Here is a 206,519-nt window from a genome sequence, read left to right on the forward strand (position 1 = left end):
CCAGCGCGACTTCCGGATCCTCCATCACTGCGCTTTCGGTCACTTCCAGCTCCAGAAACGCCGGTTCCAGCCCGGTTTCGCGCAAGACCTGCGCCACCTGCTGATACAGCTCACGACGGGCGAACAGGCGCGAAGAGACGTTGACCGCAACGAACGACAGCACCACGCCGCCCTGCTGCCATTGGCACATCTGCCGGCACGCCTGCTGCATGACCCAGGCATCGATTTCGGCAATCAGACCGGTTCGTTCGGCCACCGGGATGAATTCCGCCGGCGACACCAGTCCCCGCTGCGGGTGCTGCCAACGTACCAGTGCCTCGACGCCGATCAGGCGACTGGTCCTGAGGTCGTGAACCGGCTGGTAATAAACCCGCAGCTCTTGCTGGTCCAGGGCGCGGCGTAATTCGAAGGCGATCTCGACCCGTTGCTGGGCGTGGGCCGTCAGCTCTTCGGTGTACAAAGCATAATCATTGCGCCCCGTACTTTTGGCCTTGAATAGCGCAGAGTCGGCATTACGCAGCAGTTGCTCGACGCTCAAGGCATCGCTGGGGAACAGGCTGATGCCGATGCTGGTGTTGATGAACAGCTGGTGCCCATCAATGAGGAACGGCTCCTTGAGGCCATCGATAATCCGCTGGGCCAACGCAGCAGCCTGAACCAGTTGCGGACAGCTTTCGGCGAGTACGGCGAACTCATCCCCACCCAACCGCGCCAGGGTGATGCCCGGACCGAACATGGCGCCCAAACGCTCGGCCACCGCCTTGAGCAACTGATCGCCGATGGTGTGCCCGAGGCTGTCGTTGATCATCTTGAAGTGATCGAGATCGATCATCAGCAGCGCGCAGCCACGCTTGTGGACCTGCGCCGAGGCCAAGGCCTGTTCGGCGCGGTCGGTGAACAGCAGGCGGTTCGGCAGGTCGGTCAGCGGATCGTGGTGCGCCAGGTGCATCAACTCGTGTTCGGAGTTCTTGATTGCACTGATATCGGAAAACACCGCCACATACTGGCTCGGCTGGCCGTAGTCGTCGCGGATCAGGCGGATCGTTTGCCATTGCGGGTAAATCTCGCCGCTTTTGCGCCGGTTCCAGATTTCCCCACTCCACTCCCCGACACTGGCGAGCGCGGCAAACATCGTCTGATAAAAACCAGTTGAATGTCGCCCGGACTTGAACAGATTGGGCCGTTGCCCCAGCACGTCCTCACAGCCGTATCCGGTGATTTCCATAAAGGCCCGGTTCACATGGACGATCAGGCCTTCCCGATCGGTGACCAGTACGCCTTCGCGGGTGCAGTCGAACACCGCGGCCGCCTGGCGCAGACGCTCGCGGTTGGTATTGCGCTCGTGCAAGGTGGCGCCGATCCCCAGGCACCGCAGCAGCCGCGCCCGGGCAATGAAGATCGAGCCGGCGCTGAACAGCACCCAAACGTAACCGTTGATCAGTTGCCATCGCAGCCGCTCGGCAGAGCTATCGAATAAACTGTTCAATAAATAGCCACTGATCTGCAGCCAAACCACAGAAAGCAACAGATAGAGCAGCGCTGCACGCAAGGCATCGCGATAGGTGGCAGACATCCGGCGATCCATGTCCCTACAAAAAGGTTGGAATTATAGTTTTAAGACACATCCAGCCACTCTTATCTGAAAGGGCGACTGGTTTTCTGTGTGGGCTTAGTGATAATGCAACGGCTGTTTTTTCTTTCATCGAGGGCCCTATAGCCTATGTGGTACGAAGGTTTTCTTGGCTTGTCGCCCTGGGCACTGGTAGCAGTCACCCTGCTGATGACCCACATCACGATCATCGCCGTCACGGTCTATCTGCATCGTTACTCGGCCCATCGCTCCCTGGAGCTGAATGCCGGCCTTAAGCATTTCTTCCGTTTCTGGCTGTGGCTGACCACGGCGCAGAACACCCGCGAGTGGACCGCCATCCACCGCAAGCATCACGCCAAATGCGAAACCGTCGATGACCCGCACAGCCCGGTCATCAAGGGTTTGTCCACAGTGCTGCGCAAAGGCGCCGAGCTGTACCGCGCCGAAGCGGAAAACCCCGAGACGTTGCGCATCTACGGCAAGAACTGCCCCGAAGACTGGATCGAGCGCAATCTCTACAGCCGCTTCCCGCTGCTGGGCGTGGCGATCATGGGCGTTATCGACCTGCTGCTGTTCGGCACCATCGGCATCACCATCTGGACCATCCAGATGATGTGGATCCCCGTGTGGGCCGCCGGCGTGGTCAATGGCCTGGGCCATGCCATCGGCTACCGCAACTTCGAATGCCGCGATGCGGCGACCAACCTGGTGCCGTGGGGCATCCTGATTGGCGGCGAAGAACTGCATAACAACCATCACACCTACCCTAACTCGGCAAAACTGTCGGTGAAGAAGTGGGAATTCGACCTGGGCTGGGCGTGGATTCAAGTCTTCAGCTTCCTGCGCCTGGCCAAGGTTCAACGGGTTGCGCCGATTGCCCACCGCGTCGAAGGCAAGGGCAACCTGGACATGGACACCGCCATGGCGATCCTCAACAACCGCTTCCAGATCATGGCCCAGTACCGCAAACTGGTGATCGGCCCACTGGTCAAGCAAGAGCTGGAAAAGGTCGATCACTCGGTACGTCACCAGTTCCACCGGGCCAAACGCCTGCTTTCGCGCGAGACCAGCCTGCTGGATGACAAACACCATGTACGCATCCAGAACATGCTCGAGCACAGCCAGGCACTGAAGGTAATTTACGAGAAACGCCTGGCCCTGCAGCAGATCTGGGTCAAGACCAGCTCAAATGGCCACGACATGCTGGCGGCCATCAAGGATTGGGTACACGAAGCCGAAGCCAGCGGGATTCAATCCCTGCGCGACTTCGCCGATCAGTTGAAGACCTACTCCCTGCGCCCTGCCGCCGTCTGAAAAAACCTGTGGGAGCGGGCTTGCTCGCGAAGGCGGTGGGTCAGTCAATGAAGATGTCGACTGACTCACCGCCTTCGCGAGCAAGCCCGCTCCCACATTGATTTGTGACTGCAAAAATCCGTCGCCCCTACCGCCCGGCGGGAGCAAGCTCCCTCGCCACACAAGGCGGGAACTTCATCTGAAAAGCCCTATCTCAAAGACACTTCGCCATTCCCGGCGGGCTTGGTGTTGGCCGCTATCGAACACGCGGCATGCCCTTTGAGATTTGTGTCGATGGCCCCAGAAAACCTGCAAGACTTATCTCCGTCCCATTGGCCCGAGGCTGCGCAGCCCCTGATAGCGCTGATGCATGCCCAACGCGAAGTCGCTCGTCTGAGCGAACGCGAACAGTTGTTCAACACCTTGCTGATGAGCGTCAATGCAGTGCTGTGGGCATTCGATTGGGAAACCCGCAAGGTGCTTTACGTCAGCCCCGCCTATGAACGGATCTTTGGCCGTTCGGCCGATGGACTGCTGGCCGACTGCAATCAATGGCGCGACAGCATTCACCCTGACGACCTGGACCATGCCGAACGCAGCCTTGCCGAAGTGCTGGACAAAGGCGCCGTCGAAGACCGCGAGTACCGAGTCATCGCCGCCGACGGCCAGGTGCGCTGGCTAAGCGACAAGTGCTACATCAACCGCCAGGCCGAGCCGGGGCAACCGGTGATCATCGTCGGCATCGCCGAAGACATCACCGACAAGAAGCAGATGGAAACCGAGCTGCATCGCCTGGCCACCACCGACGCGCTGACCCAGAGCAGCAATCGCCGCCATTTCTTCGAATGCGCTCACCGCGAGTTCGCGCACGCCCGGCAACAGGGCGAGCCGCTGTCGTTTCTGATGCTGGATATTGATAACTTCAAGACGATCAACGACACCTACGGTCATCAGGAAGGCGACAACGTGTTGCAACGCATTGCCGAAAGCGGCCGCGCAGCGTTGCGTCGTCGCGACCTGTTCGGGCGCATTGGCGGTGAGGAGTTCGCAGCGGTGTTTCCCGGCTGCACGCCGCAAATGGCCCTGCAAGTGGCTGAACGCCTGCAACGGCAGATTCAGCAATTGAGTTTCAACCATGAGGGCCAGACGTTCGGCATCACCGTCAGCCAGGGCCTGACCAGCCTGACCGCCGCGGACGAAAACGTCGAGAACCTGTTTTCCCGGGCGGATGCGGCGATGTATCAGGCCAAGCGCGAGGGCAAGAACCGGATTGTGACGGGCTGACGAATCTCCTCCCTGTAGGAGCAAGCCTGCTCGCGAAAAACCTGAGAGCAACACTGTGATTCAGATTTCCCGCGTTATCTTTGACCTTCATCGCGAGCAAGCTCGCTCCTACAAGGGCTGTGCATGAGCCTCATTTCTTGCGCAAACGCATCAGCTCCGGCAATCCGATCTTGAGCAACCTCGCCGTGCGGCTCTTCGCCAGTGCCTCGATGCCCTCATGCTCAGTCAGGCGCGCCATCTGTGCCGCCATGTTCATCACCAGCGCTTCGCGGGAATAAACCCCGCCACCGAGCTGGTAGGCCGCCGCAATCAGCTCCCGCAACTCCAGTGGCAGGCGCCAGCGTGTGCGCAGTGCCGAACCATAGGCCGCACCATATTCAGCCAGCGCTTCACCCACCTCCTCCCATTCGTCCAGTTCGCCGCCGGCCTGTTTCCATTCCTGCAAACAGCGCAGCAACGCCAGATCGCCGAGACGATGCAACATGCCGGCGCAATAGCAGCGCTCCTGATCCAGATCGAGCATGCGCGCCAGCGTCCGGGCATATTCGGCGGTGTGCAGGGACAGATTCCAGTAACGCTCGGCATAGTCGGCCAATTGCGGATCGCTGAGCCGGGCACTGCGCTTGAGCGCCAGCCCGAGAATCAGGTTCATGCTCTGCCCGGTGCCCAGGCGATGCAGCGCCTGGGACAGGGTTTGCACCGCAACGCCGTGGTGCTGGGCCGCGCTGTTGGCAGCGGCGATCAGTACGGCCGTGACCTGCGGATCGGTGCGGATTTCGTCCTCCAGCACCGTCAGATCGAGGCCATTGGGATTGAGGCTGCGTTTGACCGCCACTTGCACGTCGGTCATCAGCGGCGCACCGTCGGCCAATTCCCGTCGACGCTCCAGGTACACCGACAACGTCATGCCCGGCGCCAGCGACGGCACTTCGCACGAGACTTCTTCGCCCGCGTTCACCAGTAATCCCTGCAACCGATGGGTCAGGCTTTCCATATTCAGGGGCTTGGTCAGGTACGCAGCCGGCGCCAGCGGCAGGGCCTCGCGCACGCTGGCACTGTCGTTGCGACTGCTCATCAGAATGAACGGCATCGGCGGATTGCGTTTGCGCTGGCGGACGCTGCGCAGGACATTCAGACCATCGACGCCCGGCAACTCCCAGTCGGCGATCACCAGGTCATAGGGGTTGGCCGCCAACAGTTCCAGCGCTTGCTGACCATCGGCGCACAAATCCAGCCGCGCATCGCAGCGTACGTTCAACAACACTTCCTTGAGCAGATCCCGTGACCAGGGGTCGGCCTCGGCGATCAGGACTCTCGGAACCGCGGGTAAAATGACGGTTGTCATACAGCTCTCCCTGGCAATGCAGGAACCTTAGCCAATGCCGGCCATTCGATACAGCGCTAATGCGCGGGATGTGTTCCAGAGGGCATGAAAAAACCCGCCGAAGCGGGTTTTTTGTGGATCAGGTCACACTGGGTGATCAGAGCTCGGAGAAGCACTCTTCGATGATCGCCAGGCCTTTGTCCAGCTGCTCGTCCGGCGAGGTCAGCGGTACCAGGACGCGCAGAACGTTGCCGTAGGTGCCGCAGGACAGCAGGATCAAGCCCTTGTCGCGAGCCTTGGCCACAACGGCTGCCACGGCGGTCGGGTTCGGCTTGTGGCTGTCGCCGTTTTCGAACAGTTCGACAGCGATCATCGCGCCCAGGGCACGAACTTCACCGATCACCGGGTACTTGGCCTGGATGGCCTTCAGGCCAGTCACCAGACGCTCACCAACAGCCTTGCAGCGATCCAGCAGGTGCTCTTCTTCGAACACTTCCATCACGGCCAGGGCCGCGGCGCAAGCGATCGGGCTACCGGCGTAGGTGCCGCCCAGGCCGCCTGGAGCGATGGCGTCCATGTATTCGGCCTTGCCGCACACACCGGCCAGCGGGAAGCCGCCAGCGATGGATTTGGCGAAAGTGGTCAGGTCGGCAGCAACGCCCATCTGTTCCATGGCGAAGAAAGTACCGGTACGGCCAGCGCCAGTCTGTACTTCGTCAGCGATTAGCAGGATGCCGTGTTGGTCGCACAGGGCACGCAGACGCTTCATGAATTCTTTCGGCGCGACGTAGAAACCACCTTCGCCCTGTACCGGCTCGATGATGATCGCGGCGATGTCTTTCGGCTCGGCGTCGTTCTTGAAGATGCGTTCGATGCTGGCGATCGAATCGTCGATGCTCACGCCGTGCAGTTCATTCGGGTACAACGCGCGGAAGATGCCGCCTGGCATCAGGCCCATGCCGGCCGAGTAAGGTACGACTTTACCGGTGAGGCCCAGGGTCATCATGGTGCGACCGTGGTAGGCGCCGGTGAAGGCGATCACGCCGGCACGGCCAGTAGCGGCACGGGCGATCTTGATGGAGTTTTCAACGGCTTCGGAACCGGTGGTCACCAGCAGGGTTTTCTTGGCGAAATCGCCCGGAACCTTGGCGTTGATTTTTTCGCACACTTCTACGTACGGCTCGTAGGCCAGTACCTGGAAGCAGGTGTGGGTCAGCTTGTTCAGCTGCTCGGTCACGGCGGCGATGACTTTCGGGTGCACGTGGCCGGTGTTCAGCACAGCGATACCGCCGGCGAAGTCGATGAACTCACGACCTTCAACGTCGGTCACGGTAGCGTTCTTCGCGGAATCGGCGAAGATCGGGTGAATCTGGCCAACACCACGTGGAACTGCAGCGGTACGGCGGGCCATCAAATCAGCGTTAGTCTTGCTCATACTTTCCTCATTCACCGCTCATCGGGCGGCGTGGTTCAAGGATTAAGCGGCGGGGAACAACAGCGGCAGCATGCGATGATCGACTGCCACAGCGTTCCCGGCCACCGAGAAAATTTCGTTTGAAGCACGCAAAGGGACAGCGCTCTCGTGCCCTTTGCGTTTGAAGCGATGCCTTTTTCCGGGCTTAGATGCCCAGGCAGAGGTATTTGATTTCCAGGTAATCTTCGATGCCGTACTTGGAGCCTTCACGGCCCAGGCCCGAGGCCTTGATGCCGCCGAACGGCGCGACTTCGTTGGAGATCAACCCGGTGTTGACGCCGACCATGCCGTATTCCAGGGCTTCAGCCACACGGAACACACGACCCAGGTCGCGGGCATAGAAGTACGAGGCCAGGCCGAACTCGGTGTCGTTGGACATCGCGATCACGTCGGCTTCGTCTTTGAAGCGGAACAGTGGAGCCAGTGGACCGAAGGTTTCTTCCTTGGCCACGGCCGCGTTGTTCGGCACGTTGGTCAGGATGGTCGGTTCGAAGAAGTTGCCTTCCATCGGCTTGCCACCGGCCAGCACGGTCGCGCCTTTGCTCAAGGCATCGGCGATGTGTTCTTGCACCTTGGCCACGGCTTTTTCGTCGATCAGCGGGCCAGTGGTGGTGCCTGCTTCCAGACCGTTGCCGATCTTCAGCTTGGCGACAGCCACTTTGAGCTTCTCGGCGAAAGCGTCGTAAACACCGTCCTGAATGTACAGGCGGTTGGCGCAGACGCAGGTCTGGCCGTTGTTGCGGTATTTGGAAATGATCGCGCCTTCGACGGCCTTATCCAGGTCCGCGTCGTCGAACACGATGAACGGTGCGTTGCCGCCCAGTTCCAGGGACACCTTCTTGATGTCCTTGGCGCATTCGGCCATCAGCTGACGACCGATTTCGGTCGAACCGGTGAAGGACAGCTTGCGCACGATCGGGTTGCTGGTCAGCTCGGTACCGATGTCGCCGGCGCTGCCGGAAACCACGCTGAACACACCGGCCGGGATACCGGCACGCTGGGCCAGCTCGGCCAGGGCGAACGCAGAGTACGGGGTTTGCGAAGCAGGCTTGAGCACCATGGTGCAACCGGCGGCCAGGGCCGGGCCGGCTTTACGGGTGATCATTGCAGCCGGGAAGTTCCACGGGGTGATGGCAGCGGTCACGCCGATTGGCTGCTTGATCACGATCAGGCGCTTGTCTGGCTGGTGGCCCGGAATCACGTCACCGTAGATACGCTTGGCTTCTTCGGCAAACCATTCGATGAAGGAAGCGGCGTAAACGATTTCGCCCTTGGCTTCGGCCAATGGCTTGCCTTGTTCCATGGTCATCAGACGAGCCAGGTCGTCCTGGTTCTCGATCATCAGTTCGAACCAGCGACGCAGTTTGCCCGCACGTTCTTTGGCGGTCAGTGCACGCCAGGCCGGCAGCGCCTTGTCAGCAGCTTCGATCGCACGGCGGGTTTCGGCAGCGCCCATTTTCGGCACGGTGCCCAGAATTTCGCCCGTTGCCGGGTTGTTGACCTTGATCGTCTGACCATTGTCCGCATCAACCCACGCGCCATCGATGAAGGCTTGCTGGCGGAACAACTGGGTGTCTTTAAGCTGCATGTCGGCTTTCCTTAACAGCACCGCAATGAATGCGGAGCAAATTATGATTGTAGAAAGGCGCCTCGATAGGCTGCCGTCAGGGAAATCATTCACCGGGCTGAAGCACATAAATAGCGCACGGATTGGACTCGCGCGGTTCAGCACCCAGACAAGAGCGTTTGAAATCTCAAACGAATCCTAGGATCAAAGGGGGTAAAGGACAATAGCCTGTTCGAAAAAAAGAACGAAAACGACGCTTTTGCCTAGTTTTTCTGATCAACGTAGCAGGCGCGCGTTACAGCTTCAAAAAACACAGGCGATTCAGCAGCATGGACGCCTTCAATGCATATGAGTATCATGGCGCCCGCTGCACCAGTAGCTCAGCTGGATAGAGTACTGCCCTCCGAAGGCAGGGGTCGTGGGTTCGAATCCCGCCTGGTGCACCATACGTTGTAGCGAGAAAGCCTCAGGCCTTATGGACCTGGGGCTTTTTTGTGACCCACAAAAAAACCGCCGAAGCGGTTTTTTTCATTCGGTTGTCCAATCGAACTCGTCGTACTCATCATCGTCTTCGTCGTCCTCGAAGAATTCCTCTTCAAGGTCGTCGTCTTCAACGATGTCTTCTTCCGGCTGATTCAGCAGAAAATCCTTGCGACTCTCGGTAATCGCTCGCCGCAGTTCTTCACCCTTTTGCGGGCAGTTGAGCATTTGGGCGATGCGGTCGATCTTTTTTGCCACGGCATCCTCCAACGCATCGGCTATGACCTGATAGTGCGCGCTTTCGGGGGTGGATGCCAAATCCCCGGAACGCCGCGCACCTCAGTTTTCTGCAGATCCGCTGAGGCGATCAGCCTTTAGCGGTGATAGCGTCGCACCACGCTGCTGTTTCTCAGCACGTGGCCTTTGATTTTTTCCAGCAGCTGCGCACGGGTCAGGCCGGCGGGCAAGGCTTCCGGGGCCAGGTCCAGGGCGAAGATCTGGATGATGTAGTGGTGCGCGCTGTCGCCAACCGGTGGGCAAGGGCCGATGTAGCCGGTGGTGTTTTTGCTGTTGATACCGCCGAAGCCCTCGAGGCCGGGTTTGCTCCCGGCGCCGGCCGGGATCTGGTGAGTGCCGGCCTTGATGCCGTAATGCACCCACTGATCGACGCCCTGGCCCTTCTGGCCGTCAGGGTCGTGCATGACGATGGCATAGCTTTGGGTGGCTGCCGGGCCGGCGTTCCAGTTCAATGCCGGGGAAATGTTGTGTCCGCCGCAGCCGGCGGAATCACTGGCGGCGGCCGATGTGAACAGACGGTCATCGGAGACACCGGGAATGTTCAGGGTGAAGCGTTCCTGAGCCTGCGCCGGGAACTGCACGCAAAGGGCGACTGCTACGGCCGCGAGCCAAGAGTTGATTGGGGTCAATCGGGTCATACCGGAGCACCTTGTGCGTATTGGGCCGTCGTCGGCGTGCAAACTATAGCCGGACCGTTCGCGCCTTGGCAGGGGGAATTGGCTGAACCTCGCGATAAGTACCAGACTGATAAGTGATACGTCTGTCTGGAGAGCGATCATGACTCTGCATCGCGTTGCGCGTGTCGCCAATGTACCCGAAGACCGGGGGCTGGAAGTGCAGGTCCAGGGCAGCAAGATTCTGCTGTTGCGGGCCGGTGAACAGCTGCGCGCTTATCAGGCCGAATGCCCTCATGCCGGAGCCCCACTGGCGGACGGCTCGATATGCGATGGGCGCCTGACCTGTCCGTGGCACAAGGCGCAGTTTCGGATCGAGGATGGCGGTCTCAGTGAACCGCCAGCCCTGGACAGCCTCAAGCGCTTTCCCCTTGAAGTCCGTGACGGCGACATCTGGGTCAGCGACCAGCCGTTTCCGGACGCCCACACGCCACCGGCCGACGATCCGCGGACTTTCATCATTGTCGGCGCTGGCGCGGCAGGCACCGCGGCAGCAGCGGCGTTGCGCGAGAAAGGTTTTGGCGGCCGGTTACTGTTGATCGACCGCGAAGCCGACGCCGGATATGACCGCACCGCGCTGAGCAAATACGTGATCGCCGGGGAGATGCCGTTGCACGAAGTCCCGCCGCTGCGCGACGAGGACTTTTACCGCGAGCAGCGGATCGAGCGCCTGCGAGGCGAAGTGGCAAGCCTGGATGCGCCAAACAGGACGCTGCGGCTGACTGACGGCCAAACACTGACATACGACGCCGCGCTGCTGGCCACCGGCGGCGTACCCAATTCGCTGACGCTGCCCGGCGCCGACCTGCCGCAAGTGTTCGTTTTACGCTCCAAAGTCCATGCGCAACAGATTCTGGACAGCGCCAGCGCCGGCCAGCGGGTCGTGATCATTGGCGACAGTTTCATTGCCATGGAGTCCGCCTCGTCCCTGCGCCAGCTTGGCTTGAATGTGACCGTGCTGGCCCGCCACGAAGTGCCGTTTGCCAGGCAGTTCGGTGACACGGTCGGCAAGGCCATTCGCGCGCGGCATGAAGCCAATGGCGTCGTGTTTCATACCCAAGGCAATGTGGCACGGATCGAAGGGACGGACAAGGTCGAAGCCGTGCACCTGGACAACGGAGAGCGCTTGCCGGCCGATCTGGTGCTGCTCGGTGTTGGCGTCACGCCAGCCACTGCTGCCTTTACCGGGCTGCCGAAAGCACAGGATCACTCGCTGAATGTCGACGGCGGAATGCGCGTGACCGACGGCCTCTGGGCAGCTGGCGATATCGCCACGTTCCCGCTGAACAATCAACGCCTGCGCATCGAACACTGGCGGCTGGCCCAACAGCAGGCACGGATCGCTGCCGCCAACATGCTGGGCGGTGACGAGCATTACCTCGACGTGCCGTACTTCTGGACCTGGCATTTCGGCAAAACCTACGACTACCTCGGGCACGCCGAGGCCTGGGACGAAGTCGAGTTCAAGGGCGACCCTTACGATCCACCCTTCATAGGCCTGTTCGGCACAAATGGCGTGGTGTCGGCGGCGGTAGCCTGCGAGATGGACCGGACCATGGCGATGCTCGCCGAGCGGATGAAACAACCGTTGCCATGGGAAGAGGCATGGCGGTTGATCCGTGACGTTGCGTCGTGATGCCGGACAGCAAAACGCCCGGCGCCTGCACGATGCAGAGGCCGGGCGTTGCCGGGTAAACGGCCGCCGTTATTCGGTGGCGCCAGTACCCGCGAACTTGCTCATCACAAAACCTGCAAACTCTTCGACGGTCATTTTCTGGCCGTTGAAGTCCACCTGATTGTTGGCGTAACGCAAATTGGTGACGATGTTATTGCCGTCCAGTTTTGCCAGTTGGCTGCCGACCGCCATGCTGCTGAACATGTCTGCGGTGGCAGTGGCCTGGTCGGCAATCAGCTTGGCGTCGGTCTGACCGTCGATTTGCGATTGCACGGTCAGTACATCGACCAGCATGGGTTTGGACACTTGCAGCTGAAGTCCAGTAGCGCGATCAGCTGCCTGACCAACTGATCGGTCGGCAGGTCGATGGCTTGTGGCTTGGTCAGGTCGAGCACCATGTTGGCGCGGCTCTCACCATTGGCGGTGTTGAACGACAGGTTCTCCAGGGCCACCCGCGGACCGGCTGCCAGCAGTTTTTCCAGGCTGGACTTGAGCAGCGCCTCTTCAGCTTCGGTCAGTTTCAGCTCCGGTACCGGCAGACCGGCTGCCGTCGCTTCGGCCGCCGCCCTTTCATACGGCTGCAGTTTGCTCTGGTAAACCTGCATCAACGACAGGGTGGCCGGGATGTCGAGGTTCTTCAGGCTCATGGCCAGCGCACCGGAACCGATGGCCTTGCCGTTCAGGGACACTTCGCCGACCTTGTAATCGGCGCGCCCGGAGGCGCTGCTGCCCGACTCTTCAGTCAGGTTTTTCATCTCGAACTTCTTGAAGTCCAGCACCGACTGCTTGACGCCAAAGGTCGATTTGCCGCTGGCCAGTTCAAGGACGTTCTCGCCGGTGTAGAAACCGTAGGTACTTTTTGTCAGGTTGCTGGCCAGGGTCAGGCCGTTCAATTCAACCTGCACCGGTGCCTGGTCTTCGGAAACGGTGGTCAACTTCAAGCTGTCCATGTAGCCGTTGGCCTTGACCTTCTGCGCCTTGGCACTGGCGTCGACGTCGATGCTCAGGCCGGAGAACTTCATGCTCGACTTGTCATCCAGCGCCATCTCCAGTGGCTGCAACTCGAGGGTGCCCTTGGTGGCGTTGTCATAACCGATGTTGACCAGGCCGGTCAGCGGGGATTTGTCCTTGGCGGCGGCAAACCATTTCTCGGTGGCAGGGGTCTTTTCCAGTTCGTAGTGACTGGTCGCCAGGACCGGCAGCCACTTCAGCGACATCAGGCGCGAGAACGGCAACGGGCCGTGTTCGATGTGATCGACAAACAGCAGCTCGACCGGCGCTTCGCCGAACATTTCACCTTCGCCCTTGAGGCGATAGTGCGCGGTGCTGCTGAATACATGACGCTCCAGCGACACCAGTTCCAGCGACGCGGTACCGTTGGAACCGACCATGGCCGCTTGCAGTTCCTTGTTGGCATCGGCAATCGAGGTGTTCAACACACCTTCGAGCCTGGTGCCGGTGAACCAGGCTCCGCCTGCGCTGATGGCACCGATGGCGACAACGATTCCCAGTAGCACGCCTGCTGATTTATTCATGTATGACCCGCTCAATGTCCGTTGTTGAAAGTGAGGTCGTCTTCCCTGAACCCAGGACGGGTTGCGGCTCGACTGCGCTGAAAGTGGAATGGAGATTAGCATCAGGCGCGACGAACGGCCCAATGTTTAAAGGTGAAAGCGTGTCTTGGGGTTGTTCACAGGGTTGGGGATTATTTGCGCCTATGCAATCGCCTTCGCGAGCAAGCCCGCTCCCACATTGGAATGCATTCTCCTGTGGGAGCGGGCTTGCTCGCGAAGGCGCAGGTACAGCCAATATCGATATCTCAGGAATACTGGACCTCAATCTCGTCCAGTTGATGATCAAAGCTTTTGAGCCGCGCAGTCCAGGTGTACACCAGCACTTCGAAGTCGCGGTTGATCACCGCCCCGCCTGTCACTTCCGCGCGCGGGTCGCAGACATCCAGCTGATAGCGTTCGCGGGCCATGGCCGTGGCGACATCGGCCAGTTCCCGGGCATTGTTGAGCCAGTGCCGACCGTCGTCAGCCACTTGCCGGTCCAGCGCCACACATTGTTTTTTCAGGGTATCGAGGCTTTTTTCCAGCGGCGTGCCGGTCAATTCGCCCATGACTTCCTGAAACGTGCGTCCCGGTTGCCAGTAACTGCCCCAGAAATAACGGTCGAACACCGTTTCGACACGGCGCAACGCAACCTTGGTGTCCCAGATCAGGACCAGGGTCTTGCCTTGTTCGAGTTGTCTTTTCTTGATGCGTTGATTCTGGACCGAAGCCCAGGCCACCGCTGCAACGGACATCACAGCAATCAGTGCGACGGCACTGTCGAGGAACACCAGAGCCTTGTCGATCTGGTGGGCCAGCATGATGCCGTAGAAATAGGTGGCCGACAGCAGCACTAACGCCACGATGGCGCACCAGAAGCCAAGAGCGTAAGGGTTTTTCATTATTGGTTTCCCCCTGACCTGCGCGAGCCTTGTGCGAAGAAAGGGCGCTTTGCACGGGGCGCCCTCCCAACACTTCAAAGCATAGCAACGGCCTCAGGGTTTGCCGGGGTTCGACGCTTGCGTTCGTCCGCTTTCCCAACCGCCGCCCAATGCGAGGAACAAATCGATCTGGCTGGCGGCAACCTGGGTGTTCGCAGCCGCCAGTTGCGCCGTGACATCAATGTAGGTGCGCGTGGCTTGCAGGTCGGCCAGGAACGAGGCGCGACCGGCCTGGAAGAAGCGGTGGGTCTGGTCGGCCGCCAGTTTTGCCGATTGCTCGGCGTCCGCCAAGGCATCGCGGCGTTGCAGTAACGCGGTGTACTGGGCGAGGCCGGTCTGGGTTTCGCGAATGGCGTTGAGCACCACCCCGTCGAAATGCGCCAGCGTCGCCTGGGTCACCGCTTCGGCCTCGCGGATGCGTGCCCGGGCGCCATTGGTCGGCACATTCCAGGTCAGCGACGGACCGAAGCCCCAGCGGTTGGTAGACGGGTCGCCGAGATCGTCCAGGATACCGACGGTACCGATGGTCGCGCCGATACTGATGTTCGGGTACAGCTCGCCGGTGGCGACGCCAATACCGGCCGTCGCGGCCGCCAGTCGCCGTTCGGCCTGTCGTACATCCGGGCGACGCTTGAGCAGTGCGGCGCCATCGCCCACCGGAATCAGTTGCGCGATTTTTGGCAGCTCGTCGCAGGTGGCGGTGCCGGCCGGCAGTTGGTCCACCGGCTTGGCCAGCAACATCGACAAGCGGTACAGCCCGGCCTGACGCGACGCTTCATAGCGCGGCATGTCGGCGCGCAGGGATTTGAATTGGGTTTGCGAGCGGGTGACCTGGGTTTCGTCGCCACGCCCGGCATCGCGCAGGCGCTGGATCAGCGTGGTGCTCTGGGCTTGCAGGTCGAGGGAGTGCTGGGCAATTTCCCGCTCTTCATTGGCCGCGCACACTTGGGTGTAGGCCCGGACCACGTCGGCCACTACGGTGATGCGTGCAGTATCGGCGGCGGCCTGCGTCGCATCGGCATTGGCCTTGGCCGCTTCGATACCGCGTTGCAAGGTACCGAACAGGTCGAACTGGTACGACGCGCTGATGCCGATATCGCCGATGTTGGCCACCGGCACCTTTTCCGGCAGCAGGAACGCCTGGCCAGACTCCTGCAAGCGCTGGGCGCCCATCTTCACGCCGCCGCTCCAGCCGCCCGCCGCTTCGGCCTCATCAACCTGAGCGCGAGACCGCGACAGACTGGCCGCCGCCACGCGCAAATCGGTGTTGGAGGCCATGGCCTGCTGCACCAACTGGTCGAGTCGCGGGTCCTGATACAAACGCCACCAATCAGCCGGCACCGGTGCGGAAACCACCGGTTTGCCCTCGACCGCCAGATCGCCCTGGAAGTCTGGACGATGGACAGCCGCCTCTTCGGGCAAATGATAATCCGGCCCGACCATCTGACACGCCGACAACAGCAAACCCATTCCGGCGACCGCCAAACCCGAGGCCTTGCTCATTGCGCCGGCTCCCGTTTCTGATCGTCGATGATCGATACCGTGGCGGTGCGCCCGGCGATCATGCGGAAATCTTCCGGCACGTCATCGAAAGCGATGCGCACCGGAATCCGCTGGGCCAGCCGCACCCAGCTGAATGCCGGGTTGACGTTGGGCAGCAGGTTGTTGCCGCTGGTGCGGTCACGGTCTTCGATACCGGCGACGATGCTCTCCACATGCCCGCGCAGGCGCGCATTGTCGCCGATCACCCGGATGTCGACGCTCTGCCCGATATGAATGCCGTTCAGTTTGGTTTCTTCGAAATAGCCGTCGATGTGGAACGAGTTGCTGTCGACCACCGACAACACCGGCCGCCCGGCGCTGACGAACTCCTGGGTCCGTGGCGCACGGTCGTTGACGTAGCCGTCCACCGGGCTGCGGATCACCGAGCGGTCGAGGTTGAGTTGTGCGCTGTCCACCGCCACCTGGGCTTCCATCAACGCCACTTGGGCGCGGGCCACTTTCGATTGGCTTTCTTCCAGTTGTTCACCCGGCACCAGGTTACCAAGGCCTTTGTTTCGCTTGGCCTCACGCTGGGCCTGGGCCAGGGTTTCCTCGCGGTCGGCGACGGCCGCTTTCGCTTGACGCAGGGCCAGTTTAAAGCGATCCGGGTCAATGCTGAACAGCACCTGGCCGCGCTTGACCAACTGGTTGTCGCGCACCTCCACTTGCTGGATCAACCCGGAGACATCCGGGGCGATTTGCACGATGTCGGCACGGATATGCCCGTCGCGGGTCCAGGGCGCGAACATGTAATACATCACCATGCGCCAGACCACGACAACGGCGAAGCTCACGATCATCAGGGTCAACACCACGCGACCCAGGGTTAGAAACGGTTTTTTCATGTCATCAGGTATCGACTGAGTGAGTCCACGGCGCCAAGCAGCAGGGCGTAGAGGGCCACGTTGAACAATGCCCGGTGCCAGACCAGACGGTAAAAGTGCAGGCGCGTCAGCACCCCGTGCACCAACAGGTACAACACATACGTAATGCCCATCAGCACCAGCAGCGTGGGCAGGAACACCCCGCTGAGATCCAGGTCACCGATCATAAAGGCGCTCCATCAATGCCATGGGGAAGCGGTTCTTCGGGCTCGACGGAACCAACGAATTCAACGCCGGGCAACAAGGCCAGGCGCAGGCCGCTCAGGGCGTGCAGCAAATGCCGACGGGTTTCATCATCGCCGGCACCGCTGAGGGCACGACGCGTGCGGTCGAGGGTCATCAGCAACGGGCTCGGTGCCGGCAAGCGTTCACCGGCCTTGAGACAGGCCTTGAAGTACTCGCCAACCTCGGCCACCACCTGGCGCAGTAGCACCTGCGGCACACCGAGGATCCGCGGCGTATAAGCGAGCAGGTCCAACAGATTCAGCGCCACTCGCACTTCCCGAAGCGCCACGCCGGAGTCCTGGCCGGTCATTGCCAGGCGCGGCAGATGCTGCATCAGCCGATCGAGCATCCGTATGCCCAGAAGTCGATGCTCAGACAACGTGGCCGGCTCGGCGAGGCCGACAATGTCTCGCCAACTGAAACGGGTCAGGCGCTTGGCTGCCAGTTCGGCACCGAACGGCCGGGCGATCAGGGTCCAGATGAACGCGAACAGCAGCCCCATGGGGCCGGCCAGGTTGGAGTTGGCGAAACTGAGGAAGTCCGCGTCGTAGGCACCCTGAATACTGATAAAGGACGAGGTGTTGACCAGGGTCAGCAGCATGCCCAGGTAAAACTGCGGCTTGACCGTCAGGGTACCGACGCAGATGAACGGCACGGCAAACGCCAGCACCAGCATCGGAAAGTCATGCAGGTTGGGCAGCACCAGAAACAAATAAAGGCTGGCGAACACCACCGACATCGCCGTCCAGAAAAAGAACCGGTAAATCTGCGGCGCCGGGTCGTCCATCGAGGCGAAGAAGCTACAGGCCACCGCCGCCAGGATCACTGCGCTACCGCCATCGGTCCAGCCGAGCAGAATCCACAGCACCGAGGCCACGATAATCGCGGTCACGGTGGAAGCCGCGGAATAAAACATCAGGCCACGATCCAGAAACGGGCTTAGCCGCCCCAGCCGCCAATGCCGATACACCGCGCGCCAATTGTCCTGGCTTTCGCACTGGATGGCGTATTGCAGGCTGCGGCAGTCCTGCCACAAATCGATCCACTCGCCGAGGCGGTAAATGGCGTTGGAGAACAGCAGTTGCTTGCGGTCATCCAGCGCTTGGGGAGCAGGTTGCAGGGCTTCAAGTTGATCCTTCAGGGCTTGCCAGCGGTCGAGATCGGCATCCTTGTGCTCGATCCATTCGGTGGTGGCCGTCAGCAACGGCGCGAACTTGTCCACAAGCTCGGGGGTACGCCGTTCCAATGCGTAAAGTGCGTCGTCGAGGGCATCGATCACTGGCAGCAGGTGAATCATCCGCCCACGCAATTCCTTGGTGTTGCGCACCGTCTGCGGACGCGAGCCTTCGTGGGGCAACTGTCCGATCATCAATTCCAGGGAGTTGAACGTGGCGACCATCGATGCCCGCAACGCACTGACTTCTTCAGGCTGCACGTTGCGGCTGAGGAAGCGCAGGCTGTAGGTCGATGCATCGGTAAACCATTTGCTGACCGAATCATTGAACACCGGGGCCAGACGCCGGGGCCAAAACATGGCACTCACCACCGCCGCCACGGCGATGCCGAGGAAGATTTCTTCGGTCCGCGCTTCGGCCACGTCCCACACCCCCAGCGGGTTGTTCACCACCGGCAGGGCGATCAACGGCAAGGTGTAACCGGCGAGCATCAAGGCGTAGTTGTTGGCCGTGCGCAAATGCAGGGACAGAAACAGCAGCGTGCCGGTCCACAGTCCAATCACCACCACCAGCACGTAAGGGCTCTGTACGAACATCGGCACGAACAGTACCGCCGCAGCAGCGCCGACAAACGTGCCGATTGCCCGGTACAGCGCCTTGGAAGTGGTCGGTCCGAGAAATGGATTGGAAACGATGTACACCGTGGCCATCGCCCAGTACGGACGGGGCATCTGCATGAGCAGGGCGATGTACAGCGCAATCATCGATGCGGCGAAGGTGCGGACTCCGTAGAACCAGTCCCGCGCCGGAGGCATGCCAGAGAAAAATCCGTTCAAGAGTTGGCCACCGAAGGCGGCGTGGCCGCTTCAAATGCTCTCAGTACCCGCAGCGTAGCTTCCAGATCACCTTGGTCAATGCCTTCAAGTACTTCCTGGCGCAAGCGCACCAGCTCCACTTCGACCGCCTGCACCAGGTCCCGACCGGTTTCGGTCAGGCTCAGGCATTTGGCGCGGCGGTCCTGTGCATCTTCGGTCCGGCAGACGTAACCGGCATGGCACAGTTGATCGAGCAGGCGCACCAGCGACGGACTCTCCATCCCCGCAGCTTGCGCCACCGTCACCTGGCGCACACCCTCGCCCAGACGCCCGATCATCAACAGCGGAACGGCGCAGGCTTCGGAGATTCCATAGTTGACCAGCGTGGTCTGGCAGATTTTGCGCCAATGCCTGGCGGCCACCACCATGGCACTGCTGATGTTCATCTGGAGGGCGTCGAGGTTATTCGGCACGAGAGAAAATACACACTGTTAGTTTGCTAACTATCAATATCGCATTGGAGAGGATTTTCCGTCAAGTTTTGAAACAAATTGGCTTCCATCCGTCGCGAAGCCATAGGGGGTGAACAAGCTTCCGTACTGAAGATGTATATACTTTGTCAGCACGACAACCGAGAAGGCAGCCATGTCGAAACAAGCCGTTTTTACAATGAAACTTGAGTCTGAACTGCGTGAACAGTTCATGGCAGAGGCAGAAGCCGCTCATCGCCCCGCCTCGCAAATCGTCCGGGAAATGATGCGTCAGTTTGTTCAAACCCAACGGGAGGCTCGCGAGTACGAAGCATTCCTGCAGCGCAAGGTCGACACCGCACGCGCTTCGATGCGCGCCGGCGACGGACTGACAAATGATGAAATTGAGGCAGAGTTCGCTGCCAGGCGCAGGCAGGCCAAGCTACAAAAATGAAAATAATATGGACAAAAGAAGCAGCACAGGACCGTGCAGACATTTGGGATTACCTGCATGCCGTTAACCCAAAAGCAGCCATCGACATGGACAACCGGTTCAGCGATGCGCTATCCCGGCTTGCCCAATACCCGGAAAGCGGCCCTGCCGGGATCATTTCAGGCACTCGCGAGCTGACGCCACATCAGAGCTACCGCATTGTTTATGAACAGGGACTGGACGCCATCTGGATACTCGCCCTGGTCCATACATCCCGACAGTGGCCGCCCGGACGATGACGATTCACACCCCCCGCCCCTTCCTCAACATCACATCCAGTTGATCCACCACTTCGGCCCAGTCGGCATCATCAAGAATCTCGTCCCGCAGAAGTTCCGCCTGGCTCGGGCTCCAGAAAAATGCATCCGCAAGGTGCAGTTCCGGTTTGAGTGGTGAATGGGTGGCGATGAATTTATCGATGCTTTCGGCGTCGTCCGGAAGACCGAGTTGTTTGAACAGCAAAGGAAGGTTGTGGGTCGGGTTTTCCATGACTAACTCCTGATGATCAATTTAGGGACCGCTGCGCGGTCATTCGCGGGCAAGCCCACTCCCACAGGGACTGCGATTAACCTGTGGGAGCGGGCTTGCCCGCGAATGACGTCAGCATTGGCGAAACAAAACTCAATGACTCAACTCCCGCACCTCGGCATGCGGCACCATTTTCAGGAACTCGGGCACGTCCATGCGCACCAGGTTGACGTGGTTGCCGGCCTCCAGATAGATGTCTTTCTGTCGGGTCAGCAGCGGATCGATGACCACATCCAGCCCATAGGACTCACCCAGCGCCGGCACGGCGCCGCGTTCGCAATCGTCGAACAGGTGCGCCAGGTTGCTTTCGCGGGAAACCTGCCATTCACCGCTGCTGCGGACTTTGCTCAGGTCAAGGTGACGGCTGGCGGGCAGTACGGCCATCAGGTAATGCCCATGGTGATCGTCGAGGATCACCGATTTGGCCACCCGTTCGGCAGGAATACCTGCGACCCGTGCCGTTTCGAGGCTGCTGGCCGAGTGTGGGTGGCTGACGATGTCATATTGGCATTGAGCCTTTTCCAGGCTTCGCTGCACGGTTCTTGCCATACGCATGATGCACCTCGGTGTCCGCAACAACCGCTGACGGACGCTGGTTAACATTTCTTTCGGTACTGAAAGTCTAGGTCCGATGGCGCGTTCCGGCGGGAAATCCGCCCATCGGACGTGGTCGACAGTTGAGCAAAATTCATACAACCGGCGGGTCAACTAAACTGTCTACAGAGCCACCCCAAGACTCTCCCGGAGGGTCATGTGAACACGCGTTGTTGTGCCGTTGCGTTGCTATTGGCGTTGTGCGGATCAGCCTGCGCCGCCGACACGGTTGTGTTGCTGGTGCCCAACCCCATCGGGATCTGGCTGATCACCTTCGGCCTCGCGTTCCTGATCGCCGAGGCGGCCCTGCCCAATTACGGCGTGATCGGCTTGGGCGGCATCGTGATGTTCGTGATCGGCGCAGTGATCCTGACCAATACCGATGTGCCCGAGCCGCTGATGATCGGCCTGGGACTGGTCAGCGCGTTGTTGCTGGTCTACCTGGTGATTCACGCCCTGAAGACCCGACCGCGCCACACCGTCAGCGGTGATGCCGGGCTGCTTGGCAGCGTGACGGCGGTGACGTCCTTGCAGGCCGGCAACGCCTATGGCGGCTGGGTGCATCTGCAAGGAGAACGATGGCAAGTGCTCAGCGCGACGCCGCTGCAACCGGGGCAACGGGTGCGGGTAGTGGGGCGCGAGGGTTTGCTGCTGCAAGTGGCCGCGGCTGACGCGGCGCCGGGTGGAGAATAGTCATGGGTTTGCAATTGGGTCTTGTCGCGCTGCTATTGTTGATGATCGCACTGGCGGGGTCGACGTTCCGCATCCTGCGCGAGTACGAGCGCGGCGTGGTGTTCCAGCTCGGGCGCTTCTGGCAGGTCAAGGGGCCCGGCCTGATCCTGCTGATCCCGGTGGTCCAGCAAATGGTCAGGGTCGATTTGCGAACCGTGGTGCTGGACGTTCCGCCGCAAGACGTGATCACCCGCGACAACGTATCGGTCAAGGTCAACGCGGTGCTGTATTTCCGTGTACTCGATCCGCAGAAGGCAATCATCCAGGTCGAGGACTTCCTCGCCGCCACCAGCCAACTGGCGCAAACCATGCTGCGGGCGGTACTGGGTAAACACGAACTGGACGAGCTGCTGGCCGAACGCGAACGGTTGAACCTGGACATCCAGCAAGTGCTCGACGCCCAGACCGATGCCTGGGGTATCAAGGTTGCCAACGTCGAGATCAAACACGTGGACCTCAACGAATCGATGATCCGCGCCATCGCCAAGCAGGCCGAAGCCGAACGGGAACGGCGAGCCAAGGTGATCCACGCCGAAGGTGAATTGCAGGCCTCGGAAAAACTCATGCAGGCCGCCGAAATGCTTGGCCGCCAACCGGGGGCCATGCAGCTGCGCTACATGCAGACCCTGAGTTCGATTGCCGGTGACAAGAGCTCGACCATCGTCTTTCCGCTGCCTATCGAGTTGCTCAAGGGCATGGCGGACTTGTCGTCGAAACCCTGAAAGCTGCGATGACGCCACTCATTGCCCGGTGTTGCCGGACAGGTACAACCTGGCGGTAATACCCCCGGCCGTCATCTGACGACCGATATGCCACTGCGTAGGCAGCGGCGCGAACTCGTCCGGCACATCGGCGGTGCCGATCAGCCAAATTCGCCCCGTGCCCTTGGGCAGATCGCTCAAGTGGTCCAGATACACGTCTGGCGTCGTCAAGGTACCGAAACCATAGTCGTTTGGTCGGCTCGAAGAGCCGTCGGCCCGTGGCGGGGTGTACAGCAGAGGCTGGGTCTGGGTGCGGTTGTAGTAGACGTAACTCAAGTACCAGAGCATGTCGCTGGTGACGATCCGGTCCCCCGGCTGAAAATGCAGATTGACGTCGTCCACCAGGACATTGACCTGATCATGGACGTCCACCGTAGCGTTGTTTTTCAGGCCCACCAGTTCCACACCGACAAACAGCACCAGCACCGTCAGGGCCAGCACCCGGGAGCCGTTGTACAGGCGGTCGATCGCCAATGCCGCCAACAGCGGCAGGCCAAGCGCGTACGCGGTGAGGTAACGTTCGATGAATATCGGTGAAAAAAACGACACCGCAAACACCAGCAGCATCGGGACAAAGGTGTAGACCGCGATCAACACACTGCCGCGTATCACGCTTCGATCACGTGCCAGCGCGACCCATGCCAGTAACGGCAAAGCCAGCGGCAAGGCAATAAACAGCAGTGAAGGAAGGGTTTCACCGTCGTCCTGGGTCAGCAACGACCAGACCATCGACGGCAAGGAGACCAGGCTGACGGGCAATTCCCAGCCAACATCGCCATTGGCCTTGAGCTGATCCACGTGCCGTAACAAGTCGACAAACCCCGGCAACCACGGCAGATACAGCGCCACGATGGCCACATTGGCCAGCCACCAGTCACCCCGCTGGATGTGCCGCAGTCGATGCCCCGGCTGCACGCGGATGATCCCCAGGTACAACCAATGGCAGAGCACGCACAGGGCCGTGAAGTAATGCGTGTAAAACGCCGCGCTCATCAGCAGGACGTAGATCACCAGGTAGCGCCGACGCTGCGGCTTGCGGATCCAGTACACCAGCGCCAGGGTTGCCCCCAGCAACCACAGCCCCAACAGCGAATACATGCGCACTTCCTGGCTATAGCGCACCGCCGTCGGGAGCAGGGCCAACAGCAAGCCGGCCAATATCGCGGCCCGGCGGGTGGCGAGCCGATCGACCAGCCATACCCCGAGCCCGACCGAGGCAATGCCGGGCAAGGCGCTGAGGCAGCGGATGGACAATATGCCGTCGCCAAACATTGCGATCCAGCCGTGCAGCAGCATGAAGTACAACGGCGGGTGGACGTCGTAGGCGGCGTGAACCCAGATGTCAGGTATTGAATAACCGGCCAGCAGCAGGCTGGAACCCTCGTCGCCCCAGATCGCGGCTGCGGTCAGATCGTAAAAGCGTACCAGCGCGGCCAATACCAGAATCGGCACCAGCCAATGCTCCCGCGCCCAGCGGACCAACGGTAACACCCCCCTGGCAAATCCAGGATTGGCATGCGGTCCCTGAGTGTCGCCCATCGGCGTTTCTCGGCGCGCCTCCATTGCGTCCCCTTGCAACGTTCAGTGAACAGCCGGATTGTCTGCGCTTCACTTTAGCGCTTCAAGCCAAGCAACGTCGATGCTGGCCCACTGATGGAGCGATAGTCGGCGGCGGCTGCAACGTCAGCGCTGCGCCGTCTCTGCCACTGGATACACCGACTCCCAACCTCCACCCAGCGCCTTGTACATCCCGACGGCCGCCAGCGACACGCCGGTCGAACTCTCGACCCACTGCTCCTGCGTGGCCAGCAACGCCCCTTGCACGGTGAGTACGGTGACGAAATCCACCACGCCCTCAACGTACTGCTGTTGTGCGGTGTCCAGCGCAATGCGGTTCTGGCGCACGGCTTCGGCCAGGCTGTCGCGGCGCAACTGACTGGCGTTGTAGGTGGTCAGTTGGTCATCGATTTCATGCCAGGCGCGCAGCACGGTTTGCTGGTAGACGATGGCCGCTTCCTGTTGTTGTGCTTCACGCAAATCGAGCACGCCACGCATGCGGCCGCCGTCGAACAACGGCAAGCTCAGTTGCGGGCCGATCCCGAACGAACGCGAACCCCAGGAGCCGAAATCACTCAGCTGCATGGCCTGTGAACCGATGTTCCCCGACAGGGTGATTCGCGGATAGAAATCGCCCTTGGCCACGCCAATGCTGGCCGTGGCGGCATGCAGCCGTGCTTCGGCCTGGCGAATGTCCGGGCGACGTTCAGCCAGCTGCGAGGGCAAGCCAATGGCGACTTGTCGCGGGGTTTGTGGCACGGGGGCATCTGTGGATAACTCCGCCGCCAATGCCTGGGGCGGTTCGCCCATCAACAGACTCAAGGCGTTGATCAGTTGCCACTGGCGCTGCTCCAGTGCGGGCAGGCGCGATTCGATGGCCGCCACCTGTGCGGCGGCTTCGGCGACATCCAGATCCGTCGCGACGCCGTCGGCCAGGCGCAGTTGCGAAAGCTTCAGGCTATGGCGGGCGACGTCAAGATTCTGTTCGGTGACGAGCCGAGTGTTCTGCACGCCACGCAGTTGAATGTAGTCCTGAGCGGTTTCGGCCAGCACCGACAGCAGCACACCGCGCCGGTCGTTCTCGGCGACTTCCAGGTTGGCGTCGGCGGCTTCGGTTTCCCGACGCACGCGGCCCCACAAATCCAGCTCCCAGGCGGCGGAAAAACCGCCATCCCACAGGTTGAACGCGGATTGGCCGCTGTGCCCTGACGGGTCGCTCAGGCCTTCACCGCTGTTACGTTTTCGGGCGTAACTTCCCGTGGCGGCGGTATTCGGATAACGGTCGGCGGTGATCACCTGGCGAACGGCACGGCTTTGCTGCAAGCGGCTGCTGGCGAGCTTCAAGTCGAGGTTATCGGTCAGGCCGCGTTGCGTGAGGGCCGAGAGTTTCGGGTCGTTGAACATGTCCCACCAGCGCTCGTTCATCGTTTCGGCGATTGCTTGGCTGGCGGCTGCCTTTGATGGTTTCGACCACTCGGTGATTTGTGTGGGTTGAGGTTTGTGAAAGTCCGGGCCGACGGTGCAGGCGCTCAACGACAGCAGCCCCAGACCGAAAACAAATGCCTGAATGCAGTACCTGTGGCGAGGGAGCTTGCTCCCGTTCGAGCGCGCAGCGCTCGCAGATTTTGGGTCCGCGTCACGGCCCAGCGGGAGCAAGCTCCCTCGCCACAGGGATGAGGAATGGCCCATGCTCATCGCTGAGTCACCTCACGCGAGACACCACTGACGGTATCGATACTCGCCTCCACCGACATCCCCACCCGCAAGCGCTCGGCCAGCGACTGTCCCGGCTCCAGCACGATTTTCACCGGTATCCGCTGTACCACCTTGGTGAAGTTGCCGGTGGCGTTGTCCGGTTTGACCGCGGCGAACGTCACCCCGGTGGCCGGCGCAATGCTTTCGACACGACCGTTCAGTGCCGCACCGCCCAGACTGTCAACGCGCACTTGCACAGCCTGCCCCGGCTGCACATCCGTCAGTTGGGTTTCCTGGAAATTGGCCATCACGTACGCCTGTGCCAGCGGCACCACGGCGAGGATTTTGCTGCCCGGAGTGACGTAGGCGCCGACCCGCACCGCGCGTTCGCCGACCATACCGTCCTGTGGCGCGACGATCCTCGTATAGGACAATTCATAGCTGGCCATTTCCATCTTCGCTTGCGCCCGTTTCAGGCCACCTTCGGCTGCATCGCGCTGGGCCGTGAGGATCTCCACTTGCTTGCGCTCCGCCGCCAGTACCGCCGTGGCATTGGCCAGCCGCGCAGAGGCCTGGTCGATGCGCGTTTGCGCCTGTTGCGCATTCTGCACCGTGCCAGCGCCGACCCCGGCGAGGTGGCTGTAGCGGTTCAATTCATGCTCGGCAAACGCCATTTCCGCCCTGGCCGAAACCACCGAGGATTGCGCCTGGGCAATCACCGACGCCTGGCGCTCCAGGGTCGCCCTGGCGTTTTGCAGTTGCGCCCTGGCCACCAGCGTTTCGGCGTCGGCGGCCTGGGCGGCTGCGCGCAAATCCCGGTCATCGATCAGTGCCAGCAACTGCCCGGCCTTGACCTGCTGGTTGTCCTCAACCAGCACTTCCTTGATAAACCCGGCGACCCGCGGCACTACCAGGGTGAAATCCGCCGAGACATACGCATCGTTGGTGTTCTGCTGGGTGCGCTTGCCGAACAGGCCGGGCATCGCCAGGTACAGCAATACACCGACAGCCAATGCGGCGGTCATGGCAACCGCGACTTTATGCTTTGCTTGAGTGTTCATAAAAACCTTCTGTTTCAGTGGAGCATTCAGGTCGGTGCGCGCGGTGGATAGATCCGCGTCGGCAGCCAGAAAATCAGCAGGATCAAGGTCACGGCGATACCGGCCATGCACAGGTAAAGATCGGAGGAAGTGAGCACCACCGCTTGCTCATGCAGGCGATGAGCGAGACTTGCGCTGTCGCGCTCGGCCAGCGGTGAGTTGCCGAGGCGATCGACCAGCATGGTCGAGTGAAAATGCAGGCGTGCCGTGGTCAACGCCTCGATCACCCCGGTGGCGATGACCGCCGACAGGCCTTTGACGGTGTTGAACCAGGCCGATGCGAACGGCCCTTGCATCGGGTTGATGCTGCCGGTGGACAGCATCAGCAACGGCAACACCGCCATGGGCTGACCGAAAATCTGCAGGCATTGCAGCACATAGAAATCGTCGCGAATCCACGCAGAGGTCAGTTGCGAGCCGCCGACGCACGACAGCGTCAGCATGCTCAGGCCAAGGCCCAACACCCAGCGGCAATCGACCCAGCGAAAGTTGCACAGCGCTGCCACCAACGGCAGCGCAATCAATTGCGGCAGCGCCGCCAGCAGCATGATCGGCGCGGTCTGCACCGGTCGATAACCCTGGACCTGCGCCAGGTAACTGGACGGAATAATGATCACCGCCTGCAACACCACCAGCACTCCCGCCAGGGTCAGCAGGGCGAAAGACAGGTTACGGATGCCGAGCATCTGCATCTTGAAAAACGGAATTGGCTGCGACCACTCGCCGGTCAGGAACAACACCAGCAACAACAGCCCGCCACCGAGCAATCCGCAGATCAGGTTCGACTCGAACCAGTCCAGGCGATTGCCCTGCAGAATGCCGATTACCAGCATGCAGATGGCGGGAAAACCCAGCAGCACACCGCGCCAGTTGAAGGACTTGAAACGCTCCAGATGCAGCGGGTCCCGGGGTAGGCCATACGCCACCGCGGCCATGGCAATCAGGCACGGGGCGATGATTTGCCAGAAGGTCCATTGCCAGCCGACATACTCGGTCCACAACCCGGCCAATGGCGTGCCCAGGCCCGGGCCGAACGTCGCCGTCAGGGCATAACCGGCCAGGCCATACAACTTAACGTTGGCAGGCAGAAACCGCAGGGCCACGGTCATCAGCATGGGAGGCAATGCGCCGCCCGCCAGGCCTTGCAAAGTGCGCAGCAACAACAGGCTTTCGTAATTCGGGGCGAAGGGGCACAACACACCCAACAGGGTGAACAGGCTGATGGCGCACAGGGTGAAACGCCGCAATGAGAACGTCACCGCACACCACGGCGCAAAAGCCATGGCCGCCACCGAAGTCGCGGTGTAACAGGCCACCAGCCAGGTGCCTTCGTCGTAACCGATGGCCAACGCACCACGGATGTCGGCCAGGGCGACTTTGGTCACCATCTCGTTCAGGCCCGACACCAGCACCGCCAGCAGCACACCCACCAGGCCAATGATGATCCGCGGGCCGAAGACGGGTGGAGCGATTGCCGTGCTGGCCGCAGCGACAGGTGCCGTGGCCGTAAGGGAGGTCATGAACTGCAAGCTCCGGAGTGGAAATACCGAAGCATTCTAGGAAGCGTGATGCCTGACGAAAATCAACTTATTGGCAGTTTATAAGTGCGCCAAACGCAATGATGGGAGGCCTCTGTGGGAGCGAGCCTGCTCGCGAATGCGGTTTATCATTCAACATTGATACCGACTGACCCAACGCCTTCGCGAGCAGGCTCGCTCCCACGGGGTCTTGCGTTCACCTCAGTCCGGTTGCGCAGCCAGCCACGTCTCATCGCAGCAGGTTTTCAGGGTTTCACGCAGCCAGCGGTGCGCCGGGTCCTTGTCGAAGCGCGGGTGCCAGGCCTGGGTCAACATCAGCGTCGGCAACGGAATCGGCAGGTCGAACGAGCGCAGTTTCAATCCCAGCCGCCGCACACTCAGCAAGGCCTCCTTGGGCACCGGCAGAATCAGGTCGGAATCGGGCAAGGCAAACATCGCCGCATGAAAACTTGGCGCGATCACCGCCACCCGCCGCTCCAGCCCCAGGGCATTGAGCGCGGTATCGATCGGACCTCGGGCAATGCCACGCCGGGACATGCTGATATGGGAATAACCCGCATAGCGCTCCGCAGTGATCTCTTCGTCCAACAGCGGATGATCCTCACGCACCAGGCCAACGAAGTGGGTGGAAAACAGGTTCTGAATCTTCACTTCGGGGGTCAAAGGCCGGGTGTTGCTGACACTCAGATCGATCCGCCCTTCGCGCAACGCCTCATCATCGCCATCGCCTTCGGGGACGAAACGCAATTCGCAGTGCGGCGCCTGCCGGTCAAGGGTGTCGAACAGCTTGCCGCCGTATACGCCGACAAAAAAGTCGTTGGCCCGAATACTGAAACGCCGCCGCAGCGAACTCAGCTCCACCGCATCGGCCGAACGAAACAACAACCCGGCCTGCTCCACCACACTGCGCACCTGCTCCCGCAATTCCAGCGCCTTGGGGGTTGGCACCAGGCCACGACCGGCGCGCACCAGGATCGGATCGCCAATGGCTTCCCGGATGCGCGTCAACGTCCGGCTCATGGCCGCCGGGCTCAGGTTCATCCGCCGCGCGGCGCCCACCACACTGCCCTCGTCGAGCAAGGCGTCGAGGGCGACCAACAGGTTCATGTCTGGAAGTTGCATGGCAAGCACTCAAGCCTGATTTTTGTTGATTCAGACGCAATGCTAGCAAACTCCACTCAGACATTGTGCGAGCGGTCTTGCCCGCGAAAAGGCCAGCGCGGACTTCACACAATCAGACAGTCAACGCACCATCCCCCAGCGCCTGACCGTCACCCGCTCCAACGAATCAAACACCAGGTTCTCCACCAGCAATCCAATCAGAATCACCACCGCCAACCCGGCAAATACCTTGTCCGTGTACAACTCATTGCGATTCTGAAAGATGTACCAGCCCAGCCCACCCTTGCCGCTGGTTGCGCCAAACACCAACTCGGCAGCAATCAGCGTACGCCAGGCAAACGCCCAACCGATCTTCAGGCCGGCAAGGATCGATGGCAGCGCTGCCGGAATCAGGATGAACAACACGAAACGCATGCCCTTGAGGCCGTAGTTGCGCCCGGCCATGCGCAGGGTTTCCGAGACCCCGAGGAACCCGGCGTAGGTATTCAGCGCCAAGGCCCAGAGCACCGAATGCACCAGCACGAAAATCAGGCTGTTCTGCCCTAATCCAAACCACAACAGCGCCAGCGGCAACAACGCGATGGCCGGCAACGGGTTGAACATTGAGGTCAGAGTACTCAGCAGGTCACGACCGAACTGGGTCGACACCGCCAGCGTAGTCAGGGCAAACGCCAGGACGATGCCGATCAGGTAGCCCTTGAGTAACACCACCAGGGAAATCCATACCTTGCCCAGCAATTCGCCGCTGAGCAGGCCGTCATACAGCGCGTGAGTGGTTTGCACAAAGCTCGGCAGCAGCAGCAGGTCGTTGTTCTGATAACGGGCAACCGCTTCCCACAGCACCGCAAGCAAAATCAGGATCAGGCTTTTGCGCAGCCAGCCCTGCTGCCAAAGCCGCTGGCCGAGGGGAAGTTCGCGTTCCAGCGGTACGCTGGACAGCGGCTGCAGAACGGTTTCGAACTCTTCACGCGGGGATGATAAATGGCTCATCGGGCCCTCCTCTCAACTGGCTCAATAAGCGATGCGGATGTCGGCGAAATCCAGTTCATGCTCAGCGTTCGCCACATCACCTTCATCAAACAACAACCGATGAATACGCCGCGCCGACTCCTGAAAGGCCACGCCACCGAGGCTGTGCAAATCATATTGATGGCTGTGGACTTCAGCCCGCACCCGACCCGGATGCGGTGACAACAACAGGATGCGGTTACCCACCACCAGCGCCTCTTCGATGGAGTGCGTGACGAACAGCAGGGTGAAACGCACTTCCTCCCAGAGCAGCAGCAGCTCTTCCTGCATCTTGCGTCGGGTCAGGGCGTCGAGGGCGGCGAAGGGTTCGTCCATCAGGAGGATTTTCGGTTGCATCGCCAGCGCCCGAGCGATGGCGACCCGAGCCTTCATGCCACCGGACAAGGTGTGCGGATAGGCATCGGCAAACGCCGCCAGGCCGACTTTTTCCAGATAGTGCAGCGCTCGCTCTTCGGCCTCCCGGCGCTTGAGGGTTTTCGAGGCCAGCAGCGGAAACATCACGTTCTGTTTGACGGTTTTCCACGGCGGCAGTTGATCAAACTCCTGGAACACCACGATCCGGTCAGGCCCTGGCGCATCGACGCGCTGACCTTGCAGACGGATCTCACCCTCGACGGGCCGGATGAAGCCGGCAGCGGCCTTGAGCAACGTCGACTTGCCGCAACCGGACGGGCCGAGCAGTACAAAACGGTCCGCCGGATCCACGTCGAAACTGACTTGATGGGTCGCCCGAACCACGCGCTGCGACGTGCGGTATTCCAGGCTGACGTTATCGACCGACAGCAGCGCCTGGGCTGCCACGATCGATTTGCTGACCGTGTGGTCTTGCAAAGGGGCGTTCATCTCGGTCAGCTCCCTTGCAGTGGCTTGGCGTCCTGGAAGAAGTAGTCCTTCCACGAATCCGGTTTGTTTTTGATCGCGCCAACGCGGTACAGGAACTCGGCCAACGGGTACGTATTTTTCGGCGTGACGCTGAATTCGAACTGCGGGTTGTCGATGATTTTCAGCAACGCGGCACGGTCGATCCTGGCCTTGGTGACACGGATGTAGGTGTCGGCTGCGGCGCCCTTGTCGTTCTGCGCGAATTGCGCCGCTTCGGTCAGCGCATCGATAAATGCCTTGTAGGTTTTCGGGTTCTCGTTGCGGAATTTCTCGGTGGCGAACAGGACGGTCGGCGAGTTCGGGCCGAGCACGTCATAGGAGTTGAGCATCACGTGCACGTTCGGGTTTTCCAGTGCCTGATCCTGGAATGGCGGGTTGGAGAAGTGCCCGGTCAGCTCGGTGCCGCCGGCGATCAGCGCCGCCGTGGCATCGGGGTGCGGAACGGCGATGGTGTACTTGTCGAGGCGATTGAACTCCTTGTCGCCCCACTGTTTGGCCGCCGCGTATTGCAGGAAGCGCGACTGCACCGACACGCCCACCGCCGGCACCGCGATGCGGTCCTTCTCGGTGAAGTCGGCGATGGTCTTGACCTTGGGATTATTGCTCACCAGGTAGTACGGAAAGTTGCCGAGGGAGGCCACGGCCTTGACGTTCTGCTTGCCGTGGGTGCGGTCCCAGATGGTCAGCAACGGACCGACGCCGGCGCCGGCAATGTCGATCGAGCCTGCGAGCAACGCATCGTTGACCGCCGCGCCGCCCGACAGCTGGGTCCAGTCGACCTTGATGTCGATGCCTTCCTGCTTGCCGTACTTCTCGATCAGGTTCTGATCGCGCACCACGTTGAGTAGCAGGTAAACGATGCCGAACTGTTCGGCAATGCGGATTTCACCTTCGGCATGAGCCACGGTCGGCGCCACCAGGCTGCCGGCGATCAGGCTGAAACCCAGGCCGATGGCCGCAGCCAGTGGTGCAAATGGAAGACGTTTGGACATGATCAATCTCCGACAAATCAGAAAGGCGCGTCGCCCTGGATGGTGGTGCGGTACAGCTTGCGGCGCAGATGACTGGGGCATCCGGCGGCAAGGTGGATCAGCGAACGGTTGTCCCAGAACACCAGGTCATGGGGCTGCCATTGATGGCGGTAGATGTTTTGTGGCAACACGCTGTGGGCGTAGAGCTCGGCCAGCAGTTGCCGGCTCTCGTCCTCAGGCAGGCCAACGATGCGGGTGGTGAAACCCTCGCTGACGAACAAGGCCTTGCGACCGTTTTCCGGGTGGGTACGCACGACCGGGTGCACCACTTCGGCGACCTGTGCGAGTTGCTCCGGGGTCAGGGTCGGGCGCCAATTGCCTTCGAATTTTGTTTCGCTGTAGCGCGCGGTGTAGGAGTGCGCGGCCGAGCGACCTTCAACGGCATTGCGCAATGCGAGCGGCAGGTTGTCCCAGGCTTTGTGCATGTCGGCGAACAGCGTGTCGCCACCCTCCGATGGCAATTCCTGGGCATGCAGCATCGAGCCCAGACTCGGCAGTTGTTTGTAGGAGAGATCGGAATGCCAGAACTTGCCGGCGTCACCCAGGCCGATGTTCTGGCCGTTTTCGACGATGTTGGAAACGATGAGGATTTCCGGATGCCCTGCCAGCAGGAACTGCTTGAGCACGTGGATCTGCAACACACCAAAACGACGGCTGAAGTCGATGTGCTGTTCGGGGGTGATGCGCTGGTCGCGGAACACCAGCACATGATGGTCCAGGTGCGCGCGGTGAATGCGGGCAAAATCGTCATCATTGATCGGGCGGGACAGGTCGAGACCGATGATCTCGGCGCCCACCGCTCCGCTGAACGTACGGATTTCAAAGAATTGTGGCGCGATGCTTGGCGAAGCTGAAGCTGCAGACATAAATCACTCCCACGCACGGCACGCTCAAGGGCGCGCGCGTCGATCAGAAACTCACGGAGGTCCCGTGTTGGTTCGTGTCGTGCGGCGCGCCGATTGGTCGGCAGGTACGCAGGAGATTGACTTTATAGATATAAGAATAGAAATTTAAATACCGTTAGCGAATAACGATATGGCGATTGAAAAGGGACTGCATGGATTGTGGAGTGACGTTATTTGTCACTTACTGACAGGATTGTGGTGTTTCCACTGACGCCATCGCGAGCAGGCTCGCTCCCACAGGGGGGCTCTGTCGAACACAAGATAGCGCTCGCGCAAAAATCCATGTGGGAGCGAGCCTGCTCGCGAAGAGGCCTGTAGCCTCGATGACGAATTACCGCTCGTGCAGCGCCTCGGCCCGGGCGCGAATGATCGGCTTGAGCAGGTAGCTGAGAACGGTCTTCTTGCCAGTGATGATGTCCACGGAAGCCACCATCCCCGGAATGATCAGCAACGGTTTTTCGTCGGTGCCCAAGTGGCTGCGGTCGGTGCGCAGCTTGATCACGTAGTAAGTGGTTTTCTTGTCTTCATCGGTAATGGTGTCGGCACCGATCTGCTCCAGCTTGGCCTTGAGCCCGCCGTAGATGGTGTAGTCATAGGCGGTAAATTTTACCGTCGCTTCCTGCCCCGGATGCAGGAACGCGATGTCCTGCGGACGGATCTTCGCCTCGACCAATAAGGTGTCGTCCAGCGGCACGATTTCAACCAGGTCGCTGCCTGGCTGGATAACCCCGCCGATGGTATTGACCAGCAACTTGTTGACGATACCCCGTACCGGCGAAGTGACCAGTGTTCGGCTGACCCGGTCTTCCAGGGCCTTGCCGGTGGCCTCAGCCTTGTTCAGGTCGGTGCGTGCTTCATTGAGCTGGGTCAGGGCGTCACTACGGAACTTGCCGCGAGTTTCGTCGATCTTGCGCTGTACTTCCTTGATCGCTGACTCGGCTCGCGGAATAGCCAGGGTGGTGGCGTCGAGCTGACCACGGGTCTCCGCTTCGGCACGCCTGAGGCGCAGGACTTCCACTGGCGATACCGCGCCCTGGGCCACCAACGGCTCGGACATGTTGATTTCCTGACGCTGAAAGCCCAATTGCTGGCGGTACTGCGCCTGCTTGGAGGTGAATTCGCGCAGTTCTTGCTGGCGCTGGATCAGTTGCTCCTGCAAGCCGCCAATCTCGTCGTGCAACTGCTGGCGGCGGCTTATATAGAGCGACTCTTCGCTCTTGGCCTGACCCGGCACGGCCTTGAGTACATCTTCGGGGAAGTTCAGCGGGCGATCGTCAACCTCCGCGCTCAGGCGTTCGACCCGCAGCAGCATCGACAACCGATCGGCCTCTGTTTCACCGACGTTCGACGCGAACCGCGTGTCATCCAGACGAATCAGCGGTGCGCCAGCCTCGACGATCTGGCCTTCCTTGACGAACAGCTCGGAAACGATGCCGCCTTCAAGGTTCTGGATTTTCTGGATCTTCGACGATGGAATCGCCTTGCCATCGCCCTTGGTCACTTCGTCGATAACCGCGAAGTTGGCCCAGAGCATCAGGAACACAAAGAACGCAATGATCGCCCAGATCGTCAGCCGCACCACACGTGGCGCATCCTCGATCAGCGCCTTGTTGACCTCCGGCAGCGGTTGGCCCTGCAGCGAAGCAGAGCCTTTGAAGTAGCGACGGATCGAACCCTTACCCGACTCAAGCAACACTGATCTGCCCCTTCTTCAATGCTTCCATCACCGCGGCTTTCGGGCCGTCGGCAAGAATCTGCCCGCGGTCGATCACGATCAACCTGTCCACCAGCGACAACAGCGATGCCCGGTGCGTCACCAGCACCATGGTCTTGTTTTCGATCACTGCTGCCAGGCGCTGCTTGAGGCGCTCTTCACCGGTGTTATCCATGGCACTGGTCGGCTCGTCGAGCAGCAGGATCGGCGGGTTGAGCAGTAACGCACGGGCCAGGGCGACGTTTTGCCGTTGACCGCCGGAGAGGTTCTGCCCGCGCTCGCCCACTTGCAGTTCATAACCCTGCGGATGCAAACGCGCATACTCGTGGACACCGGCCAGCTCTGCCGCTTGCAGCACCAGTTCGTCCTCGACATACCGCGCACCGGAAACCAGGTTGTCGCGCAGAGTGCCGGCGAGCAGCTGAATGTCCTGGGGCACGTAGCCGATGTTGTAGCGCAGCTCGCTGACGTCGATCTGACGGATATCCACACCATCGACCAACAACGAACCGTCATCCGGTTGATATAGCCCCACCAGCAGTTTCGCCAGCGAGCTCTTGCCCGAACCGCTTCGGCCAATGATGCCGACCTTCTCGCCGGGACTAATCGACAGGTTGATGTTCTTCAGCGCCAGGTTCTGCTGTTGCGGGTAGGTGAAGTTGAGCTGGCGGCACTCAATGGCGCCCTGCAGCACCTTGCGGCTGAGCGGGCGCTCTTCGAAATTGCGCTCCTGGGGCAGCTCCATCATCTGGTCGACCGAGGTCATGGTCACCCGCGCCTGCTGATAGCGGGTCAGCAGCCCGGACAATGACGCCAGCGGGCTGAGCGCACGGCCACTGAGCATGTAGCAGGCAATCAGGCCGCCCATGCTCAGGTGACCGTCGATGATCTGGTACACGCCGAAGACGATCATGATCACCCCGGCCAGTTGCTGGATCAGCAAGGTGATATTCATCGCCAGGCCAGAGAGCATTTTCACCCGCAACTCAAGGCGACTGAGGGTGCCGATGGTCTGCTCCCACTGATACTGGCGTTCACTTTCAGCGTTGTTGACCTTCACTGCATCCAGGCCGGCCAGGGTTTCGATCAGGCTCGACTGACGCTCGGCCCCCAGCGCCATGGTCCGCTCCATGGTCGCCACCAGGGGTTTCTGCAAGGCATAGCCGATGGCCAGAGCAATCGGGAACGCCAGCACCGGTATCCACACCAGATGCCCGCCAAGGATCGCGATGACGATAAAAATCAAAATGGTGAACGGCAGGTCGATCAGGCTGGTAAGGGTCAGCGAGGCGAGGAAATCGCGCAGGCTCTGAAACTCATGGATGTTCTGGGCAAAGCTGCCGACCCGTGCTGGCCGGTATTTCATGGCCATGCCGACGATGCGTTCGAACAGCGTGGCCGAGATAATCAGGTCGGTTTTCTTGCCGGCCAGATCCAGGCACAGGCTGCGCAGGCTTTTCAGGATCAGGTCGAAGAGGTAGGCGCCTGTGATACCGAGTGCCAGCACCCACAGCGTGGCTTCGGCCTGGTTCGGCACGACACGGTCGTAGACGTTCATCACGAACAACGGCGCGGCCATGGCAATAATGTTGATCAGAAAACTGGCGGCGATGGCATCGACGTACAACCAGCGCGACCGCTTGAGGGTGTCGCGGAACCACGAACGCGCACGCGGAATCAGCGTGCCGTGATTGACGTCGAATTTGTGCTGGGGCTGGGCGAAAAAGACTTTGCCAGTGTAGTCGTCGGCCAACAGCTCACGGCTGACCAGGGACTCGCCGCCATCGCTTTCGCTGAGCAGCACCCGTACCTGATCTTCGCCTTGCCAGCCAAGCAGGACGGCACTGCGACCGTCTTTGAGCAGCAACAATGCCGGCATGGCAATCGCCGGAATGTCCTCCAGCTTGCGCTGCAGCACCCGACCTTGCAGCCCCGCGCGAGCTGCCGCGCGAGGCAGCAAGTCGGCACTCAAGCGTTGCTCGGGCAGCGGCAGGCCGGTGGTCAGCATTGCCGCGCTGGCAGGCTTCTGGTGCAGCATGCAAAGAGCGAGCAGACCATCCAGCAACGGATCGTCATGCAACGCGCGCGGATCATGAATGAGTTGAACCCGACTGACTTCTGATTCCACGCTCGGCACTCTTGGCTAACAATTGAACGATGAAGGTCCTGCTCAATTCATACCAGGCAACTGGACCTTGGGCTTCACGTCGTTCTGCACAACGGATGCCAATGGCGCGACCACTCCCTGGCTCTTGAGCAACTCACCCATGGTCGCCTTGATTCGGTACTGAGTAAATAACTGAATATTCTTGATCTCCACCAGACGGCGAGAAGAGGTGAACAGTTCGTTCTCGCTGTCGAGCAAATCGAGCAGAGTGCGCTCGCCAAGGCTGAACTGACGCTGGTAAGCGGTACGCACGGCGGTGCTGTGGTCGACGTATTGCTGGGCGATCGGCACCTGCGCGTTGGCATTGTTCAGGGCGTTCCAGGCCAGGCCCAGCTCTTCATTCAATTGGCGCAGGGCGTTGTTGCGGATGTCCAGCGCCTGGTTCGACAGGTAGGCCTTGGACTCCAGATCGGCCTTGTTACTGCCACCGGAATACAGGTTGAAGCGCATGCGCAGCATGGCTTGCCATTCGTTGTTGTGGCCATTCTGACCATCAATATCGTTGTCCGCGGTGCGACCCAACTCAGCATCGAAACGCGGGTAGAAAGTCGACTTGGCCGTGTCGTACTGCTTTTCGGCAGCGGCGATGTCGGATTCGGCCGAGCGCAGGATCGGGCTGTTTTCCAGCATCTGCGCGCGGGCTTCATTCAGATTGGCCGGCATCAGCGCCAGGAAACTCGCCGGGCGCTCCAGTTGATCCGGCATCTGGCCAACAGCGGAGAGGTAGTTGGTTTCGGCGTCAGCCAGGTTGGTCTGCTCGGTGATCAGATTGTTGCGCGCCTGAGCCATCCGCGCCTCCGCCTGATCGAGGTCGGCGCCGCTGCCGACACCACGCTGGGTGCGCAGCTGGATCTGGTCGTAAATGCGCTGGTGGCTCTTGAGGTTGTCCTCGGCCAGACGCACGAATTCGCGACGAGTCAGCACGTCGAGATAGACCTGGGCCACGGTCAGCCCGGTACGCTCGGAAGTACTCAACAGCGAATAGGCGCGGGAGTTGACGGCGGCTTGTTGACGCCCCACTTCGCTGGACGTCGCAAAACCGTCAAAAACCATTTGGGTCAGACGCAAGCTCGACTCACTGCGATTCAGGGTTTCCCAGTGATTGTTGCTGCCGCCCGTTCGTGTAGTCACACTATCGGTACCCTCACGACCATAACCGCCCAGCAGGTCGACCCGTGGCAGGTATCCACCTTTCGCAGCCTTCAACTGATAATCCGCAGCCAGTCGACTGTTGACGCCTGCCTGGACCTCCGGATGGACATCCAGTGCTTGTTGCATGGCGTCTGGCAAGGACTGCGCCTGGACGAAAGACGCGGCGAGGGCGAAGGGTATAGCCATGAACAAAGGCGAACGCATTGTAGGAATTTCCCAGGACTTCTTGTCTTGAATCACAGCAAAAGAACGTGCTGCGTCGGAAGATGGCAAGCGGAATGACCGTATGTCGGAAAGATCAAAAAGCGGAACTGGATCACATACCGAGGACGAGTCACAGCTTAAATATCAATGTGACATTACTGGGACGATTGTTTAGGATGGCTCCAAGAAGGTCAATAGTTTGGCATAAAGTTAATAACGAAAAAATACAGCCAATATATTGACGAATTAATGCGTCAAATTTGTGCATCTATTTTGCAATGTACGTCCAGACTGGTCGGCGCCGACAGACGCCATCAGGTCCATGGAAGTCAACTGAACGTGACACCCCGGAGAGTCTTCAATGAGCAGTGTTGTTGCCATCGTCAAAAGCATTGTCGGTCAAGTTTTCGTGGTGTCCCCCGAGGGCATCCGCCGCGTTCTCGTTGAAGGCGACAAACTGTTCGCCGGTGACCAGATCGACACTGGCCTTTCCGGTGCCGTGTCCCTGGAACTGGCCGATGGTCGTACCCTCGATCTGGGCCGCGACACTCAGTGGAGCGCTGACGCCCCGGACTCCGGCACTGATCTGGCAGCTGCAACCGCGCAAGCCGCGCCGTCCGTAGAAGAGCTGCAGCAAGCCATTGCCGCCGGTGCCGACCCGACCAAAGACCTTGAAGCCACTGCTGCGGGTCCGACGGCGGCAGGCTCTGGTGGTGCCGCAGGTGGTAGTCACAGCTTCGTGGTGCTCGACGCCACCGCTGGCCGTGTCGACCCGACCATCGGCTTCCCGACCGCAGGCATCGACTCTGCCGCGCAAATCACTCAGGACACCACTGGTGGCCAGACCACCACTGCCGCCAACACCAACACCAACACCCCGAGTGAATCGAACCTGAGCCTCAGTGCCACGCCGACCATCACCGAGGCCGGTGGCGTGCTGGTGTACACCGCGACACTGACCCAGGCACCACTGACCGACCTGACTGTCACATTGTCCAACGGCGCCGTGATCGTGATTCCCGCGGGCTCAACCACCGGCACCGTCAACGTGCCATTGGCTGCGAACGACACTGTCTATAACGACGCGACCCAGATCGAAGTGACCGTCACCGGCACCAGCGGCGGCAGCGGCATCACGGTTACGCCGCCGACTACCCCGGCCGTGACCCAGGTCACCGATACCCTCGACACCACCACGGTCACCCTGACAGCCGGCAACGCCGTCACCGAAGGAGGCCAGATCACCTATACCGCGACCCTGACCAACCCCGCGAAAACACCGGTGACCATCACCCTGTCCAACGGCTCGACCATTACCATTGAAGCCGGCAAGACTACTGGCAGCGTCGTGGTCGACACCCCGGCCAATGACGTCTATGTGAACGGCAGCACCGTCAGCACCACCATCACCGGCACCACTGGCGGCAACTTCGAAAACCTGGTGCCGAACACCACACCAACCGTGACCACCATCACCGACTCTGTGGACAATTCACCGGCCTGACCCTGACCGCCACCGGCAACATCACCGAAGGCGGGTATGATCGGGTACACCGCGACCCTGACCAACCCGGTCATACCGCCATCGACCGTGACCTTGAGCAATGGCTCGGTCATCACCATCGAAGCGGGCAAGACCAGCGGCAGCGTCGTGGTCGAGACCCCAGCCAATGACGTCTATGTGAACGGCAGCACCGTCAGCACCACCATCACCGGCGCCACTGGCGGCAACTTCGAAAACCTGGTGCCGAACACCACACCAGCCGTGACCACCATCACCGACTCTGTGGACACCACCGGCCTGACCCTGACCGCCACCGGCAACATCACCGAAGGCGGGCAGATCACCTACACCGCGACCCTGACCAACCCGGCCGGCACGCCAATGACCGTGACCTTGAGCAATGGCTCGGTCATCACCATCGAAGCGGGCAAGACCAGCGGCAGCGTCGTGGTCGAGACCCCAGCCAATGACGTCTATGTGAACGGCAGCACCGTCAGCACCAGCATCACCGGCACCACTGGCGGCAACTTCGAAAACCTGGTGCCGAACACCACGCCGGCCGTAACCACTATTACCGATTCCAGGACACCACCGGCCTGACCCTGACCGCCACCGGCAACATCACCGAAGGCGGGCAGGATCACCTACATCGCGACCCCCTGACCAACCTGGCCGGTACGCCAATGACCGTGACCTTGAGCAATGGCTCGGTCATCACCACTGAGCGGGCAAGACCAGCGGCAGCGTCGGCTCGAGACCCCAGCCAATGATCGGTGAACGGCAGCACCGTCAGCACCAGCATCACCGGCACCACTGGCGGCAACTGAAAACCTGCGCCGAACACCACACCAGCCGTGACCACCATCACCGACTCTGTGGACACCACCGGCCTGACCCTGACCGCCACCGGCAACATCACCGAAGGCGGGCAGATCACCTACACCGCGACCCTGACCAACCCGGCCGGCACGCCAATGACCGTGACCTTGAGCAATGGCTCGGTCATCACCATCGAAGCGGGCAAGACCAGCGGCAGCGTCGTGGTCGAGACCCCCAGCCAATGACGTCTGCGAACGGCAGCACCGTCAAAGCACCACCATCACCGGCACCACTGGCGGCAACTTCGAAAACCTGGTGCCGAACACCACACCAGCCGTGACCACCATCACCGACTCTGTGGACACCACCGCCTGACCCCGACCGCCACCGGCAACATCATCACCGAAGGCGGGCAGATCACTGTTACACCGCGCGACCCTGACTAACCCGGCCGGCACGCCAATGACCGTGACCTTGAGCAACGGCTCGGTCATTACCATCGAAGCCGGCAAGACTACTGGCAGCGTCGCGGTCGAGACCCCGGCCAATGACGTCTATGTCAATGGCAGCACCGTCAGCACCACCATCACCGGCACCACTGGCGGCAACCTCGAAAACCTGGTGCTGAGTAAAGAGCCAGCAGTGACGTCCATCACTGACTCGATCGACACCACCACGGTGACCCTGACCGCCACGCCGAGCGTGGATGAAAACGGCACCATCACCTACACCGCGACGCTGACCGATGCCCAGGGCCAACCGGTTACCGCGCAAAACGGTCCGGTGACCGTCACCCTCGACAGCGGCAAGGTGATCACCATCGCCGAAGGCCAGAGCTCCGGCAGCCTGCCGGTGACGGTGGGTAACGACGTCTACAAGGGCCCGACCACCGTTACTGAATCCATCAAGGACGCGGTGGGTGGCAACCTCGAGTTGGTGTCGCCCAACACCACGCCAGTGACCACCACGGTCAATGACGTCAACGACAGCACCACGGTGACCCTGACCGCCACGCCGAGCGTGGATGAAAACGGCACCATCACCTACACCGCGACGCTGACCGATGCCCAGGGCCAACCGGTTACCGCGCAAAACGGTCCGGTCACCGTCACCCTCGACAGCGGCAAGGTGATCACCATCGCCGGGCCAGAGCTCCGGGCAGCCCGCCGGTGACGGTAAGTGTCGACGTCACGCGGCGCCTGACCACCGTTACTGAATCCATCAAGGACGCGGTGGGTGGCAAATCTCGGAGCTGGTGTCGCCCAACACCACGCCACAGTGACCACCACGGTCAATGACGTCAACGACAGCACCACGGTGACCCTTGAGCGCCAATGCCGAGCGTGGATGAAACGGCACCATCACCACACCGCGACGCTGGACCCCTGATGCCCGGTGGGCCAACCGGTTACCGCGCAAACGGTCCGGTCACCGCGGACCCTCGACAGCGGCAAGGTGATCACCATCGCCGAAGGCCAGAGCTCCGGCAGCCTGCCGGTGACGGTGGGTAACGACGTCTACAAGGGCCCGACCACCGTTACTGAATCCATCAAGGACGCGGTGGGTGGCAACCTCGAGTTGGTGTCGCCCAACACCACGCCAGTGACCACCACGGTCAATGACGTCAACGACAGCACCACGGTGACCCTGAGCGCCACGCCGAGCGTGGATGAAAACGGCACCATCACCTACACCGCGACGCTGACCGATGCCCAGGGCCAACCGGTTACCGCGCAAAACGGTCCGGTCACCGTCACCCTCGATGGAAGCGGGTGGGGCAGGATCACCATCGCCGAAGGCCAGAGCTCCGCAGCCTGCCGGTGACGTGCGGCAACGACGTCTACAAGGGCCCGACCACCGCTACTGAATCCACTGGCGACGCGGTGGGTGGTACCTCGAGCTGGTGTCGCCCAACACCACGCCACAGGACCACCACGGTCAATGACGTCAACGACAGCACCACCGTGACTTCTGACCGCCACGCCGAGCGTGGATGAAAACGGCACCATCACCTACACCGCGACGCTGACCGATGCCCAGGGGCCAACCGGTTACCGCGCAAAACGGTCTGGGGTCACCGTCACCCTCGACAGCGGCAAGGTGGGATCACCACGCCATTGCCAGAGCTCCGGCAGCCTGCCGGTGACGGTGGGTAACGACGTTCACAAGGGCCCGACCACCGTTACGAATCCATCAAGGACGCGGTGGGTGCAACCTGGAAGCGAATCCTGGATCAAGACCCCGGTAGAAACCACGGTCAACGATGCCGACAGCACCACCGTGACTTTGAGCGCTACGCCGAGCGTGGATGAAAACGGCACCATCACCTACACCGCGACGCTGACCGATGCCCAGGGCCAACCGGTTACCGCGCAGAACGGCTCGGTGACCGTGACCTCGACAGCGGCGCGCCACACCATCGCCGAAGGCGTGAGCTCCGGCAGCCTGCCGTGACGGTGGGTAACGACGTCTACAAGGGCCCACTTCACCGTTACTGAATCCACTGGCGACGCGGTGGGTGGCAACCTCGAGTTGGTGTCAAAACACCACGCCAGTGACCACCACGGTCAATGACGTCAACGACAGCACCACCGTGACCCTGAGCGCCACGCCGAGCGTGGATGAAAACGGCACCATCACCTACACCGCGACGCTGACCGATGCCCAGGGCCAACCGGTTACCGCGCAGAACGGCCCGGTGACCGTGACCCTCGACAGCGGCAAGGTGATCACCATCGCCGAAGGCCAGAGCTCCGGCAGCCTGCCGGTGACGGTGGGCAACGACGTTTACAAGGGCCCGACCACCGTCAGCGAGTCCATCAAGGACGCAGTGGGTGGCAACCTGGAGGCGATCAACCCGATCAAGACCTCGGTGGAAACCACGGTCAACGATGTCAACGACAGCACCACGGTGACCTTGAGCGCCACGCCGAGCGTGGACGAGAACGGCACCATCACCTACACCGCCACGCTGACCGATGCTCAGGGCCAACCGGTTACCGCGCAAAACGGCCCGGTGACCGTGACCCTCGACAGCGGCAAGGTCATCACCATCGCCGAAGGCCAGAGTTTCGGCAGCCTGCCGATCACCGTGGGCAACGACGTTTACAAGGGACCGACCACCGTCAGCGAATCCATCAAGGACGCAGTGGGTGGCAACCTCGAGTTGGTGTCGCCCAATACAACGCCAGTGACCACTACGGTCAACGACGTCAACGACAGCACCACGGTGACCCTGAGCGCCACGCCGAGCGTGGATGAAAATGGCACCATCACTTACACCGCGACCCTGACCGATGCTCAGGGCAATCCGGTTACCGCGCAGAACGGTCCCGTCACCGTGACCCTCGACAGCGGCAAGGTCATCACCATTGCCGAAGGCCAGAGTTCCGGCAGCCTACCGGTGACCGTCGGCAACGACGTTTACAAGGGCCCGACCACCGTCAGCGAGTCCATCAAGGACGCGGCAGGCGGCAACCTGGAGGCGATCAACCCGATCAAGACCTCGGTGGAAACCACGGTCAACGATGTCAACGACAGCACCACCGTGACCTTGACCGCCACCCCGTCGGTGAGCGAAAACGGCACCATCACTTACACCGCCACCCTGACCGACAAGAACGGCGCCGCGGTGACCGCGCACAACACGCCGGTCACCGTGACCCTCGACAGCGGCAAGGTCATTACCATCGCCGTCGGACAGAGCTCCGGCAGCCTGCCGGTGACCGTGGGCAATGACGTCTACAAGGGCCCGACCACCGTCACCGAGTCCATCAAGGACGCGGTCGGCGGTAACCTCGAAGCGGTCAACCCGGTGAAAACGCCAGTGACCACCACGGTCAACGATGTCAACGACACCACCACGGTGACCTTGACCGCGACGCCGAGCGTGGATGAGAACGGCACCATCACTTACACCGCGACCCTGACCGATGCTCAGGGCCAACCGGTTACCGCGCAGAACGGTCCCGTCACCGTGACCCTCGACAGCGGCAAGGTCATTACCATCGCCGTCGGACAGAGCTCCGGCAGCCTGCCGGTGACCGTCGGCAATGACGTCTACAAAGGTCCGACCACCGTGACCGAGTCGATTAAATCGGCCGACGGCGGCAACCTGGAAGCGATCAACCCGATCAAGACGCCAGTGACCACCACGGTCAACGACGTCAACGACAGCACCACGGTGACGCTGACCGCCACCCCATCGGTGAGCGAGAACAGCACCATCACCTACACCGCCACCCTGACCGACAAGAACGGCGCCGCGGTGACCGCGCATAACACGCCAGTGACCGTGACGCTGGACAGCGGCAAGGTCATCACCATCGCCGTCGGCCAAAGCTCCGGCACCCTGCCGGTCACGGTCGGCAACGACGTCTACAAAGGCCCAACCACCGTCAGCGAATCCATCAAGGACGCGGCCGGTGGTAACCTCGAAGCGGTCAACCCGGTAAAAACGCCAGTGACCACCACGGTCAACGACGTCAACGACAGCACCACGGTGACCTTGACCGCCACCCCATCGGTGAGCGAGAACAGCACCATCACCTACACCGCCACCCTGACCGACAAGAACGGCGCCCCGGTGACCGCGCACAACACGCCAGTCACCGTGACGCTGGACAGCGGCAAGGTGATCACCATCGCCGTCGGCCAGAGTTCCGGCACCCTGCCGGTGACGGTGGGCAACGACGTCTACAAAGGACCGACCACTGTCAGCGAATCCATCAAGGACGCGGCCGGCGGCAACCTGGAAGCGATCAACCCGATCAAGACCCCGGTGAACACCACGGTTACCGATGTCAACGACGCCACCACCGTGACCTTGACCGCCACCCCATCGGTGAGCGAAAGCGGCACGATCACCTATACCGCGACCATCACCGACAAAAATGGCGCCCCTGTCACTGCACACGACACGCCAGTTACCGTGACACTCGACAGCGGCAAGGTGATTACCATCGCCGTCGGTCAAAGCTCCGGCACTCTGCCAGTCACCGTGGGCAACGATGTCTACACCGGCGCGCCAACCGTTACCGAATCCATCAAGGCCGCCAGCGGCGGCAACCTTGAAGCCCTCGGCATGGACAAGACGCCAGTGTCGACCAGCGTCAGTGACTTCAAGGACACCACCACTGCCAGCATCAGCGGCAGCACTTCGGTAACCGAAGGCCAGGCGGCGAGTTATACCGTCAGCCTGACCAACCCGGCCCAGACCGAAGTGACGCTGAAAATCGTCTACAGCGGTACCGCCGCCGACGGTTCGGACTTCACCGGCGTGTACACCGTGAAGATCCCGGCGGGCGCCAGCAGTGCCAACTTCAACGTCGCGACCATCGATGACAAGATCACCGAAGGCACCGAAAACTTCGTGGTCAAGATCGACTCGGCCACCGGCGGCAACTTCGAGAATCTGGCGATCAGTTCGTCCAACGGCAGCGTCAGCACTTCGATCATCGACAACGATGCACCGCCAGTGCTGGACCTTGACGCCAACAACTCCAGCGGCGCCACCGGGGCCGATTACAAGGTGACGTTCACCGAGAACACCGCCGGTCCTGGCGTGTCGATCGGCGATCTCGACCTGAGCATCACCGATCCGGACAGCACCCTGCTGACCGGTGCGACCGTCGTGCTGACCAACCGTCAGCCAGGCGATGCGCTGAACCTGGGCAACAGCGTCAACGGCATCATCATCAACAGCAATGACCAGACTGGCACGATCACACTGACCTTGACCGGTACTGCGACGCTGGCTGATTACATTCAACGCATAAAGAACATCACCTTCACCAACAACAGTGAAGACCCAAGCACCGTACCGCGGACCATCACCGTGAAGGTGACCGATGGCAGCAACTACTCCAACACCGCGACCACCACGGTCAACGTGGTGGCGGTCAATGACGCACCGGTCGCAGCACCGGTCAACGTCATCGGCACCGAAGACACGCCGCTGACTCTCGGCTGGTCGACCTTCGGCGTCAGCGATGTCGACAGTCCGACCACCAGCCTGGGCGTGAAAATCACCCAGCTGCCGGGCGAGGGCAAACTGCAGTACCTGGACGGTTCGACCTGGAAAGACGTCGCCGCCAACCAGACCTTCAGCAAGGCCGACATCGACGCTGGCAAACTGCGCTTCATGCCGGATGCCAACGAGTCGGGCGCGAACGGTTATGGCCCCGGCACTGGCGATCAAAAGGCTGATTACGCGCAACTCCAGTTCCAGCCAACCGACGGCCAGGCACTGGGCAGCGCTGGCACGATCAAGATCGACATCACCCCGGTGGCGGATGCCCCGACCCTGAGCGTTGCCGACAACAGCGTGAAGTCCACCGGACTGATCAAGGAAGTCTGGACCGGTCTGTCGGGTCTGGGCACCAGCGGTAGCGGCGCAGACTCGACCACGCTGAAAAACGTGATCGACGCCGCTGGCACAGCGAACTCCAAAGGCACCGTGACCAACGTGCAGTCCGACGGTAACGTGACCGCCGGTACGGCGTCGAAAACCTCGGGCCTGATCTACCTCGAAGCCGGCAAGACCTACACCTTCAGCGGTGTTGGCGATGACAGCCTGTTGGTGACCATCGGCGGCAAGAACGTGGCCGCGATCACCTGGGGCGCGGGCGGCAACCTCAATGGTTCGTTCACTCCGACCACCAGCGGTTACTACACCCTGGACATCTACCACCACAACCAGAGCGGCCCGGGCAACTATGACGTCAACCTGTCGGTCAATGGCAGCACGCCGATCGACCTGAGCAGTGCCGGCGTACCGATTTACACGGGCGTGACGGACCTGGTGAATGCCGGCGTGACCGTGTCCGACTTGCACGGCACCAATGTCGAGGGTTACTACGACGGTTACAAACTCAACACCGGCGCCGAAGGCAGCAGTGTGAAATTGTCCGCCATCACGACCGCGCTGACCGACACCGACGGCTCGGAAAGCCTGAGCCTGAAGCTCAGCGGCATGCCGGTCGGCTCGGTGCTCACCGACGGCGCGGGACATACCTTCACGGTCACCGCGACCAATGGCGAGGCCAACGTGACGGGCTGGAGCCTCGGCTCTCTGACCGTAACGCCACCATCGTATTACAACGGCCAGTTCAACCTGACCGTGACCTCGACCTCCACCGAGGCCCTGGGTGGTTCGGCCAGCAGCACTTCGCAGATTCCTGTGACTGTGTACCCGGCGGTCTACAACGCCTTTACTGCCACGGCGGCCAATGACACCGTCACCGGCACCGACGGCAATGACATCATCGTCGCCGACATCGGCGGTCTGACCGTGGTGCCAGGCACCAACTACAACATCGCGTTCATGGTCGACAGCTCCGGCAGTATGAGTGCCTCGTCGATCAACTCGGCCAAGGACTCGCTGACGTCGGTGTTCAACACCCTCAAGCAAAGCCTGGGCAGCAACTCGGGTACGGTGAACATCTTCCTGGTGGACTTCGACACCCAGGTCAAACAGTCGGTGTCGGTTAACCTCAAAGACCCGAATGCACTGACTCAGTTGAAGGCAACTCTGGACTCGATGTCGTCCGGCGGCGGCACCAACTACGAGGACGTGTTCAAAACCACGGCCAACTGGTTCCAGAGTGCGGACGCCGTGGCCAACACCGGGGCGAAGAACCTCACGTATTTCATTACTGACGGCAAGCCGACTTACTACCAGAGCGGCGAGTCGACCAACCCGACCCTGTATGGCAGCACAACACTCGATAGCCTGATCACCACCAGCAACTATCAGTTGGGTAAAGCGATCAGCCTGGTCCCCGACAGCACGCACCAGATCGACATCAGTGCCTCGGGCTACGTGACGGTCTGGACCAAGACCAGCAACGGCAACAACGGCAACGGCAACGGCAACGGCAATGGAAGTAGCTGGTCCTCCAAGGACTTCGGCTATCTGCATGCCCAGGGCGATGGCACCTACGAGTTCTCGGGTCGTGACGGCGACGGCAGCAGCACCGACGGGGACACCATCAGCAACTCCACCAGCAGCTTTGCACTACTGAGCAAGCTGTCGAATGTCGAGGCCATTGGCCTTAACAGCGACGTGAGCCTCAACGACCTGAAGCCGTACGACTCGGATAACGCGCCGCAAACCAACATCGATCCGAAGGATCTGGCCAACTCGATCATTGGCCACACCGAGGCGACAATGCCGGGCAACGACACCGTCAGTGGTGGCGACGGCAACGACCTCCTGTTCGGCGATCTGGTGAGCTTCAACGGCATTGCCGGCGAGGGTTACCAGGCGATACAAGCCTTCGTGGCGCAGCAATCCGGCGTGGACGTCAGCAAAGTCACCACCAGCAACGTGCACCAGTACATCACCGAGCATTACACCGCGTTCGATGTGTCCGGTGCCCATGACGGCAACGACACCCTGCTGGGCGGTGCGGGCAATGACATCCTGTTCGGCTCGGGCGGTAGCGACACCCTCGACGGTGGCAAGGGCAATGACATCCTGCTCGGCGGCACCGGCAACGACACGCTGATGGGCGGACAGGGCAACGACATCCTGATCGGTGGTTCCGGTGGTGACACCTTCGTCTGGAAAGCGGGCGACACCGGCAGCGACGTGATCAAGGACTTCAAGGCCGGCGAAGGTGACCGGATCGACCTGCGCGATCTGTTGCAGGGCGAAACCGGCAGTACCATCGACAACTTCCTGAAGATCACCACGGTCGATGGCGTGTCGTCGCTGCAAGTCAGCTCGACCGGCCAGTTCAACTCGGGCAACGCCGCAGCCGCCACGCCGGACGTGACGATCAAGCTGGAAGGCAATAATTGGTCAAGCGCCAACCTACACAACCTGATTGCCGGTAGCGACCCGACCATCAAAATCGATCACAACAACAGCTGATGCATGAATACGGCCGCTCCTTATGGGGCGGCCGTCACGATTGCGTCCACTGCCCGGTGACGATTTCGTCGCTGCGCCACATACTGACATGCAGTTGACCTATGCTGCTGACAGCACGACGCTGGTTCAATTCTGAGGGATGCTCAATGTTTTACGTGCAACGCGATGCGCAGGGCCTGTTGGTACGCGTGGAACCCGCCGCCTACGCCGAGGCCACGGAAACGCTGCCGGCCGACAATCATGAGATCCAGACCTGGTTTGCCAACGCGGCGGTGGAGAACAGCCTCAAACAGCTCAAGCAAAGTGACCTGGAAATGATCCGGGTGCTTGATGACTTGATTCAGGTGCTGACCCAGAAAGGCGTGATCCGCGTCACCGACCTGCCAACGGCGGCCCAGGCCAAACTCATGGACCGAAACCAGGCCCGTGAAGCCTTGGGCGGCTTGAGCCAATTGATCGACGATGAAGAGACCGGGCTGATCTGACGCAACCCTCCGATCATTCCCACGCGCTGCGTGGGAGCGATCAAATCAGCCCCAGGGCTTGGGCTCGCCGAACAACTGGCCCTGCACACCGTATAGCCCCATCTCGCGAATCACCGACAACTCGCCTTCAGTCTCGACCCGCTCGGCAATCAGCGGCAGATCGATGCTGTGCGCCGCTCGCTGGATCGCCTCGATGAACAGGCGTTTGTCACTCTCCAGATCAATCGAACGAATGTAGCTGCCATCGATCTTCAGGTACTCCAGCCCCAACCGTGCCAGGTTGCCGATCATGCTGAAGCGTCCGCCAAAACGTTGCAGGCTCAGTGAGAAACCGAGTTCGCGCAAGCGCCGGGTCAACTGCTCCAGCACCGCCTGGTCAGGCAGTTGCTCTTCGCCAATCTCCAGGGTCAGACGCGGGCCGAAGTTGGAATGCGCACGCAGTATCTCGAAGATTTTGTTTTGCGCCTGCGGGTCGCCCAAGGTCGCCGACGACAGATTCAGCGCCAGCGACTCCTCATGCCCGCTCATTTGCGCCAACACCCGTTCGAGCATCAGCCGATCCAGACGCGCCGTCCAGCCGAAGCGCTCCAGCCAAGGCAGAAAACGCCCGGCGGGGATGGTCTGGCCGTGTTCGTCGAGCAGTCGCGACAACACTTTGTAATGCAGCACCCGTTGCGTGTCCTGGGCAGCCACGACCGGCTGGAAATACAGTTCGAAGCGCCGCTGTGTCAGCGCCTGGTCGAGCATGCGATGCCAGGCGTGGTGATCGTCGCCGACACTGGCCGAGAGGCTGTGTTCGATACAGGCCCAGTTCTGCTCGCCCTGGCCTTCGGCCTGCGCCAGCGCCTGATCACCGAGGCTGAGCACGGCTTGCGGCGAGTCGCCGTGAGCAAAAGGCGCCAGGCCGATAGACGCCACGGCAGCTACATCGGTGGCCCCGGTGGCGTGCAGACTGGCCAACGCACTGTCGAGGTTTTGTGCCAGTTGCAGCGCTTCTTCGCGCACCAGCCCCGGCGCCAGCACGGCAAATTCGCCACCGCGGATACGAGTGACCAGATTCTGGGTTTCCGGGTATTTGGCGCACTCGCGAGACAGTTGCTCACCGACCGCTTTGAGCACGTCATCGGTGCGCTGGCCACCGAGACGCTGGTTGAGGCCGGCCAGATCCTTGACCCGCAATAGCAGCAGGTAACCGGAACTGGCCTGCTCCGGATTGCTCACCCGCGCATTCAGTTGCATCTCGAAATAACGCCGGTTGGCCAACCCGGTCAACGAGTCCTGATAGGACTCGACCCGCAATTTTTCACTACGCTCCGCCTGCTCCTGAAACAGCGCCTTGAGCTTCTCGACCATCTGGTTCATGGCCTGCACGACCCGGCGAAGTTCGGGGGTGCGCGGCAGTTCCGGCAGGCTGAGAAATTCCCGTCGGGCGATGGCGTGGGATTGCTTGACCATGTAATCCAGTGGTCTCAATTGCTGACGCAGCAACAGCGCGCCGAGTACCGCACTGACTGCGCCGCATAGCAGCAACCAGCTCAGGCTGCCCAAAGCGCTTTGCCACAGCTTGGCCAGCGCGAACATCGGGTGGCTGACCACCTCGACCCGGGCAGCCTGCTCCCAGCCGCGGCTGACGATCGCATCACCACCGGCGGGCTCCAGGCCGATCAGTTTGACGAACCAGTCCGGAACGTTGTTGACCGCCGGAATGCCCGTGCGCTCAACCAGGGCCTGGTCGGTCTTCAGATCGACCACACGGATGCTCGCGTAGTAACCGCTGTCGAAAATCGAGCTGACCAGCAACTCGACCATCGCCGGGTCGTCGATATTCGGTGTCAGGGAAAGCGCCAGCGCCGTCGCCGCGTCCTGGGCATGGGAGCGCAACTGGTTGACGTACTGAGTGCGCGAGCTCTCCAGACTGACCATGAAACTACCGGTGAAGGCGACCACCAGGAACAGACAGATAGCAATCAACAGCTGTTTGAACAAAGACATCGGGCACCTGCTCCTAGTTAGTCGTCTCGACCGGGAATCCTTCGGCCTGCATTTTCTTCAACACATCCTGCCAGCGCGACAGACGCTTGGTATCGCCGACCTTTTTGTTGCCCTTGGTACCCGGTAACCACAACCCTTCTGCATTGAAAGAGTAGACCGGCAGCAAATCCTTTCGCTGGCTGGCCGGCTTGATTGCATCAATCAGGCTATCGAGCACCAGGGGCTCGGCTTCCGGACTCGAGTAGTAGGTCAGCACCATGTGCGCGCGGTTCTGGGTCAGTGCCTTGACGTAGGTAATACGCAGTTTTTCACTGGCTACACCGAGGTGACGCAGGCTGAAGTACTTGGCAATAGCGTAATCTTCACAGTCGCCGGCGCCTTTCCAGAGGGCTTCGATCGGGGTTTCCCAGTAGTCGACTTCATGCCACAGATCGATGTCTTCGACATATCGCAGCTGTTTGTTGAAGAAGCGATTGACCACATTGAGTTGTTCCAACTCGCCGATCTGCTTCTGACTGGTCAACAAGTATTGCCAATCATTAATGCGTTGCTGACCTTCTCCCAAAGGTCCGTACAATACCTGCGCCCGCCGGCTGATCAGGGAAAAATCCCAATCGGCACTCAAACTGCCCAACATCACGCCTGCCAGCAGCAATGCGCTGCACAGCCAGCGTAAAATCCGGGGGATCGTTAAACTTGCCGCCAATGCGAGGCATCCTGGGTAGGCAGGAGGGAGTCGTTCGAATGGTGAAGGCTAGACCGGAAAAAGACAATGGCACGGTGAGATCATTGGCGGCGCGCTAAACTGCAAGAAAGGCACTCGTTCGCTTGTTTGACAAGCCGTCAGGCAATTACTAGTGTCATTTGGATCCAAAAATTTCCATCATTCAGGGTGCGTTTAGTGACACAAAAGCCCAACCCTCTCAGCAGTATCAAGGTCAACGGACCCATTCCCGCGCATCTGGCACGCTCGGTGATCGAAGAAACCCTGCGCGCGGCCATACTCGACGGACGCATTCCTTGCGGCGCGGCCCTGCGCCAGCAAGACCTCGCCGACCTGTTCGGCGTCAGCCGCATGCCCGTACGCGAAGCCTTGCGCCAACTCGAAGCACAATCGTTGCTCAACGTGATTGCCCACAAGGGAGCTGTGGTCGCGCCGCTGGTCCAGGGCGACGCCGTAGAAACCTACGCGCTGCGCATTCTGCTGGAATCCGAAGCCCTGCGTCTCTCGGTGCCACTGCTCCAGGACGAAGATCTCGAACAGGCTGCCCGTTACATCGACGAACTCGAAATGGAAAGCGACTACACCGAAATCGGCCGGCTCAATCGCCTGTTCCACATGGTGCTTTACAGCCGTGCACCCAATCGCCGGCTGCTGAGACTGGTCGAAGACGGCCTGATCGAGGAAGAGCGGTTCCTGCGTTTCAACCTGGAAGCCATGGGCCTGGGCAAGCTGTCCCAGGACGACCACCAGGCCCTGTTGCGGGCCGCCGAAGACCGGGACGTCGAACGCTCCGTGAAGCTGCTCGAACATCATCTGAACCGAGGGGTCGAGGTCATTACGCGCTACCTCAACAGCCCTGAAGTCCTGGCCAAAAACACGTCCAGGTAACCCGCAGCGGCAAGTCCGGGCGAGGCGCACCAAAGGGATCGCCTCGCCTGATGCACATTTCCCCGAATGTGCTCCACGAATAGTTTGATTACATATCCCCTGCTCCCATACCACACCACCCTCGCGGCATATCGCGCCCCAACGCCCCGCCACCTTCAAACCTGATCATCGCAACGATTGCATGATGCCCCAGTATTGGCGGCCGCCTCGATTTGCGCCCACTCTGGGTGCCCAGGACACAATAAAACCGGGGACGCTCCATGCAAACGGCGTAGTCCCCATCCCCAGAAGCGAAGGAAGGAGCCTCATCACGGGAACGGAAGGGTCGGCACCACTCACGACCCACTTCCACCCCCTCAGACACCCCCAACGACGCCCGCTAAAAAGTTACTTCGAGTGAGGCATTCACTCTTTATTCAATTCTGACTTATATAGACCGGAAGGAGTAACTACGCCAAAATAAAACCAATATGAAAAGTTTTATTGGGACTTATCAACTTCGAAAAAGTTGAATATCAAAATAATACCAAAACAACTTGATTGACACTTTATATGTGTATTAGTTTTTCTTCGCCGCCAACCACAAGCGACAGCAACGCCTAAGTTACACGGCATATCCAGCACTGAAAAAGATCAATTCGTTTGAGGTACCCGCTCGCCCTGAAAAACTTGAAGCAAACTTCAGTGCTTGATTACTTCTCACCTCGGATCACTTACAGGCCCAGACATGAAACCAACTAAAGAACGTCTGATTCAAATAAAAGCCGAACTTGGCGAACACCCGATTTTCTCTGAAATACATTCGCTGCCGGTCCTGCGACGCTTCATGGAAACCCACGTGTTTGCCGTATGGGACTTCATGTCACTGACCAAGCGCCTGCAACAGGAGCTGACTTGCGTGCGACTGCCCTGGCTGCCACCGCAGGATCACCAGGCCGCGCGGTTGATCAACGAGATCGTGCTGGGTGAGGAGTCGGATGATCGCCCGGCCCAGGGTCATTACAGCCACTTCGAGTTGTACCTGGATGCAATGCGCGAAGTCGGCGCCTGCACCGTTGCCATCGAACGCTTCGTGGCCCTGCAACAAGAAGGCGTGAGCTACGACGTGGCCTTGCAGTGCATCAATGTCGATCCGGCGGCCGCACATTTCGTTCGCCATACGCTACACACAGCACTGCATGCGCCGGCTCACAGTGTTGCAGCGGCGTTTCTGCACGGTCGCGAGAGCGTTATCCCGCTGATGTTCCAGCGCATCCTCGACGATTGGGGCATCGGCACCGAGCAGGCGCCGACCTTCCGTTACTACCTCGAACGGCACATTGAAGTCGATTCCGAGGACCACGGCCCGGCAGCGGAAAAACTCCTGTCGCGACTGATCGATAGCGACCCGCAACGGCAGGAAGACGTGTATGCCAGCGCCATCGCTGCCGTGGAAAGCCGTATTGCCCTGTGGGACGGGTTGCGCCAGAGCATCAACGAATCGGTCGTGGAGGTGAGCGCATGAACGCCACCGACTACCAATCCTTCGCCGACGCCTGGGAAAGTCGCGCGACCATCCGCACACGCCCACGCCGCGTGCTGGAGAACGACGACAAACTGATCTACCCCTTGAGCCGTCAACCGTTGGTGCTGAGCGAAACCTTTCTGCGCGAATGTCCGCAACTGCGCGACTTTGCCCTGGTGCAGACGCTCTACAAGTTCATCAACGATGTGGTGATTTTCGAAACCGAGATCGTCGACAAGACCGCCCGCAGCATCGCCAAGAATCGCTTCGCGGTCGAGTTCCCGTTCGCCTGCCGCTACGACGCCATGACTGTCGTGGTGGACGAGGATTACCACGCACTGGTGGCGATGGATTTCATGCAGCAGACCATCGCGTTGACCGGCATCCCCCCCATTGAATTGCCGGATGAGATCGAACTGAGCCGAGCGATACCGGCGGCCGTGGCGCTGGCACCGGAGCACCTGCGCAGCGCTGTAGAACTGATCTGCGTGGCCATCGCCGAAAACACGGTGACCGGGGATGTCGCCGCGTTCGCCAAGGACGACACGGTCAAGCAATCGATCAAGGGCCTGATGGCCGATCACTTGCTGGACGAGGGGCGTCACTCCGGTTTTTGGGCACGGCTGGTACGCATCTACTGGCATACCGCAAGTGCAGACGACCGCCATTGCATCGCACAGATCCTGCCGGTGTTCATTGGCCATTACCTGACCAACGACATCCAGAAATCCTTTGACTTCCGCTTGATCGACGCCATGCAGACCAACAACGCGGCACGCCACGCACTCAAGAGCGAAATGTCGGCACTGGCCTTCCCGATCAATCGCCATCACCCGTTGGTGGCCAACATTGTGCGGTTTTTCCACAGCAGTTCGCTGCTCGAATCGCCGTGCGTACAAACCGCCCTCAGCGACTACCTGGTTTGACGAGGAGCCCATCATGAAACGTCTCGACATCTTGCTCAACGGACAAAGCCGGGCCATGACCGACCTGGCACTGGAACTCGAACAACAGGGTCACTCACTGAGGCGGATATCCGCACCCGAGGAAATGCCGGGGCCTGCGGATCTGTTGATCGACGATGGCACGTCGCTTCAGTTCACCGCTCAGGCGCCTCGGCTGACATTGCAATTGGGGCTCGGCCTGCCGCAGGCGTCAGGCCTGCCTTCGCTGGACCTGTTGTGCTGCCATGGCTCAACGCTGCTGAGTCGTGTACCCATTGCCGATGAGCCGTCGGGTAACGGCCAGGCGTTGCGTATGCAGGCCACCACAGCACTGGTTGACCAAGTGGCGCTGCTGGTCAGCCGCTACTCGCGGGATGCCGACTATTTTCGACACGCCGAACCTGCCGCACCTGTCAGCTTCGAGCGCATCGAGAACCTGCGGTTCCTGGACAGTCTCGCGTTCGTGCATCGCCTCAATGCCACCGCCAACCCGCGGCTGCAGCAACTCGCGCAAACGCCAATGATCGAATGGCTGGAACAACAGTGCATCCAGAGCGCTGACCGTCCGGCCTTGAGCATCGCCGGCGTAACGCTCGACTATCGCCAGTTGCACGCCCACAGCCGTGCCATCCAGCAGCGTTTGCGACCGCTGCTGGATCAACACCAAGGCCCGGTAGTCGTCGGGATCTGCCTGCCCAAATGCAGCGCGCTGTATGCCGCAATCCTGGCGATCCTGGGCTGCGGCGCGGTGTACCTGCCGCTGGAGCCGAGCCATCCGCTGCAACGTCAGCAGTACATTCTGGCGAATGCCGGTGCGGTGTTGCTGCTGCATGATGGCGAGCATCCCCTGGCAAGGGAGATGCCGGGGCTGGACATCAGGCGTATCGACCACCACGACGTGGACCTCACTCAACCCTTGATGCAGCAACGCCCCAACCTCGACGCGCCTTGCATGGCGCTCTACACCTCGGGTACCACCGGCCATCCGAAGGGCGTGCTGCTCAGCCAGGCCAACCTCGCGCACTTCACCCACTGGTATGCCGATTATGTGCAGTTGACCAGCCAGAGCCGAGTGCTGCAGTTTTCTTCATTGAGTTTCGACTCATCACTGATCGACATCTTTCCGACCCTGCTACAAGGCGCCGAGCTGATCGTGCCCGACGAGGACCAACGTCGCGATCCGCTGCAACTGGTGGAGCTGACTCATCATCGGCAACTGAGCCACGCCTTTTTACCGCCGGCCTTGCTGAGCATTCTGCCGCTGGAGCAATTGCAGTGCCTGGACCGTGTGATGACCGGCGGCGATGTCTGCGAGCCGTGGGTCATCGAGCAACTGAGCCGTCAGGGCAAGCTCTACAACCTCTACGGGCCCACCGAAGCCACGGTGCTGATTACCGCGCGGCAGCTTCAGGCAGGCGACCACAACCGCTCGCTGGGGGCGCCGATCGCCAACAGTCAGGTGTTTATTCTCGATGACGACTATCAACCCGTGGCCGAACAGACCGTCGGTGAGTTGTACATTGCCGGCCCGGGCGTGTGCCTGGGATACCTGAACAACCCGCAGCAAACCGCTGAGCGTTATCTGGACCTGAACTTGCCTGATGGCAGGACCCTGCGCGTCTATCGCACCGGGGACATGGCGAAGTGGACGACCGATGGGATCGAACTCTGCGGTCGGCGTGATAATCAGGTGAAGATTCGCGGCTTCCGGGTCGAGCCGGAAGAGATTGAGCACTGCCTGCGTGACAGCCGGTTGTACCGCCAGGTTGCCGTGGTCATTGATAGCCAGCGACGGATTCTGGCCTTCCTTGCCCAACCCAGGGAAGACCTCCCAGGCGCCGCTCGCCAGGCGTTGAAGGCCCACGCGGCGCAACACCTGCCGGACTACATGCACCCCATTGCATGGACCGAGCTGGCAAGCATGCCTTACGCCAGCAATGGCAAGGTCGACCGCAAGGCGTTGCTGGAGCTGCCGGTGAGCCTCACCGATAGTCCTCCACGGCGCCTGCCCGTCAATGCCGATGAAGCCCTGCTGCTGAATATCTGGGCCGAGTTGCTGGAGCTGCCGGCGAGCGACATTCCCGTCGACGAAAGCTTCTTCAATCTGGGCGGGCACTCGATCCTGCTATCGCGCATGCTCCTGCGCCTGCGTGAAGAGTTCGGGCGCAGCATTTCGATCAACCGCTTCATCGAGCTACCCACCATCACGAAACTGGCGACACTGGTACGCGGCTCCGGCAGCGAAGAAGTGCTGAGCGAACAGGCCCTGCGCGATGTCCTCCGCGAACTGGATATTCAGCCGCTGCCCATCAACCACATGGGCGACGTGCACAAGGTGATCGTCACCGGCGCCAACAGTTTTGTCGGTGTACACATCGTCGAGGCACTGCTGGCCTGGGGGGCCAGCGAGGTCGCCTGCCTGGTTCGCGACGGCGATGGGCAATCGGCGGGTGAGCGCTTTGCCCTGGCGCTGCGGGAGAACCGTCTGGAGCACCTGGATATGAGCCGGGTGCGGGTTCACGCGGCAGACATCACGCGGCCGGAACTCGGTTTGGCGGCAGAGGTTTATCAGCGCCTGGATCGAGAATTTGGCGCACTGGTGCACAACGCGGCCAACGTCAATCACGTCCTCGATTACGAGTCGCTGGCGAGGGACAACGTAGAGCCGATTTTCGAATGTTTGCGCCTGTGCGAAGGACGCAGCAAAAAAATCTTCAATTTCGTCTCGACGCTCTCGGCCTCCAGCACGATATCCGCCGACGGCCGAGTGCTTGAGTTGCCAGCCGCACCGACGCCCCCCATCTACATCAAGAACGGCTACAACCTGTCCAAATGGGTCGGTGAGCGCATTCTCGAACGGGCGCGGGAGCTTGGGGTCCGGGTCAATCTCTACCGCCCTGGCAACATCAGCTTCAACAGCCTCACGGGCGTGTGCCAGCCGCACAAGAATCGCCTGATGCTGATGCTCAAGGGCTCGCTCCAGCTTGGTCAGGTGCCGGAATTCGCCCTGAACTTCGACTTGATGCCGGTGGACTTTCTCGCCCGATTCATCGCCTTCCACGCCAGTCGTTATCAACCAGGACAGGCGGTGTTCAACCTGCACAACCCCGAGCCCCTGAGCTGGGACAACTACGTGGCGTCCTTCCGCGAGGCGGGGCGCGAATTCGCGATGGTCAGCGTCGCCGACTGGCAGCAGCAGCTGAGTCGGGTCGACAGCGACAACGCGCTATTCGGCGTGCTGGGGTTCTACCTCAATGGCTTCGAGGAGGACATCGGCGACATCTCGATGATCGGTCACGACAACGCCCAGGCCGGCATTCTGCTCATGGGCGCGCGCTACCCGCAAAAGTCCCCGGCGCTGCTGCGTCGCGGCTGCGACTACCTCAAAGAAATCAACTTCATCTGACTCAACCCCAATGGAGCAAGACCATGAGTACTCTGCAACCCGATACCCTGATCAAGAACCCTCAAGGCTGCCAAGTAGTGTCCTCGGTGGACGTGCCCGCCGATGCTGCGCAGGTATGGGCCGTAGTCGGTAACTTTTCCGGCTTCGATCGCTTCATCCCGGCACTGTCGCACATCGAAATGACCGGTGAAGGCGTGTCATCGTTACGCAAAAAGTTTTTCAAGGACGGCAACCAGGTGGTCGAACAGCTTAACTCCCGGGACGACCAGGCACGGCACATGACCTGGACCACTATCTACAACACCCTGGGTGTAGCCAATCTGTGGGCAGCGATGAGCGTTGAACCACTGGATGCGGACAAGTCCCGAGCCACCTGGACCATCATTGCCGAACCGGCGCAGGGTGGCGCCGAGGCGCTGCCAGGCTTCAAGGATTTCGTGCAGGGCTTTGCCGATGATGCGATGAACAATGTGCTGAAACTGTTTGCGTAGAACGTGAAAAAGCCCGTTGTGGAGAGACTCCGCAACGGGCTTTTCAGTACCCCTGAAACGACAAAACCCCTGTCTGCGTCAGCAGACAGGGGTTTTGGAATTCAATCTTGACGATGACCTACTCTCACATGGGGAAACCCCACACTACCATCGGCGATGCATCGTTTCACTTCTGAGTTCGGGATGGGATCAGGTGGTTCCAACGCTCTATGGTCGTCAAGAAATTCTGTGACCAGCCCGTTAGAAGATTAACGTGCCAGTGAAAATTGGTGACTTCTACTAAAACAAAACCCCTACCTGCGTAAGCAGATAGGGGTTTCGGAATTTAATCTTGACGATGACCTACTCTCACATGGGGAAACCCCACACTACCATCGGCGATGCATCGTTTCACTGCTGAGTTCGGGATGGGATCAGGTGGTTCCAACGCTCTATGGTCGTCAAGAAATTCGGTGTACCGATTCGTCTTTCGACGCTTCAGCAAATTGGGTATGCGATAGATTTGTGTGTTGTGCGAACTTTCGGTTCATTGCGTCTTCACACACCGCAATCTGGCCTTTCGACGCAAATTGCTTGGGTGTTATATGGTCAAGCCTCACGGGCAATTAGTATTGGTTAGCTCAACGCCTCACAGCGCTTACACACCCAACCTATCAACGTCGTAGTCTTCGACGGCCCTTCAGGGGACTCAAGGTCCCAGTGAGATCTCATCTTGAGGCAAGTTTCCCGCTTAGATGCTTTCAGCGGTTATCTTTTCCGAACATAGCTACCCGGCAATGCCACTGGCGTGACAACCGGAACACCAGAGGTTCGTCCACTCCGGTCCTCTCGTACTAGGAGCAGCCCCTCTCAAATCTCAAACGTCCACGGCAGATAGGGACCGAACTGTCTCACGACGTTCTAAACCCAGCTCGCGTACCACTTTAAATGGCGAACAGCCATACCCTTGGGACCGGCTTCAGCCCCAGGATGTGATGAGCCGACATCGAGGTGCCAAACACCGCCGTCGATATGAACTCTTGGGCGGTATCAGCCTGTTATCCCCGGAGTACCTTTTATCCGTTGAGCGATGGCCCTTCCATACAGAACCACCGGATCACTAAGACCTACTTTCGTACCTGCTCGACGTGTCTGTCTCGCAGTCAAGCGCGCTTTTGCCTTTATACTCTACGACCGATTTCCGACCGGTCTGAGCGCACCTTCGTACTCCTCCGTTACTCTTTAGGAGGAGACCGCCCCAGTCAAACTACCCACCATACACTGTCCTCGATCCGGATAACGGACCTGAGTTAGAACCTCAAAGTTGCCAGGGTGGTATTTCAAGGATGGCTCCACGCGAACTGGCGTCCACGCTTCAAAGCCTCCCACCTATCCTACACAAGCAAATTCAAAGTCCAGTGCAAAGCTATAGTAAAGGTTCACGGGGTCTTTCCGTCTAGCCGCGGATACACTGCATCTTCACAGCGATTTCAATTTCACTGAGTCTCGGGTGGAGACAGCGCCGCCATCGTTACGCCATTCGTGCAGGTCGGAACTTACCCGACAAGGAATTTCGCTACCTTAGGACCGTTATAGTTACGGCCGCCGTTTACCGGGGCTTCGATCAAGAGCTTCGCGTTAGCTAACCCCATCAATTAACCTTCCGGCACCGGGCAGGCGTCACACCCTATACGTCCACTTTCGTGTTTGCAGAGTGCTGTGTTTTTAATAAACAGTCGCAGCGGCCTGGTATCTTCGACCGGCGTGGGCTTACGCAGTAAATGCTTCACCCTCACCGGCGCACCTTCTCCCGAAGTTACGGTGCCATTTTGCCTAGTTCCTTCACCCGAGTTCTCTCAAGCGCCTTGGTATTCTCTACCCAACCACCTGTGTCGGTTTGGGGTACGGTTCCTGGTTATCTGAAGCTTAGAAGCTTTTCTTGGAAGCATGGCATCAACCACTTCGTCACCCAAAGGGTAACTCGTCATCAGCTCTCGGCCTTAAGATCCCGGATTTACCTAAGATCTCAGCCTACCACCTTAAACTTGGACAACCAACGCCAAGCTGGCCTAGCCTTCTCCGTCCCTCCATCGCAATAACCAGAAGTACAGGAATATTAACCTGTTTTCCATCGACTACGCTTTTCAGCCTCGCCTTAGGGACCGACTAACCCTGCGTCGATTAACGTTGCGCAGGAAACCTTGGTCTTTCGGCGTGGGTGTTTTTCACACCCATTGTCGTTACTCATGTCAGCATTCGCACTTCTGATACCTCCAGCAAGCTTCTCAACTCACCTTCACAGGCTTACAGAACGCTCCTCTACCGCATCACTTACGTGATACCCGTAGCTTCGGTGTATGGTTTGAGCCCCGTTACATCTTCCGCGCAGGCCGACTCGACTAGTGAGCTATTACGCTTTCTTTAAAGGGTGGCTGCTTCTAAGCCAACCTCCTAGCTGTCTAAGCCTTCCCACATCGTTTCCCACTTAACCATAACTTTGGGACCTTAGCTGACGGTCTGGGTTGTTTCCCTTTTCACGACGGACGTTAGCACCCGCCGTGTGTCTCCCATGCTCGGCACTTGTAGGTATTCGGAGTTTGCATCGGTTTGGTAAGTCGGGATGACCCCCTAGCCGAAACAGTGCTCTACCCCCTACAGTGATACATGAGGCGCTACCTAAATAGCTTTCGAGGAGAACCAGCTATCTCCGAGCTTGATTAGCCTTTCACTCCGATCCACAGGTCATCCGCTAACTTTTCAACGGTAGTCGGTTCGGTCCTCCAGTCAGTGTTACCTAACCTTCAACCTGCCCATGGATAGATCGCCCGGTTTCGGGTCTATTCCCAGCGACTAGACGCCCTATTAAGACTCGCTTTCGCTACGCCTCCCCTATTCGGTTAAGCTCGCCACTGAAAATAAGTCGCTGACCCATTATACAAAAGGTACGCAGTCACCCAACAAAGTGGGCTCCCACTGCTTGTACGCATACGGTTTCAGGATCTATTTCACTCCCCTCTCCGGGGTTCTTTTCGCCTTTCCCTCACGGTACTAGTTCACTATCGGTCAGTCAGTAGTATTTAGCCTTGGAGGATGGTCCCCCCATATTCAGACAAAGTTTCTCGTGCTCCGTCCTACTCGATTTCATGACCAAGAGATTTTCGCGTACAGGGCTATCACCCACTATGGCCGCACTTTCCAGAGCGTTCCGCTAATCTCAAAGCCACTTAAGGGCTAGTCCCCGTTCGCTCGCCACTACTAAGGGAATCTCGGTTGATTTCTTTTCCTCAGGGTACTTAGATGTTTCAGTTCCCCTGGTTCGCCTCTTGCACCTATGTATTCAGTACAAGATAACCATCTTATGATGGCTGGGTTCCCCCATTCAGACATCTCCGGATCAAAGTCTGTTTGCCGACTCCCCGAAGCTTTTCGCAGGCTACCACGTCTTTCATCGCCTCTGACTGCCAAGGCATCCACCGTATGCGCTTCTTCACTTGACCATATAACCCCAAGCAATCTGGTTATACTGTGAAGACGACATTCGCCGAAAATTCGCACTTGCTCTAAGAGCAACTCACAAATTTTACCTTAGCCTGATCCGTTACCAGTGAAAGTAACGTTCAGTCTATCTTTCTATCACATACCCAAATTTTTAAAGAACGAACTAGTCAAAGACTAGAAATCAACATTCACCATCATCGATGGAATGCTCATTTCTAAGCTTTACACAATCAGAAGCAGTAGTGGTGGAGCCAAACGGGATCGAACCGTTGACCTCCTGCGTGCAAGGCAGGCGCTCTCCCAGCTGAGCTATGGCCCCGTATTTCTACAGGCGTTTCCCACACAAAATTGGTGGGTCTGGGCAGATTCGAACTGCCGACCTCACCCTTATCAGGGGTGCGCTCTAACCAACTGAGCTACAGACCCAATTTCGGGCTGCTTCTTATCGTCTTCTTCAATGAATCAAGCAATTCGTGTGGGAACTTATGGAGCAGCTGAGTCGTCGATTAAGGAGGTGATCCAGCCGCAGGTTCCCCTACGGCTACCTTGTTACGACTTCACCCCAGTCATGAATCACACCGTGGTAACCGTCCTCCCGAAGGTTAGACTAGCTACTTCTGGTGCAACCCACTCCCATGGTGTGACGGGCGGTGTGTACAAGGCCCGGGAACGTATTCACCGCGACATTCTGATTCGCGATTACTAGCGATTCCGACTTCACGCAGTCGAGTTGCAGACTGCGATCCGGACTACGATCGGTTTTGTGGGATTAGCTCCACCTCGCGGCTTGGCAACCCTCTGTACCGACCATTGTAGCACGTGTGTAGCCCAGGCCGTAAGGGCCATGATGACTTGACGTCATCCCCACCTTCCTCCGGTTTGTCACCGGCAGTCTCCTTAGAGTGCCCACCATAACGTGCTGGTAACTAAGGACAAGGGTTGCGCTCGTTACGGGACTTAACCCAACATCTCACGACACGAGCTGACGACAGCCATGCAGCACCTGTCTCAATGTTCCCGAAGGCACCAATCCATCTCTGGAAAGTTCATTGGATGTCAAGGCCTGGTAAGGTTCTTCGCGTTGCTTCGAATTAAACCACATGCTCCACCGCTTGTGCGGGCCCCCGTCAATTCATTTGAGTTTTAACCTTGCGGCCGTACTCCCCAGGCGGTCAACTTAATGCGTTAGCTGCGCCACTAAGAGCTCAAGGCTCCCAACGGCTAGTTGACATCGTTTACGGCGTGGACTACCAGGGTATCTAATCCTGTTTGCTCCCCACGCTTTCGCACCTCAGTGTCAGTATCAGTCCAGGTGGTCGCCTTCGCCACTGGTGTTCCTTCCTATATCTACGCATTTCACCGCTACACAGGAAATTCCACCACCCTCTACCATACTCTAGCTTGTCAGTTTTGAATGCAGTTCCCAGGTTGAGCCCGGGGCTTTCACATCCAACTTAACAAACCACCTACGCGCGCTTTACGCCCAGTAATTCCGATTAACGCTTGCACCCTCTGTATTACCGCGGCTGCTGGCACAGAGTTAGCCGGTGCTTATTCTGTCGGTAACGTCAAAATTGCAGAGTATTAATCTACAACCCTTCCTCCCAACTTAAAGTGCTTTACAATCCGAAGACCTTCTTCACACACGCGGCATGGCTGGATCAGGCTTTCGCCCATTGTCCAATATTCCCCACTGCTGCCTCCCGTAGGAGTCTGGACCGTGTCTCAGTTCCAGTGTGACTGATCATCCTCTCAGACCAGTTACGGATCGTCGCCTTGGTGAGCCATTACCTCACCAACTAGCTAATCCGACCTAGGCTCATCTGATAGCGCAAGGCCCGAAGGTCCCCTGCTTTCTCCCGTAGGACGTATGCGGTATTAGCGTCCCTTTCGAGACGTTGTCCCCCACTACCAGGCAGATTCCTAGGCATTACTCACCCGTCCGCCGCTGAATCAGAGAGCAAGCTCTCTTCATCCGCTCGACTTGCATGTGTTAGGCCTGCCGCCAGCGTTCAATCTGAGCCATGATCAAACTCTTCAGTTCAAACATCTTTGGGTTTTGAGAAAACCCTAAACTTGGCTCAGCAATCGTTGGTTACATCTTTGATTTCTCGCGGAGTAACTTGTGATGCTGATAATCTGTTGACTAGCAGTCTGACTCCACAAGCACCCACACGAATTGCTTGATTCAGTTGTTAAAGAGCGGTTGGTTAAGAGCTTTCGTCTCAACCGAGGCGCGCATTCTACAGCAGCCTCATTTGCTGTCAAGTGATTATTTTCAGAAGTTTTCAAGGAATCTTTAACAACTTCAACCACTTGCGCTTTCGATCTCTCGTCAGCGGGAGGCGAATTCTACAGCGTTACACGCTGCTGTCAACACCTCTTTTTCAACTTCCTTTCGGCTTCGATGACCTGAAGCAACCTGCTGCCAAAACCTGCGTAACTCTTTGTTTATCAAGGAGTTTTCCGTTTCGACTGCGCCGGAAGTGGGGCGAATTATAGAGATCTGAAATCTGCCGTCAAGCACTGATTCTGCTTTTCTATCAATAACTTGCAGAAAGGTGCAAACCGCCCTGATGGAGACCTATATAGAGGAGCGAAAGCGCCCCTCTATATAGAAGGGAGATCAAAGCACGCCAGACGCCTTGAACGCGGACACCGCCCCCGCATCCAGACCCAGCACCCGCTGGAGAACCTCCAGCGTATGCTCACCTAGCAAAGGAGGCGCATACCGATACTCCACCGGCGTCTCGGACAAACGAATAGGACTGGCCACTTGCGGCACCATGCCAGCCAGCGCATGCGGCAACTCGATGGCCAACCCGCGCGCCTTGACCTGAGGATCGGCAAACATCTGCGCCAGGTCATTGATCGGCCCGCATGGCACGCCAGCCTGCTCCAGCTGCGCCACCCATTCAGCGGTAGTCTTGAACACCGTTGCCTGGCGGATCAGCGGAATCAGTACAGCCCTGTTTGCTACCCGCAGCTTGTTGGTCGCAAAACGCGGATCGTCCGCCCACTGCGGCTGCCCGGCCACTTCCGCAAACTTGCGGAACTGCCCATCGTTCCCGACAGTAAGGATGAAGTCACCATCCGCCGTAGGAAAATCCTGATAGGGCACGATGTTCGGATGAGCATTACCCAAGCGTTTAGGCGCATTGCCTGTCGTCAGGTAGTTCATTGCCTGGTTGGCCAGACAAGCCACCTGCACGTCCAGCAGTGCCATATCGATATGCTGGCCACCGCCGTCGTGGTCCCGATGCGCAAGCGCAGCCAGGATCGCGACAGTCGAATACAACCCGGTCAGGATGTCCGTCAGCGCCACACCAACCTTCACCGGCCCCGCGCCTTCTTCGCCCTCAGGTCTCCCCGTCAGGCTCATGAGGCCGCCCAGCCCCTGGATCATGAAGTCATAACCCGCACGCTTGGCGTAAGGACCGGTCTGGCCGAACCCGGTGATCGAGCAATAGATTAGATCCGGATTGATCGCCTTCAACGACTCATAGTCCAGGCCATAAGCCGCCAGACCGCCGACCTTGAAGTTCTCGATCAGGATGTCCGACTTGGCCGCCAGCTCACGCACCAGCTTCTGCCCTTCAGGGCGTGTGAAGTCGATGGTGACCGATTGCTTGTTGCGATTGGCCGATAAGTAATAAGCCGCCTCGCTGGTGTTTTCCCCATTAGCGTCTTTCAGGAACGGCGGCCCCCAGGCGCGCGTGTCATCGCCGTTACCCGGGCGCTCGACCTTGATCACTTCGGCGCCAAGGTCGGCCAGGATCTGCCCGGCCCAAGGCCCGGCCAGCACCCGCGATAAATCCAGTACCCGTAGATGCGATAGCGCGCCCATGGACGTCCTCCTGTTAATAGAACGCCTGGATGCCGGTTTGTGCACGACCGAGGATCAGTGCATGGACGTCGTGCGTACCTTCATAGGTGTTCACAACCTCCAGGTTGACCAGGTGACGTGCGACACCGAACTCATCGGAGATACCGTTACCGCCCAACATATCGCGAGCCATGCGCGCGATGTCCAGGGACTTGCCGCAGGAGTTGCGCTTCATCATCGAAGTGATTTCGACCGCCGCAGTCCCCTCGTCCTTCATCCGACCCAGACGCAGGCAGCCTTGCAGCGCCATGGTGATTTCGGTCTGCATGTCGGCCAGTTTCTTCTGGATCAACTGAGTGGCGGCCAATGGACGACCGAACTGTTGACGATCCAGAGTGTACTGGCGAGCGGTGTGCCAGCAGAACTCGGCCGCACCCAGCGCACCCCAGGAGATGCCGTAACGTGCCGAGTTGAGGCAGGTGAAAGGACCTTTCAGGCCACGGACATCCGGGAAGATGTTTTCTTCCGGAACGAACACGTTGTCCATGACGATTTCACCGGTAATCGATGCCCGCAGGCCAACCTTGCCGTGAATCGCCGGAGCGCTCAGGCCTTTCCAGCCTTTCTCGAGAACGAAGCCTCGGATATCGCCGGCATCGTCCTTGGCCCAGACCACGAACACATCGGCAATCGGGCTGTTGGTGATCCACATCTTGCTGCCAGTGAGGCTGTAGCCGCCTTCCACTTTGCGCGCACGAGTGATCATCGCGCCCGGGTCGGAACCGTGGTTAGGCTCGGTCAGACCGAAGCAGCCGATCCACTCGCCCGAGGCCAGTTTTGGCAGGTACTTCTGCTTCTGGGCTTCGGTACCGAATTCATTGATTGGCACCATCACCAGCGAGGACTGCACGCTCATCATCGAGCGATAGCCGGAATCGATACGCTCGACTTCGCGGGCGATCAGGCCGTAACTGACGTAGTTCAGGCCACTGCCGCCGTATTGCTCGGGGATGGTTGCGCCCAAAAGACCAACCTCGCCCATCTCGCGGAAGATCGCCGGATCGGTCTTCTCATGGCGGAAAGCTTCAAGAATGCGCGGCGCAAGGCTCTGCTGAGCGAACTGCGCAGCCGTGTCGCGAATCATGCGCTCTTCTTCAGTGAGCTGTTGATCCAGCAGCAGGGGATCGATCCAGTTGAAGCTAGCTTTACCGCCCATGAGTGTGTCCTCTCGAATCGGGTCAAATAACGTGGACTGATCCTAGGCCTGGATCAGCGCTACGGCAAACGAGGATTTTGCATACTGTTGTGCTAATTTCTCACTTCGAAACGTCGCGAAAGAGCCTTTATGCGATGTATTAGTGAGGTTGACGTACATGCGCAGGAAGATACCCAGCACCACCGCCCTGATCAGCTTCGAGGCCGCGGCGCGCCACGAGAGCTTCACCAAGGCCGCCCAGGAACTGTCGCTGACCCAAGGGGCGATTTGCCGACAGATCGCCAGCCTTGAAGAGTTCCTCAGCGTGGAACTGTTCAGACGCTCGCGGCGCGGGGTCAAGCTGACGGAAGCCGGGCTCTCCTACAGCCGTCGAGTGGCCACTCAACTCGATGCGGTTGAGCGCGACACCTTGTCCGTGATGGGCCAGCAGGGCACCAACGTGATCGAGTTGGCCGTAGTTCCGACCTTCGGCACCCAATGGCTGCTGCCGCGACTCAAGGATTTCCAGCAAAAACACCCGGAAGTGACGGTCAACCTGACCAACCGCACGCGGCCGTTCCTGTTCGCCGATACTGATTTTGATGCCGCCATCTACTTCGGTGATGCGGATTGGTCAGGTACAGAGTCCCACAGGCTGATGGGTGAAAATCCGATGCCCGTTTGCAGCCCCGACCTACTCGGAAACAAGACCAGCCTGACACCCGGCGAAATCGCCGACTTGCCTCTTCTGCAACAAACCACACGCCCCTATGCCTGGCGCCAATGGTTCGATTCCCAGCACCTGAATGTCCCGCGAGACATGACAGGCCCTCGCTATGAGCTATTCTCCATGCTCGCCCAAGCGGCCATGCACGACATGGGCATTGCCCTGATTCCGCCGTTTCTGATTCAACGGGAGCTGAAAGAAAAACGCTTGGTGATCGCCAACCCGCAAGCACTGTCCAGCATCAAGGCTTATTACCTGATGATTCCCGAGCGAAAGGTCGAATCCGCGTCTTTGAAGGCATTTCGTGACTGGCTGGTAAATCAGGCGCACAGCTACAGCCTAGAGGGATAAAGGCTCCCAAGCGATACTTGACCTCGTAGTCAGTAAAAAATAAACCCTACAGATATAAGTATTTGTCGCATACCAGCAAACTGTATCGAGAAGTCGTACAAACGTCCCACAAGCGCCTGCCTACGCGGCTTTGCGCCACTATTTCGAAGCGATGCCGCATCATTCATACGGCCGATGTGTAAATTCTTAAATTTCGGCCAGAATCCTTGAAAAGCACGGCCTGTAAGGGATTGATCCGGGTGGTTGCGACATTCGGTCACGGGGTGACTTGTAGTTAATTTTCCGTCACCCGTCATAATCCCTTGAAGGGCACAAAGTTCGCCTGCAAAATGCCGCGCCCCGCCCTGATTTGGCGGGACCGTGCTGATCGGCCGCCCCAGCCGCACCATCCGTAGTGCATGGGTTTACTCAATAAGATCACGCAGGAGATTTGACGTGCACATTGGTGTTCCTCTCGAAACCCAGACCGGTGAAACACGGGTTGCTGCAACCCCGGAAACCATCAAGAAGCTGATCAGCCAGGGTCATAAGGTCACTGTACAAAGCGTCGCCGGCGTTAATGCCAGCGTTGTCGACAGTGCTTATGAAGAGGCAGGCGCAACCATTGGCAGCGCCAATGACGCGTTTGGTGCAGAGCTGATCTTGAAGGTCGTCGCTCCCAGCGACAACGAGCTGACGCTGATTAAAAGCGGCACCGTTGTGGTGGGGATGCTCAACCCGTTCAGCAACGAAACCATCGCCAAGCTGGCCGAGTGCGGGATTACCGCCTTTGCCCTGGAAGCCGCGCCTCGCACCTCCCGCGCCCAAAGCCTGGATGTGCTGTCCTCGCAAGCCAACATTGCCGGCTATAAAGCCGTGTTGCTGGCCGCGCACTACTATCCGCGTTTCATGCCAATGCTGATGACCGCTGCGGGCACCGTAAAAGCGGCGCGCGTGCTGATTCTCGGTGCCGGCGTGGCCGGTTTGCAGGCCATCGCTACCGCGAAACGCCTGGGCGCGGTGATCGAAGCGTCTGACGTGCGTCCGGCGGTAAAGGAGCAGATCGAATCCCTCGGCGCCAAGTTCGTCGACGTGCCTTACGAGACCGACGAAGAGCGTGAATGCGCCGTGGGTGTCGGCGGTTACGCCCGCCCCATGCCAGCCAGCTGGATGCAGCGCCAGGCCGCGGCCGTGCACGAGCGCGCCAAGCAGGCTGACATCGTCATCACCACCGCACTGATCCCGGGCCGCAAGGCACCGACGCTGTTGAGCGCGGAAACCGTGGCCCAGATGAAACCGGGGTCGGTGGTCATCGACCTCGCGGCAGCCCAGGGCGGTAACTGCCCGCTGACCGTGGCCGATCAGGTGGTCGTCGAAAATGGCGTGACCATCGTTGGCCCGACCAATCTGGCCGGCGCAGTGGCGGCCGACGCTTCGGCGCTGTATGCACGCAACCTGCTGGACTTCATGAAACTGTTGTTCGATAAAGAAGGACAACTGGTGATCAACCTTGAAGACGATATCGTCGCCGCGTGCCTGATGTGCCGCGACGGCCAGATCGTGCGCAAGAACGGCTGAGGATAAAAACAATGGAAGACATGCTGATCTCTCACGGTATCTACAACCTGATCATCTTCGTGCTGGCGATTTATGTCGGTTACCACGTGGTCTGGAACGTGACACCTGCACTGCACACGCCACTGATGGCTGTCACCAACGCCATCTCGGCCATCGTGATCGTCGGCGCCATGCTCGCCGCCGCCCTCACCGTGACCCCGCTGGGCAAGACCATGGGCACCCTGGCCGTGGCCCTGGCCGCGGTCAACGTGTTTGGTGGTTTCCTGGTGACCCGCCGCATGCTGGAAATGTTCAAGAAGAAAGCGGCTCCAGCAAAAGCGCCGGCAGCCAAGGCCGAAGCAATCAAGGCTGAGGTGCAGCAAGCATGAGCATGAACCTGGTTACCTCCCTGTATTTGATCGCCTCGGTCTGCTTCATCCAGGCGCTCAAGGGCCTCTCGCATCCCACCACATCGCGTCGCGGCAACCTGTTCGGCATGCTCGGCATGGGCCTGGCGATCCTCACCACTATCGGCTTGATCTACAAGCTCGCTGCGCTCTCTTTTGAAGAAGGCGGGGCCCAAGCCGGTATCGTCTACGTGATCGTCGGCCTGCTGATCGGCGGCACTGTCGGCTCGATCATGGCCAAACGCGTTGAAATGACCAAGATGCCCGAGCTGGTTGCCTTCATGCACAGCATGATCGGCCTGGCAGCGGTGTTCATCGCCGTGGCTGCCGTGGTCGAACCACAGTCGCTGGGCATCGTCCAGCAACTCGGTGACGCGATCCCGGCTGGTAATCGCCTGGAGCTGTTCCTCGGTGCCGCCATCGGTGCAATCACCTTCTCCGGTTCGGTGATCGCGTTCGGCAAGCTCTCTGGCAAGTACAAGTTCCGCCTGTTCCAGGGTGCACCGGTACAGTTCGGCGGACAGCACAAGCTGAACCTGCTGATGGGCCTCGCCACACTGGGACTGGGCGTGACGTTCATGCTCACCGGCGACTACACCGCTTTCGTAGTGATGCTGGCGCTGGCCTTCGTGCTCGGCGTACTGATCATCATCCCGATCGGCGGCGCCGACATGCCGGTGGTGGTGTCGATGCTCAACAGCTACTCCGGCTGGGCAGCAGCGGGTATCGGCTTTTCGCTGAACAACTCGATGCTGATCATCGCGGGCTCGCTGGTAGGTTCGTCCGGTGCGATCCTCTCGTACATCATGTGCAAGGCGATGAACCGCTCCTTCTTTAACGTACTGCTCGGCGGTTTCGGCAATACAGCGGACGCAGGTCCGGCAGGCGCCAAGGAGGCCCGCCCGGTGAAATCCGGTTCTGCCGACGACGCCACCTTCCTGCTGACCAACGCCGATACCGTGATCATCGTTCCGGGCTACGGCCTGGCGGTCGCACGGGCACAGCATGCACTGAAGGAACTGACCGAGAAGCTGACCCATCGCGGCGTGACCGTGAAGTATGCGATCCACCCGGTTGCCGGTCGTATGCCAGGGCACATGAACGTGTTGCTGGCCGAGGCCGAAGTGCCTTACGACCAGGTGTTCGAGATGGAAGACATCAACTCCGAGTTCGGTCAGGCCGACGTGGTGCTGGTGTTGGGCGCCAACGACGTGGTCAACCCGGCGGCGAAAAACGATCCGAAATCGCCGATTGCCGGCATGCCGATCCTCGAAGCGTTCAAGGCCAAGACCATCATCGTCAACAAACGCTCGATGGCCAGCGGCTATGCCGGTCTGGACAACGAACTGTTCTACCTGGACAAAACCATGATGGTGTTCGGCGACGCTAAAAAGGTCATCGAAGACATGGTCAAAGCCGTCGACTAACCCCGCGCGGCACTCAGAACGCCCCGACTTGTCGGGGCGTTTTTGTTTGCGCAAATCGTCGGACAAACTATGCTTTTGTTACCGATCCGGTAACGGTGTTTTGCTTCAAAGACCCGGAATAGACGCCTCGATTGCGACCTTGGTAGCGGGACAGAAGCCGGCGCAATTCACTAGACTGCACGTCCTGCTACCCGTTGCCCGAGATAACAATCCATGTACCGTGACCGTATTCGCCTGCCTTCGTTGTTGGACAAAGTGATGAGCGCTGCCGACGCTGCCGCTCTGATTGAGGACGGCATGACCGTCGGCATGAGTGGCTTTACTCGCGCAGGCGAAGCCAAGGCCGTCCCCCAGGCGCTGGCCGAGCGCGCCAAGGTCACGCCGCTGAAGATCAGCCTGATGACTGGCGCAAGCCTGGGCAACGACCTCGACAAGCAGTTGACCGAAGCCGGCGTGCTGTCGCGACGCATGCCGTTCCAGGTCGACAGCACGCTGCGCAAGGCGATCAATGCCGGTGAAGTCATGTTCATCGACCAGCACTTGTCGGAAACCGTGGAGCAATTGCGCAACCAGCAATTGAAACTGCCGGACATTGCCGTGATTGAAGCCGTAGCGATCACCGAGCAAGGGCATATCGTGCCAACCACCTCGGTGGGCAACTCGGCCAGCTTCGCGATCTTCGCCAAACATGTGATTGTCGAGATCAACATGGCGCACAACCCGAACCTCGAAGGTCTGCACGACATCTACATTCCGACCTATCGCCCGACCCGCACCCCGATTCCATTGGTCAAAGTCGACGACCGTATTGGCAGCACCGCCATCCCGATCCCAGCGGAAAAAATCGTCGCCATCGTGGTCACCAACCAGGCTGACTCACCCTCCACTGTGCTGGCACCGGACGCCGAGACCCAGGCCATTGCCGACCACCTGATCGACTTCTTCAAACAGGAAGTGGCAGCCGGGCGCATAACCAACAGGCTCGGCCCGTTGCAAGCCGGCATCGGCACCATCGCCAACTCGGTGATGTGTGGCCTGATCGACTCGCCGTTCGAAGACCTGACGATGTATTCCGAGGTGCTGCAGGACTCGACCTTCGACCTGATCGATGCCGGGAAGTTGAGCTTTGCTTCGGGCAGTTCGATCACCCTGTCGAGCCGCCGCAATGCCGACGTGTTCGGCAATCTGGAGCGCTACAAGGACAAACTGGTTCTGCGCCCGCAGGAGATTTCCAACCACCCTGAAGTCGTGCGCCGCCTCGGCATCATCGGCATCAACACGGCACTGGAGTTCGACATCTATGGCAACGTCAACTCCACTCACGTCTGCGGCACGCGGATGATGAACGGTATCGGCGGCTCGGGTGACTTCGCGCGCAACGCGCACCTGTCCGTGTTCGTGACCAAGTCGATCGCCAAGGGCGGTGCGATTTCCAGCGTGGTGCCGATGGTCAGCCACGTTGACCACACCGAACATGATGTCGACATCCTTGTGACCGAAGTGGGACTGGCAGACTTGCGAGGCCTCGCGCCTCGGGAGCGTGCCCGGGTCATCATCGACAAATGCGTGCACCCGGATTACCGCCAGGCGCTGAATGATTACTTCACCGCCGCGTGCGCCATCGGCGGGCACACCCCGCACATCCTGCGTGACGCCCTGAGCTGGCACATCAACCTGGAAGAAACCGGGCAAATGCTGAAGAAGTAATTGCTACAGATAGCAGCTGGTGCAAACACAGTTTCGCCAGCTTGCTCTTGCCGCTTCCAAATATTAAAAAAACTGTACTGCTGTACCGGTCGTTTTCTAGGGTAAACCTCCACCTCACCGAACCAAAACAACACTTTTGCACCTTAACGGTGCAGACAGGTACAGTTGCCTCAATTTCGACCAGTACACCGCCTATAAACAGTTAACTGAGCTCTCACAATACAGATGAACTGTATCTACAGAGACTAGGCAAACAAGAGGATCATGGGCACCAGTTAAACCACTACCTAATCCCGCCACAAGCGGAAGGATGTCAACCATGGAACGTACACTCAGTTCCGAACTGTTCTTCGAAGACACTGCTGCAAAAACCCAGGCTTCCCTGCCTCTGCGCGTTATCGCCAACCTGATGCTGTGGCAGCGCCGCATCACCAGCCGCCATCAACTGGCTCGCCTGGATTCGCGTCTGCTGGCTGACGCCGGGATTAGCGAAGCACAACGCTACGAAGAGCTGAGCAAGCCGTTCTGGCGCTAAGTTAGCGTCGCTGGCTCTGACCTTAAGGTCCACCGCCAGCAACCCGAATTGAAAAAACAAAACCCGTCGTGGGAAACCACGACGGGTTTTGTCGTTCTGGCCTGTCAAATCCGGTCTTACAGTAGGGAAACCTGAAGACCAGTACAGTTTGCAAAAACCATCAACTTGATGAGTACAATATCGTCGCTGTGTGTCTGTAGTGGATGTTCGGCCGGTGTCAGCATGGAACCTCTACTGATCAGGACAGGGACCGCACCATGAGTTCTTTACAGGATGTTTCCAGCCCCTCAGTTCAATCGAGACCGTGCTTGAACCGGCTCAGAGATCTGTTAACAGGACTCTTCGCCAGCCTCGAAAGGGCGAGAACACGACATTTACTGGCTCAACTCGATGATCGTCAGCTATCAGACCTTGGCATCAGCCAGGCAGACCGCATCAATGAACTGGATAAACCGTTCTGGCGCTGACGGTCTGCTTGCATGACGGGCTGTTCGAACCGCCACACTCAGGCCTAATATCAAATCAGAACGTGGCGAGCGCAAAGCGCCTGGCGTCTGACTTTGCAGACACTGCGCCATTTTTCAATTGGTTTACCCTAAGGAGTTACCCCATGTCCCGTCTTCGTCTGCTCAGTGCTGCAGCCCTGTTTGCCGTGGCTGCCAACGCCAGCGCATCCAGCTTCATCGTGACCACCGATGCTGTCGTCAACGCGCTCAAAGCCACGTCCGATGCGACCACTGACGTCGTCTCGTCGTCGTTCAAGGATGACAAGATCGTGCTCGCGGCCCGTGACGACGCTGCCAGCTTCGTCGCCAGCGAAGGTTCCATCCGCGGCGTGAAACTCGAAAGCGCCCTCGACCATATTCGCCACCAGGCACCACAGCTGAACGCAAGCGACGCACAACTGGCGCAAGCGATCCTGACCATCTAAACGACTGCACAGACATGGGGCACGCCCGGCGTGTCCCAATGTTTCCGCGCTGGCTCTAGAATGGGCCTTGCGCTAGCCTTGGGACTCATTTTCAACTGTCGAGTCTCATGCGTTTTCCCTCGAATCTCTTCATCGCTCCAGTCTTTCTTAGTCTTGGTTACTGTGGATCAGCCCACGCTTATGACGCCTTCAACCTGTCCACCCAAGGCATCGTCGCCAGCGGCTACGCCACAAGTTTGGTGACCAGCGCCCCCTTCGACCATAAACTGCTGCTCGCCGCCCAGGATGACGCTGCGGCGTTCATTGCCAGTGACGGCCAACTGAGAGGCGCACGGCTGGAGTCGGCCCTGCGGTATCTGCGCCGAACCGAGGCAAAACTTCATGCCAGCGACCTTGAACTGGCACAAGCAATTCTCGTCCAATAGTTATCCCTGTTTTTCTGGAGTCGTTCCATGCGTAACCCGCTGATTGCTGCCACCTTAGGCCTGCTGCTGTTGGCCGATGTAACCCAGGCACATACTCTGGTTGCCACCAGTAACATGCTGATCCGTGCTACCCAGCGCACCCTCGATTTCACCTCCGACACCACCACATCCATTCGCGATTCGAAAATCGTGCGCGAAGCCCAGGACGACGCCGCCAGTTTCGTTGCCAGCAATGGCGACATTCGTGGCGCTCACCTGGAATCCGCTTTCGACTTGCTGCGCACCCGCGTGCCGGAAGCCCGTGACGCCAGTGATCAGGATCTCGCCGAAGCCATCCTCGCACTGTGAGGTATCCAGGCGCCTGGCTGCTGGCCGCGGCCCTGTTGCTGCTGGGCAACACGGCCCACGCAGGCCTTCAGTTACATCTCAAGACCGAAGGTCTGACTCCGGTGCAACAGCAAGCCAGCCAGGCGTTGCTTGATGAAGCCATGCAGGCACTGCCGCCACGCTTTATCGAGCGACTCGATCGACGCATCGACGTCGATTGGACCGATGACATGCCGCGCAACGCTTACGGTCAGGCATCACTGGTGTCCGAGCTCGATCTGAACCGCAACCTGCTGGCCGGCCTCACCGATGGCAGCGCCGCGACCACAAAAACCCATCGCCCCCATGGCACCGTGCGCCAGGAACTACTGGCCACGGTGTTGCACGAACTGACGCACATCTACGATCGCTCGCGCCTGTGGCCGGATGCAGAACGCAAACTGATTCAGCACTGCACCCGGCGCAACAACAGCTCAGGGCTGGTTGGCATTCCCGACCAATGTCGAGGCCAGTCCGATCGGCGCTTTACCCTCAGCGACGATCCGCGCCTGCTCGACCTCGCCGGCTGGCAGCAATACGTAGGCCGTCGTGGTGAACGCGAACAGTACAATCGCCAGATCGCCCGCAGTCCGGATATCTACGAGACCAGCAGTCCAAAGGAATTCGTCGCGGTCAACATGGAGTATTTCCTCCTCGACCCGAGCTATGCCTGCCGCCGCCCGGCGCTGTACCGCTACTACAAGGAACATTTCGGCTGGGCGCCCGCCGCCAAGGACTCCTGCAGCAAGACCTTCGCTTTCCTCAATGCCGGCAACGACTTCGCCAAGACTCCTTTGGGCCAGGTCGATCCGGAGCGGGTCTATGCCGTTGACTATCTGCTGGCCGAGGCCAACCAGAACCTGTTCAGCCGCTGGGGCCACAGCATGTTGCGCCTGGTGATCTGCGCGCCGGGCCGACCACGCGGACCGGATTGTCGATTGGACCTGGACCAGCATCTGGTGCTGTCGTACCGCGCCTTCGTCGGCGACGTACAGCTGTCGAGCTGGGATGGCCTGGTCGGCAAATACCCGTCGCGGCTGTTTATCCTGCCGCTGTCCCAGGTCATCGACGAATACACCAAGACCGAACTGCGCAGCCTGGCCTCCGTGCCCCTGAACCTGTCACGCAGAGAGATTGAAGACGTGGTGGAGCGTGCCGCCGAGATGCACTGGAGCTACGACGGCAACTACTTCTTCCTGTCAAACAACTGCGCAGTGGAAGAACTGAAATTACTGCGCGGCGGCACCAACAACCCGCAATTGGTGGGACTCGACAACATCATGCCCAACGGTTTGCTGGAGGTGCTGAAGGGCCGCGGACTGGCGGACACCAGCGTGCTGGACGATCCGCGAGAGGCCTTGCGCCTGGGTTATCGCTTCGACTCCTTCCGCGATCGTTATCAGGCCATGTTCGAAATACTGAAAAAGCACTTGCCGATCAAACAGGAAACCGTCGAAGACTGGCTGGACTTGAAAGCCACAGAGCGTCGGCAATGGTTCGAGCAGGCCGATTTGCGCACCAGTGCGGCGTTGCTGCTATTGGAACAGGCAAGTTTCCGTCAGCAGTTGCTGTTGGCCCAGGATGAAGTGAAGCAGCGTTACCTGGGTGCCCGAGAGCTGAAGAACGGCGGCATGGACAAGGCCAACGAGACGCTCAAGGACATTCTCGCCAACAGTGGCTTCCTCAGCCGGCCGGCGGAGCTGCTGGGCACCCACGGTTATGGCTTGCCGCAGCAGAGCGAATGGCAGCACCTGGAGTCGGAAAGCAGCCAGCGCCAGAAGCAGCTCCTGGCGCTGTCCGGGGATCTGGACAAGGAAGTGCGAGCGTTGCTTGAACCGGACCGTGCCGCCGAAATGGCTGCCAACGAGGCCAACGTGAAGCAGATTGGCGAGCACTTGCGCAAACTGCACAAGGCGTCGGGCGGGATAGAGTTGCCTTGACCCCGCAACCTGTATGTAGGAGCGAGCTTGCTCGCGAAAGGGCCATCAGCTTCAACCTCTTGGTTGACTGATACAACGCCATCGCGAGCAAGCTCGCTCCTACACCGTCAGTACAGAACCCCCTGCAGAACCTCATAGACAATCCCGGTTCCCGCCGCGATCAGCACAACGTCCGCGCCCGCGCGACGCCATTCGTAGCCCGGGTAATACGGCAACCGGTTCAACGCGCGGTTATCCAGGCGTTCGCCGTAATAGCCCCGAGGCAGCGGCCTGCCACGCACCACGATGACACCTGGTGGTGGCGGAGCGCCGCGGACGAAATACCCATGATTGTCGTGGATCGTCTGGCGAACAGGAGCGAAGTCCCGTGGTGGTGGCCCACCGCGATGGTAGTCCTGCGGGCCTCGGTGATCGTCGCCACGATAGTCACCATGGTTATCGTAATGGCCGTGATCGTCGTGCTGATCAGCGTTGGCATGCAGGGTCGCGCCGAGCAGCAGCACACCGAGGCCGGCCATCAGGCGTTTCGACATTTTCATCAGGTCTTTCCTCACAACACACACACAGCAAAAAGGGCTTCAGAACGCAGTCCTGAAGCCCTCGGTCTTGCTGTTTAGTCTGTGCCGCGAGGCTCTAATTCCTCTGTATCAGGAACTTTACCCTCAGCTGACGCGGGCTTTACGCACGCCGTCGGCCAATGCCGAGCAAAGGCTCAGCACGCCATCGATCGCCTGATCCGACGTCGAGGCATTGGCGATGTGATCGATCAGTGCCGACCCCACGACCACACCGTCAGCCAGACGCGCGATAGACGCTGCTTGCTCCGGCGTGCGAATGCCGAAACCGATGCTGATCGGCAGATCGGTATGGCGGCGCAGACGGGCGACCGCCTCTTCAACGTGCTCCAGCGTTGCCGCGCCAGCACCGGTCACACCCGCAACGGAAACGTAGTAAACAAACCCGGAGCTGCCGTTAAGCACGGTCGGCAGACGCACATCGTCGGTGGTCGGGGTGGTCAGACGGATGAAGTCCAGGCCGGCAGCCTGTGCCGGATCACACAGCTCACCGTTATGTTCAGGCGGCAGGTCGACCACGATCAGGCCGTCAACGCCGGCCTCTTTGGCTTCGGCAATGAAGCGCGGTACGCCGTACATGTGGATCGGGTTGAAGTACCCCATCAGCACCAGCGGCGTTTCGTTGTTGTCCTTGCGGAACTCGCGAACCATTTCCAGGGTTTTCGCCAGGTTCTGTTTGGCAGCCAGAGCACGGATGTTGGCGAGTTGGATCGCCGGGCCGTCGGCCATCGGATCGGTGAAGGGCATGCCCAGTTCGATCACGTCGGCGCCCGCTGCCGGCAAACCTTTGAGGATCGCCAGGGACGTGTCATAGCCCGGGTCGCCAGCGGTCACGAAGGTCACCAGGGCGGCGCGGTTCTGTTCCTTGAGTTCGGCAAAACGCGTTTGCAGGCGGCTCATCAGTGTTTCTCCTGCTTTGGCTGCTCTTGTTGAGAGTGTTCCATGTGGTGCATCACGGTCTGCATGTCTTTGTCCCCGCGACCGGACAGGTTGACCACCATCAGGTGATCCTTCGGCAGTTTCGGTGCGCGTTTGAACACTTCGGCCAGGGCGTGGGCGCTTTCCAGGGCAGGGATGATCCCTTCCAGGCGGCAGCACTGGTGAAACGCGGCGAGGGCTTCGTCGTCAGTCACCGAGGTGTACTGAACGCGGCCGATGTCGTGCAACCAGGCGTGTTCCGGACCGATACCCGGGTAGTCGAGGCCGGCAGAGATCGAGTGGGCGTCGATGATCTGGCCATCGTCATCCTGCAGCAGGAAGGTGCGGTTACCGTGCAACACACCCGGTACGCCACCGTTCAGGCTGGCTGCATGCTTGCCGGTCTCGATGCCGTAACCGGCGGCTTCAACGCCGATGATCTCGACACTCTTGTCGTCGAGGAACGGGTGGAACAGCCCCATGGCGTTGGAGCCGCCACCAATGCACGCCACCAGGCTGTCCGGCAGGCGACCTTCCTGGGCTTGCAACTGCTCACAGGTTTCCTTGCCGATCACGGCCTGGAAGTCGCGAACCATTGCCGGGTAAGGGTGCGGACCGGCCACGGTGCCGATCAGGTAGAAGGTGCTGTCGACGTTCGTCACCCAGTCACGCAGGGCTTCGTTCATTGCATCCTTCAGGGTGCCAGTGCCGGCCACCACCGGGATAACCTCGGCGCCCAGCAGCTTCATGCGAAACACGTTGGCCTGCTGACGTTCGATGTCAGTGGTGCCCATGTAGATCACGCAATCCAGACCGAAACGCGCAGCGACGGTGGCCGTGGCCACACCGTGCATGCCGGCGCCGGTCTCGGCAATGATGCGTTTCTTGCCCATGCGCCGTGCCAGCAGGATCTGGCCGATGCAGTTGTTGATCTTGTGCGCGCCGGTGTGGTTCAGCTCTTCACGCTTGAGGTAGATCTTCGCGCCGCCACAGAACTCGGTCAGACGCTCGGCGAAGTACAGTGGGCTCGGACGGCCGACGTAGTCGCGCTGGAAGTAGGCCAGTTCTTCCTTGAATGCAGGATCTTCCTTGGCCAACTCATATTCACGGGCCAGGTCGAGGATCAACGGCATCAGGGTTTCGGCAACGTAGCGGCCGCCGAACGCGCCAAACAGGCCGTTGGCATCAGGGCCGTTGCGCAGATTAGTCTGGGTCATTTGGCGCTCCAGTTGAATGCGTGAAGTGATGCATAAAGAGATAGTGGGCTTAACTCTACCCCTGACGCCCCGGCCTGAAAACCGATAAGATCGCCACAACCTGTCAGGAAAACTCACAGATCCCATGAGCCATGACCTTCCGCCGCTAAACGCGCTTCGCGCCTTCGAAGCCACTGCCCGCTTGAACAGCGTGAGTCAAGCCGCGGAGCAGTTACACGTCACCCATGGGGCAGTCAGCCGGCAATTGAAAGTCCTGGAAGAACACTTGGGCGTGAGCCTGTTCATCAAGGACGGTCGCGGCTTGAAACTCACAGATGCCGGGTTACGCCTGCGTGACGCCAGCAGCGAAGCCTTCGAGCGCCTGCGCAGTGTTTGCGCCGAACTCACACAAAGCACAGCCGACGCCCCGTTCGTGCTCGGCTGCTCGGGAAGCCTGTTGGCGCGCTGGTTTATCCCGCGACTGGGCAGACTCAATGCCGACCTGCCGGACTTGCGCCTGCACCTGTCGGCCGGAGAAGGCGATCTGGATCCGCGAAGACCGGGGCTGGATGCCTTGCTGGTCTTTGCCGAGCCACCCTGGCCGGCGGACATGCAGGTTTTCGAGCTGGCCGGCGAACGCATCGGTCCGGTCATGAGTCCTCGGTTCAGCGGCTATGAGCGGCTCAGGCAAGCGCCGGAAACTGCATTGATGAGCGAACCCTTGCTGCATACCACCTCACGCCCGCAAGCTTGGCCGAGCTGGGCGCAACCACGCGGCCTCGACGCCAGGGCGTTGAAGTACGGTCAGGGATTTGAACATTTGTATTACTTGCTCGAAGCCGCCGTTGCGGGCCTGGGCGTGGCGATTGCCCCCGAACCCTTGGTGGCCGAGGACTTGAAGGCCGGCCGCCTGGTTGCACCCTGGGGCTTCAGTGAAACCCCGGCACAACTGGCGTTGTGGCTACCCAAGCGCGCCGCGGACGGGCGCGCCCGGCAACTGGCTCAGTGGCTCAGGAACGAGCTGCGTCGAGCGGATTAATCACGCTTGCACAACAGATAAGCGGCCAGCAGACCCAATGCGCCCACGGCGACACCGGCTGTTGTCCAGGGGTGTTCCTGGGCGTAGTCGCGGGTGGCAATCCCGGTTTCGCGAGTTTTGACCTTGACCTCTTCATAGGCATCGGCAAGCAGATGGCGCGAGTGGTTCAAGGCATTCTCGGCGTTGCTTTTCAGGGTCTTGAGGGTTTTACGCGACTCGTCCGAGGCATCGTCCTTCAGGCTTTCCAAAGACTTGAGCAGACTCTCGATCTCGGCTTCCATGCTTTGCAATGAGGCTTTGCGTAACGAGCTGTTGGCCATGGTGGCTCTCCTGCATTGGTGATGAGGGGCGTGTGTGGGTTGGGACGTCAGGGGTGCGAGAAAGTGCAGAAAATCTGAACTTCATCCAGAGAACGACCAACACAAGAAATAGGAAAAATCACTGCTAGGCTGTAATTCACACGCCGAGGAGAACGCCATGTCTGACCATCACACCTACAAGAAAGTCGAGCTGGTCGGCTCGTCCACCAGCAGTATCGAAGATGCGATCAACAACGCGCTGGCCGAAGCCAGTAAAAGCCTCAAGTACATGGAATGGTTCGAAGTGACCGAGACCCGTGGGCACATCAGGGACGGCAAGGCTGCACACTTTCAGGTGACCTTGAAAGTCGGGTTCCGGATTGCCAGTAGCTGACTTTGGGCTAGTCTTCTGAACTTGCACGCCGGCCGAATGCCATAGGGAATGGCAATGCGCGACATGAGTGCGTCCGGCTGACGGCTGGTTACCCCCTATGACCCGACCCGGGAATGCAACCGATGAAGAAGTTTATGTTGGCGGTAGGTTTGTTGAGCCTTGCGGGGACCGCATTGGCGGGCGGCAAGCCATGCGAAGAGCTGAAAGCCGAAATCGCAGCGAAACTTGATGCCAAGGGCGTTGCCGGTTATTCGCTGGAGATTGTCGATAAAGGTGCCGCTGCCGGCGGGAAAGTTGTTGGCAAATGCGAAGCGGGCGCCAAAGTGATCGTCTATAAAAAGTAGGCAGAATTTCGCCTGAAAAAAGCCGACACCACGGTGTCGGCTTTTTTACGCCCGGCGTTTGAGTATCAGCCTCGCATGACCTGCGCCAGCAACTCGTAGGAATGCACGCGATCCGAATGCTCGTACAGGTCACAGGTGAAAATCAGCTCGTCAGCCTGGGTCTGCTCAATCAGGACCTCGAGTTTGGCGCGGATTTTCTGCGGACTGCCGATCATGGCCAGGCCAAGGAAATCGTGCACGGCCTCTCTCTCATGGGGCAGCCACAGGCCGTCCATGGTCTTCACCGGCGGGCGCTGTACCAGGCTTTGGCCACGCATCAGGGCGAGAATCCGCTGGAACACCGAAGTCGCCAGGTAATCGGCCTGCTCATCGGTATCGGCTGCCACCAATGGCACACCGAGCATCACGTAGGGCTTGTCCAAAACGGCGGACGGCTTGAAGTGATTGCGGTAGACCCGAATCGCTTCATGCATGTAGCGCGGTGCGAAATGTGAAGCGAAGGCGTAGGGCAACCCGCGTTCACCCGCCAGTTGCGCGCTGAACAGGCTCGACCCCAACAACCAGACCGGCACATTGGTCCCGGTTCCCGGCATGGCGATGATGCGTTGATCCGGGGTACGTGGCCCAAGGTAGCGCACCAGTTCCGCCACATCTTCCGGGAAATCGTCGGCGCTGCCGGAGCGTTCGCGGCGCAACGCACGTGCAGTCATCTGGTCGGAACCGGGGGCACGCCCCAGGCCCAGATCAATCCGGCCCGGATAAAGGCTTTCCAGGGTGCCGAACTGCTCGGCAATCACCAGCGGTGCATGGTTGGGCAACATCACCCCACCTGAACCGACACGAATGGTCGACGTACCACCGGCCAGATAACCGAGCAGCACCGATGTCGCGGAGCTGGCGATGCCGTCCATGTTGTGGTGCTCAGCCACCCAGAAGCGGTTGTAACCGAACTTCTCGACGTGCTGCGCCAGGTCCAGCGAGTTGCGCAGCGACTGGGCCGCGCTGCCGTTCTCGCGCACCGGCACCAGATCGAGGGTCGAGAACTTGATATCGGACAGTCGTTTCATGAACCTGCTTCTCCAATTGAGGGCGCAGGTTTGTTCTTGCGAACGCAAACCTGCCGAATCCAAAAGCGTGTTCATGCAATGTGGGCATATACCCGAGTTTCAATAGCCAGGTAAAAAATCCCGCGAAAAAAGCAGACTGATCGGACGAGGTGAAGTTTGCGCCACCGTCTATCGCCATGGTGTTTTCCATGATCCTCGGTAAGGCCAAAGAGGGCTGTCCGGTGTCCAGGGTGCTGAATGCGAAGATCAGCCTGGAGGCAATATTGGTCGGCTGGATTTTTGTTGAAAACAAAAGATCGCAGTTTTATGCAACCTGCCGGGATCATTCGGCAAAAAGTGTTCAAGGCTGCGATCTTTTTTGCGCCGTGACAGATTTGCCCGCTAAAACTATGGTCGAATAAATGACAGCAGCGAAACCCCATGAATATCCGTGCTGCCTCAAAGGAGCTTCAACCATGAAACGTTTTGCCTTGGCGGTTATCTGTTGCGCACTGGCCACTTCGGCCCTCGCGGCACCGAAACCCTGCGAAGAACTCAAGGCCGAGATCGAAGCCAAGATTCAGGCCAGTGGCGTCACTGCCTACACGCTTGAGATCGTCACCAACGACGAGGTCCACGACCAGAACATGGTCGTGGGCTCGTGCGAAAATGGCACCAAAAAAATCATCTACCAGAAGAACGACCGCTGACAGCTCACATCAGGCAGTAGGACTCCCGATCTTCAGCGACGATCTCGCGCTTGGCGTTGTACAGCCGGGCCTCGGGTATGAAGGCGATTGAGCGGCCTTGGAGCACATAACGCTGACCGGCTTCGAAATGATCGTATTTGATGGTCAGGTAGCAGATCCGTTCAGAGGGGCCGTTCATCATGCTCAATCCGCCACCACCGGGTACTTCAAAGTCGAAACGGACGATCAGTTCGTGGCCGCCCGGCGTGACCTCAAAGAAACGCCCGTCGCGCAGGCGTTGTTTGTCCAGTCGTTCAGCCATCAACAACTTGTCGTTAGGGAAGGGCGTAGAGAATTCGACCCAGGCCATCTGCGGATTAGCCGCCGGCATCGGGCTCTGACAGCCAGCGACAACGCTGGCAGCCAGCAACAGCATCAACCTGTACATGATGAATGTCCCAAGGGGTTATACATTCAGCATAACGCCGATCAGGTGCCTTGGCAGCCCGCTGGCTTGCCCTGGCCAATCACTTTTCGCTGCTGATCGTAGAGTTTCGCCCAAGGCCGAAAACCAATGTTCCCCGCCTGTAGCTCATAACGCTCACCCGCGTTGAAGTCGTTGAATTTCACGTTCAACTGACAATCGCGCCACAACGGCTCGGCGCCGGGACCGATGTTGGTGGGCTGGACCGAAAACTGATAGCGGACCGTCAACTCATGGCTACCGGGCCGGACCTCGAAATAGCGTTTATCGTCAGTGGTCTTGTTATCGACCTCCAGCGCCTGCAACGACGTATCTTCCTGCTTTGAGTCCAGGTCGATCCAGGCTTGCGCGGGATCAGGGCGAGGTATTCCGAAACCAGCACAGCCGGCCAGAAACAGCAAGCCACCCGTCAGTATCAACATGCGCATAGCGGAGCTCCATTCAAGCGGGATAGTCTTGTGCAAAGACTCTCCAAGGAAGAATTATTGTGTTCAGGCCGCTTCCTAGCCTTGGGTTACTTGATCGCGTTTTTCGCGTTTTGTTTCCGAGTGTGTTGTTTTTGTTGCTCAACGGTTGCGCCAGCGTCAGCTATTACAGCCAATTGGCCAGCGGCCAACTGCAGTTGTTGCGGGCCAGGGAGCCTGTTTCCAACGTGATTGCCGACCCGGCGCGCGATGAAAAACTGCGTACACGCCTTGAGCAATCGCAAAAAGCCCGAACGTTCGCCAGCCGGCAATTGCACCTGCCGGATAACCAGAGTTACCGCTTGTACGCCGACATTGGGCGTCCTTTCGTCGTCTGGAATGTCTTCGCCACGCCGGAATTTTCCCTCAAGCCCGCAAACCACTGTTTCCCCGTTGCCGGTTGCGTGGCCTACCGCGGTTACTACAGCCAGAGCGCAGCCCGCGGCGAAGCGGCTGTGCAACGCTTACAGGGCATGGACGTGTCGATTGGTGGCGTCGAAGCGTACTCGACACTTGGCTGGTTCAATGACCCGATCATCAGTTCGATGATGGGCTGGGGCGATGAGCGGCTGGCCACCCTGATCTTTCACGAGTTGGCCCATCAACGTTTCTATGTGAAGGACGACACGGAGTTCAACGAATCCTTTGCCACCTTCGTCGAGCAGGAAGGTACTCGCCAGTGGCGCGCCTACCGCGACCTGCCACCGGATAACAATGCGCAGGCGCGTCAGCGCGAGCAGTTCACCGGGTTGGTGCTCAAGACCCGCACCCGACTGGAACTGCTCTACACCTTGCCATTGCCCACCGAACAAATGCGCCAGCGCAAGGCGGCCGAGTTCGAGCGCTTGCGCAGCGAGTACCGGCAAATGCGCGACCGTCAGTGGGCTGGAGACAAACGCTACGACGCCTGGATCTATGCCCCCATGAACAATGCCCGGCTATTGCCGTTTGGCTTGTACGATCAATGGGTACCGGCATTTGAGGCGCTGTTCCGTCAGGTCAATGGCAACTGGCGGCAGTTTTATGCGGCTGTGGAGAAGCTCGGCGCCTTGCCCATGGACCAGCGCAAAGCAGCGTTGAAAACGCTGGCTGACGGCACCCATCAACCAAAGAACCAGTAGCAAACCCCGATTGCACCCAACACCCCGGCAAGCTCCGCCAGCAATGCACAGCCAACCGCATGGCGTGCGCGCTGGATGCCCACGGCACCGAAGTACACTGCCAAGACATAGAACGTGGTCTCGGTACTGCCCTGGACCGTTGCCGCCACCAGCGCCGGGAAGCTGTCTACGCCCGAAGTCTTCATGGTTTCAATCAACATCGCCCGGGCGGCGCTGCCCGAGAAGGGTTTGACCATCGCCGTCGGCAGCGCATCGACGAAGCGCGTGTCCCAGCCGGCCCATGCCACCAGATGGCGAATCCCGTCCAAACCGAAGTCCAGCGCCCCGGAGGCTCGCAGAACACCCACCGCGCAGAGCATCGCCACCAGGTAGGGCAGCAAGTTCTTGGCGACATCGAAACCCTCTTTGGCACCTTCGACGAAGGCCTCGTAGACCTTCACTTTGCGCAGCGCACCGATCAGCAGAAACAGCATGATCAGGCCAAACAGCGTCAGGTTGCCGAGGATCGATGACAAGCCGGCGAGTGCAGTCGCCGAGAGGGTCGCCAGCAACGCCATGAAAGCACCGAGGGCGAGGGCACCGGGGATCAGGTAGGCCAGCACCACTGGGTCCCAGATGCGCAAACGCTGCATGAACGCCACTGACAGGAAACCGACAATGGTCGAGCAACTGGTCGCCAGCAGGATCGGCAGGAACACCAGCGTCGGGTCAGGCGCGCCTTGCTGGGCGCGATACATAAAGATGGTCACCGGCAGCAGGGTCAACGAGGAGGCGTTGAGCACCAGGAACAGAATCTGTGCGTTGCTGGCGACGGTTGCGCTGGGATTGAGTTCTTGCAGCGCCTTCATGGCCTTGAGGCCGATGGGTGTGGCGGCGTTGTCCAGGCCCAGGCCATTGGCGGCGAAGTTAAGGGTGATCAGGCCGATGGCCGGATGACCAGGCGGGACTTCAGGCATCAGGCGCAAAAACAGCGGCCCCAAGGCCTTGGCCAACCATTCGACGATCCCGGCTTTCTCGGCAATGCGCAGAAAGCCGAGCCAGAGGGTGAGGGTGCCGAACAGCAGCACCATGACTTCGACCGACAGCTTGGCCATGGCAAAAATGCTTTCCACCATCGCCGCGAATATCCCGGCGTTACCGCCAATCAGCCACTGGGCCAGCGCCGATACGGCGGCCACGATGAAGAAGCCAAGCCACAGGCCATTGAGCATCAGTCAAATCCCCCAAAAGATCCGCGAATGATAGCGGGGTGGCCAGAAACGACAAACCCCGGATTTCTCCGGGGTTTGACTGTTATTGACTGCACCGACCCCATGTGGGAGCGGGCTTGCTCGCGAAGAGGTCATCAGCTTCAGCATTAATGCTGGTTGCCAGACCGCTTTCGTCGGATCGCCGCCCGGAGCAAGCCTGCTCCCACAAGGGGTGTTGCATCAGTTTTTGGAAACTTCGCCCGCCGGCAGTTTTTCCTTGCTGCGCCAGTGCGGAAGGGAGTTCCAGTAGCGCTGGCCCTTGGCGTCGTCGTACATGCCTTCCCAACGAGCGATAACCAGAACGGCCAGAGCGTTGCCGATCACGTTCAGTGCGGTACGGGCCATGTCCATGACGCGGTCGACACCGGCGATGAACGCCAGGCCTTCCAGTGGAATACCGACGCTGCCCAGGGTGGCCAGCAGTACCACGAAGGACACGCCAGGTACGCCGGCGATGCCTTTGGAGGTGACCATCAACGTCAGTACCAGCAGAAGTTGTTGGCTGATCGACAGGTCGATGCCATACAGCTGGGCAATGAAGATCGCCGCGATGCTTTGGTACAGGGTCGAACCGTCGAGGTTGAACGAGTAACCGGTCGGCACCACGAAGCTGCAAATGGCTTTCGGCGCGCCGTAGGCTTCCATCTTCTCGATCACGCGCGGCAGCACGGTTTCGGAGCTGGCGGTGGAGTAGGCCAGTACCAGCTCATCCTTGAAGATGCGCATCAACTTGATCACCGAGAAGCCGAACAGGCGAGCGATCAGGCCCAGGATCACGAAAGCGAAGAAGGCAATGGCGAAGTAAACCAGGATCACCAGTTTGGCCAGCGGCAACAGCGACGCGAAGCCGAAGTTGGCCACCGTCACCGCGATCAGCGCGAACACGCCGATCGGGGCGTAGTTCATGATCATGTGAGTGACCTTGAACATGCTTTCCGATACGCCCTGGAACATCTTCACCAGCGGCTCGCGCAGGTCCGCCTGCAGGCTCGACAAAACCGAGACCGAACAATACGGAGAAGAAGATGATCGGCAGCATTTCACCGCGAACCATGGCCGCAAAGATGTTCGACGGGATCAGGTTGAGGATGGTTTCGATGAACGCGTGTTCATGCTGAACCTCGGCCGCCGTGGCCTGGTACTTGAAATGTCCACAGTGCCCAGGGTGCTCATATCGATGCCGGCACCCGGATGGAACAGGTTGGCCAGCAGCAGACCGACCACGATGGCGATGGTGGTGACGATCTCGAAGTAGATGATGGTCTTGAAGCCGATGCGCCCCAGCTTCTTGGCGTCACCAACGCCGGCAATGCCGACGATCAGGGAGGAGATGACGATCGGAATCACGATCATCTTGATCAGACGGATAAAGATATCGCCTGCCGGTTGCAGGACGTTGCTGATCCACCAGGCTTTTTCGGCACTGAAATGGTTGAGCAGCGCACCGATTGCAATCCCCAATACCAGACCGATGAGGATCTGCCAGGCGAGGCTAAGCTTTGCCTTCTTCATATCTTTACCCTTACTTGTTGTTTGACTCAGGGAGATGCGCGAACTGGAACGCTTATGGCGAAAAAGTCTAGTGCATCTGCCCCCCGTATAAGGTGCCCCGGAGCGCGTATTGACGGCTCTCTGGCAGGCGAAAAAAGGCGCAACTATTCCGATGCAAGGGAGCGCCGTCTAATGCCGTAAACGCCTACCCCATGCCGAATCGGCATGAGGTTTTTTTACCGAAAGCGACGTCGCAACCGGTTCGAATACGACATTTCAGCAGGCATAAGTGCCGTGAACCGGTCATCACAGAGCAGATTGAATGTTTTTTGAGCAATGGCTGAGCGTTGATTTTTCAGCAGAATCCCGCAGGACGAAGCGAAAAATCACAGCCAAAGAAAATGGATTTTTCTCGATATACGGTCGCTGGTGAAACACCAGGAAAAGTATTTTGCGACGTAACAAGGACAAGGAAGCGATAACACTGGTGAAACCGAGACGAGCGCTCTATTTCAATGTGTTGCGTGTTCAAGCCCTTCGCAAGTCCGTCGAGCCATGGCGGTCCGGCGAACTTGCGCAGCAGCTTTTCCTGACCCGGCCCTTGCGCAGGCACTCCCTGTACCCGTAGGTCACTCCGCCCCTGAAGCAGGCAGAACATCCCGACCCCTTGGTCATGCGCCAGCCTTCCTCAGGTGACGCAGGTGGAAGGAGGCGCTGTGACCTCCTCTCATATCAGCCTCGACCACGACGGCCAAAGAAGAAGGAGGCAATGAACATCACCAGGAACACGACAAACAGAATCTTGGCGATACCCGTGGCGGTGCCCGCGATACCACCGAAGCCCAGTACGGCGGCGACGATGGCGATGATCAGGAATGTGATTGCCCAGCTCAACATGGTGATTCTCCTTACACTTGTGTTTAGAGGTGCTGCGTTTCCCGGCGCATCGGGTGCGGCGGAAGTTTTGCCTAGAACACCCAACGCTCTTGATGACGCATCTCACCCACAGGCCCCGCCTGGTCGACATCCATCATGCGTATCGGGGGGCTATCGGCCTGACCGCTGCTGACAGCGCTGAAATGGGTTTGGGTCGCATGCGGAGTCGACAGGAATGGTGCTGCCGGCTGCTGACTCTGCTCCCAGCGCAGAAATTGCTGGCCGCCGATCAGGGTGATCAACAGCGCCAGAACAGCAAACAGTCCTTGCTGGATATGCACAGGCGACAGGTGCAGGCGGGCGACACGTTGACGGTTCATCCTGGAGCTCCTACCACTTGGGTCGGTATTCGATAGCGGGCGTTTGTTTTTGAATGCCCTGGTTAACCAGACAATTGCAGCCCGCATGCCAGCTTTTTCTCGAAATAATTTCCTTTTATTTCAATAACTTATTAACACCAAAGAAATCATTTCGCGCGCATCCTGCACGATGCCACGGGTGCAGTCGTGCGTATTGCACGATTCTCTTGAAGGGAAGGTGTAAATTTTTTGAATTGAGAGAAGGGCGCGGATGTCAGAAATACAGGCTGTCCACTGTCAGGAACCGGACATCTATTAAAAGACCCGCATAATCAGGTGGCTAACCGATACATCGGATGAAAGCTACTCTGCCATGACAGCATTGGCCCAGAATCAATCATGCAACTTGCCCGATTTTTCCGGGCCTAAATAAAGATCATTCATTAAGGAGCGCAGGAAAATGGAATCAGCCAATGAGCATCAAGGCCGCATTCTACTGGTGGATGATGAGTCCGCTATCCTGCGTACCTTCCGTTATTGCCTTGAAGACGAAGGCTACAGCGTGGCCACCGCCACTAGCGCCGCGCAGGCAGAAACCCTGTTGCAGCGACAGGTCTTCGACCTGTGCTTCCTCGATTTGCGCCTGGGTGAAGACAACGGCCTCGATGTGCTGGCCCAGATGCGTATCCAGGCGCCCTGGATGCGGGTGGTGATCGTCACTGCGCACTCGGCCGTCGACACGGCGGTGGATGCCATCCAGGCCGGTGCCGCCGACTATCTGGTCAAACCGTGCAGCCCCGATCAATTGCGCCTGGCAACCGCCAAGCAATTGGAAGTGCGACAACTGTCGGCGCGACTGGAGGCCCTGGAAGGTGAAGTGCGCAAGCCCAAGGATGGTCTGGACTCCCACAGCCCGGCCATGAAAGTGGTACTTGAAACCGCCCGCCAGGTTGCCACGACCGATGCCAATATCCTGATTCTTGGTGAATCCGGTACCGGTAAGGGCGAACTGTCCCAAGCCATTCATGGCTGGAGTAAACGCGCGAAGAAATCCTGCGTCACGATCAACTGCCCGTCACTGACCACCGAGCTCATGGAAAGCGAACTCTTCGGCCACAGTCGCGGCGCCTTCACCGGCGCCAGCGAAAGCACCCTGGGCCGAGTCAACCAGGCTGACGGCGGCACGCTGTTTCTCGATGAAATCGGTGACTTTCCCCTGACATTGCAGCCCAAGTTGCTGCGTTTTATTCAGGACAAAGAATATGAGCGCGTCGGTGACCCGGTGACCCGACGGGCCGATGTGCGCATCCTTGCGGCCACCAACCTCAACCTTGAGGACATGGTCCGCGACGGTCGTTTCCGTGAAGACCTGCTCTATCGCCTGAATGTCATTACCTTGCACCTGCCACCGCTACGCGAACGCCGCGAAGATATTCTCAACCTGGCCGATCGTTTCCTGGCGCGTTTCGTCAAGGAGTACGCCCGTCCCGCGCGCACCTTCAGCGATGAGGCTCGGGAAGCACTGCTGAGCTATCGCTGGCCGGGCAACATCCGTGAGCTGCGCAACGTGATCGAGCGGGCGAGCATCATCTGTCCGCAGGAGCGGGTCGAGATCAGTCATCTGGGCATGGCCGAAACCCCAGCCAACAATACACCTCGCATCGGCGCGGCATTGAGCCTGGATGAGCTGGAGAAGGCCCACATCGGCGCGATCCTCGCCACCGCCGACACGCTGGACCAGGCGGCCAAAACCCTGGGCATCGACGCCTCGACGCTGTACCGCAAACGCAAGCAGTACAACTTGTGAGCAATAGCCGATGAAACTGGCGATGAAACTGCGGGCCCGGCTTTTCCTGAGCATCTCCGCCCTGATCACCGTCGCCTTGCTCGGGCTCTCGCTCGGGCTGGTCAGCGTGATGCAGATGGCCGGCAGCCAGGAAGCACTGATCCGCAGTAACTTCATCACCCTGGACCTGGGGCTCAAGCTGCGTCAGACCCTGGGTGACCAGTTAATCATCATGCTGAGCGAGAAACCCGACTCTGCGGCCTTCGCGGCCTCGAAGCAGCATTACTTCGAACTGCTCGAACAAGGCATTGCCCAGGAACCGGCAGAAACAGGCAGCGAATACGGTTTCAGAAAAGCCAAGGCCGATTACGAGCGTTTTATCCAGGCTTATGAAGCATCGCCGGATACCTCCAATGTACTCAGCAACCAGAACGACCTCACAGATAAATTCAACGCACTGCGCAATGGCCTGATCGCCGAGCACAAACGCGCGCTGGATAACATCAACGATACCGAGCGCCAGGCCCGGGAGCGGGCACTGCTGATTGCCGGGTTACTTGGCCTGGTGGGGCTGGCGGTACTGATCATCGGCTTCGTGACTGCGCAGGCTATGGCCCGGCGTTTCGGCGAGCCCATCGAGGCCTTGGCCAAGGCGGCGGACAATATCGGCCAGGGCAATTTCGATGTCACCCTGCCGATCTCTTCGGCGATGGAGCTGAACCAGCTGACCCGGCGTTTCGGGATCATGGCCCAGGCGCTGCGTGAACATCAGGCCACCAACGTCGATGAGTTGCTGGCCGGTCAGCAGCGTTTGCAGGCCGTGCTCGACAGCATCGACGACGGACTGCTGATGATCGACCGTCAGGGCCATCTGGAACACCTTAACCCCGTGGCTCAGCGTCAACTGGGCTGGGAGTCCGATCGCCTGGGTCAAGGGTTGGGCACGGCGCTTGAGCGCCCAGAACTCGATGAGCAACTGCAACTGGTGCTGCGCGGTGGCACGCTGGAGCGGGCGCCGGAAGACTTGAGTATCGAAGTCGACGGTGAGTCGCGACTGCTGACCTATAGCCTGACCCCGGTCAGCCATACCCAGGGCCATATTCTCGGTGCTGTGATGGTGCTGCATGACGTCACGGAACAGCGTGCCTTCGAACGGGTGCGCAGCGAATTTGTATTGCGCGCCTCCCATGAATTGCGCACACCGGTCACCGGCATGCACATGGCCTTCGGACTGTTCCGTGAGCGCACACACTTTGCCGCGGATTCCCGGGAAGCCGACCTGCTCGACACGGTGAATGAAGAGATGCAGCGGCTGATGCAGTTGATCAATGACCTGCTGAATTTCTCCCGTTACCAGAACGGCTTGCAGAAACTCACTCTGGCACCGTGTTCCATCGAAGCGTTGCTGGAACAGGCTCAGTCACGCTTTGCCTCATCGGCCGAAGAGAAGGAAATCAGTCTGCTGGTGGAAGTGCAGGGGCCTTTGCCGCGGTTGCAGGCCGACCAGCCACAGCTGGACCGGGTACTCGACAACTTGCTCGACAACGCCTTGCGTCATACCGGCTCCGGCGGGCGGATACGCCTGCAGGCCCGGCGCCACGGCGACCGGATCATCATCAGCGTCGAGGACAACGGCGAAGGCATTGCCTACGGTCAGCAGGGGCGGATCTTCGAGCCGTTCGTGCAGGTCGGGCGCAAGAAGGGCGGAGCCGGGCTCGGCCTGGCCTTGTGCAAGGAAATCGTGCAATTGCATGGCGGGCGGATGGGCGTCTATTCACGGCCGGGGCAGGGTACCCAGTTCTACATGGCGCTGACCGTTTAGGTCGCGGTCACGCTTCGTCATCCAGGCGCCGGCCAGCCAGGCGTCGCCCCCGGGTTATCAATTCAATGAACTGAACCGCGCTCAATGCGTGGGCGAACAGCCAGCCCTGGCCGAACTTCACGCCTTCACTGCTCAGGAACTCGGCCTGAGCTTCATGTTCGATGCCCTCGGCAATCACCTTCAGGTGCAGCGACTGGGCCATGTGAATGATGTGCGGGGCCACACCGCTGCTGGCGGCGTCATGGCCCAACGCATCAATGAACGCCTTGTCGATTTTCAGGCAATCCACCGGCAGGGTTTGCAAATAGGCGAGGCTGCAATAGCCGGTGCCAAAGTCATCGATCAACACCTGGTGCCCGACATCCCGCAAGGACTGCAGGTTTTCCCGCGCCACCACCACATCGACCAGCCCGCGCTCGGTGACCTCAAAGGCAATTTGCCGCGCAGCGACGCGGTGCAGGGTCAGCAGCCTCGCCATCACCTGGCCGATCCGCGGAACCATCACATCACACGCCGCGAGATTGACCGAGATATACAGTTGCGGGTTGGCACGCAGCAACTGGCCGAGTTGCTCAAGCAGGCGTTGCAGGACGAAGTCCGTCATCTGGCGAATCTGCCCGGTATTCTCCGCCATCGGAATGAACAGGTCGGGACTGGTCAGGGTGCCGTCCGGCCTGCGCCAGCGCAGCAGCGCTTCAGCCCCGACACAGTTGCGGCTATCGAGGTCGAAGATCGGTTGATACAGCACCTGCAACTCGCCACGGCGAATCGCCCCGGTCAGTTCGGCGTCCAGCGACTGCCGCTGACGCACCAGCAGAAACACCAGGAACCCAACGCATATGCCCAGTGCCAGGCTGGCCGGCAGCAGCCACCACCAGACCGCCGGGATGTGCATACCGCTACGCGGGCTGATCAACACCAATTGATACTCCGGGTTGTCGGTGGGCATGCGGTATATCAGGCGTGTCTGGATGATCTGCAGCGCATCACGGTTTCTTGGTGGCCAGGACTCGACCGGCGGCCAGATCTGAGTAGCACCCAACACCGGAATCGCCCGCGCACCATGATCCAGGACAACCAGCAGGCTGCTGCCCGGAGACAGGTCGACCATATCGGTCAAATGCCCGCGAGAGGTCGCGACCCGGAAATTCCCGCGCCCGAGCATCAGCGCGGCGCGGTTTTCATCGGGTTCGGTGGTGGTGTTGAGCCAATAGCTGTAAGTCGGGCCCTTGATGTCTGGCGATCGAATCAGCGACAACCCTTCCTGGCGAGGTCGATTGGAGCAGATTCGCGAGGAGTCCATGTAGGCAGCTTCGTAGACGAAGCGATAATTGAACGTAACCTGTTGCAAGGTCGCGATCATTTCAGCATCGCAGCCGCGCAACGGTTGTGCTTCAAGGTCATCAAGGCTTTCACGCAGTTGCCCGAAGAGCTGTTCCAGCCGGGCGAGGAAGCGCTCGCCCTGAGCATTCATTTCTTCGCTTTCGTTTTGCTCGACCTGGTGTATGGCGACGAACAGGCTGCCAGCCATCAATAACGTTGCGCTCAAGACAGCAGACATCAGCCCCAGGAACCAGGGGTGACGGAACCAACCAGGGAAGGTCTCTCGAGCTGCTGGCATTGTGCAATATCCGAAGTATTACCAATGAGTTATAGCTGCTGATTGGGAAAAAGCCCTGACCGTCGGGCGGGCGTCATTATTTTGTCTGATTCAACACCAAGAGTAGCGCTGCAGTTTGCGCATCCGGAGTGCCATCGAAGCGCGCCGGGCGAAAATGCATCTGGAATGCCGCTATCACATGTCGTGTCGCGACATCGAGCTCGCCGGTTTGTGGCGAGGCATAACCCAGGCGGGCCAACTGCGCCTGAAACCAGCTGATGCTCGGCAACTGTTCGGCGAACTGCATTTGCTGGCGCGCCACCGACTGTTCGTTCGGCCAGATACCCAGGCCTTCGGCGGCCAGACGCTTCCAGGGGAACAGCGGCCCCGGGTCCAGCTTGCGCAAGGGTGCAATATCGCTATGGCCGATAATGTCGCGAGGCTTTATGCCGTGGCGTTTGCTGATGTCCTTGAGCAACACGATCAACGACTGGACCTGGTCTTCGGTGTAGGGATACCACACGCGTCCGGTCGGGGTGTCCTTGAAGCCCGGGTTGACGATTTCGATACCGATGGAACTGGAGTTCAGCCAGGTCCGGCCATTCCACTCGCTCTCCCCGGCGTGCCAGGCCCGAACATTTTCATCCATCAACTTGTAGATGGTGGCGCCCTTGTCGTCGCCGATCAGGTAATGACTGCTGACTTCACCGTGGGTCAGCAATTGCAACGAACGCTCCAGCGAAGCATTGGTGTAATGCACCACCACAAATTGCACGCGGCTGTCGTAATTGGCCGAAGGGTGGCTGGTGTCGAAACGGGGGCCGCTGGCACAGCCGGCCAGAAGGATCAGTGACACGATCAGAGCAAAATATTTCATGGCGAAAGGCAGTACACACAAAAAATAATGCAACAGTGTAACGTAATGCCTTGCGAGCTGACGGCAATCCCATCGAATTAAACAAAATGGAACAAATGATCGTCAGCCCGGCTCCACCCGGTTGCGGCCGGCATTTTTTGCTCGATACAGCGCCTGATCGGCTCTTTTAAGCGCTTGATCGCTGTGCTCACCCGGTCTGAACCCCGTCATTCCGATAGACACGGTAATGGTCACCGGCTCGCCCTTGAAGTGGAACGGGCAGGCCTCAATGGAGGCACGCAAGTTTTCCAGCAGCTTCAGCCCCGCTGCTGGCAACGTGGATGGCATTAACAGCACAAACTCTTCACCACCAAACCGGGCAATGAAATCCGTTCCGCGCAGACGCTTGCGCAGCACGCTGGCAATGATTTTCAGCACTTTGTCACCGGCCAGGTGCCCGTAGTTATCGTTGATGCGCTTGAAATGATCGAGATCGAGCATGGCCAGCATCAGCGTGTTGCCCTGTTGCTGCCATTGTTTGACTTCCTGATCCAGGCGCTCGCTCCAGGCCGCGCGGTTGGGCAGGCTGGTCAACGGGTCGACCAATGCCTTCTGACGTTGCTCTTCAAGGTGCTCGCGGTAACCCTGGGCCTCCTGCTCCATATGGGCGACCCGTTCGGCCAGGCTGTGCAGGCGTGCAGCGACCTCTTGCTCGCGTTCATCGCGCTGTTTCTGGTGCTGGTCCATGGTGCCCAGCAAGCCTTCGAGATGGTTTTCCAGGACGTGCTTGAGGTCTTCCAGGTCCGCGGCTTCCTGCATGCTGCTTTGCAAGCCATCGACCTGTTCGCGGATCTGCGTGTCCATCTGCCGCGCCGCCGAACGGTTGTCGGCGTGTCCTGCGGTGGCGGCCTGCAAGTTGCTCTGGAACGATTCGAGGCGCTCGTTAAGTCGTTGCAGATAGGCTTCGAACTCGTGCTGGCCGCTGTCGGTAATGGCCAACATCAACGTGGCAAAGTCGTCGAGAATAGGCAGCAATTCGTACCAGTTCAGACCGTTTTTCAGACGATCGCGCATGGATTCGGCTTGCGGGCGATGACGTTCGGGCAATGTCAGGTCTTCAAGCAGACCCAGCAGCGTGTCTTCGATGTGACTGGCCACCGAGCTGTAGGAGGGCTCGGGGGAATCCGGGAGTGCGTAGAGAATGTCATGCCCGGATGGCGCCTGATCGGCGGCGACCAAGTCTTCCGTCGGAATCGGAGGCAAGGGCAAGCTATCCGTCGATGCTTGCGCGGTCAGCTCATCAGGGTTGGCTTCCGGCTCAGGCGGTTTCGCGATGGTTTCCGGAGTCGGTTCCTCGGCCGATTCGATTTCTGCCGCAACTGCACTGGCTGGTTGAGGCTCCGCAACCAGGGGTGCAACAGCCACGGCTGCCGGCTCGGTCAGCACGGACTCGCCTTCAACTCGCTCAGCTGCAGGTACTTCGAAGATTGCCGGCTCAATCACGACCGGGTCCGACTCGATAATCGCCGCGGGGCTCTCGGTTACAAGGGTGGCCGGCGCAGGAGAAGTTGCCGTCTCCTCCGCTTCACGACCACCGAACAACCGCTGCAGCAAGCCCGGCCGACCAGGCTCCGTTGGAGTCTCCAGCTGGCTCAGGGCCTTGCCTTGCAAGCCACTCAGCTCGCTGAGCAACAAGGGTATCTCACGCGCCTGACTGACCCGCGCATCCAGCTGCTTGGCGAAGCTCTTGAGTGGCCGGCTCACATCCCGTGGCAGCGGCAATGTTTGCAACTGAGTGACCAGCGCAGACAGGGCGGCACTGGTCTGGTTGACCCGGGTTTCCCGACGCTGCTCCGAGTCGAGCACAGCTTTTTCCAGGCGTGGAATCAGCGCGGCCAGGCCAGCGTCCATGTCGTCGGTACGCACGACCTCGCGCATTTCCTTCATGCATTGGTCAACGGCGCGGTCAGTGCCTTCCGCGGCCAGGGTGCTGCGCACCAGTCCACGACGCAGCAAGTCGAGCCGCGCGTCCCAGCGACGTTCGAGCTTTTCCTGCTGTTCGATGCTTTTGAGGTATTTTTCTTTCCAGCGCTGTGCTTCGTCGCTCATTCATGGGATCCGCGAGGGGCAGGACTCAACGCGGGCAATGCATCGACCGTGAGCGAACCCGGTAGACGAATCTCTACCGCGACCGGCAGGTGATCGGAAATGGGCTGTGCCAGCACCTCGACCTTTTCCAGGGTCAGGCTCGGGCTCAGCAGGATATGGTCCAGGCAACGCTGTGGGCGCCAGCTGGGGAACGTCGCTTCCAGTTGCGGCGCGAGCAGGCCGAGATCGCGCAACGCGGAGTTGTGCAGCAGGTCACTGGCATGGGTGTTCATGTCGCCCATCAGTACCTGGTGCTTGTAGTCGCCAATCAGGTCGCGGATGTAGGCCAGTTGCAGGCTGCGCGCCCGGGCGCCCAACGCCAGGTGCATCATGACCACCACCAGCGCTTCCGGGCCTTCGCCGAACCGTACAAGAATGGCTCCGCGACCCTTTGGCCCCGGCAATGGATGATCCTCAATGGCCCACGGGCGCAATCGGCTGAGCACGCCATTGCTGTGCTGGGCCAGGCGACCGAGATTGCGATTGAGTTGCTGATACCAGTAGGGAAAGGCGCCGAGGTGGGCCAGGTGTTCAACCTGATTGACGTAGCCTGATCGCAGGCTGCCGCCATCAGCCTCTTGCAAGGCGACCAGATCGAAGTCGCCCAGCAGATTGCCGATTTTCTGCAGATTGTCGGCACGCCCGGTGTGCGGCAGCAGATGCTGCCAGCCCCGGGTCAGGTAATGCCGATAGCGCTCGGTACTGATACCGACCTGGATATTGAAACTGAGCAAGCGCAGACGACTGTCTGCGGGCAAGCCCGCGGACTCCAGATGATGCTCGTTGACCCGTGGATCATGCAGGCCAACGATGCGTTCAGTACCCCATCGGCGCATGGCAGTGACTGCCCTTAGTTGGCGGCAGCCTTGTTAGCCGCCCGCTCTTTGTCGATCAGTTTGTCGGCCAGTTGCAGTGCCTGTTCCGCACCGCCGGCAGAGCCTACGTCAAAACGGTACTTACCGTTGACGATCATGGTTGGAACGCCGGTGATTTCATACTTCTTGGCCAGTTCACGCGCCTTGACGATCTGACCCTTGATAGCGAAAGAGTCGAACGTCGCGAGGAACTTGTCCTTGTCCACGCCTTGGGTAGCGAGGAAGTCGGCCATGTCATCCTTGTCGGTCAGTTTCTTGTGTTCTTTCTGGATTGCGTTGAACACCGCGGCGTGAACGTTGTGCTCGACACCCATGGCTTCAAGGGTCAGGAACATCTGCCCGTGAGCATCCCACGGGCCACCGAACATGGCTGGAATGCGCACGAAATTCACGTCCGTCGGCAGTTTCTCGACCCACGGATTGATCACGGGTTCGAAGGCATAGCAATGCGGGCAGCCGTACCAGAACAGCTCGACCACTTCGATCTTGCCAGGCACGGCGACCGGAACCGGATTGCTCAGCTCGACAAAAGGTGCGGCGGGGGCTTCAGCGGCCTGGGCAGTCATGCCGAACAGGCTGGCAGCGGCAAAAACGGCGCTGATGATCAGATTACGCATGCTTTACTCCTGGACAAATTTTATCGCCTCGCGCGACTTGTCATCAGACAGATTCTGGCGGGCTTGAGTTCTGTAGTGTAACGGCAGCGGCCACAAAAAAGGGCGGCCAAAGCCACCCTTTTTATACTTGCCGGGACGGATTAATCGAGCGTTAACGTTGCAGGTAATAAGCACCCCGTTCAACGCCCGATCCACTGGCCTTAGTGCAGGCCTTGAATGTAGCTGGACACTGCGGCGATGTCTTCGTCGCTCAGCTTCTTGGCAATGCTCTGCATCGGTTTGGTATCGCCGTCGTTGTTGCGGCCGCCTTCTTCCTTGCGGAAATCGGTCAGTTGCTTGGCGATATATTGAGCGTGCTGGCCGCCCAGGTGCGGGAAACCGGCGGGTGCGTTGCCCGCGCCATTTGGCGAGTGGCAACCGGTGCACGATGGCAAACCCTTGGCCAGGTCGCCGCCGCGGAACAGTGCTTCACCGCGAGCCACGACTTTCGGATCGGCGGCACCGACGCTGCCTTTCTGGCTGGCGAAGTAGGCGGCGATGTCCGCCAGGTCCTGATCGCTCAGGTTGGTCAGCAGACCGGTCATTTCCAGAACGGTGCGCTTGCCCGACTTGATGTCGTGCAATTGCTTGGTCAGGTAGCGTTCCCCCTGACCCGCCAGTTTTGGAAAGTTTGGCGCCATGCTGTTGCCATCCGGGCCGTGGCAGGCGCCACATACGGCGGCCTTGGCCTGACCGGCTTTTGCATCACCCGGTTGTACTGCCTCACCTGCAGCATGGGCCATGCCGGAGATGCCCACGGTCAACAGCAGACTCACGATCAATTTCTTCATCAGCTAATCCAACTACGGCTAAGGGTTAAGAGTTATGGACCGGGTTTACTCGCTCATCCAAAGGATGATGGCTTGGTAATCCTCGGCACTGCAGTCCATGCACAAACCACGCGGCGGCATCGCCTTGAAACCCTGGGTCACGTGTTGCACCAGCGTCTCCATACCTTTCGCCAACCTCGGCGTCCAAGCTTCCTGATCGCCTTTTTTCGGCGCCATGGGGAGTTGGCCGGAATGACAGGCACCACAAACACGGTTGTACACAGCTTCCGGATCCTGTGTAGCCTGAGCGCCGTAAAGCGGCATCATGACACCGGCAGCTAGCAGCCATTTCGTCATAAAACGACCTTTTCAGGGTTGAGAGCGAGCTGCGTTCTAGTGCGCAATCAAGGTCTGTCGCTCTCGTGAACTTCATCCTACGCTGGGACAAAGCGCACACAAAATCTGCGGCATTATATACTGGCGTCACTGAAACGGAAGCGACACTGCTTGCCGCGCCCATTCCCGGCGCCGCCCACATCGGAAATCCCATGCAACTCAAGAATCCCATCCTCGGTCTGTGCCAACAGTCCACCTTCATGCTCAGCGCCGCCAAAGTCGACCAATGTCCGGATGACGAGGGCTTCGAAGTCGCCTTCGCCGGGCGTTCCAACGCCGGCAAGTCGAGTGCCTTGAACACCCTGACCCATGCCAGCCTGGCGCGCACCTCGAAAACCCCGGGGCGCACGCAACTGTTGAATTTCTTCAAGCTAGACGATGAACGCCGTCTGGTCGACCTGCCGGGCTACGGTTATGCAAAAGTACCTATCCCGCTCAAGCAACACTGGCAGCGTCACCTCGAGGCGTACCTGGGTGGGCGCGAGAGTTTGAAAGGTCTGATCCTGATGATGGACATCCGCCATCCGATGACCGATTTCGACCTGCTGATGCTCGACTGGGCCGTGGCTGCCGGCATGCCGATGCACATTCTGCTGACCAAGGCGGACAAGCTGACCTATGGCGCAGCCAAGAACACGCTGCTCAAGGTTCAGGCGGAAATCCGCAAGGGCTGGGGCGATCTCGTGACGATCCAGCTGTTCTCGGCCCCCAAGCGCATGGGCCTGGAAGAAGCCTACACAGTGCTGGCAGGCTGGATGGAACTGGCGGACAAGGGTGCCGAGGCAAATATTCAATAACGGTTTAAAACTGTTTGTGGTGCGCTCAGGCAAGGCAAAAGCGCGGCTCGAAACGGCCGGGGTCGCGTTCGACTTTAGGGGCCTAAATGAGCATTTCGAACCGCGCTTTTAACGCAGCATGAGCGCATCACGGACAGTTTTCGCCGCGCAAAAAAAACCCCGGACTTCATATGGGGAGGGAGAAGTTCCGGGGTTCAAGCTCTAGACCGCTAGGGCGGGGTCCAGATATCTGCCAACACTTAACACAACATAGGAGCATCGAAGGGCTTCACCAGCCATTCAGTACCTCTGAGTGGTGGTTTGCAAGATTAGTTCAGATTTTTTTCAAATAGCTTTGGAATAACTCTGATTATCTTCCGGTCTAAACGACTGGCGCCCTTCTGCCGCGGCACCATGCCGCAGCAGAACAGGTCTTTTCAGATGGCTCAGTGAGCCTCATCCCAGTTATTTCCAATACCCACTTCGACCAGCAACGGGACATCCAGTTTCGCGGCCTCGCTCATGTGCACGCGAATTTCATCGCGAACCTGGTCGACCAGGTCTTCACGCACCTCAAGCACCAGTTCATCGTGCACCTGCAAAATGACTTTGGCATCGAGGCCAGACGCGGTCAGCCAGTTATCCACCGCAACCATGGCTTTCTTGATGATGTCCGCAGCGGTGCCTTGCATTGGCGCGTTGATCGCCGTGCGTTCGGCGGCGGCGCGCTCTTGCGGCTTGTTGGAGTTGATGTCCGGCAGGTACAGGCGACGACCGAAGATCGTCTCGACATAACCTTGCTCGGCGGCCTGGGCACGCGTGCGGTCCATGTACTGGCGAACGCCGGGGTAGCGGGCGAAGTAGGTGTCGATGTAGGCCTTGGCGGTCTTGGTATCGACACCGATGTCCTTGCCGAGCTTCTGAGCGCCCATGCCGTAGATCAGGCCGAAGTTGATCGCCTTGGCACTGCGGCGCTGGTCGGAGGTCACGTCGGCCAACTCGACCTTGAACACTTCGGCGGCGGTCGCGGTGTGTACGTCCAGATTGTGGCGGAAGGCGTTCATCAGCCCCTCGTCCCGGGACAGGTGCGCCATGATCCGCAGTTCGATCTGCGAATAGTCCGCCGCCAGCAGCTTGTAACCGGCCGGAGCCACGAAGGCCTGGCGGATGCGACGCCCTTCGGCGGTGCGCACCGGGATGTTCTGCAGGTTCGGATCGCTGGAGGACAGCCGGCCGGTGGACGCCACCGCCTGGTGGTACGAGGTATGGATCCGCCCGGTACGCGGGTTGATCTGCTCCGGCAGACGGTCGGTGTAGGTGCTTTTCAGCTTGCTCATGGAACGGTATTCCATGAGCACTTTCGGCAATCGATAGTCGTCTTCTGCCAGCTTGGCCAGCACTTCTTCGGCGGTGGACGGCTGGCCCTTGGCGGTTTTCTTCAATACCGGCAGGCCGAGCTTCTCGTAAAGGATCACGCCGAGCTGTTTGGGCGAACCGAGGTTGAACTCCTCGCCGGCGATCTCGAAGGCTTCACGCTCCAGCGCCACCATCTTGTCGCCCAGTTCGATGCTTTGCACACCCAGCAGGGCGGCGTCGACGAATGCGCCCTGGCGCTCGATACGCGCCAGTACCGGCACCAACGGGATTTCGATGTCAGTCAACACACTGGCCAGGCTTGGAATGGCCAAGAGCTTTTCGAACAGGGTCTGGTGCAGACGCAAGGTGATATCCGCATCTTCGGCGGCGTAAGGTCCGGCCTGCTCCAGGGCGATCTGATCGAACGTCAGCTGTTTCACGCCTTTGCCGGCGATGTCCTGGAAACTTACCGTGGCGTGGTCCAGATATTTCTGCGCCAGGCTGTCCATGTCATGGCGCGTGGCCGTGGAGTTGAGCACATAGGACTCAAGCATGGTGTCGAAGGCGATGCCGCGCACGGTAATGCCATTGTCCTGATCGCCGCCGATGGCGCAGTTGGCCAGGATGTTCATGTCGAACTTGGCGTGCTGACCGACCTTGAGCTTGTTTGGGTCTTCCAGAATCGGCTTTAGCGCGCGCAGAACAGCGTCGCGGTCCAGCTGCTGTGGCACGCCGATGTAGGAATGGGTCAGCGGGATGTAGGCCGCTTCGTTGGCCTGAACCGCGAACGACAGGCCCACCAGTTGCGCCTGCTGTGCATCGATGCCGGTAGTCTCGGTGTCGAAGGCAAACAGCTTGGCTTTGTTCAGCTTTTCCAGCCAGGCATCGAACCGCGCCTGATCAAGGATGGTTTCATATTGGGCTTCAGCGGCCACAACGGGTGCCTCCGCCTCGTCGGTGCTAAACAGATCAACCGCCGGCTCAGGCTCGGCAGCGCTGCTCAGTTCGATACGCTTGGCGTCCCGTTGCAGATCGTTCAGCCAGCTCTTGAACTCCAGCAGGGTGTAGAGCTCGAACAGCTTGTCCGGATCTTCCGCACCCATCTGCAAGTCATCGAGACCGATGTCCAGTGGCACGTCGACCTTGATCGTTGCCAGTTGATAGGAGAGGAATGCCATCTCCTTGTGCTCTTCGAGCTTGGCCGGCAAGGTCTTGGCGCCGCGAATCGGCAGGGTCGGCACGATATCGAGCTGCGCATAGAGTTCGGTCAGGCCGCCGTTCACACCCACCAGCAGGCCTGAAGCCGTCTTCGGGCCGATACCCGGAACACCCGGAATGTTGTCGGAAGAATCGCCCATGAGCGCCAGATAATCGATGATCTGCTCCGGAGCGACGCCGAATTTCTCCTTCACGCCCTCCACGTCCATGCTGCTACCGGTCATGGTGTTGACCAAGGTAATGTGGCCGTCGACCAGTTGCGCCATGTCCTTGTCGCCAGTGGAGATAATCACCGGACGATCCGCCGCCGCGCTGCTGCGGGCCAGGGTGCCGATCACGTCATCGGCCTCGACGCCTTCGACGCACAGCAGCGGGAAGCCCAGGGCGATCACGCTCTGATGCAGCGGTTCGATCTGCACACGCATGTCGTCAGGCATGCTCGGACGGTTGGCCTTGTATTCGGCGTACATGTCATCGCGAAAAGTCCCACCCTTGGCATCGAACACCACGGCGAACGGACTGTCCGGATACTGCTTGCGCAGGCTCTTGAGCATGTTCAACACGCCCTTGACCGCGCCGGTCGGCAGGCCTTTGGACGTGGTCAGCGGCGGCAGCGCGTGAAAAGCGCGGTACAGGTAAGAAGAACCGTCCACCAGGACGAGGGGGGCTTGGCTCATGAGCAGGATCAACCTTTTCGGCGGGTCCGGCGCTAGAATAGCGGGACCGTTGACGACAAAGGGACAAGGTTATCATGCGCACACTAAATCGCCTGTTGCTGACTGGCTTGTTTGCAATCGCCCCATTGGCCGTCATGGCGGCGGACGATGCGCCGACACCGGAGCCTGAAGTCACGATCCGCACGGAAGGGGACAAGCTCATCCAGGAATACCGCCAAAACGGCTTCCTGTATGCGATCAAAGTCACGCCCAAAGGCGGCAAGCCGTATTTCCTGGTACGCGCCGACGGATCAGAAGGTAACTTCATTCGCTCGGATTACCCGGATATGCTGATTCCGGCGTGGGAAATATTTAAGTGGTAAGTCGTCCTTAACTTTAATCGGCGCTGGCTCAACAGCGGCGCCCGTACTGGCAGTTTAAACATGTCTGTGTTCACCCCCCTGGCTCGGCCCGAGCTGGAAGCTTTTCTCGCCCCTTATGGCCTCGGCCGCCTGCTTGATTTCCAGGGGATTGCCGCCGGTAGCGAAAATACCAACTTCTTTATCAGCCTGGAGCAGGGCGAATTCGTCCTGACCCTGGTCGAGCGCGGTCCGGTTCAGGAAATGCCGTTCTTCATCGAACTGCTCGACGTGCTGCACGGTGCCGACCTGCCGGTGCCTTACGCCCTGCGCACCACCGACGGTGTGGCCTTGCGCGAACTGGCGGGCAAGCCTGCGTTGCTGCAACCGCGCCTGGCCGGCAAGCACATCAAGCAAGCCAACGCGCAACATTGCGCGCAGGTCGGTGAGTTGCTCGGCCATCTGCACCTGGCGACCCAGGCCAACATGATCAAGCGCAAAACCGATCGCGGCCTGGACTGGATGCTGGAAGAGGGCACACAGTTCCTGTCACACCTCGGTGCCGAACAGAAAGACCTGCTGCAACGGGCGCTGGAAGAAATCACCCGGCAGAAGGAAAAAATCCTCGCACTGCCGCGGGCGAACATTCACGCTGACCTGTTCCGCGACAACGCGATGTTCGAAGGCACGCACCTTACCGGGCTGATCGATTTCTACAACGCCTGCTCCGGGCCGATGCTCTACGACGTGGCAATTGCCTTGAACGACTGGTGCTCGGACGACGATGGCGTGATCGATGGACCGCGAGCGCGGGCCTTGTTGGGTGCCTACGCGGCCTTGCGACCGTTTACCGCGGCCGAAGCCGAGTTGTGGCCGACCATGTTGCGGGTGGCATGTGTGCGCTTCTGGTTGTCCCGTTTGATCGCGGCGGAATCGTTCGCCGGACAGGATGTGTTGATTCACGATCCGATGGAGTTCCAGCTGCGTTTGGCGCAGCGGCAGACGGTCAGCACCCTACTGCCTTTCGCCCTTTAAAAGTTTTGACCTGTGGGAGCGAGCTTGCTCGCGATAGCGCTGGTTCAGTCAACTTTGATGTTGAATGTATAGCCGCCTTCGCGAGCAAGTTCGCTCCCACAGGGTTCGGTGTCGATTACAACGACTCCAGGCACCCCGCCAGATCATTCCCCAACTTCTCCAGCACCTGCTCATAGCCCTGAGCAGTCGCCGGTGTGTACCCGCCCAGCGCATCCAGTTCAGCCAGTTTCACCGGCAAACCCGCCACCAGAGTTTCCGCCAGGCGCGGACGCAGCGGTGGCTCGCTGAACACGCAGGTCTTGCCGACTTCCTGCAAACGCGCGCGCATCGTCGCGACATGCTGGGCACCGGGTTGCACTTCGGCTGCGACGCTGAACACACCCGCGTGCTTGAGCCCATAAGCGTCTTCGAAGTAATCGAAAGCTTCGTGGAACACGAAGTAAGGTTTGCCCTGAATTCCGGCCAGGCGCTCTTTCAGGCGCGTATCCAGCGCATCGAGACGCTCGTCGAAGGCTTTCAGATTGCTCTGATAGCGCGCGGCATTGTCAGGATCGGCGGCACTCAGGTCAGCCGCCATTTTCGCGGCAATGACCCGTGCGTTAACCGGCGACAGCCACAAATGCGCATCCAGGCTTCCCGGGCGGTGATCGTGGTCGTGTTCGTCGGCTTCTTCGGCGTGGGAGTGACTATCTTCGGCAAAGCGGCGCAGTTTCATGCCTGGCAAATCCTGCACGGCGACGCTGGGCAGCGTACGACCATTGAGCACGCGCGGCAGGAAACCTTCCATGTCCGGGCCGATCCAGTACAGCAGGTCCACCGATTGCACCTTGCGCACATCGGATGGGCGCAACGCATAGTTATGCGGCGAGGCACCCGGCGGCAGCAAAACCTCAGGAATCGCCACGCCGTCCTGCACAGCCGCGGCGATCAACTGCAGAGGCTTGATGCTGGTAAGAACCTTGACCTCGGCCTGCGCCGAACCGATCAGCAGAAAACTTGCGACAAAGATAGAAAAAAGTCGGGACACGATGACCACTCGAAGAGGCGAGAACGGGTAACATAATAACGTCTCTCACAAAACTCGTCGCCGCTCATGCTAAAAACACCGATTGCCAGCCGCCCCCACGACCACTCACATTGCGTTCACAGCGCTTTGTCCGAGGCCGATGCCCTGTGCGCACGTCAAGGCCTGCGCCTGACCGCCTTGCGCCGGCGAGTGCTGGAACTGGTGTGGCAAAGCCACAAGCCCTTGGGTGCCTACGACATTCTCGCGGTCCTCAGCGAGCAGGACGGTCGCCGCGCCGCACCGCCGACGGTGTACCGCGCGCTGGATTTCTTGCTGGACAACGGGCTGGTCCATCGCATTTCCTCGCTCAACGCCTTCATCGGCTGCAATCACCCGGAACATGCCCATCAGGGTCAGTTCCTGATCTGCCGTCAATGCCACGCTGCGATCGAACTTGAGCAAAAATCCATCAGCGACGCGATCATCGCCAGTGCCAGGGATGTCGGGTTTGTCGTCGAAGGCCAGACCGTCGAAGTGGTCGGTCTCTGCTCGGGCTGCCAGGGGGCTTGATGAGCAACGCACTGATCCGTCTTGAGCAGGTTGCCGTCACGTTCGCCGGGCAACCGGTGCTGGACAACATTGAGCTGAGCGTCGAGCCGGGGCAGATCGTTACCCTGATCGGCCCCAACGGCGCCGGCAAGACCACACTCGTGCGTGCCGTGCTCGGCCTGTTGAAACCCGACAGCGGCAGCGTCTGGCGCAAGCCGAAGCTGCGGGTCGGTTACATGCCGCAAAAACTTCATGTCGATCCGACTTTGCCGTTGTCGGTCCTGCGTTTCTTGCGCCTGGTGCCGGGCGTAGACCGTGCGATGGCCTTGGCGGCACTCAAGGAAGTCGGCGCCGAACAGGTGATCGACAGCCCGGTGCAAAGCGTTTCCGGTGGCGAAATGCAACGCGTGTTGCTGGCCCGGGCCTTGTTGCGCGAACCTGAATTGCTGGTGCTCGACGAGCCGGTGCAGGGTGTCGACGTGGCCGGTCAGGCCGAGCTGTACAGCCTGATTACCCGCCTGCGCGACCGCCACGGTTGCGGCGTACTGATGGTCTCCCACGATTTGCATCTGGTGATGAGCACCACGGATCAGGTGGTTTGCCTCAATCGCCACGTCTGCTGCTCCGGCCATCCCGAGCAGGTCAGCGGCGATCCGGCTTTCGTCGAGCTGTTCGGAAAAAACGCACAAAGCCTGGCGATTTATCACCACCATCACGACCACGCCCACGACTTGCATGGCTCGGTGGTCAAGGCGCCCGGCTCGGGCCATAACCATGTTCACGGAGATAGCTGCAAGCATGGCTGATTTTCTGCTCTACGCCCTGCTTGCAGGCCTGGCCCTGGCCGTCGTCGCAGGCCCGCTGGGGTCTTTCGTGGTCTGGCGGCGCATGGCCTATTTTGGCGACACGCTGTCCCACGCAGCATTGCTCGGCGTGGCCCTGGGCTTCCTGCTGGATGTCAGCCCGACCGTTGCCGTCACCGTTGGCTGCTTGCTGTTGGCGGTGTTGCTGGTGACATTGCAACAACGCCAGCCTTTGGCATCCGATACGCTTTTGGGGATTCTTGCGCCCAGCACGCTCTCTCTGGGCCTGGTGGTACTAAGCTTCATGCACGAAGTGCGGATCGACCTGATGGCCTATCTGTTCGGCGACCTGCTGGCAATCAGTCCAACCGATCTGGCCTGGATTCTTGGCGGGAGCGCTGCGGTACTGGGCTTGCTGGTTGCGTTGTGGCGCCCATTGCTGGCGATCACGGTGCATGAAGAACTGGCCAGGGTCGAAGGCCTGCCGGTGGCGGGATTGCGCCTGGCCCTGATGCTGTTGATTGCCGTAGTGATTGCCGTGGCAATGAAAATCGTCGGCGTGTTGCTGATCACTTCGTTGCTGATTATCCCGGCTGCCGCGGCACAACGTCATGCCCGCTCACCGGAGCAGATGGCACTGGGCGCGAGCCTGCTTGGCATACTCGCCGTGTGTGGCGGGCTGGCGCTGTCCTGGTTCAAGGACACCCCGGCCGGCCCGTCGATTGTGGTGGCAGCCGCCGTGCTGTTTCTGCTGAGTTTTGTTCTGCCCCGTCGAGGGGTGTAGACTTGCTCGTTTTTTGCGCAAATAGAGAGTCGCAGGAATGAAGTCGTTCGCCTCCCGTTATCTGCTCCTTGTCGCATTTTCTTTGCTGCTGGGCGCCTGCCAAAGCACGCCACCGGCGGCCACCGTGGCCGCCGATGCGCGGGCCGCGGCCATCGTACAGCTGGAACAAAACATCGCCAGCGATGAACTGGCCACCGCCGAAGACCAATTGGCAGCCATGCAGGCCGAATCGCCTACCGATGCTTCCCTTGAGCAATACCAGCGGCAACTGGCCGAAGCCTATCTGCGCCGCAGCCAGATTGTGTTGCAAAAGGGTGACGTGGATGCCGCCGCGACCGCCCTGAGCCGTGCCCGCGCGTTGATGCCCAAGGCTCCGGCGCTGACCGGTGGAGTCAACGGCTCGATTGCCCAGGCGCGCAAGGCCGAGCTGGAAAAAGCCGAAGCCGACCTCAAGGCTGCCGAAGCCAAACCAAAAGCCAAGGTCATCGATCTAACGGCTGAAAGCACCACGGTCGCGCTGAATATCAACGATATGGGCAAATTGCGTCGCCAACTGGACGCCATCGCCGCCGATGTGGTGAATTTTCAGTGCGACGTGAGCATTCAGGCTCCGCGCACCAATGATTACCCTTGGCTGGCTAATTTGCTGACCAAACGGGTGAAGAAACTCGATCCTGAGTTTGATCTGAAGCTGGAGCGGCAGATTTTGCGCAGTGTTCCGGCGCAGATGGTGCTGAGTCCGCGCAAACCCTGAAAGCATCGCGAGCAGGCTCGCTCCCACACACTGGATCTGTGATCGACGCAGAACCATTGTGGGAGAGGGCTTGCTTGTGAAGACGTCCTTCCTCGCAAGAGGATTTCAAGCCGGAATTCCTTTGGCCTTCGCCTTCGCGTTATTGCCAAATGACAGGACAAATGCGAAATAAATGCTAAGAACCTCTATACGGACAGGCTAAAATGCGCGCCCGGCTAACCGCTGACCCTTTTTTAACGCGCCCCACAAGGTTCGCTACGTGATCGAGTTTCAAAACGTCCATAAAACCTACCGCGTCGCCGGTAAGGAAATCCCCGCCCTGCATCCGACCAGTCTGACGATTGAGAACGGGCAGGTTTTCGGCTTGATCGGTCATTCCGGCGCAGGAAAAAGTACCCTGCTGCGTCTGATCAATCGCCTGGAAAACGCCAGTGGCGGCAAGATCACCGTCGACGGTGAAGAAGTCACCGCACTCGACGCCAACGGCCTGCGCCGTTTCCGTCAACAGGTCGGGATGATCTTCCAGCACTTCAACCTGTTGGCCTCCAAGACCGTTGCCGACAACGTCGCGCTGCCGCTGACGCTGGCGGGTGAACTGTCCCGCAGCGACATCGACCGTCGCGTCGCCGAATTGCTGGCCCGGGTCGGTTTGTCCGATCACGCCAACAAGTACCCGGCGCAATTGTCCGGCGGGCAAAAGCAGCGCGTCGGCATTGCCCGCGCCCTGGCGACCAAGCCGAAAATTTTGCTGTGCGATGAAGCCACCAGCGCCCTCGACCCGCAAACCACGGCGTCGGTCCTGCAGTTGCTGGCCGAGATCAATCGCGAGTTGAAGCTGACCATCGTGCTGATCACCCATGAAATGGACGTGATCCGCCGGGTCTGCGACCAGGTCGGAGTAATGGATGCCGGCGTGATCGTCGAGCAAGGTTCGGTGGCCGAGGTGTTCCTGCATCCGAAGCACCCGACCACCAAGCGCTTCGTGCAAGAAGACGAGCACATCGACGAAAGCGAACAGCGTGACGACTTTGCCCATGTCCCGGGTCGCATCGTACGTCTGACCTTCCAGGGCGAAGCGACCTACGCGCCGTTGCTGGGCACCGTCGCCCGGGAAACCGGTGTGGACTACAGCATTCTGGCTGGCCGTATCGACCGCATCAAAGACGTCCCTTACGGGCAACTGACCTTGGCGGTGACCGGCGGTGACATGGAAGCGGCCTTCGCACGCTTCACCGCAGCGGACGTCCACATGGAGGTGCTGCGCTAATGGAAGCCCTGACAAGTTTCTTCGCCAATATCGACTGGCTCGAAATCTGGCTGGCCACCGGCGACACCCTGCTGATGCTCGGCGGTTCGCTGTTGTTCACCGTGCTGCTCGGCTTGCCGCTGGGTGTGCTGCTGTTCCTGTGCAGCCCGCGCCAGTTGCTGGAAGCCAAAGGCGTCTATGCGATGTTGTCGCTGGTAGTGAACATTCTGCGTTCGCTGCCGTTCATCATTCTGCTGATCGTGATGATTCCGTTCACTGTGTTGATCACCGGCACGTCCCTCGGTGTAGCCGGTGCGATCCCGCCGCTGGTGGTCGGCGCCACGCCATTCTTCGCCCGCCTGGTGGAAACCGCCCTGCGTGAAGTCGATCGCGGCATCATCGAAGCAACCCAGGCCATGGGCGCGACCACGCGGCAGATCATTACCAATGCACTGTTGCCAGAAGCCCGTCCGGGCATCTTCGCAGCGATCACGGTGACAGCTATTACACTGGTGTCCTACACGGCGATGGCCGGTGTGGTCGGCGCAGGTGGTCTGGGTGACCTGGCGATCCGCTTCGGTTACCAGCGCTTCCAGACCGATGTAATGGTGGTGACAGTGGTGTTGCTGCTGGTACTGGTTCAGGTACTGCAAACCGTTGGCGACAAGTTGGTCGTCCATTTTTCCCGTAAGTAAGACATGAGCCGGCCATTCGCTGGCAGGCGCCGAACGGGCGCCTCACATGGAGTTAGCTGAATGAAAAAACTACTCGTCGCGTTCGCTGCCGTTGCAGCCTTTTCCGCCCACGCCGCCGACACTCTGACGGTCGCGGCGACCCCGGTCCCACACGCGGAAATTCTCGAGTTCGTTAAACCGGCGCTGGCCAAGGAAGGCGTGGACCTGAAGGTCAAGGTCTTCACCGACTACATCCAGCCGAACGTACAGGTCGCGGAAAAGCGCCTGGACGCCAACTTCTTCCAGCATCAGCCCTACCTGGATGAGTTCAACAAGGCCAAGGGCACCAACCTGGTGTCGGTTGCCGGCGTGCACCTGGAACCCCTGGGCGCTTACTCCAGCAAGTACAAGACCCTCGCTGAACTGCCTGGCGGCGCCAACGTGGTCATCCCCAACGACGCCACCAACGGCGGCCGTGCGCTGTTGCTGCTGGCCAAGGCCGGCGTGATCAAGTTGAAGGATTCGAACAACATCCTGTCGACCGTCAAGGACATCACCGAGAACACCAAGGACCTGAAAATCCGTGAACTGGAAGCCGCGACCATTCCACGCGTGCTGACCCAGGTCGACCTCGCGCTGATCAACACCAACTACGCGCTGGAAGCCAAGCTCGATCCGGCCAAGGATGCGCTAGTGATCGAAGGCAGCGATTCGCCGTACGTGAACATCCTGGTGGCTCGTCCGGACGACAAGGACAGCGAAGCGATGAAGAAACTGGTGGCGGCCCTGCACAGCCCGGAAGTGAAGGCCTTCATCCTCGAGAAGTACAAAGGCGCAGTGGTGCCGGCGTTCTGATCTGATTCGATTGAAAAAAACGGGGGCGCATTGAATGCGTCCCCGTTTTTTTATGCCTGGAATACAGACCTTGTGGGAGCGGGCTTGCCCGCGATAGGGCCATCATTGCCAGCATCTATATTGAATGTCCGCCCGCTATCGCGGGCAAGCCCGCTCCCACAGGTTTAGCGGAATTTTTACGGTCGTTTGAGCATCACCGGCAACTGCGCCACCAGCTTCGCATTGTTCAACGGCGCGCGGATGAAGCCGCGCTGGGTACCATCCGGCCCGATCACCGCGAGGTTGCCGCTGTGGTCGACGGTGTAATTCGGCTTGCTGGTGTCCGCCGGAATGTACGGAATGCTCACCGCATTGGCGACCTTTTGCAGCTCTTCGGTCGACGCTGGCGTCAGGCCGACGAACTGCGGGTCGAAGTAGCCCAGGTACTGCTTGAGCTGCTTGGGCGTATCGCGATTGGGGTCGACGCTGACCAGCACGATTTGCAGTTTATCCACCGCCTCGGGCGGCAACTCGCTCTTGATCTGTCGCAGTTGGGCGAGAGTGGTCGGGCAGATGTCCGGGCAGAAGGTGTAGCCGAAGAACAGCAGGCTCCACTTGCCCTTCAATTCATTGATCGTGACCGGCTGGCCGTCCTGATTGGTCATCGTCACGTCCGGCAGATTACGGCTCTGCGGCAGCAAAATGATGCCGGCGTCGATCAGCGCCGTCGGATCGCCCTGGTTTTTCCCGGACAGCACCTTGTTGACGGTCAGCCCCAGGATCAGTGCGATCAGGGCGACGAGTATGAAGACGGTTTTCTGGGTTCGAGTCATAGGGTCAACAGTAAGTAGTGGTCTACGAGCAGGGCGATAAACAGCAGGAACAAGTAGTAGATAGAGTACTTGAACGTGTTGATCGCCGCGTGCGGCCGAGTGCCACGGTACAGCACCACGGCCCATTGCAGAAACCGCGCACCCAGCCCGAGCGCGCACACCAGGTAGAGCGTGCCGCTCATATGGATCACGTAGGGCATCAGGCTGACCGCGAGCAGCGCGAAGGTATAAAGCAGGATATGAATCTTGGTGTAGTGCTCGCCATGGGTGACCGGCAGCATCGGGATGTCCGCCTTGGCGTATTCCTCCTTGCGATGGATCGCCAGCGCCCAGAAGTGCGGCGGGGTCCAGGCGAAGATGATCAGCACCAGCAGCAGCGGCTCGGCGCTGACGTGACCGGTGGCAGCGGTCCAGCCGAGCAACGGCGGCGCGGCACCCGCCAGACCGCCGATGACGATGTTCTGCGGGGTCGCACGCTTGAGAAATCCGGTGTAGATCACCGCGTAGCCGAGCAGCGAGGCCAGGGTCAGCCACGCGGTCAGCGGGTTGGTAAACGCCAGCAGCATGGCTTGCCCGAGGGCCGCCAATACCAGCGCGAACGTCAGTGCGGCGGTCGGCGAAACCCGGCCTTCGGCCAGAGGCCGTTTATGGGTGCGCGCCATGATCGCGTCGATGCGCCGGTCCACCACATGGTTGACCGCCGCCGCGCCACCGGCACACAGGGCGATGCCCAGGTTGCCGAAAATCAGCACTGTCCATGGCACCCCGGCACGGGTCGCGAGGAACATTCCCACCAGTGAAGTGATGAGCATCAGCACCACGACTTTGGGTTTGGTCAGTTCCAGGTAGTCACGCCAGATCGCCTGACTGGGACGTTCGCCGATCAGAACCGCCATGGCGTCTCTCCTTTTGTTGTTATGGGCCCGGCTGAGTGTTTACGCGGGCTGAAGTGCCAGCGCGCTGGCTGCTTGACCCGGACCAGACTGGTTCGGGCGTGGTAATTGACCAACACCATGGTCAGCAACAGCGCCGCGCCGCCCGCGTTATGCGCGACGGCCACCAGCAACGGCAGATGGAACAGCACGTTGCTGATGCCCAGGGTGATTTGTGCACCCAGCGCGATCAGCACCAGACCTGCCAGGCGTGTCATGCCGACCACCTTCAATTGCCAGGCCAGACCGAGCAATACCAGGGTGACCAGCAACGCACCGATGCGATGGGTCAGGTGGATGGCCGTACGGGCGTTGCTGTCCAGTTGCCCGCCGAGATAGTTCGGGCCGATGTGTTGAGTCAAGTGAAAGCCGTTGGCGAAGTCGGCCGGTGGCAACCACTGGCCGTGACACGTCGGAAAGTCGATGCAGGCCACGGCGGCGTAATTGGAACTGACCCAGCCGCCGAGGGCGATTTGCCCGATCACCAGCAACAGCCCCGCTGTCGCCCAGTACTGCAAGCGTCGTGGCACGGTCAGCGCCGGCAGCACGCCGGACAGGCGCAAGGTCAGCAGAAACAGCAAGCTCAGGGTCGCAAAGCCGCCGAGCAAATGCCCGGTGACCACCTGCGGCCAGAGCTTGAGCGTTACCGTCCACATGCCGAAAGCGGCCTGGCCAACAACCACCCCCAACAGAAACAACGGCAACTTCACCGGTTGCCCCGGATGGCGGCGATGCACCCACGCGCGACCGGCCAGCACCGCGATCAACATCCCCAGTGTGCCGGCGAAGTAGCGGTGGATCATCTCGTTCCAGCCCTTGTGGGCCTCGACCGGAGTGTCCGGGAAATGCAATTCGGCATGGGCCAGCTGGGCTTCGCTTTTCGGCACGCTGATGAAGCCATAGCAGCCAGGCCAGTCCGGGCAGCCGAGACCGGCGTGGGTCAGGCGGGTGTAGGCGCCGAGCAACACCACAATCAGTGCCAGCAAGGTGGCAAACAGCGCGAGGCGAAATCCAGGCTTGGCCATGACGATGCCCTTATCCGATGTTCGACAGTTTCAGCAGGTGACGCAGATCGTTGAGCAGGTCCTTGCCTTTCACCGACGGGTCGTAGCGCAGCACCAGATTGCCGTGAGGGTCGATGATCCACAGGTGCGGCGCGTCATTGCTCTGAGCGCCTTTAATGTAGGTCGGCAAGTCCAGTGAATAGCGTTGCAACTGCGGGTACTCGCGTTGAAGTTTAGTCTCGTAATCGCTGCTCAACGTCTGTGCGACGGCCAATGCATGGCTGGCGCGGGACGCGTCGCGACCGAGGCCGATCTGGATCTGTCGCGCCAGATACACCAGTTGCTGGCAGTCCACCGCGCAATCCTTGGGCGCCGTCACCAGCATCTGCCAACGATCCTCCTGGGCCGGCACGCCGATATCGGCACGGGTCTGGCCATTGCCGATCAGTTCGCCGTGATAACTGCGGACCTCGGGCACCCAGAAGTTCAGCTTGTACATGCCGGTGGCGAGGATCATCGGACCGATCACCCCGAGCAGGATCAGCAGCAGTTGCAAGCGGCCCTTGCGCCGGTTTACCGACGGTTTCGCCTCAGACATGCTGGGTGGATTCATGGCCGCTCCCATGGTGTTTCTCCTTTGCGTTGTGCCAGCCGAGATAGAGATAAAGACCGAACAGGGCAATCGCCATGGCGAACCACTGCACGGCATAAGCGATGTGTTTTTCCGGCCCCGTGGCGACCACCGGCCAGTCCGCCTGATAGGTGGCAGGGCCGGTTTCGGCGCGTAGTTCGTAGGCAAAACCTTCGCGGTTCAGTGCAGTCCAGAGCCTGGTTGGCTCAACGGCCGTAATCAGCTTCGGCCATGTCAACGTTGAGGGATCCGCGTGCAATTGGAACGTCGCACCGGGGGGAACGTAGACCCATGCGTCGAGGCTTACCGCTTCGGTGGGTGTCTTGAATTGAGGTGGTGTGCGGCGCTCCGGCCATGGCAACCAGCCGCGATTGACCAGCAGCCAAAGCCCGGTGGCCTGATCGTGAAACGGTTGCAACAGCTCGACGCCGACCTTGCCGTTGCGTTGACTGTTGTCCAGCAGCAGGCTGTGTTCGGCATCGAACTGGCCGTGCAGGCGAATCCGGCGAAAGGCAGGGTCAGTGGTGTACTGCAGTTCGGTGCTGGCCATCGGCTCGGCAGCCCGGCGCTCGGCGTAGGTTTGCAGCAGCGCGCGTTTCTCCGCGCCCCGGCTCAATTGCCAGAACCCCAGGGACACCAGTAGCGGCAGCAACAGCGCGACCACCAGCGTTGGCACGATACCCGGCCGAAAGCGCTTCATGGCATCGCCAGAAAGTCGGTCATCGCGATAGCTATACTTAAGTGCATCGCTTCTCCCCCCGGAGTCTTAACCATGCTCAAAGCAGCCATCGTCCTGATGCTGATTGCCACGATTGTCAGCCTGTTCAGCGGCCTGTTTTTTCTGGTCAAGGACGACAGCCGCTCAAACCGCCTCGTCATTGCCTTGAGTGTTCGTGTGACCCTGGCCGCCCTTACCCTTGGCTTGATTACCTGGGGCTTTTACAGCGGCCAGTTGGTGTCCCATGTCCCGTGGTAGCTGCAGGAGCGAGCAAGCTCGCTCCTGCAAGCTGCTCTAAAGCACATAGACGAAAACGAACAGCCCGATCCACACCACATCCACGAAGTGCCAGTACCAGCTCGCCGCTTCGAAGCCGAACTGGTGCTCGCTGTCGAAGTGCCCACGCATGATCCGCATCAGCATCACGAACAGGATGATGGTGCCGATGGTTACGTGGGCGCCGTGAAATCCGGTGAGCATGAAGAAGGTCGCGCCGTAGATGCCCGAGCCCAGGGTCAGACCCAGTTCGTGGTAGGCGTGCATGTACTCTTCGGCCTGGAAGGTGAGGAACGCGCAGCCCAGCAACACGGTGAGCGCCAACCATAGCTTCAGTGCGCCGCGATGACCCTTTTTCAAGGCATGGTGGGCGATGGTCACGGTCACGCTGGAGCTCACCAGCAACACAGTGTTGAGCAGCGGCAGGCCCCAGGGGCTGATGACTTCCTTGGGCGGCGGAAACAGTTTCGAGTCGGGGTTGTCCAGCAGCGGCCAAGTGAACTGGAAGTTCGGCCACAGCATGTGTGCGATGCCTTTGGCGCCTTCACCACCGAGGGCCGGGCCGGAAATGTTGCGCACATAAAACAGCGCTCCGAAAAAGGCGATGAAGAACATCACCTCCGAGAAAATGAACCAGCTCATGCCCCAGCGGAACGAGCGATCCATCTGCGGGCTGTACAAACCGCCGCGACTTTCCTTGATCACCGTACCAAACCAGCCGAACAGCATGTAGGCCAGCAGCAATCCGCCAACGAAGAAGATCAGCGGCCCGTGGGATTCCGGGCGCGCCGCTTTCAGATCGTTGAACCAGGTGGCCAGGCCGTACACAGTAGTGACCATGCCGAGCGTGGCGATGATCGGCCATTTGCTCTGGGCGGGAACGTAATAATGTTCATGAGTTGCCATTTATTGTTCTCCTTATCGGGCACGCTCAGCCGCCAGTGTTTACAGCTACCGGTGGATGTCGGGCGGTGATATCGAACAGCGTGTAAGACAGCGTCAGGTGCTTCACATCCTTGGGCATGTCACGGTCAACGATGAAACGTACCGGCATCTCAATCCGTTGACCGGGCTGCAGCACTTGCTGGGTAAAGCAGAAACATTCGGTCTTGTGGAAGTACGCCGCCGCGGTGCTGGGCGCGATGCTCGGCACGGCCTGGGCACTCATCGGCTTGTCGGTGGGGTTGTGGGCGATGAAGATCATTTCGTTCACCGCCCCCGGATGGGCCACTAGTTCCTCGCCCTTGGGATAGAAGTCCCAGGGCATATCGGCTGTATTGGTCGACAGAAACTGCACACGCACCTGCCGCGAAGTGTCGACCGTTTGCTCACCCTCGTATTGCCCGGCAGTCTTGCCGTTGATGCCGAAGGCCTTGCACATCACGTCGTAGATCGGCACCAGCGCAAAGCCGAAGACAAACATCGCCGCCACCACAAGCAATAGCCGGGTGACCAGCTTCTTCATCGAAATCGAGTCAACCATGATTTCCAGCCTCTACACCAAACCCTGTAGGAGCGAGCTCGCTCGCGAAAAACCTGAGAACGCCGCGGGGTATCAGGCTTCCAGCGTTATCGTTGACACTCATCGCGAGCGAGCTCGCTCCTACAAGGGTTGTGGTGTTCATTTCACTTCCGGCGGCGTAGTGAAGGTGTGATATGGCGCCGGCGACGGGATGCTCCACTCCAGGCCTTCAGCCCCATCCCACGGTTTGGCCGGTGCCTGGGGGCCGCCGCGAATGGTCTTGATCACAATGAACAGGAAGAAGATCTGCGTGGCGCCGAACATGAATGCGCCGATCGACGACACCATGTTGAAGTCGGCGAATTGCAGGTTGTAATCCGGGATTCGCCGCGGCATGCCCGCCAGCCCCACGAAGTGCATCGGGAAGAAAGCCATGTTCATGCCGATGAACGACAGCCAGAAATGCAGCTTGCCGAGGGTTTCGTCGTACATGTGGCCGGTCCATTTCGGCATCCAGTAATAGGCCGAAGCGAAGATCCCGAAGATCGCCCCCGGCACCAGCACATAGTGGAAGTGCGCGACCACAAAGTAGGTGTCCTGGTACTGGAAGTCCGCCGGGGCGATGGCCAGCATCAACCCGGAGAAACCGCCGATGGAGAACAGGATCACGAACGCCACGGCGAACAGCATCGGCGTCTCGAAGGTCAGCGAGCCTTGCCACATGGTGCTGGCCCAGTTGAACACCTTGACCCCGGTGGGCACCGCAATCAGCAACGTGGCGTACATGAAGAACAGTTCACCCACCAGCGGAATGCCGACCACGAACATGTGGTGCGCCCACACGATGAACGACAGGAACGCGATACTCGCCGTGGCGTAGACCATCGACGTGTAGCCGAACAATGGCTTGCGCGAAAAGGCCGGAATGATCGAGCTGACGGCGCCGAACGCCGGCAGGATCATGATGTACACCTCGGGGTGACCGAAGAACCAGAACACATGCTGGAACAACACCGGGTCCCCGCCACCGGCGGCACTGAAGAAGCTGGTGCCGAAGTGGATGTCCATCAGCATCATGGTCACGCAGCCCGCCAGTACCGGCATCACCGCGATCAACAGGAACGCGGTGATCAGCCAGGTCCAGACAAACAGCGGCATTTTCATCAGCGTCATGCCGGGGGCGCGCAGGTTGAGGATGGTCGCGATCACGTTGATCGCCCCCATGATCGAACTGATCCCCATCAAGTGGATGGCGAAGATGAAGAAGGTCACGCTTTCCGGCGCGTAAGTCGTCGACAGCGGGGCATAGAAGGTCCAGCCGAAGTTCGGCCCGCCGCCGGCGGTGAACAGGGTCGATACCATCAGCAGGAACGCTGCCGGCAACAGCCAGAAGCTGAAGTTGTTCATCCGCGGCAGGGCCATGTCCGGCGCGCCGATCATCAGCGGGATCATCCAGTTGGCGAGGCCGACGAAGGCCGGCATTACCGCACCGAAGACCATCACCAGGCCATGCATGGTGGTCATCTGGTTGAAGAATTCCGGCTGGACGATTTGCAGTCCCGGCTGGAACAGTTCGGCGCGAATCACCATCGCGAACGAGCCGCCCAGCAGGAACATGGAGAACGCAAACCACAGGTACAGCGTGCCAATGTCCTTGTGGTTGGTGGTCAGCACCCAACGCATCAGGCCCTTGGCGGGGCCGTGGGCGTGGTCGGTGGCGGTATGAACATGTTCATCGATTACAGCAGTCATGTCCTGTCTCCTGCAAACAGATGGGCTGGGCAAGCCGGGGTGCGTAGCCCCGACCGGTTCCGTACGTGCGCAATAGACCGGGTCATTTGCTTTCCGCCTGTTTCAGCTCCAGCACTTCTTTTGGCGTGACCATGTCGCCTTTGTTGTTGCCCCAGGCATTACGTTCATAGGTCACGACCGCCGCGATATCGACTTCCGAGAGTTGCTTGCCGAACGCCGCCATCGCGGTGCCGGGCTTGCCATGGAAGACCAGGCTCAGGTGAGCCTCTTTCGGCCCGGTGGCGATTTTCGAGCCCTTGAGTGCCGGGAACATCGGCGGCAGGCCCTGGCCTTCGGCCTGGTGACAGGCCACGCAGGTGGTGTGATAGACCTTGTCGCCGCGATCCTTGAGTTCGTCGAGCGTCCATTCCTTGCTGGTCAGCTCTTTGAGCTGCGCGACCTCGACCTTGCGATCGGCCAGCCATTTTTCGTAATCGGCCTTTTCCTTGACCTCGACCACGGTCGGCATGAAGCCGTGATCCTTGCCGCACAACTCGGCGCACTGGCCACGGTAGATGCCGGGCTTGTCGATGCGGGTCCAGGCTTCATTGACGAACCCGGGAATCGCATCGCGCTTGACCGCGAAAGCCGGCACCCACCAGGAGTGGATCACGTCGGCGGAGGTCACCAGGAAGCGCACCTTGGTGCCGACCGGCAGCACCAATGGTTTGTCGACTTCGAGCAAATAGTGCTCGCTCTTGGCTTCCTTGTTGTGGATTTGATCTTGGGGGGTGGTCAGGTTGCTGAAGAACTCGACGTCCTGGCCCAGGTACTTGTAGTGCCACTTCCACTGGTAGCCGGTGATCTGGATATCGATTTCCGGCTCGCTGGCGTCGTACATCCTGATCAGGGTCGCGGTAGCGGGAATCGCCATGGCCACCAGGATCAGGAAGGGCACGATGGTCCAGAGGATTTCAACGGTGGTGCTTTCATGAAATTTGGCGGCCACCTGCCCGGTTGAGCGGCGGTGGAGAATCATCGACCAGAACATGGCACCAAAAACGATGATGCCGATCACCACACAGATCCAGAAAATGGTCATGTGCAGGTCGAATACTGCGTGACTGATTTCAGTCGCTCCAGGCGCCATATTCACAGTCCAGGCCGCTTGCGCCTGACTGAAAATCGACCACAACAGGAGGCCCATCCAGACATGTGGATGTCGCATCATTGCGGGTTCCCCTTATCGTTCTTGTTATCCCGCCGGCTTTCACCTGCGGCAAGGGAGCGGCTGCATCAGACTACGAACTTGAATCGCCGGGCCTTGCTGCACATGCAGTCGGGCGTTATCAGCTAACTCCATTCCAACCCGAGTATAGACAGCACCTCCGACCTCGCAACGCGGAGGCGTAAATCATCTGAAACAGCATTAACTTGCTTTGCAGGGCACGAATGGAGAAGGATGCAGACGAGTGGTGGCCAATCGATATAACGGGGCCGTCTCAAGGATGAAATAATTATGACAAATGCGTCTTAGCATTTTTCATAAGCCAGCTAAGTTATGTCTTCCCTATTTCATTGCCTTGTTTCCTGGAGTTTTCATGAACACCGCCGCATTGCGCGAGCAGATCCAAAAAGCCCAACAACACGAAGCCGAGACCGGCCAGCTGACGCGTCAGCTGGAAAGTAAACTGCCTCATCTACACCCGGCGATCCAGTTGCCGGAAGCGGACGCCAATGGCGTGCTGACGCGTTTTGTCGCCGCTTACATCAATGAAGTTCCTGATCTGCTGGACGCCGCCAATGACGTCGCCAGGGAAGCGGGCATCGAGTCACAGATCAAACCGGTGCTGAACATCGCCGAGCAGTACTTCCTACAGCCACCAGCCATCATGGCCGGTCATGTGGGGCTCGACAGCCTGCTGGATGAAGCCTACCTGGCGCACCGGTTTGTCGAAGAGGTCAACGACCTGTACATCAAGCATTTCGACCAGCCACTGATCCCCTTGGACATGACTGTCGCCAACCTGATTGCTCACCAATTGATCGGTGAGGAATTTGCCAACCAACTGGACGAGGCGGTGCATCACGCCATCGACGAGATGCTCAACGACGAAAGCTTCGCGCTGGAATCGGTGGAAGCCTACCGTGAGAAGCTCAACAGCCCGGACACCGGCGCCGCGTGGAAACGCTGGCCGTGCATGTCCCGCCGTTTGGGCGTAGGACTGGAACTGGATCAGCCGGCTGCCTGATCCATCGGTAAATAAAATTCCCCTGCAGGAGCGAGCAAGCTCGCTCCTGCACAGGAACCTCAGCCAACTGCACCAATGCCGGTATTCGTCCGTACCCGCCCCTCCAACCTTCGCTTCAATCCCCGCGATTCAATCAACAGCTTCGAGCCCTTGGCCGCATTCGCCCGCCCCCAATCCTCCAGCAGCTCCAGGCACGAGTGATCGATGTAACTCAAATTGTTGAGCGGCACATGCACCGTAGTGCCCGGCGCAATACTGCCCAACACCTGGGTCAGCGCCGGCACTTTGAGGAAGGTCGCCGCGCCCACCAGGCGCAATTCCATTTCCCCTTCCTGACGCAGGTCGATCAGGCTGATCTTCAAGCGAGAGGCTTTCAGTGCCAGTTTCAACAACGTCAGGCCGAAGCCAATCAATACGCCCGTCAGCAGATCCGTGAAAACGATGGCGAGCGCAGTTGCCGCGTAAGTGAACATCGGCGCCCGACCATACCGGGCCAAACCACGAAAAACCTTGAGATCCACCAGTTTGGAGCCGGTGTACACCAGCACGCCCGCCAGGCTTGCCACCGGAATGCTTTGCAGCACGCTGGACAACAACAGCACGAACGCCAGCAGCCACAGGCCGTGGAGAATGGTCGAAAAACGCGTGGATGCTCCGGCCTGTAAATTCGCCGAACTGCGCACGATAACGCCGGTCATTGGCAATGCGCCGAACAGGCCACACAACATGTTGCCGACACCTTGTGCCGACAATTCCCGGTCGAAATCCGAGCGCTGGCCACTGTGCATGCGGTCAACCGCCGCGGCCGAGAGCAAGGTTGGATCCACTAGGTTGAGCAGATCCGCCGGTTTCAGCCAGTCGATGGCTTCCGTCAGGTTGGCCGGCACCTCAACCCGTTTGACCTGCAACGCCAACACCAGGCTGGCAAGCGTGGCCAGACCGACGCCGAGTAGCGCGCCAGGAATGAAGCGCAGGGATTGCGGACGGTATTTTTCCCACAGCCACATGACAGCAATCGTCGACAAACCTAGCAAACCGGCTTGCCAGCCAAACGTGGGCAACGCCTGAGCCAGCGCCGCCGGGAAGGCTGCCAGGTTATCCAGGCCCGAGGGCTTGGGCACGGCATCCAGCATCACATGCACCTGAGACAGGACGATCAGCACGCCAATCCCGGCCAGCATGCCGTACACCACCGCAGGCGCCGTCACCCGAAACCAGCATCCCAGTTTCAAGCGACCGGCCATCAATTGCAGCAAACCCGCCAGCAACAAAATGGGCCCGAGCATGGCAATGCCGTGTTGGCGGACCAGTTCAAATACCAGAACGGCCAGGCCCGCCGCCGGGCCGCTGACCTGTAGCGGCGAGCCGGCCAACCAGCCAACGACCAGACCACCGATGATGCCGGTGATCAGCCCCTTGGCCGGCGGCAGCCCCGAGGCAATCGCGATGCCCATGCATAGGGGCAGGGCGACCAGGAACACAACCACCGAAGCCAGCAGCTCCCGTGGCAGAACAGCTTTGAGTCGAGCAGCACGCATGGTGAGTCTCCCGAAGTTTTCTTCAGGCATGGCAAAGCCAGGCTGCCTGAACGGCAGCCTCGGCTAAACCACACAACGATTTAGGAGGATTTAGAAGCGCGCTTTGGGCGTCGCCACGGGAATTGGCAGGCTGCCATTGAGCGGCAGGAAACAGCCTTGATCGGCGTCGTACGCTTTGATTTCGCTGGTTTCGATGTTGTAGACCCAGCCGTGGATAAACAGCTGACCGTTGGCCATGCGCGAGGCCACCGATGGATGGGTGCGCAGATGCTGCAATTGGGCGATCACATTCTCTTCGGTGAGGACGTGCATGCTTTCGCTTTCGTTAGCGCAGTTGCAGTTCTCCTGCACCATGGTTTTGGCCACTTCGGCATGACGCAACCAGGCTTTGACCGTGGGCATTTTTTCCAGACTGTCCGGGTTTAGCACCGCACGCATGGCGCCACAGTCGGAATGCCCGCAAATGATGATGTGATGCACCCCCAGAGCCAGTACGGCGTACTCGATGGCCGTGGAAACACCACCGTTCATTTGCCCGTAAGGCGGTACGACGTTACCGACATTGCGGGTCACGAACAGGTCGCCTGGGGAGCTCTGGGTGATCAACTCGGGAACGATGCGCGAATCGGCGCAGGCAATGAACATCGCTCGTGGCCGCTGGGCCGTGGCGAGTTTCTTGAAGAGCTCTTCCTGCTGGGGAAAGACCTCATGATGAAAATGCAAAAAGCCGTCAACGATATGCTGCAATGCTGCATCGGCGGTTTCGGCCTCGGATTGAGCTGAAGCCGACGCAGCCAACGGCTGTTTATCCTTGTCACTCATGATTCATCCTCATTGGCGGAGTCAGGGAGTCATCCCGTGTGGTTCCGTGTGAAGCCTGTGGCTGGTTAAAAAACATCCAGGCCAAACATCTCGACCCATCAGTCACTCGGTGAACAAGGTAGCGGCAAAATCTTAATTCAAACTGAATGAACCGCTCTAGAACGTGTGTTACAGGTCACAAAAAACGTGACCAGCGTAATGCGTGAGCACGCTCACCAGTACTCAACCATAGGCCAATTGTCCTCAAATCAGCGACATTTGGCGACCCGGCGGACAAAAGGCTTCGCAGTCCAGATTGAACCCCTCCCGGTGATTGAGTCCCAGCCGTTTGATCGCTTTGGCAAAGCGCTGCGCCAGCAAGTCCGCAAACGGGCCTTCACCGCGCATCCGCGCACCAAAGCGGCTGTCATAAAGCTCGCCACCACGACTCTGGCGAATCAGGCTCAGGACGTGCGCCGCCCGTTGGGGGTAGTGGGCCGCCAGCCACTCCTCGAACAGGGGCGCCACTTCAAGCGGCAGGCGCAACATCATGTAAGCGGCGCTCTGTGCCCCGGCGTCATGGGCCTCGGCGAGCAGGCTTTCGAGTTCGCTGTCGTTGATCATCGGAATCATCGGTGAACACAGTACCCCCACCGGGATGCCTGCATCGCGCATGACCCTGATCGCCCGCAACCGGGCCTTGGGCGCTGCGGCGCGGGGTTCGAGGATGCGCTTGAGTTCGTCGTCCAGGGTGGTCAGGCTGATCATTACCGCCACCAGTCTATGGCTGGCAAGCTCGGTCAGCAGGTCCAGGTCGCGAAGAATCAGCGAGCCCTTGGTGACGATGGTCACCGGGTGCCGGTAACGCAGGAGCACTTCGAGGGTCTGCCGGGTGATCTTGTATTCACGCTCAATCGGCTGATACGGGTCGGTGTTGGAACCGAGGTTGATCGGCGCACATTGATATCCACGCCGGGACAGTTGTTCTTCCAGCACCTGCGCGGCGTTGGTCTTGGCGATCAGCCTGGTTTCGAAATCCAGCCCTGGAGACATGTCCCAATAGGCGTGGCTTGGCCTTGCGTAGCAATAGATACAACCATGCTCGCAGCCGCGATAGGGATTGATCGAACGATCGAACGGCAAGTCCGGCGAGCTATTGCGGGTGATGATGGTTTTCGCCGTTTCGATGCTCACCTCGGTACCTTGGGTAATCGGCACCTCCTGATACCAGCCGTCGTCTTCGGCCACCGAATGGCTGGGGGCAAAGCGGTTGTGCGGGTTGGTCGCGGTGCCGCGACCACGTGGGGGCAGAGAGCTAACCATCGGCGGATTCCCGTATCTGTATATCCATACAGTACATGACTCACTGCGTATCGACCAGTACCGCTCAGCCCTTCATCTGATTTCAGGGCCTCATGAATTTACTTGTTCAACAAATGAAAATAAAACTAAGGAAGCATATAGTCAGATAAATAAATAAAATATTTATTTATGTCGCTTTTTAATCAGCACGGTATCTTCCTGCAACTTATGCAACCGGGTCCTTCGGAGCCAAACACACTGATTTCACTGCAACTGGCTCGAAAGGAATTCAGTTGGGACGCGGAAAATGAAGCTCAAATTGAAAGTTTGGTAGGCTCGGAGTTTTACACTGCTGTTTCCACAGACGGTGACCAAGGCCTATGCCAGTATCGTCAATCCATGAGTTCTGACTTTCTGATTGCTGAATACATGCGGGCTACCGCATGCATTGGAGATTCGTTGGAAGAAATACAAATAACTATCAAGCCAATTAAATCAGAAAAGTATCCAAACATAACAATTGAGCCGCGCACCAATATGCTTTCTGGAGCCCTCTCCGTGACATTTAATATAAAGGACAAGGCAACACTTTAAAGCCTGAATCTTCCGCCCGCCTTTTATCAACAACAAATAATTGCTCCTCCGGGCATAGCGTATCCTTGTCATCTTCCCGCTGAACTACCCGAGTTTCGAGTAGTTGTTGGGGGTGTTTGACCATGGAGCTGCACTGAACGAGCCGTTCAAAGCGTTTATCACACTGAATGTAATCCTGACCGCGGCTTCACGATTCTTTGACGGTCCGCTCACAGGCCTTTGACCGTACATGCCTGATCCTTGCCACTATCTTTCCGTCCCTTTCTGAACGGTCACTCAAGCATGCCTTTACCACGATTTTTATCTGCGATATGCCTGTCGCTGGTTGCACTCGTTAACCTGGCACCGGCACTTGCTGACGACAGCTTGATGCAGCGCCCTGCAGAATGGGCTCAACCGGTCGAGAAGCAATACAACCTCTTCCAGATGTCGCCGACGCTTTACCGCAGCGCCTTGCCGGACAAGGATGCGATGCCACTTCTGGAGAAACTCAAAGTCGGTACGGTGATCAACTTCCTGCCTGAAGCGGACGCCAGTTGGTTATCCACGCCAGGCATCACGCAAGTACAGCTGCCTTATCGCACCAACCATGTGGATGACGCCGACGTGCTTAAAGCCTTGCGCGCCATCAAGTCTGCCGAAGCCAAGGGCCCGGTGCTGATGCATTGCAAACACGGCTCCGACCGTACTGGCCTGATGGCGGCCATGTACCGGGTTGTCATCCAGGGCTGGACCAAGGAAGAGGCCCTGAACGAAATGACCCAGGGCGGTTTTGGCGACAGCACCCACTTCAAGGACGGCATCCGCTACATGATGCAGGCCGATGTCGACAAACTGCGCACGGCGCTGGCCAACGGCGATTGCAGCACCAGCCCGTTCGCCGCGTGCTCAATGAAGAGCTGGTTCAAGTCCGCTCATATCGAATAAAAAAGCCCCCGTTGCATGGCGCAACGGGGGCTTTTTTTCACTCAGTGCTGTTCGTCGGGCTTTTTCTTCAGCTTCGGATTCGGGAAGAACTGAACCGCCTGAACCTTGGTGTCGGCTGGTTTGAGTGCGCTGGTGTTAACCCGCGTACCTAACTCCTTGGGCACCGACAGCCCTTGCTCATTGAGTGTGTCGGAGTATCCGCAGGCCACGCACTCACGGTGCGGGACCTGGTCTTCATTCCACATCATCAATTTGTCCGGCTCGCTGCATGCCGGGCAGACCGCCCCGGCGATAAAGCGTTTTTTCGTAATCACAGGTCCCTCGCTCATGCTGCTGCGTCCTCACTCAGGCCGCTGTGGCGCAAGAGTGCGTCAATCGATGGCTCACGGCCACGGAAGTCGACGAACAGCACCATCGGCTCCTGGGAACCACCGCGTGCCAGGATCGCTTCACGGAAGGCGCGACCAGTGTCGGCGTTGAGCACGCCTTCTTCTTCAAATTTCGAGAAGGCATCGGCCGACAGCACTTCCGCCCATTTGTAGCTGTAGTAACCCGCGGCATAACCGCCGGCGAAGATGTGCGCAAAGCTGTTGGGGAAGCGGTTGTAGGCCGGCGGACGCATCACCGAGACCTCGTCGCGCACACCTTCGAGTACTTGCAGCACGCCACGGCCATCGCCGTGAGTGGCGTGCAGTTCGAAGTCGAACAGCGAGAACTCCAGTTGGCGGACCATCATCAGGCCGGACTGGAAGTTTTTCGCCGCGAGCATTTTCCCGAGCAGGTCCTGAGGCAGCGGTTCGCCCGTTTCGTAATGACCGGAAATCAGCGCCAGGCCTTCCGGCTCCCAGCACCAGTTTTCCATGAACTGACTTGGCAGTTCGACGGCATCCCAGGCCACGCCGTTGATGCCGGACACACCGGCATGCTCGACGCGGGTCAGCAGGTGATGCAGGCCGTGACCGAATTCATGGAACAGGGTAGTGACTTCATCGTGGGTCAGCAGCGCCGGTTTACCGCTGTCTGCGGGGGTGAAGTTGCACACCAGGTTCGCCACCGGACTTTGCAATACGCCGCCAGCCGTGCGGCGACGGTCGCGGGCGCCATCCATCCAGGCCCCGCCACGCTTGTTCGCGCGAGCGTAGAGGTCGAAGAAGAAGCGGCCGACGTGCTGGCCGTTTTCCTTGATTTCAAACAGACGGACATCCGGGTGCCAGGTGTCGAAGCCTTTGAGCTCGGCAATCTCGATGCCGTACAGGCGCTGCACGATGGCGAACAGGCCGCTGAGCACCTTGTCGATCGGGAAGTAGGCGCGCAGGGCTTCCTGGGCCACGCTGTAGCGCTGCTCACGGAGTTTTTCGCCGTAGAAACCGCTGTCCCAGCTCTGCAGGTCCGGGCAACCTTGCTCGGCAGCGTAGGCCTTGAGCTGTTCCAGATCCTGGGCGGCGAACGGTTTGCTGCGCTTGGCCAGGTCACGCAGGAAGCTCAGCACCTGATCGCTGGATTCGGCCATTTTGGTCGCCAGGCTCAGCTCGGAGAAACTGCTGAAACCCAACAGCTTGGCCAGCTCCTGACGCAGGTCGAGGATTTCTTCCATGACCGGACCGTTGTCGTTCTGGCCGGCATTCGGCCCCTGGTCCGACGCACGGGTGCAGTAGGCCGCGTAGACTTCTTCACGCAGTGCACGGTCCTGGGCATAGGTCATCACCGCGTAATAGCTCGGGAATTCCAGGGTGATCAGCCAGCCGTCCAGGCCTTTGGCCTCGGCGGCGGCGGCCATTTGCGCCCTGGCCGAATCGGTCAGGCCGGCGAGGGCGGCTTCATCGGTGATGTGCTTGGTCCACGCCTGAGTGGCATCGAGCAGCTGGTTGGAGAAACGGCTGCCCAGTTCGGACAGCTTGCTCTGCACTTCGGCGTAACGCTTCTGCTCGGCTTCCGGCAGGTCGATACCCGACAGACGGAAGTCACGCAGGGAGTGTTCCAGGATAGTTTTCTGCGCCACGTCGAAACCGTCGGCCTCAGGGCTGCTGGCCAAGGCTTCGAAGGCCTGGAACAGTTCGCGGTTCTGGCCCAGCTCGGTGGAGTAGGCGCTCAAGGCCGGCAGGCACGACTCGTAGGCTTCACGCAGTTCGGCGCTGTTGCACACGGCATTGAGGTGGCTGACCGGGCTCCAGGCGGCGCCCAGGCGGTCGTTGAGCTCGTCCATTGCCAGCACCAGGCCGGCCCACGTTGGCTTGGTGGCCTGGGACTTGAGGATCTCGACGATGGCGGCACGGTTGTCAGCCAGGATCTGTTCAATGGCCGGTTGTACGTGTTCGGCGCGGATGGCGGAGAACGGTGGCAGGTCGTAGGACTGCAAAAGAGGGTTGTTCACGCTCACGGTTGATACCTTGGCTGGAGAAACATGTAGCCATCTTAATTACAATCGACACTCACCGCAGCTATCAGCGACAGAGAGAATCCCTATCGTGAACCTTCGCAAGTATCAGGACCACACGCCCCGGCTCGGCAAAGGCGCTTTTGTCGACAGTTCGGCGGTGGTGATCGGCGACGTTGAAATCGGCGACGACAGCTCGGTTTGGCCGCTGACGGTAATCCGTGGCGACATGCACCGTATCCGCATCGGCGCGCGCACCAGCGTGCAGGATGGTTGTGTGTTGCACATCACCCACGCCGGGCCGTTCAACCCGGATGGCTTTCCGTTGCTGATCGGCGATGACGTGACCATCGCCCACAAAGTCATGCTGCATGGCTGTTCGGTGGGCAGCCGGGTGTTGATCGGCATGGGCAGCATCGTCATGGACGGTGCGGTGGTCGACGATGAGGTGATCATCGGCGCCGGCAGCCTGGTGCCACCGGGCAAGCACCTGCAAAGCGGCTTTCTGTATGTAGGCAGTCCGGTGAAACAGATCCGTCCGCTGAGCGAGAAGGAACGCGTCTTTTTCACCTACAGCGCGGCGAACTACGTGAAGCTCAAGGACCTGCATCTGGCCGAAGGCTACGCCCAGCTTTGACCCGGCCCTCTTATTCAGGATTCAACATGCATTACCAAACCGTTTTATTCGACCTCGATGGCACCCTGACCGACCCGCGCGAGGGCATCACCCGTTCGATCCAGTTCGCCTTGGGCAAACTAGGTATCGATGAACCGGACCTGGCCAAACTCGAACATTTCATCGGCCCGCCGCTGTTACAAGCGTTCATGCAGTTCTACGACTTCGACGAAGCCAAGGCATGGGCGGCAGTGAATTTCTACCGCGAGCGATTCAAGGTCACCGGTCTCTATGAAAACCGGGTGTTCGACGGCGTCACGCCGCTGCTGGAAACCCTGAGCGGGCAAGGCCGACAGCTGTACATCGCGACCTCGAAACCGTGGGTGTTCGCCCGGGAAATCGCCAGGCATTTCAATTTTGCCAAGCACTTCAAGGTGATTTACGGCAGCGAACTGGATGGCACCCGGACCAACAAGGTCGAGCTGATCGCTCACCTGATGGCCGAAGAAAACCTGGACCCGGCCAACACCTTGATGATCGGCGACCGCAAACACGACCTGATCGGCGCGCGCAGCAACGGCCTGGATGCGGCGGCGGTGGGTTACGGGTTCGGCAGCCACGAAGAACTGAGCGCTGAAGCACCGGCGTATCACTTTGAAACGCTGGAAGAGATGCATCAGGCGTTTTTACAGCGATAGTTGAAACACACCGAACCAATGTGGGAGCGGGCTTGCTCGCGAAGGCGGCGCATCAGGCAACATTGATGTCGACTGACACTCCCTCTTCGCGAGCAAGCCCGCTCCCACAGGGGACGGAGTACTTCCTCAGGGTTTTGGCGGCGGCGCCAGTCTCTGCCCTTGCTCGACTGTCCAGTTCACCACCTGCGCGGTCAACTGATCGTTCGCCTGACCAAACCCCGCCACCACGACCGGAACCTGCACATCGCTCAAAGGCTGGCGCACTTCAAAGCGACGGCTGGCGAGGATGCGCTGGTCGTAACTGCGCACCAGCAATGCATCCAGACGCACCACCACGCCGGCATTCGTACCCTGGTATTCAGTCTGGAACGCCTGCAGGCTGCCGCCCAATTCAAGATCGGTCTGGAAAATACTGTCGTCGGTGCTCAACAACGGCACCCGCCCGTCATGCTGGAAACCTTCCAGCAGGCGGTTGCGCACCAGCACCGGCACCGGGTCGCTCCAGCGCGAGCCCTTGTAGTGGCTGATCACATCGCCCTGAGGAATCACTGCAATGTTCGGACTGTTCAACGCTTCGCTGGACTGGAGTTTGGTCAGGCGCAACGACCAGCGTTGCGGCGTGCCATGGCTGGCCGATGCATTCTGGACCGAAGGCAATCGATAGACCTCGAAAGGCTCGGGCTTGGGCAGGATCGAGCACGAACCGATCAGCGTGAAGCCAGCGAGGAGAGCGAACCGAATCAGCTTCATGGCGTAAATTCCTTGGTCTTTTCACCGCCCAGCAGGTAACCGCTGGGGTTGGCCTCCAGACGTTTGGTAATAACGCGCAACGAGGACAGGGTTTCGCGCATCTCGCGCACGGCCGGGCCCAGGCCATTGAGGCCTTGCATGCCGCTGTTGAGCGAATCCTGATTGGCGCTGATCAGTTTGTTGAGGGTGGCGCTGCTCTCCTGCAAGGACTTCATCGCCTGCTCGGCACTGCCGAGCGTCTCCTTGCCATGATCATTGAGCAGCCCGTTGGCATTGCGCATCAGCGTCGTGGTCTGCTCCAGCATGTTGTTGGCCTGCTTGCCGACCGAGGCCAGTTGCTGCATGGCCTGGCGGATATCGCCGCGCTGCTCGGCAATGGTCCCGGTGGTTTGCTCCAGGTGCTCGAGAGTATTGCTGATGCGCTCGATGTTTTCCGTGGAAAACATCAGGTTGACGTTTTGCATCAGCGTGTTCACACCGGACATCAAGTCGTTGCTGTCATTGAGCAGCCGGGCGATGGGCGAGGGCGAGGCGACGATGGTCGGCAGGTTGCCATCCTTGCCCCTGAGCGTCGGGCTCTGTGGCGTGCCGCCGCTGAGTTGGATAATCGAGGTCCCGGTGACGCCGGTCAGGGCCAGTTTGGCATTGGTGTCTTCTTTGACCGGGGTATCACCGGCCAGGCGAATTCGCGCCAGCACCCGGCGTGGGTCTTTCGGGTCCAGGCGCAGCGAAATCACGTCGCCGACCTTGATCCCGCTGTACTGCACCGAACTGCCCTTGGACAAACCGCTGACCGCCTCGTTGAACACGACCTCGTAGTCCTTGAACTCGGTATCGACACTGGACTTGGCCAGCCACAGGCCAAACAGCAGCGCGGCTGTCACCACAATCACGGTGAACAGGCCGATCAATACATGATGGGCTCGGGTTTCCATGTCAGACCTCGTTGAGCTGTTGGGCGGCTGTCAATGCCGCGCGGCCGCGAGGGCCATGGAAGTATTCGTGAATCCACGCATCGTCGGTTTCCGACACCTTGTCGATGGCGTCCGCCACCAGCACCTTTTTCTGCGCCAGCACCGCCACCCGGTCGGTGATGGTGTAGAGCGTGTCGAGGTCGTGGGTCACCAGAAAGACACTCAGGCCCAGGGCATCGCGCAGGGTCAGGATCAATTGGTCGAACGCGGCGGCGCCAATCGGATCGAGACCGGCGGTGGGCTCGTCGAGAAACAGGATGTCCGGGTCCAGCGCCAATGCACGGGCCAGCGCGGCACGCTTGATCATGCCGCCGGACAGCGAAGAGGGGTACTTCTCTGCCGCCGACAGCGGCAACCCGGCCAGGGCCATTTTCACCGCCGCCAGGTGCTCGGCGTCGTTGCGGCTCAAGCCGGCGTGTTCGATCAGCGGCAGGGCGACGTTCTCGGTCACCGTCAGCGAAGAGAACAGCGCGCCCTTCTGGAACAACACACCAAAGCGTCGCTCCACCCGCGAGCGCTCGTGCTCGGACAAGGTTGGCAGGTTCTTGCCGAAGACTTTCACCACGCCTTCGCTGGGCTGGCGTAACCCGATAATACTGCGCAGCAACACCGATTTGCCGCTGCCGGAGCCGCCGACCACGGCGAGGATTTCGCCCTTGTACAAATCCAGGTCGAGGTTCTCGTGCACGCTCTGGCGACCAAAGCGGTTGCACAAGCCACGGACCTCTATCACCGCCTCGGAGGGCGCTCGGGGGATACGACTCACCAGCCCATCTCCATGAAAAACATCGCGGCGATCGCATCCATCACGATCACCACGAAAATCGACTGCACCACGCTCGACGTGGTGTGTGCGCCCACAGACTCAGCACTGCCACTGACCTTGAAGCCTTCGAGGCAACCAATCGCGGCAATCAGGAAGGCGAAGACCGGCGCTTTGACGATCCCCACCAGAAAGTGCTGAACGCCGATGTCCGATTGCAGCAGCGACAGGAACATCGCCGGCGAGATATCCAGCTTCACCGCGCAGACCACCGCACCACCGACAATCCCCGAGAGCATCGCCAGAAAGGTCAGCATCGGCAGGGCGATCAGCAACGCCAGGACCCGCGGCACTACCAGCAACTCCACAGGGTCGAGGCCCAGCGTGCGGATAGCGTCGATTTCTTCGTTGGCCTTCATCGAACCGATTTGCGCCGTGAACGCGCTGGCGGTGCGCCCGGCCATCAGGATCGCGGTCAGCAACACACCGAACTCGCGCAGGAAGGCAAATCCCACCAGGTCCACGGTGAAGACCGTGGCGCCGAAAGTGGCCAGCACCGTCGACCCGAGGAACGCCACCACGGCGCCCACCAGAAAAGTCAGCAACGCAACGATGGGGGCGGCGTCGAGACCGGTCTGTTCGATATGGGCGATCATCGGCGTGACGCGCCAGCACTTGGGCCGGAACAGGCCGCGGACAATGGTTTCGATGATCAGGCCAACGAAACCCAAAAGTTGCAGGGTGTCCTGCCAGACGGCGTCCACCGCACGGCCGATGCGGGTCAGCAACTGAACGGTAACGCTGATTTCCGGCTCTTTGATCGGTACGCAGAAATCGGTCAGCGAGCAGTAGACCGTTTGCAGCAACGCGCGATCGGCGGAGGAGAGCGTGCAATCAGGATGTTCGGCAGAGCGGCCAAGGCGCTCGGAGCCAAGCAGCTCTACCAGCAGCGAGGCGCCGGCGGTGTCGAGGGCGCCGAGACCATTGAGGTCGATGGGGGTGTTGGCGTCGTATTGGCCGTGGAGCTTTTCACACAACAGCTTGAGGTCAGCGTAATGGGCAAGCGTCCAGTCGCCCGTCACCCGCAACCGCGCAGGTGTGAGCGACGTGTCCAATCGGGCGTTGCCGGCCATCGTGCTGCTGATCATAAGCTCCGTGCTTGTTCAGTGATTTCGCAGCTCTACGTAATAGCACGAACCGTACTACTTTTCTTTGATCGCTGTGCTGTCCGTGACTTCAAAACGCAGCACGCCGATGACCTGGCCATCTTCGGTCAATACCCGAACCTGCCATTTGCCGGCCGGATTGCCCGGGAAGTTCTGCTTGTGGGTCCAGGCCCGGTAACCTTCCTTGCGCCCGCCGCGAATATCCAGAGGGATGCGGTCGACCTCTTTACCGTTGAACTGCCAGACGTGATAAATCCGCTCGTCCAGGCCACGCGGGGCGTTGATCGCGGTGTACGCGTAGAGCCCGCCGTTGCGGATCTGCTCGGCGCTGACTTCGTCGAGGCTGGCGCCAGGCGTGCGGTCCTGCATTTGTGTGCTGATGGCCACGTCGGTCATCCACAGCGTCGCCGGCGGCACCCACGAGCGCAGCTCCCAACCGACGGCGCCAATGCCCAGGGTGATGCTCAAAATCGCCAGCGCACTGCGCAAGGTTCGAATCGGGAAGATCGACGCCAGGCTCGGGAACGACAACAGCACCGAGATACCCAGTGCCCATTTGAAACTTTGCGCGGTGGTCAGGTGCATGATCACCGGCAACGCCGTGAGCAGCGCGGCGAACAGGGTCAGGGTGTGCAGGGCCAGAAACGCCCAGCGCCGTGGCGCCAGCCACTTGTAGTAGAGCGGGTCGATAATCGAAATCAGCGCCGCGACGCCCAGCAGCCCGGTGAAAATCAGCTGGCCGCTGTTCCATGTCGTGGTGATGAAGAAGAACGGCAGGACGAAAAACAGGCTTTCCTGATGGATCATCTGCGTCGCGTAGCGCAGCAACGGTTCCGGGATTTCGCGCTTGAAAATGCGCGTGAACAGCTTGGTCAGGCTGTTTTCCAGCATCAGCCAGATCCAGCTGATCAGCATGATGGTGGTGATCCAGCTCGCCAGGCCTTGTTGGCGATCGACCAGAATGAAACTGCACACTCCGGAGATGAAGCCACCGATCGCAATGACCCCAGGGTAGCGCTTCATCAATTCGAGAATGCGCTGTACGAAAAGGGTCAGGTTTTGCATTCGGCGGATTCACAGTCGTCGTAGGAAAAAACCTCGACAGGGTACCGCTGGCGCGGCCTTGTGGCGAGGGTAACCTGTGGGAGCGAGCCTGCTCGCGAAGCGGTGTAGCAGTCGACATCAATGCTGGATGGGCCAACCTCCTCGCGAGCAGGCTCGCGCCCACAAGGAATGTTTACTTTCCGCGATGAAAACGCCACGCCACCAGACTCACCACCAGCAACCCCGCCACTCCAACCACCAGCCACATCAACTGGTCATAACTGAATACAGGTTTTTCGATCCGCAAATACCCCGGTTGCAACAGCAGTTCACGCACGGCCTTGTTCGCCTCTTCCAGCGTCACCCCTTGCAGCTCCCGGGCCGGGTCAGTGAAGCGGCCGTCCTCGTAATCACCGATGGCGCTCCAGTAGTAGTCGGCCAATGCACTGTTGCCTTGTACGGCCCAGGCCTGGCGGGCAATCGCGGCCTGCTTCAGGCGGTTGAAGGTGTCAACGTTGAGGCCGTCCTTGAGCAGTCCGGCCTTCAAGTCATCGAGCACTTGTTCGGCCTCTGGCACATCGTCGCGCTCAAGGTCGGCATTGAGGCTCATGAAACCCACGCCGCCGAACACCTGGCGTTCCGCCCACGGGCCGTAGGACAGACCGTGAGCCAGGCGCAGCTGGCGATAAAGCGCCCAATCCAGATAGTCCTTGAGCAAATCGAAGGTTTGGTCGTGCCCGTCTTCCAGCACCGGCTCCGGCACCAGCCAGTGCAATTTGGCGCCGTTGCCGACCAAACCGTGGGTCAGGGTGCGCTCGTGGGCGGCACTGGCCTGGATTTGCGGCAGCGGCGGATGCTCGCCGGGGGTAATCGCTTCCAGTGCGCCATACGCCCGTTCCAGATAGGCCGGCAGTAATTTGTCGAGGTCGCCGACGACGATCAGGGTCATGTTGTTCGGCGCATACCAGTCCTTGCGCACCCGCTCCAGTTGCTCACGGGTCAGGTCATCGACTTGCGCACGCTCCGGGCATTTAAGGCCCAGTTCCACGGCCAGCTGGTTGCTGGCGGTGTGGCCCAGGTCCTGACGATCGAGCCAGCGCTGCAGGTGCGAGTAGTGGCCACCATCTTCGCGTTCGACCACTTGCTTGGCCGCGTTGATGGCGTTGTCGTCGAAACGGGTCTGGGTCAGCAACGCCAGTAGCAGGTCGAGCACTTTGCGCTGGTTTTTCGCCGGGGCTTCGATGACGAAGGTCGTATCGGCATTGCTGGTATACGCGTTCCACTCACCGCCCAGGGCCTGCATGCGTTCTTCCAGGCCACCTTCGCCGCTGGCGTCGATACCGCTGAACAGCAGGTGTTCCAGCAGATGCGGCAATTCCTTTTCTTCGCAGTTGAAATCGTCCAGGCCAACGCCGACCACCAACCGGATCGCCACATGCCCACGGTCGGTGCCGGGTTTGAGCAGCAACTGCAAACCATTGCGCAGCGTGTAGCCCTCGACCTGGAAGCGATCCAGGGCGAATGACGGAAGTGAACCAAGCAACAGGCAGGCGAACAACAGACAACGCATAACGAGCTTCCGTACGGCTAGCGTAAGTTCAACAGACTTCAGGCAACGGTGGACGTTCAGGGTGAATGAGTAATGTCAGTCAAATCGTCGACCATCAGTGCGCCGGTGTCGGATGTTTCCAGCACCACGTAGGCACTGCTGCAAAACAGCGAATTCAGACGTTTCATGTCGGCGATCAGCTCCAGGTGCAGCGAACTGGTTTCGATACTTTGCACGATTTTACGTTGCAAGCGGCTGACATGAGCATGGGCCAGGCGCCGTTCCTGTGCGCGGAAACGACGCTTTTCACGCACCAGCTGGCGGGCACTTTCCGGGTCACCACTGAGAAACACCGACATCCCTAGCCGCAAATTGGAAATCAACTGAGTCTGCAGCCCGGTCAATTCGTCCAGCCCGACTTCGGAAAACGACCGACGCTGCGAGGTTTTCTGCTGCTGGACCTTGCGCAGCATGCGTTCGATCAAGTCGCTGGCGAGTTTCAGGTTAATCGCCAGTTCGATGATTTCCGCCCAGCGTCGGCTGTCCTGATCGCTGAGATCTTCCCGGGGCATTTGCGCCAGATACAATTTGATCGCGCTGTACAGTGCTTCGACATCGTCGGTCAGGCGCCGCATTTCCTGGGTGACGGCGGTTTGCTTGCCGCGCAAAACGTCGAGCATGGCTTCAAGCATGCTGTCGATCAGGTCGCCCATGCGCAGGATTTCCCGGGCCGCGTTGGCCAGCGCCAAACCGGGGGTGACCAACGCCGTGGGGTCAAGGTGCCGTGGTTTGGCCATGCCGTTGGCCTGAGGGCGCTCTGGTAGCACCCAGGCACAAAACCTGGCCATCGGCCCGACACTGGGCAACAGGATCAGGCAACGCACGGTGTTGTAGAGCAGGTGAAAGCCAATGACCATTTCCTGAGGGCTGAAATCGAGACCATCCAGCCAGTGCACCAACGGATCGAGTACGGGAATGATCAATAAAAGACCAATCAGCTTGTACAGCAGGCTGCCCAACGCCACCTGGCGCCCGGCGGCGTTCTGCATGCTGGTGCTGAGGAAGGCGAGTACGCCGCTGCCGATATTGGCGCCGATCACCAGCCCGATGGCCACCGGCAGGCTGATCACATTGGCACCCGCCAGGGTCGCGGTCAGCAGCACAGCGGCCAGGCTGGAATAGGACATCATCGCGAACAGCGCGCCAACCAGGGCGTCAAGCAGGATGTCGCCGGTGAGCGAGGCGAAAATCACCTTCACCCCTTTGGCATGAGTAATCGGGTGCGCCGCTTCGACAATCAGTTGCAGCGCCAGAATGATCAAGCCCAAGCCAATGGCGACACGGCCCATCTGCCCGAGTCGGGTCTGCTTGCGCGACAGAAAGAAAATCACCCCGACAAAAATCAGCAGCGGCGACAGCCACGACAGATCGAACGTCAGCACCCGCGCCATCAGCGCCGTACCGACATCGGCACCAAGCATGGTAATGAGTGCCGGCGTAAGCGCCATCAGGCCCTGGCCGACAAAGGAAGTGACCAGCATGGCGGTGGCGTTGCTGCTCTGGACCATCGCCGTCACGACGATCCCGGAGACGAAAGCCAGCCAGCGGTTGGACATGTTACGGCCAATGACATGGCGCAGATTGGTACCGTAGACCCGCAGGATGCCGGTTCGGACGATGTGCGTGCCCCAGATCAGCAGGGCCACGGCAGAAAGCAAATTGAGCAGGGTGAGCATACCGGCCCCCTGTGGTGTAGCGCCCCAAAGGAGCAAGTTGACGGTGCCGCGCGACGTTCTACGTTCTGTACTTAAGCTGTAGTTGGCTAACGGCCTGCGCGCCAGCATCGCATAGCCAAAGAAGTGATTGAAACAAAACCGTCATGAAATCCGCTTCATGCAACCAGCCCAAAACAAAGTGGGAGCCAGCCTGCTCGCGATGAGGCCATCAGGTTCAACATCGATGTTGACTGACCGACCGCCATCGCGAGCAGGCTCGCTCCCACAGGTTTTGCGTAGTTAGCGCTTTCGGGTTACTGGCCCGGAATATCCTTGCGCAGTTTCACCGGAGCCTGCTGCGCCTTCTTGTTTGCAATGGCTGTGCGCATCCTGATGTTGATCGCTTCCACTGCCAGCGAGAACGCCATGGCGAAGTAGACGTAGCCTTTTGGCACGTGCACGTCGAAGGATTCGGCAATCAGCACCGTACCGACGATCAACAGGAACGACAGGGCCAGCATTTTCAGCGATGGGTGCTTGTCGATGAACTCACTGATGGTGCCGGATGCCCACATCATCACCAGCACCGCCACGATGATTGCAGCGACCATGACCGGAACATGGGAGACCATGCCGACCGCGGTGATCACCGAGTCCAGGGAGAACACGATGTCGATGATCGCGATCTGAATGATGGTGTAGAGGAAGTTGCCGCCCTTGCCCGAAGGCTCTTCGTTGGTTTCGTCTTCACCTTCCAGCGCGTGGTACATCTCTTGCGAGCTCTTCCACAGCAGGAACAGACCACCGAAGAACAGGATCAGGTCTCGCCCGGAAATACCCTGACCGAACACCACGAACAGGTCCGCCGTGAGTCGCATGACCCACGTGATCGACAGCAACAACAGGATTCGCGTGACCATGGCCAGCGCCAGACCGAAAATCCGGGTGCGCGCCTGCATGTGTTTGGGCATGCGGCTGACCAGGATCGAAATCATGATGATGTTATCGATACCCAGGACGATTTCCAGGGCGGTCAGGGTGAAGAAGGCAACCCAGATTTCAGGGTTGGTCAGCCATTCCATGTGTTTTCCTTTGAGCGATTGTTAAACCACTTCGGGCCCGGGCTTCAAACATTGAAGCCTGGACCCGAAGTGGTGAGTCTTGAGCTTATAGAGTGCTGAACACCGGGAAAGTCCCCAACAGCAGCGCAGCAATCAGTATGCAGATACAAACCAGCACTGCCCACTTGAGAGTGAAGCGCTGGTGGTCACCGAAATCGATGCCGGCCAGGGCCACCAACAGGTAGGTCGATGGAACCAGCGGGCTCAACAGGTGGACGGGCTGACCGACGATCGAGGCACGTGCCATTTCCACCGCGGTTATACCGTAATGGCTCGCGGCTTCGGCAAGTACCGGTAACACGCCGTAATAAAATGCATCGTTCGACATGAAGAAGGTGAACGGCATGCTCACCAGCGCAGTGATCACTGCCATATACGGGCCGAGGAAATCCGGAATCACCGCCAGCAGGCTTTTCGACATCGCATCGACCATCCCGGTGCCGGTCAGGATACCGGTGAAGATACCGGCCGCAAAGATCAGCCCGACCACGGCCAGCACGCTACCGGCGTGAGCCGCGACGCGATCCTTCTGCTGTTGCAGGCAAGGATAGTTGACGATCATGGCGATACTGAACGCCACCATGAACAGCACCGGCAACGGCAGCAGGCCGGCGATCAGGGTGCACATCAGGGCCAGGGTCAGGGCGCCGTTGAACCAGATCAGCTTCGGACGACGGGCATCCGGGAACTGCGAAACGCTGATTTCGCTGTGGTCGATTTCATCGCCCACCAGGTGCAGCTCACCCAGGCGTGCACGCTCACGCTTGCCGTAGAAGTAGGCAATGACCAGGATCGCCACCACACCGGCCAGCATCGCAGGAATCATCGGTACGAAGATCTCGGACGGGTCCACATGCAACGCACTGGCAGCGCGAGCGGTCGGGCCGCCCCATGGGGTCATGTTCATCACGCCACCGGCGAGGATGATCAGACCGGCCATGATCCGCGGGCTCATGCCGATACGGCTGTAGAGCGGCAGCATGGCGGCCACGCAGATCATATAAGTGGTCGCGCCGTCACCATCGAGGGAAACGACGAGCGCCAGAACGGCGGTGCCGACCGAAACTTTCAGCGGGTCGCCCTTGACCAGTTTGAGGATCTTGCGCACGGCCGGGTCGAACAGGCCGGAGTCGATCATCAGGGCGAAGTACAGGATTGCGAACATCAGCATCACGCCGGTTGGCGCAAGCTTGGTGATGCCTTCGAGCATCATAGGGCCGATTTTCGGCGAAAAACCGCCGAACAGGGCGAAGATGATCGGAATGATGATCAGGGCGATCAGCGCGGAAAGGCGCTTGGTCATGATCAGGAACATGAACGTGATGACCATGGCGAAGCCAAGGAAAGTCAGCATGGGAATACTCCAGGCGTAGCGCGACTAGGAAATGGGCGGATCGGGCGAGATCAGCGCAGTACGGGAAGCACGGGACGTACGGACGGAGTTACAGCGAAGCGGCGGGTAGAGGAGGACATCAGAATCACCATTGTTGTTGTTAAATGGGCCTGGCAAGCAATCGAACGCTTGCATTGGCCACCGGTCTTTTGCCGGTAGTGGCGGCGATCCTAATCGGGGAAGCTTTCAGCCAGCTTTCGCCAATGAAAGCAAGGACCGGATGTGCAACCGATCGTCGGATTGGGTTTCAAGCCCCTGAACACAGGGCGGGAGGTCGAGACATGGGCGAACTTCACACCGGCGGCTGCCACTGCGGGCAACTGCGCTATCAATTCAGCGGGCCACTGCGCGATATTGTCCACTGCCATTGCTCTATTTGCCGACGGGTCAGCGGCGGCATCGTGACCACCTGGATCACCGTACCGACATCCGCCTTTCAATGGCTGGCCGGGACGCCATCGCGGTACGACTCTTCATCCACCTGCGCACGATATTTCTGCGGCCACTGTGGGGCGCAACTGGCAGTGGTGACGCACCTGAGCCCGGACAGCATCGACCTGACTATCGCCACCCTCGATCATCCCGAGCAAGCACCGGCCGAGCGGCACATCTGGACCGACAGCCGCCTGCCGTGGCTGCATCTGGACGAACACTTGCCCAGTGAGGCTGAAGAAACACTCTGATCAAAAAACAGACAGGTCCAGCGGCCGGATCGCGCCCATCCAGATCGCATGCTCGGTGTGGTCAAGCAAATCGTCGCCGGTGTCCGGGTGCAGGAACACCACCAGCCCCTTGCGGTTGAGCGCCAGCCACGGCAGCACGTCGCCCAGCACCGGCGGCTCGAACGCCAACTGGCAGCTCCAGTCCGGGTGCGGACCGACCGGACGCTCGTGCACGCGGCCCATTTTCAGTGGAAACAATTGCGCGGCCTGTTCACACAAGGCCCGCGCCTGCCCGATTGAGTCGGCATCGAAGTAAACATGGGCGTGATAGCCAGTGATCTGCTGCATCTGAATCCCTCTGTAAGCTGTTCGAACCCTAGCCGTTTCCTGCGGGTCAAACGTCATATAGACGCTGGAAAACAGGAAGCCCAGCCATGAAAAATGCCGAAACCCCCGTCGTGAAAGTGGTGCTTTATGGTGCCATGAGTAGCCTGGGCAGTGCGCTGATGGCTGAAATGCTGCGGCGCCAGCATGAAGTGATCGCAATTCTCGATGACCTCAATGCGCTGGCACCCCGTCCGGGGCTGCGCACCAAGACTGGCGACCTGTTCGACGCGCAACGGGTCAAGCAGAGTGTGGCCGGCAGCTCCGTGGTCGTCTGCTTACTGGACGCTCCAGGCTTACCGTTCAACAGCGAACACGTAGAAAAAAACATCGTGCCGGGCCCGGTCGAGCAGGTACTGGCAGTGGATGCGCTAATCGATGGCATGCAGGCAGCAAAAATCGCCCGATTGTTTGTGGTGGGTGATTTCGACGTGCTGGACGATCCGGAAACCGAGGACAGCTTGCAACGTCACGCGGCCGAGGAAATCCGCGAGGCACTGCAAAGCAGTCCTTTGCAGTGGACGCTGGTTAACGAACCGCGCGGGGTACCGGGGCTGACCATCGAACATTTTGCCCAAATCGGTGGCAACCCCGAGCCGGGGCTGGCCGAACCGCTCGGACGGCTGGCCCGCACCGCCGTGGGCATTGCCGATGAATTGCACCTGAAGCTGCACATCGGCGAGCACGTCAATTTCATCGCCACCGACAGCTAAACCGCAATGGACGGCAGCGTCAGGCCGTTGAGCGATTGCGCACTGCCGGCCTGCTCGGCCATCAACCAATCCACAAACTGCTGGATCAATGCTCCGCGCCGTTTGCGCTGGGGCAGGACCACGTAGTAGCCCAGCCTGGACATCGCGGATTCGGCAATCGGTCGGCACAACAACCCTTGGGCCAGCAAGTTATCCACAAGGTGGCGCCAGCCAATGGCCACGCCCTGGCCGCCAATCGCGGCCTGAATCAGCAAGGTGTAATTGTCGAAGCGCAATTGCCCGGGCGCCGGGGCCGAGGTGATGCCCAGCTCGCGGAATACACCACTCCAGTCGAACCAGTTACTGCTGTGTTCCCCGCGCAGGTGCAGCAACGGAAACTCCAGCAATGCCTGGGCCGGCAAGGGCAAGGTCCGCTCGCTCAACAACTGCGGGCTGCACACCGGAAACACTTCCTCGCTGAACAGCCAGTGGCTTTCACCCTGCTTGAAGCGGCCATCGCCGAACAGCACCGCCACATCGATATCGGTACGTAGCATGTTATGGCTGCGTTCACTGGTGACAAGGCTGACATCCACCTGCGGATTGGCCGCGTGAAAGCGGTGCAATCGCGGCATCAACCAATAGGCGGCGAAGGCGAAATCGGTGGCGACCTGCAGCACTTCATGCTGTTGCTGTGCGCTGATTGCACTCAATCCTGCGTCGATATTCTGCAATCCGAGCTGAACCTGATCGAAAAGTATCTGCCCGGCCTCGGTCAGTTCGATGCCGCGATAAATGCGGTCGAACAGGCGTATCGCCAGCTGTTCCTCCAGGCGCTTGATCTGCTGGCTGATGGCCGGTTGCGTGGTGCCCAGTTCAACCGCCGCAGACGTGAAGCTGTGCTGTCGGGCCGCCGCTTCGAAGGCACGAAGCAGATCCAGTGACAGGTCACCAAGGGTGTCATACATAAGCTGTGCTTATCCTAGTCATTGCCGTGCATGGGCTTTACCACAAAGTGCGTGGGTTTCATTCTCGAAGCCAGCACTCTCGCATAAACATCCACTATGGAATGCCGCGATCACATGAAGCGCAAGAACATTCTTTTCATCATGGCCGATCAAATGGCCGCGCCTATGTTGCCGTTCTACGGCCCATCGCCCGTCAAACTCCCCCATCTCAGCCGCCTCGCCGCCCAAGGCGTGGTGTTCGACTCGGCTTATTGCAACAGCCCACTGTGCGCGCCGTCGCGTTTCACCCTGGTCAGCGGCCAGTTGCCGAGCAAGATCGGCGCCTACGACAATGCCGCCGATTTCCCTGCCGACGTACCGACCTATGCCCACTACCTGCGTCGCCTCGGCTACCGCACCGCCCTGTCGGGCAAGATGCATTTCTGTGGGCCGGACCAGTTGCATGGCTACGAAGAACGCCTGACCAGTGATATTTACCCCGCCGACTACGGCTGGGCGGTGAACTGGGATGAACCGGACGTGCGCCCGACCTGGTATCACAACATGTCGTCAGTGCTGCAAGCCGGTCCGTGTGTGCGCACCAATCAGCTGGATTTTGATGAAGAGGTGGTGTTCAAGGCCCAGCAGTACCTGTTCGACCATATCCGCGAAGATGGCGACCAGCCGTTCTGCCTGACCGTTTCGATGACTCACCCGCACGACCCGTACACGATTCCCAAAGCCTTCTGGGATCTGTACGACGACGCTGACATCCCGTTGCCTGCGACGCCGGAGCAGTACGATCTCGATCCTCACTCGCAACGTTTGCTCAAGGTCTATGACCTGTGGGACAAGCCTCTGCCTGTGGACAAGATACGCGACGCCCGCCGCGCCTATTTCGGCGCGTGCAGCTATATCGACAGCAACATCGGCAAACTCCTGCAAACCCTCGAAGATACCGGACTGATCGATGACACCATCATCGTGTTTTCCGGTGACCATGGCGACATGCTCGGCGAGCGCGGGCTCTGGTACAAAATGCACTGGTTCGAAATGGCCGCACGGGTTCCCTTGTTGATCAGCGCGCCGGGGCAATTCGGTGCCGGTCGGGTCAGCGCCAGCGTTTCGACCGCCGACCTGCTACCGACGTTCGTCGAACTGGCCGGTGGCTCGCTGGAACCGGGCTTGCCGCTGGATGGCCGTTCGCTGGTTCCACACCTGCAAGGGCAGGGCGGTCACGACGAGGTATTTGGCGAATACATGGCCGAAGGCACCATCAGCCCGCTGATGATGATCCGCCGAGGGGCCTACAAATTCATCTACAGCGAAGACGATCCTTGCCTGCTCTTCGACGTACACAATGACCCTCATGAACTAGAAGAACTCAGCCACTCGCCGCAACATCGCCAGTTGTTCGACGATTTTCTCGCCGAAGCGCGGGCCAGATGGAATATTCCGGCGATTCACCAGCAGGTGCTCGCCAGCCAGCGACGCCGGCGTTTCGTGGCCGAGGCGCTGACCCTCGGCAAGCTTAAGAGCTGGGATCACCAGCCGCTGGTGGACGCCAGTCAGCAATACATGCGCAACCACATCGACCTCGACGATCTGGAGCGTAAAGCACGTTATCCACAACCCTGCCAAAACCAATAATGTTAAGGGGAAGTCCATGCAAAAGTTATCCACAGTACTGACGGTCGGGCTCCTGGCGCTGGGCAGTGCATCGGTGTTTGCCGATCAGAGTTGCGAGACGGTGAAGATGGCCGATCCGGGCTGGAGCGACATCGCCGCAACCAATGCCATCACCGGGTTTCTGCTGGACGGCATGGGCTACAAGGCCAAGGTCGACACCCTTGCGGTGCCGATCACCTTTGGCGGGCTCAAGGATGGCCAGGTCGATGTGTTCCTGGGTAACTGGATGCCGGCGCAGCAGGGCTTTTACGACAAGTTCGTCGCCAACGGCGATGTCACGCAATTGGCGAAGAACCTCGACGGCACCGAATTCACCCTCGCCGTTCCGGATTACGTGTGGGACGCGGGTGTGCATAACTTTGCCGACCTGAACAAATACGCCGACAAGTTCGACCGCAAGATCTACGGCATCGGCTCCGGCGCACCGGCGAACATCTCGCTGCAAGAGATCATCAAGAAAAACGATTTCGACATGGGCCAGTGGAAACTGGTTGAGTCCAGCGAGCAGGCAATGCTGGCTGAAGTGTCCCGCGCGGTGAAAAAACAGAAATTCGTGACCTTCCTCGGCTGGACCCCGCACCCGATGAACGTGCAACTGAAAATGCATTACCTCAAGGGCGGCGAGAAATACTTCGGTGACACCGGCAGCGTCCACACCCTGACCCGCAAAGGTTATGCACAGGCCTGCCCGAACATCGGCAAACTGCTGACCAACCTGAGCTTCACCCAGGACATGGAGAACAGCATCATGGCCGAGGTGGTGAACAACAAGGTCAGCAATGCCGACGCGGCCAAGGCATGGATCAAGGCCAACCCGGCGGTGCTGGATAAGTGGCTCGATGGCGTGAAGACTGTGGATGGCAAGGATGCGTTGCCGGTGATCAAAGCCAAGTTGTAACCAATACCTGTGGGAGCGGCGGTGCGGCGATCCGACTTGCTCGCGACGGCGGTGGATCAGTCGACATTAATGTTGTCTGACCCACCGCCTTCGCGAGCAAGCCCGCTCCCACAGGTCATGTCCTGATACTCTTTCGCAAAACCCCGACCGAGAGGCCCCATGGCCCTGCCAAGCCGCCATTCACTCTTCCCGTTCCTTACCTGGTTGCCCCATCAATCCCGCGCCAGTGTCGGGCGCGACCTGATCGTCGGCCTCAGTGGCGCGATTCTCGCGTTGCCGCAATCCATTGCGTACGCGCTGATTGCCGGCCTCCCACCGGAATACGGCCTGTACGCGGCAATCATCCCGGTGCTGATCGCCTGCCTCTGGGGTTCATCGTGGCATTTGATCTGCGGTCCTACGGCGGCCATCTCGATTGTCCTGTACGCCAGCGTCAGTCCTCTGGCCGTTCCAGTGTCGCAGGACTACGTCATGCTGATCCTGTTACTGACGTTTCTTGCCGGCATCTTTCAGTGGCTACTGGGTTTGCTGCGGTTTGGCGCGCTGGTGAATTTCGTCTCTCACTCGGTGGTACTCGGCTTCACCCTGGGTGCTGCCGTGGTGATTGCCATCGGTCAATTACCTAATCTGCTGGGACTGGACTTGCCCAGCCAGGCCACCGCGCTGGGTAGCTTCATCTCGTTGTTGCGCCATCTCGGCGAAATGGACAAACCTTCGTTGGCGCTGGGGCTGGCGACGGTCGCGGTGGGCGTGATCCTCAAACTGTGGTTGCCACGCTGGCCGACGCTGATGATCACTCTGGTGCTGGGTGCACTGCTGGTCTGGCTTTGGCCATCCATGTTCGGCCATGTGCAACTGGTCAGTGCCTTCACCGGCAAGCTGCCGCCCTTCAGTCCGTTGCCGCTGGACCTTGACCTGATCCTGCGCTTGCTGCCCAGCGCCGTGGCAGTGGGCATGCTCGGGCTGGTGACCAGCCTGTCGATTGCCCGCTCGATCTCGGCGCGTTCGCAGCAATTGCTCGATGCCAACCAGGAAGTTCGCGCCCAGGGCTTGTCGAATATCGTCGGTGCGTTTTTTCCGGATCCTTGTCTGCCGGTTCTTTACGCGCTCCGGACTGAGCTACGAGGCCGGTGCCTGTTCGCCGTTGGCGGGGATTTTTCCGCACTGTGGGTGGCACTGTTCGCCATTTTTGGCGCGCGACTGATCGAACACATACCGATTCCAGCCATGGCGGGCAGCATTCTGTTGATCGCCTGGGGACTGGTTGACCATCGTGGCATTCGTGCGTTGCTGCGGGTCAGCCGCGCCGAATTTGTAGTCATGGCGCTGACCTGCGTCGCCACGCTGCTGCTGGAGTTGCAGACGGCAATATACGCCGGTGTGCTGGCCTCGCTTTTTTTCTACCTCAAACGCACATCGCAACCACGAGTGCAGCACGTGCGAGATGGCGAGGAAGACATTCTACGGGTGGGGGGCTCGATCTTTTTCGGTGCCAGCCATTACCTGCAAGTACGCCTGCAACGCATGCACGGCGCGCGCGTGGTGATCGAGGCGCAGCAGATCAACTTCATCGACTATTCAGGGGTGGAAATGTTGCATCAGGAAGCGCGGCGCCTGCTTCGCCAGGATCGCAGCCTGACCTTGCGCCGGGCCCGGCCGCAGGTGGTGGAAGAGTTGAGGAAGCTCGAAGGGGCAGAGAAATGCCCGATCCGGTTTGAGGATTGACTCTTCTTTTGAGCGCCGCTCAACCCTGTGGCGAGGGAGCTTGCTCCCGCTAGGGTGCGAAGCGCCCGCAAATCGTTTAACGCATTCAGCCAGATAAATCGCATGGCTGGTTTTAGGGCTGCTGCGCAGCCCAGCGGGAGCAAGCTCCCTCGCCACAGAAAATCTGTTAACCAAAGAAATCTATAGGGCCAACTGCCGGCGAAGTTCAGCCAACACCGGAGCCGTATCCGGGCGCACTCCGCGCCACAGGAAGAACGCTTCCGCCGCTTGCTCGGCCAGCATCCCCAAGCCATCCATCGCCACCGCCGCCCCGTGTTCGCTGGCCCAGCGGCAGAACGAGGTCGGCTCCTTGCCGTACATCATGTCGTAGCACACCGTTTTGCCGGGTTCGATCAGGCTGGGCGCAATCGGCGGCACATCGCCCGTCAGGCTCGCGGAGGTCGCATTGATGATCAGGTCCACCGACTCCTGCAACCAGTCGTAACCGCTGGCCGAGACCGGCCCCAGATCGGCGAAAAGCTCCGCCAGCAGCTCGGCCTTGTCCAGTGTGCGGTTGGCGATGATCACCGATGCCGGTTGCTCGGCCAGCAACGGCTCCAGCACACCACGCACCGCGCCTCCAGCACCGAGCAACAGGATGCGTTTGCCCTTGAGGCTGAACCCGGCGTTGACCGTCAGGTCCCGCACCAGCCCGGCACCGTCGGTGTTGTCGCCCAGCAGACTGCCATCGGCCAGTTTGCTCAAGGTATTGACCGCACCGGCACGCTGCGCCCGCGCCGTCAGGCTGTTCGCCAATCGAAAGGCTTCTTCCTTGAACGGCACCGTCACATTGGCGCCGCGCCCTTCGAGGAAAAACGTCCGGGCACAGGTGGAAAAGTCGTCGAGTGGTGCCAGCAGCGTGTTGTAGTCCAGCTTCTGCGCGGTCTGCTCAGCGAACAGGCGATGGATCAGCGGAGACTTGCTGTGGCCAATCGGGTTACCGAATACGACATAACGGTCCATCAGGATTCCTCGTTCAGGCCTCGGCCAACCAATCGCGGTCTTGCAGGAAGTACTCGGTCAGGCGCGCTTCTTCGCTGCCAGGCTCGGCCTTCCAGTCGTAGCCCCAGCGCACTTGCGGCGGCAGGGACATCAAAATCGACTCGGTGCGACCACCCGACTGCAGGCCGAACAATGTGCCGCGGTCATAGACCAGGTTGAATTCAACGTAGCGACCACGACGGAACTCCTGGAACTCACGCTGTTTGGCTGTGAACGCATCGTTCTTGCGGCGCTGCACGATCGGCAGGTAGGCGTCGATGTACGCGTCACCGATAGCGCGCATGAAGGCGAAGCTGGTGTCGAAGTCCCACTCGTTCAGGTCGTCGAAAAACAACCCGCCGATGCCACGCGGCTCGTGACGATGCTTGATGTGGAAGTAGCTGTCGCACCAGGCCTTGTAACGCGGGTAAACCTCCGGGCCGAACGGCGCACAGGCCTGCTCGGCGACGCGGTGCCAGTGGATGCAGTCTTCTTCGTTGCCGTAATACGGGGTCAGGTCGAAGCCGCCGCCAAACCACCAGACCGCTTCTTCACCTTCTTTTTCTGCGATGAAAAAGCGCACGTTGGCGTGGGAAGTCGGCACATGCGGGTTGTGCGGGTGAATCACCAGCGACACGCCGAGGGCTTCGAAGCCACGGCCAGCCAGCTCCGGACGATGCGCGCTGGCGGAGGGTGGCAGACCACTGCCGAAGACGTGGGAAAAGTTGACGCCTCCCTTTTCAATCACTGCGCCATTTTCGATCACACGGGTGCGACCGCCACCGCCGGCCGGCCTGGTCCAGGCGTCTTCGACGAATTGCGTGCCACCGTCTTCGGCTTCCAGGGCGGCGCAAATACGGTCTTGCAGGTCGAGCAGGTAGGCTTTTACGGCCTCGGTGCGGGTCGTCATGTCATCACCTTGAATCGGGCAATACTACGCAGCGCTCCATTGGAGCGGGGCCTGCGCAAATGGGCCCGTAGCATACCATCGCATGTCGCCCCGTCGCAGTTGACGAAGATCAAGCTTAGGAGTCCGATAGGGCGCTTGGTAAAACGACCTATGGAGAGTTCTGATGGCAAAGCGTATCCAGTTCCGCGCCCATGGCGGCCCCGAAGTGCTCGAGTATGTGGATTACCAACCCGCTGAGCCCGGCCCGAATCAGGTGCGCGTGGCCAACAAGGCGATCGGCCTGAACTTCATCGATACCTATTACCGCAGCGGCCTGTACGCGCCGCCCGCCTTGCCGTCCGGCCTCGGTGCGGAAGGTGCAGGCGTTGTCGAAGCCGTGGGCAGCGGCGTCACCCGCTTCAAGGTCGGTGATCGCGTGGCGTACGGCAGCGGCCCGTTGGGCGCCTACAGCGAATTGCATGTGCTGCCCCAGGACAATCTGGTGCACCTGCCCGACGAAATCAGTTTCGAAACGGCTGCCGGGGTCATGCTCAAAGGCCTGACCGTGCAATATCTGCTGCGCCAGACCTATGAACTGAAAGGTGGCGAAACCATTCTGTTCCACGCCGCTGCCGGTGGCGTCGGTTCGCTGGCCTGTCAGTGGGCCAAGGCGCTGGGCGTGAAGTTGATCGGCACTGTCAGCTCGAAAGAGAAAGCTGAACTGGCCAAGGCCAACGGTGCATGGGCGACCATCGATTACAGCCATGAAAACGTTGCCCAGCGTGTGCTGGAATTGACCGACGGCAAGAAAGTCCCGGTGGTCTATGACGGCGTCGGCAAGGACACCTGGCTGACGTCCCTCGACAGCGTGTCACCGCGCGGGCTGGTCGTAAGCTTCGGTAATGCTTCCGGTGCAGTGGACGGAGTGAATCTGGGGATTCTTGCCGCCAAGGGCTCGCTCTACGTGACCCGACCGACGCTGGCGACCTATGCCAACAATGCCGAAAATCTGCAGCGGATGGCCGATGAATTGTTCGAGATGATCATCAGCGGCAAGTTGACCGTAGATATCAGCCAGCGTTATCCACTGGCCGACGCGGCGAAGGCTCAGACCGAGTTGTCGGCGCGGCGCACGACAGGCTCGGTTGTCCTGTTGCCCTGACTGACACCATCGCGAGCAGGCTCGCTCCCACAGGGAAATGCGCCAATCTGTGGGAGCGAGCCTGCTCGCGAACGGCAGCACCTCGGTATCAGTCCGGGCGCACGACGTTGCCGGTGGCCAGATCGCGAATCAGGCTCGGGTTCTTGCGTCCGCCCAGGTTTCCGCCCAGCACCAGATCCACCTGGCCACGGAAATACTGCTCGACGCGAATCCGCGTACGTGCCGCCGGGCGCCCCTGCGGGTTGGCCGACGTCGACACCAGCGGCCCGACCAGCGCGCACAAATCCCGCACCAGCGGGTGATCGCTGACCCGCAGCGCCACGGTTTCATGCACGCCGGTAATCCACTGCGGCAGCAGGTTCTGGTGCGGCACCAACCAAGTGTTCGGCCCCGGCCAGGTGCTGGCCATGCGGTCCATCCACAATTCGGGGAAGTCTTCGAAGAGGAAATCGAACTGACGGATGTTGTCGGCGACCAGAATTAGTCCCTTATCCACAGACCGCCCCTTGATCAGCAGCAGACGTTCCACCGCTTCCTCGTCCCACGGGTCGCAACCCAGGCCCCAGACTGCTTCGGTTGGGTAGGCAATCACCGCCCCGGCGCGTATTGCTTGCGCGGCTTGTTGCACACGCCAACTGTTGACCATGAAAAACACTCCAGAATAAGGCTCTGTGCAGTTTACCGATCTTGTTTATAAAACCTAGCTCACCCGCGCAAACCAGCGCCCGCTTTCGCAAATGGCACGACCGTCCATTTCCAGTTCCGTCAACGCCACCAGCACTTTGGGCAAGGCCCAGCCGCTTGCGTCGGCCAGCGCTTCGCTGGTGTGAGGCGCGGCATGCAGCAGCTTGAGCAGTGGGTGAGTCGATTCAGTGGCGCAGGTTTCTGTGGATAACGGCAGTCGTTGCCAGCCGCGCAAGGCTTCGAGGATATGCTCGATGGTTTCCACCAGCACCGCACCGTCGCGGATCAACTGATGGCAACCGCGGGCGCCGGGATGATGGATCGACCCGGGCATCGCAAACACCTCGCGCCCCTGTTCCGCCGCCAGCCTCGCGGTGATCAGTGAACCGCTGGCGATACTGGCTTCGACCACCAGCACCCCGAGTGACAAACCACTGATGATCCGGTTGCGCCGAGGGAAGTTGCTGGCGCTGGGGCCCGCATCCAGCGGAAACTCAGAAAGTACTGCGCTGCCCGAAGCAATCATGGCGTCCGCTAGGCGTCGATTTCGCTGTGGATAAAACTTCTCGAGCCCCGTACCGAGCACACCGACCGTTTGCCCGCCGACGTCCAGCGCGGCCTGGTGCGCGGCGGCGTCAATGCCCAGGGCCAGGCCGCTGGTGATGACAAAACCGGCACCCGCCAGGCTACGGGAAAACGCCGCAGCGGTGTCCATCCCAGGCCTGGACGCGCGACGACTGCCGACCATCGCCAGTTGTGGTTTTTCGAGAATGCCCGGGTTGCCCGCGACAAATAACAGCGGTGGTGCATCGCTGATTTGTGCCAGCAGTGCCGGGTAGTCCGGTTGGTCCCACATCAGTAAATGCTGGGCCGGACGCTCTAACCAGGCCAATGCATGGCTGGCGCCGTCACGAATCTCAGCGCTTCGTCTGGCCTCGGAACAGGCCAGTGGCAAACCCAGTGCGCGCCAGGCACTGGCGGGCGCACTGAGCGCTTTGGATGCCGAGCCGAAGGCTTCGAGCAACTTCTTGAAACGCGCAGCACCGAGTTCCGGCAAACGGTGCAGACGTAATCGAGCTTCAAGTTCCGCGGGGGAAACCGGTGTAACAGTAGGCATCGACATGGATCATCCTTGATCGCTATGAGCACCCGTACAAACGGGAATAAGCTGTGGATAACTCTGTTGGTAACTTGTGAGGCAAGCTTAGGGATTTCGCACCTTGTCCATCACCGACAGCGAGCGCGAGGCGTTGAGCACCAGCCCATAACTGAGCTTGTCGTAAGTACGGAAAACCATCAGCAGACCCGCGCGCTCATCGGGAATCTTCAACGGCTGGCCGGTGATCCGGTCCCGCACGGTTTCACCGGTTTTCATCACCGCCAGGACATTGCCTTCGACCAGTCCATCGCGCTGCCCCTTGTTCAGCGTGACCACGTCGAGTGCGCCGATCTGCGTCACCCCACGCGGCACATCGATGATCAAGCCGTTGATCTCGGTGCCCGGCGCGCTGGGCATGAAAGTCGAATTGATCGAGCGTTCTTCACCGCTGAACAGGCGGTCGCCGAGGCGGACTTCCTGGGTCGTGCGTTGCAATACCAGGGTGGCAACGTCGCCTTCGGTGGCCACGACCTCACCGCCGCCGATGTCGTCGGCGTTGATCCCCAGGAACTCCTTGCTCTGCGGGTCGGTGTAGACCTTGCCCTCGCGGAAGATGCCGTACACCGGTTGCGCCGGATCGAAATGGCCGCGGGCATAGATGCGGTCACCGGTGCCGCTGAGCACGCGCTCGGCATCGCCGGCGACAATGTAGGGCGCCGTTTCGAAATCCTCGGCCTTGTCGACGATGCGGTTGCTCAGCAGAAAACTGTTGATCGATTTTAGCGCAATGCCGGGGATAGCCTCGGTCACCGGGCTACTGCGTACCTGAGGCGACAGCTTTATGGTGGGAATATCTTCCCTGGGTTGCACTTGCCCATGTGCCCAACCTGCCGAAGCCAGGAGCAGCAGGGCGAGTAGTGATTTCCTCATGCGGTGAATCCCTTTATCATATGCGTTCGCGTGAAACGCCAGAGCCCTCGGTGGCTCGCTCCCGGCTTGCTTGTCAAAACTTGCTTGTCAAAAGAAGGGAGCTACGTTTTACAACGGTAGCCTGCATTTCTTCGGACCCGCCAGGCCATCGACCCGACCTTACTTCACACGTGCACTAATCAAGCTTATGGCCATTTTAAACATCCTCGAGTTCCCTGATCCGCGTCTGCGCACTATCGCCAAGCCAGTGGCCGTAGTGGACGACGAAGTGCGTCAGTTGGTCGACGACATGTTTGAAACAATGTATGAAGCGCCTGGCATCGGCCTCGCCGCGACCCAGGTCAACGTGCACAAACGTATTGTCGTGATGGACCTCTCCGAAGACCGCACCGAGCCTCGAGTGTTCATCAACCCCGAGCTCGAAATGCTGACCGACGAGATGGGCCAGTATCAGGAAGGCTGCCTGTCGGTGCCGGGCTTCTACGAAAACGTCGATCGCCCGCAACGGGTCAAGGTCAAGGCGCTGGACCGCGACGGACAGCCTTACGAACTGATCGCTGAAGATTTGCTCGCCGTGTGCATCCAGCACGAATGCGACCACCTCAACGGCAAATTGTTCGTCGATTACCTGTCCACGCTCAAACGCGACCGCATCAAGAAGAAACTGGAAAAGCTTCATCGCCAGAACGCCTGATGCCCATCTTCAAAGGCTTGCCGCGGCAAGCCTTTTTCTTTTCAAGAGACATCACCCATGACTGAGCCACTGCGCATTGTCTTTGCCGGCACCCCGGAATTCGCCGCCGAACACCTCAAGGCCCTGCTGAGCAGCCCTTACGAGATCGTCGCGGTCTACACCCAACCGGATCGTCCGGCCGGTCGCGGGCAAAAACTGATGCCGAGTCCGGTCAAGCAGTTGGCGCTTGAAAACAACATCCCGGTGCTGCAGCCGCCGACCCTGCGTAACGCAGACGCACAAGCGGAACTGGCTGCGCTGAAACCGGACTTGATGGTGGTGGTCGCCTACGGCCTGATCCTGCCGCAGGTAGTGCTGGATATTCCGCGCCTGGGTTGTATCAACAGCCACGCCTCGCTGCTGCCACGCTGGCGTGGTGCGGCGCCGATCCAGCGCGCCGTGGAAGCGGGCGACGCCGAAAGCGGCGTGACCGTGATGCGCATGGAAGCCGGCCTCGACACCGGGCCGATGCTGCTCAAGGTCACCACCCCGATCAGTGCCGAAGACACTGGCGGCAGCCTGCACGATCGGCTCGCCGAAATGGGCCCGCCGGCCGTGGTCCAGGCAATTGCCGGCCTCGCCGCCGGAACCCTGGAGGGCGAAGTCCAGGACGACAGCCTGGCCACCTACGCACACAAATTGAACAAGGACGAAGCACGCATCGACTGGACTCGCCCGGCCGTTGAGCTGGAGCGCCTGGTCCGTGCCTTCAACCCGTGGCCAATCACCCACAGCACCTTGAATGGCGAAGCCCTGAAAGTGCTGGCCGCGAACCTCGCCGAAGGCAAAGGCATCCCGGGTGAAATCCTCGGCGCCAGCAAAGACGGTCTGATCGTCGCCTGCGGCGAACAGGCCTTGTGCCTGACCCGTCTGCAATTGCCCGGCGGCAAAGCGTTGAACTTCAGCGACCTGTTCAACAGCCGCCGCGAGAAATTCGCCGTCGGCACCGTCCTCGGTCAAGCGGCGGACGCTCAATGAATCCGCGTCTGGCCGCCGCCAAGGCACTCGCCGCCGTCCTGAACGGAAAAGCATCGCTCAACAGTTCGCTGCCCACGCAACTGGACAAGGTCGAGGACCGTGATCGCGGCTTCACCCAGGACCTGGCGTTCGGCACCGCACGCTGGCAACCGCGTTTGTCGGCTCTGGCGGCCAAACTGTTGCAGAAGCCGTTCAAGGCCGCCGACGCCGATGTCGAGGCGCTGTTGCTGGTCGGTCTCTATCAGTTGCTCTACACCCGTGTCCCGGCCCATGCCGCCATCGGTGAAACCGTCGGTTGCGCCGACAAGCTGAAAAAGCCTTGGGCCAAGGCGTTGCTCAACGCTGTGCTGCGCAACGCCCAGCGCGAAAGCGAAACGATTTTCGCCGAGCTGGAACGTGATCCAGTGGTGCGCACCGCCCACCCGCGCTGGTTGCAGAAATCCCTGAAGGCGTTCTGGCCAGAGCAGTGGGAAGCCATTTGCGCGGCGAACAACGCCCACCCGCCGATGATTCTGCGGGTCAACCGTCGCCATCACACCCGGGATGCCTACCTCGGTTTGCTGACGGATGCCGGTATCGCCGCGACGCCGTGTGTATACAGCCGCGACGGCATTGTCCTCGAAGCGGCCACCGACGTGCGCGGCCTGCCGGGTTTCGCCGAAGGCTGGATCAGCGTGCAGGACGAAGCCGCGCAACTGGCCGCTGATCTGCTGGATCTGGCACCGGGCCAACGGGTGCTGGACGCCTGCTGCGCACCGGGTGGTAAAACCTGCCATATTCTCGAAGCCGAGCCAAAGCTGGCAGGCGTCGTGGCGGTAGACCTGGAAGCCAAGCGCCTGGTGCGTGTGCGGGAAAACCTCGAACGCCTGAAACTGAGCGCCGAACTGATTGCCGCCGACGGTCGCGACACTCAGGCGTGGTGGGACGGCAAGCCGTTCCAGCGCATCCTGCTGGACGCACCCTGTTCGGCCACCGGCGTGATTCGTCGTCACCCTGACATCAAGCTGACCCGCCAACCCGACGACCTCGCCGCACTGGCGCTGCTGCAAGGCGAGTTACTCGACGCCATGTGGAGCACGTTGGAGGTCGGCGGCATTCTGTTGTACGCCACCTGTTCCACGCTGCCGACCGAGAACACCGAAGTCATCGAAGCCTTCCTCGCCCGCACGCCGGGTGCCCGTGAACTGGACCTTGCCACGGCGGCCGGCATCAAGCAGCCCCATGGTCGTCAGTTGCTGGCCCAGGAAGGCGGCCACGACGGGTTCTACTACGCCAAGCTGATCAAGATCGCCGCTGCGTGCGGTTAAATGGATTCAATGGAGTGACTGGATGAAAATCATCATCCTGGGTGCAGGGCAGGTCGGCGGTTCGCTGGCGGAACACCTGGCCAGTGAAGCCAACGATATTACTGTGGTCGACACCGATGGCGAACGCCTGCGCGACCTTGGCGACCGCCTGGACATCCGCACCGTACAAGGTCGCGGCTCATTCCCGACCGTGTTGCGCCAGGCCGGGGCCGATGACGCCGACATGCTGGTCGCCGTGACCAACAGCGATGAAACCAACATGGTCGCCTGTCAGGTCGCCCATACCCTGTTCCACACCCCGACCAAGATCGCCCGGGTTCGCGAAGCCGCGTACCTGACCCGCGAAGAGCAGTTGTTCCAGAACGAAGCGATTCCGGTGGACGTGCTGATCAGCCCGGAACAAGTGGTTACCAACTACATCAAGCGCCTGATCCAGCATCCGGGCGCCTTGCAGGTGATCGACTTCGCCGAAGGCAAGGCGCAACTGGTGGCGGTGCGGGCGTACTACGGCGGACCGCTGGTGGGTCAGCAACTGCGGCAGTTGCGTGAACACATGCCGAACGTGGAGACCCGCGTTGCGGCGATTTTCCGTCGTGACCGGCCGATCCTTCCGCAAGGCGACACAGTGATCGAGGCCGACGACGAAGTATTTTTCATCGCTGCCAAAGCCAACATTCGCGCGGTCATGAGCGAAATGCGCCGTCTCGACGAAACCTATAAACGCATCGTCATCGCCGGTGGCGGGCAGATCGGCGAGCGTTTGGCCGAGGCCATCGAAAGCCGCTATCAGGTAAAAGTCATCGAGATGAACCCGGCACGCTGCCGCCATCTCTCGGACCACCTCGACAGCACCGTGGTGTTGCAGGGCAGCGCCTCGGACCGTGACCTGCTGCTGGAAGAGAACATCGCCGACGCGGATCTGTTCCTCGCCCTGACCAACGACGACGAAGCCAACATCATGTCGTCGCTGCTGGCCAAGCGCCTGGGTGCGAAGAAGGTGATGAGCATCATCAACAACCCGGCCTATGTCGATCTGATCCAGGGCGGCGACATCGACATCGCCATCAGCCCGCAACTGGCGACCATCGGCACCTTGCTGGCCCACGTACGCCGGGGTGACATCGTCAGCGTGCACTCACTGCGCCGGGGCGCGGCGGAGGCCATCGAGGCGATTGCCCATGGCGATTCCAAATCGAGCAAAGTGATCGGCAAGGCTATCGAGAACATCGGCCTGCCGCCAGGCACCACCATCGGTGCGATTATCCGCGACGAAGAAGTGATCATCGCCCACGATGACACCGTGATCGAAACGGGCGACCATGTGATTTTGTTCCTTGTGGATAAAAAGCATATTCGCGATGTGGAAAAGCTGTTTCATGTAGGGCTTAGCTTCTTCTGATGCGGATTTAGCGTTGTCCTGCCTTTGTATGAGCGAGCCCCGCTCGCGATGGTCGTCAACGATAATGCTGGAAACCAGACACCCCGCGTCGCTCTCAGGTTCATCGCGAGCAAGCTCGCTCCTACACCAAATCAATCCCTGACATGCCTCAGGCAAGGAATCCAACATGATCGAATCCCTGGAAAAAATGCTCGCCAAGGGTGTGGATAACTCCTTGCTGCGCTTCGGCCTGGGCAAGGGTTATCTGGATCTGGGGGAAAACGCCAAGGCTGCGGAGCATTTTCAGCGCTGCGTCGAGTTCGATCCGAAGTATTCGGCGGCGTGGAAACTACTGGGCAAGGCCCATTTGGCGTTGGCGGACTTTGCAGCCGCGAGGCAGGCCTGGGAACAAGGCCTGGAAGCTGCTCGCGGCCATGGTGACAAGCAGGCAGAGAAGGAAATGACGGTGTTCCTGAAGAAGCTCGAGCGTCAGGCGCACTGATCAGAGATAACGCAAACCGATGCCCTCGGCATCGACCAGCACCACTTCCATGCGTACCCGTGGCGCGCCTGTGGGTAAGTCCTGCACCTGTCCGTAGACCACCGCGCCCCGGGGCAGCGCCGACAGTTTCGGATGCTTGACGTAAACGCCGGTGGTCGACAGGTTGCGCGTCTGGCCCAGGCAATCGCCGAAGCTTTCGTGACTGATCTTGATGCGAAATGACTTGCGGTGTTCGGACATCTTCTGCGCCCTTGATGAACGGTTGTGGATACATGTAGGAGCGAGCTTGCTCGCGATGGATGCCAGGGCGCCGCGTTCAACCTGGCAGCCCACATCATCGTTAACGTCCATCGCGAGCAAGCTCGCTCCTACAAGTTATCCACTGAGTGTGCCAAGTCAGTCAGTACCAACGCTCTTCACCCGGTGGACGCTTCTTGAAGCGCTTCATGCTCCACATGTACTGGCTCGGGTAGGCCCCGACATAACGCTCGACCACTTTACTCATGGCCGCACAGGACTCCGCCGTATCGGTGCTGTACATGGCCTCTGGCGCGGCTTCGAGGATCACTTTGTAGCCTGAACCGTCCGGCAGGCGCAGGGCGTGCAGGAACACACCGACCGCTTTGCCGCCAGCCAGCATGTTCGGCACGAACTTGCTGGTCAGCGCCTGAGTGGCAAAGAAAGGCACGAAGATCCCGGCGGATTCGGCCGGTTCCGGGTCAGCAGGAATGCCCACTGCACCACCTTTGCGCACTTCCTTGATGACACTGAGGATGCCTTCCTTGGTGGAAGCAGCGACCTTGTTACCCAACTGCACCCGCTGCTTCTGCAGCAATTCATCCACCGCCTTCAATTTGGGCGGGCGGTAAAAAATGATCGGTTTGCACTGGCTGCAATAGAAGTGATTGAGCACTTCCCAGTTGCCCAGGTGGCTGGTGATACCGACCACGCCTTTGCCGGAGGCGAGGGCGTCCTTCAATATGTCGAGGCCTTCGACTTCGCGCACCAGGTCGATGGAGCGCTGGGCCGGCCAGATCCAGGCACAGGCGCTTTCGGTCAGGGACTTGCCGATGTCTTTCAGGCTCTGGCCCACCAGGCGCTCACGCTCGGCGGGGTCCATGTCCGGAAAGCACTTGGACAGATTGATCCGTACCACGTCGCGGGAACGGTTCGGGGTTTTCCACATGACCCAGCCAATCGCCGAGCCCACGGCCTGCACGGCCCCCCACGGAAGCAGGGCAAACAGCCGCAGAGCGCCTACCAGCAAGGCGCCTTTCAACTTATCCACAGGTCACTCCTGATCTTGTGCTGTGCGCGAGGCGGCCATTCTAACCGCCGTTCGCCAGCTGCGCGTAGCGGTCGCAATCGCGGGTGTGATCCATGACCATGCCCGAGGCCTGCATCAGCGCGTAGCAAATGGTCGGCCCGACGAACGTGAAACCGGCTTTTTTCAGGCCTTTGCTCATTTCCACGGCGGTCGGCGTCACGGCCGGGACTTCGCTGCGATCCTTGAAATGATTGATCACAGGCTTGCCTGCGACGAACGACCAGAGAAATTCCACCGGGTCCTCCAGCGCCAGCCAGGCCTGGGCATTGCGCCGGGCCGCGTTGAGCTTGAGGCGGTTGCGGATGATGCCCGGATCGAGCATCAACTCGTCGATTTCGGCATCGCTCATCTGCGCCACGCGCTGCACATCAAAACCGAACATCACCTGACGATAATGCTCGCGTTTGCGCAGCACCGTGATCCAGGAAAGCCCGGCCTGGAACCCTTCGAGCAAAAGCAACTCGAACAATCCCTGCGCATCGCGTAGCGGCGTGCCCCACTCCTGATCGTGATAAGCCATGTACAGCGGATCTTCGGAACACCAAAAGCAGCGTGGCATAAGGCTCCAGGGGGCGTGCGCAGCCATGAATCGGGTATACTCCCGCTCTTTAAATCGCAGCCCAAGAAACAGGTGAATTTCGTGAGCCAGCCTACGCCAGCCGTGCGTACCTTCCAAGACTTGATCCTCGCCCTCCAGCAATACTGGGCCGAGCAAGGTTGCGTGGTACTTCAGCCCTACGATATGGAAGTAGGCGCCGGCACTTTCCACACTGCAACATTCCTGCGCGCCATTGGCCCGGAAACCTGGAACGCCGCCTACGTGCAGCCAAGCCGCCGTCCGACTGACGGCCGCTACGGCGAAAACCCGAACCGTCTGCAGCACTACTACCAGTTCCAGGTCGTCCTGAAGCCGAACCCGGACAACTTCCAGGAACTGTACCTGGGCTCCCTCAAGCACGTCGGTCTGGACCCGCTGGTCCACGACATCCGCTTCGTCGAAGACAACTGGGAATCGCCGACCCTCGGCGCCTGGGGTCTGGGTTGGGAAGTGTGGCTCAACGGCATGGAAGTGACCCAGTTCACCTATTTCCAGCAAGCGGGCGGCATCGAGTGCTACCCGGTGACCGGCGAGATCACCTACGGCCTCGAGCGTCTGGCCATGTACCTGCAAGGCGTGGACTCGGTCTACGACCTGGTCTGGGCTGACGGCCCGTTCGGCAAAGTGACCTACGGCGACGTGTTCCACCAGAACGAAGTGGAACAGTCCACCTACAACTTCGAACACGCCAACGTCGACAAGCTGTTCGAACTGTTCGTTTTCTATGAAAGCGAAGCCAAGCGCCTGATCGAGCTCGAGCAGCCGCTGCCGTTGCCAAGCTACGAAATGGTGTTGAAGGCTTCCCACACCTTCAACCTGCTGGATGCGCGCCGGGCGATCTCGGTGACTGCGCGTCAGCAATACATCCTGCGTGTACGCACCCTGGCGCGTTCCGTTGCGCAAGCCTACCTGCTGGCTCGCGCCAAGCTGGGCTTCCCGATGGCAACCCCGGACCTGCGTGATGAAGTACTGGCCAAGCTGGAGGCTGCACAATGAGTGCTCTGGATTTTCTGGTTGAACTGGGCACTGAAGAACTGCCACCCAAAGCCCTGAACACCCTGGCCGAGGCGTTCCTCGCCGGTATCGACAAGGGCCTGCAAGCTGCCGGCCTGAACTACGAGAGCAAAACCGTCTACGCCGCCCCGCGCCGTCTGGCCGTGCTGATCACCGCACTGGCCACCCAGCAGCCGGATCGCAGCATCAACCTCGACGGCCCGCCACGTCAGGCTGCGTTCGATGCCGAAGGCAACCCGACCCAGGCGGCCCTGGGGTTTGCCAAGAAGTGCGGCGTCGAGCTGAGCGAAATCGACCAGAGCGGCCCGAAACTGCGTTACAGCCAGCGCATCGCCGGCAAGCCGACCGCCAGCCTGCTGCCGACCATCGTCGAAGACTCCCTGAACGACCTGCCGATTCCGAAACGCATGCGTTGGGGCGCGCGCAAGGAAGAGTTCGTGCGTCCGACCCAATGGCTGGTGATGCTGCTCGGTGACCAGGTCATCGACTGCACCATCCTCGCCCAGAAGGCCGGCCGTGATTCCCGTGGTCACCGCTTCCATCACCCTCAAAGCGTGCGCATCGGTTCGCCGTCCAGCTACCTGGCCGACCTGCGTGCCGCCTACGTGCTGGCCGACGCCAACGAGCGTCGCGAAATCATCAGCAAGCGCACCGAAGAACTGGCGACCCGCCAGGAAGGCACAGCGATCGTGCCACCGGCGCTGCTCGATGAAGTGACTGCACTGGTCGAATGGCCAGTGCCGCTGGTGTGCTCGTTCGAAGAACGTTTCCTCGACGTGCCGCAAGAAGCGCTGATCACCACCATGCAGGACAACCAGAAGTATTTCTGCCTGCTGGACGCCGAAGGCAAGTTGCTGCCACGTTTCATTACCGTGGCCAACATCGAAAGCAAAGACCCGCAGCAGATCATCGCCGGTAACGAGAAAGTGGTTCGCCCACGCCTGACCGACGCCGAGTTCTTCTTCAAGCAAGACAAGAAGCAGAAACTCGAAGCGTTCAATGATCGTCTGCAGAACGTGGTGTTCCAGGAAAAACTCGGCAGCGTCTACGACAAGGCCGAACGCGTTTCCAGACTCGCCGCGTTCATCGCTCCACATATTGGCGGTAACGCTCAATGGGCGGCGCGTGCCGGCCTGCTGTCCAAGTGTGATCTGGCGACCGAGATGGTCGGTGAGTTCCCGGAGATGCAAGGTGTCGCCGGTTACTACTACGCCCTCAACGATGGCGAGCCGGAAGATGTCGCGCTGGCGCTGAACGAGCAATACATGCCGCGCGGTGCCGGCGCTGAACTGCCGACCACCCTGACCGGTGCGGCCGTGGCGATCGCCGACAAGCTCGACACCCTGGTTGGGATCTTCGGTGTCGGCATGCTGCCCACCGGTAGCAAAGACCCGTATGCCCTGCGCCGTGCCGCGCTCGGTGTGCTGCGGATCCTGATCGATAAGACACTCGACCTCGACCTGACCGACGCCGTGGCCTTCGCCGTCAACTCGTTCGGCAGCAAGGTCAAGGCTGCCGGCCTGGCTGATTCGGTGCTGGAGTTCATCTTCGACCGTCTGCGGGCCCGTTACGAAGACGAAGGCGTGGATGTCGCCACCTACCTGTCGGTACGTGCCCTGAAACCGGGTTCGGCCCTGGATTTCGATCAGCGCGTACAAGCGGTGGAAGCGTTCCGCAAATTGCCGGAAGCCGCTGCACTGGCCGCGGTGAACAAGCGCGTATCGAACCTGCTGAGCAAACTCGAAGGCAGCGTGCCGACCACCGTCGAAGCCAAGTACTTCGACAACGCCGCCGAGTTCTCCCTGTACTCGGCGATCCAGCAAGCGGATCAAGCGGTGCAGCCAATGGCTGCGACCCGTCAGTACAGCGAATCGCTGGCGCGTCTGGCCGCCTTGCGCGAGCCGGTCGATGCGTTCTTCGAAGCCGTGATGGTCAACGCGGAGGACGCAAAGGTCCGCGCCAACCGTTATGCATTGCTGGCGCGTCTGCGTGGGTTGTTCCTCGGCGTCGCCGACATTTCGCTGCTGGGCTGAGGAGTTGCTGTTGAAACTGCTGATTCTCGATCGGGACGGAGTGATCAATTGCGACTCCGACGCTTACATCAAGTCGGTGGAGGAGTGGATTCCACTCCCCGGCTCGATCGAAGCCATCGCGCAGTTGAGCAAGGCCGGCTGGACGGTAGCGGTCGCTACCAACCAGTCGGGCATCGCTCGCGGCTACTACGACCTTGCCACCCTGGATGCCATGCACGGGCGCTTGCGCGCGCTGGTGGCGGAGCAGGGCGGTAAAGTCGGCCTGATCGTCTACTGCCCCCACGGGCCGGACGAAGGCTGCGATTGCCGCAAGCCGAAACCCGGGATGTTGAAAACCATCGCCGCTCATTACAACGTGTCGCTGACCGATCTCTGGTTCGTCGGCGATAGCCTTGGTGACCTGGAAGCCGCCAAAGCCGTCGATTCACAGCCAGTTTTGGTAAAGACCGGGAAAGGCGAAAAGACTTTGGGCAAGACCCTTCCGGTTGGCACATTGATTTTTGACGATCTGGCGGCGATTGCCGCAGAACTTATCCACAAATGCCCTTGAGTAAGTGTGCGCTTCGATTGATCCTGACCAGGGATGAAAGGGAAGTGCGCTTTATATAGGACGGGCAATTCCCGCAACGGTAAACGTCACCATGTCGATACTGCAGGCCATCAGAACCTTCCTCTTTTACCTGCTGCTGGGCACCAGTTCCTTGCTGTGGTGCAGCCTGAGCTTTTTTATCGCGCCGTTTCTGCCTTTCAAGGCACGTTATCGCTTCATCAACGTGTACTGGTGCCGCTGCGCCTTGTGGCTGAGCAAAGTGTTTCTGGGTATCCGCTACGAAGTGAAGGGTGCCGAGAACGTACCTGAACAGCCTTGCGTCATTCAGTCGAACCACCAAAGCACGTGGGAGACATTCTTTCTCTCTGCTTACTTTTCACCGCTGAGCCAGGTGCTCAAACGTGAGTTGCTCTATGTGCCGTTCTTCGGTTGGGCCATGGCCATGCTGCGACCGATCGCCATCGATCGCGACAACCCGAAAGCCGCGCTCAAGCATGTGGCGCAGAAAGGTGATGAGTTGCTCAAGGACAATGTCTGGGTCCTGATCTTCCCCGAAGGCACCCGCGTTCCTTACGGCACCATCGGAAAGTTCTCCCGCGGTGGCAGCGCACTGGCGGTCAACGCCGAATTGCCCGTGCTGCCGATTGCGCACAACGCAGGCAAGTTCTGGCCGAAAACCGGTTGGGCGAAGAAGCAGGGCGTCATCACTGTGATCATTGGCGCACCGATGTATGCCGAAGGCACAGGACCACGAGCCATTGCTGAATTGAACGACCGCGTCCAGGCGTGGAATGAGCAGATGCAACGGGAAATGGGCTCGCTGCCACCGACTCCGCAAGCGCCGGTTTCAAACGATCAGGTGACTGTCTGAGATTCTGTGGATAACCTGTGTACCGTTTCATTGAAAACCGTCGTTATTTTCACGTAACTTTATGATTTATTTACATATTTCTCAGAGAGATAAAAACCATAAAAGCGTGCATAAGTTTTTTTCGGACGTAAAAAAACCGGCTGATATAGCCGGTTTTTTTATGCCCCGAGCAAACGACCTGGATCGTTCGCTTTCATTCCGTAAACAACGGAAATTGCAGCCTGAATGTCGTGCCCTGACCCACCTCGCTCCGACACTCGATTTGCCCGCCGTGTCGATCCACAACGGCTTTGACCATCGACAATCCCAACCCCACGCCATCACTGCCCTGAGCGGAAGAAAAACGCCGATATTGGCTGAACAGTTCAGGTAACTCCTCGGCGGCGATACCTTTGCCCTGATCGATGAGCTCACAGATCAGCCAGTTGTCGTGATGACTGACGTGCAAACGGATACGGGTACCTGAAACACTGTACTTGATGGCATTTTCCAGCAGATTGAACAATGCCCGGGTCAGCAGCGCCTGATCCGCCAGTACCAGACTTTCCTGTGCCTCCTCTTCCACTTGATGAACCAGTTCGATCTGTTTCAACTGCGCGATGGGCAGCGCCTGATCGAACACATCCAGCACCAGCATCGCAAACAGGCTCGGCTGAAACTGGTAAACCTCGGACTCGGCCCTCGCCAGTTGAACAAAACCGTCAGTCAGTTCCAGGGCCCGGCGTACCTGCAACTCGATTTGATCAAAGAGCTGCGAATCACCGCCCACCTGATGACGGTGAACGTCGAGCAACGCGAGAATGGCCGAGTGGGGCGCCCGCAGGTCGTGAGACAGAAACCGCAACAGGACCGCGCGCTGCTCCTCCGCCTCGCGTTCTACACTCAAATCAGTCAGGTTCCATAGCCAGCCGACCGGAACCTCACCATCTACCGGTAATAGCCCGGCACGCTCCAGACGCAGGCTGCGCTCCTTGAGGTCGCGAAACTCCAGCAGCGGCAGTGCGGATAAAGGCGAACCCGGCTTTCGGCTCATATCTGGATAACCGAGCTGTTTAAGTCGCTCCAGCACATCATCGCCGACCAGATCCCCACCAAACAGGTCACGGGCCTTGCGGTTGCCGAGCAAAATCTGCCCCTGGGGATCGCTGATCAACGTGGCCACCGGCAAGTATTCAAGGCCATCGGCGATGAATCGGTGGGTATCACGAGTCAGGCTCATGGCTTGTTCCAGCGCTATGATTTGTTTCTGCAAACGGTCGCCGCCGGGATACTGGGCACGACGGCGTTCCGGAAACACTTTCGGCTCGCTGTCCAGCCGCGCCAATTCCCAACCGAAATAGGTCAACACCACACTGAGGCGCCGCCAGTTCCAGATCAGATAACCAAACAGCATCCCCAACACTGCAGGCGTCGGTGACCACCACCTCTTGAACTCCGCGAGGCCGGCACTGGTCAGCAACGCACACGCCATCCCCGTGAGCGTCAGCCAGAGCGCCAGGCGCGGACGCCACAGCAACAGCCCAAGTACGCACGTCACCAGACCAAGGGAAAGCAATGCGCTCAAGCCAGGGGATGCATCGTCCAGGTTAACTTGCGCACGGTAGGACAGCAGTGTCGTCACCGGCAACAGCACAAGACTTATCCACAACCACTCGCGCACCAATTGCCGAAACAATCGCTGTACCTGGCTTGGCTCCCGGCTTTCATGGCATTGGTCAAACATGGCCAACAGGGCAGGGCGGAGTGGATGGTTTCATGGTTCCTGGGTCTGATGCGTCGACTCAAAGAATCATAGCGGACGCCGCGACCAACGGCGGGCCGCTCGCTTTCACTGTGTCGATTGAGCCGCTATGGTCGATAAACAGCTGCCCAAGTGACAAGGAGTCACCGTGTATGCGCATTGCAATTCTGGACGATGAGCCCGCCGAATTACGCCGGGTCGAACAAACCCTGCAACAGATGGCCGAAGCCGGGGAGCAGCCGTGGTCGCTGCATAGCTTCGAACAGACCGAAGACCTGATGCGCCAACTGCGTCGGGAAACCTTCGACCTGCTGATTCTCGACTGGCAACTGCCCGAGCTCACAGGTTTGTCATTGCTGCTATGGACCCGCGAACACATGGAGGCACCGCCTGCGGTAATTATGCTCACCAGTCGAGACGGCGAAAGCGATATCGTTCAGGCCCTGAATGCCGGCGCCGATGACTACGTCAGCAAACCGTTCCGCCCCAATGAACTGAAGGCCCGTGTTGGCGCAGTTCTGCGCCGACATGGCCAGCAGCGCGCAGCTACCGAGGGGTTGAGCTTCAATGATCTGGTTTTCGACGACGCCGAGCTGACCGTCACTCGCGACGGCAAACCGATCGTCATGACCGAACGCGAATACCGCCTGGCGCATTGCCTGTTCAGCAACTTCGGTCGACCGCTGTCGCGGGATTACCTGTACGAACGGTTCTGGCCCCATGAAGAAATGTCGTCGTCACGACCGCTGGATACGCACATCTATCGCCTTCGCAACAAGCTCGGGCTGACGGCGGATCGCGGTTGGCAGTTGCTGACAATTTATGGGTATGGGTATCGGTTGGAGAGTGTTGCGCCAACAACCTGACTCATAGGCATTTAAGTTCTGGTGGAGGCCAGGGTCTCATTGGTCATTCTTCCACCGACTTTCCATGAAGCTTCTTCACCGCGGACTCAACTTGTTTGATGCTGCTTTCCGGGACAGGTAAATCCTCTGGCATGGTTCCCCCCAATTCGACGATGGTCTCCCGTACCTTTCTACCTACTTCCAGATGCACCTGATTGGCTTGATGCTTGCCTTGGACGTTATCCCGGCGCAATTTTTCCTCAGCTTGTGTAGCACGAAACAAATTGGCAGCCAGTTCGGTTGAACCCATGTGATCCAGAATTTTCTGACTCTTTTTAAGCCCTTTTCGTTGGTGAATGGCTTTCTGATCAAGCCCGCCATATAACCCCTGATATCCGTGATTCTGGAAAATGGCGAAATCCAGTCCCGTTTCAACTCCAGCTTGCTGTGCCGCTTCAACCAGTTGCTTGTTGTGCTCGCGCAGTTCATTACGCAGTAACAAACGCTTCTGATCGTCCCTTAGCTTCTGAAAGGTGGCGTCATCTGCCAGTTCCTGGCGTCGAGTCTGAATCGCGAAATAGGTCTGCCCCGAGGCAATAACCGGCTTGGTAGGGTCGCCATTCTGTACGATCAGATAGCAAGCATAACGAGAGAGCCGGACATCCTTGAGTTCCCGCTGGGAACCTGAACCCAGGGAAACCATTCTGGTGGCGTCAACAAAATGGTTGGCAACCAGTTGATCACTAAGCTCACAAGCCTGTATTGCCTTGCCAATGACATTCTCGAAGTTCCGCCACTCTCGGTACTCCAACAGAGGCGCAAGCTCTCGGGCAGACCAGTATTCAAACCCCTCGTTCGATTGGTGCTTCAGGCCCTCAAAAGACTGATGCTGCTCGCTCAAAGGTCATCCTCCATAGGGTAGGTATCACGAACTGGTTCGATTCGGTAACCCGGTTGAGCGTTGCACCGGCGCCAATACTAATCAATGGTGCATTAACAAATGCAAACATAATTGCCGCGTAGTCACCGACAGCGCTGTAACTCCAAAACAATTACTCCCACAAAAATGTATGGTCAGCCCATCTCCTGCAACCTCATGGGCTGTTTCCGGTAAAGCTGGCTTGCGCTAATGTATCCGGGCTCATGGTGAGCGTTGCTGGAACAACGCTCGGCCCTCGATGATAGCCGCTCCCGACTGTCCTGAAAAACCCTCAGCCTCTCTAGCTGAATTTTGTGCCAGGTTCTCAGTCGGGCCGTTTGCCGTTTACTGTCATCAGTCAGTGACGTCGCAAAAGCCGGTGGTAACGCTGTACGTTCAAGCGTTCGGATGTGGGTCGTACTGGCCGCCTTTGGCCAGTACCGCCCACACGATTCGCGCCAGTTTGTTCGCCAAGGCGCAGGCCACGATGTTGGAGTGTCGGCGCCTCAGCAGCTCTTGAACCCAAGGCCCAAGGGCATCTTCCCGTTTATCGATATGACGCATGATGGCCCGCGCACCCTGCACCAAGAGCTGACGTATGTGCTTGTCCCCACGCTTGCTGATCCCCAGCAGCACCGTCTTTCCGCCCGTCGAGTATTGCCTCGGGACCAGCCCTAACGAAGCCGCGAAATCGCGTCCGCTGCGGTAGCGCGAGACATCCCCACGTCGGCCAATACCGCGCTGGCGGTGATCGGGCCAATGCCAGGAATACTCTGCAAGCGTTGTCCGGCATCGTCTTCCTTCAACTGTTGTTTCAGGTCGGACTCGATGTCCTTGATCTCATCAGTGAGCTGTTGAATCTGATAATAGAGGCGCATCAGCAGGCCCTTGAGACGCAATGGAACCGGGTGCCGAGGGTCGTCCAGTAGCGCCGGTACGCGGTGTAAGGCCGTGACACCGATGGGCAGGCTAATCCCGAACTCCAGTAGAAAGCCATGAATCTGGTTGGTCGCCGCCGTCCGATGCTCAATCAGCGAGCCTCGAACACGGTGCAGGGCCGAAAGCGTTTGCTGTTCTGCCGTTTTGATCGGGCAGAAGCGCATCGTGGGGCGGCTCGCCGCCTCACAGATCGCTTCTGCATCAATGAAGTCGTTTTTGTTGCCTTTAACGAACGGTTTGACGTACTGCGGAGCGATCAACTTCACCTCGTGACCGAGTGCGCCGATCTCCCGAGCCAACCAGTGGGCACCACCACAAGACTCCATCACCACCGTGCAGATGGGGAGTTGCGCCAAGCTTCCGAGCAACTGGCCACGGCTCATCTTCTTGCGCAAAACCTGATGACCTCGGGTGTCCTGGCCATGCAGGTGGAAACTGTGTTTGCCGATGTCGATACCGAGAAGCGTCATCGCATTCATGAGAGATCCTCCGGCCGAAAACGAGAAAAGCCCTGCAAGCGTAAACCTGCAGGGCTTATCGGTCAGGCTGACCATCTCATTAAACCCGGCGAATCAGAGATCCTCCGGGCTTGTTTTTGCTTTACGGCCAGCTAAAAGCCACCCAATTGTAGGATCACAAAATAGATGATTCTGGAGCCCCAGCAAACACTGGCAGAAAATCATCTTTTTTGTGAGCCGGCCGGTTGGGATTCACAAAAAAGATGAGAAAAACCTATCGAGTTCACAAAATAAATGCCCAGAGCAAAAGCCTTCGGTGGCCATCCATCGCCTGAAGACACCGATTTCGCCGAAAGACTTCTGGCTAGAAGGCATTGCTGGTGGACCCTCATTCACTCCGAGCTGCCTCTACCACGACCTCCGCACCGACTTCTGGTGCATCACGCCAAAGCACGATTTCAGGTGATTCAGGTAAATCGAAATCACACTGCCGTAGCAGATCAACCAATTTGTATCGCTTGTGACCAACCGAAGACCCAGCGGAGGTTACCAGTTGGGGATACTGATCGTTCTTTTGATGGTGCCGCGCCATTAGGTACCTCCTATTGCTGAGTAGTGAGCGTATCACCGGTTCAGGCAGCTACCTGTTCCGTTCATCCAACACATTTGGGTACTCAGCGCTCAGTCCCTCGAGTATCGTCAACCTACGCACAAATCCCCCTGCCTCGCTTGAGTATTGTCGCTGATACGAAATTGACCCAGTTGCCGAAATTTCACCCTTTCTCCTGCTTTATGAGCTATTGCCAACGCAGGATGTTCATCAGGATGTTTTGGGGCAGCCGTTTATTTTTTACGCTTTCTTTACGGAAGACGTTTTTGTCCACAACGATACTGGCCGCGATTTTTAGACCGTCCATGCGTTGGCATTTCTAATGACGCTGGCAATGTATTGCCCAAGGATGGCGTGAACTTCCTCCCCCGCAATTTGAGAGAAGCGACCCTTGAGTGAAAATGTGACCAGTGCGCATGTAGATTCCCCATCCAGAACGTCAGGAGTGGGCTTGCTCTTCGCCGCCGTTGGAGTGGTTTACGGGGACATTGGCACCAGCCCCCTCTACACGCTGAAAGAAGTCTTTTCCGGCCACTACGGAGTTCAGGTAAATCACGACGGAGTGCTAGGGATTCTGTCGTTAATCTTTTGGTCACTGATTTGGGTGGTCTCGATCAAATATGTGCTGTTCATCCTGCGTGCCAACAATCAGGGCGAAGGCGGCATCATGGCGTTGACGGCGTTAGCCCGCCGCGCGGCAGCACCTTATCCGCGCATGAGCAAGGTGCTGGTACTGCTCGGCCTGTTTGGTGCGGCACTTTTTTACGGGGACAGCATGATCACCCCGGCAATTTCTGTGCTCTCTGCGGTTGAAGGGCTACAGCTGGCGTTTGACGGAATCGAGCACTGGGTCGTGCCTTTGTCATTGATCGTGCTGGTGGCGCTGTTCTTGATACAAAAACATGGCACGGCCCGAATTGGCATCCTGTTTGGTCCGGTCATGGTGCTGTGGTTTGCGGTGTTGGGTGCGCTTGGGATCTACGGTATTTTGCAGCGCCCGGAAGTGTTGCAAGCTCTCAATCCTGCTTGGGCAGTGCAGTTTTTCGTGGTTCATCCGGGAATCGGTGTGGCGATTCTGGGTGCTGTCGTGTTGGCGTTGACCGGTGCTGAAGCTCTGTATGCCGACATGGGTCACTTTGGGCGCAAACCGATTTCTCGTGCGTGGTTCATGCTCGTACTGCCCGGTTTGGTGCTCAATTACTTTGGCCAAGGCGCCTTGATCCTGGGGGACCCGGAGGCTGTGCGCAACCCGTTCTATTTGCTTGCGCCTGATTGGGCACTACTGCCGATGGTCGCGCTCTCCACACTGGCCACCATCATCGCTTCTCAAGCCGTGATTTCCGGTGCCTTCTCCCTGACTCACCAGGCCATCCAGCTTGGGTATGTCCCTCGCATGTTTATCCAGCACACCTCCAGTCAGGAGCAGGGACAGATTTACATCGGCACGGTTAACTGGGCATTGATGGTCGGCGTTGTGCTGCTGGTCATCGGTTTCGAGTCGTCCAGTGCGTTGGCCGCAGCCTATGGCGTCGCGGTGACAGGCACCATGTTGATCACAACCATCTTGTCCTCGGCTGTCGTCCTGCTGCTATGGAAAACGCCGCGCTGGCTGGCTATTCCGATGTTGCTCGGTTTTCTGCTGGTAGACAGCCTGTACTTTGCGGCCAATGCACCGAAGATCTTCCAAGGCGGTGCGTTCCCAGTTATTGCAGGCATTGGTCTGTTCATTTTGATGACCACCTGGAAACGGGGCCGGAAGATCATTGTTGAACGGCTGGACGAAACCGCGCTACCTCTACCACTATTCATCGATAGCATCCGTACGCAGCCTCCCCATCGGGTTCAAGGTACGGCGGTGTTTCTAACGGCCAGGGCCGATGCTGTTCCTCATGCGCTGCTGCACAACCTGCTGCATAACCAGGTTTTGCATAAGCAAGTGGTGTTGCTCACTGTGGTGTCTGAAGACAATCCGCGTGTGGCTGCTGAGCGGCGGTTTGAGGTTGAAGCTTATGGCGAAGGGTTCTTCCGGGTCAGTCTGCACTTCGGTTTTATCGAAGAGCCTGATGTCCCTCTGGCCCTGAGTCTCTGTCACTTGGCTGAGCTGGATTTCAGTCCGATGCGCACGACCTATTTCCTCAGCCGCGAGACGGTCATTCCGACCAAACGCATTGGTATGGCCCGTTGGCGAGAAAGCCTGTTCGCGTTTTTGCTGAAGAACGCCAACAGCAACCTGAAGTACTTCAAGTTGCCGTTGAATCGGGTGATAGAGCTGGGCACACAGGTTGAGATGTAAAGAGTCATCGAATATCCAGGGCGGCTCATGGGGCGGTGGCGCGAGAAGGTCAAAGCTACCGCACTGCCTGTGCAGCGCCTCAAGCGTTCAATGCGGGCCATTCATGCTGGACGAGCCACGCGTCAGACGCTTGAGCGCGATGACCATCAGGCCCCCGGCAACCAGCATTCCCGTGAGAAAAAGCGGGTAGGCAACCCACCAGGGGACGGCTGAGGTCATCATGCTGAACTCGGACATGCCACCAATGCTGGCGATCAGGTTGAGAGGCAGGAAGACCACATTGATCAGCGTCAGTTTGCGTAGCAGGTTGTTCATGGTGTTGTTCATCAAATTACCGCGTGCATCGATCAAGCCGGCAAACACTCTGGAGTAGATTTCCGCCTGTTTGTTGCACTGGGTGTTCTCGATGATCAGATCGTCGATAAGCGCGATCGCCTCGACGCTGAAGTGCTCTTTTTCTGCATGGTTGCGCAACCGGGTCAGGACAGCGCCATTGCTGTGAATCGCGTTGATGTAATAGATCAGGCTTTCGCTGAGATTAAACATCTGGATCAGATGTCGATTCTCCATCGAAGAGTTGAACTTCTGCTGCAACTCGCGAGCCACCATCTTGATCACCTTGAGGTGGCCCAAGTAGTGATGGAGGTTGTTGAACAGCATGTCCAGCAGCACATCCAGCGGAGTGTGCAAGGGGTGCCGCTCCCCCAATCCGCTTAACTGGGAATCGTCGGTCGCAATTACCAGCAAGCGTGTTTTAGAGAACAGTAAGCCGAACGACGAGACCTCGAAGGCCAGGCTTTCTCCGCCCGAGTAACTTTCCGGACGCTTCCAGATCAAGAACAGATTATCCGGGTGGAATTCGATGCGTGAGACTTCGTCAGGATCCAGTGCCGAAGCCAACGCGTGATCGTCCAGTTTGAAATCGCTGCGCAGTAGATCCCGTTCTGCGATATCGGGATTGCTGAACAACATCACATCGGCATTGAGGTGTTCAACCGATACCAGTGCCCCATTGGCGAGTTGAAAACTCTTGATCACATCTGACCTCTGGCGTTATCGACTGAGCAAGCCCGTGTCTTGCAGGATGCGTGTCGGATCAAGCACTCACCACACCTGGCCACGACGTTTGAGTTCCAGGCGCCGGACGAATTCTTCCAGCACAAGTGAATACAAATCGTCCTGCAAGTAAGCGTCTTCGATGCCGGCGTCCATGTTCGGGTTGTCGTTGACCTCGATCACCACCACCTTATCGTCGGACTGCTTCAAGTCGACTCCGTACAAACCATCACCAATGAGGTTGGCGGTCTTCACCGCGAGTTCAACCACCGCTCGTGGTGCCTCGTGGACCGCCAAGGTCCGGCATTCCCCATTAATGTCCAGGCCCTTGGCTTTGTGGTTGTAAATCTGCCAGTGACCTTTGGACATGAAGTACTGGCAGGCGAAAATCGGCTTGCGGTTGAGCACGCCAATGCGCCAGTCGTACTCGGTGTAAAAGAACTCCTGAGCCAGCAACAACACCGAGTGTTCGAACAGCTCAGCGGTGGCTTCGAGCAGTGCCTGTTGGCTTTCGACCTTGATCACACCCCGGGAAAAGCAGCCATCGGGAATCTTCAGGACTAATGGAAAGCCCAGGCGTTCACCGACTCGCTCGAAGTCTTCCGGGCGTTCCTTGTAGAGAATCTCGGTGGCCGGCATGCCCAATTGATGGCTTTTGAGCAGATCAGTCAGGTACACCTTGTTGGTACAGCGCAGGATTGAAGCAGGATCGTCCATCACCACCAGGCCTTCGCTTTCCGCCTTCTTGGCGAAGCGATAGGTGTGGTTATCCACGCTGGTGGTTTCGCGAATCAACAGGGCGTCATACTCGGCGATGCGTGCATAGTCTTTCTTTTCGATCAGATCGACATCTATACCCAAGCCTTTGCCGACCCGGATAAAATTTTCCAGTGCCTTGGCATTGGAAGGCGGCAGCGCTTCTTGCGAGTCATGCAAAATGGCCAGGTCGTAGCGGGCCACGCGGGGTGAACGTGGCATTCGCCATATCTTGCGGCTGAAGCTGTCCAACGAGTTGGCAAACTGCTCTTCCTGGTCTTCGCGTAACTTTTGCAGGACACCGGACTTTATTCCGTCGATGCGCCAACTATTACTTTTACGGAACTCTACCAGGAGAATCGGGCATGGGAAGATTTCAAAGATTTGCCGTGCCAGATCCTGTAATGGTTCAAGGTTGGTTTTACCGAAGTATAGGGTGAGCGTGAATCCTTCGGTATTGCTGTAAATGTGGTTGCTCAGTGCTTTGTCCAGGGTTTTGCCCAGATCATCCAGCGCCAGGCCATACAGTGATTTTTTGGTAAGTTCGCTGATAGTGCGCACGGACGGAATAACTTTATGGCCGCGTGCTTCTGCCAGCAGTGAACAATAATACCCGTGCCCCAGATACTTGTAGCTTCGGCATAGGTTAATAACCTGGACGCGCTTGCCGGCTTCGATCTCTAGAGGCTGCTCCAGGTACTCCTGGGCACTCATCACATCTTCCGAGGGGAAGTAAGAGGCCCAGTCTTCTTTTCGTTCAACAATAATGATCACCTGGCTGGATCTTCCCGGTGTCTCCGGTAAATAAGTCAGGTTTGATATTGCCGTTAACCGATTTTGCTCTGATACTTCACGCAAGCCGCCCTGTACCGCTGACATATGAAAAGGTCCGTTGGAGAACAAGTCCTTATCTATTAAGCACGATACTTTTAAAAAGTCTCGTTTCGTTACGCAACTTTTACGGTGGGGCTATGAGTCTATTATTTCGCAATGCTACACAGGATGATCTGAAGTCTTTGCTGGAACTGGAGAACCAATGCTTTACCTCTGATCGACTGACTCCACGCAGTTTTCAGTGGATGATCAGCCGAGCCCATGCCAGCCTGATCGTTGCGCAAGACGGGAGTCAACTGATGGGCTACTGTCTGGTCCTGTTTCACCGTGGCACCTCTTTGGCGCGTCTTTATTCAATCGCAATCGCCACCCACAGTCGCGGCCTCGGTCTTGGAAAGCAGCTGTTGGATCAGGCGGAGGATTGCGCTCGCGCTCACGACTGCGCCTACCTGCGACTGGAAGTGCGGCCGGATAATCCCGTCGCTATCAGTCTTTATGAGCGTAACGGTTACCGACGCTTCGCTGTGGTTCACGACTACTACGAAGACCATGCGCATGCCTTGCGTTTGGAGAAGCGCATTCTGCAACATCGGGAAAGCCGTGAATTCCAGGTGCCTTACTACCAACAAACCACTGAATTTACCTGCGGCCCGGCGTGCCTCTTGATGGCCATGAGGGCATTGCAACCCGATCGTTTGATCGAGCGCAGGGACGAACTGCAAATCTGGCGTGAAGCCACGACGGTGTTCATGACTTCGGGACACGGCGGGTGCAGTCCCCAAGGATTGGCATTGGCGGCCTGGCGCCGAGGATTTCGAGTACGCCTGCAAGTCAGTATCGCCGGTCCGCTATTTCTCGACGGAGTGCGCGACGAACATAAAAAGGAGGTTATTCGCTTGGTGCACGAAGAATTCTGCACGGAACTTCGGCAGAGTGATGTGGAGCATGTCAACAGCAACCAGTTGAATTTGGCGCTCACGCTGAAGGCCGGTGGTCAACCCTTGGTGTTGATCAGTAGCTACCGTCTGACTCGCTCTAAAGCCCCGCACTGGGTAATTGTCACTGACTACGATGAGGATTTCGTCTACCTGCATGACCCTGACATTGATCACAGTCAGCACCGTCAGGCACTCGACTGCGAGCATCTTCCCGTCAATCACAAGGCGTTCGATAAGATGTGTGCTTTCGGCGGCAATAAGCTGCGCGCCTCAGTGACGCTTTACGCACGCGAGCAGCCCAACAACGGAATGCCATGTACCTCCAGCACAGATGCTTTGTATTAATGGAACCTCGTATGTCGTGATTTTAAAGTTTTACTTCCGTAAATACAGGCTCAAGGAATGAAGCGATACCCAACCCCCGTTTCGGTGATGAGGTGTCGCGGCTGGGAAGGGTCTGCTTCGACTTTTTTACGCAGGCCTCCCATGAATACTCGAAGGTAAGGCGTATCGGTGGTGTGCGATGGGCCCCACACAGCTTTGAGCAGTTGCTGATGCGTCAGGACGCGGTTCGGGTGTGCGCAAAGATGGACCAGCAGGCGGTACTCCAACGGCGTCAAATGCAGAGGGGCGCCGGAGCGTTCCACGACACGCCGTTCCATATCAATCTGGACGTCGCCAAACGCCAGGACCGTATGGTTCTCGGTATCCTTTACGTGTCTGCGTAGCATTGCGCGGACGCGAGCCAGCAGCTCTCCAGTGCCAAACGGTTTCACCAGATAATCGTCGGCACCCGTGTCCAGGGCCAGGATTTTGTCAGACTCCGCACCGCGGGCAGACAACACAATGATAGGCACCGGTGACCAGCTCCGTACGTCCCGGATCAGGTCGATGCCGTCGCCGTCAGGCAAGCCCAGGTCGAGCACGATCAGGTCCGGCCGGCGGGTGCCCGCGTCGATGAGGCCCCGGTGAAAGGTATCGGCTTCAATGACCTCCAGGCCTTCAGCTTGCAAGGCCATTCGCACGAAACGGCGAATTTCCTTCTCGTCTTCAATGATCAGGACATGGGGCATTGATTCGGTCATGGCTGCTCCTCGTCAGCTTGCTGCGCAAAGGATTCGATGTCTGGGGGGGCTTCACGGGGCAGGCGTAGCGTGAAGCAAGCCCCACCCGTGGATCGCGTGACGCCCTGAATAGTCCCGCCATGGACTTGGGCAATGGCCCGGCAAATGGCCAGGCCCAACCCCACGCCCGGAATCGAGCTTTCCTTCTTGCCGCGCATGAATTTATTGAAGATGGCGTCTTCATGACCGTGGGGGAGCCCGGGACCTTCATCGGCGACCCACAACTCGATATGGTCCGGTGTGGCCCTGGCCCCCAGGCAGATGGAGGTGCCTTGCGGTGTGAACTTCACGGCGTTTTCGAGCAAGTTGATGAGGATGCGTTCAATCAGTACCGCGTCGATATGTACGGGGGGCAAGTCATCGTCCAGCGCGACATGCACCGAACGCTGGCCCAGAATCGACTGGATGGCCCGCAGGGCGCTGCCCACCACCTCTTCGATGGGTTGCCACTGACGGTTCAACACCACTTTGCCCGATTCCAGGCGAGCCATGTCCAGCAGGTTGTTGACCAGGGTATTCATGCGCAGCGCCGATTCACCCACCGCTGTGGCGATTTCGACAGCTTCCCCGGTCAGGGGCGGCCGGGTCAGTTTAAGCGCTTCGGCCAACCCGACCATCACTGAGAGTGGGGTGCGCAGGTCGTGGGAGATTGCCGAAAGCAACGAGTTGCGCAAGCGCTCGGATTCCATTTGCACTGTCGTATCCTGGGCCACGTTGATGTAGTGAATCCGCTCGAGGGAGATGGCCAGCAATGATGCGCAAGTGTCGAGCAGGCGACGTTGTTCCGGCACCACGAGCCGGGTCGTATCCCTTGGTTGCACCGCCAGCACTCCGCGCACCCGCATAGGTGCCGATAAGGGCAAGTAGAGCGTGGAGCTGGAGGGCAAGGTGTCGGTGCCGTAGCCGGCCGGTTCGACTTTGTCGAAAGACCACTGGGCGATGGCAACGTCTACTTGCGGTGCCTCCCCGGTTACCATGGGGGGCAGGAGCTTGTTGTTGTCATCGGCCACCAGCAAGGCAGACCGGGCAGCAAATTCGGCGGACAGAAACCGGGCGCTGATGTCGGCGACCTGTTCGGTCATCAGCGCGGCGGACAACAGGCGCGACATGTCGTACAGTCCCCGCATGCGATCTTCACGCCGTTGCGCTACCCGTGCCTGATACGTCAGGCCAGCCGTCATCTGCCCGATAACCAGGGCGACCACGAGCATGACGCTGAAGGTCACCAGGTATTGGATATCGGCGAAGGCGAACGAAAAACGCGGTTCTACAAAGAAGAAATCAAAGGACGCAACGGAGACAAAGGCCGCTAGGATGGCCTGCCAGCGACCAAAACGAACCGCCACGGCGACAACGGCCAGCAGGAAGATCATGACGATGTTGGCCTGTTCAAGCACGTGCAGCATTGGCAGGGCCAGCAGGGTCGTTACCGCACAGACCGCCACACTCCAGGCATAGGATGGCCAGGCGATCGGGTTACCGCTGATTTCAGGTTGGGTTTCGGGCGGTGAACGTCGGTGGGTCGGGAGCGAGACTTGAATCACATCCAGGTCGGCGCCCAGCTCACCGATCCGGTCGGCCAGTGCTCGTCGCCAGAATTGACGCCGTGGACGTTCGTCACGGCCCAGCACGACTTTTGAAAGGTTGTACTGTCGGGCGTACTTGATCAGTACTTCGGCGATGTCCTGACCGGCCAGAGTCGAGATCTGCGCGCCCATCTCTTGGGCCAGTTTCAGGGACGCCAGTACGCGGCGACTCTTGGTTTCGGGCAGACGCTGCAAAGCCGGGGTTTCAACATACACGGCATGCCAGGGCACGTTGAGCTGAGCGGCCAGGCGAGCCGTCGAACGTATGGTTTTCTCGGCCTGCTCATGGGGGCCAACGCAGGCGAGCAGCGAGTCGCGGGTGCCCCAGACCGGTTTGACCGCACCACTCTGGCGGTACTGCAACATGTCGCTGTCGACACGGTCGGCGGTGCGGCGCAGCGCCAGTTCCCGCAAGGCAATCAGGTTGCCTTTACGAAAGAAATTCTGCACCGCGCGTTCGGCCTGTTGTGCCAGATAGACCTTGCCTTCCTTCAAGCGCTGCAGCAGGTCATCAGGTGGCAAGTCGACGATGATCACCTCGTCGGCGTTGTCGAACACATGGTCGGGCACGGTCTCCCAGACGCGAATACCAGTGATGCCACCGACAATGTCGTTCAAGCTCTCCAGGTGCTGGACGTTCATGGTTGACCAGACATCGATCCCGGTGCTGAGCAACTCTTCCACGTCTTGCCAGCGTTTGGGGTGCCGGGAGCCGACCACGTTGGAGTGCGCCAGTTCGTCAATCAGGATCAGTCCGGGGTGGCGCTCGAGCGCAGCATCCAGGTCGAACTCGGACACGGTGCGGTTTTTGTCGACGACCTGTTTGAGCGGCAGCAGTTCGAGCCCCTCTGTCAACGCCAGGGTTTCGGCACGGCCGTGGGTTTCGACCACGCCGATCAGCACGTTGCTGGTTTGCAATTTCGCCGTATGGGCCGCGGCCAGCATTGCGTAGGTTTTGCCAACACCGGCGCTGGCGCCGAAGAAAATCTTCAACCGACCGCGTTTGGCCTGCGCTTCTTCTTCGCGAATCTGGGCCAGTAGCTGGTCCGGATCAGGACGTTGTTCGGCCATCAGGCTCACCGTGTGTTAGCGCTCAATGTGCGGCGTCGAGTGCCAGGTTCAGGGCCAGGACGTTGACCCGGGGCTCACCGAGAAATCCCAGGAGCGTCCCTTCAGAATACTCGCTGATCAGTTGCTGAACCTTTTCGAGGGGCAGATTGCGCACCCGTGAGATCCGGCCCGCCTGGTACAACGCAGCGGCGATGCTGATGTGCGGATCAAGACCACTGGCGGAACTGTAGACCAGGTCGGCAGGCACCGTGGCCGTGTTGCCGGGATCGGCCGCGCGCAAGGCGTCGATCCTGCCCTTGACCGCCTCCATCAGCGCCGGGTTCAACGGCCCCTGGTTGGAGCCCCCCGAGGCCTGCGCGTTGTAGGGCATGGGGCTGGTAGCGGAGGGGCGGCTCCAGAAGTACTTCGGATCGCTGAAGCCCTGACCGATCAACAGGGAGCCCACGGTTTTGCCGTCTCTTTCGATCAGGCTGCCGGCGGCCTGATGGGGGAAGACCAGCTTGGCGATGCCGGTGGTGAGCAGCGGATAGGCCAGGCCGGTGATCAGTGAAAAGGCAATCAGCAGGGTCAATGCCGGACGCAGTAGAGAAGCCATGACAATTCTCCCTCAAACCAGATCGACGGCGGCCAGCGCCATGTCGATCATTTTGATGCCAATGAATGGAACGATTACCCCGCCCAGCCCGTAGATCAACAGGTTGCGCCGCAATAGCAGGGCCGCACCGACCGGGCGGTACTTCACGCCTTTGAGCGCCAGGGGAATCAGGAAAATGATGATCAACGCGTTGAAGATCACCGCCGACAGCACCGCGGAGTTCGGGCTGGTCAGGCCCATGACGTTGAGGGCCGCAAGCTGCGGGTAGGTGGTGACAAACGCCGCCGGCACGATGGCGAAATACTTGGCGATGTCGTTGGCAATCGAGAAAGTGGTCAGCGAGCCTCGGGTCATCAGCATTTGTTTGCCGGTTTCCACCACCTCGATCAGCTTGGTCGGGTTGCTGTCCAGGTCCACCATGTTGCCGGCTTCCTTGGCGGCTTGAGTACCCGAGTTCATGGCCACGGCGACATCCGCCTGGGCCAGTGCCGGGGCGTCGTTGGTGCCGTCGCCCGTCATCGCCACTAACCGGCCTTCGGCTTGATAGTGGCGGATCAGTTCCAGCTTCTGTTCGGGAGTGGCCTCGGCCAAAAAGTCATCGACACCGGCTTCGGCGGCGATGGCTGCAGCGGTGACCCGGTTGTCGCCGGTCACCATCACCGTTTTGATGCCCATGCGGCGCAATTCGACAAAGCGCTCCTTGATGCCACCCTTGACGATGTCCTTGAGCTCAATGACGCCCATCACCTTGGTTCCGTCGGCGACCACCAGCGGGGTGCTGCCCCGGCGAGACACATCATCGACGATGGTTTGTACGGCGTCGGGAAAGGCTCCGCCCAGACTCTGGACATGGCGCAGGATCGCTTCGCCGGCGCCTTTGCGCAATTGCCGGGCGCCCATATTGACGCCGCTCATGCGTGTTTGCGCCGAAAAGTGCACGAAATGAGCGTCAAGGGCCGCGATGTCCCGTTCGCGCAGATTGAAGCGTTGTTTGGCCAGCACCACGATGCTGCGTCCTTCAGGGGTTTCGTCAGCAAGCGAGGCGAGCTGCGCCACGTCCACCAGTTCCGCTTCCTTAATGCCCGGCGCCGGTAAAAAGGCCGAGGCATGGCGGTTGCCCAAGGTGATGGTACCGGTCTTGTCGAGCAGCAGCACATCCACATCGCCGGCGGCTTCCACGGCACGCCCGGACGTGGCGATCACGTTGGCTGCCATCATGCGGCTCATGCCGGCCACACCCACGGCCGACAGCAGCCCGGCAATGGTGGTGGGAATCAGGCAGACCAGTAGCGAGATGAGTACGGTAATCGAAACGGGCACCCCGGATTTGGCCACCGCGACCCCGAATAACGAGAAGGGTAGAAGCGTCACCGTCACGCCGAGGAATACGATCGTCAGGGCCACCAACAAAATCGACAAGGCGATTTCATTGGGGGTTTTTTGCCGCTTGGCGTTCTCGACCATGGCGATCATGCGGTCGACAAAGGTTTCGCCAGGGTCGGCGGTGACGCGGACGATGATCCAGTCCGAGAGGACTCGGGTGCCACCGGTGACGGCTGAGAAGTCACCCCCGGATTCGCGTATCACCGGGGCTGATTCGCCGGTGATGGCAGACTCATCCACCGAGGCCGCACCTTCGATGACTTCGCCGTCGGCGGGGATCATCGAGTCTGCTAGGTCGCCGGCTTCAACCACCACCACATCACCTTTGCGCAGGTCACTCGACTGAGCCAATTGCCATTCGGCGCCGTAGTGCGGCTCGCGCAGTTTCTTGGCCCAGGTTTCCTTCTTCAGGTTGCGCAGGGACGCCGCTTGCGCCTTGCTGCGGCCTTCAGCCAGCGCCTCGGCAAAGTTGGCGAACAGTACGGTGAACCATAGCCACAAGGCGATGGCGAGGATAAAACCACCGCTGGCTTCGCCCTGGCCACGCAGCGCCTGAACCCAGAGGGCGGTGGTGATGATCGCGCCGATGTAGACGACGAACATCACCGGGTTACGCCACTGGACCCTGGGGCTGAGCTTGTGCAGGGACTCAACCATGGCTGGCCCTATCAGTTTTGGATCGAACAAGGAGAACGCTTTGCGAGTCATGTCCGTAGTCTCACTTGATCAACATGAAATGTTCGACTACTGGCCCCAACGCCAGGGCCGGCACGTAGTTCAGCAAACCGACCAGCAACACCGTACCAATCAGCAGCACCACGAACAGCAGCCCGTGGGTGGGCATCGTGCCGCCGGTGACGGCCAGGCGTTTCTTCGCCGCCAGGCTGCCGGCCACCGCAAGTACGGGCACGATTACCCCGAACCGGCCAAACCACACGGCAATCGCCAGCATCACGTTGTAGAAGGGCGTATTGGCCGACAGACCGGCAAATGCGCTGCCGTTGTTGTTGGCCGCCGAGGTAAAGGCGTAGAGGATTTCCGAGAATCCATGGGCACCGGGGTTGGCAATCCCCAATCGGCCAGCGTCGGTCATGACCGCAATGGCGGTGCCGAACAGCACCAGCAACGGTGTCGCCAGGATCGCGATGGCGACCATTTTCATCTCGTAGGCTTCGATCTTTTTGCCCAGGTATTCCGGTGTGCGGCCGATCATCAGGCCGGCGATAAACACCGCTAGGATGGCGAACACCAACATGCCGTACAGACCCGAGCCGGTGCCGCCGAACACCACTTCGCCCAATTGCATCAGCACCAGCGGCACCGCGCCGCCCAACGGGGTAAACGAGTCGTGCATCGCCACCACTGCACCACAGGACGCCGCCGTCGTGATAGCGGCAAACAGGCTGGAGGCGCTGATACCAAAACGCAGCTCCTTGCCCTCCATGTTGCCCGCTGCCGTGTCGATGCCCAGGGTTGAGAACTGTGAGTTACCCAGTTGCTCATAATGGGTCACCACCACCACCGCGATCACGAAGATGATCGTCATCGTCGCCAGCAAGGCCCAGCCTTGTCGTATGTCGCCGACGATGTGGCCGAAGACGAAGCACAGCGCAGTCGGGATCAGGAAGATCGCCAGCATCTGCAAGAAGTTGCTGACGGCGGTGGGGTTTTCGAAGGGGTGTGCCGAGTTGGCGTTAAAGAAGCCGCCACCGTTGGTGCCGAGCATCTTGATCGCTTCTTGCGAGGCGACAGGCCCCATCGCGATGGTCTGCTTGTCGGTGCTGGCGGGCTTGGTCACCGGGTTGCCCTTGGCATCAAAGCTCGGCTGGCCAGCGTCATTGAGCACCGGCGCCTGGTACCGCATGACCTCCATCGTCGTGACTTCCTTGTAGGGGTCAAGGTTCTGGATCGCGCCTTGGCTGATGAAGAACAGCGCAAGGATCAGTGACAGCGGCAACAACACCCATAACGTGATGCGGGTGAGGTCGGCCCAGGCATTGCCGATGCTGGTGGCGCTGTGGCGGGCGAAGCCGCGGATCAGCGCAATCGCCACCACAATGCCGGTGGCGGCGGACAGGAAGTTCTGCACCGTCAGTGCAAGCATCTGGGTCAGGTAACTCATCGTGGATTCGCCGCCGTAGCCTTGCCAGTTGGTATTGGTGACGAAACTGGCGGCGGTGTTGAACGACGAGTCGGGCGACACGGCGCCAAATCCCTGTGGGTTGAACGGCAGTACACCTTGCAATCGTTGCAGTGCGTAGACCGCGAGCAGCCCCAACGCGTTGAACAGGATCAGGGCGAGGGCGTACTGCAGCCAGCCCATCTGCGTTTCAGGCTGGATGCCGGCCAGGCGATACAGCGGTGATTCGATGCGTGAGCCGAGGGCAAACCGGCCCTCCATCACGGTGGTCAACCAATGCCCGAGGGGCCAGGCGAGAATACCCAGCGCCAGCAGAAAGGTCCCGAGGAGGACCCAGGCTTGAGTCGTCATAGGAAGTCCTCCGGAAACAGCAGCGCGGCGACCAGGTAAACCAGCAAACCGGTCGCGATAATGCCGGCGAATAGATAGAAGGCAGTCATGACCGTCTCCTGTTAAGCACCGCACAGCCGTGCGCCAGGCCGACCAGGCTGATGAAGAACAGTGCACCGAGTACTAGAAAGATGAAGTCCATGGCATTTCCTCCTGCTATGAGGAAAGCCTAAGCGGACACTTGCTAAGTTGTTATCAGGATTGGATGCATGGATATAAAGATCTGATAAAGATCCCGCTCAGGTGGGGCGGTCAGATTGAAAGTTGGCCGGCGGAATTACGTCGCCTCCGTGTCAGTCCGAACTTTCCAAAGAATCGTAGACGTATTCGACCGACTGTTTTTGGCCATAGCTTGTTGGCGCTGACGCAGAATTGCCCTAGTGGCCGATGCCACGCTGACCCAATACCAATCCGCCGAAATCCAGCACTGGCAATGTTTCACAAGGTAGGAGCCTGGGTCAGTGAAATGTCGGCACCTGGGTCAATCCTGCGCTGGCGATAACAAGCCTGCAGGTTAGCGAGCTCTCGAAGCTGAGCCAGACCGTCACGCGCCTGCACGTATGGGTCACGTACAACGTGATAATCACCATTGATTGGCGTCCCGCAAGCGGGGCAGTTATCGGGCGACAAGGCTTGTAAGCCAAGAACCGCGTTGTACAGATTTTGGAAGGAGGTCTCACCAGTCTTGGCAGTTAGCCTTTTGTCCACATCCTCGAGCAGCTCCTGCTCACGATCCGCAGCCTGATATGCCGCAACCAACGCCTCGCTGCTGACGCCATAGAGACCTGGCGTTGGTCCATCCAGTTGCGCATTGAGGTAATGCAGACGACCTGGAGCGGCATCGCTGCCGATGAGTTCAAGAAGCTGCTGGTACGAGAGGCCGGCAGCATACGCTCCAGCATAGGCAGTCTCCTCTTGCGCGATTGTCTGAACTGCCTGGAGCTCGCCATTTATTGTTGCTTGATCGCGCTGCAGCGCTGCACGCTGCGTTTCGAGCTCCTGCTGTTGGATCGCAACTAGATTGAGCTGCTGGTCCATCGACTCGTTGAAGTTAGTGACGAAGTCATGGAACTGCTCCATACCAAACAGAGCCGCTATCAGATCCTTCTTTTCACCTGCGCTCTTAGATGCGATTCGCGAAAAGTTATCTATGCGGTTTTTCTCAACGAAGCAGAATCGATAGGCCTCTGAGTCCGCTTGCACTGCCGACACCTGACCTTCCGCGCCTCGTGCAGCGAGGGTGGGGGCTTCATACCTATTTTCGTGAAGGTTCGCGAAATAGCGTTGAGCAGGGATTCGCTTAGCCGACGCCTCATCTACGGCCCCCAAGAGTGCCAGCTCTAACGCTTCGCAGAGGCTCGTTTTGCCGCTGCCATTAGGGCCGTAGAACATGGTAATTCGCTGAGGAAAATTGAACGTCTCAGCCACTCGGAAGCCACGAAAAGGGCCGACGGTAAGACTATGCAGTGCGCTCCATGCCCACTCACCAACAGTAACCGCTCCCGCAACTGCGGGAGGTGTGAAGTCGGTTTGGAGCAGAGACTCTTTAGCCTTGGCAGCCAATAGCACCGATCGGCGGCTCATAGCGCGCGAGTGTGCGGCCACGGTGTCGAAATCTTGGTCGACCAGATTTGCAAACCGTCGAGTGTCTTCGGTAGCACCGCGTTCTGGAAGATGAAGCCAAGTTAGGAATTGCTGGTAGTCATGCCGAGCCGAACTCATATTGTTTACCTCCTGTAAACGTACCGTGGTCAACATCCAGTCGCTGCGAAAATTTCACCTCCATCTTCTGATGCCGAAATCGAATTGGCAACAGCGTCGGATTCAATAAACCCAAGCGCCTTCAGGGGCTAAGTGCTTGATGTCTGCGAAATTGCACTCCACTTGACCAGCTGATTGCATCGGTACTGACCACTCGTTTGCATTGCACTTGACCAGGCGTTTGCAATGGCTCTGACCACCGATTCCATCGGATTTTACCAGCACGCTTAGTCAACATGATCGGCGGAGAGATGCCCTTTGCTGCCGGTGGCGACAGGCAGTCATCGACCAAAGCGGACGTTCACCAAGGTCTGTTTTCGACCGATTCTGTTGAAAAAGTCGGTCCTTCGAGACTGCCCGCGTACTGACTGCTGAAAACCCCTTTTTTTCGAGCAGCTACGCGAAATCTGAGCCCAGAATCCTCTGCTCAAAGTAAAGATTTCAATCTCAAGCGCGTACTTTTCTGCCGTGGAAACCATGGCCGACTTTTTCAACAGAATCGACCCATTGCAGACGTTCAGGGCAACTATAGGCCGGCATGAGAGGAAAGCAGAGCGTGTAACGTGGCGTACTCCTCGTGTCGTCAGCGTGCGTGTACCACGGTCGACCTGGTCAACGTTACAAAGCCAAGCGGGTCCGCGTCGATTCCCCACCCAGCGTGAAAGGTGAAGTTCCAAGGGGCCTCTAGATCGGGAGCACCCCGGTGTCCAGACTGAACAGGACAACAACTAGGAGCCTTCATCCCATGAACCTGTCCAGACTCTGGCCGCTGCTGCTGGGTAGCGGTATCACGCTCGGCCTCGGTACTCCAATCGCGAAGGTAGCGGCGCACCACGGCGTGGGTGCACTTTCTTTCGCACTATGGCCCACGCTGGCAGCCGGCCTGCTGCTCGGTGCGATCGGGCTGTTTCGGCAAGGACGTCCTGTCGACCTGCCGCGCCTGGTGCGCTTCGGCAGCGTCGCCGGCCTGTTCGGCCACGCGTTGCCGATGTCCGCAGTGTTCTGGTTGTCTTCGCACGCCGGCGCCGGCTTCGCATCTTTTTCGCTGGCGTTGCCGCCGGTGTTCACGCTGCTGTTGACCTTGCTGCTGGGGCTCGAGCGGTTTGCGCTACGCCGCGGGGTCGCAGTCGGGCTCGGTCTGTCCGGGGCCCTGCTGATGCTCGCCGGCCGCGGTGGTTCCTTCGAGGCCACGCCCGCGCTGCTGGCCATGGCGCTGGCCATTCCCGTCACAATCGGCGCAACTAATATCTACCGCGCGCGTCACATGCCGTCCGACGTCAGCGGCGAGTGGTTGTCGTCGATGACGCTGCTGGCTTCGTCGTCGATGCTTGCGCTCGCCGCCCTTGCCCTGGACTCCATCGTGCCGCCGCTGACAATCCCGGCCCTCGCCTGGTTGGCGCTGCAGACCGCTGTGCTCATTGTTGGCTACCTTTTCTACTTCGCGCTGCAACGGCGGGCCGAACCGGTGACCTTCAGCTTCATCGGCTACGTGATGATGCTGCCTGGGGTGACGATCGGAACCTTTGCCTTCGGCGAGCGACTGCCGTGGACGGTGTGGCCCGCGGCCGCACTGGTGCTCGCGGCGTTGCTTCTGCTGCAGCGGCCGGCACGCGCCATGCCACTTGCGGTCCACCGTGACCAGGGGGCGTCGGTATGAATCTCTTCGAGATCCGCCGCAGCGCAGAGCGCGGCACGATGCGCACCGACTGGCTCGACGCGCGCTTCAGCTTCAGCTTCGACAACTATGTCGATCCGCATCGCATGCGCTTCGGCCCGCTGTTGGCGCTCAACGACGACCGCGTGCAGCCGGGCACCGGCTTCCCGATGCACCCGCACCACGACCTCGAAATCGTCATGCTGCCGCGCAGCGGCGCCGTCGAGCATCGCGACAACCAGGGCCGCGAGATGTTGGTACATCCCGGCGAATTGCAGTGGATGCGCGCTGGAAGCGGCATCCGCCATCGGCAGTGGAACATCTCATCGCACGAGGTCGACCACCATTTCCAGCTCTGGTTCGCGCCGTCTACCACTGGTCTTGAGCCAGCCGTCGAACGGCTCGCGTACCAGACGCCCACACCCGGCGCCTGGCGCACCCGCGTGTCGCCGCAGCCGCAGGACGGTGCGCTGGACATTGGCGTCGACGTGGTGCTCGCCCTTGGCAGCGCCGCACCGGGCCAGACGCTCGAGATACCGGCACGAATCACGGGCGGTCTCTACCTGCACTTGATGCAGGGGCGCATCGAAGTGCACGGCACCGGCCTCATGCACTAGCACCTTCATGCGGTTGGCCCGGCGGTTGGCAAAGAGATAAGCACAGTGCGGCTTCGCCGTACCGAACACGGCAACTACTCGGGCCAGTGCCGTGTCGGTGCCGGCGCGCATGTCCATGGGCTGTGTGGCGAGCCAGATGGAGTCGATGCGGATCATTGGGCCAGGCCACGAATAAAACACGCGCAGCCGTCCGGATCCGAGGCTGGCCATTTAACTGTGATGGATTTATCGCCCAGAGGGAGCGAGATGATCACCATATCTTCTGTTGCGCGTTTGGGTGCGGCTTTTACAGGCAGGAATGCCGGTAGGGTTGCAGGTGATTGATCCCGGTAAATCGGTAGCCACTTGCGGATCACGTTGGCGTTGATGCCGTGATGGATGGCTACGTTGGAAATCGTCGCCCCGGGTTGCAGGCATTCCTGGACGACCTGAGCTTTGAACGGTTTGGGGTAAGAGCTTCGTTGGCGCATGAAAATCCTGGCGATAAGGGCAATCGCGTCCGCTTAAAAATACGCGGACACCATCGCCCTTAATGCTGGAGTTCGGTAGGTGACTTGGCCGGACGCTTACTGGTAAACCACTTTTTTGAGTTGTTAACCGCAGTGGTTTACAGATCAAAAAAGCGGTTTACATGAAACCAAAAAAACTCGATTTCGTTACTCTTGCAGTTCCTATCTTAGCGCTCTGAACTCAGTAAACGCTTGCGCCGATGCAAGGCAACCGGGGGGGTAATTGTGGAGATCTGGTCATCATTACTTAGCAATGCTGCGCGGCCTTCCACGACAGGTAGTCGACTAACTTCTTGCTTCGAGGCCAAACGTACTGTCGGCAGGGAGATTTCACTATGGATGGGCCAGCAACTGGCCTGAATCCATTCTCCCAAAGGTGGGGCATGACGTGTTTTGGGGGTAGACCCAAAAAGACTGACAGCTCGGGGCCAAGTATGTATCTGCGTCTGAATCTCTCAATCGCTTTCGGGAGAACCATTTGCAAAGTACTCCTACCGCTTTTGATGGGGGTACTCCAAAGGATCCCCTGCCGGACCAACGCGTAGGCGACCTCCTGCTTTACCCCTAAAAGGATCGCCGCTTTGCAGACGGTAATCCCGGGGAAATCCGAGGGCTTCTGAAAGACATTCCACATCCACTTCTTCAGAGCCTGGGTATTGATTAACCAATGCCCCAACATAACCTTGCCATCACCATCTGAAAAAGCTTGAAGTTGGCCGGCCTGAATCGCTTTGATCAGCTCCACCAAGCCTCCACCCGCAGGAAGGTGGTGCTTTGCGAGGTAGTTGACCGTAACAAAACCACTTCCCGTAGCAGGCCCCATATTTTCAGGCCTCAAAGCGTCAATCGAATCGACATCTATCAGCCAGTTTTCGCCTGGCTTTGGCCTTCCGCCATGGAACCTGAGCATCCCTGCGCTAATCAACTGTCGAACTCTTTCCAGGTTGATATGTAGTAGTTTTGCCGCTTGCCTCATGTTCACTGAGCCCTGCATACGTAAAGAAATGTATATAAAGGAAAAAAACGTAAATTTGGCGGTGGAGAGCGCATGCCCTGATCCTCAAATCAGACATGCCTCAGTATCGGTATCACGAGCCCTAAAGAAGGGATTCAGCATGATGCATTTTAACAACCCTCGCTCCGCCCAAACCGCTAAACCGAAACCACGCGTCAAAAAAGGTAACCGCGACGCAGTTACGGGGTGGTGCGCGAAGCGGCTCGTGCCGGCGACGAGGATTTCACTTATTTCGTTGTCACCGGAAAACTTCGGTCGGCCAAGTGAGGCCGAGTAGCATCGATACTTCGCGCTTTGTCGCAAGCTTTAGGTCGAATTCTCCCATTTCCAAAGCCTGACACTTGCTCCCTGACCTCCGCTAAGCACGCTCCGTACTTTTTAACACTATTTTTTTTCACTAACGGGAGAGTGGTGCCAAATACATTCATGACCTCTGAATTTTTTGACAGACTGGTTTGAACGCCCCAAATCTGTAGGTGTGTGGTTAGCACCTGGAATGCGCAAGCCTGCCTCTCAGTTCTGGGAGCTGTAGGCTAGGCTACTACGTGCTTCAGCTTAGCGAAGCTCGCCCTCGATATTCAGCAACGAGATGGTTGAGCAAGGTGAGGTACCGCATTACCGAGGATGCGGCCATGCACGTAGCATTTACCATGGCCAGATTTGTACGTTTTATCACCGCTGCTAACGACGCTCGACTATTACTGTCTTAGTAATGGGACAAAACGCTACCACCGTAAGGGGCAAGCGATGACTTCACTCTATGCAGACACAGGGATCTTCGTTTGGGCGAAGAGTCTTGCTGAACAGGGCTCATATGCTCCCTCGCGGAAGGTTTTTGTGATTGGCAAAACTCTTGCTCTAGAGGCTTTGCGCCAGGTAACGCCGTCGGAGCGCGGCGCTCAACAAAAATTGCTTGTCGATGAAGCCGTTCTCCGCGGAACCGCGAGGTTTTCTAGGGAAAGTATGTTGCCACTCGCAGAGCTTCAATTATCGTCCGAACCAAGCTGGGATCCGTATGACGCATTGGTTGAGTTAATGGTCGCAGACTGCGGAGCTCAGGCGATCCGCTCGGTAAAGAGTCGTCTAAACTCAGCAGGTATCAGCCTAGGCTACGCAGAGCTTCATGACCTCTCGACGGCATTTGTGAATGCACACTTGCGAGCCGCAATCAGAAGCTTCGACCCTGTTCGAGGGGAGGGAAAGGAAGGAGCGTGGCTAAGCACCGTTTTGTATAGGTTTGTCCTTCGGCACGCATTGATGGCTCATCGAATCGCGTCAAATTTTGACTTGGCATTCGAGATCACAGATCCGTCGCCATTCCCCGAGGAGCAGATTGATCTAGAAATACAGGAGAAGGCGCTAAAAATTTTGCCCGCTGCGCTTAAATGTCTTCCTGAGACGCAGCGGCGAGCCATTGCACTGTATTTCGGTCTGGAGCAAAGAGAGCATACGATCAAAGAAGTGGCCCAGAGCCTCAACACAAATCCTTACTTTGCTCGACTGGCAATCATCTCTGGCGTCATGAGTCTCGCGGCAAGACTGGATGCGGAAGGTTTGCTTTCTGCGGATGAAATACTGCTTGCAAAGGCACTGCTGGTCGAGGGAGAGAGCCTAGATTCGGCAGCACACAAGCTAGGAATGAATCGGTCGGTTATAAAGCGGCAAATGTCCCACATTACTGACAGAGTCAAGACATCACTACGGCGACGAACGATCTCATCAAAATCAACCTCACTAAACGGAGAAGCAGATATGACGAAGACTCATGACGAACTCCTAGAGGAGCTATCAGGCGACCTTATCGAACATCGCTTGACGATAGAACGTAGTACTACAGGTCAGCTCATGGTTACGGGCAGAAAACTGAAGGAAACCTTGACACTGGAACGCGCTCGAAAGCTTTTGACTACAAGCGTTGATAGACTCGTAGCAGCCGAAATTGAGCTTGAGGACGAAGCTGCTAGGCTCTTTGCACCTGAGGGGCCACGTAAAGATCTATCAAACGAGGATATTGAGTGGGCAGTCTTGCTACAACGTGCTGCTCAATCATCACTCGTTGGCATACTGCCACTGGTAAATATATGGAAGAAAAAAGCCCAAGAGGCCGGTCTTGAAGTCACATCTGATGAAGCAGAACTAGCTGAGCGCATTCGCGAAAGTCTTGCCACTGTGTCCTCCGCCCTAGAACTATCTATGCCACGCCAGGGAAGAAGGGATGGCAAGACCAAATTATGGATTCGCTTCGGAGAGCGTCCAGATGACGCGACTTTTGGGTGGTTCGATGGAATTGAACAAGGCGAGCCGCTTCATCTACTGTCGCTCGTCCGCCATCGACTCAGTCTCGTCGGTGATTTTGACGGGCCGGCATTGACCTTGTTAGCTCAATGCGCAATTCAGGGTCTTCAAGAAGGGTGGGGTATGCTGCCACGGTTCACTTGGCAAGGGTCGAGGTCAGACACAGCGACATTACTATGGGAGAAGCCGACTCTCTGACAGCCTGTTGAGACTAGAAGGCTCCAGAAAATACCTGCCAAGGTTGGGGAGCGCTAACATAACCGCTCCCATCCCATCCAAACCTCCAGACAGTCCAGATCCAGTCTGTGCCGTCACATGTCACCCGGTGAAACAAGAAACCTGATTCGTCTTCGTTCTTTTCCGGCCAGCCCACTGTGGATGCACACCTCAGCTCATGAATGCCCCAGATGTTTCCGCTCTGATCATTATGCTGCTCGAGGTGATAGTGCGAATCATGGGTATGGCCCGTCAAAACTACGGCCACATGGTAGGCTGCCGCCAACTGCAACAGGCGGTCACGGGACGCTGCTTCTAGCTCCAATTTACCTGAGCGCCCTCCTCGGTAGCTAATCGAGTGATGGCAGACAATCGCTCGAACTGTCTGGGTTCGCTTAGCAACGCTTCGTCTGAGTTTCTGCTCCAGTAATTTGAATTCTTGGTCAGATATACGCCCAAGAGAAAGCAAACCGGCCCGTCTGCGGCTCAGTAAGGGTGATAGGTCAGGATTCCACCCTGAGTTGGTGTCAATACCAAATACGTCTAAATCAAAGTCATTGTTGTGTGACCTCCACTCTTTTACCCAAGGCGTGGACCTAAACTGCTCATCGAAAATGTTGCCATTGTACGGTTTTAGGGTCGTTCTATTCCCATTCCAATGATCATGATTTCCTGGTATCGCACCTAGGAGATCTGAAGGAGTGTCTAACCCCATCGCACCATACGGGGCGGATAGACGAGAGATCGATACCCTAGAGCGCAGAAATGCATGAGCAACCGCCAACTCCTGCGTAGCCCCTGAAACCGACAGATCTCCACTGGCGATAACTCGTAAAACGGCATTATCCGGCATTTCAGCCTCGTCTATTGCTAGATTGATGCCAGAGGGCAAACCTAAACACTTAGCAAGGTTGTGCGGACGCTGATGGGGTATTAAGCCGCGGCCACTATTGGCCAGCTTTTCTCCGAAATGGAGGTCAGAAATGTGCACGAAGTAGATCATGCTGTAATCTCGAGTCTGAACTCATTGTGAGCCATTGAAACCTGCTCCGTAATTTGGAAGAAGCACCGGTACCTATCTAGGCGAAAATCATCAACTTCCTCGAAGGAACGTTGGGTTGATTGCAGATAAAAACGCGTCGTCAAACAATGAACTCGAGCCGCTGCAAGATAATGGGGCAAGGGGAGGCAACGTATGACCACCCTTGTAACGCAGATAAGACAGTGTTAGTCGCCTCTCTTACATTGAATATCAGCATAGAGCATATATTCGCGACAGGGTCCCAACCTTCATACCAGTGTGTCGAAAATGTCATGCACCGGTCAGTCATCGATAAGATTGCTGATGCAATAAGGCTAAAGTGCTCAATTCCAGTTTCTGTTAGCGCCGACGCTGAATTGACCCACGAATAACTCGTCTGCTAGCGTCCTGTCTCTAAAATAAATTCTCCGTAAAATTGGCTATGCTTCGGCGCCAGCCAGATACCCAACCCATCGTGCACCAGCACTTTCATGCGATTGGCGCGGCGGTTGGCAAACAGATAAGCACAGTGCGGCTGCGCCGCACCGAACACGGCGACCACACGTGCCAGAGCGGTGTCGGTGCCGGCGCGCATGTCCATGGGTTCGGTGGCGAGCCAGATGGAGTCGATGCGGATCATCGCAACAGATCTCGAAGAAAGGTCGCGCACGCAGCCGCGCTGTCGGTTGGCCAATTCACTTTGACGGTACCGCGCGGGTGCTGGATTTCAACGCAGATGCTCAATGACGCAGCTTGTGACTCTGCTCCGGCCAGCGGCACGGGTAACGAAATAAACGCAGGTTGCAGCCCAGTGCTTTTCTGCGTTTGCAGCCGAATCCACTTGTGGACGAGGTTCGCATTGAGGCTGTGGCTCAGCGCGACGTTGGCAATCGAGGCGCCGGGTTGGGAGCACTCTTGAATGACCTGCGCCTTGAAGGATTGGGAATAGGAACGGCGTTGTGGCTGCATGAAAGACCCTCTTAAAAGGCTAGAAATGGTGTCCACTTAAATCAGGTGGACACCATCGCCTTTGGCGTGGGGGTCAGTAAGATGTGTTGGCCGACCGGTTACGTTTGTGAAGGAAATTCTGCGTGTGATTTTTCGCAAGCTTGTTGACTGGGCCTGGGAAAAAATTCGCGAAATGATCAGCTAGCCTTCAAAAAGCGGCCCACCGAATGGGCCGCTTCCGCCAGTGTAAAGTTCAGCCAACTTCTGATGCCCAAGAGCTTCCCAACGAAAAAGTCCAGGCAACAAAAAGCCCTCTAATTTGAGGGCCTTTGTATAAAGCACTTGTTTCACGCAGACATTTTCTGCAACTGCCTAACTCTGTCATGGACCACAAATTTGATAATTCCTTTCACATCGTTTGTGCAGTTTTCGAAGGCAAGACGGGAAATGACTTGTCGCCCATTTTTCAGAATTAGAGCTCCGATAAGCTCATCCACAAATGACTGAGTGACATCGTTTCCAGAGAAATCGATGAGTACACTCTCACCCGTGATAAGCGAGCGCTCGATTTCCTCACGGTAAGGGATCGCTGAAGCTCGCATTCCGTACGTTCGGATAGAATCATCCCTGCCTAATCGAATTTGAGTTTGCATCTCTTAACCCCTTGTATTTCCTAATCCTTTTTACAGCCCGGAATTGATAACGCCCAATGTCAATTCGCAGATGCCTAGTCCCTGTCTAATCGACTCTAGCCCTCATGCCATCAAAAAGCCAGAGCTACCGGAAATCCAGATCCAGATCGAGTTCGCCTTCCTCGATCCCCGCATCGTCCTTGGGTAGCAGATCACTGATGGAGATGGTTGGCAGCAAATCACGGGTGCAGCTAAACGCGATCGATACTCCATTCCACCTAACGTCGCCCAACTCCGTAGAGTACTGACGTTTCGTGTCATGCATGCCATTGCCACTGATAATTACCAGTCCACCACCAGCAGCACCCGCAATTTTCGCAGTGGTTGTAAGCCCGATGCCCTGGTTTTCGCTACCCAAGATCTTCGCCATGGCACCTCGATTGCAGCTAACCCGTGGTTTAAGTGCCGCCTCAATGGCATGCCTATCGGTCAGTTCTCGAACCTCAGGATGTTCCTTGAGGGTCGCGAGGAAACCACACCCATTATCGACAATGGCCATCCGCACAATGTTCAATTTTGGATAGAACTGGCAGGTTATCCATACGGCCGCATTGATTCGACCCTCTCTACGGGCATGAGTGAGCGAGTTCTCAAGCAACTCTTTGAGCGAATACTCCAACGGACCGCGATAGGAATCATATTCGTTCCTGCCTGTGTGCTCGTCTACTGGAGCATCTGGGTCTGACTGGGTGAGCCTTCCGGTAATCGCACGGGCTAGCCGTGACGCCGCAACTTCAGCCTGGTGGTGCTCATGGATCTTGGTAATTTCGACAAGCGACCCGCTTCGATCGTTTCGTTTCCCCAGGGATGATAGGTCAACTCCTTCAATATCGATGTCTTTGAAGAAGTCCATCCTGGCGAGGTAGGACGTGAGATCTTTGCTCAGAAACTGAATGCTCACTCGTTTCCGTGTCAATTGATCCTCGAACATGGCACGCATTGTGGCCATCCCAAGAGGATCGACGTAGGAGAGGGCGCTAGCATCTAGAACGATGTCCTGTGGACAGTTTGCGATCTCGGAGCAAACTGCAAACAAATCCCTGGGCGATTTTGACCCTAGCCCCCAAGGGAGCACAATCGCATTTTCTATGTCGATGGCCTGCATGCAAGTCCTTGGCAAATATACGGAATCCGACCCGAGCTTCATCTGGCCAGAGCTGGATAATAGCCGAATGCCACACGCCGAATCACTTCCCGTTTTTTTATGTCCGAAAAAGACGACCAACGGGATGTCGCCCAGTGCGAATGGATGACCCAGTTCCTGGTTCAAGATAGGCGATCTTAAAATGCTGCAGATACGATCAAAGCAGGAGGGAATTAAAGCCAAGCTTAAGTGACTTTGAGGGTTATCTGCATTCATAACAACTCCCTCTGCCAAACTCCATGCATAGTGACCGTTCAGCGCTTCGCCTTGACATCATCGTCATTTCTGACGATGCTTGGCGCATGAGATATCCAGGCGGGAAAGGCAAGTGCTACCAGCGCTTGATCAACCTGATGCCACCGCATCAGACATACATCGAATCCCACCTTGGTGGCGGGGCCGTCATGCGCAACAAAAAGGCTGCGCAGCGGAACATTGGTTTGGACCTCGACGCCAAAGTCATTGAGCTTTGGCAAACGGAGCGCCCAGATACCTGCGAACTCCACCAAGTCGACGCAGTTGCGTACCTTGAAGGGTATTCGTTCGAAGGCCAGGAGCTGGTCTATGTCGATCCACCCTACGTTCCGGAAACCCGCCGCCGAGCGAAGGTTTATCGCTGCGATTACTCGGAAGAAGACCACACCCGCTTGCTCCGGTGCTTGGTCGCATTACCTTGCAAAGTAATGCTTTCGGGCTATGACTGTGATCTCTACAACCGCGAGCTCATCGGGTGGCGCAAGGTGAGTTTTCCGGCTAAGACCCATGTAGAGCTGCGCGAGGAGACGGTGTGGATGAACTTCGAACCTCCCAGCCGTTTGCACGACAATCGATACATGGGCGAAACATTCCGAGACCGCCAAACCATTCAGCGTCGCCAAACCAGGCTCCGTACTCGTATCGAGAGCCTAGATCCCATTGAGCGACACGAGTTACTGCAATGGATGCAGGAACACTACGGCATTGCCGAGGAGGTAGCCTGATGCAATTAGGCGCTATTTTCATGGACCAAGCGGTCTTCAATGTCGAGCTGCCCACAGCAGACGCAGAAGTTATTCCGGGCGTCCCGTGGGGAGCCATGGAGGCGTTCCCGACTCCTGCCTACTGGGCCTACCAAGTGTACGCACGCCGTCTCACTGGCGATCGGATCAACTACAAGCTCGGCGCAACACTGAAAGAAGAAGTTGGCGCGTGCTTGTTGGGTGGGCATGGCATCCCCGCTAGCGTCGGGCTCGCCGCCTTTCAGCACGTCAAGGAGCGGGGTGCCTTTGGCGATCAACCACCGTCAGAAGAAAACCTGCTCGAGTGGCTGAAAGAGCCCCTAACTATCGATGGTCGCCAAGTGCGATACCGCTTCGCCATACAGAAGGCCCGCTACCTCTGCGCGGCTCTTCAGAAGCTGTCCGCTGAACGACCTCCGTTAGGCTCCGGCAAAGCGCTGCGTGATTGGCTGCTGGATATTCCAGGCATTGGTTACAAGACCGCTTCGTGGGTTGCCCGTAACTGGCTGGATGCGGACGATGTGGCAATCCTGGACATCCACATTCTCCGTGCCGGCCTACTGGGTAGGTTCTTCGAGAGCAACTTGACCGTTGAGCGCCACTACCTGGAGCTCGAAGAGCAGTTCATCCGCTTCAGTAAAGGACTTGGCGTCAGGGCATCGGAGCTCGATGCTCTGATGTGGTTAGAGATGATGTCATCGCCCGCCACGGTGCACAGCATCATGGGCATGGGGCACCACGCACTTGATTCAGGTTCTCGTAGCAGACCCAAGAAGAGCAAGGCCAACCCCAGCCAACTTTCCCTGATCGGCTAGGGTACTGGCCCAAGGCTCACCGGTGATACCCAGCGGACAGAAGTTGAGTCCCTGGGCTGTCGCAGTTAATGCCATGACCGCGAGTAGCACCCCCACGTCACGCCAAACAAGGCTGCAACCATCTTGGTATTTACCCAATGTTTTTCCGGGCTCGGCCAGAAACAGAATGCGTGTTGCCTCATCACCGCCCAGAACCCGCAGACTGAGTTCATAAAGGCCTGCAAGCTTGCCGGTCGCATGTCGGAGCTCCACCAGTTGGTGGGCTCTGGGCTCATACATCCACCATCGATCATCTTCGGGCCGCTTAACGACGATGTGTATAGGGTGGATCGCGCCAGCCGAGGGGGCCGCTCGATGCTCCAGATCAAAACCCAGGTTTGACGTACCGGATCCTCGAGTTCTGCAGGCATGCCAGAGGAAGGCTCCGAGCTGCTGGTCATGGACGACGCCGAACTCGCGATGCGACGCACGCGCATCCAAAACCTCGCCGAACGGCCGGTCTAATGCCTCCGAGGAAGCAGGGAGCGGGCAGACATCACCAATTTCCCACTCGAGAGGCTCATACCGCTCAGGAGCCAGCCTTGGAATAGGGTCACCCAAGTCGATCCAAGTCATACCCCACCTCTTGAAACACCTCCATGTATTTGTTGCAGCCACGGCAGTTGCCACACGCAACATGCGACTTGTGGCAGCTGTGCGCCCAGGCCAGAAGACTCGCAGGGATGCCAGATTTACGGACAAGTTCGGCAGTAGAAAACTCAATTGCAGGTGCCTCCACCACCATGCCGCCCTCTTGCAGGGATAGCAGATGGCTGATCGCCGACATGAACTCGGGCGAGCCATCCCTATGGAAGCCATCCGATTTCACGGTGCCCAACCACAAGTGAGTCACGCCGAACGAGATTGCCTTCATCGCTGCCAGCGTAACCAGCATCTGGTTCCGGTACGGCCACCAATCCGAGGCTGGAGCCAGGCTGTCGGCTTGGCTACCTGCCATGTCTCCCGAGCCCAGCTGGCGGCAGTCAATCTCAATCACATGATGAGGGATTTCCAACTGTTGGCAGATCGTCCTAGAAGCCTCGATCTCGGCCTGCGCCGCAAGCTGACCGTAGTTCAGGGTGAACGCGATGTCCGGGCGCTTCCACCAGGCAATCGTCAAAGAGTCCATCCCACCAGACAACAATAATCCTGTCTTCATAGCACTACCGCTTCCCAGACCGTCTGATAGATCGCACTGACGTAGTCATCGGTGATGCAGCAGTCGGAGCCTTCCATCATTTTCTTGTCCTGTTCAGACTCATTTTCCGCGTAGAAAACGACAGGTTTGTTCAATGCCCGAGCGTAGCCAATCTCGTAGATGGTGCCCGAGTCGAGCCCATCACCAATTGCAAACAGAACGTCGCAATCGCGCACCCCTTCAAGGTCCTTTTCGACCACGTCCTCAGCAGAGCCAAGACCGACGTCATGGTATGGGGAAAATACATCCAGCCCCATTGCCAGCAGGTCTCTGCGAGCCTGCCCGACCATCCACAGCTCTGCGAGGGTGAAGAATGGCCCTGCGAGGTACACCTTAGGGGCGTAGCCATCGCGATACCGAGCTGACGGTTGCAGTGGGTACGGCTTGAAGCCAGCAAGCAAAGCCTGGTCGGGGAAGCCTTGATTTTCGCAATAAAAGGCCGTCGCAATGGAGGCAACCGAGGCTGCATCGTGAGCCGAAAGGCCGTTATCCATCCAGCCCAATGCGAAGTGGGCGGCGAAGGTATCTCCCGAGCCGATCTTCCATACCCGCTCAGTGCGGTATGCAGGTACCGTCGAGATTGCGCCGTTGTCATACACCAAGGCACCCAACGGCCCCATCTTGATGACAACCACCTCCGCGCTCTCCTGCTCGGCAAGCACGATTGCGAGCTCTTGTGCGGTCAACCCACTGGAAGTGGGCACCAACAGATTGGCCTCGTGGCGGTTCAAGACCAGAGCCAGGTGCTTTGCTTCAGAGCCATTGGCCCTGAAGGACTCCGTACCGTCGGCATTCTGTGGATCAAATACCGCGTACTCAGCATCAACTACTGCCGTTCCATCGATCATGCCGAATCGAAGCACCTTCTCGGCGCTAACCTGCAGTTCCGATTTGACGTGAGTACCACGTCGAATATCTGGATTGGCGAGACCATGGATGTACTCGAAAGTCACCCCCGCCGGCGCAGCTGTGGCATTGAACTGGAAACCTTCCGCAGCTGCGCGGGCATCAACGACGATCTGGGTGCTGCTATCTACACAAGCGTGTAATTCCGCCTGTCCACCGAAACGGGCAATCGCCGTTGCTGCCCTCCCTGCCGACCCATAAATATCGTCCCACGCCGGGCGCATGCACCGCTCTCGGTAGACCCCTCCTACGATGGTAATCATAGAGCTCTCCTTGCTCGCAATTAGATGTGGTAGACCCGAAGGCGTACTTGTCCGCCACCAACGTGCAGCACACGTGCCTGGTACTGTTCGCCCTGACTCATGCAGCTTCGCAATTGATTCAGATGGGGGTCGACAATCCCACCTGCCTCAGCGCCGTTCCACAGTGCGGAGACGACCTGTTGATTGCCAGACTGCGAAAAGACAATGTCGAGGATGTCATTGACGCTCAACTGCCCAACTACCTGCGCCTTTGGTGAAGCAAGTTGGGTATCAAACTGAAGGGCCGCGCAGGAAGTGGTGGGTGTGGATGGACCCAGATAGCTACCGCCAGAACCAGACATTCGCATTTCCTTTCGCTAGTCAAATTGAGCGCAAAGCAATATCACATCTGAAAGGCAAAAGGCCATGCTGAATCGCCCCTTGTTTTCCTGCACACATCCACCAGCACGGCCAGCCCCCTCAAAAAAAATCCCTCAACAACTGGTTAAATACACAGGTAGCCCCCATCTTGTTTTGCAGGGCCAGCGCACCGCTGTCACCCACAGTGAGGAAAGACCTATGCGTTTGATGCTTCAGGTTGTGTTTTCGTTGGCTGTTCCCCTAGCTATGCTCGCTGGCACCAGTGAAGCGAGCGAAATCGCACGAGTTGAGTTTCCATCGGATCAAGGGAATTACGTTCAGGCCTATGAGAGCGGTGGGACCAAATGGATCGAACTTGTAATTGTCGATGCCAACGGCCACCGTCGTATTGCTAAGGGGACGGTTTCGCCCGAACAGGGTGCTGACTTCTCCAAGCGGCTTTACGAGGTCTCAGCTAATTTTGGTCCATGTGGTACAGGGGAACTTAAGCAGCCGAACTACGTCGGTACGACTGTTTACTTTCAGGGCTTTAAAGATGGGACCGGCGAATGTGAGATCCAAAATCCTCCCTATGAACTCACGCGGATCATCCGTTAAAGTCGGCTGAGAACTCCCAGTTACATTGACGAGAGTCGCTGACGGTCTGGTACCTTTCTAGTCAACAGCGACAAAGAGAAAGGGGGCGCTGCTTTTAGGCGAACTCTTTCTCCTCGAGGCACGTTAGGCGCACATCGGTACGACTAACGTGCCTTGCAGAAACACACCTTGCCTATCAAGGAATCACAATTTCTTCCTCTAACACGTCCACCACACCCGGTTTGAGGGGATCAATCCAGTCCGCTTTGGCGTGTCCCCAACGGAGTAGTTCGAGTTGCTCAATAGAAAGCTCCTGCCGTTCGGCGCTTTGCTCCAGAGCATTCCGCGTCTTGTCGACGTTTTCGCTCCATCGCAACGTCGCGAACTCGCTGGCGCTCGGCGTCTTCAACTACCTGACGCTCTTTATTGACTAAAAACTCCACCGCTCTGGCGGCCATTAGCCCAACCAGTTTATTGAGCTACAACTCCACTGGCCGGCTGTCTGAGTCAACAATTTTCCCTCCGTAACCTTCATTGACCAAAACCTGCAGCCTGCCGGAGAGTGTGAACTGCCATTTCGCCCAATAGCTCCATTCCCCTTTGGCCTGGGCCGCTAGCTCCTTGGCGGTAGGTTCATATTGGGAGCGCAGTGACGCTTCAAACAAGCGCAAATGCAGGACATGGCCGAACATCAGAATCTCAACACGGTGCTTGCCTTGTTGAACGGTATACCCCCGTTTCTCCAAGGCTTTTAGCAATGTGTCCGCCACCTTCAGTGCTCGACTCTGTAGTGCGGGAGAAACTGAAATATTGAGCCCGTTGCCGTGCGTCTGCGGCATGCCACGCTGATCGATGATCGGTCGCCCTAATGCCTCGCGAGCAGCAGTCACTACAGGATGCCACGCCTTGATGCGCTCCGGTACCACAATCTGGTTTTCCGGCTGCTGCTCAAAACTCAACACGCGCTGAAGTCGGCTGTCGACGACTTCAGCGACCGGAGCCTGAGGAGAGGGCTGCCCGACGGGGCGATACAAATAACCGGGATGGCCAGTGTATTCGCGCAGCTTGGGGCGGGGGGGCACGCGCTTAGCGGCCTTGACCTTGGCCCAAAAATCCCGTGACGGCGTGGGGATTTTCAGACGCGTACAGAGCTTTTTCAGCCCCACGTCGGACAGCCCGTAGCGCGGCGCCACCACCTGCACGGGCTCGGACCAAACCTCCTCTAGCAGCTTTGCCCGGTCAAAGCGTTCCACTATTTAACCGATCCTCCGATTATGCGCAGCGCAGTTCGACTTCGCCTGGCCCCGAGCCCAGTGACTTATCGGAGTAGCGGTCAGGACCTTCGGGAAAGGCACCAGTTCACAGGCTCTGTAATCGCAGGTAAGCGACCTAGTGCGAGTGATGAGAATGCTATGACAAGTAGAGTCTTTCTTAGATCGTTACTCTACTCAAAGTGACATTTGGAAACGCTCTTTCAACCGCTCAATCGTCCAGCGCCACTTAGGGGTGGTCGGACGACAGACGGTGTTTTGGTTACCGAACATACCGACCTCTTTGATGGCTTGTTCGACCGGGACCGTGCGTAGCCATTCTACCGGCACGAAGTATTCGGACAGGTCAGGGTCATTGATGTGCTCGGCATGATACGTACCGTGCAAGGCCGCTTGCATGACCGGTATATCGATGCCGTTCTGTTTCACGGTGAACTCCGCCGCCGCGGTGGCCAAGCCGGTGACTCGGCCGACCCCCACATAACCTTGTTGCGGGATGTTCACCCATACACGATCGCCTGGTGCGAGCATCTTCAAGCTTTTGCTGTACCAAGTGCCACCGCCGCCACAGATAAAACCAAACGCCTGGGCATCCTGCCAAGCACGCGTGGTGCTGTGACCAAAAGAGCAGTAGTACTCGCCATTCCAGGGTTCGCTTTGCCCACCCGCACTACCACTGCTGGCGTTGACCTGGGTTTCTACCGGGTCGATCAACCATGAGCGACTGATTAGTTGCTGCTCGCCAAGCTGGAATACCTGAAAGCACAGCACGTTAATCGCAATATCTCGCTCGCTGAGATAGGCCACGATGTTGGCGCTGATGCCGAATTGACCCACTGGCCGAGATGTC

The 206,519-nt window shown here is 59.1% G+C and carries 188 protein-coding genes, 3 tRNA genes, 4 rRNA genes and 6 pseudogenes (1 of these 201 only partly in view); 84 read left to right on the forward strand and 117 right to left on the reverse strand.

The window, feature by feature from the left end; genetic code table 11:
- Positions 1-1,573 carry the 5' portion of a phosphodiesterase DibA gene (gene dibA, locus RS887_RS26655; RefSeq protein WP_322617722.1) on the reverse strand. The gene continues 347 nt to the left of window position 1, outside the view, so the window shows 1,573 of its 1,920 coding nt (coding positions 1-1,573); it begins with the start codon at positions 1,571-1,573; the stop codon falls past the left edge of the window.
- A 147-nt stretch (positions 1,574-1,720) separates the two neighbouring features.
- On the opposite strand from dibA, the gene desA reads away from it, so the two are divergent.
- Together desA and RS887_RS26665 are read left to right on the forward strand one after the other, a co-directional pair.
- Complete coding sequence (gene desA, locus RS887_RS26660; protein WP_322617723.1) at positions 1,721-2,905, forward strand: delta-9 fatty acid desaturase DesA; 1,185 nt, start codon at positions 1,721-1,723, stop codon at positions 2,903-2,905.
- 273 nt (positions 2,906-3,178) lie between these two features.
- A complete protein-coding gene (locus tag RS887_RS26665; RefSeq protein ID WP_322617724.1) occupies positions 3,179-4,168 on the forward strand; it encodes a sensor domain-containing diguanylate cyclase in 990 nt (329 codons plus the stop codon).
- Between the two features lie 130 nt (positions 4,169-4,298).
- On the opposite strand, the gene RS887_RS26670 is transcribed toward RS887_RS26665, so the two are convergent.
- The 3 genes from RS887_RS26670 to gabD all read right to left on the reverse strand — a co-directional run bounded on the left by RS887_RS26670 (position 4,299) and on the right by gabD (position 8,554).
- Positions 4,299-5,513 (reverse strand): response regulator, encoded by a 1,215-nt coding sequence (locus tag RS887_RS26670; protein ID WP_322617725.1) that lies wholly within the window; start codon positions 5,511-5,513, stop codon positions 4,299-4,301.
- A 136-nt stretch (positions 5,514-5,649) separates the two neighbouring features.
- A complete protein-coding gene (gene gabT / locus RS887_RS26675; protein ID WP_322617726.1) occupies positions 5,650-6,927 on the reverse strand; it encodes a 4-aminobutyrate--2-oxoglutarate transaminase in 1,278 nt (425 codons plus the stop codon).
- Positions 6,928-7,111: 184 nt separating this feature from the next.
- Complete coding sequence (gene gabD / locus RS887_RS26680) at positions 7,112-8,554, reverse strand: NADP-dependent succinate-semialdehyde dehydrogenase (protein WP_008019120.1); 1,443 nt, start codon at positions 8,552-8,554, stop codon at positions 7,112-7,114.
- 348 nt (positions 8,555-8,902) lie between these two features.
- On the opposite strand from gabD, the gene RS887_RS26685 reads away from it, so the two are divergent.
- A tRNA-Arg gene (locus RS887_RS26685) sits at positions 8,903-8,979 on the forward strand.
- Positions 8,980-9,061: 82 nt separating this feature from the next.
- On the opposite strand, the gene RS887_RS26690 is transcribed toward RS887_RS26685, so the two are convergent.
- Both RS887_RS26690 and RS887_RS26695 read right to left on the reverse strand, forming a co-directional pair.
- Positions 9,062-9,331, reverse strand: a complete 270-nt coding sequence (locus RS887_RS26690) for a hypothetical protein (RefSeq protein ID WP_322617727.1) — start codon at positions 9,329-9,331, stop codon at positions 9,062-9,064.
- Between the two features lie 56 nt (positions 9,332-9,387).
- Positions 9,388-9,948, reverse strand: coding sequence for a YbhB/YbcL family Raf kinase inhibitor-like protein (locus RS887_RS26695; protein ID WP_322617728.1), 561 nt, complete (start codon positions 9,946-9,948; stop codon positions 9,388-9,390).
- Between the two features lie 139 nt (positions 9,949-10,087).
- Between RS887_RS26695 and RS887_RS26700 the strand changes: the two genes are divergently transcribed.
- Positions 10,088-11,620, forward strand: coding sequence for an FAD-dependent oxidoreductase (locus RS887_RS26700; RefSeq protein WP_322617729.1), 1,533 nt, complete (start codon positions 10,088-10,090; stop codon positions 11,618-11,620).
- A gap of 69 nt (positions 11,621-11,689) precedes the next feature.
- Here the strand turns inward: RS887_RS26700 and RS887_RS26705 are convergent.
- The 7 genes and pseudogenes from RS887_RS26705 to RS887_RS26735 all read right to left on the reverse strand — a co-directional run bounded on the left by RS887_RS26705 (position 11,690) and on the right by RS887_RS26735 (position 19,240).
- Positions 11,690-13,296, reverse strand: a pseudogene (locus RS887_RS26705) (YdgA family protein).
- A 182-nt stretch (positions 13,297-13,478) separates the two neighbouring features.
- Entirely contained in the window at positions 13,479-14,114 is a 636-nt protein-coding gene (locus RS887_RS26710; RefSeq protein ID WP_111286549.1) for an NADH:ubiquinone oxidoreductase subunit N, read from the reverse strand.
- 93 nt (positions 14,115-14,207) lie between these two features.
- Positions 14,208-15,656: an efflux transporter outer membrane subunit gene (locus RS887_RS26715; protein WP_322617730.1), complete on the reverse strand. Its 1,449-nt coding sequence runs from the start codon at positions 15,654-15,656 to the stop codon at positions 14,208-14,210.
- Positions 15,653-16,540 (reverse strand): HlyD family secretion protein, encoded by an 888-nt coding sequence (locus RS887_RS26720; protein WP_322617731.1) that lies wholly within the window; start codon positions 16,538-16,540, stop codon positions 15,653-15,655. The genes RS887_RS26715 and RS887_RS26720 overlap by 4 nt, the downstream gene beginning before the upstream one ends.
- Entirely contained in the window at positions 16,537-16,746 is a 210-nt protein-coding gene (locus tag RS887_RS26725; protein WP_007987399.1) for a DUF1656 domain-containing protein, read from the reverse strand. Before RS887_RS26725 ends, RS887_RS26720 begins: the two co-directional genes overlap by 4 nt.
- Positions 16,743-18,815 (reverse strand): FUSC family protein, encoded by a 2,073-nt coding sequence (locus tag RS887_RS26730; RefSeq protein WP_322617732.1) that lies wholly within the window; start codon positions 18,813-18,815, stop codon positions 16,743-16,745. Before RS887_RS26730 ends, RS887_RS26725 begins: the two co-directional genes overlap by 4 nt.
- Positions 18,812-19,240, reverse strand: coding sequence for a MarR family winged helix-turn-helix transcriptional regulator (locus RS887_RS26735; protein WP_322617733.1), 429 nt, complete (start codon positions 19,238-19,240; stop codon positions 18,812-18,814). The genes RS887_RS26730 and RS887_RS26735 overlap by 4 nt, the downstream gene beginning before the upstream one ends.
- A 199-nt stretch (positions 19,241-19,439) precedes the next feature.
- Here RS887_RS26735 and RS887_RS26740 point away from each other — a divergent pair, with 199 nt between their 5' ends.
- A complete protein-coding gene (locus RS887_RS26740) occupies positions 19,440-19,718 on the forward strand; it encodes an antitoxin of toxin-antitoxin stability system (protein ID WP_322617734.1) in 279 nt (92 codons plus the stop codon).
- Positions 19,715-19,996: a type II toxin-antitoxin system RelE/ParE family toxin gene (locus tag RS887_RS26745; RefSeq protein WP_322617735.1), complete on the forward strand. Its 282-nt coding sequence runs from the start codon at positions 19,715-19,717 to the stop codon at positions 19,994-19,996. The genes RS887_RS26740 and RS887_RS26745 overlap by 4 nt, the downstream gene beginning before the upstream one ends.
- Positions 19,997-20,000: 4 nt before the next feature.
- On the opposite strand, the gene RS887_RS26750 is transcribed toward RS887_RS26745, so the two are convergent.
- The gene (locus RS887_RS26750; RefSeq protein WP_322617736.1) at positions 20,001-20,246 is read right to left on the reverse strand and encodes a DUF2789 domain-containing protein; all 246 of its coding nucleotides are present in this window, start codon (positions 20,244-20,246) and stop codon (positions 20,001-20,003) included.
- 132 nt (positions 20,247-20,378) lie between these two features.
- A complete protein-coding gene (locus RS887_RS26755; protein ID WP_008019133.1) occupies positions 20,379-20,840 on the reverse strand; it encodes an aminoacyl-tRNA deacylase in 462 nt (153 codons plus the stop codon).
- A gap of 198 nt (positions 20,841-21,038) precedes the next feature.
- On the opposite strand from RS887_RS26755, the gene RS887_RS26760 reads away from it, so the two are divergent.
- Together RS887_RS26760 and RS887_RS26765 are read left to right on the forward strand one after the other, a co-directional pair.
- Complete coding sequence (locus tag RS887_RS26760) at positions 21,039-21,572, forward strand: NfeD family protein (protein ID WP_322617737.1); 534 nt, start codon at positions 21,039-21,041, stop codon at positions 21,570-21,572.
- 2 nt (positions 21,573-21,574) lie between these two features.
- Positions 21,575-22,333 carry a slipin family protein gene (locus RS887_RS26765; RefSeq protein ID WP_322617738.1) on the forward strand — a complete coding sequence of 253 codons (759 nt, stop codon included), beginning with the start codon at positions 21,575-21,577 and terminating at the stop codon, positions 22,331-22,333.
- A gap of 18 nt (positions 22,334-22,351) precedes the next feature.
- Here RS887_RS26765 and RS887_RS26770 read toward each other — a convergent pair whose 3' ends face one another.
- The 12 genes from RS887_RS26770 to RS887_RS26830 all read right to left on the reverse strand — a co-directional run bounded on the left by RS887_RS26770 (position 22,352) and on the right by RS887_RS26830 (position 38,468).
- Positions 22,352-23,935: a glycosyltransferase family 39 protein gene (locus tag RS887_RS26770; protein WP_322617739.1), complete on the reverse strand. Its 1,584-nt coding sequence runs from the start codon at positions 23,933-23,935 to the stop codon at positions 22,352-22,354.
- Between the two features lie 120 nt (positions 23,936-24,055).
- Positions 24,056-25,624: an efflux transporter outer membrane subunit gene (locus RS887_RS26775; protein WP_322617740.1), complete on the reverse strand. Its 1,569-nt coding sequence runs from the start codon at positions 25,622-25,624 to the stop codon at positions 24,056-24,058.
- The gene (locus RS887_RS26780; protein WP_322617741.1) at positions 25,621-26,685 is read right to left on the reverse strand and encodes an HlyD family secretion protein; all 1,065 of its coding nucleotides are present in this window, start codon (positions 26,683-26,685) and stop codon (positions 25,621-25,623) included. The genes RS887_RS26775 and RS887_RS26780 overlap by 4 nt, the downstream gene beginning before the upstream one ends.
- Before the next feature lie 26 nt (positions 26,686-26,711).
- On the reverse strand, positions 26,712-28,244 hold the full coding sequence (locus RS887_RS26785; RefSeq protein ID WP_322617742.1) for an MFS transporter: 1,533 nt from the start codon (positions 28,242-28,244) through the stop codon (positions 26,712-26,714).
- A gap of 219 nt (positions 28,245-28,463) precedes the next feature.
- Entirely contained in the window at positions 28,464-29,384 is a 921-nt protein-coding gene (locus RS887_RS26795) for a LysR family transcriptional regulator (RefSeq protein ID WP_322617743.1), read from the reverse strand.
- 120 nt (positions 29,385-29,504) lie between these two features.
- Complete coding sequence (locus RS887_RS26800) at positions 29,505-30,374, reverse strand: ABC transporter permease (RefSeq protein ID WP_322617744.1); 870 nt, start codon at positions 30,372-30,374, stop codon at positions 29,505-29,507.
- A 21-nt stretch (positions 30,375-30,395) separates the two neighbouring features.
- Positions 30,396-31,256 carry an ABC transporter ATP-binding protein gene (locus RS887_RS26805; protein ID WP_322617745.1) on the reverse strand — a complete coding sequence of 287 codons (861 nt, stop codon included), beginning with the start codon at positions 31,254-31,256 and terminating at the stop codon, positions 30,396-30,398.
- A 5-nt stretch (positions 31,257-31,261) separates the two neighbouring features.
- On the reverse strand, positions 31,262-32,287 hold the full coding sequence (locus RS887_RS26810) for an ABC transporter substrate-binding protein (RefSeq protein ID WP_322617746.1): 1,026 nt from the start codon (positions 32,285-32,287) through the stop codon (positions 31,262-31,264).
- Between the two features lie 17 nt (positions 32,288-32,304).
- Positions 32,305-33,192 carry a TauD/TfdA family dioxygenase gene (locus RS887_RS26815; RefSeq protein ID WP_322617747.1) on the reverse strand — a complete coding sequence of 296 codons (888 nt, stop codon included), beginning with the start codon at positions 33,190-33,192 and terminating at the stop codon, positions 32,305-32,307.
- Between the two features lie 370 nt (positions 33,193-33,562).
- Positions 33,563-34,927: an HlyD family type I secretion periplasmic adaptor subunit gene (locus RS887_RS26820; RefSeq protein WP_322617748.1), complete on the reverse strand. Its 1,365-nt coding sequence runs from the start codon at positions 34,925-34,927 to the stop codon at positions 33,563-33,565.
- Positions 34,917-37,073 (reverse strand): type I secretion system permease/ATPase, encoded by a 2,157-nt coding sequence (locus tag RS887_RS26825; RefSeq protein WP_322617749.1) that lies wholly within the window; start codon positions 37,071-37,073, stop codon positions 34,917-34,919. The genes RS887_RS26820 and RS887_RS26825 overlap by 11 nt, the downstream gene beginning before the upstream one ends.
- A 42-nt stretch (positions 37,074-37,115) precedes the next feature.
- Entirely contained in the window at positions 37,116-38,468 is a 1,353-nt protein-coding gene (locus tag RS887_RS26830) for a TolC family outer membrane protein (RefSeq protein WP_322617750.1), read from the reverse strand.
- A gap of 361 nt (positions 38,469-38,829) precedes the next feature.
- On the opposite strand from RS887_RS26830, the gene RS887_RS26835 reads away from it, so the two are divergent.
- From RS887_RS26835 to RS887_RS26890, 12 genes are all read left to right on the forward strand, one after another.
- Entirely contained in the window at positions 38,830-39,972 is a 1,143-nt protein-coding gene (locus tag RS887_RS26835) for a retention module-containing protein (RefSeq protein WP_322617751.1), read from the forward strand.
- Positions 39,973-40,008: 36 nt separating this feature from the next.
- On the forward strand, positions 40,009-40,572 hold the full coding sequence (locus RS887_RS26840; protein ID WP_322617752.1) for an immunoglobulin-like domain-containing protein: 564 nt from the start codon (positions 40,009-40,011) through the stop codon (positions 40,570-40,572).
- A 20-nt stretch (positions 40,573-40,592) separates the two neighbouring features.
- The gene (locus RS887_RS26845) at positions 40,593-40,742 is read left to right on the forward strand and encodes a hypothetical protein (RefSeq protein ID WP_322617876.1); all 150 of its coding nucleotides are present in this window, start codon (positions 40,593-40,595) and stop codon (positions 40,740-40,742) included.
- A gap of 84 nt (positions 40,743-40,826) precedes the next feature.
- Positions 40,827-41,036 (forward strand): immunoglobulin-like domain-containing protein, encoded by a 210-nt coding sequence (locus RS887_RS26850; protein ID WP_322617753.1) that lies wholly within the window; start codon positions 40,827-40,829, stop codon positions 41,034-41,036.
- On the forward strand, positions 40,966-41,166 hold the full coding sequence (locus RS887_RS26855; protein WP_322617754.1) for an immunoglobulin-like domain-containing protein: 201 nt from the start codon (positions 40,966-40,968) through the stop codon (positions 41,164-41,166). Before RS887_RS26850 ends, RS887_RS26855 begins: the two co-directional genes overlap by 71 nt.
- 63 nt (positions 41,167-41,229) lie before the next feature.
- Positions 41,230-41,964 (forward strand): immunoglobulin-like domain-containing protein, encoded by a 735-nt coding sequence (locus tag RS887_RS26860; protein WP_322617877.1) that lies wholly within the window; start codon positions 41,230-41,232, stop codon positions 41,962-41,964.
- A 63-nt stretch (positions 41,965-42,027) separates the two neighbouring features.
- Complete coding sequence (locus RS887_RS26865) at positions 42,028-42,180, forward strand: hypothetical protein (RefSeq protein ID WP_322617755.1); 153 nt, start codon at positions 42,028-42,030, stop codon at positions 42,178-42,180.
- Positions 42,181-42,186: 6 nt separating this feature from the next.
- The gene (locus RS887_RS26870; RefSeq protein WP_322617756.1) at positions 42,187-42,615 is read left to right on the forward strand and encodes an immunoglobulin-like domain-containing protein; all 429 of its coding nucleotides are present in this window, start codon (positions 42,187-42,189) and stop codon (positions 42,613-42,615) included.
- A complete protein-coding gene (locus RS887_RS26875) occupies positions 42,612-42,788 on the forward strand; it encodes a hypothetical protein (RefSeq protein ID WP_322617757.1) in 177 nt (58 codons plus the stop codon). The genes RS887_RS26870 and RS887_RS26875 overlap by 4 nt, the downstream gene beginning before the upstream one ends.
- Positions 42,781-43,245, forward strand: coding sequence for an immunoglobulin-like domain-containing protein (locus RS887_RS26880; protein WP_322617758.1), 465 nt, complete (start codon positions 42,781-42,783; stop codon positions 43,243-43,245). The genes RS887_RS26875 and RS887_RS26880 overlap by 8 nt, the downstream gene beginning before the upstream one ends.
- Before the next feature lie 64 nt (positions 43,246-43,309).
- The gene (locus RS887_RS26885) at positions 43,310-49,669 is read left to right on the forward strand and encodes an immunoglobulin-like domain-containing protein (protein ID WP_322617759.1); all 6,360 of its coding nucleotides are present in this window, start codon (positions 43,310-43,312) and stop codon (positions 49,667-49,669) included.
- Between the two features lie 146 nt (positions 49,670-49,815).
- Positions 49,816-50,154, forward strand: coding sequence for a hypothetical protein (locus RS887_RS26890; RefSeq protein ID WP_008022183.1), 339 nt, complete (start codon positions 49,816-49,818; stop codon positions 50,152-50,154).
- A 45-nt stretch (positions 50,155-50,199) separates the two neighbouring features.
- Here RS887_RS26890 and lapD read toward each other — a convergent pair whose 3' ends face one another.
- A complete protein-coding gene (gene lapD, locus RS887_RS26895; RefSeq protein ID WP_322617760.1) occupies positions 50,200-52,146 on the reverse strand; it encodes a cyclic di-GMP receptor LapD in 1,947 nt (648 codons plus the stop codon).
- A gap of 13 nt (positions 52,147-52,159) precedes the next feature.
- Positions 52,160-52,852, reverse strand: coding sequence for a cysteine protease LapG (gene lapG, locus RS887_RS26900; protein WP_322617761.1), 693 nt, complete (start codon positions 52,850-52,852; stop codon positions 52,160-52,162).
- A 195-nt stretch (positions 52,853-53,047) separates the two neighbouring features.
- Between lapG and RS887_RS26905 the strand changes: the two genes are divergently transcribed.
- From RS887_RS26905 to RS887_RS26925, 5 genes are all read left to right on the forward strand, one after another.
- Complete coding sequence (locus tag RS887_RS26905; protein ID WP_322617762.1) at positions 53,048-53,758, forward strand: GntR family transcriptional regulator; 711 nt, start codon at positions 53,048-53,050, stop codon at positions 53,756-53,758.
- Between the two features lie 727 nt (positions 53,759-54,485).
- The gene (locus RS887_RS26910) at positions 54,486-55,262 is read left to right on the forward strand and encodes a DUF3050 domain-containing protein (protein WP_322617763.1); all 777 of its coding nucleotides are present in this window, start codon (positions 54,486-54,488) and stop codon (positions 55,260-55,262) included.
- The gene (locus RS887_RS26915; RefSeq protein WP_322617764.1) at positions 55,259-56,188 is read left to right on the forward strand and encodes a diiron oxygenase; all 930 of its coding nucleotides are present in this window, start codon (positions 55,259-55,261) and stop codon (positions 56,186-56,188) included. The genes RS887_RS26910 and RS887_RS26915 overlap by 4 nt, the downstream gene beginning before the upstream one ends.
- A 13-nt stretch (positions 56,189-56,201) precedes the next feature.
- Entirely contained in the window at positions 56,202-59,612 is a 3,411-nt protein-coding gene (locus RS887_RS26920; RefSeq protein ID WP_322617765.1) for a non-ribosomal peptide synthetase, read from the forward strand.
- Between the two features lie 23 nt (positions 59,613-59,635).
- The gene (locus RS887_RS26925; protein WP_322617766.1) at positions 59,636-60,103 is read left to right on the forward strand and encodes an SRPBCC family protein; all 468 of its coding nucleotides are present in this window, start codon (positions 59,636-59,638) and stop codon (positions 60,101-60,103) included.
- A 105-nt stretch (positions 60,104-60,208) separates the two neighbouring features.
- Here RS887_RS26925 and rrf (RS887_RS26930) read toward each other — a convergent pair.
- The 8 genes from rrf (RS887_RS26930) to RS887_RS26965 all read right to left on the reverse strand — a co-directional run bounded on the left by rrf (RS887_RS26930) (position 60,209) and on the right by RS887_RS26965 (position 68,622).
- Positions 60,209-60,324: ribosomal RNA gene (rrf, locus tag RS887_RS26930) — 5S ribosomal RNA — on the reverse strand.
- A 108-nt stretch (positions 60,325-60,432) separates the two neighbouring features.
- A 5S ribosomal RNA gene (gene rrf / locus RS887_RS26935) occupies positions 60,433-60,548 on the reverse strand.
- A gap of 139 nt (positions 60,549-60,687) precedes the next feature.
- A 23S ribosomal RNA gene (locus RS887_RS26940) occupies positions 60,688-63,579 on the reverse strand.
- A gap of 244 nt (positions 63,580-63,823) precedes the next feature.
- A tRNA-Ala gene (locus tag RS887_RS26945) sits at positions 63,824-63,899 on the reverse strand.
- A 30-nt stretch (positions 63,900-63,929) separates the two neighbouring features.
- A tRNA-Ile gene (locus RS887_RS26950) sits at positions 63,930-64,006 on the reverse strand.
- 81 nt (positions 64,007-64,087) lie between these two features.
- Positions 64,088-65,624, reverse strand: a 16S ribosomal RNA gene (locus tag RS887_RS26955).
- Together the 16S, 23S and 5S rRNA genes with 2 tRNA genes alongside form the textbook arrangement of a ribosomal RNA operon.
- 582 nt (positions 65,625-66,206) lie before the next feature.
- Entirely contained in the window at positions 66,207-67,427 is a 1,221-nt protein-coding gene (locus RS887_RS26960) for a CaiB/BaiF CoA-transferase family protein (RefSeq protein ID WP_322617767.1), read from the reverse strand.
- Positions 67,428-67,440: 13 nt separating this feature from the next.
- Positions 67,441-68,622 (reverse strand): acyl-CoA dehydrogenase, encoded by a 1,182-nt coding sequence (locus RS887_RS26965; RefSeq protein WP_085716016.1) that lies wholly within the window; start codon positions 68,620-68,622, stop codon positions 67,441-67,443.
- A gap of 157 nt (positions 68,623-68,779) precedes the next feature.
- Here RS887_RS26965 and RS887_RS26970 point away from each other — a divergent pair, with 157 nt between their 5' ends.
- The 11 genes from RS887_RS26970 to RS887_RS27020 all read left to right on the forward strand — a co-directional run bounded on the left by RS887_RS26970 (position 68,780) and on the right by RS887_RS27020 (position 78,953).
- The gene (locus RS887_RS26970; protein ID WP_322617768.1) at positions 68,780-69,679 is read left to right on the forward strand and encodes a LysR family transcriptional regulator; all 900 of its coding nucleotides are present in this window, start codon (positions 68,780-68,782) and stop codon (positions 69,677-69,679) included.
- 435 nt (positions 69,680-70,114) lie between these two features.
- Entirely contained in the window at positions 70,115-71,236 is a 1,122-nt protein-coding gene (locus tag RS887_RS26975) for a Re/Si-specific NAD(P)(+) transhydrogenase subunit alpha (protein ID WP_322617769.1), read from the forward strand.
- Between the two features lie 11 nt (positions 71,237-71,247).
- Positions 71,248-71,604, forward strand: coding sequence for an NAD(P) transhydrogenase subunit alpha (locus tag RS887_RS26980; RefSeq protein WP_008064823.1), 357 nt, complete (start codon positions 71,248-71,250; stop codon positions 71,602-71,604).
- Positions 71,601-73,049, forward strand: coding sequence for an NAD(P)(+) transhydrogenase (Re/Si-specific) subunit beta (locus RS887_RS26985; RefSeq protein ID WP_322617770.1), 1,449 nt, complete (start codon positions 71,601-71,603; stop codon positions 73,047-73,049). The genes RS887_RS26980 and RS887_RS26985 overlap by 4 nt, the downstream gene beginning before the upstream one ends.
- Before the next feature lie 213 nt (positions 73,050-73,262).
- A complete protein-coding gene (locus RS887_RS26990; protein ID WP_322617771.1) occupies positions 73,263-74,756 on the forward strand; it encodes an acetyl-CoA hydrolase/transferase family protein in 1,494 nt (497 codons plus the stop codon).
- A 319-nt stretch (positions 74,757-75,075) separates the two neighbouring features.
- Positions 75,076-75,291, forward strand: a complete 216-nt coding sequence (locus RS887_RS26995; RefSeq protein WP_008018491.1) for a DUF1127 domain-containing protein — start codon at positions 75,076-75,078, stop codon at positions 75,289-75,291.
- 257 nt (positions 75,292-75,548) lie between these two features.
- Entirely contained in the window at positions 75,549-75,758 is a 210-nt protein-coding gene (locus RS887_RS27000) for a DUF1127 domain-containing protein (protein ID WP_322617772.1), read from the forward strand.
- 143 nt (positions 75,759-75,901) lie between these two features.
- Positions 75,902-76,222, forward strand: coding sequence for a DUF2388 domain-containing protein (locus RS887_RS27005; RefSeq protein WP_322617773.1), 321 nt, complete (start codon positions 75,902-75,904; stop codon positions 76,220-76,222).
- Between the two features lie 107 nt (positions 76,223-76,329).
- Entirely contained in the window at positions 76,330-76,647 is a 318-nt protein-coding gene (locus RS887_RS27010; protein ID WP_111283344.1) for a DUF2388 domain-containing protein, read from the forward strand.
- A 27-nt stretch (positions 76,648-76,674) separates the two neighbouring features.
- Positions 76,675-76,995 (forward strand): DUF2388 domain-containing protein, encoded by a 321-nt coding sequence (locus RS887_RS27015; RefSeq protein WP_008018488.1) that lies wholly within the window; start codon positions 76,675-76,677, stop codon positions 76,993-76,995.
- Positions 76,992-78,953: a DUF4105 domain-containing protein gene (locus tag RS887_RS27020; protein WP_322617774.1), complete on the forward strand. Its 1,962-nt coding sequence runs from the start codon at positions 76,992-76,994 to the stop codon at positions 78,951-78,953. Before RS887_RS27015 ends, RS887_RS27020 begins: the two co-directional genes overlap by 4 nt.
- 107 nt (positions 78,954-79,060) lie before the next feature.
- Here RS887_RS27020 and RS887_RS27025 read toward each other — a convergent pair whose 3' ends face one another.
- The 3 genes from RS887_RS27025 to trpB all read right to left on the reverse strand — a co-directional run bounded on the left by RS887_RS27025 (position 79,061) and on the right by trpB (position 81,663).
- Positions 79,061-79,492 (reverse strand): anti-virulence regulator CigR family protein, encoded by a 432-nt coding sequence (locus RS887_RS27025; RefSeq protein WP_322617775.1) that lies wholly within the window; start codon positions 79,490-79,492, stop codon positions 79,061-79,063.
- A 123-nt stretch (positions 79,493-79,615) separates the two neighbouring features.
- Positions 79,616-80,428 carry a tryptophan synthase subunit alpha gene (gene trpA, locus RS887_RS27030; RefSeq protein WP_322617776.1) on the reverse strand — a complete coding sequence of 271 codons (813 nt, stop codon included), beginning with the start codon at positions 80,426-80,428 and terminating at the stop codon, positions 79,616-79,618.
- The gene (trpB, locus tag RS887_RS27035) at positions 80,428-81,663 is read right to left on the reverse strand and encodes a tryptophan synthase subunit beta (RefSeq protein ID WP_322617777.1); all 1,236 of its coding nucleotides are present in this window, start codon (positions 81,661-81,663) and stop codon (positions 80,428-80,430) included. Before trpB ends, trpA begins: the two co-directional genes overlap by 1 nt.
- 124 nt (positions 81,664-81,787) lie before the next feature.
- Between trpB and RS887_RS27040 the strand changes: the two genes are divergently transcribed.
- Positions 81,788-82,681, forward strand: a complete 894-nt coding sequence (locus RS887_RS27040) for a LysR family transcriptional regulator (protein WP_322617778.1) — start codon at positions 81,788-81,790, stop codon at positions 82,679-82,681.
- Here the strand turns inward: RS887_RS27040 and RS887_RS27045 are convergent.
- Positions 82,678-83,001 (reverse strand): DUF883 family protein, encoded by a 324-nt coding sequence (locus RS887_RS27045; protein ID WP_322617779.1) that lies wholly within the window; start codon positions 82,999-83,001, stop codon positions 82,678-82,680. The genes RS887_RS27040 and RS887_RS27045 overlap by 4 nt on opposite strands.
- Before the next feature lie 157 nt (positions 83,002-83,158).
- On the opposite strand from RS887_RS27045, the gene RS887_RS27050 reads away from it, so the two are divergent.
- Together RS887_RS27050 and RS887_RS27055 are read left to right on the forward strand one after the other, a co-directional pair.
- Entirely contained in the window at positions 83,159-83,374 is a 216-nt protein-coding gene (locus RS887_RS27050; protein WP_008018480.1) for a dodecin, read from the forward strand.
- Positions 83,375-83,496: 122 nt separating this feature from the next.
- Positions 83,497-83,718: a DUF1161 domain-containing protein gene (locus RS887_RS27055; protein WP_008018479.1), complete on the forward strand. Its 222-nt coding sequence runs from the start codon at positions 83,497-83,499 to the stop codon at positions 83,716-83,718.
- 65 nt (positions 83,719-83,783) lie between these two features.
- Here RS887_RS27055 and RS887_RS27060 read toward each other — a convergent pair whose 3' ends face one another.
- Complete coding sequence (locus RS887_RS27060; protein WP_322617780.1) at positions 83,784-84,785, reverse strand: LLM class flavin-dependent oxidoreductase; 1,002 nt, start codon at positions 84,783-84,785, stop codon at positions 83,784-83,786.
- 197 nt (positions 84,786-84,982) lie between these two features.
- Here RS887_RS27060 and RS887_RS27065 point away from each other — a divergent pair.
- A pseudogene (locus tag RS887_RS27065) lies at positions 84,983-85,057 on the forward strand (OsmC family peroxiredoxin); the annotation flags it as partial.
- A 183-nt stretch (positions 85,058-85,240) separates the two neighbouring features.
- Entirely contained in the window at positions 85,241-85,474 is a 234-nt protein-coding gene (locus RS887_RS27070; protein WP_008018477.1) for a DUF1161 domain-containing protein, read from the forward strand.
- Between the two features lie 4 nt (positions 85,475-85,478).
- Here the strand turns inward: RS887_RS27070 and RS887_RS27075 are convergent, their stop codons facing one another.
- On the reverse strand, positions 85,479-85,901 hold the full coding sequence (locus RS887_RS27075) for a hypothetical protein (protein ID WP_322617781.1): 423 nt from the start codon (positions 85,899-85,901) through the stop codon (positions 85,479-85,481).
- 41 nt (positions 85,902-85,942) lie between these two features.
- Positions 85,943-86,365: a hypothetical protein gene (locus tag RS887_RS27080; protein ID WP_322617782.1), complete on the reverse strand. Its 423-nt coding sequence runs from the start codon at positions 86,363-86,365 to the stop codon at positions 85,943-85,945.
- Between the two features lie 59 nt (positions 86,366-86,424).
- Between RS887_RS27080 and RS887_RS27085 the strand changes: the two genes are divergently transcribed.
- Entirely contained in the window at positions 86,425-87,522 is a 1,098-nt protein-coding gene (locus RS887_RS27085; RefSeq protein WP_322617783.1) for an aminopeptidase, read from the forward strand.
- Here RS887_RS27085 and RS887_RS27090 read toward each other — a convergent pair.
- The 4 genes and pseudogenes from RS887_RS27090 to RS887_RS27105 all read right to left on the reverse strand — a co-directional run bounded on the left by RS887_RS27090 (position 87,504) and on the right by RS887_RS27105 (position 91,519).
- A complete protein-coding gene (locus RS887_RS27090; protein WP_322617784.1) occupies positions 87,504-88,733 on the reverse strand; it encodes a nucleoside recognition domain-containing protein in 1,230 nt (409 codons plus the stop codon). The genes RS887_RS27085 and RS887_RS27090 overlap by 19 nt on opposite strands.
- Positions 88,734-88,952: 219 nt before the next feature.
- A pseudogene (gene gltP / locus RS887_RS27095) lies at positions 88,953-90,284 on the reverse strand (glutamate/aspartate:proton symporter GltP).
- A 711-nt stretch (positions 90,285-90,995) separates the two neighbouring features.
- Positions 90,996-91,160, reverse strand: coding sequence for a DUF1328 domain-containing protein (locus RS887_RS27100; RefSeq protein ID WP_003170804.1), 165 nt, complete (start codon positions 91,158-91,160; stop codon positions 90,996-90,998).
- A gap of 71 nt (positions 91,161-91,231) precedes the next feature.
- Entirely contained in the window at positions 91,232-91,519 is a 288-nt protein-coding gene (locus tag RS887_RS27105; protein ID WP_322617785.1) for a hypothetical protein, read from the reverse strand.
- A 439-nt stretch (positions 91,520-91,958) separates the two neighbouring features.
- On the opposite strand from RS887_RS27105, the gene algB reads away from it, so the two are divergent.
- Both algB and RS887_RS27115 read left to right on the forward strand, forming a co-directional pair.
- Positions 91,959-93,305 (forward strand): sigma-54-dependent response regulator transcription factor AlgB, encoded by a 1,347-nt coding sequence (algB, locus tag RS887_RS27110; protein ID WP_322617786.1) that lies wholly within the window; start codon positions 91,959-91,961, stop codon positions 93,303-93,305.
- A 10-nt stretch (positions 93,306-93,315) separates the two neighbouring features.
- Complete coding sequence (locus RS887_RS27115; RefSeq protein WP_322617787.1) at positions 93,316-95,106, forward strand: KinB sensor domain-containing domain; 1,791 nt, start codon at positions 93,316-93,318, stop codon at positions 95,104-95,106.
- Between the two features lie 7 nt (positions 95,107-95,113).
- Here the strand turns inward: RS887_RS27115 and RS887_RS27120 are convergent, their stop codons facing one another.
- The 7 genes from RS887_RS27120 to RS887_RS27150 form a co-directional block, all read right to left on the reverse strand.
- Positions 95,114-96,727 (reverse strand): EAL domain-containing protein, encoded by a 1,614-nt coding sequence (locus tag RS887_RS27120; RefSeq protein WP_322617788.1) that lies wholly within the window; start codon positions 96,725-96,727, stop codon positions 95,114-95,116.
- A gap of 76 nt (positions 96,728-96,803) precedes the next feature.
- Positions 96,804-97,583: an N-acetylmuramoyl-L-alanine amidase gene (locus RS887_RS27125; RefSeq protein ID WP_322617789.1), complete on the reverse strand. Its 780-nt coding sequence runs from the start codon at positions 97,581-97,583 to the stop codon at positions 96,804-96,806.
- Between the two features lie 102 nt (positions 97,584-97,685).
- A complete protein-coding gene (locus RS887_RS27130; RefSeq protein WP_322617790.1) occupies positions 97,686-99,671 on the reverse strand; it encodes a diguanylate cyclase in 1,986 nt (661 codons plus the stop codon).
- The gene (locus RS887_RS27135; RefSeq protein ID WP_322617791.1) at positions 99,668-100,546 is read right to left on the reverse strand and encodes an endonuclease/exonuclease/phosphatase family protein; all 879 of its coding nucleotides are present in this window, start codon (positions 100,544-100,546) and stop codon (positions 99,668-99,670) included. The genes RS887_RS27130 and RS887_RS27135 overlap by 4 nt, the downstream gene beginning before the upstream one ends.
- A gap of 14 nt (positions 100,547-100,560) precedes the next feature.
- Positions 100,561-101,202: a thiol:disulfide interchange protein DsbA/DsbL gene (locus tag RS887_RS27140; RefSeq protein WP_322617792.1), complete on the reverse strand. Its 642-nt coding sequence runs from the start codon at positions 101,200-101,202 to the stop codon at positions 100,561-100,563.
- Between the two features lie 200 nt (positions 101,203-101,402).
- Entirely contained in the window at positions 101,403-102,032 is a 630-nt protein-coding gene (locus RS887_RS27145; RefSeq protein WP_008018457.1) for a c-type cytochrome, read from the reverse strand.
- A gap of 45 nt (positions 102,033-102,077) precedes the next feature.
- The gene (locus RS887_RS27150) at positions 102,078-102,368 is read right to left on the reverse strand and encodes a c-type cytochrome (RefSeq protein WP_322617793.1); all 291 of its coding nucleotides are present in this window, start codon (positions 102,366-102,368) and stop codon (positions 102,078-102,080) included.
- Positions 102,369-102,559: 191 nt separating this feature from the next.
- Here RS887_RS27150 and yihA point away from each other — a divergent pair, with 191 nt between their 5' ends.
- Positions 102,560-103,204: a ribosome biogenesis GTP-binding protein YihA/YsxC gene (yihA, locus tag RS887_RS27155; RefSeq protein ID WP_322617794.1), complete on the forward strand. Its 645-nt coding sequence runs from the start codon at positions 102,560-102,562 to the stop codon at positions 103,202-103,204.
- A 425-nt stretch (positions 103,205-103,629) separates the two neighbouring features.
- Here the strand turns inward: yihA and polA are convergent, their stop codons facing one another.
- Positions 103,630-106,434, reverse strand: a complete 2,805-nt coding sequence (gene polA, locus RS887_RS27160) for a DNA polymerase I (protein ID WP_322617795.1) — start codon at positions 106,432-106,434, stop codon at positions 103,630-103,632.
- 74 nt (positions 106,435-106,508) lie between these two features.
- Here polA and RS887_RS27165 point away from each other — a divergent pair, with 74 nt between their 5' ends.
- Together RS887_RS27165 and RS887_RS27170 are read left to right on the forward strand one after the other, a co-directional pair.
- Positions 106,509-106,796 carry a DUF2782 domain-containing protein gene (locus tag RS887_RS27165; RefSeq protein WP_008018452.1) on the forward strand — a complete coding sequence of 96 codons (288 nt, stop codon included), beginning with the start codon at positions 106,509-106,511 and terminating at the stop codon, positions 106,794-106,796.
- A 60-nt stretch (positions 106,797-106,856) separates the two neighbouring features.
- Positions 106,857-107,807: a homoserine kinase gene (locus RS887_RS27170; protein ID WP_322617796.1), complete on the forward strand. Its 951-nt coding sequence runs from the start codon at positions 106,857-106,859 to the stop codon at positions 107,805-107,807.
- A 115-nt stretch (positions 107,808-107,922) separates the two neighbouring features.
- Here RS887_RS27170 and znuA read toward each other — a convergent pair whose 3' ends face one another.
- Entirely contained in the window at positions 107,923-108,834 is a 912-nt protein-coding gene (gene znuA, locus RS887_RS27175) for a zinc ABC transporter substrate-binding protein ZnuA (protein ID WP_322617797.1), read from the reverse strand.
- A 66-nt stretch (positions 108,835-108,900) separates the two neighbouring features.
- Here znuA and zur point away from each other — a divergent pair, with 66 nt between their 5' ends.
- The 7 genes from zur to RS887_RS27210 all read left to right on the forward strand — a co-directional run bounded on the left by zur (position 108,901) and on the right by RS887_RS27210 (position 114,478).
- Positions 108,901-109,383 carry a zinc uptake transcriptional repressor Zur gene (gene zur / locus RS887_RS27180; protein WP_111283288.1) on the forward strand — a complete coding sequence of 161 codons (483 nt, stop codon included), beginning with the start codon at positions 108,901-108,903 and terminating at the stop codon, positions 109,381-109,383.
- Positions 109,383-110,168: a zinc ABC transporter ATP-binding protein ZnuC gene (gene znuC, locus RS887_RS27185; protein ID WP_111283286.1), complete on the forward strand. Its 786-nt coding sequence runs from the start codon at positions 109,383-109,385 to the stop codon at positions 110,166-110,168. Before zur ends, znuC begins: the two co-directional genes overlap by 1 nt.
- Positions 110,161-110,949 carry a zinc ABC transporter permease subunit ZnuB gene (gene znuB / locus RS887_RS27190; protein WP_008018446.1) on the forward strand — a complete coding sequence of 263 codons (789 nt, stop codon included), beginning with the start codon at positions 110,161-110,163 and terminating at the stop codon, positions 110,947-110,949. The genes znuC and znuB overlap by 8 nt, the downstream gene beginning before the upstream one ends.
- Before the next feature lie 37 nt (positions 110,950-110,986).
- On the forward strand, positions 110,987-111,703 hold the full coding sequence (locus tag RS887_RS27195) for a PA5502 family lipoprotein (RefSeq protein ID WP_322617798.1): 717 nt from the start codon (positions 110,987-110,989) through the stop codon (positions 111,701-111,703).
- A gap of 259 nt (positions 111,704-111,962) precedes the next feature.
- The gene (locus tag RS887_RS27200) at positions 111,963-112,970 is read left to right on the forward strand and encodes a methionine ABC transporter ATP-binding protein (RefSeq protein ID WP_008018444.1); all 1,008 of its coding nucleotides are present in this window, start codon (positions 111,963-111,965) and stop codon (positions 112,968-112,970) included.
- Positions 112,970-113,644 (forward strand): methionine ABC transporter permease, encoded by a 675-nt coding sequence (locus RS887_RS27205; RefSeq protein WP_008018443.1) that lies wholly within the window; start codon positions 112,970-112,972, stop codon positions 113,642-113,644. Before RS887_RS27200 ends, RS887_RS27205 begins: the two co-directional genes overlap by 1 nt.
- Positions 113,645-113,704: 60 nt before the next feature.
- Positions 113,705-114,478, forward strand: a complete 774-nt coding sequence (locus tag RS887_RS27210; RefSeq protein ID WP_008018442.1) for a MetQ/NlpA family ABC transporter substrate-binding protein — start codon at positions 113,705-113,707, stop codon at positions 114,476-114,478.
- A gap of 176 nt (positions 114,479-114,654) precedes the next feature.
- Here RS887_RS27210 and RS887_RS27215 read toward each other — a convergent pair whose 3' ends face one another.
- From RS887_RS27215 to RS887_RS27235, 5 genes are read right to left on the reverse strand one after another with little or no spacing between them, the layout of a single operon-like run.
- On the reverse strand, positions 114,655-115,290 hold the full coding sequence (locus tag RS887_RS27215; protein WP_111283278.1) for an SCO family protein: 636 nt from the start codon (positions 115,288-115,290) through the stop codon (positions 114,655-114,657).
- On the reverse strand, positions 115,287-116,186 hold the full coding sequence (cyoE, locus tag RS887_RS27220) for a heme o synthase (protein ID WP_322617799.1): 900 nt from the start codon (positions 116,184-116,186) through the stop codon (positions 115,287-115,289). Before cyoE ends, RS887_RS27215 begins: the two co-directional genes overlap by 4 nt.
- On the reverse strand, positions 116,174-117,247 hold the full coding sequence (locus tag RS887_RS27225; protein ID WP_322617800.1) for a COX15/CtaA family protein: 1,074 nt from the start codon (positions 117,245-117,247) through the stop codon (positions 116,174-116,176). The genes cyoE and RS887_RS27225 overlap by 13 nt, the downstream gene beginning before the upstream one ends.
- 10 nt (positions 117,248-117,257) lie before the next feature.
- Entirely contained in the window at positions 117,258-117,851 is a 594-nt protein-coding gene (locus tag RS887_RS27230) for a hypothetical protein (RefSeq protein ID WP_322617801.1), read from the reverse strand.
- Complete coding sequence (locus tag RS887_RS27235) at positions 117,817-118,557, reverse strand: SURF1 family protein (RefSeq protein WP_322617802.1); 741 nt, start codon at positions 118,555-118,557, stop codon at positions 117,817-117,819. Before RS887_RS27235 ends, RS887_RS27230 begins: the two co-directional genes overlap by 35 nt.
- A gap of 72 nt (positions 118,558-118,629) precedes the next feature.
- Here RS887_RS27235 and RS887_RS27240 point away from each other — a divergent pair, with 72 nt between their 5' ends.
- Complete coding sequence (locus RS887_RS27240; RefSeq protein WP_111283270.1) at positions 118,630-118,833, forward strand: twin transmembrane helix small protein; 204 nt, start codon at positions 118,630-118,632, stop codon at positions 118,831-118,833.
- Positions 118,834-118,869: 36 nt separating this feature from the next.
- Here the strand turns inward: RS887_RS27240 and RS887_RS27245 are convergent, their stop codons facing one another.
- The 4 genes from RS887_RS27245 to coxB form a co-directional block, all read right to left on the reverse strand.
- The gene (locus RS887_RS27245; RefSeq protein WP_322617803.1) at positions 118,870-119,757 is read right to left on the reverse strand and encodes a cytochrome c oxidase subunit 3; all 888 of its coding nucleotides are present in this window, start codon (positions 119,755-119,757) and stop codon (positions 118,870-118,872) included.
- Between the two features lie 25 nt (positions 119,758-119,782).
- Positions 119,783-120,334 carry a cytochrome c oxidase assembly protein gene (locus tag RS887_RS27250; protein ID WP_322617804.1) on the reverse strand — a complete coding sequence of 184 codons (552 nt, stop codon included), beginning with the start codon at positions 120,332-120,334 and terminating at the stop codon, positions 119,783-119,785.
- 138 nt (positions 120,335-120,472) lie between these two features.
- Entirely contained in the window at positions 120,473-122,065 is a 1,593-nt protein-coding gene (gene ctaD, locus RS887_RS27255; RefSeq protein ID WP_322617805.1) for a cytochrome c oxidase subunit I, read from the reverse strand.
- Positions 122,066-122,147: 82 nt separating this feature from the next.
- Positions 122,148-123,275 (reverse strand): cytochrome c oxidase subunit II, encoded by a 1,128-nt coding sequence (gene coxB / locus RS887_RS27260; protein ID WP_008018431.1) that lies wholly within the window; start codon positions 123,273-123,275, stop codon positions 122,148-122,150.
- Positions 123,276-123,645: 370 nt separating this feature from the next.
- Between coxB and RS887_RS27265 the strand changes: the two genes are divergently transcribed.
- Positions 123,646-124,296 carry a hypothetical protein gene (locus RS887_RS27265; RefSeq protein ID WP_322617806.1) on the forward strand — a complete coding sequence of 217 codons (651 nt, stop codon included), beginning with the start codon at positions 123,646-123,648 and terminating at the stop codon, positions 124,294-124,296.
- Between the two features lie 59 nt (positions 124,297-124,355).
- Here RS887_RS27265 and RS887_RS27270 read toward each other — a convergent pair whose 3' ends face one another.
- From RS887_RS27270 to RS887_RS27280, 3 genes are all read right to left on the reverse strand, one after another.
- Entirely contained in the window at positions 124,356-125,834 is a 1,479-nt protein-coding gene (locus RS887_RS27270) for a SulP family inorganic anion transporter (protein ID WP_322617807.1), read from the reverse strand.
- Between the two features lie 90 nt (positions 125,835-125,924).
- Positions 125,925-126,656 carry a carbonic anhydrase gene (locus tag RS887_RS27275; protein ID WP_322617808.1) on the reverse strand — a complete coding sequence of 244 codons (732 nt, stop codon included), beginning with the start codon at positions 126,654-126,656 and terminating at the stop codon, positions 125,925-125,927.
- Between the two features lie 243 nt (positions 126,657-126,899).
- A complete protein-coding gene (locus RS887_RS27280; RefSeq protein WP_322617809.1) occupies positions 126,900-127,958 on the reverse strand; it encodes a PA0069 family radical SAM protein in 1,059 nt (352 codons plus the stop codon).
- 168 nt (positions 127,959-128,126) lie between these two features.
- Here RS887_RS27280 and RS887_RS27285 point away from each other — a divergent pair, with 168 nt between their 5' ends.
- The gene (locus tag RS887_RS27285) at positions 128,127-128,531 is read left to right on the forward strand and encodes a hypothetical protein (protein ID WP_322617810.1); all 405 of its coding nucleotides are present in this window, start codon (positions 128,127-128,129) and stop codon (positions 128,529-128,531) included.
- Positions 128,532-128,813: 282 nt separating this feature from the next.
- Positions 128,814-129,458 carry a dual specificity protein phosphatase family protein gene (locus tag RS887_RS27290; protein ID WP_322617811.1) on the forward strand — a complete coding sequence of 215 codons (645 nt, stop codon included), beginning with the start codon at positions 128,814-128,816 and terminating at the stop codon, positions 129,456-129,458.
- A gap of 41 nt (positions 129,459-129,499) precedes the next feature.
- On the opposite strand, the gene RS887_RS27295 is transcribed toward RS887_RS27290, so the two are convergent.
- Complete coding sequence (locus tag RS887_RS27295; protein WP_008018424.1) at positions 129,500-129,787, reverse strand: YheV family putative zinc ribbon protein; 288 nt, start codon at positions 129,785-129,787, stop codon at positions 129,500-129,502.
- Positions 129,784-131,835 (reverse strand): oligopeptidase A, encoded by a 2,052-nt coding sequence (gene prlC, locus RS887_RS27300; protein ID WP_322617812.1) that lies wholly within the window; start codon positions 131,833-131,835, stop codon positions 129,784-129,786. Before prlC ends, RS887_RS27295 begins: the two co-directional genes overlap by 4 nt.
- Before the next feature lie 88 nt (positions 131,836-131,923).
- Here prlC and RS887_RS27305 point away from each other — a divergent pair, with 88 nt between their 5' ends.
- Positions 131,924-132,469 carry a gamma carbonic anhydrase family protein gene (locus tag RS887_RS27305; protein WP_322617813.1) on the forward strand — a complete coding sequence of 182 codons (546 nt, stop codon included), beginning with the start codon at positions 131,924-131,926 and terminating at the stop codon, positions 132,467-132,469.
- 26 nt (positions 132,470-132,495) lie between these two features.
- Complete coding sequence (locus tag RS887_RS27310) at positions 132,496-133,146, forward strand: HAD family hydrolase (protein WP_322617814.1); 651 nt, start codon at positions 132,496-132,498, stop codon at positions 133,144-133,146.
- 126 nt (positions 133,147-133,272) lie between these two features.
- Here RS887_RS27310 and RS887_RS27315 read toward each other — a convergent pair whose 3' ends face one another.
- The 9 genes from RS887_RS27315 to RS887_RS27355 all read right to left on the reverse strand — a co-directional run bounded on the left by RS887_RS27315 (position 133,273) and on the right by RS887_RS27355 (position 143,582).
- On the reverse strand, positions 133,273-133,896 hold the full coding sequence (locus tag RS887_RS27315) for an ABC-type transport auxiliary lipoprotein family protein (protein ID WP_322617815.1): 624 nt from the start codon (positions 133,894-133,896) through the stop codon (positions 133,273-133,275).
- Complete coding sequence (locus tag RS887_RS27320) at positions 133,893-134,831, reverse strand: MlaD family protein (protein WP_322617816.1); 939 nt, start codon at positions 134,829-134,831, stop codon at positions 133,893-133,895. Before RS887_RS27320 ends, RS887_RS27315 begins: the two co-directional genes overlap by 4 nt.
- A 1-nt stretch (position 134,832) precedes the next feature.
- Positions 134,833-135,636 carry an ABC transporter ATP-binding protein gene (locus RS887_RS27325; RefSeq protein WP_322617817.1) on the reverse strand — a complete coding sequence of 268 codons (804 nt, stop codon included), beginning with the start codon at positions 135,634-135,636 and terminating at the stop codon, positions 134,833-134,835.
- Positions 135,633-136,781 carry an ABC transporter permease gene (locus tag RS887_RS27330; RefSeq protein ID WP_322617818.1) on the reverse strand — a complete coding sequence of 383 codons (1,149 nt, stop codon included), beginning with the start codon at positions 136,779-136,781 and terminating at the stop codon, positions 135,633-135,635. The genes RS887_RS27325 and RS887_RS27330 overlap by 4 nt, the downstream gene beginning before the upstream one ends.
- A gap of 54 nt (positions 136,782-136,835) precedes the next feature.
- Complete coding sequence (locus RS887_RS27335; RefSeq protein ID WP_322617819.1) at positions 136,836-137,864, reverse strand: DUF5924 family protein; 1,029 nt, start codon at positions 137,862-137,864, stop codon at positions 136,836-136,838.
- Positions 137,865-138,036: 172 nt separating this feature from the next.
- The gene (locus tag RS887_RS27340; protein ID WP_322617820.1) at positions 138,037-139,413 is read right to left on the reverse strand and encodes a M16 family metallopeptidase; all 1,377 of its coding nucleotides are present in this window, start codon (positions 139,411-139,413) and stop codon (positions 138,037-138,039) included.
- Positions 139,414-139,469: 56 nt separating this feature from the next.
- Positions 139,470-141,128 carry a Na/Pi cotransporter family protein gene (locus RS887_RS27345; RefSeq protein WP_322617821.1) on the reverse strand — a complete coding sequence of 553 codons (1,659 nt, stop codon included), beginning with the start codon at positions 141,126-141,128 and terminating at the stop codon, positions 139,470-139,472.
- 293 nt (positions 141,129-141,421) lie between these two features.
- Positions 141,422-142,189 (reverse strand): TerC family protein, encoded by a 768-nt coding sequence (locus tag RS887_RS27350; RefSeq protein ID WP_322617822.1) that lies wholly within the window; start codon positions 142,187-142,189, stop codon positions 141,422-141,424.
- An 85-nt stretch (positions 142,190-142,274) separates the two neighbouring features.
- A complete protein-coding gene (locus tag RS887_RS27355; protein WP_008018411.1) occupies positions 142,275-143,582 on the reverse strand; it encodes a CitMHS family transporter in 1,308 nt (435 codons plus the stop codon).
- Positions 143,583-143,902: 320 nt separating this feature from the next.
- On the opposite strand from RS887_RS27355, the gene RS887_RS27360 reads away from it, so the two are divergent.
- Positions 143,903-144,304 carry a GFA family protein gene (locus RS887_RS27360; protein WP_322617823.1) on the forward strand — a complete coding sequence of 134 codons (402 nt, stop codon included), beginning with the start codon at positions 143,903-143,905 and terminating at the stop codon, positions 144,302-144,304.
- Here RS887_RS27360 and RS887_RS27365 read toward each other — a convergent pair whose 3' ends face one another.
- Positions 144,305-144,631 carry a DOPA 4,5-dioxygenase family protein gene (locus RS887_RS27365; protein WP_322617824.1) on the reverse strand — a complete coding sequence of 109 codons (327 nt, stop codon included), beginning with the start codon at positions 144,629-144,631 and terminating at the stop codon, positions 144,305-144,307.
- Positions 144,632-144,717: 86 nt separating this feature from the next.
- On the opposite strand from RS887_RS27365, the gene RS887_RS27370 reads away from it, so the two are divergent.
- Positions 144,718-145,380, forward strand: a complete 663-nt coding sequence (locus tag RS887_RS27370) for an NAD(P)-dependent oxidoreductase (protein WP_322617825.1) — start codon at positions 144,718-144,720, stop codon at positions 145,378-145,380.
- Here RS887_RS27370 and RS887_RS27375 read toward each other — a convergent pair.
- A complete protein-coding gene (locus RS887_RS27375; RefSeq protein ID WP_322617826.1) occupies positions 145,377-146,327 on the reverse strand; it encodes a choline sulfate utilization transcriptional regulator in 951 nt (316 codons plus the stop codon). The two genes, RS887_RS27370 and RS887_RS27375, sit on opposite strands and share 4 nt — an antisense overlap.
- Before the next feature lie 114 nt (positions 146,328-146,441).
- Between RS887_RS27375 and betC the strand changes: the two genes are divergently transcribed.
- From betC to RS887_RS27390, 3 genes are all read left to right on the forward strand, one after another.
- Complete coding sequence (gene betC, locus RS887_RS27380) at positions 146,442-147,956, forward strand: choline-sulfatase (RefSeq protein ID WP_322617827.1); 1,515 nt, start codon at positions 146,442-146,444, stop codon at positions 147,954-147,956.
- 16 nt (positions 147,957-147,972) lie between these two features.
- Positions 147,973-148,893 (forward strand): choline ABC transporter substrate-binding protein, encoded by a 921-nt coding sequence (choX, locus tag RS887_RS27385; RefSeq protein WP_322617828.1) that lies wholly within the window; start codon positions 147,973-147,975, stop codon positions 148,891-148,893.
- Positions 148,894-149,052: 159 nt separating this feature from the next.
- The gene (locus RS887_RS27390) at positions 149,053-150,618 is read left to right on the forward strand and encodes a SulP family inorganic anion transporter (RefSeq protein WP_322617829.1); all 1,566 of its coding nucleotides are present in this window, start codon (positions 149,053-149,055) and stop codon (positions 150,616-150,618) included.
- A 180-nt stretch (positions 150,619-150,798) separates the two neighbouring features.
- Here RS887_RS27390 and aroE read toward each other — a convergent pair whose 3' ends face one another.
- Both aroE and hemF read right to left on the reverse strand, forming a co-directional pair.
- Positions 150,799-151,620 carry a shikimate dehydrogenase gene (gene aroE / locus RS887_RS27395; RefSeq protein ID WP_322617830.1) on the reverse strand — a complete coding sequence of 274 codons (822 nt, stop codon included), beginning with the start codon at positions 151,618-151,620 and terminating at the stop codon, positions 150,799-150,801.
- Between the two features lie 13 nt (positions 151,621-151,633).
- Positions 151,634-152,548, reverse strand: coding sequence for an oxygen-dependent coproporphyrinogen oxidase (gene hemF / locus RS887_RS27400; protein WP_322617831.1), 915 nt, complete (start codon positions 152,546-152,548; stop codon positions 151,634-151,636).
- A 163-nt stretch (positions 152,549-152,711) separates the two neighbouring features.
- Between hemF and RS887_RS27405 the strand changes: the two genes are divergently transcribed.
- A complete protein-coding gene (locus RS887_RS27405) occupies positions 152,712-153,689 on the forward strand; it encodes an NADPH:quinone reductase (protein WP_322617832.1) in 978 nt (325 codons plus the stop codon).
- A gap of 88 nt (positions 153,690-153,777) precedes the next feature.
- On the opposite strand, the gene RS887_RS27410 is transcribed toward RS887_RS27405, so the two are convergent.
- From RS887_RS27410 to RS887_RS27420, 3 genes are all read right to left on the reverse strand, one after another.
- Positions 153,778-154,335: an L-threonylcarbamoyladenylate synthase gene (locus RS887_RS27410; RefSeq protein ID WP_322617833.1), complete on the reverse strand. Its 558-nt coding sequence runs from the start codon at positions 154,333-154,335 to the stop codon at positions 153,778-153,780.
- 54 nt (positions 154,336-154,389) lie between these two features.
- A complete protein-coding gene (dprA, locus tag RS887_RS27415) occupies positions 154,390-155,496 on the reverse strand; it encodes a DNA-processing protein DprA (protein WP_322617834.1) in 1,107 nt (368 codons plus the stop codon).
- A gap of 81 nt (positions 155,497-155,577) precedes the next feature.
- Positions 155,578-156,402: a peptidoglycan-binding protein gene (locus tag RS887_RS27420; RefSeq protein ID WP_322617835.1), complete on the reverse strand. Its 825-nt coding sequence runs from the start codon at positions 156,400-156,402 to the stop codon at positions 155,578-155,580.
- A 187-nt stretch (positions 156,403-156,589) separates the two neighbouring features.
- Between RS887_RS27420 and def the strand changes: the two genes are divergently transcribed.
- The 5 genes from def to RS887_RS27445 all read left to right on the forward strand — a co-directional run bounded on the left by def (position 156,590) and on the right by RS887_RS27445 (position 161,300).
- Entirely contained in the window at positions 156,590-157,096 is a 507-nt protein-coding gene (gene def, locus RS887_RS27425; protein ID WP_322617836.1) for a peptide deformylase, read from the forward strand.
- A 57-nt stretch (positions 157,097-157,153) separates the two neighbouring features.
- Positions 157,154-158,113, forward strand: coding sequence for a methionyl-tRNA formyltransferase (fmt, locus tag RS887_RS27430; RefSeq protein ID WP_322617837.1), 960 nt, complete (start codon positions 157,154-157,156; stop codon positions 158,111-158,113).
- Positions 158,110-159,420 (forward strand): 16S rRNA (cytosine(967)-C(5))-methyltransferase RsmB, encoded by a 1,311-nt coding sequence (rsmB, locus tag RS887_RS27435; protein ID WP_322617838.1) that lies wholly within the window; start codon positions 158,110-158,112, stop codon positions 159,418-159,420. Before fmt ends, rsmB begins: the two co-directional genes overlap by 4 nt.
- Positions 159,421-159,442: 22 nt before the next feature.
- Positions 159,443-160,819 carry a Trk system potassium transporter TrkA gene (gene trkA, locus RS887_RS27440; protein ID WP_322617839.1) on the forward strand — a complete coding sequence of 459 codons (1,377 nt, stop codon included), beginning with the start codon at positions 159,443-159,445 and terminating at the stop codon, positions 160,817-160,819.
- A gap of 166 nt (positions 160,820-160,985) precedes the next feature.
- Positions 160,986-161,300, forward strand: coding sequence for a tetratricopeptide repeat protein (locus tag RS887_RS27445; RefSeq protein ID WP_103396113.1), 315 nt, complete (start codon positions 160,986-160,988; stop codon positions 161,298-161,300).
- Here the strand turns inward: RS887_RS27445 and RS887_RS27450 are convergent, their stop codons facing one another.
- The 3 genes from RS887_RS27450 to tag all read right to left on the reverse strand — a co-directional run bounded on the left by RS887_RS27450 (position 161,301) and on the right by tag (position 163,186).
- Positions 161,301-161,540: a PilZ domain-containing protein gene (locus RS887_RS27450; protein WP_111283366.1), complete on the reverse strand. Its 240-nt coding sequence runs from the start codon at positions 161,538-161,540 to the stop codon at positions 161,301-161,303.
- A 160-nt stretch (positions 161,541-161,700) separates the two neighbouring features.
- On the reverse strand, positions 161,701-162,588 hold the full coding sequence (locus tag RS887_RS27455) for a lysophospholipid acyltransferase (protein WP_085716098.1): 888 nt from the start codon (positions 162,586-162,588) through the stop codon (positions 161,701-161,703).
- Positions 162,589-162,628: 40 nt separating this feature from the next.
- The gene (tag, locus tag RS887_RS27460) at positions 162,629-163,186 is read right to left on the reverse strand and encodes a DNA-3-methyladenine glycosylase I (RefSeq protein WP_008018388.1); all 558 of its coding nucleotides are present in this window, start codon (positions 163,184-163,186) and stop codon (positions 162,629-162,631) included.
- A gap of 81 nt (positions 163,187-163,267) precedes the next feature.
- Here tag and glyQ point away from each other — a divergent pair, with 81 nt between their 5' ends.
- The 4 genes from glyQ (at position 163,268) to RS887_RS27480 (ending at position 167,693) form a co-directional block, all read left to right on the forward strand.
- Positions 163,268-164,221 carry a glycine--tRNA ligase subunit alpha gene (gene glyQ, locus RS887_RS27465; protein ID WP_322617840.1) on the forward strand — a complete coding sequence of 318 codons (954 nt, stop codon included), beginning with the start codon at positions 163,268-163,270 and terminating at the stop codon, positions 164,219-164,221.
- On the forward strand, positions 164,218-166,272 hold the full coding sequence (gene glyS / locus RS887_RS27470) for a glycine--tRNA ligase subunit beta (RefSeq protein WP_322617841.1): 2,055 nt from the start codon (positions 164,218-164,220) through the stop codon (positions 166,270-166,272). The genes glyQ and glyS overlap by 4 nt, the downstream gene beginning before the upstream one ends.
- A 4-nt stretch (positions 166,273-166,276) precedes the next feature.
- Positions 166,277-166,822 (forward strand): D-glycero-beta-D-manno-heptose 1,7-bisphosphate 7-phosphatase, encoded by a 546-nt coding sequence (gene gmhB, locus RS887_RS27475; protein WP_322617842.1) that lies wholly within the window; start codon positions 166,277-166,279, stop codon positions 166,820-166,822.
- A 91-nt stretch (positions 166,823-166,913) separates the two neighbouring features.
- Positions 166,914-167,693 carry a lysophospholipid acyltransferase family protein gene (locus tag RS887_RS27480; protein WP_008018383.1) on the forward strand — a complete coding sequence of 260 codons (780 nt, stop codon included), beginning with the start codon at positions 166,914-166,916 and terminating at the stop codon, positions 167,691-167,693.
- A 193-nt stretch (positions 167,694-167,886) separates the two neighbouring features.
- Here the strand turns inward: RS887_RS27480 and RS887_RS27485 are convergent, their stop codons facing one another.
- The gene (locus tag RS887_RS27485) at positions 167,887-169,416 is read right to left on the reverse strand and encodes a PAS domain-containing sensor histidine kinase (protein ID WP_322617843.1); all 1,530 of its coding nucleotides are present in this window, start codon (positions 169,414-169,416) and stop codon (positions 167,887-167,889) included.
- A 170-nt stretch (positions 169,417-169,586) separates the two neighbouring features.
- Here RS887_RS27485 and RS887_RS27490 point away from each other — a divergent pair, with 170 nt between their 5' ends.
- Complete coding sequence (locus tag RS887_RS27490) at positions 169,587-170,300, forward strand: response regulator transcription factor (RefSeq protein ID WP_322617844.1); 714 nt, start codon at positions 169,587-169,589, stop codon at positions 170,298-170,300.
- Positions 170,301-170,343: 43 nt separating this feature from the next.
- On the opposite strand, the gene dinD is transcribed toward RS887_RS27490, so the two are convergent.
- Together dinD and RS887_RS27500 are read right to left on the reverse strand one after the other, a co-directional pair.
- On the reverse strand, positions 170,344-171,180 hold the full coding sequence (dinD, locus tag RS887_RS27495) for a DNA damage-inducible protein D (protein ID WP_322617845.1): 837 nt from the start codon (positions 171,178-171,180) through the stop codon (positions 170,344-170,346).
- Between the two features lie 414 nt (positions 171,181-171,594).
- Positions 171,595-172,616: pseudogene (locus tag RS887_RS27500) on the reverse strand (IS110 family transposase).
- 980 nt (positions 172,617-173,596) lie between these two features.
- Between RS887_RS27500 and RS887_RS27505 the strand changes: the two are divergent.
- Positions 173,597-175,498 (forward strand): potassium transporter Kup, encoded by a 1,902-nt coding sequence (locus RS887_RS27505; protein WP_322617846.1) that lies wholly within the window; start codon positions 173,597-173,599, stop codon positions 175,496-175,498.
- 87 nt (positions 175,499-175,585) lie between these two features.
- Here the strand turns inward: RS887_RS27505 and RS887_RS27510 are convergent, their stop codons facing one another.
- On the reverse strand, positions 175,586-176,536 hold the full coding sequence (locus tag RS887_RS27510) for a magnesium transporter CorA family protein (protein WP_322617847.1): 951 nt from the start codon (positions 176,534-176,536) through the stop codon (positions 175,586-175,588).
- 66 nt (positions 176,537-176,602) lie between these two features.
- Positions 176,603-178,189: a RimK family protein gene (locus RS887_RS27515; RefSeq protein ID WP_322617848.1), complete on the reverse strand. Its 1,587-nt coding sequence runs from the start codon at positions 178,187-178,189 to the stop codon at positions 176,603-176,605.
- A gap of 92 nt (positions 178,190-178,281) precedes the next feature.
- On the opposite strand from RS887_RS27515, the gene rimI reads away from it, so the two are divergent.
- Positions 178,282-179,427, forward strand: a complete 1,146-nt coding sequence (gene rimI / locus RS887_RS27520; RefSeq protein ID WP_322617849.1) for a ribosomal protein S18-alanine N-acetyltransferase — start codon at positions 178,282-178,284, stop codon at positions 179,425-179,427.
- Positions 179,428-179,477: 50 nt separating this feature from the next.
- Here rimI and kdpE read toward each other — a convergent pair whose 3' ends face one another.
- The 7 genes from kdpE to RS887_RS27555 form a co-directional block, all read right to left on the reverse strand.
- Positions 179,478-180,167 carry a two-component system response regulator KdpE gene (gene kdpE / locus RS887_RS27525; RefSeq protein ID WP_322617850.1) on the reverse strand — a complete coding sequence of 230 codons (690 nt, stop codon included), beginning with the start codon at positions 180,165-180,167 and terminating at the stop codon, positions 179,478-179,480.
- Entirely contained in the window at positions 180,164-182,863 is a 2,700-nt protein-coding gene (kdpD, locus tag RS887_RS27530) for a two-component system sensor histidine kinase KdpD (protein WP_322617851.1), read from the reverse strand. Before kdpD ends, kdpE begins: the two co-directional genes overlap by 4 nt.
- A gap of 22 nt (positions 182,864-182,885) precedes the next feature.
- The gene (kdpC, locus tag RS887_RS27535; RefSeq protein WP_322617852.1) at positions 182,886-183,458 is read right to left on the reverse strand and encodes a potassium-transporting ATPase subunit KdpC; all 573 of its coding nucleotides are present in this window, start codon (positions 183,456-183,458) and stop codon (positions 182,886-182,888) included.
- A 12-nt stretch (positions 183,459-183,470) separates the two neighbouring features.
- Complete coding sequence (gene kdpB / locus RS887_RS27540) at positions 183,471-185,549, reverse strand: potassium-transporting ATPase subunit KdpB (RefSeq protein WP_322617853.1); 2,079 nt, start codon at positions 185,547-185,549, stop codon at positions 183,471-183,473.
- A gap of 10 nt (positions 185,550-185,559) precedes the next feature.
- Positions 185,560-187,332: a potassium-transporting ATPase subunit KdpA gene (kdpA, locus tag RS887_RS27545; protein WP_322617854.1), complete on the reverse strand. Its 1,773-nt coding sequence runs from the start codon at positions 187,330-187,332 to the stop codon at positions 185,560-185,562.
- Entirely contained in the window at positions 187,329-187,421 is a 93-nt protein-coding gene (kdpF, locus tag RS887_RS27550; protein ID WP_322617855.1) for a K(+)-transporting ATPase subunit F, read from the reverse strand. Before kdpF ends, kdpA begins: the two co-directional genes overlap by 4 nt.
- A gap of 388 nt (positions 187,422-187,809) precedes the next feature.
- Positions 187,810-189,093, reverse strand: coding sequence for an AAA family ATPase (locus tag RS887_RS27555; RefSeq protein ID WP_322617856.1), 1,284 nt, complete (start codon positions 189,091-189,093; stop codon positions 187,810-187,812).
- Positions 189,094-189,877: 784 nt separating this feature from the next.
- Here RS887_RS27555 and RS887_RS27560 point away from each other — a divergent pair.
- The gene (locus RS887_RS27560; protein WP_322617857.1) at positions 189,878-190,789 is read left to right on the forward strand and encodes a DMT family transporter; all 912 of its coding nucleotides are present in this window, start codon (positions 189,878-189,880) and stop codon (positions 190,787-190,789) included.
- Positions 190,786-191,403 carry a pirin family protein gene (locus RS887_RS27565; protein WP_322617858.1) on the forward strand — a complete coding sequence of 206 codons (618 nt, stop codon included), beginning with the start codon at positions 190,786-190,788 and terminating at the stop codon, positions 191,401-191,403. Before RS887_RS27560 ends, RS887_RS27565 begins: the two co-directional genes overlap by 4 nt.
- Positions 191,404-191,442: 39 nt before the next feature.
- On the opposite strand, the pseudogene RS887_RS27570 reads toward RS887_RS27565, so the two are convergent.
- The 3 genes and pseudogenes from RS887_RS27570 to RS887_RS27580 all read right to left on the reverse strand — a co-directional run.
- Positions 191,443-191,613, reverse strand: a pseudogene (locus tag RS887_RS27570) (hypothetical protein); the annotation flags it as partial.
- Positions 191,556-191,873, reverse strand: coding sequence for an IS66-like element accessory protein TnpA (gene tnpA, locus RS887_RS27575; protein ID WP_322617859.1), 318 nt, complete (start codon positions 191,871-191,873; stop codon positions 191,556-191,558). The gene tnpA (RS887_RS27575) and the pseudogene RS887_RS27570, both read right to left, overlap by 58 nt.
- A 286-nt stretch (positions 191,874-192,159) precedes the next feature.
- Positions 192,160-192,894, reverse strand: a complete 735-nt coding sequence (locus tag RS887_RS27580) for a hypothetical protein (RefSeq protein ID WP_322617860.1) — start codon at positions 192,892-192,894, stop codon at positions 192,160-192,162.
- Between the two features lie 780 nt (positions 192,895-193,674).
- Here RS887_RS27580 and RS887_RS27585 point away from each other — a divergent pair.
- Positions 193,675-195,420, forward strand: a complete 1,746-nt coding sequence (locus tag RS887_RS27585; protein WP_322617861.1) for a sigma-70 family RNA polymerase sigma factor — start codon at positions 193,675-193,677, stop codon at positions 195,418-195,420.
- A gap of 13 nt (positions 195,421-195,433) precedes the next feature.
- Here the strand turns inward: RS887_RS27585 and RS887_RS27590 are convergent, their stop codons facing one another.
- From RS887_RS27590 to RS887_RS27610, 5 genes are all read right to left on the reverse strand, one after another.
- Entirely contained in the window at positions 195,434-196,441 is a 1,008-nt protein-coding gene (locus tag RS887_RS27590) for a metallophosphoesterase (protein ID WP_322617862.1), read from the reverse strand.
- Positions 196,442-196,859: 418 nt separating this feature from the next.
- Positions 196,860-197,099, reverse strand: coding sequence for an IS66 family insertion sequence element accessory protein TnpB (gene tnpB, locus RS887_RS27595; protein ID WP_322617863.1), 240 nt, complete (start codon positions 197,097-197,099; stop codon positions 196,860-196,862).
- Entirely contained in the window at positions 197,096-197,428 is a 333-nt protein-coding gene (tnpA, locus tag RS887_RS27600; RefSeq protein WP_322616842.1) for an IS66-like element accessory protein TnpA, read from the reverse strand. Before tnpA (RS887_RS27600) ends, tnpB begins: the two co-directional genes overlap by 4 nt.
- A gap of 326 nt (positions 197,429-197,754) precedes the next feature.
- Entirely contained in the window at positions 197,755-198,060 is a 306-nt protein-coding gene (locus RS887_RS27605) for an STAS-like domain-containing protein (protein ID WP_231422228.1), read from the reverse strand.
- Positions 198,061-198,184: 124 nt separating this feature from the next.
- Positions 198,185-199,459 carry an ATP-binding protein gene (locus tag RS887_RS27610; RefSeq protein WP_322617864.1) on the reverse strand — a complete coding sequence of 425 codons (1,275 nt, stop codon included), beginning with the start codon at positions 199,457-199,459 and terminating at the stop codon, positions 198,185-198,187.
- A gap of 86 nt (positions 199,460-199,545) precedes the next feature.
- On the opposite strand from RS887_RS27610, the gene RS887_RS27615 reads away from it, so the two are divergent.
- Both RS887_RS27615 and RS887_RS27620 read left to right on the forward strand, forming a co-directional pair.
- Positions 199,546-200,223, forward strand: coding sequence for a DNA adenine methylase (locus RS887_RS27615; RefSeq protein WP_416340015.1), 678 nt, complete (start codon positions 199,546-199,548; stop codon positions 200,221-200,223).
- Positions 200,223-201,056 carry an 8-oxoguanine DNA glycosylase gene (locus tag RS887_RS27620; RefSeq protein WP_322617866.1) on the forward strand — a complete coding sequence of 278 codons (834 nt, stop codon included), beginning with the start codon at positions 200,223-200,225 and terminating at the stop codon, positions 201,054-201,056. The genes RS887_RS27615 and RS887_RS27620 overlap by 1 nt, the downstream gene beginning before the upstream one ends.
- On the opposite strand, the gene RS887_RS27625 is transcribed toward RS887_RS27620, so the two are convergent.
- The 4 genes from RS887_RS27625 to RS887_RS27640 are packed head-to-tail and all read right to left on the reverse strand — an operon-like array spanning position 200,991 to position 203,803.
- Positions 200,991-201,671, reverse strand: coding sequence for a nitroreductase family protein (locus RS887_RS27625; protein WP_322617867.1), 681 nt, complete (start codon positions 201,669-201,671; stop codon positions 200,991-200,993). The two genes, RS887_RS27620 and RS887_RS27625, sit on opposite strands and share 66 nt — an antisense overlap.
- Positions 201,649-202,254 (reverse strand): 7-cyano-7-deazaguanine synthase, encoded by a 606-nt coding sequence (locus RS887_RS27630; RefSeq protein ID WP_322617868.1) that lies wholly within the window; start codon positions 202,252-202,254, stop codon positions 201,649-201,651. Before RS887_RS27630 ends, RS887_RS27625 begins: the two co-directional genes overlap by 23 nt.
- Positions 202,251-203,462: a PfkB family carbohydrate kinase gene (locus RS887_RS27635; protein ID WP_322617869.1), complete on the reverse strand. Its 1,212-nt coding sequence runs from the start codon at positions 203,460-203,462 to the stop codon at positions 202,251-202,253. The genes RS887_RS27630 and RS887_RS27635 overlap by 4 nt, the downstream gene beginning before the upstream one ends.
- A gap of 20 nt (positions 203,463-203,482) precedes the next feature.
- A complete protein-coding gene (locus RS887_RS27640; protein WP_133160948.1) occupies positions 203,483-203,803 on the reverse strand; it encodes a hypothetical protein in 321 nt (106 codons plus the stop codon).
- Positions 203,804-204,020: 217 nt separating this feature from the next.
- On the opposite strand from RS887_RS27640, the gene RS887_RS27645 reads away from it, so the two are divergent.
- Positions 204,021-204,419, forward strand: a complete 399-nt coding sequence (locus RS887_RS27645; RefSeq protein ID WP_322617870.1) for a hypothetical protein — start codon at positions 204,021-204,023, stop codon at positions 204,417-204,419.
- 175 nt (positions 204,420-204,594) lie between these two features.
- Here RS887_RS27645 and RS887_RS27650 read toward each other — a convergent pair whose 3' ends face one another.
- From RS887_RS27650 to RS887_RS27660, 3 genes and pseudogenes are all read right to left on the reverse strand, one after another.
- On the reverse strand, positions 204,595-204,807 hold the full coding sequence (locus RS887_RS27650) for a hypothetical protein (RefSeq protein ID WP_322617871.1): 213 nt from the start codon (positions 204,805-204,807) through the stop codon (positions 204,595-204,597).
- A 70-nt stretch (positions 204,808-204,877) separates the two neighbouring features.
- Positions 204,878-205,651, reverse strand: coding sequence for a hypothetical protein (locus RS887_RS27655; RefSeq protein WP_322617872.1), 774 nt, complete (start codon positions 205,649-205,651; stop codon positions 204,878-204,880).
- Between the two features lie 195 nt (positions 205,652-205,846).
- Positions 205,847-206,519, reverse strand: a pseudogene (locus tag RS887_RS27660) (nuclease); the annotation flags it as partial.

Origin of the sequence: Pseudomonas sp. BIC9C (genome assembly GCF_034541995.1) — a bacterium.
GTDB classification, from domain to species: domain Bacteria; phylum Pseudomonadota; class Gammaproteobacteria; order Pseudomonadales; family Pseudomonadaceae; genus Aquipseudomonas; species Aquipseudomonas fluorescens_CC.

What these genes read in the sequence shown, in the direction of transcription:
- desA (WP_322617723.1), top strand. Translation starts at nt 1,721, where the DNA reads ATGTGGTACGAAGGTTTTCTTGGCTTGTCGCCCTGGGCACTGGTAGCA.
- RS887_RS26665 (WP_322617724.1), top strand. Translation starts at nt 3,179, where the DNA reads ATGGCCCCAGAAAACCTGCAAGACTTATCTCCGTCCCATTGGCCCGAG.
- RS887_RS26670 (WP_322617725.1), bottom strand. Translation starts at nt 5,513, where the DNA reads ATGACAACCGTCATTTTACCCGCGGTTCCGAGAGTCCTGATCGCCGAG.
- gabT (WP_322617726.1), bottom strand. Translation starts at nt 6,927, where the DNA reads ATGAGCAAGACTAACGCTGATTTGATGGCCCGCCGTACCGCTGCAGTT.
- gabD (WP_008019120.1), bottom strand. Translation starts at nt 8,554, where the DNA reads ATGCAGCTTAAAGACACCCAGTTGTTCCGCCAGCAAGCCTTCATCGAT.
- RS887_RS26695 (WP_322617728.1), bottom strand. Translation starts at nt 9,948, where the DNA reads ATGACCCGATTGACCCCAATCAACTCTTGGCTCGCGGCCGTAGCAGTC.
- RS887_RS26700 (WP_322617729.1), top strand. Translation starts at nt 10,088, where the DNA reads ATGACTCTGCATCGCGTTGCGCGTGTCGCCAATGTACCCGAAGACCGG.
- RS887_RS26710 (WP_111286549.1), bottom strand. Translation starts at nt 14,114, where the DNA reads ATGAAAAACCCTTACGCTCTTGGCTTCTGGTGCGCCATCGTGGCGTTA.
- RS887_RS26715 (WP_322617730.1), bottom strand. Translation starts at nt 15,656, where the DNA reads ATGAGCAAGGCCTCGGGTTTGGCGGTCGCCGGAATGGGTTTGCTGTTG.
- RS887_RS26720 (WP_322617731.1), bottom strand. Translation starts at nt 16,540, where the DNA reads ATGAAAAAACCGTTTCTAACCCTGGGTCGCGTGGTGTTGACCCTGATG.
- RS887_RS26725 (WP_007987399.1), bottom strand. Translation starts at nt 16,746, where the DNA reads ATGATCGGTGACCTGGATCTCAGCGGGGTGTTCCTGCCCACGCTGCTG.
- RS887_RS26735 (WP_322617733.1), bottom strand. Translation starts at nt 19,240, where the DNA reads ATGAACATCAGCAGTGCCATGGTGGTGGCCGCCAGGCATTGGCGCAAA.
- RS887_RS26740 (WP_322617734.1), top strand. Translation starts at nt 19,440, where the DNA reads ATGTCGAAACAAGCCGTTTTTACAATGAAACTTGAGTCTGAACTGCGT.
- RS887_RS26745 (WP_322617735.1), top strand. Translation starts at nt 19,715, where the DNA reads ATGAAAATAATATGGACAAAAGAAGCAGCACAGGACCGTGCAGACATT.
- RS887_RS26750 (WP_322617736.1), bottom strand. Translation starts at nt 20,246, where the DNA reads ATGGAAAACCCGACCCACAACCTTCCTTTGCTGTTCAAACAACTCGGT.
- RS887_RS26755 (WP_008019133.1), bottom strand. Translation starts at nt 20,840, where the DNA reads ATGCGTATGGCAAGAACCGTGCAGCGAAGCCTGGAAAAGGCTCAATGC.
- RS887_RS26765 (WP_322617738.1), top strand. Translation starts at nt 21,575, where the DNA reads ATGGGTTTGCAATTGGGTCTTGTCGCGCTGCTATTGTTGATGATCGCA.
- RS887_RS26770 (WP_322617739.1), bottom strand. Translation starts at nt 23,935, where the DNA reads ATGGAGGCGCGCCGAGAAACGCCGATGGGCGACACTCAGGGACCGCAT.
- RS887_RS26775 (WP_322617740.1), bottom strand. Translation starts at nt 25,624, where the DNA reads ATGAGCATGGGCCATTCCTCATCCCTGTGGCGAGGGAGCTTGCTCCCG.
- RS887_RS26780 (WP_322617741.1), bottom strand. Translation starts at nt 26,685, where the DNA reads ATGAACACTCAAGCAAAGCATAAAGTCGCGGTTGCCATGACCGCCGCA.
- RS887_RS26785 (WP_322617742.1), bottom strand. Translation starts at nt 28,244, where the DNA reads ATGACCTCCCTTACGGCCACGGCACCTGTCGCTGCGGCCAGCACGGCA.
- RS887_RS26795 (WP_322617743.1), bottom strand. Translation starts at nt 29,384, where the DNA reads ATGCAACTTCCAGACATGAACCTGTTGGTCGCCCTCGACGCCTTGCTC.
- RS887_RS26800 (WP_322617744.1), bottom strand. Translation starts at nt 30,374, where the DNA reads ATGAGCCATTTATCATCCCCGCGTGAAGAGTTCGAAACCGTTCTGCAG.
- RS887_RS26805 (WP_322617745.1), bottom strand. Translation starts at nt 31,256, where the DNA reads ATGAACGCCCCTTTGCAAGACCACACGGTCAGCAAATCGATCGTGGCA.
- RS887_RS26810 (WP_322617746.1), bottom strand. Translation starts at nt 32,287, where the DNA reads ATGTCCAAACGTCTTCCATTTGCACCACTGGCTGCGGCCATCGGCCTG.
- RS887_RS26815 (WP_322617747.1), bottom strand. Translation starts at nt 33,192, where the DNA reads ATGTCTGCAGCTTCAGCTTCGCCAAGCATCGCGCCACAATTCTTTGAA.
- RS887_RS26830 (WP_322617750.1), bottom strand. Translation starts at nt 38,468, where the DNA reads ATGCGTTCGCCTTTGTTCATGGCTATACCCTTCGCCCTCGCCGCGTCT.
- RS887_RS26835 (WP_322617751.1), top strand. Translation starts at nt 38,830, where the DNA reads ATGAGCAGTGTTGTTGCCATCGTCAAAAGCATTGTCGGTCAAGTTTTC.
- RS887_RS26840 (WP_322617752.1), top strand. Translation starts at nt 40,009, where the DNA reads ATGATCGGGTACACCGCGACCCTGACCAACCCGGTCATACCGCCATCG.
- RS887_RS26855 (WP_322617754.1), top strand. Translation starts at nt 40,966, where the DNA reads ATGGCTCGGTCATCACCATCGAAGCGGGCAAGACCAGCGGCAGCGTCG.
- RS887_RS26890 (WP_008022183.1), top strand. Translation starts at nt 49,816, where the DNA reads ATGTTTTACGTGCAACGCGATGCGCAGGGCCTGTTGGTACGCGTGGAA.
- lapD (WP_322617760.1), bottom strand. Translation starts at nt 52,146, where the DNA reads ATGTCTTTGTTCAAACAGCTGTTGATTGCTATCTGTCTGTTCCTGGTG.
- RS887_RS26910 (WP_322617763.1), top strand. Translation starts at nt 54,486, where the DNA reads ATGAAACCAACTAAAGAACGTCTGATTCAAATAAAAGCCGAACTTGGC.
- RS887_RS26915 (WP_322617764.1), top strand. Translation starts at nt 55,259, where the DNA reads ATGAACGCCACCGACTACCAATCCTTCGCCGACGCCTGGGAAAGTCGC.
- RS887_RS26920 (WP_322617765.1), top strand. Translation starts at nt 56,202, where the DNA reads ATGAAACGTCTCGACATCTTGCTCAACGGACAAAGCCGGGCCATGACC.
- RS887_RS26925 (WP_322617766.1), top strand. Translation starts at nt 59,636, where the DNA reads ATGAGTACTCTGCAACCCGATACCCTGATCAAGAACCCTCAAGGCTGC.
- RS887_RS26960 (WP_322617767.1), bottom strand. Translation starts at nt 67,427, where the DNA reads ATGGGCGCGCTATCGCATCTACGGGTACTGGATTTATCGCGGGTGCTG.
- RS887_RS26965 (WP_085716016.1), bottom strand. Translation starts at nt 68,622, where the DNA reads ATGGGCGGTAAAGCTAGCTTCAACTGGATCGATCCCCTGCTGCTGGAT.
- RS887_RS26970 (WP_322617768.1), top strand. Translation starts at nt 68,780, where the DNA reads ATGCGCAGGAAGATACCCAGCACCACCGCCCTGATCAGCTTCGAGGCC.
- RS887_RS26980 (WP_008064823.1), top strand. Translation starts at nt 71,248, where the DNA reads ATGGAAGACATGCTGATCTCTCACGGTATCTACAACCTGATCATCTTC.
- RS887_RS26985 (WP_322617770.1), top strand. Translation starts at nt 71,601, where the DNA reads ATGAGCATGAACCTGGTTACCTCCCTGTATTTGATCGCCTCGGTCTGC.
- RS887_RS26990 (WP_322617771.1), top strand. Translation starts at nt 73,263, where the DNA reads ATGTACCGTGACCGTATTCGCCTGCCTTCGTTGTTGGACAAAGTGATG.
- RS887_RS26995 (WP_008018491.1), top strand. Translation starts at nt 75,076, where the DNA reads ATGGAACGTACACTCAGTTCCGAACTGTTCTTCGAAGACACTGCTGCA.
- RS887_RS27000 (WP_322617772.1), top strand. Translation starts at nt 75,549, where the DNA reads ATGAGTTCTTTACAGGATGTTTCCAGCCCCTCAGTTCAATCGAGACCG.
- RS887_RS27005 (WP_322617773.1), top strand. Translation starts at nt 75,902, where the DNA reads ATGTCCCGTCTTCGTCTGCTCAGTGCTGCAGCCCTGTTTGCCGTGGCT.
- RS887_RS27010 (WP_111283344.1), top strand. Translation starts at nt 76,330, where the DNA reads ATGCGTTTTCCCTCGAATCTCTTCATCGCTCCAGTCTTTCTTAGTCTT.
- RS887_RS27015 (WP_008018488.1), top strand. Translation starts at nt 76,675, where the DNA reads ATGCGTAACCCGCTGATTGCTGCCACCTTAGGCCTGCTGCTGTTGGCC.
- RS887_RS27025 (WP_322617775.1), bottom strand. Translation starts at nt 79,492, where the DNA reads ATGAAAATGTCGAAACGCCTGATGGCCGGCCTCGGTGTGCTGCTGCTC.
- trpA (WP_322617776.1), bottom strand. Translation starts at nt 80,428, where the DNA reads ATGAGCCGCCTGCAAACGCGTTTTGCCGAACTCAAGGAACAGAACCGC.
- trpB (WP_322617777.1), bottom strand. Translation starts at nt 81,663, where the DNA reads ATGACCCAGACTAATCTGCGCAACGGCCCTGATGCCAACGGCCTGTTT.
- RS887_RS27040 (WP_322617778.1), top strand. Translation starts at nt 81,788, where the DNA reads ATGAGCCATGACCTTCCGCCGCTAAACGCGCTTCGCGCCTTCGAAGCC.
- RS887_RS27045 (WP_322617779.1), bottom strand. Translation starts at nt 83,001, where the DNA reads ATGGCCAACAGCTCGTTACGCAAAGCCTCATTGCAAAGCATGGAAGCC.
- RS887_RS27050 (WP_008018480.1), top strand. Translation starts at nt 83,159, where the DNA reads ATGTCTGACCATCACACCTACAAGAAAGTCGAGCTGGTCGGCTCGTCC.
- RS887_RS27055 (WP_008018479.1), top strand. Translation starts at nt 83,497, where the DNA reads ATGAAGAAGTTTATGTTGGCGGTAGGTTTGTTGAGCCTTGCGGGGACC.
- RS887_RS27060 (WP_322617780.1), bottom strand. Translation starts at nt 84,785, where the DNA reads ATGAAACGACTGTCCGATATCAAGTTCTCGACCCTCGATCTGGTGCCG.
- RS887_RS27070 (WP_008018477.1), top strand. Translation starts at nt 85,241, where the DNA reads ATGAAACGTTTTGCCTTGGCGGTTATCTGTTGCGCACTGGCCACTTCG.
- RS887_RS27075 (WP_322617781.1), bottom strand. Translation starts at nt 85,901, where the DNA reads ATGTACAGGTTGATGCTGTTGCTGGCTGCCAGCGTTGTCGCTGGCTGT.
- RS887_RS27080 (WP_322617782.1), bottom strand. Translation starts at nt 86,365, where the DNA reads ATGCGCATGTTGATACTGACGGGTGGCTTGCTGTTTCTGGCCGGCTGT.
- RS887_RS27090 (WP_322617784.1), bottom strand. Translation starts at nt 88,733, where the DNA reads ATGCTCAATGGCCTGTGGCTTGGCTTCTTCATCGTGGCCGCCGTATCG.
- RS887_RS27100 (WP_003170804.1), bottom strand. Translation starts at nt 91,160, where the DNA reads ATGTTGAGCTGGGCAATCACATTCCTGATCATCGCCATCGTCGCCGCC.
- RS887_RS27105 (WP_322617785.1), bottom strand. Translation starts at nt 91,519, where the DNA reads ATGAACCGTCAACGTGTCGCCCGCCTGCACCTGTCGCCTGTGCATATC.
- algB (WP_322617786.1), top strand. Translation starts at nt 91,959, where the DNA reads ATGGAATCAGCCAATGAGCATCAAGGCCGCATTCTACTGGTGGATGAT.
- RS887_RS27115 (WP_322617787.1), top strand. Translation starts at nt 93,316, where the DNA reads ATGAAACTGGCGATGAAACTGCGGGCCCGGCTTTTCCTGAGCATCTCC.
- RS887_RS27120 (WP_322617788.1), bottom strand. Translation starts at nt 96,727, where the DNA reads ATGCCAGCAGCTCGAGAGACCTTCCCTGGTTGGTTCCGTCACCCCTGG.
- RS887_RS27125 (WP_322617789.1), bottom strand. Translation starts at nt 97,583, where the DNA reads ATGAAATATTTTGCTCTGATCGTGTCACTGATCCTTCTGGCCGGCTGT.
- RS887_RS27130 (WP_322617790.1), bottom strand. Translation starts at nt 99,671, where the DNA reads ATGAGCGACGAAGCACAGCGCTGGAAAGAAAAATACCTCAAAAGCATC.
- RS887_RS27135 (WP_322617791.1), bottom strand. Translation starts at nt 100,546, where the DNA reads ATGCGCCGATGGGGTACTGAACGCATCGTTGGCCTGCATGATCCACGG.
- RS887_RS27140 (WP_322617792.1), bottom strand. Translation starts at nt 101,202, where the DNA reads ATGCGTAATCTGATCATCAGCGCCGTTTTTGCCGCTGCCAGCCTGTTC.
- RS887_RS27145 (WP_008018457.1), bottom strand. Translation starts at nt 102,032, where the DNA reads ATGAAGAAATTGATCGTGAGTCTGCTGTTGACCGTGGGCATCTCCGGC.
- RS887_RS27150 (WP_322617793.1), bottom strand. Translation starts at nt 102,368, where the DNA reads ATGACGAAATGGCTGCTAGCTGCCGGTGTCATGATGCCGCTTTACGGC.
- yihA (WP_322617794.1), top strand. Translation starts at nt 102,560, where the DNA reads ATGCAACTCAAGAATCCCATCCTCGGTCTGTGCCAACAGTCCACCTTC.
- polA (WP_322617795.1), bottom strand. Translation starts at nt 106,434, where the DNA reads ATGAGCCAAGCCCCCCTCGTCCTGGTGGACGGTTCTTCTTACCTGTAC.
- RS887_RS27165 (WP_008018452.1), top strand. Translation starts at nt 106,509, where the DNA reads ATGCGCACACTAAATCGCCTGTTGCTGACTGGCTTGTTTGCAATCGCC.
- RS887_RS27170 (WP_322617796.1), top strand. Translation starts at nt 106,857, where the DNA reads ATGTCTGTGTTCACCCCCCTGGCTCGGCCCGAGCTGGAAGCTTTTCTC.
- zur (WP_111283288.1), top strand. Translation starts at nt 108,901, where the DNA reads ATGCTAAAAACACCGATTGCCAGCCGCCCCCACGACCACTCACATTGC.
- znuC (WP_111283286.1), top strand. Translation starts at nt 109,383, where the DNA reads ATGAGCAACGCACTGATCCGTCTTGAGCAGGTTGCCGTCACGTTCGCC.
- znuB (WP_008018446.1), top strand. Translation starts at nt 110,161, where the DNA reads ATGGCTGATTTTCTGCTCTACGCCCTGCTTGCAGGCCTGGCCCTGGCC.
- RS887_RS27195 (WP_322617798.1), top strand. Translation starts at nt 110,987, where the DNA reads ATGAAGTCGTTCGCCTCCCGTTATCTGCTCCTTGTCGCATTTTCTTTG.
- RS887_RS27205 (WP_008018443.1), top strand. Translation starts at nt 112,970, where the DNA reads ATGGAAGCCCTGACAAGTTTCTTCGCCAATATCGACTGGCTCGAAATC.
- RS887_RS27210 (WP_008018442.1), top strand. Translation starts at nt 113,705, where the DNA reads ATGAAAAAACTACTCGTCGCGTTCGCTGCCGTTGCAGCCTTTTCCGCC.
- RS887_RS27215 (WP_111283278.1), bottom strand. Translation starts at nt 115,290, where the DNA reads ATGACTCGAACCCAGAAAACCGTCTTCATACTCGTCGCCCTGATCGCA.
- cyoE (WP_322617799.1), bottom strand. Translation starts at nt 116,186, where the DNA reads ATGGCGGTTCTGATCGGCGAACGTCCCAGTCAGGCGATCTGGCGTGAC.
- RS887_RS27225 (WP_322617800.1), bottom strand. Translation starts at nt 117,247, where the DNA reads ATGGCCAAGCCTGGATTTCGCCTCGCGCTGTTTGCCACCTTGCTGGCA.
- RS887_RS27230 (WP_322617801.1), bottom strand. Translation starts at nt 117,851, where the DNA reads ATGGGAGCGGCCATGAATCCACCCAGCATGTCTGAGGCGAAACCGTCG.
- RS887_RS27235 (WP_322617802.1), bottom strand. Translation starts at nt 118,557, where the DNA reads ATGAAGCGCTTTCGGCCGGGTATCGTGCCAACGCTGGTGGTCGCGCTG.
- RS887_RS27240 (WP_111283270.1), top strand. Translation starts at nt 118,630, where the DNA reads ATGCTCAAAGCAGCCATCGTCCTGATGCTGATTGCCACGATTGTCAGC.
- RS887_RS27245 (WP_322617803.1), bottom strand. Translation starts at nt 119,757, where the DNA reads ATGGCAACTCATGAACATTATTACGTTCCCGCCCAGAGCAAATGGCCG.
- RS887_RS27250 (WP_322617804.1), bottom strand. Translation starts at nt 120,334, where the DNA reads ATGGTTGACTCGATTTCGATGAAGAAGCTGGTCACCCGGCTATTGCTT.
- ctaD (WP_322617805.1), bottom strand. Translation starts at nt 122,065, where the DNA reads ATGACTGCTGTAATCGATGAACATGTTCATACCGCCACCGACCACGCC.
- coxB (WP_008018431.1), bottom strand. Translation starts at nt 123,275, where the DNA reads ATGATGCGACATCCACATGTCTGGATGGGCCTCCTGTTGTGGTCGATT.
- RS887_RS27265 (WP_322617806.1), top strand. Translation starts at nt 123,646, where the DNA reads ATGAACACCGCCGCATTGCGCGAGCAGATCCAAAAAGCCCAACAACAC.
- RS887_RS27270 (WP_322617807.1), bottom strand. Translation starts at nt 125,834, where the DNA reads ATGCGTGCTGCTCGACTCAAAGCTGTTCTGCCACGGGAGCTGCTGGCT.
- RS887_RS27275 (WP_322617808.1), bottom strand. Translation starts at nt 126,656, where the DNA reads ATGAGTGACAAGGATAAACAGCCGTTGGCTGCGTCGGCTTCAGCTCAA.
- RS887_RS27280 (WP_322617809.1), bottom strand. Translation starts at nt 127,958, where the DNA reads ATGGTTAGCTCTCTGCCCCCACGTGGTCGCGGCACCGCGACCAACCCG.
- RS887_RS27285 (WP_322617810.1), top strand. Translation starts at nt 128,127, where the DNA reads ATGTCGCTTTTTAATCAGCACGGTATCTTCCTGCAACTTATGCAACCG.
- RS887_RS27290 (WP_322617811.1), top strand. Translation starts at nt 128,814, where the DNA reads ATGCCTTTACCACGATTTTTATCTGCGATATGCCTGTCGCTGGTTGCA.
- RS887_RS27295 (WP_008018424.1), bottom strand. Translation starts at nt 129,787, where the DNA reads ATGAGCGAGGGACCTGTGATTACGAAAAAACGCTTTATCGCCGGGGCG.
- RS887_RS27310 (WP_322617814.1), top strand. Translation starts at nt 132,496, where the DNA reads ATGCATTACCAAACCGTTTTATTCGACCTCGATGGCACCCTGACCGAC.
- RS887_RS27315 (WP_322617815.1), bottom strand. Translation starts at nt 133,896, where the DNA reads ATGAAGCTGATTCGGTTCGCTCTCCTCGCTGGCTTCACGCTGATCGGT.
- RS887_RS27320 (WP_322617816.1), bottom strand. Translation starts at nt 134,831, where the DNA reads ATGGAAACCCGAGCCCATCATGTATTGATCGGCCTGTTCACCGTGATT.
- RS887_RS27330 (WP_322617818.1), bottom strand. Translation starts at nt 136,781, where the DNA reads ATGATCAGCAGCACGATGGCCGGCAACGCCCGATTGGACACGTCGCTC.
- RS887_RS27335 (WP_322617819.1), bottom strand. Translation starts at nt 137,864, where the DNA reads ATGCAAAACCTGACCCTTTTCGTACAGCGCATTCTCGAATTGATGAAG.
- RS887_RS27340 (WP_322617820.1), bottom strand. Translation starts at nt 139,413, where the DNA reads ATGCGTTGTCTGTTGTTCGCCTGCCTGTTGCTTGGTTCACTTCCGTCA.
- RS887_RS27345 (WP_322617821.1), bottom strand. Translation starts at nt 141,128, where the DNA reads ATGCTCACCCTGCTCAATTTGCTTTCTGCCGTGGCCCTGCTGATCTGG.
- RS887_RS27350 (WP_322617822.1), bottom strand. Translation starts at nt 142,189, where the DNA reads ATGGAATGGCTGACCAACCCTGAAATCTGGGTTGCCTTCTTCACCCTG.
- RS887_RS27355 (WP_008018411.1), bottom strand. Translation starts at nt 143,582, where the DNA reads ATGCTGACTTTCCTTGGCTTCGCCATGGTCATCACGTTCATGTTCCTG.
- RS887_RS27360 (WP_322617823.1), top strand. Translation starts at nt 143,903, where the DNA reads ATGGGCGAACTTCACACCGGCGGCTGCCACTGCGGGCAACTGCGCTAT.
- RS887_RS27365 (WP_322617824.1), bottom strand. Translation starts at nt 144,631, where the DNA reads ATGCAGCAGATCACTGGCTATCACGCCCATGTTTACTTCGATGCCGAC.
- RS887_RS27370 (WP_322617825.1), top strand. Translation starts at nt 144,718, where the DNA reads ATGAAAAATGCCGAAACCCCCGTCGTGAAAGTGGTGCTTTATGGTGCC.
- RS887_RS27375 (WP_322617826.1), bottom strand. Translation starts at nt 146,327, where the DNA reads ATGTATGACACCCTTGGTGACCTGTCACTGGATCTGCTTCGTGCCTTC.
- betC (WP_322617827.1), top strand. Translation starts at nt 146,442, where the DNA reads ATGAAGCGCAAGAACATTCTTTTCATCATGGCCGATCAAATGGCCGCG.
- choX (WP_322617828.1), top strand. Translation starts at nt 147,973, where the DNA reads ATGCAAAAGTTATCCACAGTACTGACGGTCGGGCTCCTGGCGCTGGGC.
- RS887_RS27390 (WP_322617829.1), top strand. Translation starts at nt 149,053, where the DNA reads ATGGCCCTGCCAAGCCGCCATTCACTCTTCCCGTTCCTTACCTGGTTG.
- aroE (WP_322617830.1), bottom strand. Translation starts at nt 151,620, where the DNA reads ATGGACCGTTATGTCGTATTCGGTAACCCGATTGGCCACAGCAAGTCT.
- hemF (WP_322617831.1), bottom strand. Translation starts at nt 152,548, where the DNA reads ATGACGACCCGCACCGAGGCCGTAAAAGCCTACCTGCTCGACCTGCAA.
- RS887_RS27405 (WP_322617832.1), top strand. Translation starts at nt 152,712, where the DNA reads ATGGCAAAGCGTATCCAGTTCCGCGCCCATGGCGGCCCCGAAGTGCTC.
- RS887_RS27410 (WP_322617833.1), bottom strand. Translation starts at nt 154,335, where the DNA reads ATGGTCAACAGTTGGCGTGTGCAACAAGCCGCGCAAGCAATACGCGCC.
- dprA (WP_322617834.1), bottom strand. Translation starts at nt 155,496, where the DNA reads ATGTCGATGCCTACTGTTACACCGGTTTCCCCCGCGGAACTTGAAGCT.
- RS887_RS27420 (WP_322617835.1), bottom strand. Translation starts at nt 156,402, where the DNA reads ATGAGGAAATCACTACTCGCCCTGCTGCTCCTGGCTTCGGCAGGTTGG.
- def (WP_322617836.1), top strand. Translation starts at nt 156,590, where the DNA reads ATGGCCATTTTAAACATCCTCGAGTTCCCTGATCCGCGTCTGCGCACT.
- fmt (WP_322617837.1), top strand. Translation starts at nt 157,154, where the DNA reads ATGACTGAGCCACTGCGCATTGTCTTTGCCGGCACCCCGGAATTCGCC.
- rsmB (WP_322617838.1), top strand. Translation starts at nt 158,110, where the DNA reads ATGAATCCGCGTCTGGCCGCCGCCAAGGCACTCGCCGCCGTCCTGAAC.
- trkA (WP_322617839.1), top strand. Translation starts at nt 159,443, where the DNA reads ATGAAAATCATCATCCTGGGTGCAGGGCAGGTCGGCGGTTCGCTGGCG.
- RS887_RS27445 (WP_103396113.1), top strand. Translation starts at nt 160,986, where the DNA reads ATGATCGAATCCCTGGAAAAAATGCTCGCCAAGGGTGTGGATAACTCC.
- RS887_RS27450 (WP_111283366.1), bottom strand. Translation starts at nt 161,540, where the DNA reads ATGTCCGAACACCGCAAGTCATTTCGCATCAAGATCAGTCACGAAAGC.
- tag (WP_008018388.1), bottom strand. Translation starts at nt 163,186, where the DNA reads ATGCCACGCTGCTTTTGGTGTTCCGAAGATCCGCTGTACATGGCTTAT.
- glyS (WP_322617841.1), top strand. Translation starts at nt 164,218, where the DNA reads ATGAGTGCTCTGGATTTTCTGGTTGAACTGGGCACTGAAGAACTGCCA.
- RS887_RS27480 (WP_008018383.1), top strand. Translation starts at nt 166,914, where the DNA reads ATGTCGATACTGCAGGCCATCAGAACCTTCCTCTTTTACCTGCTGCTG.
- RS887_RS27485 (WP_322617843.1), bottom strand. Translation starts at nt 169,416, where the DNA reads ATGTTTGACCAATGCCATGAAAGCCGGGAGCCAAGCCAGGTACAGCGA.
- RS887_RS27490 (WP_322617844.1), top strand. Translation starts at nt 169,587, where the DNA reads ATGCGCATTGCAATTCTGGACGATGAGCCCGCCGAATTACGCCGGGTC.
- RS887_RS27515 (WP_322617848.1), bottom strand. Translation starts at nt 178,189, where the DNA reads ATGTCAGCGGTACAGGGCGGCTTGCGTGAAGTATCAGAGCAAAATCGG.
- rimI (WP_322617849.1), top strand. Translation starts at nt 178,282, where the DNA reads ATGAGTCTATTATTTCGCAATGCTACACAGGATGATCTGAAGTCTTTG.
- kdpE (WP_322617850.1), bottom strand. Translation starts at nt 180,167, where the DNA reads ATGACCGAATCAATGCCCCATGTCCTGATCATTGAAGACGAGAAGGAA.
- kdpD (WP_322617851.1), bottom strand. Translation starts at nt 182,863, where the DNA reads ATGGCCGAACAACGTCCTGATCCGGACCAGCTACTGGCCCAGATTCGC.
- kdpC (WP_322617852.1), bottom strand. Translation starts at nt 183,458, where the DNA reads ATGGCTTCTCTACTGCGTCCGGCATTGACCCTGCTGATTGCCTTTTCA.
- kdpB (WP_322617853.1), bottom strand. Translation starts at nt 185,549, where the DNA reads ATGACTCGCAAAGCGTTCTCCTTGTTCGATCCAAAACTGATAGGGCCA.
- kdpA (WP_322617854.1), bottom strand. Translation starts at nt 187,332, where the DNA reads ATGACGACTCAAGCCTGGGTCCTCCTCGGGACCTTTCTGCTGGCGCTG.
- kdpF (WP_322617855.1), bottom strand. Translation starts at nt 187,421, where the DNA reads ATGACTGCCTTCTATCTATTCGCCGGCATTATCGCGACCGGTTTGCTG.
- RS887_RS27555 (WP_322617856.1), bottom strand. Translation starts at nt 189,093, where the DNA reads ATGAGTTCGGCTCGGCATGACTACCAGCAATTCCTAACTTGGCTTCAT.
- RS887_RS27560 (WP_322617857.1), top strand. Translation starts at nt 189,878, where the DNA reads ATGAACCTGTCCAGACTCTGGCCGCTGCTGCTGGGTAGCGGTATCACG.
- RS887_RS27565 (WP_322617858.1), top strand. Translation starts at nt 190,786, where the DNA reads ATGAATCTCTTCGAGATCCGCCGCAGCGCAGAGCGCGGCACGATGCGC.
- tnpA (WP_322617859.1), bottom strand. Translation starts at nt 191,873, where the DNA reads ATGCGCCAACGAAGCTCTTACCCCAAACCGTTCAAAGCTCAGGTCGTC.
- RS887_RS27585 (WP_322617861.1), top strand. Translation starts at nt 193,675, where the DNA reads ATGACTTCACTCTATGCAGACACAGGGATCTTCGTTTGGGCGAAGAGT.
- RS887_RS27590 (WP_322617862.1), bottom strand. Translation starts at nt 196,441, where the DNA reads ATGATCTACTTCGTGCACATTTCTGACCTCCATTTCGGAGAAAAGCTG.
- tnpB (WP_322617863.1), bottom strand. Translation starts at nt 197,099, where the DNA reads ATGATCCGCATCGACTCCATCTGGCTCGCCACCGAACCCATGGACATG.
- tnpA (WP_322616842.1), bottom strand. Translation starts at nt 197,428, where the DNA reads ATGCAGCCACAACGCCGTTCCTATTCCCAATCCTTCAAGGCGCAGGTC.
- RS887_RS27605 (WP_231422228.1), bottom strand. Translation starts at nt 198,060, where the DNA reads ATGCAAACTCAAATTCGATTAGGCAGGGATGATTCTATCCGAACGTAC.
- RS887_RS27610 (WP_322617864.1), bottom strand. Translation starts at nt 199,459, where the DNA reads ATGAATGCAGATAACCCTCAAAGTCACTTAAGCTTGGCTTTAATTCCC.
- RS887_RS27615 (WP_416340015.1), top strand. Translation starts at nt 199,546, where the DNA reads ATGAGATATCCAGGCGGGAAAGGCAAGTGCTACCAGCGCTTGATCAAC.
- RS887_RS27620 (WP_322617866.1), top strand. Translation starts at nt 200,223, where the DNA reads ATGCAATTAGGCGCTATTTTCATGGACCAAGCGGTCTTCAATGTCGAG.
- RS887_RS27625 (WP_322617867.1), bottom strand. Translation starts at nt 201,671, where the DNA reads ATGACTTGGATCGACTTGGGTGACCCTATTCCAAGGCTGGCTCCTGAG.
- RS887_RS27630 (WP_322617868.1), bottom strand. Translation starts at nt 202,254, where the DNA reads ATGAAGACAGGATTATTGTTGTCTGGTGGGATGGACTCTTTGACGATT.
- RS887_RS27635 (WP_322617869.1), bottom strand. Translation starts at nt 203,462, where the DNA reads ATGATTACCATCGTAGGAGGGGTCTACCGAGAGCGGTGCATGCGCCCG.
- RS887_RS27640 (WP_133160948.1), bottom strand. Translation starts at nt 203,803, where the DNA reads ATGTCTGGTTCTGGCGGTAGCTATCTGGGTCCATCCACACCCACCACT.
- RS887_RS27645 (WP_322617870.1), top strand. Translation starts at nt 204,021, where the DNA reads ATGCGTTTGATGCTTCAGGTTGTGTTTTCGTTGGCTGTTCCCCTAGCT.